Annotated in this window: 221 protein-coding genes and 2 tRNA genes (1 of these 223 cut by a window edge); 120 read left to right on the top strand and 103 right to left on the bottom strand. The window is 68.2% G+C overall.

Translation table 11 applies throughout. The features are described 5' to 3' along the window. Positions 1 to 67: 67 nt before the first annotated feature. From SPHME3_RS0106265 to SPHME3_RS0106255, 3 genes are all read right to left on the bottom strand, one after another. A complete protein-coding gene (locus SPHME3_RS0106265) occupies positions 68 to 253 on the bottom strand; it encodes a hypothetical protein (RefSeq protein WP_017980078.1) in 186 nt (61 codons plus the stop codon). Between the two features lie 83 nt (positions 254 to 336). Further along, positions 337 to 1,290, bottom strand: coding sequence for a diaminopimelate epimerase (dapF, locus tag SPHME3_RS0106260; protein ID WP_017980079.1), 954 nt, complete (start codon positions 1,288 to 1,290; stop codon positions 337 to 339). A 106-nt stretch (positions 1,291 to 1,396) separates the two neighbouring features. Then, on the bottom strand, positions 1,397 to 1,828 hold the full coding sequence (locus tag SPHME3_RS0106255; protein WP_018250620.1) for a DUF6456 domain-containing protein: 432 nt from the start codon (positions 1,826 to 1,828) through the stop codon (positions 1,397 to 1,399). A 93-nt stretch (positions 1,829 to 1,921) separates the two neighbouring features. On the opposite strand from SPHME3_RS0106255, the gene SPHME3_RS0106250 reads away from it, so the two are divergent. Both SPHME3_RS0106250 and SPHME3_RS0106245 read left to right on the top strand, forming a co-directional pair. Next, positions 1,922 to 2,485, top strand: coding sequence for a helix-turn-helix domain-containing protein (locus SPHME3_RS0106250; protein ID WP_018250619.1), 564 nt, complete (start codon positions 1,922 to 1,924; stop codon positions 2,483 to 2,485). A gap of 184 nt (positions 2,486 to 2,669) precedes the next feature. After that, positions 2,670 to 4,517 carry an ABC-F family ATP-binding cassette domain-containing protein gene (locus tag SPHME3_RS0106245; RefSeq protein ID WP_017980082.1) on the top strand — a complete coding sequence of 616 codons (1,848 nt, stop codon included), beginning with the start codon at positions 2,670 to 2,672 and terminating at the stop codon, positions 4,515 to 4,517. Between the two features lie 18 nt (positions 4,518 to 4,535). Here the strand turns inward: SPHME3_RS0106245 and SPHME3_RS0106240 are convergent, their stop codons facing one another. Then, positions 4,536 to 5,627, bottom strand: coding sequence for an esterase-like activity of phytase family protein (locus tag SPHME3_RS0106240; protein ID WP_017980083.1), 1,092 nt, complete (start codon positions 5,625 to 5,627; stop codon positions 4,536 to 4,538). A gap of 319 nt (positions 5,628 to 5,946) precedes the next feature. Between SPHME3_RS0106240 and SPHME3_RS0106235 the strand changes: the two genes are divergently transcribed. The 3 genes from SPHME3_RS0106235 to SPHME3_RS0106225 all read left to right on the top strand — a co-directional run bounded on the left by SPHME3_RS0106235 (position 5,947) and on the right by SPHME3_RS0106225 (position 7,616). Continuing rightward, a complete protein-coding gene (locus tag SPHME3_RS0106235) occupies positions 5,947 to 6,288 on the top strand; it encodes an ArsR/SmtB family transcription factor (RefSeq protein ID WP_017980084.1) in 342 nt (113 codons plus the stop codon). A gap of 264 nt (positions 6,289 to 6,552) precedes the next feature. Then, the gene (locus SPHME3_RS0106230) at positions 6,553 to 7,239 is read left to right on the top strand and encodes a hypothetical protein (protein WP_017980085.1); all 687 of its coding nucleotides are present in this window, start codon (positions 6,553 to 6,555) and stop codon (positions 7,237 to 7,239) included. Between the two features lie 26 nt (positions 7,240 to 7,265). Then, on the top strand, positions 7,266 to 7,616 hold the full coding sequence (locus SPHME3_RS0106225; protein WP_017980086.1) for a VOC family protein: 351 nt from the start codon (positions 7,266 to 7,268) through the stop codon (positions 7,614 to 7,616). Positions 7,617 to 7,784: 168 nt separating this feature from the next. Here SPHME3_RS0106225 and SPHME3_RS0106220 read toward each other — a convergent pair whose 3' ends face one another. Together SPHME3_RS0106220 and SPHME3_RS0106215 are read right to left on the bottom strand one after the other, a co-directional pair. Then, positions 7,785 to 8,060: a DUF3297 family protein gene (locus SPHME3_RS0106220; RefSeq protein ID WP_017980087.1), complete on the bottom strand. Its 276-nt coding sequence runs from the start codon at positions 8,058 to 8,060 to the stop codon at positions 7,785 to 7,787. Positions 8,061 to 8,153: 93 nt separating this feature from the next. Beyond that, on the bottom strand, positions 8,154 to 8,519 hold the full coding sequence (locus SPHME3_RS0106215) for a hypothetical protein (protein ID WP_017980088.1): 366 nt from the start codon (positions 8,517 to 8,519) through the stop codon (positions 8,154 to 8,156). A 252-nt stretch (positions 8,520 to 8,771) separates the two neighbouring features. Here SPHME3_RS0106215 and SPHME3_RS0106210 point away from each other — a divergent pair, with 252 nt between their 5' ends. Continuing rightward, positions 8,772 to 11,147, top strand: a complete 2,376-nt coding sequence (locus SPHME3_RS0106210) for a TonB-dependent receptor (RefSeq protein ID WP_017980089.1) — start codon at positions 8,772 to 8,774, stop codon at positions 11,145 to 11,147. Positions 11,148 to 11,626: 479 nt separating this feature from the next. Here SPHME3_RS0106210 and typA read toward each other — a convergent pair whose 3' ends face one another. Together typA and SPHME3_RS0106200 are read right to left on the bottom strand one after the other, a co-directional pair. After that, positions 11,627 to 13,468, bottom strand: a complete 1,842-nt coding sequence (gene typA, locus SPHME3_RS0106205) for a translational GTPase TypA (RefSeq protein WP_017980090.1) — start codon at positions 13,466 to 13,468, stop codon at positions 11,627 to 11,629. A gap of 144 nt (positions 13,469 to 13,612) precedes the next feature. Continuing rightward, the gene (locus tag SPHME3_RS0106200) at positions 13,613 to 14,995 is read right to left on the bottom strand and encodes an outer membrane protein assembly factor BamB family protein (RefSeq protein WP_231292057.1); all 1,383 of its coding nucleotides are present in this window, start codon (positions 14,993 to 14,995) and stop codon (positions 13,613 to 13,615) included. Positions 14,996 to 15,545: 550 nt separating this feature from the next. Between SPHME3_RS0106200 and SPHME3_RS0106195 the strand changes: the two genes are divergently transcribed. From SPHME3_RS0106195 to SPHME3_RS0106185, 3 genes are all read left to right on the top strand, one after another. Continuing rightward, entirely contained in the window at positions 15,546 to 16,763 is a 1,218-nt protein-coding gene (locus SPHME3_RS0106195; protein ID WP_018250617.1) for a toxic anion resistance protein, read from the top strand. Positions 16,764 to 16,770: 7 nt separating this feature from the next. After that, positions 16,771 to 17,514 carry a hypothetical protein gene (locus tag SPHME3_RS0106190; RefSeq protein ID WP_017980093.1) on the top strand — a complete coding sequence of 248 codons (744 nt, stop codon included), beginning with the start codon at positions 16,771 to 16,773 and terminating at the stop codon, positions 17,512 to 17,514. A 66-nt stretch (positions 17,515 to 17,580) separates the two neighbouring features. Next, complete coding sequence (locus SPHME3_RS0106185; RefSeq protein WP_020493474.1) at positions 17,581 to 19,341, top strand: histidine kinase famiy protein; 1,761 nt, start codon at positions 17,581 to 17,583, stop codon at positions 19,339 to 19,341. 12 nt (positions 19,342 to 19,353) lie between these two features. Here SPHME3_RS0106185 and SPHME3_RS0106180 read toward each other — a convergent pair. From SPHME3_RS0106180 to SPHME3_RS20645, 6 genes are all read right to left on the bottom strand, one after another. After that, positions 19,354 to 19,429 (bottom strand) — tRNA-Val (locus SPHME3_RS0106180). A 58-nt stretch (positions 19,430 to 19,487) separates the two neighbouring features. Further along, positions 19,488 to 20,501: a MarR family winged helix-turn-helix transcriptional regulator gene (locus SPHME3_RS0106175; protein WP_017980095.1), complete on the bottom strand. Its 1,014-nt coding sequence runs from the start codon at positions 20,499 to 20,501 to the stop codon at positions 19,488 to 19,490. 109 nt (positions 20,502 to 20,610) lie between these two features. Further along, positions 20,611 to 22,119, bottom strand: a complete 1,509-nt coding sequence (locus SPHME3_RS0106170; RefSeq protein WP_017980096.1) for an NAD(P)(+) transhydrogenase (Re/Si-specific) subunit beta — start codon at positions 22,117 to 22,119, stop codon at positions 20,611 to 20,613. A 143-nt stretch (positions 22,120 to 22,262) separates the two neighbouring features. Continuing rightward, on the bottom strand, positions 22,263 to 22,562 hold the full coding sequence (locus SPHME3_RS0106165; RefSeq protein WP_017980097.1) for an NAD(P) transhydrogenase subunit alpha: 300 nt from the start codon (positions 22,560 to 22,562) through the stop codon (positions 22,263 to 22,265). Positions 22,563 to 22,747: 185 nt separating this feature from the next. After that, positions 22,748 to 23,872 carry an NAD(P) transhydrogenase subunit alpha gene (locus SPHME3_RS0106160; protein ID WP_017980098.1) on the bottom strand — a complete coding sequence of 375 codons (1,125 nt, stop codon included), beginning with the start codon at positions 23,870 to 23,872 and terminating at the stop codon, positions 22,748 to 22,750. A gap of 12 nt (positions 23,873 to 23,884) precedes the next feature. Beyond that, positions 23,885 to 24,010: an aa3-type cytochrome c oxidase subunit IV gene (locus SPHME3_RS20645; protein ID WP_017980099.1), complete on the bottom strand. Its 126-nt coding sequence runs from the start codon at positions 24,008 to 24,010 to the stop codon at positions 23,885 to 23,887. Between the two features lie 154 nt (positions 24,011 to 24,164). On the opposite strand from SPHME3_RS20645, the gene SPHME3_RS0106150 reads away from it, so the two are divergent. After that, positions 24,165 to 25,586 carry a sigma-54-dependent transcriptional regulator gene (locus tag SPHME3_RS0106150; RefSeq protein ID WP_017980100.1) on the top strand — a complete coding sequence of 474 codons (1,422 nt, stop codon included), beginning with the start codon at positions 24,165 to 24,167 and terminating at the stop codon, positions 25,584 to 25,586. An 8-nt stretch (positions 25,587 to 25,594) separates the two neighbouring features. Next, complete coding sequence (locus SPHME3_RS0106145; protein ID WP_017980101.1) at positions 25,595 to 26,356, top strand: SDR family NAD(P)-dependent oxidoreductase; 762 nt, start codon at positions 25,595 to 25,597, stop codon at positions 26,354 to 26,356. 2 nt (positions 26,357 to 26,358) lie between these two features. On the opposite strand, the gene SPHME3_RS0106140 is transcribed toward SPHME3_RS0106145, so the two are convergent. The 7 genes from SPHME3_RS0106140 to glmM form a co-directional block, all read right to left on the bottom strand. After that, on the bottom strand, positions 26,359 to 27,243 hold the full coding sequence (locus tag SPHME3_RS0106140) for a bestrophin family protein (RefSeq protein WP_017980102.1): 885 nt from the start codon (positions 27,241 to 27,243) through the stop codon (positions 26,359 to 26,361). 77 nt (positions 27,244 to 27,320) lie between these two features. Beyond that, entirely contained in the window at positions 27,321 to 28,376 is a 1,056-nt protein-coding gene (gene folP / locus SPHME3_RS0106135) for a dihydropteroate synthase (protein ID WP_017980103.1), read from the bottom strand. A 331-nt stretch (positions 28,377 to 28,707) separates the two neighbouring features. Further along, on the bottom strand, positions 28,708 to 29,862 hold the full coding sequence (locus SPHME3_RS0106130; protein WP_017980104.1) for a site-specific DNA-methyltransferase: 1,155 nt from the start codon (positions 29,860 to 29,862) through the stop codon (positions 28,708 to 28,710). A gap of 174 nt (positions 29,863 to 30,036) precedes the next feature. Next, positions 30,037 to 30,705 (bottom strand): ribonuclease HII, encoded by a 669-nt coding sequence (locus SPHME3_RS0106125; protein ID WP_017980105.1) that lies wholly within the window; start codon positions 30,703 to 30,705, stop codon positions 30,037 to 30,039. Next, the gene (gene thiD / locus SPHME3_RS0106120; protein WP_017980106.1) at positions 30,706 to 31,473 is read right to left on the bottom strand and encodes a bifunctional hydroxymethylpyrimidine kinase/phosphomethylpyrimidine kinase; all 768 of its coding nucleotides are present in this window, start codon (positions 31,471 to 31,473) and stop codon (positions 30,706 to 30,708) included. Between the two features lie 577 nt (positions 31,474 to 32,050). Continuing rightward, positions 32,051 to 32,275: a DUF1272 domain-containing protein gene (locus SPHME3_RS0106115; RefSeq protein ID WP_017980107.1), complete on the bottom strand. Its 225-nt coding sequence runs from the start codon at positions 32,273 to 32,275 to the stop codon at positions 32,051 to 32,053. Then, positions 32,275 to 33,615: a phosphoglucosamine mutase gene (gene glmM / locus SPHME3_RS0106110; protein ID WP_018250615.1), complete on the bottom strand. Its 1,341-nt coding sequence runs from the start codon at positions 33,613 to 33,615 to the stop codon at positions 32,275 to 32,277. The genes SPHME3_RS0106115 and glmM overlap by 1 nt, the downstream gene beginning before the upstream one ends. Positions 33,616 to 33,673: 58 nt before the next feature. Between glmM and SPHME3_RS0106105 the strand changes: the two genes are divergently transcribed. Beyond that, a complete protein-coding gene (locus tag SPHME3_RS0106105; protein ID WP_018250614.1) occupies positions 33,674 to 34,924 on the top strand; it encodes a dicarboxylate/amino acid:cation symporter in 1,251 nt (416 codons plus the stop codon). A 105-nt stretch (positions 34,925 to 35,029) separates the two neighbouring features. Here SPHME3_RS0106105 and SPHME3_RS0106100 read toward each other — a convergent pair whose 3' ends face one another. After that, positions 35,030 to 36,844 (bottom strand): peptide MFS transporter, encoded by a 1,815-nt coding sequence (locus SPHME3_RS0106100; RefSeq protein WP_017980110.1) that lies wholly within the window; start codon positions 36,842 to 36,844, stop codon positions 35,030 to 35,032. Between the two features lie 117 nt (positions 36,845 to 36,961). Between SPHME3_RS0106100 and SPHME3_RS0106095 the strand changes: the two genes are divergently transcribed. From SPHME3_RS0106095 to SPHME3_RS0106085, 3 genes are all read left to right on the top strand, one after another. Further along, positions 36,962 to 37,531, top strand: coding sequence for a nitroreductase family protein (locus SPHME3_RS0106095; protein WP_017980111.1), 570 nt, complete (start codon positions 36,962 to 36,964; stop codon positions 37,529 to 37,531). Between the two features lie 76 nt (positions 37,532 to 37,607). Next, entirely contained in the window at positions 37,608 to 37,964 is a 357-nt protein-coding gene (locus SPHME3_RS0106090) for a GntR family transcriptional regulator (protein ID WP_017980112.1), read from the top strand. Between the two features lie 66 nt (positions 37,965 to 38,030). Beyond that, positions 38,031 to 38,354, top strand: a complete 324-nt coding sequence (locus tag SPHME3_RS0106085; RefSeq protein ID WP_017980113.1) for an excalibur calcium-binding domain-containing protein — start codon at positions 38,031 to 38,033, stop codon at positions 38,352 to 38,354. On the opposite strand, the gene SPHME3_RS0106080 is transcribed toward SPHME3_RS0106085, so the two are convergent. Both SPHME3_RS0106080 and SPHME3_RS0106075 read right to left on the bottom strand, forming a co-directional pair. Further along, positions 38,351 to 39,169: an arylamine N-acetyltransferase family protein gene (locus SPHME3_RS0106080; protein ID WP_017980114.1), complete on the bottom strand. Its 819-nt coding sequence runs from the start codon at positions 39,167 to 39,169 to the stop codon at positions 38,351 to 38,353. The two genes, SPHME3_RS0106085 and SPHME3_RS0106080, sit on opposite strands and share 4 nt — an antisense overlap. Positions 39,170 to 39,807: 638 nt before the next feature. Then, the gene (locus SPHME3_RS0106075) at positions 39,808 to 41,526 is read right to left on the bottom strand and encodes an acyl-CoA dehydrogenase (RefSeq protein ID WP_017980115.1); all 1,719 of its coding nucleotides are present in this window, start codon (positions 41,524 to 41,526) and stop codon (positions 39,808 to 39,810) included. 72 nt (positions 41,527 to 41,598) lie between these two features. Between SPHME3_RS0106075 and SPHME3_RS0106070 the strand changes: the two genes are divergently transcribed. Continuing rightward, complete coding sequence (locus SPHME3_RS0106070; protein WP_017980116.1) at positions 41,599 to 42,486, top strand: L-threonylcarbamoyladenylate synthase; 888 nt, start codon at positions 41,599 to 41,601, stop codon at positions 42,484 to 42,486. A 388-nt stretch (positions 42,487 to 42,874) separates the two neighbouring features. On the opposite strand, the gene SPHME3_RS0106065 is transcribed toward SPHME3_RS0106070, so the two are convergent. The 3 genes from SPHME3_RS0106065 to SPHME3_RS0106055 all read right to left on the bottom strand — a co-directional run bounded on the left by SPHME3_RS0106065 (position 42,875) and on the right by SPHME3_RS0106055 (position 45,721). Further along, entirely contained in the window at positions 42,875 to 43,741 is an 867-nt protein-coding gene (locus SPHME3_RS0106065) for a flagellin N-terminal helical domain-containing protein (RefSeq protein ID WP_017980117.1), read from the bottom strand. A gap of 81 nt (positions 43,742 to 43,822) precedes the next feature. Next, complete coding sequence (locus SPHME3_RS0106060) at positions 43,823 to 44,689, bottom strand: flagellin N-terminal helical domain-containing protein (RefSeq protein ID WP_017980118.1); 867 nt, start codon at positions 44,687 to 44,689, stop codon at positions 43,823 to 43,825. 129 nt (positions 44,690 to 44,818) lie between these two features. Next, positions 44,819 to 45,721 carry a flagellin N-terminal helical domain-containing protein gene (locus SPHME3_RS0106055; protein ID WP_018250613.1) on the bottom strand — a complete coding sequence of 301 codons (903 nt, stop codon included), beginning with the start codon at positions 45,719 to 45,721 and terminating at the stop codon, positions 44,819 to 44,821. Positions 45,722 to 46,039: 318 nt separating this feature from the next. Here SPHME3_RS0106055 and SPHME3_RS0106050 point away from each other — a divergent pair, with 318 nt between their 5' ends. From SPHME3_RS0106050 to fliS, 18 genes are all read left to right on the top strand, one after another. After that, the gene (locus SPHME3_RS0106050; RefSeq protein WP_024310346.1) at positions 46,040 to 47,359 is read left to right on the top strand and encodes a sigma-54 interaction domain-containing protein; all 1,320 of its coding nucleotides are present in this window, start codon (positions 46,040 to 46,042) and stop codon (positions 47,357 to 47,359) included. Continuing rightward, the gene (gene fliE, locus SPHME3_RS0106045; protein ID WP_017980121.1) at positions 47,356 to 47,721 is read left to right on the top strand and encodes a flagellar hook-basal body complex protein FliE; all 366 of its coding nucleotides are present in this window, start codon (positions 47,356 to 47,358) and stop codon (positions 47,719 to 47,721) included. Before SPHME3_RS0106050 ends, fliE begins: the two co-directional genes overlap by 4 nt. Positions 47,722 to 47,724: 3 nt before the next feature. Next, entirely contained in the window at positions 47,725 to 49,479 is a 1,755-nt protein-coding gene (gene fliF, locus SPHME3_RS0106040) for a flagellar basal-body MS-ring/collar protein FliF (protein ID WP_018250612.1), read from the top strand. Beyond that, complete coding sequence (gene fliG, locus SPHME3_RS0106035) at positions 49,476 to 50,492, top strand: flagellar motor switch protein FliG (protein ID WP_017980123.1); 1,017 nt, start codon at positions 49,476 to 49,478, stop codon at positions 50,490 to 50,492. Before fliF ends, fliG begins: the two co-directional genes overlap by 4 nt. Further along, entirely contained in the window at positions 50,485 to 51,312 is an 828-nt protein-coding gene (locus SPHME3_RS0106030) for a FliH/SctL family protein (RefSeq protein WP_017980124.1), read from the top strand. The genes fliG and SPHME3_RS0106030 overlap by 8 nt, the downstream gene beginning before the upstream one ends. Next, complete coding sequence (locus SPHME3_RS0106025) at positions 51,312 to 52,655, top strand: FliI/YscN family ATPase (RefSeq protein ID WP_017980125.1); 1,344 nt, start codon at positions 51,312 to 51,314, stop codon at positions 52,653 to 52,655. Before SPHME3_RS0106030 ends, SPHME3_RS0106025 begins: the two co-directional genes overlap by 1 nt. After that, positions 52,648 to 53,079 carry a hypothetical protein gene (locus SPHME3_RS0106020; RefSeq protein WP_017980126.1) on the top strand — a complete coding sequence of 144 codons (432 nt, stop codon included), beginning with the start codon at positions 52,648 to 52,650 and terminating at the stop codon, positions 53,077 to 53,079. Before SPHME3_RS0106025 ends, SPHME3_RS0106020 begins: the two co-directional genes overlap by 8 nt. A 37-nt stretch (positions 53,080 to 53,116) precedes the next feature. Beyond that, positions 53,117 to 56,086: a flagellar hook-length control protein FliK gene (locus SPHME3_RS0106015; RefSeq protein ID WP_063113171.1), complete on the top strand. Its 2,970-nt coding sequence runs from the start codon at positions 53,117 to 53,119 to the stop codon at positions 56,084 to 56,086. 25 nt (positions 56,087 to 56,111) lie between these two features. Continuing rightward, positions 56,112 to 56,753, top strand: a complete 642-nt coding sequence (locus SPHME3_RS0106010) for a flagellar basal body-associated FliL family protein (RefSeq protein ID WP_017980127.1) — start codon at positions 56,112 to 56,114, stop codon at positions 56,751 to 56,753. Between the two features lie 3 nt (positions 56,754 to 56,756). Beyond that, a complete protein-coding gene (locus SPHME3_RS0106005; protein WP_017980128.1) occupies positions 56,757 to 57,695 on the top strand; it encodes a flagellar motor switch protein FliM in 939 nt (312 codons plus the stop codon). Continuing rightward, on the top strand, positions 57,692 to 57,982 hold the full coding sequence (gene fliN, locus SPHME3_RS0106000) for a flagellar motor switch protein FliN (RefSeq protein WP_017980129.1): 291 nt from the start codon (positions 57,692 to 57,694) through the stop codon (positions 57,980 to 57,982). The genes SPHME3_RS0106005 and fliN overlap by 4 nt, the downstream gene beginning before the upstream one ends. A gap of 12 nt (positions 57,983 to 57,994) precedes the next feature. Continuing rightward, positions 57,995 to 58,249 (top strand): flagellar biosynthetic protein FliO, encoded by a 255-nt coding sequence (locus SPHME3_RS0105995; protein WP_017980130.1) that lies wholly within the window; start codon positions 57,995 to 57,997, stop codon positions 58,247 to 58,249. Further along, the gene (gene fliP, locus SPHME3_RS0105990; protein ID WP_017980131.1) at positions 58,246 to 59,145 is read left to right on the top strand and encodes a flagellar type III secretion system pore protein FliP; all 900 of its coding nucleotides are present in this window, start codon (positions 58,246 to 58,248) and stop codon (positions 59,143 to 59,145) included. The genes SPHME3_RS0105995 and fliP overlap by 4 nt, the downstream gene beginning before the upstream one ends. 110 nt (positions 59,146 to 59,255) lie before the next feature. Next, the gene (fliQ, locus tag SPHME3_RS0105985) at positions 59,256 to 59,525 is read left to right on the top strand and encodes a flagellar biosynthesis protein FliQ (RefSeq protein ID WP_017980132.1); all 270 of its coding nucleotides are present in this window, start codon (positions 59,256 to 59,258) and stop codon (positions 59,523 to 59,525) included. A 141-nt stretch (positions 59,526 to 59,666) separates the two neighbouring features. After that, complete coding sequence (gene fliR, locus SPHME3_RS0105980) at positions 59,667 to 60,437, top strand: flagellar biosynthetic protein FliR (RefSeq protein ID WP_017980133.1); 771 nt, start codon at positions 59,667 to 59,669, stop codon at positions 60,435 to 60,437. Beyond that, on the top strand, positions 60,437 to 61,576 hold the full coding sequence (flhB, locus tag SPHME3_RS0105975) for a flagellar type III secretion system protein FlhB (RefSeq protein WP_017980134.1): 1,140 nt from the start codon (positions 60,437 to 60,439) through the stop codon (positions 61,574 to 61,576). Before fliR ends, flhB begins: the two co-directional genes overlap by 1 nt. Positions 61,577 to 61,627: 51 nt before the next feature. After that, positions 61,628 to 63,130, top strand: coding sequence for a flagellar filament capping protein FliD (fliD, locus tag SPHME3_RS0105970; protein WP_017980135.1), 1,503 nt, complete (start codon positions 61,628 to 61,630; stop codon positions 63,128 to 63,130). Then, entirely contained in the window at positions 63,130 to 63,528 is a 399-nt protein-coding gene (gene fliS / locus SPHME3_RS0105965) for a flagellar export chaperone FliS (RefSeq protein ID WP_017980136.1), read from the top strand. Before fliD ends, fliS begins: the two co-directional genes overlap by 1 nt. A 212-nt stretch (positions 63,529 to 63,740) precedes the next feature. Here the strand turns inward: fliS and SPHME3_RS0105960 are convergent, their stop codons facing one another. Genes SPHME3_RS0105960 through argH form a run of 5 tightly spaced genes read right to left on the bottom strand, consistent with a single transcriptional unit; the run spans position 63,741 to position 68,316 of the window. Beyond that, complete coding sequence (locus SPHME3_RS0105960; protein ID WP_017980137.1) at positions 63,741 to 64,694, bottom strand: zinc transporter ZntB; 954 nt, start codon at positions 64,692 to 64,694, stop codon at positions 63,741 to 63,743. Beyond that, positions 64,691 to 65,452: a precorrin-2 dehydrogenase/sirohydrochlorin ferrochelatase family protein gene (locus SPHME3_RS0105955; protein ID WP_018250610.1), complete on the bottom strand. Its 762-nt coding sequence runs from the start codon at positions 65,450 to 65,452 to the stop codon at positions 64,691 to 64,693. The genes SPHME3_RS0105960 and SPHME3_RS0105955 overlap by 4 nt, the downstream gene beginning before the upstream one ends. Further along, complete coding sequence (gene lysA / locus SPHME3_RS0105950) at positions 65,449 to 66,711, bottom strand: diaminopimelate decarboxylase (RefSeq protein ID WP_017980139.1); 1,263 nt, start codon at positions 66,709 to 66,711, stop codon at positions 65,449 to 65,451. Before lysA ends, SPHME3_RS0105955 begins: the two co-directional genes overlap by 4 nt. Before the next feature lie 7 nt (positions 66,712 to 66,718). After that, the gene (locus SPHME3_RS0105945) at positions 66,719 to 66,952 is read right to left on the bottom strand and encodes a hypothetical protein (protein WP_017980140.1); all 234 of its coding nucleotides are present in this window, start codon (positions 66,950 to 66,952) and stop codon (positions 66,719 to 66,721) included. Next, positions 66,949 to 68,316, bottom strand: a complete 1,368-nt coding sequence (gene argH, locus SPHME3_RS0105940; protein ID WP_024310344.1) for an argininosuccinate lyase — start codon at positions 68,314 to 68,316, stop codon at positions 66,949 to 66,951. Before argH ends, SPHME3_RS0105945 begins: the two co-directional genes overlap by 4 nt. Before the next feature lie 16 nt (positions 68,317 to 68,332). Here argH and SPHME3_RS0105935 point away from each other — a divergent pair, with 16 nt between their 5' ends. Beyond that, positions 68,333 to 68,914 carry a TlpA family protein disulfide reductase gene (locus SPHME3_RS0105935; RefSeq protein ID WP_017980142.1) on the top strand — a complete coding sequence of 194 codons (582 nt, stop codon included), beginning with the start codon at positions 68,333 to 68,335 and terminating at the stop codon, positions 68,912 to 68,914. A 153-nt stretch (positions 68,915 to 69,067) separates the two neighbouring features. Here SPHME3_RS0105935 and SPHME3_RS0105930 read toward each other — a convergent pair whose 3' ends face one another. The 3 genes from SPHME3_RS0105930 to SPHME3_RS0105920 form a co-directional block, all read right to left on the bottom strand. Then, positions 69,068 to 69,625, bottom strand: a complete 558-nt coding sequence (locus SPHME3_RS0105930; protein WP_017980143.1) for a hydrolase — start codon at positions 69,623 to 69,625, stop codon at positions 69,068 to 69,070. Positions 69,626 to 69,631: 6 nt separating this feature from the next. Then, positions 69,632 to 70,516, bottom strand: a complete 885-nt coding sequence (locus tag SPHME3_RS0105925; protein WP_196801616.1) for a DUF429 domain-containing protein — start codon at positions 70,514 to 70,516, stop codon at positions 69,632 to 69,634. Beyond that, positions 70,503 to 70,576, bottom strand: a tRNA-Gln gene (locus tag SPHME3_RS0105920). Before SPHME3_RS0105920 ends, SPHME3_RS0105925 begins: the two co-directional genes overlap by 14 nt. A gap of 181 nt (positions 70,577 to 70,757) precedes the next feature. Here SPHME3_RS0105920 and SPHME3_RS0105915 point away from each other — a divergent pair. Both SPHME3_RS0105915 and SPHME3_RS0105910 read left to right on the top strand, forming a co-directional pair. Further along, positions 70,758 to 71,780, top strand: a complete 1,023-nt coding sequence (locus SPHME3_RS0105915) for a Ppx/GppA phosphatase family protein (protein ID WP_017980194.1) — start codon at positions 70,758 to 70,760, stop codon at positions 71,778 to 71,780. A 10-nt stretch (positions 71,781 to 71,790) separates the two neighbouring features. Further along, positions 71,791 to 72,462 carry an RlmE family RNA methyltransferase gene (locus tag SPHME3_RS0105910; protein ID WP_017980195.1) on the top strand — a complete coding sequence of 224 codons (672 nt, stop codon included), beginning with the start codon at positions 71,791 to 71,793 and terminating at the stop codon, positions 72,460 to 72,462. 604 nt (positions 72,463 to 73,066) lie between these two features. On the opposite strand, the gene rpoZ is transcribed toward SPHME3_RS0105910, so the two are convergent. Next, the gene (gene rpoZ, locus SPHME3_RS0105905) at positions 73,067 to 73,411 is read right to left on the bottom strand and encodes a DNA-directed RNA polymerase subunit omega (RefSeq protein WP_017980196.1); all 345 of its coding nucleotides are present in this window, start codon (positions 73,409 to 73,411) and stop codon (positions 73,067 to 73,069) included. 320 nt (positions 73,412 to 73,731) lie between these two features. Here rpoZ and SPHME3_RS0105900 point away from each other — a divergent pair, with 320 nt between their 5' ends. Next, positions 73,732 to 74,901, top strand: coding sequence for a phospholipase D-like domain-containing protein (locus tag SPHME3_RS0105900; protein ID WP_017980197.1), 1,170 nt, complete (start codon positions 73,732 to 73,734; stop codon positions 74,899 to 74,901). 7 nt (positions 74,902 to 74,908) lie between these two features. Here SPHME3_RS0105900 and SPHME3_RS0105895 read toward each other — a convergent pair whose 3' ends face one another. Both SPHME3_RS0105895 and SPHME3_RS0105890 read right to left on the bottom strand, forming a co-directional pair. Beyond that, positions 74,909 to 75,394: a MarR family winged helix-turn-helix transcriptional regulator gene (locus SPHME3_RS0105895; RefSeq protein WP_017980198.1), complete on the bottom strand. Its 486-nt coding sequence runs from the start codon at positions 75,392 to 75,394 to the stop codon at positions 74,909 to 74,911. A gap of 90 nt (positions 75,395 to 75,484) precedes the next feature. After that, positions 75,485 to 76,096, bottom strand: coding sequence for a class I SAM-dependent methyltransferase (locus tag SPHME3_RS0105890; RefSeq protein ID WP_017980199.1), 612 nt, complete (start codon positions 76,094 to 76,096; stop codon positions 75,485 to 75,487). A 197-nt stretch (positions 76,097 to 76,293) separates the two neighbouring features. Here SPHME3_RS0105890 and SPHME3_RS0105885 point away from each other — a divergent pair, with 197 nt between their 5' ends. After that, positions 76,294 to 76,632, top strand: coding sequence for an antibiotic biosynthesis monooxygenase family protein (locus tag SPHME3_RS0105885; protein ID WP_017980200.1), 339 nt, complete (start codon positions 76,294 to 76,296; stop codon positions 76,630 to 76,632). Continuing rightward, positions 76,629 to 77,924 (top strand): MFS transporter, encoded by a 1,296-nt coding sequence (locus tag SPHME3_RS0105880; protein ID WP_017980201.1) that lies wholly within the window; start codon positions 76,629 to 76,631, stop codon positions 77,922 to 77,924. The genes SPHME3_RS0105885 and SPHME3_RS0105880 overlap by 4 nt, the downstream gene beginning before the upstream one ends. Positions 77,925 to 78,045: 121 nt before the next feature. Here the strand turns inward: SPHME3_RS0105880 and SPHME3_RS0105875 are convergent, their stop codons facing one another. Then, the gene (locus SPHME3_RS0105875; protein ID WP_017980202.1) at positions 78,046 to 80,337 is read right to left on the bottom strand and encodes a CDC48 family AAA ATPase; all 2,292 of its coding nucleotides are present in this window, start codon (positions 80,335 to 80,337) and stop codon (positions 78,046 to 78,048) included. Between the two features lie 307 nt (positions 80,338 to 80,644). Here SPHME3_RS0105875 and SPHME3_RS0105870 point away from each other — a divergent pair, with 307 nt between their 5' ends. Further along, complete coding sequence (locus SPHME3_RS0105870) at positions 80,645 to 81,532, top strand: LysR substrate-binding domain-containing protein (RefSeq protein WP_017980203.1); 888 nt, start codon at positions 80,645 to 80,647, stop codon at positions 81,530 to 81,532. 173 nt (positions 81,533 to 81,705) lie between these two features. Here the strand turns inward: SPHME3_RS0105870 and SPHME3_RS0105865 are convergent, their stop codons facing one another. Beyond that, on the bottom strand, positions 81,706 to 82,176 hold the full coding sequence (locus SPHME3_RS0105865; RefSeq protein WP_017980204.1) for a peptidylprolyl isomerase: 471 nt from the start codon (positions 82,174 to 82,176) through the stop codon (positions 81,706 to 81,708). A gap of 143 nt (positions 82,177 to 82,319) precedes the next feature. Between SPHME3_RS0105865 and mgtE the strand changes: the two genes are divergently transcribed. Beyond that, positions 82,320 to 83,723 carry a magnesium transporter gene (gene mgtE, locus SPHME3_RS0105860; protein WP_017980205.1) on the top strand — a complete coding sequence of 468 codons (1,404 nt, stop codon included), beginning with the start codon at positions 82,320 to 82,322 and terminating at the stop codon, positions 83,721 to 83,723. A 190-nt stretch (positions 83,724 to 83,913) separates the two neighbouring features. Beyond that, complete coding sequence (locus tag SPHME3_RS0105855) at positions 83,914 to 84,315, top strand: DUF1489 family protein (protein ID WP_017980206.1); 402 nt, start codon at positions 83,914 to 83,916, stop codon at positions 84,313 to 84,315. 150 nt (positions 84,316 to 84,465) lie between these two features. On the opposite strand, the gene SPHME3_RS0105850 is transcribed toward SPHME3_RS0105855, so the two are convergent. Then, on the bottom strand, positions 84,466 to 85,359 hold the full coding sequence (locus SPHME3_RS0105850; protein ID WP_017980207.1) for an iron-containing redox enzyme family protein: 894 nt from the start codon (positions 85,357 to 85,359) through the stop codon (positions 84,466 to 84,468). A gap of 168 nt (positions 85,360 to 85,527) precedes the next feature. On the opposite strand from SPHME3_RS0105850, the gene SPHME3_RS0105845 reads away from it, so the two are divergent. The 7 genes from SPHME3_RS0105845 (at position 85,528) to SPHME3_RS0105810 (ending at position 89,850) form a co-directional block, all read left to right on the top strand. Continuing rightward, complete coding sequence (locus SPHME3_RS0105845; protein WP_017980208.1) at positions 85,528 to 86,430, top strand: heme o synthase; 903 nt, start codon at positions 85,528 to 85,530, stop codon at positions 86,428 to 86,430. Further along, the gene (locus SPHME3_RS21675; protein ID WP_017980209.1) at positions 86,427 to 86,561 is read left to right on the top strand and encodes a hypothetical protein; all 135 of its coding nucleotides are present in this window, start codon (positions 86,427 to 86,429) and stop codon (positions 86,559 to 86,561) included. Before SPHME3_RS0105845 ends, SPHME3_RS21675 begins: the two co-directional genes overlap by 4 nt. Continuing rightward, positions 86,558 to 87,142, top strand: coding sequence for a cytochrome c oxidase assembly protein (locus tag SPHME3_RS0105835; RefSeq protein WP_017980210.1), 585 nt, complete (start codon positions 86,558 to 86,560; stop codon positions 87,140 to 87,142). The genes SPHME3_RS21675 and SPHME3_RS0105835 overlap by 4 nt, the downstream gene beginning before the upstream one ends. 116 nt (positions 87,143 to 87,258) lie before the next feature. Then, complete coding sequence (locus SPHME3_RS0105830) at positions 87,259 to 88,191, top strand: cytochrome c oxidase subunit 3 (RefSeq protein WP_017980211.1); 933 nt, start codon at positions 87,259 to 87,261, stop codon at positions 88,189 to 88,191. Positions 88,192 to 88,210: 19 nt separating this feature from the next. Next, positions 88,211 to 88,609, top strand: coding sequence for a DUF983 domain-containing protein (locus SPHME3_RS0105825; RefSeq protein ID WP_017980212.1), 399 nt, complete (start codon positions 88,211 to 88,213; stop codon positions 88,607 to 88,609). Then, complete coding sequence (locus tag SPHME3_RS0105820) at positions 88,606 to 89,202, top strand: SURF1 family protein (RefSeq protein ID WP_017980213.1); 597 nt, start codon at positions 88,606 to 88,608, stop codon at positions 89,200 to 89,202. The genes SPHME3_RS0105825 and SPHME3_RS0105820 overlap by 4 nt, the downstream gene beginning before the upstream one ends. A 216-nt stretch (positions 89,203 to 89,418) precedes the next feature. Continuing rightward, positions 89,419 to 89,850: a hypothetical protein gene (locus SPHME3_RS0105810; protein WP_017980214.1), complete on the top strand. Its 432-nt coding sequence runs from the start codon at positions 89,419 to 89,421 to the stop codon at positions 89,848 to 89,850. A gap of 45 nt (positions 89,851 to 89,895) precedes the next feature. On the opposite strand, the gene SPHME3_RS0105805 is transcribed toward SPHME3_RS0105810, so the two are convergent. Both SPHME3_RS0105805 and SPHME3_RS0105800 read right to left on the bottom strand, forming a co-directional pair. Then, the gene (locus SPHME3_RS0105805) at positions 89,896 to 90,387 is read right to left on the bottom strand and encodes a MarR family winged helix-turn-helix transcriptional regulator (protein ID WP_017980215.1); all 492 of its coding nucleotides are present in this window, start codon (positions 90,385 to 90,387) and stop codon (positions 89,896 to 89,898) included. Between the two features lie 159 nt (positions 90,388 to 90,546). Further along, positions 90,547 to 91,107 carry a DUF1993 domain-containing protein gene (locus SPHME3_RS0105800; protein ID WP_017980216.1) on the bottom strand — a complete coding sequence of 187 codons (561 nt, stop codon included), beginning with the start codon at positions 91,105 to 91,107 and terminating at the stop codon, positions 90,547 to 90,549. 632 nt (positions 91,108 to 91,739) lie between these two features. Here SPHME3_RS0105800 and thrC point away from each other — a divergent pair. The 3 genes from thrC (at position 91,740) to SPHME3_RS0105785 (ending at position 94,334) form a co-directional block, all read left to right on the top strand. Beyond that, positions 91,740 to 93,131, top strand: a complete 1,392-nt coding sequence (gene thrC / locus SPHME3_RS0105795) for a threonine synthase (protein ID WP_017980217.1) — start codon at positions 91,740 to 91,742, stop codon at positions 93,129 to 93,131. Further along, complete coding sequence (locus SPHME3_RS0105790) at positions 93,128 to 93,997, top strand: class I SAM-dependent methyltransferase (RefSeq protein ID WP_017980218.1); 870 nt, start codon at positions 93,128 to 93,130, stop codon at positions 93,995 to 93,997. The genes thrC and SPHME3_RS0105790 overlap by 4 nt, the downstream gene beginning before the upstream one ends. Positions 93,998 to 94,130: 133 nt before the next feature. Further along, positions 94,131 to 94,334, top strand: coding sequence for a hypothetical protein (locus SPHME3_RS0105785; RefSeq protein ID WP_017980219.1), 204 nt, complete (start codon positions 94,131 to 94,133; stop codon positions 94,332 to 94,334). Positions 94,335 to 94,341: 7 nt separating this feature from the next. On the opposite strand, the gene SPHME3_RS0105780 is transcribed toward SPHME3_RS0105785, so the two are convergent. Genes SPHME3_RS0105780 through SPHME3_RS0105770 form a run of 3 tightly spaced genes read right to left on the bottom strand, consistent with a single transcriptional unit; the run spans position 94,342 to position 95,971 of the window. Beyond that, on the bottom strand, positions 94,342 to 94,983 hold the full coding sequence (locus tag SPHME3_RS0105780) for a heme exporter protein CcmB (RefSeq protein ID WP_017980220.1): 642 nt from the start codon (positions 94,981 to 94,983) through the stop codon (positions 94,342 to 94,344). Beyond that, entirely contained in the window at positions 94,983 to 95,537 is a 555-nt protein-coding gene (gene ccmA / locus SPHME3_RS0105775) for a heme ABC exporter ATP-binding protein CcmA (RefSeq protein ID WP_017980221.1), read from the bottom strand. The genes SPHME3_RS0105780 and ccmA overlap by 1 nt, the downstream gene beginning before the upstream one ends. Then, positions 95,534 to 95,971, bottom strand: coding sequence for a metallopeptidase family protein (locus SPHME3_RS0105770; protein ID WP_017980222.1), 438 nt, complete (start codon positions 95,969 to 95,971; stop codon positions 95,534 to 95,536). The genes ccmA and SPHME3_RS0105770 overlap by 4 nt, the downstream gene beginning before the upstream one ends. A gap of 35 nt (positions 95,972 to 96,006) precedes the next feature. On the opposite strand from SPHME3_RS0105770, the gene SPHME3_RS0105765 reads away from it, so the two are divergent. Continuing rightward, positions 96,007 to 96,300, top strand: coding sequence for a 4a-hydroxytetrahydrobiopterin dehydratase (locus SPHME3_RS0105765; RefSeq protein WP_017980223.1), 294 nt, complete (start codon positions 96,007 to 96,009; stop codon positions 96,298 to 96,300). A gap of 135 nt (positions 96,301 to 96,435) precedes the next feature. On the opposite strand, the gene SPHME3_RS0105760 is transcribed toward SPHME3_RS0105765, so the two are convergent. Continuing rightward, positions 96,436 to 97,224 carry an SDR family oxidoreductase gene (locus SPHME3_RS0105760; RefSeq protein WP_017980224.1) on the bottom strand — a complete coding sequence of 263 codons (789 nt, stop codon included), beginning with the start codon at positions 97,222 to 97,224 and terminating at the stop codon, positions 96,436 to 96,438. Between the two features lie 51 nt (positions 97,225 to 97,275). Here SPHME3_RS0105760 and SPHME3_RS0105755 point away from each other — a divergent pair, with 51 nt between their 5' ends. Beyond that, the gene (locus SPHME3_RS0105755) at positions 97,276 to 98,028 is read left to right on the top strand and encodes an ATP-binding cassette domain-containing protein (protein ID WP_017980225.1); all 753 of its coding nucleotides are present in this window, start codon (positions 97,276 to 97,278) and stop codon (positions 98,026 to 98,028) included. Next, positions 98,025 to 99,560 carry an ABC transporter permease/substrate-binding protein gene (locus SPHME3_RS0105750; protein WP_017980226.1) on the top strand — a complete coding sequence of 512 codons (1,536 nt, stop codon included), beginning with the start codon at positions 98,025 to 98,027 and terminating at the stop codon, positions 99,558 to 99,560. The genes SPHME3_RS0105755 and SPHME3_RS0105750 overlap by 4 nt, the downstream gene beginning before the upstream one ends. Here SPHME3_RS0105750 and SPHME3_RS0105745 read toward each other — a convergent pair. Both SPHME3_RS0105745 and SPHME3_RS0105740 read right to left on the bottom strand, forming a co-directional pair. Continuing rightward, on the bottom strand, positions 99,557 to 102,211 hold the full coding sequence (locus SPHME3_RS0105745; RefSeq protein ID WP_017980227.1) for a TonB-dependent receptor: 2,655 nt from the start codon (positions 102,209 to 102,211) through the stop codon (positions 99,557 to 99,559). The two genes, SPHME3_RS0105750 and SPHME3_RS0105745, sit on opposite strands and share 4 nt — an antisense overlap. Before the next feature lie 122 nt (positions 102,212 to 102,333). Beyond that, a complete protein-coding gene (locus tag SPHME3_RS0105740) occupies positions 102,334 to 102,807 on the bottom strand; it encodes a MarR family winged helix-turn-helix transcriptional regulator (protein ID WP_172436182.1) in 474 nt (157 codons plus the stop codon). Positions 102,808 to 102,889: 82 nt separating this feature from the next. Here SPHME3_RS0105740 and hppD point away from each other — a divergent pair, with 82 nt between their 5' ends. From hppD to SPHME3_RS0105715, 5 genes are all read left to right on the top strand, one after another. After that, entirely contained in the window at positions 102,890 to 103,975 is a 1,086-nt protein-coding gene (hppD, locus tag SPHME3_RS0105735) for a 4-hydroxyphenylpyruvate dioxygenase (protein ID WP_017980229.1), read from the top strand. Between the two features lie 365 nt (positions 103,976 to 104,340). Then, positions 104,341 to 105,651, top strand: coding sequence for a homogentisate 1,2-dioxygenase (hmgA, locus tag SPHME3_RS0105730; protein WP_017980230.1), 1,311 nt, complete (start codon positions 104,341 to 104,343; stop codon positions 105,649 to 105,651). Further along, positions 105,648 to 106,277, top strand: a complete 630-nt coding sequence (gene maiA / locus SPHME3_RS0105725; protein WP_017980231.1) for a maleylacetoacetate isomerase — start codon at positions 105,648 to 105,650, stop codon at positions 106,275 to 106,277. The genes hmgA and maiA overlap by 4 nt, the downstream gene beginning before the upstream one ends. Further along, the gene (locus SPHME3_RS0105720) at positions 106,274 to 106,630 is read left to right on the top strand and encodes a Rieske (2Fe-2S) protein (RefSeq protein WP_017980232.1); all 357 of its coding nucleotides are present in this window, start codon (positions 106,274 to 106,276) and stop codon (positions 106,628 to 106,630) included. The genes maiA and SPHME3_RS0105720 overlap by 4 nt, the downstream gene beginning before the upstream one ends. Positions 106,631 to 106,689: 59 nt before the next feature. Then, positions 106,690 to 107,655, top strand: coding sequence for an alpha/beta fold hydrolase (locus tag SPHME3_RS0105715; RefSeq protein ID WP_017980233.1), 966 nt, complete (start codon positions 106,690 to 106,692; stop codon positions 107,653 to 107,655). Here SPHME3_RS0105715 and SPHME3_RS0105710 read toward each other — a convergent pair. Next, entirely contained in the window at positions 107,646 to 108,173 is a 528-nt protein-coding gene (locus SPHME3_RS0105710; protein WP_024310335.1) for a gamma carbonic anhydrase family protein, read from the bottom strand. The two genes, SPHME3_RS0105715 and SPHME3_RS0105710, sit on opposite strands and share 10 nt — an antisense overlap. Before the next feature lie 176 nt (positions 108,174 to 108,349). On the opposite strand from SPHME3_RS0105710, the gene SPHME3_RS0105705 reads away from it, so the two are divergent. The 12 genes from SPHME3_RS0105705 to SPHME3_RS0105650 all read left to right on the top strand — a co-directional run bounded on the left by SPHME3_RS0105705 (position 108,350) and on the right by SPHME3_RS0105650 (position 119,304). Continuing rightward, entirely contained in the window at positions 108,350 to 109,786 is a 1,437-nt protein-coding gene (locus SPHME3_RS0105705) for a methyl-accepting chemotaxis protein (protein ID WP_017980235.1), read from the top strand. Positions 109,787 to 110,062: 276 nt separating this feature from the next. Next, entirely contained in the window at positions 110,063 to 111,502 is a 1,440-nt protein-coding gene (locus tag SPHME3_RS0105700; protein ID WP_017980236.1) for a methyl-accepting chemotaxis protein, read from the top strand. A 56-nt stretch (positions 111,503 to 111,558) separates the two neighbouring features. Next, entirely contained in the window at positions 111,559 to 111,843 is a 285-nt protein-coding gene (locus tag SPHME3_RS0105695; RefSeq protein WP_017980237.1) for an STAS domain-containing protein, read from the top strand. Positions 111,844 to 111,854: 11 nt separating this feature from the next. Then, positions 111,855 to 114,059: a chemotaxis protein CheA gene (locus tag SPHME3_RS0105690; protein WP_020486618.1), complete on the top strand. Its 2,205-nt coding sequence runs from the start codon at positions 111,855 to 111,857 to the stop codon at positions 114,057 to 114,059. Continuing rightward, complete coding sequence (locus tag SPHME3_RS0105685) at positions 114,056 to 114,922, top strand: CheR family methyltransferase (protein ID WP_017980239.1); 867 nt, start codon at positions 114,056 to 114,058, stop codon at positions 114,920 to 114,922. Before SPHME3_RS0105690 ends, SPHME3_RS0105685 begins: the two co-directional genes overlap by 4 nt. Beyond that, a complete protein-coding gene (locus tag SPHME3_RS0105680) occupies positions 114,919 to 115,941 on the top strand; it encodes a protein-glutamate methylesterase/protein-glutamine glutaminase (protein ID WP_024310334.1) in 1,023 nt (340 codons plus the stop codon). Before SPHME3_RS0105685 ends, SPHME3_RS0105680 begins: the two co-directional genes overlap by 4 nt. Then, positions 115,938 to 116,507 (top strand): chemotaxis protein CheD, encoded by a 570-nt coding sequence (locus SPHME3_RS0105675; protein WP_017980241.1) that lies wholly within the window; start codon positions 115,938 to 115,940, stop codon positions 116,505 to 116,507. The genes SPHME3_RS0105680 and SPHME3_RS0105675 overlap by 4 nt, the downstream gene beginning before the upstream one ends. Before the next feature lie 29 nt (positions 116,508 to 116,536). Further along, on the top strand, positions 116,537 to 116,917 hold the full coding sequence (locus SPHME3_RS0105670; protein WP_017980242.1) for a response regulator: 381 nt from the start codon (positions 116,537 to 116,539) through the stop codon (positions 116,915 to 116,917). Positions 116,918 to 116,937: 20 nt separating this feature from the next. Next, positions 116,938 to 117,381: a chemotaxis protein CheW gene (locus tag SPHME3_RS0105665; protein ID WP_017980243.1), complete on the top strand. Its 444-nt coding sequence runs from the start codon at positions 116,938 to 116,940 to the stop codon at positions 117,379 to 117,381. 41 nt (positions 117,382 to 117,422) lie between these two features. Further along, positions 117,423 to 118,436: a chemotaxis protein CheB gene (locus SPHME3_RS0105660; protein ID WP_017980244.1), complete on the top strand. Its 1,014-nt coding sequence runs from the start codon at positions 117,423 to 117,425 to the stop codon at positions 118,434 to 118,436. Continuing rightward, a complete protein-coding gene (locus SPHME3_RS0105655) occupies positions 118,433 to 118,780 on the top strand; it encodes a hypothetical protein (RefSeq protein WP_017980245.1) in 348 nt (115 codons plus the stop codon). The genes SPHME3_RS0105660 and SPHME3_RS0105655 overlap by 4 nt, the downstream gene beginning before the upstream one ends. Positions 118,781 to 118,881: 101 nt before the next feature. Further along, positions 118,882 to 119,304 (top strand): MarR family transcriptional regulator, encoded by a 423-nt coding sequence (locus SPHME3_RS0105650; RefSeq protein ID WP_017980246.1) that lies wholly within the window; start codon positions 118,882 to 118,884, stop codon positions 119,302 to 119,304. Positions 119,305 to 119,587: 283 nt separating this feature from the next. On the opposite strand, the gene SPHME3_RS0105645 is transcribed toward SPHME3_RS0105650, so the two are convergent. Next, a complete protein-coding gene (locus tag SPHME3_RS0105645; RefSeq protein ID WP_017980247.1) occupies positions 119,588 to 119,818 on the bottom strand; it encodes a hypothetical protein in 231 nt (76 codons plus the stop codon). 82 nt (positions 119,819 to 119,900) lie between these two features. Here SPHME3_RS0105645 and rarD point away from each other — a divergent pair, with 82 nt between their 5' ends. Beyond that, on the top strand, positions 119,901 to 120,806 hold the full coding sequence (gene rarD / locus SPHME3_RS0105640; RefSeq protein ID WP_017980248.1) for an EamA family transporter RarD: 906 nt from the start codon (positions 119,901 to 119,903) through the stop codon (positions 120,804 to 120,806). On the opposite strand, the gene SPHME3_RS0105635 is transcribed toward rarD, so the two are convergent. After that, positions 120,773 to 121,771 (bottom strand): sugar kinase, encoded by a 999-nt coding sequence (locus tag SPHME3_RS0105635; protein ID WP_017980249.1) that lies wholly within the window; start codon positions 121,769 to 121,771, stop codon positions 120,773 to 120,775. The genes rarD and SPHME3_RS0105635 overlap by 34 nt on opposite strands. Before the next feature lie 180 nt (positions 121,772 to 121,951). On the opposite strand from SPHME3_RS0105635, the gene SPHME3_RS0105630 reads away from it, so the two are divergent. Further along, on the top strand, positions 121,952 to 123,262 hold the full coding sequence (locus SPHME3_RS0105630; protein ID WP_017980250.1) for a glycoside hydrolase family 130 protein: 1,311 nt from the start codon (positions 121,952 to 121,954) through the stop codon (positions 123,260 to 123,262). A 159-nt stretch (positions 123,263 to 123,421) separates the two neighbouring features. Here the strand turns inward: SPHME3_RS0105630 and nudC are convergent, their stop codons facing one another. Genes nudC through mutY form a run of 3 tightly spaced genes read right to left on the bottom strand, consistent with a single transcriptional unit; the run spans position 123,422 to position 126,731 of the window. Next, complete coding sequence (gene nudC / locus SPHME3_RS0105625) at positions 123,422 to 124,315, bottom strand: NAD(+) diphosphatase (protein ID WP_017980251.1); 894 nt, start codon at positions 124,313 to 124,315, stop codon at positions 123,422 to 123,424. Then, on the bottom strand, positions 124,312 to 125,676 hold the full coding sequence (locus tag SPHME3_RS0105620; protein WP_017980252.1) for a serine hydrolase domain-containing protein: 1,365 nt from the start codon (positions 125,674 to 125,676) through the stop codon (positions 124,312 to 124,314). Before SPHME3_RS0105620 ends, nudC begins: the two co-directional genes overlap by 4 nt. Next, positions 125,673 to 126,731, bottom strand: coding sequence for an A/G-specific adenine glycosylase (gene mutY / locus SPHME3_RS0105615; RefSeq protein WP_017980253.1), 1,059 nt, complete (start codon positions 126,729 to 126,731; stop codon positions 125,673 to 125,675). Before mutY ends, SPHME3_RS0105620 begins: the two co-directional genes overlap by 4 nt. Positions 126,732 to 126,757: 26 nt before the next feature. Here mutY and SPHME3_RS0105610 point away from each other — a divergent pair, with 26 nt between their 5' ends. The 4 genes from SPHME3_RS0105610 (at position 126,758) to SPHME3_RS0105595 (ending at position 132,306) form a co-directional block, all read left to right on the top strand. Beyond that, positions 126,758 to 127,270, top strand: a complete 513-nt coding sequence (locus SPHME3_RS0105610) for a DUF721 domain-containing protein (RefSeq protein WP_020486620.1) — start codon at positions 126,758 to 126,760, stop codon at positions 127,268 to 127,270. Beyond that, positions 127,270 to 127,938 (top strand): DsbA family protein, encoded by a 669-nt coding sequence (locus tag SPHME3_RS0105605; protein WP_017980255.1) that lies wholly within the window; start codon positions 127,270 to 127,272, stop codon positions 127,936 to 127,938. Before SPHME3_RS0105610 ends, SPHME3_RS0105605 begins: the two co-directional genes overlap by 1 nt. 23 nt (positions 127,939 to 127,961) lie before the next feature. Next, positions 127,962 to 128,696, top strand: a complete 735-nt coding sequence (locus SPHME3_RS0105600) for a thioredoxin domain-containing protein (protein WP_017980256.1) — start codon at positions 127,962 to 127,964, stop codon at positions 128,694 to 128,696. Between the two features lie 220 nt (positions 128,697 to 128,916). Further along, complete coding sequence (locus SPHME3_RS0105595; RefSeq protein ID WP_017980257.1) at positions 128,917 to 132,306, top strand: chromosome segregation SMC family protein; 3,390 nt, start codon at positions 128,917 to 128,919, stop codon at positions 132,304 to 132,306. Here the strand turns inward: SPHME3_RS0105595 and SPHME3_RS20995 are convergent. Continuing rightward, positions 132,248 to 132,454, bottom strand: a complete 207-nt coding sequence (locus SPHME3_RS20995) for a hypothetical protein (protein WP_131588934.1) — start codon at positions 132,452 to 132,454, stop codon at positions 132,248 to 132,250. The genes SPHME3_RS0105595 and SPHME3_RS20995 overlap by 59 nt on opposite strands. Positions 132,455 to 132,572: 118 nt before the next feature. Here SPHME3_RS20995 and SPHME3_RS0105585 point away from each other — a divergent pair, with 118 nt between their 5' ends. The 3 genes from SPHME3_RS0105585 to SPHME3_RS0105575 all read left to right on the top strand — a co-directional run bounded on the left by SPHME3_RS0105585 (position 132,573) and on the right by SPHME3_RS0105575 (position 136,001). Continuing rightward, on the top strand, positions 132,573 to 133,820 hold the full coding sequence (locus SPHME3_RS0105585) for a putative DNA modification/repair radical SAM protein (RefSeq protein WP_017980258.1): 1,248 nt from the start codon (positions 132,573 to 132,575) through the stop codon (positions 133,818 to 133,820). A 64-nt stretch (positions 133,821 to 133,884) separates the two neighbouring features. Beyond that, positions 133,885 to 134,367 carry a hemerythrin domain-containing protein gene (locus SPHME3_RS0105580; RefSeq protein WP_017980259.1) on the top strand — a complete coding sequence of 161 codons (483 nt, stop codon included), beginning with the start codon at positions 133,885 to 133,887 and terminating at the stop codon, positions 134,365 to 134,367. A gap of 236 nt (positions 134,368 to 134,603) precedes the next feature. Then, the gene (locus tag SPHME3_RS0105575) at positions 134,604 to 136,001 is read left to right on the top strand and encodes a UdgX family uracil-DNA binding protein (protein ID WP_017980260.1); all 1,398 of its coding nucleotides are present in this window, start codon (positions 134,604 to 134,606) and stop codon (positions 135,999 to 136,001) included. A gap of 434 nt (positions 136,002 to 136,435) precedes the next feature. Here the strand turns inward: SPHME3_RS0105575 and SPHME3_RS0105570 are convergent, their stop codons facing one another. Continuing rightward, a complete protein-coding gene (locus tag SPHME3_RS0105570; protein ID WP_017980261.1) occupies positions 136,436 to 137,230 on the bottom strand; it encodes an aldo/keto reductase in 795 nt (264 codons plus the stop codon). Between the two features lie 74 nt (positions 137,231 to 137,304). On the opposite strand from SPHME3_RS0105570, the gene SPHME3_RS0105565 reads away from it, so the two are divergent. Further along, on the top strand, positions 137,305 to 137,943 hold the full coding sequence (locus tag SPHME3_RS0105565) for a DedA family protein (protein ID WP_017980262.1): 639 nt from the start codon (positions 137,305 to 137,307) through the stop codon (positions 137,941 to 137,943). On the opposite strand, the gene SPHME3_RS0105560 is transcribed toward SPHME3_RS0105565, so the two are convergent. The 13 genes from SPHME3_RS0105560 to SPHME3_RS0105500 form a co-directional block, all read right to left on the bottom strand. Then, a complete protein-coding gene (locus tag SPHME3_RS0105560) occupies positions 137,934 to 139,340 on the bottom strand; it encodes a hypothetical protein (protein ID WP_017980263.1) in 1,407 nt (468 codons plus the stop codon). The two genes, SPHME3_RS0105565 and SPHME3_RS0105560, sit on opposite strands and share 10 nt — an antisense overlap. Positions 139,341 to 139,344: 4 nt before the next feature. Continuing rightward, entirely contained in the window at positions 139,345 to 139,854 is a 510-nt protein-coding gene (locus tag SPHME3_RS0105555) for a DUF2306 domain-containing protein (protein WP_017980264.1), read from the bottom strand. Between the two features lie 215 nt (positions 139,855 to 140,069). After that, positions 140,070 to 140,576, bottom strand: coding sequence for a hypothetical protein (locus SPHME3_RS0105550; protein WP_017980265.1), 507 nt, complete (start codon positions 140,574 to 140,576; stop codon positions 140,070 to 140,072). A gap of 11 nt (positions 140,577 to 140,587) precedes the next feature. Continuing rightward, positions 140,588 to 141,151, bottom strand: coding sequence for a demethoxyubiquinone hydroxylase family protein (locus SPHME3_RS0105545; protein WP_020486621.1), 564 nt, complete (start codon positions 141,149 to 141,151; stop codon positions 140,588 to 140,590). Next, positions 141,148 to 141,642 (bottom strand): disulfide bond formation protein B, encoded by a 495-nt coding sequence (locus tag SPHME3_RS0105540; RefSeq protein WP_017980267.1) that lies wholly within the window; start codon positions 141,640 to 141,642, stop codon positions 141,148 to 141,150. The genes SPHME3_RS0105545 and SPHME3_RS0105540 overlap by 4 nt, the downstream gene beginning before the upstream one ends. After that, positions 141,639 to 142,991, bottom strand: coding sequence for a S41 family peptidase (locus SPHME3_RS0105535; RefSeq protein WP_017980268.1), 1,353 nt, complete (start codon positions 142,989 to 142,991; stop codon positions 141,639 to 141,641). The genes SPHME3_RS0105540 and SPHME3_RS0105535 overlap by 4 nt, the downstream gene beginning before the upstream one ends. A 215-nt stretch (positions 142,992 to 143,206) precedes the next feature. Further along, a complete protein-coding gene (locus tag SPHME3_RS0105530; RefSeq protein WP_017980269.1) occupies positions 143,207 to 144,343 on the bottom strand; it encodes a murein hydrolase activator EnvC family protein in 1,137 nt (378 codons plus the stop codon). Between the two features lie 137 nt (positions 144,344 to 144,480). Then, positions 144,481 to 144,903, bottom strand: coding sequence for a 23S rRNA (pseudouridine(1915)-N(3))-methyltransferase RlmH (locus SPHME3_RS0105525; RefSeq protein ID WP_024310331.1), 423 nt, complete (start codon positions 144,901 to 144,903; stop codon positions 144,481 to 144,483). A 1-nt stretch (position 144,904) separates the two neighbouring features. Then, a complete protein-coding gene (rsfS, locus tag SPHME3_RS0105520) occupies positions 144,905 to 145,348 on the bottom strand; it encodes a ribosome silencing factor (protein ID WP_221204681.1) in 444 nt (147 codons plus the stop codon). 27 nt (positions 145,349 to 145,375) lie between these two features. Continuing rightward, a complete protein-coding gene (locus SPHME3_RS0105515) occupies positions 145,376 to 145,957 on the bottom strand; it encodes a nicotinate-nucleotide adenylyltransferase (protein WP_017980272.1) in 582 nt (193 codons plus the stop codon). Further along, positions 145,954 to 146,241: a type II toxin-antitoxin system RelE/ParE family toxin gene (locus SPHME3_RS0105510; protein WP_017980273.1), complete on the bottom strand. Its 288-nt coding sequence runs from the start codon at positions 146,239 to 146,241 to the stop codon at positions 145,954 to 145,956. Before SPHME3_RS0105510 ends, SPHME3_RS0105515 begins: the two co-directional genes overlap by 4 nt. Continuing rightward, positions 146,238 to 146,492 (bottom strand): hypothetical protein, encoded by a 255-nt coding sequence (locus tag SPHME3_RS0105505; protein WP_017980274.1) that lies wholly within the window; start codon positions 146,490 to 146,492, stop codon positions 146,238 to 146,240. The genes SPHME3_RS0105510 and SPHME3_RS0105505 overlap by 4 nt, the downstream gene beginning before the upstream one ends. 31 nt (positions 146,493 to 146,523) lie before the next feature. Beyond that, positions 146,524 to 147,786, bottom strand: a complete 1,263-nt coding sequence (locus SPHME3_RS0105500) for a glutamate-5-semialdehyde dehydrogenase (RefSeq protein WP_017980275.1) — start codon at positions 147,784 to 147,786, stop codon at positions 146,524 to 146,526. A 79-nt stretch (positions 147,787 to 147,865) separates the two neighbouring features. Here SPHME3_RS0105500 and SPHME3_RS0105495 point away from each other — a divergent pair, with 79 nt between their 5' ends. The 6 genes from SPHME3_RS0105495 (at position 147,866) to ribH (ending at position 152,661) form a co-directional block, all read left to right on the top strand. Continuing rightward, positions 147,866 to 148,939, top strand: coding sequence for a DUF3667 domain-containing protein (locus SPHME3_RS0105495; protein WP_017980276.1), 1,074 nt, complete (start codon positions 147,866 to 147,868; stop codon positions 148,937 to 148,939). A 75-nt stretch (positions 148,940 to 149,014) separates the two neighbouring features. Continuing rightward, on the top strand, positions 149,015 to 149,443 hold the full coding sequence (locus SPHME3_RS0105490) for a hypothetical protein (protein ID WP_231376744.1): 429 nt from the start codon (positions 149,015 to 149,017) through the stop codon (positions 149,441 to 149,443). A gap of 20 nt (positions 149,444 to 149,463) precedes the next feature. Beyond that, entirely contained in the window at positions 149,464 to 150,510 is a 1,047-nt protein-coding gene (gene ribD, locus SPHME3_RS0105485) for a bifunctional diaminohydroxyphosphoribosylaminopyrimidine deaminase/5-amino-6-(5-phosphoribosylamino)uracil reductase RibD (RefSeq protein ID WP_172436183.1), read from the top strand. Beyond that, positions 150,495 to 151,109 carry a riboflavin synthase gene (locus tag SPHME3_RS0105480; RefSeq protein ID WP_017980279.1) on the top strand — a complete coding sequence of 205 codons (615 nt, stop codon included), beginning with the start codon at positions 150,495 to 150,497 and terminating at the stop codon, positions 151,107 to 151,109. The genes ribD and SPHME3_RS0105480 overlap by 16 nt, the downstream gene beginning before the upstream one ends. Continuing rightward, positions 151,099 to 152,238: a 3,4-dihydroxy-2-butanone-4-phosphate synthase gene (gene ribB, locus SPHME3_RS0105475; protein WP_017980280.1), complete on the top strand. Its 1,140-nt coding sequence runs from the start codon at positions 151,099 to 151,101 to the stop codon at positions 152,236 to 152,238. Before SPHME3_RS0105480 ends, ribB begins: the two co-directional genes overlap by 11 nt. 3 nt (positions 152,239 to 152,241) lie before the next feature. Further along, positions 152,242 to 152,661, top strand: coding sequence for a 6,7-dimethyl-8-ribityllumazine synthase (gene ribH, locus SPHME3_RS0105470; protein WP_017980281.1), 420 nt, complete (start codon positions 152,242 to 152,244; stop codon positions 152,659 to 152,661). 555 nt (positions 152,662 to 153,216) lie between these two features. Here ribH and SPHME3_RS0105465 read toward each other — a convergent pair. The 3 genes from SPHME3_RS0105465 to SPHME3_RS0105455 form a co-directional block, all read right to left on the bottom strand. Beyond that, complete coding sequence (locus SPHME3_RS0105465) at positions 153,217 to 154,575, bottom strand: ammonium transporter (RefSeq protein ID WP_017980282.1); 1,359 nt, start codon at positions 154,573 to 154,575, stop codon at positions 153,217 to 153,219. A gap of 11 nt (positions 154,576 to 154,586) precedes the next feature. After that, entirely contained in the window at positions 154,587 to 154,925 is a 339-nt protein-coding gene (locus tag SPHME3_RS0105460; protein ID WP_017980283.1) for a P-II family nitrogen regulator, read from the bottom strand. A gap of 141 nt (positions 154,926 to 155,066) precedes the next feature. Then, a complete protein-coding gene (locus tag SPHME3_RS0105455; RefSeq protein ID WP_017980284.1) occupies positions 155,067 to 155,267 on the bottom strand; it encodes a putative signal transducing protein in 201 nt (66 codons plus the stop codon). A gap of 47 nt (positions 155,268 to 155,314) precedes the next feature. Between SPHME3_RS0105455 and SPHME3_RS0105450 the strand changes: the two genes are divergently transcribed. After that, on the top strand, positions 155,315 to 155,560 hold the full coding sequence (locus SPHME3_RS0105450; protein WP_017980285.1) for a type II toxin-antitoxin system CcdA family antitoxin: 246 nt from the start codon (positions 155,315 to 155,317) through the stop codon (positions 155,558 to 155,560). Beyond that, positions 155,560 to 155,856: a CcdB family protein gene (locus SPHME3_RS0105445; protein ID WP_017980286.1), complete on the top strand. Its 297-nt coding sequence runs from the start codon at positions 155,560 to 155,562 to the stop codon at positions 155,854 to 155,856. Before SPHME3_RS0105450 ends, SPHME3_RS0105445 begins: the two co-directional genes overlap by 1 nt. 4 nt (positions 155,857 to 155,860) lie before the next feature. Here SPHME3_RS0105445 and tldD read toward each other — a convergent pair whose 3' ends face one another. Together tldD and SPHME3_RS0105435 are read right to left on the bottom strand one after the other, a co-directional pair. After that, on the bottom strand, positions 155,861 to 157,288 hold the full coding sequence (tldD, locus tag SPHME3_RS0105440) for a metalloprotease TldD (protein ID WP_017980287.1): 1,428 nt from the start codon (positions 157,286 to 157,288) through the stop codon (positions 155,861 to 155,863). 36 nt (positions 157,289 to 157,324) lie between these two features. Beyond that, positions 157,325 to 157,561 (bottom strand): zinc-finger domain-containing protein, encoded by a 237-nt coding sequence (locus SPHME3_RS0105435; RefSeq protein WP_017980288.1) that lies wholly within the window; start codon positions 157,559 to 157,561, stop codon positions 157,325 to 157,327. A 230-nt stretch (positions 157,562 to 157,791) separates the two neighbouring features. Here SPHME3_RS0105435 and SPHME3_RS0105430 point away from each other — a divergent pair, with 230 nt between their 5' ends. The 3 genes from SPHME3_RS0105430 (at position 157,792) to SPHME3_RS0105420 (ending at position 160,963) form a co-directional block, all read left to right on the top strand. Next, positions 157,792 to 158,712, top strand: a complete 921-nt coding sequence (locus SPHME3_RS0105430) for an ABC transporter ATP-binding protein (RefSeq protein WP_017980289.1) — start codon at positions 157,792 to 157,794, stop codon at positions 158,710 to 158,712. Between the two features lie 152 nt (positions 158,713 to 158,864). After that, positions 158,865 to 159,335 carry a TadE/TadG family type IV pilus assembly protein gene (locus SPHME3_RS0105425; protein ID WP_018250604.1) on the top strand — a complete coding sequence of 157 codons (471 nt, stop codon included), beginning with the start codon at positions 158,865 to 158,867 and terminating at the stop codon, positions 159,333 to 159,335. After that, complete coding sequence (locus SPHME3_RS0105420) at positions 159,332 to 160,963, top strand: TadG family pilus assembly protein (protein WP_017980291.1); 1,632 nt, start codon at positions 159,332 to 159,334, stop codon at positions 160,961 to 160,963. Before SPHME3_RS0105425 ends, SPHME3_RS0105420 begins: the two co-directional genes overlap by 4 nt. A gap of 31 nt (positions 160,964 to 160,994) precedes the next feature. On the opposite strand, the gene SPHME3_RS0105415 is transcribed toward SPHME3_RS0105420, so the two are convergent. After that, a complete protein-coding gene (locus tag SPHME3_RS0105415) occupies positions 160,995 to 161,351 on the bottom strand; it encodes a helix-turn-helix domain-containing protein (protein WP_017980292.1) in 357 nt (118 codons plus the stop codon). A 300-nt stretch (positions 161,352 to 161,651) separates the two neighbouring features. Between SPHME3_RS0105415 and nadB the strand changes: the two genes are divergently transcribed. The 4 genes from nadB to SPHME3_RS0105395 all read left to right on the top strand — a co-directional run bounded on the left by nadB (position 161,652) and on the right by SPHME3_RS0105395 (position 169,140). Beyond that, positions 161,652 to 163,244 (top strand): L-aspartate oxidase, encoded by a 1,593-nt coding sequence (gene nadB / locus SPHME3_RS0105410; protein ID WP_017980293.1) that lies wholly within the window; start codon positions 161,652 to 161,654, stop codon positions 163,242 to 163,244. Positions 163,245 to 163,400: 156 nt separating this feature from the next. Beyond that, the gene (locus SPHME3_RS0105405; RefSeq protein ID WP_017980294.1) at positions 163,401 to 164,468 is read left to right on the top strand and encodes a serine hydrolase; all 1,068 of its coding nucleotides are present in this window, start codon (positions 163,401 to 163,403) and stop codon (positions 164,466 to 164,468) included. Between the two features lie 246 nt (positions 164,469 to 164,714). Next, on the top strand, positions 164,715 to 167,483 hold the full coding sequence (polA, locus tag SPHME3_RS0105400; RefSeq protein WP_017980295.1) for a DNA polymerase I: 2,769 nt from the start codon (positions 164,715 to 164,717) through the stop codon (positions 167,481 to 167,483). A gap of 142 nt (positions 167,484 to 167,625) precedes the next feature. Then, entirely contained in the window at positions 167,626 to 169,140 is a 1,515-nt protein-coding gene (locus SPHME3_RS0105395) for a lipopolysaccharide biosynthesis protein (RefSeq protein WP_017980296.1), read from the top strand. 168 nt (positions 169,141 to 169,308) lie between these two features. On the opposite strand, the gene purH is transcribed toward SPHME3_RS0105395, so the two are convergent. The 4 genes from purH to SPHME3_RS0105370 form a co-directional block, all read right to left on the bottom strand. Beyond that, positions 169,309 to 170,871 carry a bifunctional phosphoribosylaminoimidazolecarboxamide formyltransferase/IMP cyclohydrolase gene (gene purH, locus SPHME3_RS0105390; RefSeq protein ID WP_017980297.1) on the bottom strand — a complete coding sequence of 521 codons (1,563 nt, stop codon included), beginning with the start codon at positions 170,869 to 170,871 and terminating at the stop codon, positions 169,309 to 169,311. Between the two features lie 297 nt (positions 170,872 to 171,168). Then, positions 171,169 to 172,932: a heparinase II/III family protein gene (locus tag SPHME3_RS0105380; protein ID WP_017980299.1), complete on the bottom strand. Its 1,764-nt coding sequence runs from the start codon at positions 172,930 to 172,932 to the stop codon at positions 171,169 to 171,171. Between the two features lie 7 nt (positions 172,933 to 172,939). Further along, on the bottom strand, positions 172,940 to 173,596 hold the full coding sequence (rpe, locus tag SPHME3_RS0105375) for a ribulose-phosphate 3-epimerase (protein WP_017980300.1): 657 nt from the start codon (positions 173,594 to 173,596) through the stop codon (positions 172,940 to 172,942). A gap of 191 nt (positions 173,597 to 173,787) precedes the next feature. Then, positions 173,788 to 175,116: an RsmB/NOP family class I SAM-dependent RNA methyltransferase gene (locus tag SPHME3_RS0105370; RefSeq protein ID WP_018250603.1), complete on the bottom strand. Its 1,329-nt coding sequence runs from the start codon at positions 175,114 to 175,116 to the stop codon at positions 173,788 to 173,790. A gap of 57 nt (positions 175,117 to 175,173) precedes the next feature. On the opposite strand from SPHME3_RS0105370, the gene SPHME3_RS20640 reads away from it, so the two are divergent. From SPHME3_RS20640 to SPHME3_RS0105355, 3 genes are all read left to right on the top strand, one after another. Further along, positions 175,174 to 175,335, top strand: a complete 162-nt coding sequence (locus tag SPHME3_RS20640; RefSeq protein ID WP_017980302.1) for a DUF1674 domain-containing protein — start codon at positions 175,174 to 175,176, stop codon at positions 175,333 to 175,335. A gap of 97 nt (positions 175,336 to 175,432) precedes the next feature. Beyond that, positions 175,433 to 177,250, top strand: coding sequence for an AsmA family protein (locus SPHME3_RS0105360; protein ID WP_017980303.1), 1,818 nt, complete (start codon positions 175,433 to 175,435; stop codon positions 177,248 to 177,250). Positions 177,251 to 177,295: 45 nt separating this feature from the next. Further along, on the top strand, positions 177,296 to 177,985 hold the full coding sequence (locus tag SPHME3_RS0105355) for a hypothetical protein (RefSeq protein ID WP_017980304.1): 690 nt from the start codon (positions 177,296 to 177,298) through the stop codon (positions 177,983 to 177,985). Between the two features lie 9 nt (positions 177,986 to 177,994). Here the strand turns inward: SPHME3_RS0105355 and SPHME3_RS0105350 are convergent, their stop codons facing one another. Both SPHME3_RS0105350 and SPHME3_RS0105345 read right to left on the bottom strand, forming a co-directional pair. Then, positions 177,995 to 178,435, bottom strand: coding sequence for a DUF983 domain-containing protein (locus SPHME3_RS0105350; protein ID WP_017980305.1), 441 nt, complete (start codon positions 178,433 to 178,435; stop codon positions 177,995 to 177,997). Positions 178,436 to 178,560: 125 nt separating this feature from the next. Then, positions 178,561 to 179,862 carry a hemolysin family protein gene (locus SPHME3_RS0105345; protein WP_017980306.1) on the bottom strand — a complete coding sequence of 434 codons (1,302 nt, stop codon included), beginning with the start codon at positions 179,860 to 179,862 and terminating at the stop codon, positions 178,561 to 178,563. A 188-nt stretch (positions 179,863 to 180,050) separates the two neighbouring features. Here SPHME3_RS0105345 and SPHME3_RS0105340 point away from each other — a divergent pair, with 188 nt between their 5' ends. Beyond that, a complete protein-coding gene (locus SPHME3_RS0105340; protein ID WP_018250602.1) occupies positions 180,051 to 180,725 on the top strand; it encodes an OmpA family protein in 675 nt (224 codons plus the stop codon). A gap of 279 nt (positions 180,726 to 181,004) precedes the next feature. On the opposite strand, the gene SPHME3_RS0105335 is transcribed toward SPHME3_RS0105340, so the two are convergent. Continuing rightward, on the bottom strand, positions 181,005 to 181,433 hold the full coding sequence (locus SPHME3_RS0105335; RefSeq protein ID WP_017980308.1) for a nucleoside deaminase: 429 nt from the start codon (positions 181,431 to 181,433) through the stop codon (positions 181,005 to 181,007). A 63-nt stretch (positions 181,434 to 181,496) separates the two neighbouring features. Continuing rightward, positions 181,497 to 181,706, bottom strand: a complete 210-nt coding sequence (locus tag SPHME3_RS0105330) for a hypothetical protein (protein ID WP_017980309.1) — start codon at positions 181,704 to 181,706, stop codon at positions 181,497 to 181,499. A gap of 168 nt (positions 181,707 to 181,874) precedes the next feature. On the opposite strand from SPHME3_RS0105330, the gene rpmB reads away from it, so the two are divergent. Further along, positions 181,875 to 182,174 (top strand): 50S ribosomal protein L28, encoded by a 300-nt coding sequence (gene rpmB, locus SPHME3_RS0105325; protein ID WP_017980310.1) that lies wholly within the window; start codon positions 181,875 to 181,877, stop codon positions 182,172 to 182,174. A gap of 113 nt (positions 182,175 to 182,287) precedes the next feature. Here the strand turns inward: rpmB and SPHME3_RS0105320 are convergent, their stop codons facing one another. Beyond that, entirely contained in the window at positions 182,288 to 183,301 is a 1,014-nt protein-coding gene (locus tag SPHME3_RS0105320; RefSeq protein ID WP_017980311.1) for an esterase-like activity of phytase family protein, read from the bottom strand. 176 nt (positions 183,302 to 183,477) lie between these two features. Between SPHME3_RS0105320 and SPHME3_RS0105315 the strand changes: the two genes are divergently transcribed. Further along, positions 183,478 to 183,846 carry a glycine zipper 2TM domain-containing protein gene (locus SPHME3_RS0105315; RefSeq protein ID WP_017980312.1) on the top strand — a complete coding sequence of 123 codons (369 nt, stop codon included), beginning with the start codon at positions 183,478 to 183,480 and terminating at the stop codon, positions 183,844 to 183,846. A 358-nt stretch (positions 183,847 to 184,204) separates the two neighbouring features. Here the strand turns inward: SPHME3_RS0105315 and phbB are convergent, their stop codons facing one another. The 8 genes from phbB to lgt all read right to left on the bottom strand — a co-directional run bounded on the left by phbB (position 184,205) and on the right by lgt (position 193,263). Beyond that, positions 184,205 to 184,927 carry an acetoacetyl-CoA reductase gene (phbB, locus tag SPHME3_RS0105310; RefSeq protein WP_017980313.1) on the bottom strand — a complete coding sequence of 241 codons (723 nt, stop codon included), beginning with the start codon at positions 184,925 to 184,927 and terminating at the stop codon, positions 184,205 to 184,207. Between the two features lie 97 nt (positions 184,928 to 185,024). Beyond that, entirely contained in the window at positions 185,025 to 186,026 is a 1,002-nt protein-coding gene (hemH, locus tag SPHME3_RS0105305) for a ferrochelatase (protein ID WP_017980314.1), read from the bottom strand. Beyond that, entirely contained in the window at positions 186,023 to 188,224 is a 2,202-nt protein-coding gene (locus SPHME3_RS0105300; protein ID WP_017980315.1) for a xanthine dehydrogenase family protein molybdopterin-binding subunit, read from the bottom strand. Before SPHME3_RS0105300 ends, hemH begins: the two co-directional genes overlap by 4 nt. 85 nt (positions 188,225 to 188,309) lie before the next feature. Further along, a complete protein-coding gene (locus SPHME3_RS0105295) occupies positions 188,310 to 189,623 on the bottom strand; it encodes a cystathionine gamma-synthase family protein (protein WP_018250601.1) in 1,314 nt (437 codons plus the stop codon). Positions 189,624 to 189,813: 190 nt separating this feature from the next. Beyond that, positions 189,814 to 190,581, bottom strand: a complete 768-nt coding sequence (pgeF, locus tag SPHME3_RS0105290; RefSeq protein ID WP_017980317.1) for a peptidoglycan editing factor PgeF — start codon at positions 190,579 to 190,581, stop codon at positions 189,814 to 189,816. After that, entirely contained in the window at positions 190,578 to 191,087 is a 510-nt protein-coding gene (locus SPHME3_RS0105285) for a GNAT family N-acetyltransferase (RefSeq protein WP_017980318.1), read from the bottom strand. Before SPHME3_RS0105285 ends, pgeF begins: the two co-directional genes overlap by 4 nt. Beyond that, a complete protein-coding gene (locus tag SPHME3_RS0105280) occupies positions 191,084 to 192,145 on the bottom strand; it encodes a class I SAM-dependent methyltransferase (RefSeq protein ID WP_017980319.1) in 1,062 nt (353 codons plus the stop codon). Before SPHME3_RS0105280 ends, SPHME3_RS0105285 begins: the two co-directional genes overlap by 4 nt. Positions 192,146 to 192,345: 200 nt before the next feature. Continuing rightward, complete coding sequence (lgt, locus tag SPHME3_RS0105275; protein WP_017980320.1) at positions 192,346 to 193,263, bottom strand: prolipoprotein diacylglyceryl transferase; 918 nt, start codon at positions 193,261 to 193,263, stop codon at positions 192,346 to 192,348. Positions 193,264 to 193,329: 66 nt separating this feature from the next. On the opposite strand from lgt, the gene SPHME3_RS0105270 reads away from it, so the two are divergent. From SPHME3_RS0105270 to SPHME3_RS0105260, 3 genes are all read left to right on the top strand, one after another. Continuing rightward, entirely contained in the window at positions 193,330 to 195,018 is a 1,689-nt protein-coding gene (locus SPHME3_RS0105270) for a class I adenylate-forming enzyme family protein (protein ID WP_017980321.1), read from the top strand. 233 nt (positions 195,019 to 195,251) lie between these two features. Beyond that, complete coding sequence (locus SPHME3_RS0105265) at positions 195,252 to 195,770, top strand: phosphoribosyltransferase (protein ID WP_017980322.1); 519 nt, start codon at positions 195,252 to 195,254, stop codon at positions 195,768 to 195,770. Positions 195,771 to 195,798: 28 nt separating this feature from the next. Beyond that, positions 195,799 to 196,731: an AEC family transporter gene (locus tag SPHME3_RS0105260; protein WP_017980323.1), complete on the top strand. Its 933-nt coding sequence runs from the start codon at positions 195,799 to 195,801 to the stop codon at positions 196,729 to 196,731. Between the two features lie 403 nt (positions 196,732 to 197,134). Here SPHME3_RS0105260 and murA read toward each other — a convergent pair whose 3' ends face one another. Then, positions 197,135 to 198,418: a UDP-N-acetylglucosamine 1-carboxyvinyltransferase gene (gene murA, locus SPHME3_RS0105255; RefSeq protein WP_017980324.1), complete on the bottom strand. Its 1,284-nt coding sequence runs from the start codon at positions 198,416 to 198,418 to the stop codon at positions 197,135 to 197,137. A gap of 133 nt (positions 198,419 to 198,551) precedes the next feature. Here murA and SPHME3_RS0105250 point away from each other — a divergent pair, with 133 nt between their 5' ends. Beyond that, positions 198,552 to 199,283, top strand: coding sequence for a Crp/Fnr family transcriptional regulator (locus tag SPHME3_RS0105250; protein ID WP_017980325.1), 732 nt, complete (start codon positions 198,552 to 198,554; stop codon positions 199,281 to 199,283). 406 nt (positions 199,284 to 199,689) lie between these two features. Here SPHME3_RS0105250 and clpS read toward each other — a convergent pair whose 3' ends face one another. The 3 genes from clpS to SPHME3_RS0105235 form a co-directional block, all read right to left on the bottom strand. After that, positions 199,690 to 200,031, bottom strand: coding sequence for an ATP-dependent Clp protease adapter ClpS (gene clpS / locus SPHME3_RS0105245; protein ID WP_017980326.1), 342 nt, complete (start codon positions 200,029 to 200,031; stop codon positions 199,690 to 199,692). 159 nt (positions 200,032 to 200,190) lie between these two features. Further along, complete coding sequence (phaP, locus tag SPHME3_RS0105240) at positions 200,191 to 201,003, bottom strand: phasin family protein (RefSeq protein WP_017980327.1); 813 nt, start codon at positions 201,001 to 201,003, stop codon at positions 200,191 to 200,193. 94 nt (positions 201,004 to 201,097) lie between these two features. Beyond that, positions 201,098 to 202,870: a PHA/PHB synthase family protein gene (locus SPHME3_RS0105235; protein ID WP_017980328.1), complete on the bottom strand. Its 1,773-nt coding sequence runs from the start codon at positions 202,868 to 202,870 to the stop codon at positions 201,098 to 201,100. A 219-nt stretch (positions 202,871 to 203,089) separates the two neighbouring features. On the opposite strand from SPHME3_RS0105235, the gene SPHME3_RS0105230 reads away from it, so the two are divergent. The 4 genes from SPHME3_RS0105230 to SPHME3_RS0105215 all read left to right on the top strand — a co-directional run bounded on the left by SPHME3_RS0105230 (position 203,090) and on the right by SPHME3_RS0105215 (position 207,596). Then, positions 203,090 to 204,334, top strand: a complete 1,245-nt coding sequence (locus SPHME3_RS0105230) for an HD-GYP domain-containing protein (protein ID WP_018250600.1) — start codon at positions 203,090 to 203,092, stop codon at positions 204,332 to 204,334. Next, complete coding sequence (locus tag SPHME3_RS0105225) at positions 204,334 to 205,512, top strand: GGDEF domain-containing protein (RefSeq protein WP_026189061.1); 1,179 nt, start codon at positions 204,334 to 204,336, stop codon at positions 205,510 to 205,512. The genes SPHME3_RS0105230 and SPHME3_RS0105225 overlap by 1 nt, the downstream gene beginning before the upstream one ends. A gap of 67 nt (positions 205,513 to 205,579) precedes the next feature. After that, entirely contained in the window at positions 205,580 to 206,803 is a 1,224-nt protein-coding gene (locus SPHME3_RS0105220; RefSeq protein WP_017980331.1) for an LL-diaminopimelate aminotransferase, read from the top strand. A 16-nt stretch (positions 206,804 to 206,819) separates the two neighbouring features. Then, positions 206,820 to 207,596, top strand: a complete 777-nt coding sequence (locus SPHME3_RS0105215) for a sulfite exporter TauE/SafE family protein (protein WP_017980332.1) — start codon at positions 206,820 to 206,822, stop codon at positions 207,594 to 207,596. 18 nt (positions 207,597 to 207,614) lie between these two features. On the opposite strand, the gene SPHME3_RS0105210 is transcribed toward SPHME3_RS0105215, so the two are convergent. Together SPHME3_RS0105210 and SPHME3_RS0105205 are read right to left on the bottom strand one after the other, a co-directional pair. After that, complete coding sequence (locus SPHME3_RS0105210) at positions 207,615 to 208,544, bottom strand: GGDEF domain-containing protein (RefSeq protein ID WP_017980333.1); 930 nt, start codon at positions 208,542 to 208,544, stop codon at positions 207,615 to 207,617. 97 nt (positions 208,545 to 208,641) lie between these two features. Next, on the bottom strand, positions 208,642 to 209,151 hold the full coding sequence (locus SPHME3_RS0105205) for a winged helix-turn-helix transcriptional regulator (RefSeq protein ID WP_018250598.1): 510 nt from the start codon (positions 209,149 to 209,151) through the stop codon (positions 208,642 to 208,644). A 145-nt stretch (positions 209,152 to 209,296) separates the two neighbouring features. Between SPHME3_RS0105205 and SPHME3_RS0105200 the strand changes: the two genes are divergently transcribed. Both SPHME3_RS0105200 and SPHME3_RS0105195 read left to right on the top strand, forming a co-directional pair. Further along, the gene (locus SPHME3_RS0105200) at positions 209,297 to 209,620 is read left to right on the top strand and encodes a CC_3452 family protein (RefSeq protein WP_017980335.1); all 324 of its coding nucleotides are present in this window, start codon (positions 209,297 to 209,299) and stop codon (positions 209,618 to 209,620) included. A 122-nt stretch (positions 209,621 to 209,742) separates the two neighbouring features. After that, positions 209,743 to 211,845 (top strand): RelA/SpoT family protein, encoded by a 2,103-nt coding sequence (locus SPHME3_RS0105195; protein ID WP_017980336.1) that lies wholly within the window; start codon positions 209,743 to 209,745, stop codon positions 211,843 to 211,845. Positions 211,846 to 212,103: 258 nt separating this feature from the next. Here SPHME3_RS0105195 and SPHME3_RS0105190 read toward each other — a convergent pair whose 3' ends face one another. Together SPHME3_RS0105190 and ykgO are read right to left on the bottom strand one after the other, a co-directional pair. Then, entirely contained in the window at positions 212,104 to 212,739 is a 636-nt protein-coding gene (locus SPHME3_RS0105190; RefSeq protein ID WP_287984238.1) for an HAD family hydrolase, read from the bottom strand. 11 nt (positions 212,740 to 212,750) lie between these two features. Beyond that, positions 212,751 to 212,876 carry a type B 50S ribosomal protein L36 gene (ykgO, locus tag SPHME3_RS0105185; RefSeq protein WP_003046794.1) on the bottom strand — a complete coding sequence of 42 codons (126 nt, stop codon included), beginning with the start codon at positions 212,874 to 212,876 and terminating at the stop codon, positions 212,751 to 212,753. A 138-nt stretch (positions 212,877 to 213,014) separates the two neighbouring features. Here ykgO and SPHME3_RS0105180 point away from each other — a divergent pair, with 138 nt between their 5' ends. From SPHME3_RS0105180 to SPHME3_RS0105155, 6 genes are all read left to right on the top strand, one after another. Then, positions 213,015 to 213,620 carry a DUF4136 domain-containing protein gene (locus tag SPHME3_RS0105180; RefSeq protein ID WP_017980338.1) on the top strand — a complete coding sequence of 202 codons (606 nt, stop codon included), beginning with the start codon at positions 213,015 to 213,017 and terminating at the stop codon, positions 213,618 to 213,620. 127 nt (positions 213,621 to 213,747) lie between these two features. Further along, positions 213,748 to 214,857 (top strand): M14 family metallopeptidase, encoded by a 1,110-nt coding sequence (locus SPHME3_RS0105175; protein ID WP_017980339.1) that lies wholly within the window; start codon positions 213,748 to 213,750, stop codon positions 214,855 to 214,857. Positions 214,858 to 215,200: 343 nt separating this feature from the next. Further along, positions 215,201 to 215,887 (top strand): 2,3-diphosphoglycerate-dependent phosphoglycerate mutase, encoded by a 687-nt coding sequence (gene gpmA, locus SPHME3_RS0105170; RefSeq protein ID WP_017980340.1) that lies wholly within the window; start codon positions 215,201 to 215,203, stop codon positions 215,885 to 215,887. A gap of 515 nt (positions 215,888 to 216,402) precedes the next feature. Next, positions 216,403 to 216,885, top strand: coding sequence for a 5-(carboxyamino)imidazole ribonucleotide mutase (gene purE, locus SPHME3_RS0105165; RefSeq protein ID WP_017980341.1), 483 nt, complete (start codon positions 216,403 to 216,405; stop codon positions 216,883 to 216,885). Continuing rightward, positions 216,885 to 217,940: a 5-(carboxyamino)imidazole ribonucleotide synthase gene (locus tag SPHME3_RS0105160; protein ID WP_017980342.1), complete on the top strand. Its 1,056-nt coding sequence runs from the start codon at positions 216,885 to 216,887 to the stop codon at positions 217,938 to 217,940. Before purE ends, SPHME3_RS0105160 begins: the two co-directional genes overlap by 1 nt. Before the next feature lie 95 nt (positions 217,941 to 218,035). Then, positions 218,036 to 218,449, top strand: a complete 414-nt coding sequence (locus SPHME3_RS0105155) for a GNAT family N-acetyltransferase (protein WP_017980343.1) — start codon at positions 218,036 to 218,038, stop codon at positions 218,447 to 218,449. A gap of 82 nt (positions 218,450 to 218,531) precedes the next feature. On the opposite strand, the gene SPHME3_RS0105150 is transcribed toward SPHME3_RS0105155, so the two are convergent. Together SPHME3_RS0105150 and SPHME3_RS0105145 are read right to left on the bottom strand one after the other, a co-directional pair. Further along, entirely contained in the window at positions 218,532 to 218,831 is a 300-nt protein-coding gene (locus SPHME3_RS0105150; RefSeq protein WP_017980344.1) for a hypothetical protein, read from the bottom strand. A gap of 12 nt (positions 218,832 to 218,843) precedes the next feature. Then, positions 218,844 to 221,180, bottom strand: partial view of a M16 family metallopeptidase gene (locus tag SPHME3_RS0105145; protein WP_017980345.1) — the 3' portion only. Its footprint extends 498 nt past the window's final position; the window shows 2,337 of its 2,835 coding nt (coding positions 499-2,835); the start codon falls outside the window, past its right edge; it ends in the stop codon at positions 218,844 to 218,846.

The raw sequence follows: 221,180 nt of genomic DNA, 5'->3' as shown, positions 1-221,180 counted from the left end.
GGGAATCGCGAGGGTTCACCCGGTCCGTGTCACGCCACGCACCGCCCCTGCCGGTTCGCCGCGAGGATCAGGCGGCGTCGCCCTCGTCGGCGGGCGCCGCGGCGGCATCCTCCGCCGGGCTGCCGTAGCAGCGGTCCAGATAATGGTTGGCGATGATATAGTGCGCGCGCACCGCCAGCGGATGGGTGGCGCGCTGCGCCAGTTCGAGCTCGGTTTCGGCCCGGTCGTAGAAATAGTTCGAATCGTCACGCATCGTGATACTTTTCTCTAAGCGGTACAGGAGGATGCGCCCAAAAGGGCGGACCTCGCCTTCAACTGGATCAGGACTGGGACGGGTCAGCGGCTCGCGGCGTCGGCTAACTGCGCCCAGGCGGCGATCTCCGCATCGGCATGACCCTCAACGCGCAAGCTCCCCGCCTGCTCCGTCATGAGGTCGATGTCGACCGATCCCCGCCATTCCCAGGTCGCATTGCCCGACAGGCTGACCATCGCGTCCTCGGCGACGACCGCGCGCACCAGCCCGCCCTTGTTGAATACGGTGATCGGGGCGCCATAGGCCAGCCGCCCGGTCAGGCAGGCGGCGAAGCTCGACGCCGCCATCGCGCTGCCGCAGCTGTCGGTCAGGCCGACACCGCGCTCGAACGTCCGCACGAACAGATCGCCACCGCGCACTTCGACGAACGATACGTTGGCGCGATTGGGCAACCACGCGGGTGCCGCTTCGCACCGCTCGCCTACGGCGACCAGCTCCGCCTCGTCCACCGCATCCACGAACGTCACCAGATGCGGGTTGGGCATCGATACCGCGGTGAACAAGCGGTCGCTTGCCAACGGCGGCACCACCGCCTCGACGATCCGCGCATCCGCGCCGGTCAGCGGCCATGCCGCCGCATCCAGCCCCGCCGGCCCCGCGGTCTCGCGCACCGTATAGACACCCGGCGCCACATCGGCATCGCGCTCGACATAGGCGGTCGACGTCTTCAGCGACACATCGGCGGCATCGATGCCCAGCGCCTCGAACCCCGCCCGCGCCACGCAGCGCAAGCCGTTCAGGCACGTCTCCGCCTCGCTGCCATCCGAATTGAACATGCGCATCGAAAACGCAGCGTCGCCAGCGCCTTGCCCCAGCAGCAGCAGCCCGTCACCGCCCACCGGCCCGCGCCGGTCGGCCAGCGCCCGCGCCACCGCCGCCCAGTCCGCATCGCCCAGCGACAGCGCACGCGCGTCGATCAACGGAAAATCGTTGCCGGACCCATGGCATTTCACGAAGTCGAACCGCACTGCACCCATCCCGTCATCGGCACGTATCCGTGCCACTTATGTTCTGCTTGGCGCGCGCCCTACACCCGCGCGCGCCGTCAGGCCAGCCGGTAATGATCCGCCAGCCGGCAGGCCGTCAGGCCAGTCGGTAGTGATCGGCCAGCCGATCCAGCGCCAGCGTCAGCACCAGCCGCCCCGATCGCACCGGCCAGCCCAGCGCCTTTTCCGCCACCGGCAGCGCCTCGCCCGCACAGATCGTCCGCCATGCGATATCGGACAGGCCCTTGCCCGCCGCGTCGAGCGCCGCATCGAACCGCCGCTTCGCCGCGATCTGCGCGGTCGTCGGGTCGAGGCCTTCGCCCGCCCCGCCGTCGACGCGTGGCGACCACCGCATCGTCACCCGCGGTCCCAGCGCCGCCGTTTCGTAATCGCCGCGCAGTCGCTCGCCCGCCTCGAACTGCCGCGCATCCACCATCCCGCGCGCCTTCAGCCACCCCAAAGGTGATTCCGCGACGTTCACCCGCACCCGCCGCGCATCGCCGATCGTCCGCTCCGCCAGCTCCCGCATATCCCGCGCTCCTTCGCTTTCCGAGTCGCGGGGGCTTGCCATATCGCGCACGTTGTAGGACAGCGAAATAACCACACTGGTTAGAGAGCCGCCATGATTACCGCGATCCGTCAAGTACGTAGGGCCAAGGGACTGACCCTCGAAGAGGTCGCGCAGCGGTGCGTCCCTCCAACAACCGCCCAGACGATCGGCCGTCTGGAAACGGGGACGCGGACGGTTTCGGTCGATTGGCTGAACCGCATCGCCGCCGCATTGGAGGTCGCGCCCGCCGATCTGGTGACCTTGCCCGAACGCACCGCGCTGCCGGTCGCGGCGACGCTCGACAGCGACGGCACCCACGTCCCCCGCCGCGAAATGACGCTTCCCGCACCGCAGCCGAGCAACGGCGGCATCGCCATATCAGTGACGGGAAGCGTCGGCGATTATCGCGCCGGCGACGAAATCTGGTGCGACCTGCGCGCACCCGACGGCTTCGCCCAGGCGCTCAACCGCGACATCCTGCTCCCCGAGCCCGCCGGCCGCTTCCTCTTTGCGCGGCTGATCGGCATCGATGGCGAAGCGTTGCTCGTCCTGCCGCCCACCCCGGGCGCCCGCCCGGTCTCGATCCCCTCGCCCCCCTGGATCGCGCAGGCCGTCCGCCTGATCCGCTCGTTGTAATAGGGTTCACGCAAAGCAGCGAAGTCGCAAAGGGCGCGCGCCGCAGGCACGCTCACTGCTCACCCCGCCTTGGGCACACCGGCGGCGCCAAGCCCACCCTCGTCGCGTCTTCGCGTCTTCGCATGAACACCCCGCCTTCCCGCCCGCTTTAGCTGCAACGCAACATCTGCTATGGCCCTCGCCCATGCTCAACCTCAACGGCATCACCGTGCGCCTCGGCGGCCGCACGATCCTCGACGGCGCATCCGCGGCGCTGCCGCCCGGCAGCCGCGTCGGCCTGATCGGTCGCAACGGCGCCGGCAAGTCGACGCTGGTCCGCGTCATCGCCGGCATGCTGGAGCCCGACGACGGCAGCGCCGACATGCCCAAGGGCGCGCGCCTCGGCTATATCGCGCAGGAAGCCCCCTCGGGCACCGCCACGCCGTTCGACACCGTCCTCGCCGCCGACGTCGAGCGCGCCGCGCTGATGATCGAATCGGAGACGTGCGAAGACCCCGACCGGCTCGGCGACGTCTACGAGCGGCTGATCGCGATCGACGCCTATACCGCCCCGATGCGCGCCGCGCAGATCCTGCTCGGCCTCGGCTTCGACGAAGAGATGCAGCAGCGCCCGCTCGACAGCTTCTCGGGCGGCTGGAAGATGCGCGTCGCGCTCGCCGCGCTCCTGTTCTCGCAGCCCGACCTGCTGCTCCTCGACGAACCGTCGAACCACCTCGATCTCGAAGCGGTGATGTGGCTCGAGGATTTCCTCGTGAACTACAAGGCGACGATCGTCGTCGTCAGCCACGAACGCGACTTCCTCAACAACGTCGTCGACCACATCCTGCACCTGCAGAACGGCAAGATCACGCTCTACGCCGGCGGCTACGACAGTTTCGAACGCCAGCGCGCCGAGCGCATGGCGCAGCTCGCCGCCGCCAAGGCGAACCAGGACGCGCAGCGCGCCAAGCTCCAGGATTATGTCGCGCGCAACTCCGCCCGCGCCTCCACCGCCAAACAGGCGCAGAGCCGGCAGAAGATGCTGGCGAAGATGCAGCCGATCGCCGAACTCGCCAACGATCCGACTTTGTCGTTCGACTTCCCCGATCCCAGCGAGCTCAGGCCCCCGCTCATCACGCTCGACATGGCGAGCGTCGGCTATGCCGACACGCCGATCCTCAAGCGCCTCAACATGCGCCTCGACCCCGACGATCGCGTCGCGCTCCTGGGCCGCAACGGCAACGGCAAGACCACGCTCGCCCGCCTGCTCGCCGCGCAGCTGACGCCGATGGACGGCGAGATGAACGCGACCGGCAAGATGAAGGTCGGCTATTTCACCCAGTATCAGGTCGAGGAACTCGACGCCGACGACACGCCGCTCGAGCACATGACCCGCATCATGCGCGGCGCCAGCCCGGCGGCGGTGCGTGCGCAGCTCGGCCGGTTCGGCTTTTCGGGCGACAAGGCGGTGGGCAAGGTCGGCAAGATGTCGGGCGGCGAAAAGGCGCGCCTCGCCTTGGCGCTCATTACCCGCGACGCGCCGCACATGCTGATCCTCGACGAACCGACCAACCACCTCGACGTCGACGCGCGCGAGGCGCTGATCCAGGCGCTCAACGCCTATTCGGGCGCGGTCGTGCTGGTCAGCCACGATCGCCACATGCTGGAAATGACCGCCGACCGCCTCGTGCTGGTCGACGGCGGCACCGCGAAGGAATTCGACGGCAGCCTCGACGATTACATTGCCTTCGTCCTCGCCGGCGACAAGGCGCCCGAAGACAAGAAGGCCAAGAAGGACAAGGCCAAGCCGATCGACCGCGACGCCGACAAGGCGCGCCGCAAGGCGATCCGCGACGCGGAGGCGGAAATCGCCAAGCTCACCACCGAACGCAACGCGCTCGATCGCGCCATGTTCGATCCCAAGACCGCCGAACCGCGCTTCGCCAAGCTCGCCATGGGCGACCTGATGAAGCGCCGCGCCGACGCGCAGGACCGCATCGACGCGCTCGAAGCGCAATGGCTGGAAGCGACCGAGGCGCTCGAGGCGGCGTAACCGCCGCCGACGGACCCGCTACCGCAGCGGGTCCGCCCCCGGCCAGGCGAAGGCGAGGAACTGCGTCGTCTCCTCCGAATTGAAATTGTCGTCCGCCACCAGGATCAGCGTGCGCCGCCCGTCCGGCAGGCGCGGGCCCCACGCCATCCCTTCCAGATTGTCGATCAGCACGCGATCATACCGGCCGGGCAGGTCGAGCAGCACCTCACGCGTCATCGGTACCGCGGCGCAGCGCGGCAGCGCCGGGCACGACAGCACGTCGGTCGTATCGTCGGCGATCCGCGACAGCACGATCCGCGCGCGCACGCCCTGCCGCATGTCGAACGGCGCGACGCGCTCGATCGACAGGAAGCGCCGGTCGTCGATCGCCAGCAATTCCGACACACTGTAGCGCGCATCCGGCACGTCATAGACATATTGGCGCAGCGGCCGCCCGGTCCGCGGATCGAAGCGCGTCAGGCGATGGAGCGCGGGCCCATTCGCCGACCCGTCCTCATACGCCGGCACCTCGTTGATCGCGAACACGCCGCCCTTGGGCGCGACCGCCAGTCCCTCCAGCACGCCGTTCGATGCCGCCCCGCGCGTGCGATTGTCCGCGTACAGATAGGCCGACGGCACATGGTACTGCCGCAGCACACGGCCCGCCGCGTTGCTTTCGGAGATCGCCGGCTGCACCCGCAGCGCGGGGTCCTCGCTCCACGTGCCCTCGGACGACCACAGGATGTGCCCGTTCGCCAGATGCCGGATGCCTTCGGGATCGACGACCGCGCGGTCCATCGGGAAGCGCGCCCCCCGCGCGTCGCGCAGCGGTGTCTGGCGCTCGACCCGCACCGTCATCGCGCGATGCGCCGGATCGAGCCCGATCGATAGCTGATAGAAGCGCGGCGGGCGGCCATCGCCCTTGTCGTCCGATATAGCGAGATACTGGTCGCCGCGCAGCCGGTCGAGCCCCGACAGTCCGCCGATCGTGATCCCCTCGAACCGGCTGTCGAACGGAATTTGCGTCGTGCCGATCAGTTCCAGGCCCGGCTCGCCGGCGACGGCCGGCCCGGCTGACAGCATCAGCGCGCCCGCCACCATCGCCATCACGGCCCGCCCTGCCCGGTTCATGTCTGTCTCCGACGCTCGTCCATTTACACGGGCCATCGCACCCGACGTCCCGGGCCAATCATGCCGCCGCATTTTGACGGTTTTGCGTCCACCGGCGCCTGGCTCCGCCCCCGAGGCAGACCGTCCCCGCGTCGACCGGCCATGCGCCCCAACGCGGTCATCACTGCGGCCAAGGACCTGCGCCACATATCGATGGCAACGATGGCGTTGCCTATCCACCGTACGTCGATCATAAGCAACCACAGGGTTGCCAGCGTCGCAACCGTTTGGTTGCCCTGTCGGCATCCTGACGGTTGCCTGGGCAACCGGGAGGTTGCCGATGTCCATTCCGCCGTCCGTCGCCAAGCCCGTGCAGGCCGCGCGGCTGTTCGCCATTCTCGGCGATCCCACGCGGCTGCTGCTGCTCGTGACCCTACGCAGCGGCGTCGCCCGGCCGATCGCCCGGCTGGCAACGCATGCAGGCATGACCCGCCAGGCCGTCACCAAACATTTGCACCTGCTCGAACAGGCGGGCCTCGTCACCCGGACCAGCGCGGGGCGCGAAACCCACTATCGCTATGTACCAGGAACGCTCGACGTCGCACGCCAATATCTGGACGCGATCGCCGGCCGATGGGATGCCATGGCCCCACCGACGGAGCCCAACGTACCAGATCGGTAATTGCGCGCAACCCTTTTGCGGCGCGTGTCACTGACAGGCGGGGCCAATATGGTTAACGGGTACTCGAGCATGATCTGACCCGCCCACCCCTCGCCGACTTTGCTACTGCGGGCAAGGCTGCCCCTATCGCCACCGCCAGCGCGCCGCCCAAGCGAACCACAGCCACCCCCGCCATCACGCGCGCCGCTCACCAACGACGTTCAGCAACGCGCAAGATTGTACCGCGCAGATTGCCGGCGCCTCGCCCGCGAAGGATGCATGCTTATGCCGCTGCTCGCCCTGCTCCTGGTCGCCGCCTCCGGCCCCGCCGCGCCGCCGCTGCCGGCCACGATCGACCTCACCCGCCCCTTCGCCACCCGCACCCCGTGGCGCCTCGCCGCGACGCAGGGACCTGCCATCCCCGATCCGATCCTCGGCGACGGCACCGTCCCCGGCCCGGTCCACCTGTGCCTCGGTCATCCCGGTGGCACCTGCCAGCCCGATGTCGCGCGCCTGCTCACGCCAGCCAGCGGCACCGATGCCTATGCCGAGCCGCACGACCTGCTCGCCGCACGCATCGTCCACCCTCGCGACCATGCCCCGCTGCTGCTGCTCCGCGTCGGCAGCCTGCACGGCGCCAACGGCGACCAGCGCATCGCCACCGCGCTGTTCGCCTACGACCGGACCGCCGACCGCTTCACCCCCGTCTTCACGCACCAGACCGGCCGCAACAACAATCAGGAGGTGCGCTACATCGACGCCGGCCCACTCGCCGGCGACATGATCGTCGCAGAGCCGACCCGCACCGCTCCCTTCGCCTATTGGATCACCGTCAGCACGCCCGGCACCGGCGCGCACCCCTATCGACAGCTGCTCCGCTATCGCAGTAGCGTGCGCTACGGCGACGGCGATCCCCGCCCGGTCATCGATGCGGAGATGCCGGCGATCCTGCGGCACCTGCCGAAGCGATAAGCCGTCCCCGCAGGAGGCCGATCCCGATGTCCCACCATGTCGTCGCCATCGTGCCGAGCAGCGACCTCGCCGCCAGCACCGCCTTCTACGCCCGGCTGGGCTTCACCCTCGCGTCCGACTGGGGCGAATATCGCATTCTGGAGGACGGCCGCGGCTGGCACCTTCACCTGCGCAACGCGCCCGGCTGGCCGGCAAACGTCGAGGACAATCCCTTCGGCCTTTACCTCTATGTCGACGACGTCGACGCGATCGCCGACCGGGTGCGCGAGCTCATCATCCTGCCCGACACGCCCCACGCCACCCCCTGGGGCACCTACGAATTCGCGGTCAGCGACCCCACCGGCGTCCTCGTCCGCATCGGCCGCGTCTTGGGCTGACGCGGCGGCGCGTCGATCCGCCCGCCCCAAACGTCATCCCAGCGTGCGGATGACGCTTGGGCACAGCAGCCATCCTTCACACCGTCACACGCATCGCCCATCGCCCAGCAAAAAGGGCGCACCGGTTGCCCGCCACGCCCTCACGGTCTGCCAGTCGCGATCGGGGGCTTAGCCCTCGGCGCTATCCTCAGCCTCGCCGCCCGGCGCGGGGCGTTCGAACCACGCCTCCACCTCGCCGGTCAGCTTGATCGTCAGCGGGCGGCCGTGGCGGTCGACCTTCTTGCCCAGCGCGACGCGGATCCAGCCGGCGGCGCGGTCATATTCCTCGACGTCGTGGCGCTGCTTGCCCTTGAAGCGGATACCGATGCCGCGCTCCAGCGCGGGCTGGTCGAAATACGGGCTCGACGGGTCGGTCGACAGGCGATCGGGGGGCGTATCGGTCATCCGCGCGCGCTTAACGCCAATGGCGCGCGCCCGCCACGAAAAAGCGGCGCGGGCATCGCTGCCCACGCCGCCTTCCCGACGAAAACGCTGCTATCAGTAGCCGTAGCCATATCCGTAGGACGGATAATTGTAGTTATAGTAGCGCTCGCGCACCACGACCCTCGGCGGGGGCGGAGGCGGCGCATAATAGCGGTCTTCATACACGACGCGCGGCGGGGGCGGCGGCGCATCATAATAATAGCCGCGATCGTAATAGCGCGGGCGGTTGCTGCTCGCGATCGCCGCACCGATGCCCAGGCCCAGCACACCGCCCAGCAGCGCACCGGCAACGGCATCTCCGCCACCACGATTATAATGACGATAGCCGCCCCAGCGCTGCGCATCGGCCGGCGCCGCGGCGGTCAGCGCGGTGGCGGCGAGCGCCACACCCAATCCTGCCTTCTTCAAAAACCCGTTCATGACGAACCTCCTCACTGACGACGTCCGGGTTGGGCCAAACGCACAACGGTCCGAGCGTGTTGCCAGTGCTCTAGGTGATTCGGGCTGAACCGAGCCGGAATGCGGCGTTCATCCGGGGTTTACCGTCCGCCCGGACACATATGTTCACGAAGACGACACAATCCGCGCTTAGTCGCGCGACAGCCGCAGGGGGCGCCATCCGATACGACGGGCATTCGCGAACGGGATCACCCGCGCGCCTGCCATGCGAACATGGTCCCCTCGCGCCAGACCATAAAGGGGAATTTCGTGACGTCTCACCTGTTCAAGACCATGCTGCTGCTCGGCGCCGCCGGCCTCGCCGCGCCCGCCCTCGCCCAGACGGCGCCTGCGCCCGTTCCCGCCCCGGCCGATGCCGCGCCGCAGGCCGACACCGGCGATCTCGGCGACATCGTCGTCACCGCCGAACGCCGGGCCGAAAACTTGCAGCGCGTGCCGATCTCGGTCGCCGTCGTCGGCGGGCCGGAACTGCGCAATCTCCAGTCGGGCGGCGAAGACATTCTCGCGCTGTCGGGCCGCGTCCCCGGCCTCTATGCCGAAACCACCACCGGCCGCATCTTCCCGCGCTTCTACATCCGCGGTTTGGGTAACATAGACTTTTATCTGGGCGCCAGCCAGCCAGTCTCCATCATCCAGGACGATGTTGTTCTGGAGCATGTCGTCCTGAAGTCCAATCCCGTGTTCGACGTTCAGCAAGTCGAAGTCTTGCGCGGACCGCAGGGTTCCTTGTTCGGTCGCAACACGACCGCCGGTATCATTAAGTTCGACACGATCAAACCTTCACAAACCTGGCAGGGTCGCGTGTCGGCGTCGGCCGGCAGCCTCGGCACCTTCACCTATGACGCCGGCGTCGGCGGCCCGATCGTGGCTGATAAGGTCGCCGTCCGTCTGTCGGGCCTGATGCAGCATCGCAACGACTGGGTCGACAACACCTTCGCCGGCTACAGCGCCGACAGCACGCGCACGCCGCAGAAGAATGCGATGGGCGGCTTCACCGAAAAGGACGTGCGCCTCCAGGTCCTGCTGACGCCGACCGACGCTTTCTCGGTCAACGTCTCGGGCCATGCGCGCGGCTATCACGGCACCTCGACGATCTTCCATCGCGCGGCGCTGAAGAAGGGCTCCAACTCGGTTTCGGCCGAACCGCGCGACCGCATCGCGCTCGACGAGGGCAACGACAACCCGCAGGATTACGACACCTACGGCACGTCGGTGAACGCCGCCTATGACTTCGGGCCGGTCACGCTCACCTCGATCAGCGCCTACGAGACGACCTCGGGCTACAGCCGCGGCGATACCGATGGCGGTGCGGCGGTGAACTATCCGTTCAACGGCCGTCCCAACGGCTACGGGCAGAGCCAGGGTAACATCCGCGCGCTCGGCCAGTACACGCAGGAAGTCCGCCTCGCGTCGGCCGCAGGCCAGCGTTTCACCTGGCAAATCGGTGGATTCTACTTCAACCAGAAGGACACCACCGAGTTCTACCAACGCTCCTACTTCCTGACCGGCCCGGATGCCCTTGGAAACACGCGCAATCCCAACAACTGGGTGCGCCTGCGCGACGTCAACACCAGTTGGGCGGCCTTCGGTCAGGCGAGCTTCAAGGTGACGCCGGACTTCACCATCACCGGCGGCGCGCGCTATACCGAGGACCTCAAGAAGACCGCGCTCGTAAAGCCGGTCTTCAACGCCGCGGGCACCGCCAGCCTGTTCCCCGCGACCGCGCCGACGTCGGTGCGCCTCGAGGGCAAGGAGCCGAGCTGGGACCTCTCGGCGCTCTACGCGATCGACGGCCAGAACAGCGTCTACGCCCGCGTCGCGCGCGGCTTCCGCGGTCCGACGATCCAGGGCCGCTCGGCGGTGTTCAACTCGCCGTTCACCACCGCGAACAGCGAAACGATCACTTCGTGGGAAGTCGGGTCGAAGGGCCTGTTCCTCGATGGCCGCCTGCGCGTCAATTCGTCGCTGTTCACCTATGTCGTCAACGACATCCAGCTGAACGGCAATGACGTGAACGGCAACGGCGTGCTGTTCAACGCCGACAAGGCCCGCGCCTATGGCGTCGAGATCGACAGCGAATTCCGCCCGATCCCGAACCTGACGTTGACCCTCGGCGCCAGCGCATTGGCCTCGAAGATCCGCGACAAGCGGGTCTATGCGCAGGTCTGCATCCTCAATGGCGTGGTCGTCTGCACCGTGCAGAATCCGACGATCAAGGTCGGCGCCAACACCTTCGCGGCGGTCGACGGCAACCCGCTGCCCAACGCCCCGCGCTGGAACCTCGACGCCACCGCGCGCTACGACGTGCCGCTGTCGAACGGCGGCAAGCTGTTCGCCGCGACCGACTGGAACATTCAGGGTTATACGAACTTCGTGCTCTACAAGACCGCGGAATTCTATTCGAAGGGCAATTTCGAAGGCGGCCTGAAGATCGGCTACACCACGCCGGACGACAATTACGAAATCGCCGCCTTCGCGCGCAACATCACCAACGAAAAGAACCTGAAGGGCGTGATCGAAAACTATATGGCCGCGGTGTTCAACGAACCGCGCATCATCGGCGTCTCGGTCAGCGGCCGGTTCCGGTAAGCAATTTGACCTGACCTAAAAGCAGGGGCGGCACCACAAGGCGCCGCCCCTTTTTTTGCGCCCCGTCGTCGCCCCAATCACACCGTCACCCCGGACTCGTTCCGGGGTCCACCGGGCCGCCAGGGGGCGGCAAGAGGCGCAAAACGCCCCTCGCCGCGGACCGAACCCCGGAACGCGTCCGGGGGTGACGAAGGTCGGGACACCTTCCACCCGCCCCATCGGCGAGCGCCCACGCCCGACAAGCGATCGCCACCGACGGCATGAGGCGGCACGTCGCCGATTCTGGCCCCCTCCCCGTCACCCCGGGCTTGACCCGGGGTCCCGCTTCTTCTTCTCCGCCGCGCCTAAAAGCGGGACCCCGGGTCAAGCCCGGGGTGACGGATCGGGCAGGATCACCGGTCCGCCCGCCCCACCGCACACAAAAAAAGAGGGCGTCCGATCGCTCGGACGCCCCCTTCTCAAACTCAAACCCGAAAGCGTTACGCCGCCATCTTGGCGCGCGACGCCTTCTTGCGCTCGTGCGGATCCAGGTGGCGCTTGCGCAGGCGGATCGACTTCGGCGTCACTTCGACCATTTCGTCGTCGTCGATGTACGCAATCGCCTGTTCCAGCGTCATCTTCTTCGGCGGGGTCAGGCGGATCGCATCGTCCTTGCCGCCCGATGCGCGGAAGTTCGTCAGCTGCTTCGCCTTCATCGGATTGACCTCCAGGTCATCCGTCTTGGCGTTCTCGCCGATGATCATACCCTCGTACAGCGCCTCGCCATGGCCGACGAACAGAATGCCGCGGTCCTCGAGCGGACCCAGCGCATAGCTGTTCGCTTCACCAGCCCCGTTCGAGATCAGCACGCCGTTCTTGCGGCCTTCGATCTGGCCCTTGTGCGGGCCATAACGCTCGAACAGCCGGTTCATGATGCCGGTGCCGCGCGTGTCCGACAGGAACTCGCCGTGGTAGCCGATCATGCCGCGGCTGGGCGCCGAGAAGGTGATGCGCGTCTTGCCGCCGGTCGACGGACGCATGTCGGTCAGCTCGGCCTTCCGCAGGTTCATCTTCTCGACGACGGTGCCCGAATGCTCCTCGTCCACGTCGATGATGACGGTTTCGTACGGCTCGGTCTTCTTGCCGTCCTCGTCCTCACCGAACAGCACGCGCGGGCGGCTGATGCCCAGCTCGAAGCCTTCGCGGCGCATCGTCTCGATCAGCACACCCAGTTGAAGCTCGCCGCGGCCGGCGACTTCGAAGCTGTCGCGATCGGCGGCTTCGGTCACCTTCACCGCGACGTTCGATTCCGCCTCGCGGAACAGGCGGTCGCGGATCATGCGGCTCGTCACCTTGCTGCCCTCGCGACCCGCCATCGGCGAATCGTTCACCGCAAAGCGCATCGACAGCGTCGGCGGATCGATCGGCTGCGCGTGCAGCGGCTCGCTGACGGTCGTGTCGGCGATCGTGTTGGCGACCGTCGCGACGGTCAGGCCGGCGAGGCTGATGATGTCGCCCGCGCTCGCTTCGTCCACCGGCACGCGATCGAGCCCGCGGAACGACAGGATCTTCGACGCGCGGCCCGTCTCGATGATGTTGCCGTCGGCGTCGAGCGCGTGGATCGCCTGGTTGGTCTTCACCGTGCCCGAATTGACGCGACCCGTCAGGATGCGGCCCAGGAAATTGTCGCGGTCGAGCAGCGTCACCAGGAAGGTGAACGGCGCGTCCTTGTCGAGGTTGGGCGGCGGCACGTGGTTGACGATCGTCTCGAACATCGGGATCAGCGTGCCTTCGCGCGCGTCCATGTCGGTCGAGGCATAGCCGTTGCGGCCGCTAGCGTAGAGAACCGGGAAGTCCAGCTGCTCGTCATTCGCGTCGAGCGACACGAACAGGTCGAACACCTCGTCCAGCACCTCTTGGATGCGCGCGTCGGGGCGGTCTACCTTGTTGACGACGACGATCGGCTTCAGGCCCAGCGCCAGCGCCTTGCCGGTCACGAACTTCGTCTGCGGCATCGCGCCTTCCGACGAGTCCACCAGCAGCACGACGCCGTCGACCATGGAAAGAATACGTTCGACCTCACCACCGAAGTCGGCGTGGCCCGGCGTGTCGACGATGTTGATGCGCACGGTCTCGCCGCCACCCGGAGGCGCCCAGTCGACCGAGGTCGGCTTGGCGAGAATGGTGATCCCGCGCTCCTTTTCGAGGTCGTTCGAATCCATCGCGCGCTCTTCGACACGCTGGTTGTCGCGGAAGGTGCCGGACTGGCGGAAGAGCTGATCGACCAGCGTCGTCTTGCCGTGATCGACGTGCGCGATGATCGCCACGTTGCGGAGGCTCATGGGAATTCCTGATCTATAGGGTATCGCGGGCGCCCATAGCCGAAATGTTGCGTCGCGGGAAGGGGCGGCGGCGGGGATGGATGACGGAATGATCCTTGCGCCTATCATCGCGCGCGCCCCCGCCGCCGCCGTACGAGCCGAAACCTATTTGAGCTTCACCGCGTGCAGACCCGTCTTGGTGGAAATGATCAGATATCCATCCGGCGTGATGGCCAGGTTGCCGCCGAATGCCGTTGTCCAGGTTGGCGCTGGATTACCGCCGTTCAGATCCACGGCAAACGTCGTTGCCGCATTCGCGACGAACAGATGGCTGTCGGTGACGACCACATTGCTGGTCAGGTTACCGCTGCCGCCCACGTTGATCGAGCTCGTGACCAAGCCGGTGAGCACATCGATCACGTCGACCATCGTGCTGGAGGACCGGACGGCATAGATTTTGCCACCCCGGACTGCAGGCTGTCCAGTATAGCTATAACTGGTACGCCACATTGGCTTGGCGGCATTGAGGGCGAAACCGATAAGCGGCAACGATTTACCGAACATATAATTGTCTGCATAGGTAAATACGTGGCCATTACCGTCCAGCATCGGAGCGCCGTCATATTCCCCGAAGTAACTTATGTAATTTTGCGAAAAGAACGGGTTTTGAATGCTTTGCAGAAGATTTCCATCCCGACCTAGGATCGAAAGCGACCCAACGCGGAAAAAGTAGACGTATTTTTGATCGACGGCGACACTCTCCCCCTGCATGACATAGCCGCCATACTGCGTACTGTCCAAGTTACGCCAGATTTTGTCTCCCGTGGCGGCGTTCGCGGCGAACACGACGTTGCCATAATACCCTGATGTGAAAAACAATTCATCTCCAACGGGCGTTACGACGCTACCGTTACTGAATTGTGCATCGTACGTTACCGTACTGACGTACCCACCGTTCGAAGCATTGATCACCTGAAACGGTGCGGCAGATGATGTGTTATTCGGCGCCATCGATATTACGCGACCATTCGCGTAGGCTGGACCGAATGGCATCGTATTTGGGTAAACATTGTTTCCGCCAAGATCGAAACCCCACAGCGACGCGCCGCTCGTGGTCGATACGGCCTGCGTGTAGATGTGGCCGTCCGCCTGCAGCACATTGTAGAATACGCTTCCCGCCCGTGCCGCGACATCGCTAGGAGGTTTGGGAGTCGTAATCGTCCAGGCGTCGGCGAATTTTGCGGCTGTATAGCTCCCGGCAACATAACCCGTATGTCCCGGGTCACCCTGCAGGGTCGACCAATTGCCATCGCTGGGGATGGGGGAGGAGATCGGCAGCGTTGCCGATGTCGGCGTCGGGGTTGGAGTCGGCGCTGGAGTGGGCGTGGGCGTAGGAGCGGGTGTCGGCGTCGGGGTGGGCGCCGGCGTAGGGGCTGGCGAGGGAGCCGGTGTAACGCTCACCGCCCCACCCGCGCTTGATCCATCGCTACCGCCGCATGCGGTCACCAAAGCGAGCAGGGGAAGCAACCCCAATTTCGAATATTTCATATATCCCCCGATAATGACCATTCGAGTGAAGGGTCTTCGCAACATTACCAGCCGAAAATGGATCGACAAGCATTCGACAACGTCGGTCGACGATTTTACTATCGAGAGCTTTTCGCTCGCGCGCGCTTGCAATATTTATCGGCTCGTTGTTGATAATAATGCTAAAGTCCTCCCTTGGGCCTTCAACGGGGGTGAGCCGCCGGATCGGGCGCGATCGTTCCAAAGGGGCGCATGGCCGCCATATTCTTCGATCGTCACCGACGACCAAGTGGACGCCAACCTCCCACCGTATCGCAACCCCGCTGTCCTACACGCCCCCAATCCGCTATACCGCCGCCATGGCCACGCCCACCCTCGCCCTGCCTTCCGTCGGCAGGCGCAGCACAGGTGGCGTTTCCGGACGTAACGTACCGTCCACTTCGTCCACTTCCGCGATCCGAATCACCCCCGGCATCGAGCACAAGCGTATTATTCCAATGACACACTTGAACCCCGCCCCTGCAACCGGCACATTGCGGGGCAACGGGCCGATGCCCGCTGGAGGACGATGATGGCGACGAGCGCCGATACCTTGAGCGCACCTACGCAACCGGGGCTGGTGCTGACCCCGCCCGATCCCGTGCCGACCGTGCAGGCGGAGCGCGCCGCCGGGCTCGTGCCGATCGACGACGCCAAGAAGACGCAGCTCGAAACCCGCGTCGACACTTTCGTCCGCGATCTCGTCGCCGAGGACGTCAACAGCCCCGAATTCGGCAAGCGCGTCGATGCCATCACCGCGATGGGCGCGAAGGAAATTCGCGAGGCGGCGGGCCAGTCGAACCGCTTCCTCGATCGCCCGATCCGCGCGATGGACAAGGAGAGCGGCGTCGGCGCCGATCTCGCCCAGCTACGCCGCGTGATCGAAGACCTCGATCCCGGCCGCAAGGGCGCGCTCAGCGGCCCCAAGAAGATTTTCGGCATCATCCCCTTCGGGTCGAAGATGCGCGACTATTTCGAAAGCTATCAGTCGTCGCAGACGCACATCAGCGCGATCCTGAAGAACCTTGCGTCCGGCAAGGACGAGCTGCTGATGGACAATGCCGCGATCGATACCGAGCGCGCCAATCTGTGGGGCGCGATGGGGCGCCTCGAACAGATGATCCACCTCAGCAAGTCGATGGACGCCAAGCTGGAGGAGACGGCTGCCGACCTCGACCACACCGACCCCGCCAAGGCGAAGGCGATCCGCGAAACCGCGCTGTTCTACACGCGCCAGCGCACGCAGGACCTGCTGACGCAGATGGCAGTGACGGTGCAGGGCTATCTCGCGCTCGACCTCGTCAAGAAGAACAACGTCGAGCTGGTGAAGGGCGTCGATCGCGCCAGCACCACGACCGTCTCGGCGCTGCGCACCGCGGTGACGGTGGCGCAGGCGCTGACCAACCAGAAACTGGTGCTGGAATCGATCACCCAGCTCAACACGACGACCGCCAACATCATCGATTCGACCGGCAAGCTGCTGCGTAGCAACACCGCCGCGATCCACGAACAGGCCGCCGCCTCGACCATCCCGCTCGAAACGCTGCAACGCGCCTTCCAGAACATCTACGACACGATGGACGCGATCGACACGTTCAAGATCAAGGCGCTCGATTCGATGAAGACCACCGTCACCGCGCTCGGCAGCGAGGTGGAGAAGTCGAAGGGCTATATCGCGCGGGCGGAGGGCGCCGCGCAGGGGGCGCTGAAGGGTCCATCGACCGACAGCTATCGCCTGGAGTCGCTGTGAGACTGGCATGACCGAGGTCGACGAACAGATCGCCCGCGCCCGCGCGACGATGGCCCGGATCAGCGAGGACTATCGCGGGCCGGTCGCCGAAAAGCTCGGCACCGTGTATCGCGCGCACGGCAAGCGGCTGAAGCGCAAGGCGGTGGGTGTCGGCACGCGCTTCGCGATCATCTGCGCCGTCAACGCGATCATTCTGATCGCCGCGGCGGTGGCGGGGATGGTCGTGCCGCTTGGGCTGTTCGGCGGGCTGGCCGTGCTGCTGCTGATGGCGGCGGTGACGATCGCGATCGCCATCGCGCCGGCCGCCCGAGCGCCGAGCGAAAAGGTGCTGCGCGAAACCGACATCAAGACGTTGCCCGCCAAGACCGAACGCTGGCTCGATGCGCAGCGCCCGATGCTGCCTGCGCCGGCACGCGGGCTGGTCGACCAGATCGGCGTCCGCCTCGAAACGCTGTCGCCGCAGCTCGGCCGGCTCGATGGCCGCGAGGAAGAGGCCTATGAGGTCCGCCGCCTGATCGGCGAACAGCTGCCCGCCTTCGTCACCGATTACGCGCGCGTTCCCGAACCGCTGCGCCGCGTCGAGCGCAACGGCCGCACGCCCGACGCCGAACTCGTCGCCGGCCTCAAGCTGATCGAGCAGGAAATCGCCGACATGACCGCCCGGCTGGCCCAGAGCGACCTCGACAGCCTGTCGACGCGCGGTCGCTATCTGGAGATCAAATATCGCGACGAGGGTGGCGATCGACCATGATTGCTGGAATAAACCAGTCACGGTCGCGACTTGCCTGTTGGGGCCGACTGGGCCATGCCCGAATCCATGGCTGATGACTCCCAGCACCCCACTGAACGCACCGCGTCCGACGCGCCATTGACCGGACAGGCGACCGGGGTCCCCTCCGCCGGCACGATCGACAGCGGTCACGACGACCCGATCGGCCGCCCGGGTCTGCATCACTGGCGCGAAAGCACGATCACGCGCCCCGGCCTCGACGATCGCGGCAACGTCTTCTTCGCCGCGATCGAGATGACGCGGATGCCGATGATCCTGACCGATCCCAATCAGGACGACAATCCGATTGCCTTCGCCAACAAGGCGTTCCTCGACCTGACGGGGTATGAGGAAGCCGAGGTGTTGGGCCGTAACTGCCGCTTCCTGCAAGGGTCGCAGACCGATCGCGGCGCCGTCGCCGAACTGCGCGAGGCGATCGAGGCCCGCCAGTCGATCGCGCTCGAACTGCTCAACTACCGCCGCGACGGCTCGCCGTTCTGGAACGCGGTGTTCATCGGCCCGGTTTACGACGTCGAGGGCAACCTCCTCTATTTCTTCGCCAGCCAGCTCGACGTCACGCGCCGCCGCAATGTCGAACAAAGCTATCGCCAGGCGCAGAAGATGGAATCGATCGGCCAGCTCACCGCCGGCCTCGCGCACGATTTCAATAATCTGTTGCAGGTGGTGAACGGCAACCTCGACCTGCTGTCCGCCGTCACCGACAGCGACAAGGCCAAGCGCTACGTCGCCGCGGCGCAGTCGGCCGCCGAACGCGGCGCCAAGCTCACCCGCCAGCTGCTCGCCTTCGCCCGCAAGACGCGGCTCGAACCGCGTGCGATCGATCTCAGCCACCTCGTCACCGAGTTCAGCGAGGTGATCGAAAGCTCGGTGTCGAAATACGTCGACCTGCACCTCAGCCTGCGCCGCGGGCTGCCGCATGTCGTGGTCGATCCCGATCAGCTCGAAATGGCGCTGCTCAACATCGTCAACAACGCCCGCGACGCCATGCCCAATGGCGGCGAGGTGACGATCGGGACGCGTCGCCTGTCGCTCACCCCCGAAACCGCACGCGAACTGGCGCCCGGCGACTATGTCGTGCTCGAGGTGAAGGACGAAGGCACGGGCATGCCGCCCGAGGTGCTGGAGCGCGCGGTCGAACCGTTCTTCACGACCAAGGGCGTCGGTCAGGGCACGGGGCTAGGCCTCGCCATGGCCAGCGGGTTCCTGCGCCAGTCCGGCGGGCGCCTCGACATCGAGAGCGAAGACGGTCGCGGCACCAGCGTCATGATGATCTTCCCCGTCGCGCGCCCCTCCGAAGAGGCGGGCACGTCCGATGCCAGCGTCGACGCGCTAAACGCGGCGCCGGCGCAGCCGCGTGGCTATGTCGAACATGTGCTGATCGTCGAGGACAATGACGAAGTGCTGGCCGTCGCGAGCGAGATCCTGACGAGCGCTGGTTATCGCGTCACTACCGCGATCAGCGGCGAACAGGGCCTCAAGACCTTCGAAAAGGTCCATCCCGACAATCATATCGACCTGCTGTTCACCGACTTGGTGATGCCGGGCGGCATGAATGGCCTGATGCTCGCCGATGCGGTGATGGAGCGCGATCCCAGCGTCTCGGTGCTGCTGACCACAGGCTATAACGAGGAACTGGTCGTTAATGGCCCGCGTAAGCGCGCCACCGACGTGCTCAGCAAGCCCTATCGCCGTACCGAACTGCTCGATCGCGTCCGCCAGGCACTCAACCGGCGCGGCAGCGGCGGTCCGCGGCGGACGCCATCGGACTTCGGGGCGGCACAGGCCTGATCATCGGGGGGATGGTGGGCGCTGACGGGCTCGAACCGCCGACCCTCTCGGTGTAAACGAGATGCTCTACCAACTGAGCTAAGCGCCCCCTCTCGGGGATGTCCGCCCTGCCAAAGCCGGAGCGGAACCGCAAGAGGGAAGCGCACTCACGCCTTCCGCGCCGCCACCAGATAGGCGCGCATCGCCTCGCTGGCCCGAGGAGACAGGGTCATGAAGGCGCGGCGGCGGTCGACGGGATCGGGGTGGCGGACGAACAGGCCCATGTCGGTCATGCGGGCGATCCAGCGCAGCGCGGTGGTCGGCGCGACACCGGCGGCGATACACAGGCTGGACACGCTGACGCGATTGCCCTCGAGCTCGGCGGCGAACAGGTCGAGCAGCATGTCCCACGCCGGGTCCTCGAACAGCCCCTCGCCGATGAACTGGCCGAAGAAGCGGCTGCGGGACTGGCGCAACTGGATGACGCGGCGCACCTCCTGCGGCGTGACGACCTGACCGCCGGGCGCAGGCTCGCTGGCGAAGCTGCGGCGGCGATCGGCGAGGTCGCGGGTGCCCGGGCCAGCCTCCGCCGGCGCGGTATGGGAGAGGAGGCCGGCGGTGATGCGTGAGATTTGCGCGATCCCTTCGGCCATCCGTCGGATGTGCTGGTCGTCGGACTCGGCGCCCTGCGGGCTGTAGGCGTGGCGATCGTCCTCGACCCGGTCGGGCATGCTGTCGTTCAGCATCAGCGCCCGGGGCAGTGCCGCCTGAGCCAACGCCAGCGCGCGCTGCGGAATGGTGGCGTCGCAGAGCAATTCGACGGGGGCATCCATCAAATGGCGGGCGACGAGATCGATCTGGCCCGGCCCGAAGGTGACGACGCCGCGCGTCTCCATGGTGTCGAGGAAGCGGCAGAGCGTGGGCAGCGCCTGTTCCAGCCGTTCGGGCGCCACGCCGCCCGCCTCCGCCAGCACAACGGGCGCGGCGACGACGGCGGCGAGGCCCGCCTCCACCTCGGCCCAGGCGATGCGCCGCATCGGGCGCCCCCCGGCGGCAGCGATCGCCGCGTCGGCGGCATCGCCCATGTCGCTGTCGGCGATCAGCAGCATCGCGCGGCCGCGGTGTCTGTAGCAGCCGGCACCGCCCTGCCCCGCCCATTCGGTAAACGTCGCCTTCCCCATGGCGGCACGATACGCGGGCCGGGGACGGGATCGCGGTCAGTCACCTCCATTTCCGAGGTAAATGGCACGCAAATGCCAATTACATCCAAAATGGAGACACCCGCCGCCATCAGTCGAGCGCCTTGACGATCTCCTCCACCATCTTCTTCGCGTCGGCGAGCAGCATCATGGTATTGTCCATGTAGAACACGTCGTTATCGACCCCGGCATAGCCGACGCCGCCCATCGAGCGCTTGATGAACAGCACGGTCTTCGCCTTTTCGACGTCGAGCACCGGCATGCCGTAGATCGGCGAGGATTTGTCCGTTTTGGCCGCCGGGTTGGTGACGTCGTTGGCACCGATGACGAAGGCGACGTCGGTCTGCGCGAATTCGGAGTTGATGTCCTCCAGTTCGAACACCTCGTCATAGGGCACGTTCGCTTCGGCCAGCAGCACGTTCATATGGCCCGGCATGCGGCCCGCGACGGGGTGGATCGCGTATTTCACGCGGACGCCATGCTCCTTCAGCTTGTCGGCCATTTCGCGAAGCACGTGCTGTGCCTGCGCGACCGCCATGCCGTAGCCAGGCACGATGACGACCTGTTCGGCCTGGCTCATCAGGAAGGCGGCGTCTTCCGCCGAGCCACGCTTCCACGGGCGATCGACCTTGTCGCCGCCGCCGCCCGCCGCGGCCTCAGCGCCAAAGCCGCCGGCGATGACGCTGATGAAGCTGCGGTTCATCGCGCGGCACATGATGTAGCTGAGGATCGCGCCCGACGAGCCGACCAGCGCACCGGTGATGATCATCGCGCTGTTGTGGAGCGTGAAGCCCATCGCCGCGGCCGCCCAGCCCGAATAGCTGTTGAGCATGCTGACGACGACGGGCATATCCGCGCCGCCGATCGGGATGATGAGCAGGAAGCCGATCGCGAAGCTGAGGATCGTGATCGTCCAGAAGATCCAGGGGCTCTGGTCCTGCGTGAAATAGGCGACGAGCAGCAGGATCGCGGCCAACACGGCGAGGTTGATGGCGTGGCGGCCAGGCAGCAGGATGGGCTTGCCGCCCATGTTGCCGTTCAATTTCAGGAAGGCAATGACGCTGCCTGAAAAGGTGATCGCACCGATCGCGACGCCAAGGCCCATCTCGACGCGGCTGACGCCATGGATGACGGCAAAGGGCTGGCCGATCATCGGGATCACCATGTCGGCGATGCCGAAGGCGATGGGGTTGAGGAAGGCGGCGCAGGCGACGAGCACGGCGGCCAAGCCGACGAGGCTGTGGAAGGCGGCGACGAGCTGCGGCATCGCGGTCATCGCGATACGGCGCGCGGTGGTAATGCCGATGACCGCGCCGATGCCGATGGCGGCGAGGATTTCGAGCATCGTGACGTAATCGACGCGGCTGAGGATCGCCGTGTAATCATAGGTCGGCGTCGCGCCGGTCACGAGCAACTGGTCGATCGGCACATGCGTCACCAGCGTCGTGACCACGGCGATGGTCATGCCGATCATGCCGAAGCGGTTGCCGCGCTGGCTGGACGTCGGCGACGACAGGCCGCGCAAGGCGAGGATGAAGCACACCCCGGCGATCAAATAGGCGAGCGCCGCGAACGAGCTGCCGGCGGTTGCGTGTTCCATGTCCCCGTATCCCCCTTCGTCACCCCGGCCTTGAGCCGGGGTCCCGCTGTCTTGTCCCGCCGTCAGAATAAGCGGGACCCCGGCTCACGGACCCCATCAAAGTAATACTTTGATGGGACCCCAAGGCCGGGGTGACGAATTGCCTAGTGTTTGACCGGCGCCGGCCGGTCCTTCTTCTTGTACATGGCGAGCATGCGGCTGGTGACCGCGAAGCCGCCGAAGATATTGATGCTGGCCAGCACCACGCCCAAGAGCCCCAGCCATTTCGACGAGGCGCTGCCCGCCGCCGCACCGGCGATCAGGGCGCCGACGATGATGACGCTGGAGATGGCGTTGGTCACCGCCATCAGCGGCGTGTGGAGCGCCGGCGTGACCGACCAGACGACATAATATCCAACAAAGCAGGCCAGCACGAAAATCGAGAGGATCGCGACGAAGTCCATGATTCAGCTCCCGACCGTTTCGGCGCGGCGTACCGGCGCTTCCAAAGTGGACAAAGTGAGCGAAACGGTATCCCCCTGTTTGCCATACCGCGAACCCGAACGGTTCGTCGTGATGGAACGGAGGCACGATTCGCGGTTCATAGCCGCAAGACTAGGCTGTTTCACCGCGTGTAGGACAGCCCCCCTCATGCGCCGAGCAGCCGGGCGTTCACCACCTGCCCGTCTTTGGTCAAACGGACGGCATCGCCGATCTCGGCGTCGAGCACCGGGCGGCCGGTCTCCTTGTCCCAGAAGGTCGAGAGGAAGTTGTAGAGGTTGCGGCTGAACAACGCCGACGCGTCGGCGGGCAGACGGCCCGCGACGTTGCGATGCCCGACGATCGTCACGCCGTGGCGCTCGACGATCTCGCCCACCACCGCGCCTTCGACATTGCCGCCCTGTTCGACGGCGAGGTCGACGATGACGCTACCAGGGCGCATGCTGGCGACCTGCGCATCGCTGATCAGGCGTGGCGCCGGGCGGCCGGGGATCAGCGCCGTGGTGATGACGATATCCTGCTTGGCGATATGCGACGACACGAGCTCGGCCTGCGCCGCCTTATAGTCGTCGCTCATCTCGCCGGCATAGCCGCCGGCGCCTTCGCCTTCGATGCCCTTCACATTCTCGACGAAGATCGGCTTGGCGCCGAGGCTCTGGATCTGTTCCTTGGTGGCGGAGCGCACGTCGGTGGCGGAGACTTGCGCGCCGAGGCGCCGCGCGGTGGCGATCGCCTGCAAGCCGGCGACGCCGACGCCCATCACGAACACCTTGGCGGCGCTCACCGTACCGGCCGCGGTCATCATCATCGGGAAGGCTCGGCCATATTCGGCCGCGGCGTCGAGCACCGCTTTGTATCCCGCGAGGTTCGACTGCGACGACAATATGTCCATCGACTGCGCGCGGGTGATGCGCGGCATGAATTCCATCGCCAGCGCTTCGTAGCCGGCGGCGGCATAAGCGTCGATTCGCGCACGGTCCCCGAAGGGGTTGAGGCCGGCGACGATCCACGCGCCGGCCGCAGCGCCCGTCAGACCGGCGGGATCGGGGCCCTGCACGCCGAGGATGATGTCCGCGCCGGCGAGCGTGCTCGCGCGGTCGGCGACGCTGGCGCCGACATCGGCATAGGCCTGATCGGCATAACGGGCGGCGGCACCGGCGCCGGTTTCCACCGCGACGGTCGCACCCAGAGCGATGAATTTCTTGGCGGTTTCCGGCGTGGCGGCAACGCGCCGCTCGCCGTCAACATGTTCCTTAAGGACGGCGATCTTCATGTCGGCGGGCGCTCAGGCGATCAGCCAGATCACCAGCGCGGCGATCACCGCACAGGCGATGGCGCCCCAGAACAGCATCTTCGTGACGCTCGAATAGGTCGCCACATGCGCCTTCATGTCACCGTTGCCGGCCATCATCCAACCCCTGTTTGCCTGTGGCGCCTTCGCCCCTGTTGCACGATCACTGCCCGCAAAGCGCCATGGGCGTCAAGGCAAGGTACGCCTGCACCGGCTTAAGCCCGCCTTTACTCCGGGTGTGTATCGCTTGCCCCGAACCGGGACGGAAAACCTTATGACGCGCAACGGGCAGCGGCTGCTTCTGCTGATCGACGACGAACCTGCGCAGCGGCGATTGGTGTCGGCGCTGGCCGCGCGTGCCGGCTGGCGATCGATCTTCGCCGCTGATGGCGAGATGGCGCTGGCACAGCTCGGCACGCAGGACGGGATGCAGCTGGACGCAATCCTGCTCGACCATTGGGCGCCCGATGCCGATGCCGGCCCGCTGATCGCCGAGCTGCGCGAACGACGCCCGGCTTTGCCGATCCTGATGCTGACCGCCAACGGATCGGTCGCGCATGCCGTCGCGGCAATGCGCGCTGGCGCGACCGATTTCCTGGTGAAGCCGCTGGCGCCCGAACGCCTGCTCGCCGCGCTGGAGGCGGCCGTGGCGGGCACGGCGGCGGGGGAATTGCGCCCGCTGACCGAAAAGATTCCGGCGCTGCTGGCGTTCGACGAGATCGTCGGCTCCTCGCCCGATTTCCGCGCCGCGCTCGCCATCGCCGCCAAGGCGGCGCGGGCGCGTGTGCCGGTGCTGGTGGAGGGCGAAAGCGGCGTCGGCAAGGAAGTGGTCGCCGATGCGATTCATGCCGCCTCGCCGCGATCCAAGAAACCGATGGTCACCGTCAATTGCGGGGCGATCCCGGCGAACCTCGTCGAATCCGAATTGTTCGGGCATGAAAAGGGCGCGTTCACCGGCGCGTTCGAGCGCAAGATCGGCAAGTTCGCGGATGCCGACGGCGGCACCATCCTGCTCGACGAAGTCGGCGAAATGCCGCTCGAGGCGCAGGTGAAGCTGCTGCGCGTGCTGCAATCGGGCGAGATCCAGCCGATCGGCGCGCGTCATGCGCGGCAGGTGGACGTGCGCGTGATCGCCGCGACCAACAAGACGCTGCTCGACGAGGTTGCCGCCGGGCGCTTCCGCGAGGACCTCTATTACCGGCTCAACGTGGTGCAGGTGACGATCCCGCCGTTGCGCGAACGGCTGGCCGACGTGCCGGCGCTGGCGCGACACCTGCTGGCGCGGATCGCGCAGCAGCCGGGGCTAAGGCCGCTGGGGATCACCGACGATGCGCTGGCGCTGCTGGTGCAATATGATTGGCCGGGCAACGTCCGCCAGTTGCAGAACGCGCTCTTCCGCGCCGCGGTGCTGTGCGAGGGCGCGGCGCTGACGCGGGCGGATTTCCCGCAGATCGCCTCGCTGGGCAATCGCCGGCCGGGGAGCGCGGGCACCGCGACGCTGTCGGGCGGCGGGGTGACGCTGTTCCGGCCCGACGGCAATCTGCGCCCGCTGGAGGATATCGAGGCGGACGTGATCCGGCTCGCCATCGGCCATTATCGCGGGCGGATGACCGAAGTCGCACGGCGGCTGGGGATCGGGCGATCAACCTTGTATCGCAAGCTCGGCGAGCTGGGGATCGATAACGCCGCGGCGTAGATCCTGCTATGCGGGACGGCATGAGCCGCTTCGCGAACCGTCACATCCTCGTCACCGGTGCCGCATCGGGCATCGGCCTCGCCACCGCGCAACATCTCGCCGCCGAGGGCGCGCGCCGGCTGGTGCTGGTCGACCGCGATGCGGCGGCGCTGGCCGCGATCGACCTGCCGTGCACGCTGGACCTGCTGCCCGGCGACGTTGCGGACGAGGCGTTCTGGGACACCGCGGCACCCTATCTTGCCGGTATCGACGGTGCGGTGGTGAATGCCGGGGTGGCCGGTGCGGGCGTCATCGCCGACCTCGACTTCGCCGAATGGCGACGCATCCTGTCGGTGAATCTGGATGGCGCGTTCCTGACGCTGCGCGCGGCATTGCGGGCGATGGCGGACGGCGGCGCGATTGTCGCGACCGCATCGGCAGCGGGGATCAAGGCGGAGGCGGGCGTCGCCGCCTATGGTGCGTCGAAGGCGGCGCTGATCCATCTGGTGAAGGTCGCCGCCAAGGAAGCCGCGGCGCGGCGCATCCGCGTCAACGCCATCGCCCCGGCCGGGGTCGAAACCCCGGTGTGGGATGCCATCCCGATGTTCGCGAACCGGGTCGCCGCGATCGGCCGTGACGCTGCCTTTGCGGAAATGGCGGCGATGGCCACGCCGCTGGGCCGCTATGCCAAGGCGGAGGAGATTGCCGCACAGATCGGCTTCCTGCTGTCCGACGCCGCCGCGCTCGTCACCGGCAGCTGCCTGCTAAGCGACGGCGGCTACACGCTATAGCCTTACCAGAGCACGCCCTTGACCGGGGTCAGCGGCGGGGGTGCCTCGTCACCGATCGACTGGAGCAGATCGATCTCGATCGTCCGGCACATCGCGGTCAGCGGCAGATCGTGAACCGTATTGGCGAACGGATCGACCAGATCGTCACCGATCGCGAGCACCGCGAGGAACATCAGCCCCGCCACCGTCGACCCCAGCGGCGTCGCGAAGCCCAAGGTCTCGACGAGGCCGATCGGCAGCAGGATGCAGAAGACGTGGGTGAACAGCGTCGGGAAGAAACGGAACTGGTTCGGCAGCGGCGTATTCTTGAGCCGCTCCATCCCCCCTTGCGAATTGGCGATGTCGACCAGGGTCGATTCCATCCGCGTCTGCTGGATCGTATCGATCAGCCCGGCGCGGCGCGCATCGTCGATACGGCGGCCGGTGCCGTCGAGCAGGCCGTTGGCGATGTTGGTGCGGGCGAGCGCCGGCTCCGCCTCGCCGCGCGACAGATATTTCAGCACCTGTTCGTCGACGGGCTGCTTGCGCAGCTGGCAGCGTAGCGCATTCACATAGGCAATCTGGCGCAGCACGATCGTGCGGCGCAGATCATGCGCCTCTTCGGCCGGCAGGAAGTTGCGCGCTTCGCGGCTGATGTTGCGCGAGGCGTTGATCATCAGCCCCCACAGCGAACGCCCTTCCCACCAGCGCGCATAGGCCGAATTAGCGCGCGTGCCCAGGAACAGCGCCAGCACCGAGCCGAACAGCGTCAACGGCAGCGACGGCGCCTTGAACGGCAGGACGTAATAGGTGACCGTGACGATGACGTCCCAGACGAACAGGAGCGTCAGCGGCTTCCAGACCTCGGCGATGATACGGTTCAGTCGAGGGGAGGATGCGACGATCATGGAACCTCACGAATGATGACGGAGCGGCCATAACGCACATCCGCGCGCTATGCTGCACCGCAACACTATTTTACGGTTCAGCCACCCACGAGAGCCCGGTCACGCAGGCCGCGCCACACGCGCAGCGCCTGAACCGTTGCGGAAACGTCATGAACGCGCAGGAGTTGCACGCCGGCCTCAGCGCCTTTCAGCGCGAGCGTGAGACTGCCGCCCAGGCGCGCCGCCACCGGGGCTTCGTTGTCGAGCGCGCCGATCATCCGCTTGCGACTGGCACCGAGCATGATCGGGCAGCCGATACCGTGGAACAGCGCGAGGCCGTTGAGGAGGGCGAGATTTTCCGACAGCGTCTTGCCGAAGCCGATGCCGGGATCGACGAGGATGCGCGACCGGTCGATGCCGGCGGCCGTCACCGCGGCGATCCGCGCGTCGAGCCAGTCGAATACCTCGGTCAGCACGTCGCGATAGCCGGTGCGGGCGTGGCCACCCTCCTTTGGGTCGGGCGAGTGCATCAGAACGACGGGGCAACCGGCCTGCGCCACGACGGCGAGCGCACGATCGTCCCAAAGCAAAGCGGAGACGTCGTTGACGATCTGCGCACCAGCGGCGAGCGCGGCTTCCATCACCGCGGCCTTGCGGGTGTCGATCGAGACGAGCGTGCCGCTGCGGGCGAGGCGTTCGACGACCGGCTGGATGCGGGCGATCTCGTCGCCTTCCCAGACCTGCGCGGCGCCGGGCCGGGTGGATTCGCCGCCGAGGTCGATCAGCGCGGCACCGGCGGCGGCCATGTCGACGCCGGCCGCGGCGGCGGCGGCGGGGTCGGCGCTGTGCTGGCCGCCGTCGGAGAAGCTGTCCGGAGTGACGTTGAGGATGCCGGCGACGAGCGGCTGATCGAGGCGGAGCGTGCGGTCGCCGAGGACGAGCGGGGGGCGCGGCGCGGTGATCGCGGCATGGAGCGTCTGGGCGCGATCGCCGAGGGTGGCGATATCGGCAACCGGGACGGTGCGCTTGGCGCCGTTCTCGATCACCTCATAAGCCGCGAACCATTGCAGGCCGCCGGCGAGGCGGGCGACGGTGCCGTCCGCCTGGGTGACGGGGGTGTCGACGAACTGGACTGGGCGAAGGTGGAGGGTCATCGTTCCCGTGTCCTTGCTGTGGGCCGACAAGGCAAGAGGCGGTCGGGTGTCGGCAACGGGGGGCGTCGCTTGCCGCCCCCTCCGTCACCGCTTTGCGGTGCCACCTCCCCCTGGTGGGGGAGGAGTTTGGTGGCGGCCGTCGTCCCCCCCGTCACCCCGGACTTGGTCCGGGGTCCACCGAGCCGCGGGGGAACGGCAAGAGGCTCAAACCGTCCCCCTCGCCGCGGAGTGGACCCCGGAACAAGTCCGGGGTGACGGGGAGATGGGGGAAAGGGCACCTGCCCCTCACCTACCCACTGTGGGCAGCTCCTCCCCCTTTGCCGAGGGGGCGTTACGGCTGCGTCGCGAGCAGGTAGGTCTGTCTCAGCGTGTCGATCGGCTGGAGCTTGCCGCCGGCTTCATGCTGCCAGAAGGTCCAGCCATTGCAGGCGGGGGCGCCTTGGAGCGTTGCGCCGAGCTTGTGGATCGAGCCGCTGGCGCCGCAGTCCGACAGCAGGCTGCCGTCGGCGCGGACCGTCACGCGGAAGCGGCGCTTGGTGTCGGTGAGGATCGCGCCGGGTTGGAGGTAGCCGTTTTCGACCAGGACGCCGAAGGCGACCTTGGGCTGCTGACGCGGCGACTGCATCGTCGACAGTGCCGATTCATCGAGCGGCAGCGCGGCGGCGATGCGTTCCTCGGCGGCGGCGATGTAATCGCCCTCACGTTCGATGCCGATCCAGTGGCGGCCCAGGCGCTTGGCGACCGCGCCGGTGGTGCCGGTGCCGAAGAAGGGATCGACCACGACGTCGCCCGGCTTCGTGCAGGCGAGCAGAATGCGGTAGAGCAAAGCCTCGGGCTTCTGGGTCGGGTGGACCTTCACCCCGTCCTTCTTCAGGCGTTCCTGCCCGCCGCAGATCGGGAATTCCCAGTCGGAGCGCATCTGCAACTCGTCGTTCAGGGTCTTCATGCTGCGGTAGTTGAAGGTGTATTTCGCGCCCTCACCCTTCGACGCCCAGATCAACGTCTCATGCGCGTTGGTGAAGCGGGTGCCGCGGAAATTGGGCATCGGGTTGGCCTTGCGCCACACGATGTCATTGAGGATCCAATAGCCCAGATCCTGCACTGCGGTGCCGACGCGGAAGATGTTGTGATAGCTGCCGATCACCCAGATCGAGCCGGTGTCCTTCAGGATGCGGTGCGCCTCGGCGAGCCAGGCGCGCGTGAAGGCGTCATAAGCGGCGAAGGTGTCGAACTTGTCCCAATCGTCGGTCACCGCATCGACATGGCTGCCGTCGGGACGAAACAGCTCGCCGCCGAGCTGGAGGTTGTAGGGCGGGTCGGCGAAGATCATGTCGACCGACTTGTCGGGCATGGCGCGCATCGCCGCGATGCAATCGCCGCGGACGATTTGGTCGAGCGGCAGCACGCGCGTGTCGACCGGCGCCGCCTTGCGCGCCGCTGTCCGCGCCGAAACCTTCGGCTGCCTGACCTTCTCGATAACCGCCATTACGTCCCCCTTGGACCTCTATTCGCGTCAGATGGTGGACTCGCGTCAAGCCTTGAGTGGTTAACGATAAAGCTTGCCATCCCGTTAAGCGGCCCGATCGACGTCTCGGCCCCGCAAGATATGGGAGCGGCGATTCCGTGCGTCCCCCAGCGCTGGGGGTGTGACTCAAAAGACTCAGCCATGAAATTGGTTAGCGGCAGAGGCGGTGAACAGCGGTCCCGCCGCCGCATCCGGCGTGATTCGGGCGTAGGCGGCCGCGACGGGCGCGAAGCTGCGGCGGTGAATCGGGGTCGGCCCGTGTTCGAGCAGCGCCGCCAGATGGTGCTTGCAGCCGTAGCCCTTGTTCGAATGCCAGTGATAGTGCGGGTGGACCGCGGCATGTTCGAGCATGATCGCGTCGCGCGTTTCCTTGGCGAGGATCGACGCGGCGGCGATCGACAGGCTTTGCGCGTCGCCGCTGACGATCGCCGTCGCCGGGTAGGACCAGCGCGGCAGGCGATTGCCGTCGACCAGCACATGGCCGGGATCGCAGCCGAGCTTGAGCGTCAGCGCATCGACCGCCAGCGTCATCGCCTTCATCGTCGCCCAATAGATGTTGAGCGTATCGATCTCATCCGCCTCGACGATGCCGATGCCGAAGACGGCGCGCGTCTGGATGAGCGTGCAGAGGCGGGCGCGTTCGGTGGCCGACAGCTTCTTCGAATCATCGATGCCGCGCGGCGTGCCCTTGGCGGGCAGCACCACCGCGGCGGCGACCACCGGCCCGGCGAGCGGGCCCCGCCCCGCCTCGTCCACCCCGGCGACGGGGGGCAGGCAGGCTTTTTCGTGCTTCAGTCCGGGCATTCAGCCTTCCAGTTCGTCAAACGGCACCACCCCGAGCGCATGCCCAAGCGGGCCATGGCCGGCACCGAGACCCGGTGCATGCATCATCGCAATGCGGACGAAGCGGACGGCCTGTACGAACGCATCCTCGATTCCCAGTCCGCTGGCGAGACCCGCTGCCAGCGCGCTGGCCAAGGTGCATCCCGTGCCATGGGTATCGTCGGTGTCGAAGCGCTTGCCGATGAGCCGACGGATTTCTCCGCCGGGCGACAGCAGCCGGTCCGTCACCGACGCCCCGTCACCATGCCCGCCCTTGGCGACGACGTGACAGCCATGCGCCAGCACCGCCGCTTCGCCGCCGAGTGCCGCCAGTTCGGGAATGTTGGGCGTCACCACCGACGCGATGCCCATCAGCCGCTCGAACGCCGCGATCGTATCGGCATCGGCGAGGACGGAACCGCTGGTCGCGATCATCACGGGGTCGAAGACGATGGGGACGTCGAGCGCCTCCAGCACATCGGCGACGGCGTGGACGGTCGCGGCGGAGCCGATCATGCCGATCTTCACCGCGTCGACGCCGAGGTCGTCGAGGACGCTCGTCATCTGCGCGACGACCATGTCGACGGGGACGGGATGCACCGCCTGCACGCCCCGCGTATTCTGCGCGGTGATCGCGGTGATCGCGGTCATCGCATGGCCGCCGAGCATCGTGACGGTCTTGATATCCGCCTGGATACCGGCGCCGCCGCCCGAATCGGATCCGGCGATGATGAGGACGCGGGGGATCATGATTGTTTCCGGAAGTGGACGAAGTGGACGGTACGTAATGTCCGGACTCGCTCCCCGTGCTGGGGCGTTGCGATGACGATGGCGGGGGTGTGGCTTGTCGGGTGAGCCATGGTGGTGTGCCATGGCATATTTGGGGGCGTGTAGGACAGCGGTTTTGGTTCGCGCGAAGACGCGAAGACGCCAAGGGGTTGCGTGTGTGGTGACGCTGTCGCGCGATCGACGGCGGGCCCGCGGGGGAGGTCTCTTTGCGGCTTCGCGGCTTTGCGTGAACCATGGACGGTGCGTGGGGCGATGGGGATTGGGTTCGCGCGGAGACGCGGAGACGCGGAGGGTTGCGCTCGTGGGATGAGCGCCGTGTTTCGTGGGCCGGGCCCGTTGTTGAACCGTTTTGGTGAAAGCTGCCGCAAGTCCAGACGCAACACCTCCGCGTCTCCGCGTCTCCGCGCGAACCAAAATTGTTCGTCATCCCGGCGGACGCCGGGATCCATGGTGGCGGGGAGGTCGGGGTGGTGCGCCGACGCTGGTGGCGCCGTGTCCATGGATCCCGGCGTTCGCCGGGATGACGAAGGGGGCGGGATCAGCCCTGGAAGCGACGTTCGGTGACGGCGGGGTTCGCCTTGAGCACCTTCCCCAACCGCGTCGGGCGGTCGAGGAGTTCGCCACTGCAATTGGGGCAGCGTTCGTCCATCGCGTCGGCGCATTCGGTGCAGAAAGTGCATTCCATCGAGCAGATGAACGCACCGGGTTCGTCGGCGGGCAGGTCCATGCCGCAGCGCTCGCAATCGGGGCGCATCTCCAGCATCAGGCGGCGGCCTGTCGGACGGCGTCGCAGATGCGATCGACGAGCGTTTCGACCTGGCGCGCGTCGTCGCCCTCCGCCATAACGCGGATCACCGGTTCGGTGCCCGATGGACGGATGACGAGGCGGCCGGTGCCGGCGAGCTCGGCCTCGGCGGCGGCGATCGTGTCCTTGACCGACTGCGCTTCCAGCGGCTTGCCGCCGGCGAAGCGGACGTTCTTGAGCAATTGCGGCAGCGGTTCGAAGCGGTGCAGCACTTCGCTGGCCGGCGCGCCGGCGCGCTTCAACTCGGCGAGCACTTGTAGCGCGGCGACGAGTCCGTCGCCGGTGGTACCGTAGTCCGACAGGATGATGTGGCCCGACTGTTCGCCGCCGACATTGTAGCCCGACGAGCGCATCTTTTCGAGCACGTAGCGGTCGCCGACCGCGGTGCGGACGAGACCGAGGCCCTGCGCCTTGAGATGCCGTTCGAGGCCGAGGTTCGACATAACGGTTGCGACGAGGCCGCCGCCCGCGAGCCGGCCGCGGCGCGCCCAGCCGGCGGCGATCGTCGCCATCAGCTGGTCGCCGTCGACCACCCTGCCCTGTTCGTCGACAACGATCAGGCGGTCGGCGTCACCATCCAGCGCGATGCCGATGTCGGCGCCCGACGCGACGACGGTTTCGGACAGTGTCTGCGGCGCGGTGGAGCCGACGCCGTTGTTGATGTTGACGCCATTGGGGGTGACGCCGATCGCGATGATGTCCGCGCCCAGCTCCCACAGCGCGGAGGGCGCGACCTTGTACGCGGCGCCGTTGGCGCAATCGATCACGACGCGCAGGCCGTCGAGGCGCAGGTCGGTGGGGAAAGTGTTCTTGGCGAAGTGGATGTAGCGCCCTTGCGCGTCGTCGATGCGGCGCGCGCGGCCGATCTGCGCGGCGGGTGCCAGGGGCACCTCGCTGTCGATCAGGCCCTCGATCGTCAGTTCGGCTTCGTCCGACAATTTGTAGCCGTCGGGACCGAACAGCTTGATGCCATTGTCGGCGAAGGGATTGTGGCTAGCCGAGATCATCACGCCGATGTCCGCGCGCATCGTCTGGGTCAGCATCGCGACCGCAGGCGTCGGCAGCGGCCCGACCATGATGACGTCCATGCCGGCGCTGGTGAAGCCCGCCACCAGCGCGGATTCCAGCATATAACCCGACAGGCGCGTGTCCTTGCCGATCAGCACGCGATGCTTGTGATCGCCGCGCTGGAAATAGGCGCCGGCCGCCATGCCGACCTTCATCGCCATCGCCGCGGTCATCGCGCCCGCGTTGGTCAGCCCGCGAATTCCGTCGGTGCCGAAGTATTTCCTTGCCATCGCGTGGTTTCCGTCCCGCTATGCGTTTTCGTGTTTTCCCGATGCGCCAAGGAACCCGATGTCGCAAGCCACCCGTATCCTTCTGGCGCTCGTCGCCGGCATCGCGCTCGGTATCCTGGGGGTCGCGCTGAACCGCGACGCCGCGCTGGCGGTGACGACCGTTACCCAGCCGATCGGCGAGGCGTGGCTGCATGGCTTGCAGATGGTGATCGTGCCGCTGATCGTCGGGCTGCTGGTGACCGGGATCGCCGCGACCGCCGAAGCGGCACGCGCCGGGCGGATCGCGGGGCGCGCGGTGGCGCTGTTCGTCGTGGTGCTGTGGGGCACGACGCTGATGTCGGCGGCGGTGATGCCGCTGCTGCTGGATGCCTGGCCATTGCCGGAGGCGTGGTCGCAGGCGCTCCGTGCCGCGCTGACCGCGGCGCCGGTGATGGGCAAGGTGCCGACGCTGGCCGATTTCTTCAACACGATCGTGCCGACCAATGTCGTGGCGGCGGCGTCGGGCGACGCGTTCCTGCCGCTGACGGTGTTCACGCTCGCCTTCGCCTTTGCGATCACGCGGCTGGAGGCGGAGTCGCGCAAGCGGCTGACCGACCTGTTCCAGAGCATCACCGACGCAATGCTGGTGATCATCGGCTGGGTGTTGAAGCTGGCGCCGATCGGCATCTTCGCGCTTGCCTATGGCGTCGGCGCGCGGACGGGCGCGGCGGCGTTCGGGGCGCTGGTGCATTATATCGTTTTGGTGTCGACGATCGGCTTCATCGTGCTGCTGGCCGGATATGTCGTGGCGCGGGTGTTCGGGGGCGTGCCGGTGCGCGCCTTCGCCAAGGCGGTGGCGCCAGCGCAGGGGATCGCGATCAGCACGCAAAGCTCGCTCGCGTCGCTGCCGGCGATGCTGAAGGGATCGGAAGCGATCGGCGTGGCGCCAGCGACCGCGGGGATCGTCCTGCCGGTGGCGGTGGCGATCTTTCGCGCGACGAGCCCGGCGATGAACCTGGCGGTGGCGCTGTACGTCGCGCACTGGCTGGGGGTGCCGATCGGGCCGGGGCAGCTGGCGGCGGGGGTGGCGACCGCGGCGATCACCACGATGGGGTCGGTGTCGCTGCCGGGGACGATCAGCTTCTTCGCGAGCGTCGCGCCGGTGGCCTTCGCGATGGGCGTGCCGATCGAGGCGCTGGGGTTGCTGGTGGCGGTGGAGACGGTGCCGGACCTGTTCCGGACCGTGGGGAATGTGACGATGGACGTCGCGGTGACGAGCGTGGTGGGGAAATCCTCCCCGCTTCGCGGGGAGGGGGACCGCCCGGCCTAGCCGGGTGGTGGAGGGGCCGGCGAAGCCGGTGCTGCGCACCGCCCCTCCACCACCGCCTTCGGCGGCGGTCCCCCTCCCCTGCGAAAGCAGAGGAGGAAGTGGGGCCTACTTCACGCCGTGCATCCACTTTTTGAGCGGCCAGGACAGCAGCAGCAGGACGATACCGAGGCCGATCGCCCATTCGGCGATGAGCGTGAAGACGCCGTTGTAGGTATCAAGGCTGACCTTCAGGTTCGTGACCTGCCCGCCGACGGTTTCGACGCTGGCGACCTGCGCGATCATGCCGGCGAAATATTGTGCGACCGAGATCGACAGGAACCACACACCCATCATCAGGCCGACGATGCGCGCGATCGACAGCTTGGTGATCATCGACAGGCCGACCGGCGAGATGCAGAGTTCGGCGAGGCTGTGGATCAGGTACAGCCCTGCGAGCCACCAGATGCCGACCTTGAAATCCGGCCCGACGAAGCGGCTGCCGAAGACGAGGAACAGGAATCCGGCGCCGACGCCCATCAGCGCGATGCCGAACTTGACGGGAATCGACGGTTCGCGGCCCAGCGATGCAAGCTTGGTCCACATCGCCGCCATCACCGGCGCGAAGAGCACGATGAACAGCGCGTTGAACGTCTGCGTCTGCCCGGCCGAGATCGGATAGCCGAAGATGTGAAGGTCGGTGTTGCGGTCGGCGAACAGGGTGAGGCTGGAGCCGGCCTGTTCGAACAGCGTCCAGAACACGACGTTGAAGGTGATGAGCACCATCGCCGCCAGCATCATCTGGAATTCGGTGCGGCTGCCCGACACGAAGCTCCAGATCAGGATGCCGGGCACGGCGATGATGAAGGTGCCGAACAGCAATTTGCCCATCAGCGGCAGCGCCAGGACATAGGCGACGATCGAACCCGCACCCGCGGTCGATTCCGCGCTGTTCATCAGGTTGACGAACAGGAGGTAGAACAAGGGGATACCGATCAGCGCCGCGGCATAGATGCCGAGCGTGCGGTTGGCGGGCTGGCCTGCGGGCTGTTCGCCGTAACCGGTCAGGCGGCCGCCATCGAACTGGATGAGGATCCACGAGAGCAGCATGCCGAGCGCGGCAAGGCCGAAGCCCGCCCACCAGCCGAGCCCCGCCCACACGCCCGGAATACCCACCGCGAGCAGCGGGCAGAGGAATTGCGAGAGCAGCGAGCCGAGATTGATGCCCATGTAGAAGATGGTGAAGCCGCTGTCGCGACGGCGATCGCCCTGCGCGTACAGCTCACCCACCATGGTCGAGATATTGGGTTTGAAGAAGCCGTTGCCGACCGAGATCATGCACAAGGCGATGAGCATCAGCGTCGTGTAGAAGGTGCTGCGCTCGCCATCCGACGCGAAGCCACCCTTGGCGATCGTACGCTGCGGCTGGCCGTCGGGCCCGAGCAGCGCGACGCTGCCGTCGTCATTGCCCTTGATCGCCAGCTTCTGCGTGCCGTCGATGACGTATCGCGTCTCCACGCCGTTCACCTGCGCGACCGCGACGTCGTAGCGCTGGCCGTCGATCGTCGCATAGGGCTTGGCGGGCTGGCCGCCGAAGGCGAGCGTGAAATAGCCGAGCGCCATCAGGATCGCGCCGAACTTCACCGCGCGCTTGGACCCCAAATACTGGTCCGCCAGATAGCCGCCGACCAGCGGCGTCAGGTACACGAGCGCGGTATAGCCGCCATACAGGCCAGTCGCTGCACGGTCGCCGAACAGGAAATGCTGCGTCAGATAGAGCGTCAGCAGCGCGCGCATGCCGTAATAGCCGAAGCGTTCCCACATTTCGGTGGTGAACAGGCGCGCGAGCTGGCGGGGATGGCCGAACCAGGTCTTTTCGGCGGCCGGATTGATATGGCTGATGTCAGGCTCGCCGCGGTTGTCCGCGGTCGGGGTGTCCACCATTCGTTACGCTCCCTGAACTGTGCCGCATCACTGCGCACGCATCGTCGTTAATGGTATCAAGAGTAACGACAAAGCCGCGACTGTAAACATCGGCGTCTCGCGGCTATGGCGGCGCCTATGTTCAACGACACCTCCACGCCGCTTTCGTTGCTGACCACGCGCCGTTCCGGCAAGCCGCGCGACCTAGTCGCCCCGGGCCCCTCGCCCGAGCAGCTCGAGCAGATGATCGCCATCGCTGCACGCACGCCGGACCATGGCAAACTCGCCCCCTGGCGCTTCGTCATCGTCGACGATCGCGCTGCGCTCGCGACGCTGATCACCGATGCCTATCGCGCCGAACGCCCGCAGGCGGCGCGGACCGAGATCGAATCGCTGGAGCAGTTTGCGCATCAGGCGCCGGCTTTGGTCGTCGTCCTCTCGTCGCCCAGCACGACCAGCCATATCCCGCGCTGGGAGCAGGAGCTGTCGGCGGGCGCGGCGACGATGAACCTGCTGCATGCCGCGCACGCGATGGGCTTTGCGGGCGGCTGGCTGACCGGCTGGCCGACCTTTTCGGACGTGGTGCGCGATGCCTTCGGCGGGCCGCACGAACGAATCGCGGGCTTCGTCTTCCTCGGTACGCCCGGCCGGCCGCTCGACGAACGGCCCCGTCCCGATCTGGCACGCGTGATTAGCCACTGGCCCTGATTGCACGGATTTTAAGGCAGGTTCGGACGGAAAGGTTTGGGATGGACCTTTCGCGCGACTGGTGTATTAAACAACCATGACAGCGCTCAGCAACGAGGACAGCCCGGTCTACATCCGGCTGCGTGGCACCATCGCCGCCGGGATCCTGCGCGGCGATTACCGCACGGGTGACCAGCTTCCCTCGGTTCGCGCCTTCGCCGCCGAACATGGCGCCAACCCGCTGACGGTCGCCAAGGCGTATCAGAGCTTTCAGGACGACGGCTATGTCGAGGTGCGGCGCGGCGTCGGCATGTTCGTGCTGCCCGGCGCGGCGGACAAGCTGCGCGCGGCGGAACGCGCGAGCTTCATCGAAAATCAGTGGCCGCGGATCCGGGGCTATATCGACCTGCTGGGGCTGGATGCGGCAGACCTGCTGAACGCCGAACGGGTGTAACGGCAAGCTTCAGGTAAACCAGCGATCCTAAGCGTTTAGCAACACAAGGATGATAACCGAGCGATCATGGATCGCCGGTTTCTCGCATTGACGGCCAGCCTGTCGGCGCTGACGTTCGGCGGTGTCTGGCTGGCGGCCACGCCGCCCGGGACGAGCGCAGCCGCCGACCTGCATGCGCTCCTTCCCCTATCGCCTGCTGCTGAAAGCGCGGTCGTCTATTATCCCGGATGCGACGCGGTGCGGGCGGCCGGCAAGGCGCCACTGTTTCGCGACCAACCCGGCTATCGCCCCGAGATGGACGGCGATGGCGACGGCGTCGCCTGCGAAGTGACGGTCGGCCACGGCGGCTTTTCGGGCGGCAGGGGTTGGCGGCGCTCCGGCCGACGTTAGAACAGCCCCAGCGCCGCCACCTCGTCCGCGGTCAGATCGATGCCGAACATCAGCGACATGCGCATGCGGTACACGCGCGGATCGGTGATCTCGCTTTCGGTGTCGTTGTCGCCCGCGCGGCGGTGGTAGCGGCGATCGGTGAGGCCGGCAAAGCCATGGGGCAGGACGATGCTGGCGATCGTCATCTGCGTGAAGCGGCTGCTGGGCGCGGTCGACGTCCAATGGTTGGACAGCACGAGATCGGCATCGGCGACGGCGGTTTCGTAGAAGCTGTATTGCGGCTGCCAGCCCTCGCCCGTGCCGCGGCCGTCGGTGGAGCCGGCAGCGCCCTTGCGCAGCAGCATCCAGCCGTGTGCGGCGTCGCGCGTCAGACGGAAGCGCGCGCCGTCGGGGGCGTCGACTTCCCAGCCGTCGACCAGCGCCATGACCGGCGCATAGCTGCCGCCGAAGCCCGCGTCGGCGATCCAGTCCGCGCCGTCGATCGTCACGAGGCTGAACGTGTGGGTCAGCGGCGGGGTTTCGGTTGCGCCCAGCCAGACGCGGGCGAGCAACGGGCGCGCGTCGAAGCCCAGAGCGGCGAGCGCGTCAAGGAACAGGCGATTGTGTTCGAAGCAATAGCCGCCGCGCTTGGCGGTGACGAGCTTGGCGAACACGCTGGCGCTGTCGATCGCGATCCCGCGCCCGAGGCGGACGTCGAGGTTTTCGAACGGGATCGCCAGGCGGTGTTCGCGCTGCAGGCGGCCGAGGCCTTCGGCGTCGGGGGTCACGCGGGCCGGCAGGCCGATGCGGGCGAGATAGGCGTCGAGATCGAACATGCCTGCGCTTTCGGGACGAATGCTGCGGTTGGCAAGGGTTGGGTGGTGGGTGGTGCCGCCTTTCCTGCCCTCGTCACTGCCGACGCGTTCCCGGAGGCCGCCGGGCGGCTGGGGGTGGAGACGGAGGCTCCGGGTGCTCCCCCGCGGCAAGGTGGACCCCGGAACGAGTCCGGGGTGACGGTGTGGGCGGGGCGATGGCCGGTCCTCCCCGCCAGGGGGAGGTGGCGCCGCGAAGCGGTGACGGAGGGGGAGGTCGGCGGCATCCTCCGTTATGAAGCGCATCGCTTACCGCCCCCTCCACCATTCGGCTTGCGCCGAACGGTCCCCCTCCCCCTGGCGGGGGAGGATTTAGGCGCTGTGACGGCTTCGGTGACGCTCGGTCCGGCGTCATGCCGGGCGAGCGCGCCGGTCTGGAGACTCCTGCCCCCCCATGGAGGCGTGGACCCCGGAACGAATGCGGGGTGGCGGTGTGGGTGGGGCGGCGCTTATTCCTCCCCCGCCAGGGGGAGGGGGACCGTTCGGCGTCAGCCGAATGGTGGAGGGGGAGGTCGCGGGCGTCCTGTTATTAGGTGCGCCGCTGACCGCCCCCTCCGTCACCGGCTTTGCCGGTGCCACCTCCCCCTGGCGGGGGAGGATTTTTAGGCCGCGAAGGCTTCGGCGGGGATGGCGTACAGGACATCCGCCTTCGCCGTCGCGGCCGCCTTGAGGCCGAGCGCTTCGGGGACGATCTGGTCGAGATAGAAGGCGACGCTGGCGCGCTTCATCTGGGCGAAGGTTTCGTCGCCCGTCGCATGGCGGGCTTCGCGTTCCAGCAGCCAGCCGCAGGTCGCGACCGAGGTCATCGTCAGGAAGGGGTAACTGGCGGCGAGCTTGTCGTCGGCGTCTGCGGTGGCGAGGCGGTGGGCGATCTGGTCGACCGCGTCGATCAGCGCGACGAGATCCGGGTGCTGTGCCTCGGCGCGCATGTCGGCGACGAGCGCGGCGAAGGCGGCGCCGTTTTCCAAACCGAGCTTGCGGCCGACGAGGTCGGCGGCCTGGATGCCGTTGGTGCCTTCGTAGATCGGCGTAATGCGCGCATCGCGGAAATACTGCGCGGCGCCGGTTTCCTCGACATAGCCCATGCCGCCATGCACCTGGACGCCGAGGCTGGCGACTTCGTTGCCGATATCGGTGCCGTGCGCCTTGGCGAGCGGCGTCACCACCTCCAGCCGGTTCTTCGCCGCGGCATCGCCGAGGGCGGCGCGGTCGACCTGCCCCGCGGCATAATAGACGAGCGCGCGCGCCGCCTGGGTCTGCGCCTTCATGCGTAGCAGCATGCGGCGGACGTCGGGGTGTTCGACGATGCGCACCGGGTTCTTGTCGGGCGAGCCGGCGCGGGCGGACTGGACGCGTTCGAGGGCATAGGCGACCGCCTTTTGCGTCGCGCCTTCGGCCACCTGCACGCCCTGCAGGCCGACGTTGAGGCGGGCGTTGTTCATCATCGTGAACATCGCGCGCATGCCGCCATGTTCGGGGCCGATCAGCTCGCCGATGCAATCGTCATGGTCGCCGAACGACAGCACGCAGGTCGGCGAGGCGTGCAGGCCCATCTTGTGCTCGATCGACACGACGCGCACGTCGTTGAAGTCGCCGGGCGTGCCGTCCGCGTTGAGGCGATATTTGGGGACGAGGAACAGGCTGATGCCGCGCGTGCCGGCGGGCGCATCGGGGGTGCGGGCGAGGACGAGGTGGACGATATTGTCCGCCATGTCGTGGTCGCCGAACGAAATGTAGATTTTCGTGCCCTTGATCGACCATTTGCCGTCACCCAGCGGCTTGGCGGTCGAGCGCAGCGCGCCGACGTCGCTGCCCGCCTGCGGTTCGGTGAGGTTCATCGTGCCCGTCCAGGCGCCGGTGGCGAGGTGGGGCAGATATTGCGCCTGCTGGTCGGGCGTGCCGTGGTGGATCAGCGCCTCGATCGCGCCGACGGTGAGCGTCGGGCAGAGCGCGAAGCCCATGTTGGCGCTGCCCAACGTATCGAGCACCGCGGTCTGGATCGCGAAGGGCAGGCCCTGGCCGCCGAAATCCTCCGGCACGCCGATCGTGCCCCAGCCGCCCTCGACGTAATCCTTATACGCCTTGATGAAATTGGCCGGCATATGGACGCCGTCGGGGGTCCATGTCGCGCCGACGGTGTCGCCTTCGCGGTTGAGCGGCGCCCATTCGCCCGCGGCGAAGGTCGCGACGCCCTCCAGCACGGCATCGACCACGTCGGCGCTGGCGGCGGCAAAGCGATCCGTGTTCGCCAGTTCGTCGATCTTCACGACATGCTCCAGCACGAAACGCTGGTCGGCGACGGCGGCGGTAAAGGACATCATTCTCTCCCAAGGATCAGCACGATATAGCGTCGGAAAATGGCCGATCCAAACCCGCGAATCTTACCCTACGGCATGGCCGCGATCGACGAGGCGGCCGCGCGAATCGCCCGCGGCGAATGCGTCGCGGTGCCGACCGAAACGGTCTATGGCCTCGCCGCCGACGCGCGGAATGCCACGGCCGTGGCGGGCATCTATGCGGCGAAGGGGCGGCCGAGCTTCAATCCGCTGATCGTGCATGTGCCCGATCTAGCGGCGGCGGAGCAGCTTGCCGTGTTCGATGCGGACGCGCGGGCGCTGGCGGCGCGCTTCTGGCCCGGGCCGCTGACGCTGGTGCTGCCGCTGCGGGCCGACGCCGGGATCGCCGCGCTGGTGACGGCGGGGCTGGAGACGATCGCGCTGCGCGTGCCGCGGCATCGCGCGATGCAGGCGTTGCTCGCCGCCGGCGGGGCGCCACTCGCCGCGCCCTCAGCCAACGCGAGCAACGGGCTGAGCCCGACGCGGGCGGAGCATGTGGCGAAGAGCCTGGGACCGCGGGTGCCGCTGATCATCGACGACGGCGCGTGCGCGGCGGGGGTGGAATCGACGATTGTCGCCGGGAGGACGATCCTGCGGCCGGGGCCGATCGCGGCGGCGGACCTGCCCTTCCCCGTGACGCGACGTGCCGAGGGCGCGGCGATCACCGCGCCGGGTCAGCTCGCGACGCATTATGCCCCCGTCAAGCCGCTGCGGCTGGAGGCGACCGAGCGGCGCGCGGGCGAATGGCTGATCGGCTATGACTCTATAATAGGGGACGACACGCTGTCGGCGTCGGGCGACCTGATAGAGGCGGCGGCGCGGCTGTTCGATGCGCTGCACCGGGCCGATGCGAGCGACGCCCCGGGGATCGCGATCGCGCCGATCCCGCACGAGGGGCTGGGCGAGGCGATCAACGACCGGCTGACGCGCGCGGCGCATCGGTAACGGCGCCCGGTTGGGGGCGGTCCGGCCGCCCCGCACGCCGCGTCACCCCGGACTGGTTCCGGGGTCCACCGGGCCGCGGGGGCGCGGCTGGAGGCTCTGGCCATCCCCCTCGCCGCAGAGTGGACCCCGGAACAAGTCCGGGGTGACGGTGTGGGTGGGGTGGGCGTTGCGCGCCACACATGCCGAACGACACGATGGTCGCCGGAAGACGGAGAACGAGCGGCGGGCGTTGCGTGCGGCATCACGCCGAAAACCCCGGCGGTCGCTGGCGACCACCGGGGCTCTGGCTTGCTCGACCTTGGGGGACGAGCTCGGTCCGGCGCCGGCACCCTTGGGGGGGGCGGTGCCCGCGCCGAAGTACGCGGTTACTGAAAGTCGTCGGCTGCCGTTACTGGAGCAGCTTCATCACGCCCTGCTGGCTCTGGTTCGCCTGCGCGAGCATCGCGGTCGAGGCCTGGCTGAGGATCTGCGCCTTGGCGAGGTTGGTCGTCTCGGACGAGAAATCCGCGTCCGTGATCTGGCTCTTCGCCGCGGTCAGGTTGGTGGAGTTGGTGGTGAGGTTGTTCACCGCCGACTGCAGCTGGTTCTGCGCGGCGCCAAGGCCGGCGCGATAGGTGCTGACCGTCTTCAGCGCCGAGTCCACCGTGGCAAGCGCGGTGTTGGTCGCGGTGGTGAGGTCGATCGACGTCGCGTTGGTGATCGTCGTGTCGTCGGTCAGCTTGTTGAACTTGACGTTCACCGAGTCGGCCGCATTCGCACCCGCCTGGATCTTGAAGGTGCTGTAGGCGGGCGCCACCGGTGCCGGCGCCGCGGTGGCGGCGGTGACCGTGCCGGCCGACGCGTCGAACAGCTTGTTGCCGTTGAACTGCGTGTTGGCGAGCGTCGAGGTGATCTGCGTCGACAGGGCGGAGACTTCGGCCTGCATGTTGGCCTTGTCCGACGTGCTGTAGGTGCCGCTGGTCGCCTGCACGGTCAGTTCGCGGACACGCTGCAGCATGTTGGAGACTTCACCCAACGCGCCTTCCGCGGTCTGCGCCATCGCGATGCCGTCGTTGGCGTTGCGGATGCCCTGGTTCATGCCCCGGATCTGGGCCGTCATCGTATCGGAAATCGCGAGGCCGGCAGCGTCGTCCTTCGCCGAGTTGATGCGCTGCCCGGTCGACAGGCGCTGCATCGCGGTGGACAACGCGGCATTCGCGTTGGTGGAGGCATTGGCGGCGCGCAGCGATGCCACGTTTGTGCCGATGACGGTCATGATCGTTCCTTCTGTAAGGGGGGTTAGGAAGGAGCCTCTCCGTCACCGCGAAGGTGACGGAGCTGCGCGGGTAGCGGAACCTTACTGGAGCAGCTTGAGCACGCCCTGCTGGCTCTGATTGGCCTGGGACAGCATCGCGGTGGATGCCTGGCTCAGGATCTGCGCCTTGGCGAGGGCAGTCGTTTCGGCCGAGAAATCGGCGTCCGTGATCTGGCTCTTCGCCGAGGTAAGATTGGTGGAGTTGGTGGTGAGGTTGTTCACCGCCGACTGGAGCTGGTTCTGCGCGGCACCCAGGCCGGCGCGGTAGGTGCTGACCGTCTTCAGTGCCGAGTCGACCGTGGCGAGCGCGGTGTTGGTTGCGCTGGTGAGGTCGAGCGACGTCGCGTTGGTGATCGTCGTGTCGTCGGTCAGCTTGTTGAGCTTCAGGTTGATCGCATCCGCCGAGTTCGCACCCGCCTGGATCTTGATCGTGCTGTAGGCGGGCGCCACCGGGGCCGGTGCGGCGGTTGCCGCGGTCACGGTGCCGGCCGATGCGTCGAACAGCTTGTTGCCGTTGAACTGCGTGTTGGCGAGCGTCGAGGTGATCTGCGCGCTGAGCGCGGTGACTTCGGCCTGCATGTTCGTCTTGTCGGACGAGCTGTAGGTGCCGCTGGTCGCCTGCACGGTCAGTTCGCGGACACGCTGGAGCATGTTGGACACTTCGCCCAGCGCGCCTTCGGCGGTCTGCGCCATCGCGATGCCGTCGTTGGCGTTGCGGATGCCCTGGTTCATGCCGCGGATCTGCGCGGTCATCGTGTCCGAGATCGCCATGCCGGCGGCGTCGTCCTTCGCCGAGTTGATGCGCTGCCCGGTCGACAGGCGCTGCATGGACGTTTGCAGCATCGCGTTGGCGGAGGTGGAAGCATTAGCCGCGCGGAGCGAGGCGACGTTGGTGCCGATAACAGCCATGTGGAATTCCTTGGTTGGTTATTGGCACCTCACCGCCGCCCCCCCTGGGCGAAAGGCTGAGCTACCATGTTGGGATACGGCCGGACGCGGTCCGAACTTGCGGAATTTATCCGGCCGTCAGGGAGGACATTACTGGAGCAGCTTGAGCACGCCCTGCTGGCTCTGGTTGGCCTGGCTGAGCATCGCGGTGGAGGCCTGGCTCAGGATCTGCGCCTTGGCGAGGGCGGTCGTTTCGGCCGAGAAGTCGGCGTCCGTGATCTGGCTCTTCGCCGCGGTAAGATTGGTCGCGTTGGTGGTGAGGTTGTTCACCGCCGACTGGAGCTGGTTCTGCGCGGCACCCAGGCCGGCGCGATAGGTGCTGACCGTCTTGAGCGCGGTGTCGACGGTGGCGAGCGCCGAGTTGTCGGCGGTCGTCAGGTCGATGCCGGGGACCGGCGCCGGCGCCGGAGCGGTGGCATCGCCGATCACGGCGGTCAGCGAAGCGTTGTTGGTCAGCTTGTTGAACGTCAGGCTGACCGCGTCGGCGGCGTTGGCGCCCGCCTGGATCTTGAACGTGCTCGACACGGCGACGACGGGGGCCGGCGCGGTGCCGGTCGTGTTGACGGTGCCGGCCGTTGCGTCGAACAGCTTGTTGCCGTTGAACTGCGTGTTGGCGAGCGTCGAGGTGATCTGCGTCTTCAGCGCCGAGACTTCGGCCTGCATGTTCGTCTTGTCCGACGAGCTGTAGGTGCCGCTGGTCGCCTGCACGGTCAGTTCGCGAACGCGCTGCAGCATGTTGGCGACTTCGCCCAGCGCGCCTTCGGCGGTCTGCGCCATCGCGATGCCGTCGTTGGCGTTGCGGATGCCCTGGTTCATGCCGCGGATCTGCGCGGTCATCGTGTCCGAGATCGCCATGCCGGCGGCATCGTCCTTCGCCGAATTGATGCGCTGCCCGGTCGACAGGCGCTCCATCGACGTCTGCAGCGCCTGGTTGGCGGCCGTCGACGCATTGGCGGCGCGGATCGAAGCAACGTTAGTACCGATAACAGCCATGAGAACCTCCATTGGTCTGCGGCCTGTCGCTGCCTCGTTGGCGAGGAAGGCCGAGCCGTCATGGTGGGTAACGGCCGGTCGAAACGGGCTTTAAGCAAAAAAAATCGCGGGCCATCGGCGATGGCCGGGAACCCGGATTGCGCGGCAGGAGAAAGCACGCGCCTGCATGCAGGCACGTGCGGCGTACGCGGGCACGGGTGCGGGGCGGGCGCGGCGCGCGCGCACGAGCGCCCGGAAATATTTTGCCGGGCGGCAACCGTTTTAACGACCCGTTTACCAGTCTTGCCGCATTTCAACGCTCATCCTTGGGGGATGACCATGCGTTCGATTTTTCCTTCCGCTGCAGTGATGCAGCGCAAATATGCGCTCGTTTCGGGCCTGCGCGCCCAGGGCTTCGGGATCGGATCGTTCGAATCCGGCCAGCCCGCAGCCACCGACCTGTTCCTGGTCGCCGAGGGCGAGGCCCCGCCGGCCCCGGCGCGCACGGTCATCATCGGCGACGGCCCGCGCCACGTCGTGCCCTCGCAGGGCGGCAATCCGGCGCGCATCGCCTTCGGTCCCGAAGACGCCGCGGTCGGCAACGGCTTTGCCCGCGCGCTGGTCGCCGGCCCCGACACGCCCACTGCCGCGGACCCCGAGAGCCTGGCGCTGCTGGCGCTGGCCGAACGCGTCGCGCAGGCGGACATCACCGTGCTGATCAACGGGCCGACCGGCACCGGCAAGGAAGTGCTGGCGCGCGCCATCCACAACAATTCGCCCCGCAAGAACGGGCCGTTCGTCGCGATCAACTGCGCCGCGCTGCCCGAAACCATGCTGGAGGCGCTGCTGTTCGGCCACCAGAAGGGCGCATTCACCGGCGCCTCGTCGGGCGGCGAAGGCTTCTTCCGCGCGGCCGACGGCGGCACGATCCTGCTCGACGAGATCGCCGAGATGCCGCTGCAATTGCAGGCCAAGCTGCTGCGCGTGCTGCAGGAGCGCGAGGTGGTGCCGATCGGCGCCTCCGTGCCGCAGCCCATCGACGTACGCGTCGTCGCCTGCGCCAACCGCGACCTGCAGGCCGAAGTCGCCGCGGGCCGCTTCCGCGCCGATCTCTACTACCGCCTGTCGGTCTTCCCACTCAGCACCAAGCCGCTTGCCGACCGCACGCAGGACATTCCGGCGCTCGCCGCGACGATGATCCTGCGCCATGCCGGAACCCGCGCGGTGGTGCCGTGGCCGACCGCCGAGGCGGTCGAGACGCTGATCCGCCACGACTGGCCGGGCAACGTGCGCGAGCTGGAGAACGTGATCCAGCGCGCGCTGCTGTTCGCCGGCGGCGACACGATCGAGGCGAGCCACATCGTGTTCGACCGCCCGATCAGCTTCACCTTCCGCGAAACCAGCCCGGTGACGCCGCTGTTCGCGGTCGCGCCTGCCGCCCCTGCCCTGCCCGCCGAGCCGGCGACCCTGGGCAATGTGGTGCAGATGAGCGAATTCCAGGCGATCCGCGAGATGCTGGCCGCGTGCGGCGGCAGCCGCGTCGAGACCGCGCGGCGCCTGGGCATCTCCGAGCGCACGCTGCGCTATCGCCTCGCCAAGGCGCGCGAACAGGGTGACGACCTCGCCCGGCCCGCCACTGCCTGGGCGGCTTCGGCATGAGCGGCGTCGGTGGTGTCGGTGGCGCGATGAGCGTCGACCGCGTGATGCAGCTGCGCGCGCAGATCCTGGAACGCAACCAGGCGCTGGCCCGCGCCGGATCGGCCGAGGGCGCCGCCCCGACGCAGAGTGCCGCGACGAAGCCCGCGAGCTTCGCCGATACGCTGCAGGACGCGCTGAAGGACGTGAACGCGAGCCAGAACAAGGCAAGCGCGCTGTCGGAAAGCTACGAACGCGGTGAGACGGTCGATATCGCCAAGGTGATGCTCGCCCGCCAGGAAGCCTCGGTAGGGTTCGAGGCCACGCTGCAGGTCCGCAACAAATTGCTGTCCGCCTACAAGGACATCATGAGCATGCCGGTGTAATCGATGACCACTGCACTCGCCACCACCACGCCCGGTGCCGCGCCCGCGCTGCCCGAGAAGTTCGCCAACCCGCTGTTGCAGATCAAGTCTGTCCTGGCGCAGCCCGCGGTGCGCCGCAGCCTGCCGATGGCGATGCTGGTCGCGCTGATCGGCGCCGCCGCGCTGGCGTGGATGACGCTGTCGACGCCGACGCAGAAGACGCTGTTCCAGGGGCTGACCGACGCCGACAAGCAGGCGGTCACCGCCGCGCTGACGCAGGCGAACATCAAGAGCCGGATCGACGAGGGCACGGGTGCCCTAACCGTCGACGAGGACCAGTATAGCAAGGCGCGGATGCTGCTGGCGGGCCAGGGCCTGCCCAAGCAGGCGCCCGGCGGCTATGCGATCCTCGACCAGCTGCCGATGGGCGTCAGCCGCGCGGTGGAGGGCGAACGCCTGCGCCAAGCGCGCGAGACCGAGCTTGCCCGATCGATCGAGGATATCGACGCGGTCGCCGAGGCGCGCGTCCACCTCGCCATGCCCGAAGCCAGCGTGTTCGTGCGCGACAAGGCGTCGCCGTCCGCATCGGTGGTGGTCAAGCTGCAGGGTGGCCGCGCGCTGAGCCAGGCGCAGGTCCAGTCGATCATCAACCTCGTCGCCAGCTCCGTCCCCGGCATGAAGCCCGAGGACGTGACGATCGTCGACCAGATGGGCGCGCTGCTGTCCAAGCCCGGCGGCGCGAGCGGCGTCGATGCCGAGGGCGACGCGCGGCTGGAAATGCAGCGCAAGACCGAGGACAAGGTACGCCAGCAGCTGATCCAGCTGCTGACCCCGCTGGTCGGCGCCGGCAATTTCACCACCGAGGTGCAGGCCGACATCAACCTCGACCAGACGCAGGCGACGCGCGAAAGCTATGACAAGCAGGGCGCGCTGCGCGCCGAGACGGGCAATTGGACCGGCAATCAGGCGCCCAGCCCGACGACGCCCGGCGGCATCCCTGGTGCGCTGAGCAACACGCCGCCGCCCGCCAGCCAGTTGCAGCAGCCGCAGGCCGCGAACGGTGCGTCGGGTGCGGCGCCGACGCCCGACCCCTCGCCGGTCGCCGGTGGCCCCGCCCCCAACCCCAACAAGCAGAGCGACAGCTTCCAGCGCGCCTATGACCTGGGCCGCGAGGTGTCGGTGACCAAGGCGACGCCGGGGTCGATCAAGCGCCTGTCGGTCGCCGTACTGCTGCGCGATCCCGACAAGAGCCGCCGCACCGCGATGGAGATCCAGCAGATCACCGATCTGGTGAAGAGCGCGGTTGGCTTCGATGGCGCGCGGCAGGATCAGGTGACGGTCATCAGCCGCAAGTTCGCCGACGCGACCGACGTCGCCCCGCCCGCCTGGTACGACAATGCCTGGGTGCCGGTGGCGGCGCGCAACGGCACCGCGATCCTGATCGCCCTGCTCGTCCTGCTGCTCGGCGTCCGTCCGATCGCCAAGGGCCTGATGGGCAAGCGCGAGGACACGCTGGCCAAGACGAAGGCCGAGGCGGAGGCCGCCGGCAAGACCGACGCGCCGGACGGCGCCGAGGGCACCGAGGGCGCCACCGCCGGGATCGGCGCCGACGGCACCGCGCCGCTGGGCATCGCCGTCCACGAGCCGGTGACGCTCGAGCAGCTGGAACAGCCGCAGACCATGGACGAACGGATCATGGCGGTGCGCGGCTTCACCCGCGACAATCCGGCCCGCGCCGCGCTGGCGCTGCGCGACATGATGAAGGCTGAAGAGCAGTGAGCGAAGCCCCCGCCCCGCGCACCTTCAGCGGCGTCGAACGCGCCGCGGTGCTGATGATGCTGGTCGACGAGGAAGAGGCCGCGGCCATGCTCCAGAAGCTCGATCCCGATGAGGTGCGCGAGCTGGGCACGGCGATGCTCAACGTCGCCGACGTCTCCGAGGAGGAGATGCAGATGGTGCTCGACGATTTCACCGGCAAGGCGCGCGAGCGCAACGGCATCACCTTCGACCCGCGCGCCAAGGTGCAGGCGCTGATGACGCGCGCGCTGGGCGAGGAAAAGGCGGAGAGCATCCTGGCGCGCATCGGCCCGGCCGAAACGTCGAGCGAGCTTGAGATGCTCAACTGGCTCGACGCGCCCGAAATCGCGCAGATGATCGAGAAGGAGCATCCGCAGATCGCCGCGGTGATGATCGCCCATCTGCAACCCGCGGTCGGCGGCAAGGTGCTGGAACTGCTGCCCGAAGGCGTGCAGCCCGACATCCTGCACCGCATCGCGCGGCTGGGGCCGATCAACGCCGATGCGATCGAGACGCTGAAGACCGTGCTCGCCAACCGGCGCAACGGTGGCGGCACCACGTCGGGCGGACTGACGCTGGGCGGCACGCGCGAGGCGGCGCTGATCCTGCAGGGCGCGCGCAAGGCGACCGAGCAGCGCGTGATGCCCAAGCTGTTCAAGATCGACAAGGAAGTCGCCAAGGCGATCGAAGAGGCGATGTTCATCTTCGACAATTTGCTCGACATGGACGACAAGAACCTGGGCACGCTGATCCGCAACGTCGACGGCGACATCCTGTCGCGCGCGCTGAAGGGCACCGACGAGAACGGCCGCAACCGCTTCCTGGGCTGCATGTCGGCGCGCGCCGCCGACGGCATCCGCGACGAGATGGAGGCGCGCGGACCGATGAAGCTGGCCGAGGTGCTGGAGGCGCAGAAGGCGATGATCACCATCGCGCGCAACCTGGCCAAGGACGGCACGATCGTGATGGGCGCGGGCGACGACGATTATGTCTGACGCCTTCGCGCGCGGCACCGTGCCGCTCCAGCCGACCGATTTCGTCGCCGGCTTCGCCTCGCGCCACGACACCACGGCGCAGCTGTTGCAGGCGGCGTTCGCGCCGCCGGTGCCCGGCTTCACCCCGCGCGACATGTGGGCGACGCTGGAGCGCGAGCTGGGCGGCGAGGCACCGGATTATTCGCGCGCGCGCGCGGCCGCTGACGATGCGGACGAGCGCCCGGTCGGGCCGAAGCATTTCAGCCCCGCCGATCGCGACGGGGACAAGCCGACGCAAGGGTGGGACCCGCTGGACGCCGAGGCCGAACCCACGGCCTTCATCGATCCGGTCGAAACCGCGCATGCCGCCGGTTATGCCGAGGGTCTGGCCGCTGCCGCCGCTGCGGCGCGCGAAAGCGGCGACCGCGACGCGGCTCTGATGACGCAGCTCGCCGCGGCGCTCGCCAACGGCCACCAGCTCGACCGTGACCGGATCGCGCACCAGTTGCGCACCACGGTGATGATGCTGGTGAGCAAATTGGTGGGCGAATGCGGCGTCGGCGCGGACATGCTGAACGCACGGATCGAAGCGGCGGCGGAGCTGCTGGCCGATGCCAGCGAATCCGCGTTGTTGCGCCTCAATCCCGACGACATGCCGCTGCTGGCCGATGCTCTGCCCAAGTCGATCTTCGCGGCGGCCGATCCCCATCTGGCGCGCGGTAGCTTCGTGCTGGAAAGCGCCTCCACCCTGGTCGAGGACGGTCCCGACCTGTGGCTCAGCCAGTTGGCGCAGGCGATCGAGCGCGTGCCGCTGCCCGTCGTGACCAACCCGGACGCGTGATGTTGAACCGCTTTACCACCGATTATCTGGAGACGCTGGGCGTCGCCGACTTCCGCCCCACCGCCAAAGTGTCGGGCCGGCTCGCCTCCTACGACGGCCTGCTGATGGAAGCGGTGGGCCTGTCGCTGCCCGTGGGCACGATCTGCGAGATTGGCGGCGGCAGCGCCAACGACACGGGCGCGGCGCGCGTCGAGGCCGAAGTCATCGGCTTTCGCAACGGCCGCACCCTGCTGATGAACCTGGGCGGTCCCGCCGCCTTGCTGCCGCGCGCGCCGGTGCGCCCGATCGGCCCTCCGGGCGAGGCGGAGGTCGGCGCGGCGATGCTGGGCCGCGTGGTCGACGGATCGGGCAAGCCGATCGACGGCCTAGGCCCGATCCGCGGTGCAGGCAAATGGCCGCTCGCCGGCAAGCTGCAATCGCCGCTCGACCGCGGCCGCGTGCTCCAGCCGATGGACGTCGGCGTGCGGGCGATCAACGGGTTGCTGACGATCGGTCAGGGCCAGCGCGTCGGCATCATGGCGGGATCGGGCGTCGGCAAGTCGGTGCTGCTCGGCATGATGGTGAAGGCGGCCAAGGCCGACGTCATCGTCATCGGGCTGATCGGCGAGCGATCCAGAGAAGTCGCCGACTTCCTCGAAACCAAGGTCGCGGGCGAGGCGCGCCAGCGCGCCGTCGTCGTCGCGGTGCCCGCCAACCACAGCCCCGTGCTGCGCATCCGTGGCGCACTGCGCGCCACCGCCATCGCCGAAGCCTTTCGCGATGAGGGCAAGAAGGTGCTGCTCATCATGGATTCGCTGACCCGCGTCGCGCATGCGGGCCGCGAGATCGGGCTGGCGCTGGGCGAACCCGCCAGCGCGCGCGGTTATCCGCCGTCCGCCATCGCGATGCTGCCCAATCTGATCGAGCGCGCCGGCACCGACGTGCGCAGCGGCGGGTCGATCACCGCCATCTATACCGTGCTGGCCGATGGCGACGACGGCAACGATCCGGTCGTCGATTCGGCGCGGTCGATCCTCGACGGGCATATCGTGCTCAACCGGCATCTCGCCGAGCGCGGCGTCTATCCGGCGATCGACATCGGTCCGTCGGTCAGCCGCGTGATGACCGATATCGCGCACCCCGATCACGTTCATGCCGCGCGCGTGCTGCGCCGGCACTTGGCGACGTACGAGGAAAACCGCGACCTGGTGCTGATGGGCGCCTACCGCCCCGGCGCCGATCCGGCGATCGACAACGCCATCGCCGCGCACCCGGTGGTGATGGAATATATCAAGCAGGCGTCGAACGAGACGGTCAGCCTGGACGAGGCGATCGCCGAACTGACCGGCGTCTTCGGTGCCTGACGCCAAGAAGCTCGCGCGCATCCACCGGGTGCGCACGCTGCAACTGGGGCTGGTGCGCGCCGACGAGATGCGCGCGCACGAAAAGCACGCCAGCGAAACCAGCCTGCACAACCGGATCCGGGCGCTGGCCGATGCGGTCGCGCCCGCGCCGGACACGCGCGTTTCCGCCGCATCGATGGGGGCGCAGGCGCATTTCCGCGAACGGCTGCACCAGTCCGCTGCCGCCGCGCAGGCGCGTGTCGACACCGCCGAACTGATGGTCAATCGCGCCGCCGAGGCGACCCGGTCCGCCAAGCGCGACCAGAGCGCGATCGAGAAACTGCTGGAGCGCGCACGCCGCACCGCCCTGGCCAAAGAGATGCGCGCGCTGGAAGAGACGCCGCCCGTGTCGCCACTGAAGGCAAAACGGCACGATCCTTGCTGACTGTCTCGGGACACCTCTGTCCGATGAGATGATGACCATGATCGACACTGCTCTTACCGTCGCCTCTCCCACCCCCGGCCATCCGGGCAAGGGCGCGTCGTCGGCGGGCAGTGATCTGTTTGCGTTGTCGATGCTTCAGATCGGCGGTGGTGAGGACGAGGCTGCCGTGGCACCGGGGGGTGCCGCGGCAGTCTTGCCTATCCTTGCGACCAAGACGGCAGCCGCGACGCCAGCCGGCCCGGCGGCAAGCGCCCCGGCCGGGCGGCAAACGGTTGCCGCTCCTGGCATGCCGCTGCCGGCCGTGACGGCGGCGGTGACGCCTGCGGCGGCCCCTGCGACGGCCCCTGCGACGGCCGAGGTCGATCCCGCGCTGGCGTGGCTGCCCGCGGTCAATATCGCGGTGCCGGCACCGCTCGAAATTCCGGCGGCGCTGGCCGCCAAGCCGGCCGTGCCGGTGGCTGCGAAGCCTGCTGCGATGGCGACGGCGATCCCTGCCACTCCTGCGACCAAGGTGCAGACGCTGAGCAGCGGCACGTCGACGAAGGCGATGGCGAGCACGTTGCCTGCGCCGGTTGCCGCACCTGCCGCAGCGACAATGACGGAGCCGGTCACCACCTCCGTCGACGTCGGTGTCGCGGCGGCATCGGCCGGCGCGGTGCCGGCATCGGCCGGTGCGGTTCCGGTCGAGGCGGTGGTTGCGCCGACCGTCACCGCCGCGGCCCCGGTTGTCACCCCGAATGCCGCCGATACCGGACAGGCCGCGGCCGATGTAGCGAGCCCCGTCGCCGCGCCATCGGACGCGCCGGTGCGCGCTACGCACGCCGCCGAAGCCGCGGCCACGCCTGCGCCAATCGCGCCGCCCACGGTCGCTGCCGCGCAAACGCCCAAGGCGAATCCCGTCGCGACGACGCAGCCGGTCACGCCCCGCGCCGCGCAGCCGTCGCGTCCGGTCGATCCGTCCGTGATGCTGGCGCCCGATCTGACCCCGGCCATTCCCGCCGCGCCGATCGAGGACATGCCCGCGCCTGCCGCGACCACGCCCGGGGCGCCGACGATTCGCCTGCCGGAGCCGGCACCGGCGGAGACGCCGATGGTCGACCTCGGCGCGGCGGACGCGCCGGTCGTCGCGGCACCCGTTCCGCAGCCGGCTCAGCCTGCCTCAACGCCGATCTCGCACACCGCCGCGGGTGCCAAGGCGAAACTTGCCGGGCGGCCGGCCGAGGCCAAGGCGGGTATCGCGGAGGCGCCCGCCCGCCCCTTGGCAGCCGCGACCACATCGTCCGGCACCAAGGCGTCCGCCGACACCAATTCGACCGAGCAAGACGTGGATGACGCGGCGGCACAGACCGACGCATCCGTCGTCGTGCCCGCGAACGTTGCGCCGGTCGTCGATCCGACGCCGGCCGCAGCGACGCCCGCGATCCCCGTCGCGCCCCAGCCCGAAACCAAACAGCCCGAGATCGAGCAGCCCGCGGCGCGGCAGCCTGAGGCGGCGCCCGCACCCGTAGCGTCGCCGCGCGCCAGGCAGGCCACGCGTCCAGCCGTCGACACGCATACGATGGTGGCGACACCCTCGCCCACCGCAACGCCGGATGCCGCCATCGCGCAGCCGGCGCCGCGGACGCAGCACGAAAGCGTCGTGCAGGACCGCACGGCGACGTCGAGCTCGACGCCGCAGCGGGATACGGCGACCACCACCGCCGATGACCAGCCGGCGCCGAGCCGCGACGCGCCCGTCCAGCCGGACACCGTGGCGGTTGCCGCGCCGACTCAGACGCTGACCGTATCGGTCGCGCAGACGGCCGCGACGACCGCCGCCCCGCCGACCACACCAGCCCCCTCCCCAGCGGCACTGGCGCCGGTAGCTACAGCGCCCGCCACGACAGCTCGGGCGCCCATCGCCACTGGCCCCCGCCCCTCCGCCGCTGGCCGCGGGCGTCAGGCCCCGTCCGCTGACGTGGCCACCGCGCCGACCTCTGCCCCTGACGTCGTGATGTCCCCCGTGCCGCAGTCAGCTGCGACGCCCGTCACGGCATCGCCCCTTCCCGCCGCCACGCCGCCGCGCAGCGAGACGGCCCCCGCCGCTGCGCCGTCACAGGTCGCCGCACCCGCGCCGGCCGAGGCCGCGCCGGTCATCGCGGCAGCGGCGCCGGTGCCCGTCGCCGGTGCCGCAATCGTCGCCGACGCACCGGCCGAGCCTGCCCCCGCTGCACAGCCCACGCCCGCCCGCCAGACGTTCGCGCGCGAAGTCGCCGGTACGCCGCGCCAGACCGTCGCGCTCAGCGCGCAATCGCTGCCGCGCCTGCAACCGGTGGCCGGCACGACCGCGTCGGCGGCAGAGGTGTTCGGCGCCGCGATCCATGCCGCGAGTGCTGGCGAGGAGCGCGACGCGCAGCCGGTCGCGCCGACGCCGGTCGCCGCGCAGGCCGTCGAGGTTCGCAGCACCGCCGCCACGCCGACGCAGGCGCCGCTCGACATGCGCCAGAACGACTGGCCGGCGACGATGATCGACCGGATCGAACGGCTGCGCGACGCCGCCAATGCGCAGGACACGCGCATCCGGCTGGTCCCCGACGCGCTCGGCGCTCTCGACGTGTCGGTGAAGACGATCGGCGGCGCGCTGCACGTCCGCTTCGCATCCGACAATGCCGAAACGCGCGCGCTGATCGAGGGCGCCAGCGCCCGCCTGTCCGCGATCGCCGAAGACCGCGGGATTCGCATCGGCCAGACGACGGTCGAGGCCGCCACCGCCGCCGCCAGCCAGCAGCAGGCGGGCACGTCGTCGCAGTCGTCGTCGCAGGGCCAAGGCCAGAACCAGAGCCAGTCGCCGTCGACCCAAAGCAACACCGGCAACCAGCAGCAGACGGCTGGCCAGGCCCAATCGGGCCAGCCCCAAGGCGGCCAGCAGCAGCCCCGCCAGCAAACCTCCACCGCGCGCCAGCCCGACCGGGCCGCGCGCACCACCAACCCTGAGCAGGACGCCGCCGACGACGGCCGTCTCGCCTGATCCCAGTCGTTAAGGAACCCGAGCGATGAGCGACAAACCCGAAGAGGCCGAACCCAAAAAGAAGGGCGGCGGCAAGATGAAGATCATCGTCATGGTGGTCGTGTTGCTGGTGCTGGTCGGCGGCGGCGTCGGTGCCGGCGTCTTCGCCGCGAGCAGCGGCCTGATCGGCGGCGGCCATGCCGCGGCCGAGGAAGACCATGGCCCCAAGCTGGTCCCCAAATCCGAACAGAAGCGCCCCAAGGCGGAAGGCGAAGGCGGTGAGGGCGGCCATGGCGGCGGCGGCGAATCGGGCGGCAGCCACGACAGCGGCGGCGGCAAGCACGTGCCGTCGGGCGGGCCGGGCGATCGCTATGCCTCGAATTACTATACGATGGAGCCGAGCTTCACCTCGAACCTGCAGAATTCCGTCCATGTCGTGCAGATCGGCCTCGCCATCTCCACCCCCTACGACGACACGGTCATCGAGAATCTGAAGACCAACGACATCGCCGTGCGGTCGGCGGTGCTGCTGACGCTGGGCGACACGCCCGAGGATCAGGTGTTCAGCAGCGAGGGCAAGGAGCAGCTGCAGAAGCGCCTGGCGAAGGCAATTAACGATACGCTGACACAAAAAGAGGGATTCGGCGGCGTTAGTAACGTCTACTTTACCAATTTCGTTGTTCAGTGAGGCATGGTTAACGCCGCAGCAACCACCGAACGACGGACGCGCGATCGCGCCACCGCCGCGCATGCGTCGGTGCTGGGGGCGGCGAAGCTCAATCCGTTCGGCGACCTGCACACGCTGCAGCATCTGTCGGCCCGCTATGCCCGCACCTTGCGCGGCGTGTTCGAGCCGGTGCTGCGGCGCGAGGTGCGCACCTGGGCCGAGCCTTTGGTCGTGCAGCGGTTCGCGGATTACCGGTCGGAACGGCCCGAGGGGCTGACCGCCTGGCTGCCGATGACGATGGCGCCCAATGCGACGAACGGCCTGTGCGTGCTGGACGGCGTGTTCGTGCTGGAGCTGCTCGATCTGTTCTTCGGCGGCACCGGCACCGCGCCGGCGGTGATGCCGGCGGAATTCTCGCCCGCGGGCGAGGCGATGGTGACGCGGCTGGGCCAGTGGATCGCCGCGCCGCTGCGCAACGCCTGGGAGCCGCTCGCGCAGATCGACTTCACGCCGACCCGCGTCGAGATCAACGCCGCGATGCTGGCGATCGACGGCGAGGATGCGATGATCGTCACCCGTTTCGGCATCGCCGCGGGCGATGCGAAGCCGGTGTTCATCGACCTGCTGTATCCGGTCACGACGCTGAAGCCGCATGCCCCGACGCTGACCGGCAAGGTGCTGGAAAAGGCCGACGCCAATCCGGTGTGGCGCAATTCGCTGACGCGCGCGGCGCTGGGCGTGCGCTTCCCGATCCGCTCGGTCCTCGCCGAACCCGTCGTGCCGCTGTCGCTGCTGATGGACCTGAAGCCCGGCGACGTCATCCCGATCAGCTTCGGCCCCGAAGTGCCCGTCATGGTCGGCAGCGGCCGGCTGGGCATGGGGACCGTCGGCACCTCGAACGGCCATGCGGCCGTCCGCCTCACCCATCTCGACCGTATCGACGACGAAGGATTCGACGCATGAACGACATGACCGGCAGCTTTCCGGTGGAGGGTGGCGTCGCCGCCAATTTCCGCCTGCTCCAGGATGTCGACGTCAAGCTGACCGTCGAGATCGGATCGACCCAGCTGACGCTGCGCGAGCTGCTGGCGCTGGGCGAATCGAGCGTCATCGAGCTCGACCGCCAGGCGAACGAACTGCTCGACGTGTTCGTCAACGGCACGCTGATCGGCCGCGGCGAGGTGGTGACGGTGGGCGACCGCTTCGGCGTGCGCATGACCGAGCTGGTTTCGCCCGACAAGCGCGCCTGAGGACACGACGCCATGATGTGGTCCTATATCCTGAAGCTCGTCGTCCTGCTGCCGCTGGTGTGCGGCCTGATGATCGGCTGCCTGTACCTGTGGCGCCGGATCGAGACGCGCATGCCCGGCAAGCCGACCAACCGGCTGATCGCGGTCAAGGAAACGATGATGATCTCGCCGGGCCTGCGCCTGGCCGTGCTCGATTTCGAGGGCAAGCGCCTGCTGGTCTCGGTCGGCCGTGGCGGCGTCAACCTGATCGACAAGGTGGACCAGTGAGCCCGACGGTGACCCGGCTGGGCCATGGCCCGGCGCTATTCAAGACCTCGCGCCGCCGCGACGCCAATGCCGGCGGCCGCAGCGCGCACAAGTGGATCTGGGCGATCCTGGCGATCGCGCTCGCGCTGCTGATCGCGGTGCCGGCCTTCGCCCAGGCCGCGCCGGCCGCCCCCGCCACGGCGCCCGCGCCGGGCGTCGGCGATGCGGTGGACCGCGCGCTCGGCCAGCTGAGCTCGGGTGCGGCATCGGGGGGCACGCAATCGGCGCCGCTGTCGCTGTCGCTCCAGGTCCTCATCATCATGGGCCTGCTGACGATCCTGCCGGGCATCCTGCTGATGATGACCAGCTTTACCCGGATCGTCATCGTGCTCGCGGTGCTGCGTCAGGCCTTGGGCCTGCAACAGACGCCGCCGAACCAGGTACTGATCGGCCTCGCCCTGTTCCTGTCGCTGTTCGTGATGGCACCGACGATCAGCCAGATGAACCGCGACGCGATCCAGCCCTATGCCGCCGGCCAGCTCGCCGGCACGCAGATGATCGAGCGCGCCGGCGCGCCGCTGCACGCCTTCATGGTCAAGCAGACGCGGATCAAGGACGTCACGATGTTCGCCGACATGGCGAAGTCGGGCCCCTATGCCAGCCCGAAGGACATTCCCTTCGCTGTCCTGCTGCCCGCGTTCGTCACGTCGGAGCTGAAGACCGCATTCCAGATCGGTTTCCTGATGTTCCTGCCCTTCATCGTCATCGACCTGGTGGTCGCGACGGTGCTGATGGCGCTCGGCATGGCGATGCTGTCGCCGACGATCATCTCGCTGCCGTTCAAACTGCTCTTGTTCGTGCTGGTCGATGGCTGGGCGCTGACGATGGGTAGCCTCGCCAACAGCTTCGCGACCTGACCGCGTACTTCCGTTCGTGCTGAGCCTGTCGAAGCACGGTGAGACACAGGGCCTTCGACAGGCTCGGGCCGAACGGTGCGGGCTTGGCCACCGCCACAGGACACGAGACGATGGACGCCGATTACTTCCTCACCGTCGCCAACCAGACGATGTGGGTGCTCGCCCTCGCCAGCGCGCCGATCCTGATCCCGGCGCTGCTCGCGGGTCTCATCCTCGGCATGATCCAGGCCGCGACGTCGATCAACGAACAGACGCTGAGCTTCGTGCCCAAGCTGCTGGTCGTCGCGTTTTCGATCATGATCTTCGGCAGCCTGATCCTGGGGCTGCTGAGCGACTTCACCGTCGGCATGTTCGAACGCATCCCGGATCTGGTGAAATAATGATCTCCCTCTCCCATCGGGAGAGGGAAGGGGCCCGCCCGGCGCAGCCGGGTGGGAAGGGTGAGGGCGTCGCGCGCCTCTCACCCTCACCCTTCCGCGGCTCCGCCGCTCCCTCCCTCTCCCACAGGGAGAGGGATTGAGATGTTAGGATTCGGCCTCGCCATCGAACCCAAGCTGTGGGCGCTCATCTTCGTGATGGTGCGCGTCGGGGCGGCGTTCATTCTGGCGCCGGTGTTCGGCGCGGTGGCGATTCCGCTGCCGGTGCGCGTCGGGCTGACCGGCGCGGTCGGCATCTTCGTGCTCGCTGTCCATCCCGTCGCACCGCCCGCACAGGTGTTCGCGGTCGCGACGTTCCTGTCCGTCTTTTCCGAAGCCTTGGTCGGCGCCGCGATCGGGTTCATCCTGCAGATCGCGTTCGCCGCGCCGATGGTCGCCTCCGAAATCATCGGCGGGTCGATGGGCATCGGCTTCGCATCGTCGATCGATCCGCAGAACGGCCGCTCGTCGCCGGCGCTCGGCCAGTTCTTCACGATCATGCTGACGCTGCTGTTTCTGTCGGTCGACGGGCACCTGGTGCTCGTGCAGCTGCTGGTGAAGAGCTATGAGACCATGCCGCCGGGCAGCTGGATTTCGACCGATCGGCTGAAGGACATCGCCTTCTTCGGCGGCTATGCGTTCCTCGCCGGCCTGCTGCTGGCGCTCCCCGTCGGCTTCCTGCTGCTCTGCCTCAACCTCGTCGTCGGCATGGTCAGCCGCGCCGCGCCATCGCTCAACCTGTTCTCGGTCGGCCTGCCCGCCAGCCTTGCGGTCGGCGTCGTCGCGCTCGCCGTCGCCTTCCCGGCGATGGGCGACTATATGCTGGTCATCATCCGCGAAGGCCTCGCCGCCACCGATACGCTGGTGAACGGCTGATGTCGGGAGGCGGCGACAAGACGGAAGCGCCAACCCAAAGGCGCAAGGAAAAAGCCGCCGAAGACGGCAATATCCTCAAGTCCAAGGATTTCGCGACCGCCCTCGTCGTCATGGCGGGCGTCGCCTGGCTGATCTTCGCCGGCCCGTCGCTGATCGCCGCCTGCAAGGCGGTGATGACCGCGAGCTTCCAGTTCGACCGCACCGACGTTGAGGATTTCTCGCCGTGGCGGCCGCTGCAACAGGCGGGGTGGAAGCTGCTGCCCTCGCTCATCACGTTGTTCGCGGTGAGCGTGATCGCGACGATCATCAGCTCGGCGGGCCTCGGTTCACTGACGTGGAACAACAAGCTGATCGCGTTCAAGGGCGAGCGCATCAACCCCGCGTCGGGCCTGAAGCGCATCCTGGGGCCGCAGGGGTGGATCGAACTCGGCAAGTCGCTGCTGAAGGTCGTGCTGCTCGCGGTGATCGGCGGCTATATGCTGTGGAAGTCGAGCCGCACGACTTTGGGCCTGTCGTCGTCCAGCCTGGGCGAGGCCGTGGGGGCGCTGGGCGGCACGTTCACCGGCATCATGATCGCCATGGCCGCCGGCCTCGTCGCGATCGCGCTGTTCGACGTGCCGATCCAGATCATCCAGCTGCTGTCCAAGCTGAAGATGACCAAGCAGGAGGTCCGCGACGAGCATAAGGAAACCGAAGGCTCGCCCGAGGCCAAGGGCCACCAGCGCAGCGTGCAGCGCGCGATGGCGAAGGGCGGCGTGCGCAAGGCGGTGGCGGAGGCGCATGTCGTGCTCACCAACCCGACGCACTTCGCGGTGGCACTGCGCTACGATCGTGGGCGCGACCAGGTGCCTGTGGTCGTCGCCAAGGGCCGCGGCGCGACTGCGCTCGCGATCCGCGAAGTGGCGGGCGAGGCGCGCGTGCCGATCCTGGAATATCCGATGCTCGCCCGCGCCATCTACTACACCACGCGCGAGAACCAGGAGGTCCGCGACGATCTGTACGTCGCGATCGCCACCGTGCTCGCCTTCGTCTTCAACCTGAACGCCGCGGCGGGCGGCACCGCGCAGCCGCCGGTCGAGGTGCCCGAAAGCGCGCGGTTCGACGAACACGGCATCAAGATTTCGGCGAAAACCCCTTAACCTTTGCACGGCGGCGGCCGTTAATCCTGATGAAGCGCGTGGAGTAGACCAGTGGCCAGCACCGTAGGCAGCAGCACATCGACGCCGACACCGACGCCAACCCCGGCGCCCGCGTCGACGACGAGCCTGACCAAGAATGCGGCGCAGAGCCTGCTGACCTCGCTCAACGCAGGCTCGGGCATCGACATCGCGACGCTGGTCCCGGCGCTGGTGCAGGCGCAGTTCGCTGCCAAGACCGCCGCGCTGACCGCCAAGAACGACACGCTGACCGCGCAAATCTCGGCGACCAGCACGCTGCGCAACACGATCTCCAACTTCTCGACCGCGCTCGCCAGTCTGAGCTCCGGCGGCACGTTGCAGACGCAGCCCGTCAGCTCGAACACCAGCGCGCTCGGCGCGACCGCGATCGCGGGGGCGAAGGTGGGCCAGCTGTCGTCCAGCGTCTCGATCCAGGCGCTCGCGACCGCGCAAGGATCACGCTCGGCGAAGATCGACGATCGCACCGCGACGATCGCGACCGGCAAGATGACGCTGACGTTCGGCACGGCGACGTACAGCAGCGACGGCACGCAGATGACCGACTTCACCGCGGGCAGCGCCCCGACCGTGTCGATCGACGTCACCAACGGCAGCCTCGACGGTATCGCCAGCGCGATCAACGGCGCGAAGGCGGGCGTGACCGCGACCGTCATCACCGATGTCGACGGCAAGTCGGTGCTGTCGCTGAAGGGCACGACCGGCGCCGCGCAGGCCTTCACGCTGAAGGCGGACGATGCGGACAGCAAGCTCAACCAGTTCAACATCGGTAAGAACACCGGCACGCTGACCGGCACCGCGGCGAATGCCAAGCTGACCGTCGACGGCGTGCAGGTGCAGCGCGCATCCAACACGGTCAGCGACCTGGTGTCGGGCGTGACGTTGCAGCTCAATGCGGTGACGACCAGCGCGGTGTCGCTCACCAGCGTGCGGCCGACCAGCGCACTGGCGCAGGCGGTCGGCGATTTCGTCGACACCTACAACCAGGTGTTCGCCAGCGTGAAGGGCGAGATCGACCCGACGAACGGCGACCTGAAGGGCGATACCGCCGCCGCGACGCTGATGCGCTCGCTCCAGGCGCTGACGACCAAGGGGCTGGTGTCGGACGATGGCAGCGGCGCACCGACGACGCTCGCGCAGCTGGGCGTCGCGACCAATCGCGACGGCACGCTGAAGGTCGACACGACGACGCTGAACCGCGTGCTCGCCGCCAATCCCGATCAGGTCGAGGCGATGTTCGCCAGCACGTCGAGCAATGCGCTCGGCCTCTCCAGCACGCTGTCGAGCATCTCGCTGACCACGTCGAGCAGCATCTACGGCCTCGGCGCATCGGCGACCCGTTATACGCAGGCGAAGAGCGATCTGGCGAAACAACAGGATCAGGTCTCGCTGTTGTCGGATGCGATGAACAAGCGGCTGACGCAGCAATTCTCGTCGATGAACAGCAAGGTCAGCGCGTACAAGTCGACGCAGACCTTCCTCGACAACCAGATCAAGGCTTGGAACAAGAGCAACTGATGGCTTACGCGACCGCACTTTCGGGCGACCCCTATGCCACCTATCGCCAGATCGACGTCGTCGGCCGCACGGCCGAGGCGCAGGGCCCGGGCCTCGTCCAATTGCTCTACGAAGAGCTCATCTCGGCGCTGCGCGCGGCGGCCTGGGCGATGGACAACAACCAGCTGCGCACCAAGAGCGAGCGCGTGACGCGCGCGACCGCGATCCTGTTCGCGCTGGAATCGGGCCTCGATTTCGAACGCGGCGGCGAGGTGTCGAACACGCTGGCGCGGCTCTATGCCGGAATCCGCCGGACGGTGGTGGACGCGTCGGTCGGCTCCGATTCGGCGCCGTTCCGCGATGCGGCGAGCAGCCTGTCCGAGATCGCGGAGGCGTGGCGCACCGCGCGCGCGGCGTAAAACCTCATTCCTCCCCCGCCAGGGGGAGGTGGCGCCGCCAAAGGCGGTGACGGAGGGGGAGGATACGGCGAACGCGCCGCATGTGCCCCCCCCTCCACCACCCGCTTCGCCGGAGTAATGGGTCGGATCGTCCCCCGGACGATCCTCGAACGTGCGGGGCACGTTCGACCCATCACTCCCCCCTCCCCCGCTAAAGCGAGGGAGGAATTAGATTACTTCTGAAACCAGTGCTGCTGGACGAAATAGCCCAGCACCGTCACGGTGATCAGCCCGCACAGCCCCATGATCGCATCGAACGCCCAAGGCTCCTGCGCATAGGGCAGATGCGCGACGTTCATGCCGTACAGGCCGGTGATGAAGGTGAGCGGCAGGAACACCATCGCGACGATCGAGATGATGAGCGAGCGGCTGTCGATCTGCTCGCTCCTGAGGTCGGTCAGCGCCTCGTGCATCAGCGATGCACGTTCGCGGATCGCCTCCAGCTCCTCCGCCATGCGCGCGGCGCGGTCGGCGGCAGCGGACAGGTGGCGGCGATCGTCCTCGGCCAGCCAGGCGCCGGGCAGTTCGGCGAGCTTTTCGAGCGCGGCGCGCTGCGGCGACAGGAAGCGGCGATAGCCGATCGCGGCGACGCGCACGCGCGTGACGGTGCGGCGCAGGTCGAAGACGCGATTGGCGTCGAGCCGCTCCTCGCAATCGTCCAGCTCGTCGCCCAGGTCCGCGACATGCGGATCGAGGTCGGCGGTGATCGCGGTGGCGAAGGCGGAGATGAGGTCGCCCGGATCGGCGACATGGCCCGATTCCACCTCCTTCTCGACCGCATCGACCGCGTAGAGCGGGCGGCGGCTGACCGAATAGACGTGGCCCTTGATCGCCCAGATGCGGACCGAGGCGAGCGCATCGCCGCTGGTCTGTTCGTCGCTGGAACGGCCACGCAGGTTGAGCAGCGCGCCCTGTTCGAACGCCTCGCAGCGCGGGCGCGTCTCCATCGCGGTCAGCGCATCGACGACATAATCGTCCAGCCCCGCCGCGTCGCGCAGCCAGATCTGCGCGCGCTCCTCGGTGGTGTTGAGGTGCACCCACACGAAGTCCGCCGAATCGGCCAGCGCCTGCTTGACCGCGACGCGCTCCGCCGATCGGCCGTTGATGCGATATCCGAAGCCGCTCATGCCATCTCCAGCTCGACCGTCAGGCCGTCGTGCGCCGCCATAGCCTCGCCCCACGCCTCGCGCACCGCATCGGCGCGGGCGCGGTCGAGGATCGCCGCGGGCACGCCGGGGTGGAAGACGACGCGATCGGCATTGGCGAGCCAGCGTGCCTGGCGCAGCGTCAGCGCGTCGGGATCGGGTGAGGCGAGCGCGATACGGACACGCCCCTGCTCGATCGCCTGCCCGCCCGCGATCCAGCGCGGCACGTCGGCATCCTCGCGCATCGGATCGAGCGCGCCGCCCGCGGCCAGCGCCGCACCGAGCGCACGCCGCCGCGTGGCGCCATCGGGATAATGCGCACGCAGCGCGGCGCGGGCATGATGCAGCTGGTCCGCCAGCCGCCCGAGACCCGCCGGCAGCAGCGCCTCCAGCCGCTGGCGCAGCGCCGCGGCGAGGCCCGCCGACACGCCACCAGTGCCGATCGCGATGAGTACCGGCGCGCGGTCGATGATCGCCGGCGTGGTGAAGTCGCACAACGCCGGCCGGTCGACCGCATTGACCAGCAACCCGCGCGCCTTGAGCCGATCGACCGCGGCCAGCGCCTCACCTTCGTCTTCGATCGCCACCACGGCGAGCGCCGCCGCCGCGTCCTCGCCGACGATCACCGCGCCCGCGCGCTCCAGCAGCCGCCGCTTGGCATCCGCTGCCTCGCCCTCGCCCAGCAGGATCACCGGGCGGCCCGCCAGCCGGACGAACAGCGGCAGGCTGTGGAGGCTCACGCCTTCAGCCACTCCGGCACGCGCTCGGCGGCGAGGATCGTCTCGGCGGCGATGCGATCGGCGACGACGGCATAGCGGTCGCCATCGACCAGCACTTCGGGGACGAGGTCACGGCTGTTGTAGGTCGAGGCCATCGTCGCGCCGTACGCGCCCGCGGTGCGGAAGACGGCGAGATCGCCGCTCTTCACCGCATCGATCTCGCGGCCCATCGCAAAGGTGTCGCCGCTTTCGCACACCGGGCCGGCGATGTTGGCGGTCATCCGCTCGCCCGTCGGGGTCACCGCGTCGAAATCGTGCCACGCATCGTACAGCGCGGGGCGGGCGAGGTCGTTCATCGCGGCATCGACGATGACATAGGGGTTAGTGACGCCGGGCTTCACCCAGACGACTTCGGTCAGCAGCACGCCCGAATTGCCGGCGATGACGCGGCCGGGTTCGAACATCAGCTCGACGTCCCAGCCCTGGGTCGCGCGCGCGACCATCGCGCCATAGTCCGCCGGGCTCGGCAGCACGTCGCCGGCCTTGTAGGGGACGCCGAGACCGCCGCCGAGGTCGACGCGGGTGATCGTGTGGCCGCGACGGCGCAGTTCGGCGACCAGCTCGCCGATACGGCGATACGCCTCTTCGAGGCGCGACAGGTCGCTCAGCTGGCTGCCGATGTGGCAGGCGACGCCACGCAGGTCGAGCCCGTCGAGCGGTGCCAGCCGGTCGAACATGTCGGGGGCCTGATCGATCGGCACGCCGAACTTGTTCTCGGCGCGGCCCGTGGAGATCTTGGCATGCGTGCCGGCATCGACGTCGGGGTTCACCCGCAGCGTCGCGGGCGCGCGCTTGCCCTTGGCATGGGCGATCTGCGCGAGGACGACGCCCTCTTCCTCCAGCTCCAGGTTGAACTGGCCGATACCGGCGTCGATCCCGCGCGCGAGTTCGGCCCGCGTCTTGCCGACGCCCGAAAACACGATGTCCGCCGCCGGGATGCCCGCCGCAAGCGCACGCGCCATTTCGCCGCTCGAGACGACGTCGGCGCCGTAACCCTCTTCGGCGAGAACACGCAGCACGGCGAGGTTGGGATTGGCCTTGATCGCATAGGCCAGATGGATGCGGCCGACATGCTTCAGCCCCTCGCGGAACACCTGCGCGTGACGGCGGAAGGTGTTGGTCGAATAGACGTAGACGGGGGTGCCCACCTCTTCGGCGATGCGGGTGAGCGGCACGTCCTCGCAGTGGAGCACGCCATCGCGATAATCGAAATGGTTCATGGATGTATCAGTTCGGCGGGAGGTCGAATTCGTCGCTGCGGCGGGCTTCGGACTGTTTGAGCAGTTCGTCGCTGCGCTGCGGCCGCTGCTGCGTCGTCGGGGTGAGCAACTGGTTCGCGGTCGGCGTCGCGGTCGCGCCATAGGGGGCGGGCGGCAGTTTCGCGCCGGGCGCGGGCTGCAATTCCTTGGCGGCGCCGCAGCCGGCGAGCGCCAAAGCCAGGAGCGGGATCAGGCGCTTCATGACAGGCTCTCCCGCGCCGCCCGGATCGCGGCGCGCACATTGGCGGGCGCGGTGCCGCCGAAGCTCGTCCGGCTGGCGACCGAGGCGTCGACCGACAGCACGTTGTACAGGCTTTCGTTCACCCGAGTGTCGATCGCCTGGAATTCGGAGAAAGGCAGTTCGTCGAGCCGCACACCCAGTTCCTCGGCGCGCTTCACCGCGCGCCCCGTGACGTGATGCGCCTCGCGGAACGGCAGCCCCGCCTCGCGCACCAGCCAGTCGGCGAAGTCGGTCGCGGTGGCGAAGCCGCTCTCGGCAAGGCCGCGCATGCGATCGGTGCGGAAGGTCGCGCTTTCGACCATGCCGGTCATCGCCGCGATCGAGAGGCCGAGCAGGTCGTGCGCCTCGAACACCGGCGGTTTGTCGTCCTGCATGTCCTTCGAATAGGCGAGCGGCAGGCCCTTCATCGTCACCATCAGCGCGGTCTGGCAGCCGAGGATGCGCCCGGCATGGCCGCGGACCAGTTCGGCCGCGTCGGGATTGCGCTTCTGCGGCATGATCGAGCTGCCGGTCGACCATTGGTCGCTCAAAGCGACGAAGCCGAACGGCTGCGACGCCCACAACACGAACTCTTCGGCGAGGCGGCTGAGATGCAGCGCGGTCTGCGTCGCACACGTCAGGTAATCGAGCGCGAAGTCGCGGTCGCTCACCCCGTCCAGGCTGTTGCGCGTCGGCCCGTCGAAGCCGAGCGCTGCCGCCGTCATCTGCCGGTCGAGCGGGAAGCTGGTGCCGGCAAGCGCCGCGGAGCCGAGCGGGCACAGGTTCATGCGCGCGCGGGCATCGCGGAAGCGCGAGATGTCGCGCGCCGTCATTTCGACATAGGCCATCAGGTGATGGCCCAATGTCACCGGCTGTGCGGATTGCAGGTGGGTGAAGCCGGGCATCACCGCATCGGCATGCTCCTCGGCGCGGGTCAGCAGCGCGTGGGTCAGGCCGGTCAGCGCCGCCAACACCTGGTCGATCGCGTCGCGCACCCACAGGCGGAAATCGGTCGCGACCTGATCGTTGCGGCTGCGCGCGGTGTGCAGGCGGCCGGCGACGGGGCCGATCGCCTGCGCCAGCTTCGCCTCGGTCAGCATGTGGATGTCTTCGAGGGCGAGATCTTCGGGCACGCCGTTCGCGGCATAATCCGCGGCGACCGTGTCCAGCCCCGCGTCGATCGCGGCGGCATCCTCGGCCGATACGATGCCCTGTTTTGCCAGCATCGCGACATGCGCCTTCGATCCGGCGATATCCTGACGCCACATCCGCTTGTCGAAGGGGATCGAGGCGTTAATCTCGCGCATTACCGCAGCAGGGCCTTCGGCAAATCTGCCGCCCCACATCGAATTGGAACCGCTCATGTCCGCACGCGTCGCGATCGTCTGTCTCCTGGCGCTGATGGCCGCAGGCTGCGATAGGCAAAGCGCCGCCCCCGGGCAAGCGGACACGGCCGATACGAACACAGCGTCGCCCGACGAAGCGACGGCTCCGGCCGCCACGACCGCGCAGGTCGGCATCGACCGCAGCCATGCCGGCGAGGCCGCGCCGAGCACGCCGTTCAAGGGGCCGGACGGCAAGCCCACCACCCTCGCTGCGTTCAAGGGCAAGCCGGTGCTCGTCAATCTGTGGGCGACGTGGTGCGGACCGTGCATCGCCGAACTGCCGACGCTGGAGGCGCTGGCGAAGCGCGGCACCGTGCGCGTCGCGGCGATCAGCCAGGATACGCAAGGTGCGGACAAGGTGCCCGCGTTCCTGAAGGCGCATGGCGCGCCATCGCTGACGCCCTACGTCGACGATCAGATGGCGCTGTCGCTGGGGTGGAACGCGAACCTGCCGACGACCGTGCTGTTCGATTCGGCGGGCAAGGAGGTGTGGCGCTGGAAGGGCGGCAACGACTGGGCCGGCGCGGACGCAGCGAAGCTGATCGCGGAGGCAAAGTAAGGGGTCTTTCCAGACGACCCGCCACCCCGGGACTGGTTCCGGGGTCCACTCTGCGGCGAGGGGGATAGCCAGAGGCTTGAAGCGATCCCCCCGCGGCACGGTGGATGCCGGAACGAGTCCGGCATGACGAACGTGTGAGGCGAAGCCCTCGCGCTACCCCAGCGTCACGGCGTCACTCTGAACTACCCGAGCAATCTGCGGCAGGATATGCTCGATCGCAAACGCATGCAGCTCCGCCGAGCGCGAGGTCGAGGCGTCCTCGACGATCACCACATCATACGACAGCTCCCAGGCACTGCGCGCGGTCGATTCGACGCCGAAGTTCGTCGCGATGCCGGCAATCACCACCGTCTTTACCCCGCGCCGCCGCAATTGCAGGTCCAGGTCTGTGCCGGTGAACGCGCCCCAATGGTGCTTCATCACGACGATGTCGCCGTCCTGCCGCAACCCCTCGACCAGCGCATGGAACGCAGGCGGCGTACCCTCGGCGGGCAGGCGCGGCTGATCGACAGTGCGACTCGGCATCGTATCGGGCGTGAACCCGACATGGACCAGCACCACCGGCGCGCCCGCGGCGCGGAAGCGTTCGGCCAGCGCTTTGCCGCGCGCCACGACATCGGCGGCGCTGTGCGGCCCCTTGTCGCCGGCGACGATGCCGTCCTGCAGGTCGATGAGGATGAGCGCGGTGGAGCGGGGATCGAACGTCGGCATGGCCGTTCAACCGGCGAGCGGCCCCGCCGTTCCGCCCTCGCGCGGCACCCAGATCGCCGACTCGGCGTCGCCATAGGCGTCCGCCTGCCCGCCGAGCGCGGTGATCCCCACCCAGGCGCAGACGATCGCGTCGATCATGTCTTCGTGCGCCTTGCGCGCGACACCGCTCGCGTCGTCGGGCAGAGGGGGCAGCGCCGCCTCCACGCCATCGATCCGGGTCGCCAGCAGGCCCACGATCCGCGCCCATTCCGCCGCCAGCAACACGCGCCGCGCGGCCAGCGATTCGTCCGGCCAATAGGTGCGGGTCTTCGACGCCTTGTACGGCAGCCGCCGTGGCGCCTGCGCGAGCACGACCAGCGCCGGGTGCGGATAGACCTCGATCAGCCCGCCGGTCTGCGCCGCGTCGGTGCGCAGTGGATAACCCGCATCTTCGAACCCTGCTCGCAAGCCGTCGGAGAGCGGCCCCGGCCGCATCGCGCTGGGCGAATGCGTGCCGCAATAGCGCCCGCCGAACGCGCGCGTGATCGCATTGTCCGACGCGCGCCGCGCGACGATCGGCGTGCGGGCCAGCGGCATATCGATCGCGACCAGATCGACCCGCGCACCCGCCAGCGCCTCGGCCGCGGCGAGTAGCGCAGGCGCATCCGGCGACGATCCCCGCGGCGGCGCGTCGCACGCCACGCCGGCCGCTTGATTCAGGAAATGGTCGTAGGATGGCGCCGCCGCGCGCAATCGCCAGCGCTCGGCCTCCAACACCGCGAGCGCGACGCCGCTCGGCTGCCCCGCGGTCCACGCGGCATCGATCCCCAGCGCGACCTGCGTAGGGGTGGGATCAACATCAGCGATGGGAAGGACGCTCGTAGGAGCAGGTGGTAAGTGGATGCCCGACAAGGATTCGAACCTTGATTGACGGAGTCAGAGTCCGCTCTCTTACCATTAGAGGATCGGGCAACGAGGGCCGCGCATCTAGGCGGGCACCGTGGGCCTGTCAACAGGGCAAATTGCTCGCCTTGTCGCAAGGGCTTGTACGCGCTACCTAGAGGACAAGCACCGAGCGGGGCGTTCATCCCCGTGACGGCAGAACAGAAACAGATAGAAAGTCACCACGGCTATGGGGGATCGTTCCGCCCGAATGCCGTACCGGCAGGCCCCGCCTGCCCGTTCGGCGCCGAGCCGACCGCAACGCGGTCGCTGGTCCGATGCGCAGGCCTTTGCCGCGCTCGACCTCGGCACCAACAATTGCCGGTTGCTGATCGCCCGGCCGCAGGGCGATGGCTTCGCCGTCATCGACGCCTTTTCGCGCATCGTGCGCCTCGGCGAAGGCCTCGCCGCGACCGGCCGGCTGAGCGACGCCGCGATCGAACGCACCATCGCCGCGCTGCGCGTCTGCGCCGACAAGTTGAAGCGCCGCAACGTCACGCTCGCGCGCTCGGTCGCGACCGAAGCGTGCCGGCGGGCGAGCAACGGGCAGGATTTCATCGCGCGCGCGCTCGCGGAAACCGGCATCCACCTCGACATCATCTCCGCCGAGGAAGAGGCGCGGCTGGCGGTGCTCGGCTGCCATGCTCTGATCGAACCGGGCGACGACCCCGCGCTGATCTTCGACATCGGCGGCGGCTCGACCGAACTGGTGCTGATCGACACGACGCGGGGCAGCATGCCGCGCGTGCTCGACTGGCATTCGGCGCCCTGGGGCGTGGTGTCGCTGACCGAACATGCCGGCGGCGGCGAGGGCGAAGGCGGCCGCCTCGCGGCGTACGAGCGGATGCGCGGCATCGTCGCGGACAGTTTCGCCGACTTTGCCGCCCGCTTGCCCAAGAACGTCCGGCGCCCGCGCCTGCTCGGCACCAGCGGCACCGTGACGACGCTCGGCAGCGTCCATCTGGGGCTCAGCCATTACGACCGCGCGCAGGTCGACGGCCTGATCGTACCCGCCGATGCGATGCGGCGAATCAGCGCCGATCTGTCGCGCAAATCGGTGAAGGAGCGCGCGCAGCTCGCCTGCATCGGATCGGAACGCGCCGACCTGGTGGTCGCAGGCTGCGCGATCCTCGAAACGATCCTCGATTTGTGGCCCGCGGAGCGGCTGGGCATCGCCGACCGCGGCATTCGCGAAGGCATCCTGCGCCGCCTGATGGGCAGCCCCAGACCATGAGTGTCATGACATGAGCAGAGACGGCGGCGGCCTGCGCACCCGCGTCAAGACCGCGCGCGGCCGCACCGCGCAATCGACGCGCTGGCTCGAACGCCAGCTCAACGACCCCTATGTCCGCCGCGCCAAGGCGGAGGGCTATCGCAGCCGCGCGGCGTACAAATTGCTCGAACTCGACGAGCGGTTCGGGATCATCCAGGGCAAGCGCCGCGTCGTCGACCTCGGCATCGCGCCGGGCGGCTGGAGCCAGGTGATCCGCCGCCGCGTGCCCAAGGCGGCGGTGGTCGGCATCGATCTGCTGCCCGTCGATCCGATCGACGGCGTCACCATCTTCCAGATGGACTTCATGGACGATGCCGCGCCGGGCGTCCTGATGGAGGCGCTGGGCGGCGCACCCGACCTGGTGATGTCGGACATGGCGGCGAACACCGTCGGCCACCCGCAGACCGACGCGCTGCGCACCATGGCGCTCGTCGAAACCGCACTCGCCTTCGCGGTCGACGTGCTGGAAAAGGGCGGCACCTTCGTCGCCAAGGTCTTTGCGGGCGGCGCCGATGCGCAATTGGTCGCCGAGATGAAGCGCAACTTCCAGACGGTGAAGCACGCCAAGCCGCCGAGCAGCCGCAAGGGTTCGGTGGAATGGTTCGTCGTAGCGCAGGGGTTCAAGGGCAGGTCAGCGGAATAGCCACGCTATTCCGCGTCGCGGACCTGCCCACGGCCAGCGTCGCGAACGCGACGACTGACGACGCGGCTTCGCCGCGGCGGGGCCTTGCGCGACGCTCCAGCCGTCATCCCACAAAGACCCCAACCTCCGCTGGGGTGACGATAGTGGTCGGGGCTTGGAACGCCGACTCCTCCGCATTCCTCCCCCGCCAGGGGGAGGTGGCAGCGCAATAGCGCTGACGGAGGGGGAGGATACGGTGACGGCAGCGTTCGCGGAACCGCCCCTCCACCACCGGCTGCCGCCGGTGGCTCCCAGCGCAGGGTCGATCATGCCCCCCGCATGATCTTGGATTGCTGGGAGAAATTCAACCCTGCACTCCCGCTAACGCGAGGGAGGAATTGTATGCCCCCAAACCCACCCGCCGCGGCGAAGCCGCGTCGTCAGTCGTCGCTTCGCGACGCTGGCCGTGGATCGGCTCGCGTCGCCGACGAGCTGCGCTCCTCGGCTAGCCGATCCCCCAAACGCAAACGACGCGGCAAAGCCGCGTCGTCAGTCGGGCTGAAGCCCGCTGGCCGTGGACTGGTCCGCGACGCGGATTAGCCGAGGCTTATCCGCTGACCAGTCCTCACCCGTCGTAATCGGCGCCGAGATTCTGGTTCCGCGGCGGCGCAGCGGCGGTCAGGCGGAGCGCTTCGGCCGAAGCGGCAAGCGAGCCGACGGCGTCGACTTCATCGTCGTCGTCGATCTGGACGCGCTGCAGGCTGTTGACCACTGCCTCTTCCAGATGATCGGGGCGGACCAGCTCATCGGCGATTTCGCGCAGCGCGACGACCGGGTTCTTGTCGCGATCGCGATCGAGCAGCAGTTCCGCGCCGCCCGAAATCTGCCGCGCGCGCTGCGCAGCGAACAGGACCAGGTCGAAACGGTTGGGGATCTTGTCGACGCAATCCTCGACGGTAACGCGCGCCATGGACGCTTTCCTTCGCAAATACCGATTCAGTAAGGGGCGGCGTGTAGGCGGAGGCTGTGGGTAAAGTCAAGGAAATCGGGGGCGCGGGGATGCGGACGTGTCGCAGGTGAGCGCCGCTGGCCCCACCCAATCCGTCACCCCGGACTTGGTCCGGGGTCCACTAGGCCGCAGGGGAGGAGAAAGAGGCTCCAACCACCCCCCTAGCCGCAGAGTGGACCCCGGACCAAGTCCGGGGTGACGGCGTGGGTGGGCTGAGGTCACGTTCATAACGTCTCACCCTTACTTGCCACCTGGCGCACCGACGGGCACAGACGAGCGCGATGGATGCGCCCGCTCCCCAGCCGACCTTCGCGGTCGATGGCAATCGGCTGACGCTGCTCGATACCGGCCCGCGCCGCCTCGACGCGCTGCTCGCCCTGATCGCGGGCGCGGCCCATTCGCTGCGCATCCTCTATTACATCTACGCCGACGACACGACCGGACGCCGCGTCAATGCCGCGCTGATCGCCGCAGCGGAACGCGGCGTCGACACCGCGCTGATCGTCGACGGCTTCGGCAGCGAAACCGACGACGCCTTTTACGCGCCGCTGCGCGAGGCCGGCGTATCCGTGTGCCGCTTCGCGCCGCGGTTCGGCCGCCGCTACCTGCTGCGCAACCACCAGAAGCTGGCGCTCGCCGATGCGGGGCAGTCGGGCGAGCGGATCATCATCGGCGGGTTCAACGTCGAGGACGATTATTTCGGCACCCCCGCGCAAGAAGCGTGGCGCGACCTGGGGCTGCTGGTCGAGGGGCCGGCCGCGGGTCGGCTGGCCGGCTATTTCGACGCGCTGCACGACTGGCTGCGGCTGCCCAAAGGCAAGGTGCGCCCGCTCAACAAGGCGCTGGCGCGGTGGAGCGAGGCGCATGGCGACACGCGCTGGCTGATCGGCGGGCCGACGCGGCGCCTGTCGCCCTGGGCCCGCGCGGTGCGCGACGACCTGCGCCGTGGCAAGCGGATCGACATCATCGCCGCCTATTTCACGCCCTCGCCCACCATTCTGCGCCGCCTGGACAAAGCGGGGCGGCGCAAGGCGAAGGTGCGCGTCGTCACCGCGTCCAAATCCGACAACAACGCGACGATCGCGGCGGCGCGCTTCACCTATGCGGGCCTGCTGCGCAAGGGCGTCGCGCTGTACGAATATCTGCCGACCAAGCTGCACACCAAACTCTACGTCATCGACGACGTCGTCTATGTCGGATCGGCCAATTTCGACATGCGCAGCCTGTTCATCAACATGGAGCTGATGCTGCGCGTCCACGACGCCGCCTTCGCCGCGCATGTCCGGACCTATATCGAAGGCGAGATTGCGCGATCGCAGCCGATCACGCGCAGCTGGTACAAGGCGCATACCGGCGTGCTGCAGCGCCTGCGCCAGTTCGCCGCCTATCTGCTGATCGCGGTGGTGGATCCCAGCGTGTCGCGCGGGCTGAACTTCGGCGTCGACGACTAGCCGCGCGTCACCGGCCCAGCGCGTCGATCTGCGCGCGCGCCTCTGCGGGGATCAGCGCCTCCATCACCGCCCAATAGCCCGCCACCGCCTCTTGCCCGGCATAGCTGTACGCCTTGGCCATGCGGTCGCGCTGTTCCTCGAACAAGGCGGTTTCCAGCGCGATCCCCTGTTCCGTCAGCCGCAACAGGCGCTGGCGGCGATCGACGTCCCCGGCGCGCATGCAGACGAGATCGCGATCGACCAAATCCTTCATCACCCGGCCAAGCGACTGTTTGGTCACCGCCAGCAACAGCAGCAGATCGCCGACGGTGACGTCGGGGCAGCGCCCGATGAAATAAAGCGCCCGGTGATGCGCGCGCCCCAGGCCCAGTTCGGCCAGCTTTTCGTCCGCCGTGCGCAGAAACCGCGTCTGGGCGAACATCATCAATTCCATGCCGCGGCGGATCGCGGTGTCGCGCAGGAACAGGGCAGAGGAATGCTTCGGAGCGTCCATATCGGACGCGATTAGCTTAAGCCGCGATGCAGGAAAAGGGCCCGTATCGGCAAAATCGTTTGATTGTGTCGCTACAGGCCGCGCTGGCGATCAATCCTTCCACGCCCAATACAGCTGCGCAGGGGGTACGTTCCACCATTCCATGTCATGATCGATGTTGGTGAAATGGGGGGTGAGGAAGTCCTTCACCTTGGGCGAGAATTGATAAACCAGGAACGCGCCACCGGTGCGGATGACGCGATGCGTCGCCGCGGCGATCGCCGGGCCGACGCCGGCGGGCAGCGTCGAGAAAGGCAGGCCCGACAGCACGTAATCGGCATGGTCATGCCCGCGTTCGCGCACGATCCGCTCGACGTCCGCCGCCGATCCTTCCACCGCGACGAAGCGCGAATCCGTGATGGTGTGGTCGAGGTAGCGGATGAAATCGGGGTTGGTGTCGATCGCGATCAGCGTCGCGTCGGGCGCCATCCGCTCCAGGATCGGGCGGCAGAAGGTGCCGACGCCGGGACCATATTCGACGAACAGCTTGCACGCCGACCAGTCGACGGGCGCAAGCATCTTGCGGATCAGCTTGTCCGACGATGGGATGATCGACCCCACCATCACCGGATGCTTCAGGAAGCCCTGAAAGAACATCGCGACCGGGCTCGGCACGCCGGTGCCACGGGTACGGCGCCTGGCGGCGGTGGTCGAAGAGGGCATCGGCTTCCTGTCGTTGATCGCGTGTCGGGACCCCGCGCAGGACCGCGCGGAAAATACCCCGTGCCACGTTTCCCGAACGCGTTTCAAGACATGCGGTTGCGTCGCCCCCTGCGGTTCGTCGCAGCGAGCGCTCCCGAGACACAGCTTGCCCTGCCCCGTCGCCGGACTAGGAAGGGGATCACGGAGGGGAAGAAACCATGGCGGAGCAACGGTCTGGCAAGGTCGCTGTGATCTTTACCTCGCAGCGCAACGGCGCCGACGCGGCGGGCTATGACGCGGCCGCGGCGGCAATGGCGGCGCTGGCGGCACGCCAGCCGGGCTATCGCGGCGTCGACAGCGTGCGGGGCGCCGACGGCGCCGGCATCACGATCAGCTATTGGGCGGACGAGGCGGCCGCGATCGCCTGGCGCGACCAGCCCGACCATGCCGCGATCCGCGAGGCGGGCCGGGCGCGTTGGTACGACCGCTATCAGGTCATCGTCTGCGCCGTGACGCGCAGCTATGCCTGGGACCGCGCCGGGCGCCGCGCCGCATGACCGGCCGGACCCGCGGCCCGATGGACCGGCGCTTTGCGCTCATGTTCCTCGTCATGCTGACGATCGCGGCGGGCAATACCGCGCTGCAATCGATCCTGCCCGCGCTGGGGCGCTCGCTGAAGGTCGCCGACAGCGCCGTCGCCGCCGCCTTTTCGGTATCGGCGCTATTATGGGTGATCGCCGCGCCCTTCTGGGCGAACCGGTCCGACCGGCACGGGCATCGCGCGATGATCCTGCTGGGCGTCGGCGGCTTTTCGGTGTCGCTCAGCCTGTGCGGCCTGTTCCTCGCCGCCGGGATCAACGGCTGGATCGGCGGCACCGCCGCCTTCGGCCTCTTCATCGCCGGCCGGCTGATCTACGGCACGTTCGGCTCCGCCGCGCCGCCCGCGGTACAAGCGCTGGTCGCCGGCGAGACGAGCCGTGAGGATCGCACGCGCGCCCTCACCCTGCTCGCCAGCGCCTTCGGCCTCGGCACCATCCTGGGGCCGGCGATCGCGCCCTATCTGCTGCTCGGCCATATCGGCCGTGTCGAGGTGGGGCTGGCCGGCCCCGCCTTCGTCTTCGCGGTGTTCGGCGTGGGCGTGTGGATCACGGTGCGTGCGATCCTGCCCGACGACCGGCGCGCGGCGTTCCACGAACACGGCACTTCCTCGGCCTATCCCTCGATTGGCGGCGCCCCCACCGGCGCGACCGTCGCCGCCGCGACGCAGCCGCATAGCGAGCATGTCGGCTATCTCGATCCGCGCGTGCGCGCCTGGATGATCGCGGGACTGGTGATGGGCCATGCGCAGGCGATGACCAGCCAGGCGATCGGTTTCCTCGTCATCGATCGCCTGCACATCGCGCCCGCGCTGGCGCTGGAGCCGACCGGCATCGTGCTGATGATGGGCGCGGGCGCGGCGCTGCTGGTGCAATGGGGGGTGATCCCATTGCTCGGCCTGACGCCGCGAAGGCTGGTGCTGGTGGGGCTGGTGCTCGCCGCGGCCGGCGTGGCGCTGACCGGGCTGGCGACGTCGCTGTACGGTATCGCCACCGCTTATGCGCTGGCGAACCTGGGCTTCGGCTTCACGCGGCCCGGGTTTACCGCGGGGTCGAGCCTTGCCGTCGGACCCGCCGCGCAAGGCTCGGTGGCCGGCAAGGTGACGAGCGTCAACGGCGCGAGCTTCGTGCTCGGCCCCTCGATCGGCGTCGGCCTGTACGAACTGTCGCGGCCGCTGCCGTATCTGACCGCGGCGGCGGCGCTGGTGGTGCTGTTCGTGTACGCGTGGGTGGCGTTGCGGGAGCGGGCCTGATCCGCGCGCCCAAGAACCGTTCGCCCTGAGCCTGTCGAAGGGCACCTTTCCTTAGACGTAACGCCCGTGGAGAGGCGGGCTTCGACAGGCTCAGCCCGAACGGTTTTGGCGCGTTTGCGCCTCAGTCCGCGCCCTTCGGCCCGCGCGCGCGGAGCTGTCCGGGGGAGATGAAGCCGATCGGCTGGATCGCCGCCGCATCCTGCTTCAGCTGCGCGGCGATCTTCTCGTAATCCTTCTCCATCTCAGGCGTCACGCTCGCCCGCGATTCGGTCAGCGCCGATTCGAAGTCCGCCATCGTCACCGCGGTCGACTGCAACGATCGCCGCAGCGCGACCAGGCCGGCGCGGCGCACCACGTCTTCCAGATCGGCACCGGTAAACCGGTCGGTCTGGCGCGCGATCGCATCCAGATCGACATCGTCGGCCAGCGGCATCTTCTGCGTCTGGATGCCCAGAATGCGCCGGCGCCCCTCCTGATTGGGGACACCAACATAGACCAGCTCATCGAACCGCCCCGGTCGCAGCAGCGCGGGGTCGATCAGGTTCGGCCGGTTGGTCGCGCCGATGACGACCACCGACTGTAATTCCTCCAGCCCGTCCATCTCGGCGAGGATCGTGTTGACCACGCGCTCGGTCACCTGCGGCTCACCAAGACCGCCGCCGCGCGCGGGCACCAGACTGTCGAGTTCGTCGATGAAGATCACGCACGGCGCCACCTGCCGCGCGCGCTGGAACAGGCGCGTAATCTGCTGCTCGCTCTCGCCATACCATTTCGACAGCAGGTCGCTCGACTTGGTGGCGATGAAATTCGCCTCCGCCTCGCGCGCCACCGCCTTGGCGAGCAAGGTCTTGCCCGTGCCCGGCGGGCCATAGAGCAGGAAGCCCTTGGCCGGCCGGATGCCCAGCCGACGGAAGGCATCCGGGTCCTTCAGCGGCAGCTCGACGCCTTCCTTCAGCCGGTTCTGCGCCGCATCCAGCCCACCGACATCGTCCCAGCGCACGCGCGGCGCCTCGACCATCACCTCGCGCATGGCGCTCGGCTGGACGCGCTTCAGCGCCTCGAGGAAGTCCTCGCGCGTCACCGACAGCTCGTCGAGCACCTCGGCCGGGATCGTCCGCTCTTCCAGGTTCAGCTTGGGCATGATCCGCCGCACCGCTTCGATCGCCGCCTCGCGGGTCAGCGCGGCCAGGTCGGCGCCGACGAAGCCATAGGTGGTGCGCGCCAGTTCGACGAGATCGACCTTGTCGCCCAGCGGCATGCCGCGGGTGTGGATGCCCAGGATTTCGCGACGGCCGCGCTCGTCGGGCACGCCGACGACGATCTCGCGATCGAAGCGGCCCGGCCGACGCAGCGCTTCGTCGATCGCCTCCGGCCGGTTGGTCGCGGCGATCACGACGAGGTTCGCACGCGCCTCCAGCCCGTCCATCAGCGTCAGCAGCTGCGCGACGACACGCTTCTCCGCCTCACCCTGCACGCTGCCGCGCTTGGGGGCGATCGAATCGATCTCGTCGATGAAGACGATCGACGGCGCGCTCTTTGCCGCTTCCTCGAAAATCTCGCGCAGCCGGCCCTCGGACTCGCCATAGGCCGAGCCCATGATCTCGGGGCCGTTGATCAGGAAGAAGGACGCGTCGCTTTCGTTGGCCACGGCGCGCGCGAGGCGCGTCTTGCCGGTGCCCGGCGGGCCATAGAGCAGCAGGCCCTTGGGCGGATCGACGCCCAGCCGCTGGAACAGCTCGGGATAGCGCAGCGGCAGCTCGACCATCTCGCGCAGCTGATCGATCGTCTGCGCCATGCCGCCGATATCGTCATAGGTCACGTCGGCGCGGCGCTGCGTCGGCTCCTCATATTCGGGGCGCAGCTCGACCTCGGTATTCTCGTCGATGTGGACGATACCCTTGGGGCTGGCCGACACCACCGACAGGCGAATTTCCTGCAACGCATAGGCCGGCGCGTTCATGAACTGCTGGATGCCCGGCGGCATGTTGCCGACACGCTGATGCCCCGCGGTCGCGACGACGTCGCCCTGGCAGAGCGGCCGCCCGAAGAAGGTGCGCTTCAGCGCCTGCGGCTGGCCCTGCAAGCGCAGATTGGCCTGCGCGGGCGCGAAGACGACGCGAGTCGCGGGCTTCGATTCCACTTTCCGCACCTCGACGAAATCGCCCGCGCCGACGCCGGCATTGGCGCGTTGCAGGCCATCGATGCGCAGGATCTCGATCCCCTCATCCTCGGGATACGGCCCGACGGCGCGCGCGGGCGTCGACTGCTTGCCGACGATCTCGATCACGTCGCCCTCGCCCACGCCCAGTGCGGCCATCAGGCTGCGCGGCAGGTGCGCCAGGCCGCGGCCGGAATCCTCCGGACGGCTGTTCGCCACCTGGATTTTACGCGTCGGGGTATCGCTGTCGGCCATCCACTCTCGTCCTGCAGGGTGCGTTCGAAGCGCGCGAGATAGGAAGGCGGTTCCGATGGTGCGAGGGTGAAGCTTTTGAAAACGCGTTCACGCGCGTTAGCGGCTCCGGCCTGCTGCGCGCGTTTCGCCGAAAACGCACAAAAAAAGGGCCGGCGAAAACGCCAGCCCGGGAAAGTTTTTAGGAGAGGATGCCTGAAAGGCCCGTCCCCTTTCCTCTCCGCAGCTTTATGTTGCAAGTGCGAAAACATTCGATACGATTGCACAATCTGCATTCGTTGACGCGACACTGGGGCGAGGAAGGACCGCGATGCGCAGATTGCCGCCGCTGGGCGCCATCGAGGCGTTTGTGCAAGTCGCCCGACTGGGGTCGGTGAAGGCTGCTGCCACCGAACTGGCGCTGTCCGCACCCGCGCTCAGTCGCCGCGTGCAGAGCCTGGAACGGTTCATCGGGCGTCCGCTGTTCGAACGCCGCCACCAGGCGATGGTGCTGAACGCGGATGGCGACCGCCTGCTCGGCCAGATCGCGCCGATGCTCGACAGCCTGTCGGATACGATCGAGGAGATGATGGGGCATAGCGACGTGCTCCGCCTGCGCCTCGGCATCCTGCCGCTGTTCGCATCGCAGCGCCTGTTCCCGCGGCTGGGCGAGTTGCGCGCGGCGCATCCGGAACTGCATCTCGATATCGACACCGCCGGCCACGGCATCGCACGGCTGGGCGAAGGCCTCGACGCGGTGATCGCCCTATCGCGCGAGATCGATCCGACGCTGTACGCCAAGCGGCTCGACCGCAATTCGGTCTACGTCATCGGCGCGCGCACGCTGCTGGAGGGACCCGACCCGGTCACCCGGCCCGAACAATTGAGCGGCCTGACCGCGCTGATCCACCGCGAGATGCCCGACAATTTCACCGCATGGCGCGACGCGGCGGGCATCGACCCATCGATCGAGCCGCTGGCGATCGACTATTTCGATTCGGGCGCCTTGATGCTGGAGGCTGCGGCGCAGGGCATCGGCGTCGCCTTCATGCACGAGAGCCATTTCCAGGACGCCCGCGATCCGCGGCTGGTGCGCCTGTTCGATATCGTGGTGGAAAGCCCGTACAGCTATTGGTTCGTCTGCCGCCCCCGCGCGCTGCAACAGCGTCCGGTCCGCATGTTCCACGACTGGCTGATAAGGACGCTGGGCGAAGTTTAACGGTCGGGACGATCAGCGAACGTCCCGTATCCTCCCCCTCCGTCACCGGCTGTGCCGGCGCCACCTCCCCCTGGCTGGGGAGGAATGAGGTTGAAGTCCTCCCCCCCAGGGGGAGGTGGCAGGCCGTATGGCGACGGAGGGGGAGGACACGGCGCCCTCGCCCCCCTAACGGCTTACTCCGCCTTCGCGCTGACGATCTTGCCCGGATTGCGGGGCGGCTCGCCCTTGGGCAGCTTATCGATCAGGTCCATGCCGTCGGTCACTTCGCCCCAGACGGTATACTGGTTGTCGAGGAAGCGCGCGTCGTCGAAGCAGATGAAGAACTGGCTGTTCGCCGAATTGGGATCGCTGGTCCGCGCCATCGAGCAGACGCCGCGGACGTGCGGCTCCTTGTTGAACTCCTGCTTCAGATTGGGCTTCGACGACCCGCCGGTGCCGTCGCCACGACCGCCGTCACCGCCCTGCGCCATGAAGCCCGGGATCACGCGGTGGAACGGCACGCCGTTGTAGAAGCCTTCGTTCGCCAGCTCGCCGATGCGCGCGACGTGGTTCGGCGCCAGATCCGGGCGCAGCTTGATCGTGACGTCGCCCTGTTCGGACCCGGTGTCGAGCGTCAGCGTCAGCGTGGTGAAGGTATCGGCCATGTGTTGTCCTTTATGGTGTTGCCGCAGCAGGTAGTGTCGCTTCGGCCGAAGGGCAAATCCCCGAAGGGTGGCCAATCGTGCCGCAGCGCGGTAGACGCCCCCGATTGCACCACGACACGATTGCAGCACGGACGGAGGCAGCGATGAGCGATACCGAGCTTCCCGAGATGCTGGCCCCCGAACAGGACGAGCTGGACGAGGACGATCGCCTGCGTCCCGAATTCGTCGATGCGGTGCTGGACGCGGTGCGCGCGGGCGACGACGAGGAAGCGCGCGCGCTGGTCGAGCCGCTGCACCCGGCCGACATCGCCGACCTGTTCGAACTGACCCCGCATGAGGATCGCGCCGGCCTCGCCCGCGCGCTGAAGGACTTGCTCGACGGCGACGTCTTCGCCGAGATGAACGATTACGTCCGCGAGGACCTGATCGACGCGCTGACCCCGACCGAGGTCGCCGACATCGCGAGCGAACTCGACACCGACGACGCGGTCGCGATCATCGAGGATCTGGAGGAAGCCGACCAGCGCGCCGTGCTGCGCGCGCTCGACCCCGACGATCGCGCCGCGATCGAAGAGGCGCTGTCCTACCCGGAGGAAACCGCCGGCCGCCTGATGCAGCGTGAGCTGATCGCGGTGCCCGATCACTGGACCGTCGGCGACGTCATCGACTTCCTGCGCCACCACGAAGAGCTGACCACCGACTTCTGGGAAATCTTCGTCGTCGATGCCGGCCACCACCCGGTCGGCACGTGCCAGCTGTCGTGGATCCTGCGCACGCCGCGCAGCATCGCGATCGGCGATGTGATGAAGCGCGAGCAGACGCTGATCCCGGTCGACATGGATCAGGAAGAGGTCGCGCTCCGCTTCCAGAAATACGCGCTCATCAGCGCCGCGGTGGTCGATGCGTCCGATCGGCTCGTCGGCATGATCACCGTCGACGATATCGTCCATATCATCCAGCAGGAGGCGGGCGAGGACGCCCTCCGCCTGTCGGGCGCCGGTGAAGGCGACATCAACGAACCGATCCGCTTCACCGTGCGCACGCGCATCGCGTGGCTGGTGGTGAATCTGGGCGCGACGATGTTGTCGGCATCGGTCGTCGGCCTGTTCCAGGGTGAGATCGCCCGCTTTGCCCTGCTCGCCGCGCTGATGCCGATCGTGTCGGCGCTGGGCGGCAATGCGGGTACGCAGACGCTCGCCGTCGTCGTCCGCGCGCTCGCGACCAACCAGCTCACCAGCTCGAACACGCTGCGCATGCTGGCACGCGAATTCCAGATCGCGCTGTGCAACGGCGGCGCGCTCGGCCTGGTCGGCGCGGTCGGCAGCTATGTGATCCTCGGCAACCTGCAATTGTCGATCGTGTTCGCGATCGCGATGGTCATCAACTCGATCGTCGCCGGCCTCGTCGGCGTCATCGTGCCGGTGGCGCTCGACAAGGCCAATGTCGATCCGGCGGTGTCGTCCGCGGTGTTCGTGACCACCGCGACCGACGTGATGGGGTTCTTTTCGTTCCTGGGACTGGCATCGTTGTGGGGTTTGGGCGGGTAATCCCTCTTAGTCCTCCCCCGCCAGGGGGGGGGGGTGGCAGCGCGGCAGCGCTGACGGAGGGGGAGGTCACGGCGAGTATATCGTATGCCGAAACGCCCCCTCCACCACGGCCTGCGGCCGCGGTCCCCAGCGCAGGGAGGACTTAGCGCGGCCTTGCCGCACCGCCCTGCCCCACCCACATCGCGCGGCCATGCTGCATCTCACCAAAGTGGCCTTCGGCGCGACCAGCGTCGATCATCTCGCCGATCGCCTGACACAGCGTGCCGCGGACGGCCCGGTCTTCCTGACCACGCGCTATCTGCCCAAGCGGCACGAAGAGGTGGCCGGACAGGGTTCCTTATTCTGGATCATCAAGCACCAGCTCGTCGCACGCTCGCCGATCCTCGGCTTCGGCGAGGCGGAGGGCGGCCGGGTCGCGATTCACATCGATCCGGCGCTGGTGCTCGTACAGGCCCGACCGAAGCGTGCGCATCAGGGCTGGCGTTATCTGGAAGCGGCGGATGCGCCGGCGGACCTGGGCGGCGACACCGACGGCCTGTCGCTGATGCCGCCCGCACTGGTGGGCCGGCTCGCGGAACTCGCGCTGATTTAAGACTCGGCGACCGCCCTAGCCACCCCGTCACCCCGGACTTGGTCCGGGGTCCACTCCGCGGCAAGGGGGATGGTTTGAGCCTCTTGCCACCCCCTTGCGGCCCGGTGGACCCCGGACCAAGTCCGGGGTGACGGTTACGTTACGCGACCTTCACCCCAGCAACACCGCGCGATACGCCTCGAAACACCGCTCGCCGCACTTCAACCGGATCAGCGCGCCCTCGGCCATCGCGGTCGCGCGGCGCGGGTCTTCCTCCACCGCCGGGCGGATCGCTTCGCGGTTCCAATCCTCGCTGTGCTTGATGTCGAGCACCGCATGCAGGTCGAAATAGCGGCGCTCCTTGTCGGAAAAGCCCAGCCGCCGCAGCCCCTTGGCCGTCGCGGCAGAGCGATCCGGCGCGGTCAGCTCGATCACGCCGAGCGCCCCCACCGACTGCCATGCATAGCGGCGGTTGGTCGCCATCGCGGTCATCGCATTGGCCAGCGCCAGGCTCTGCCACAAGGTGTTCTCGATCACCGGGTTCACCGCCAGCGTCTCGACCAAAGCATTGAGCATGGGGCCGTGCATGCCCTTGGCATTGCCCCGGCCCATTTCGTCCCAGTAATTGCGCGCCAGCTCCAGCTTGGGCAGTGTCGGCAGCTTCACCTGCGTCATCGCGACGAGATCGTCGAACCCCGCCTCACCCGCCGCTTCCTGCTCGAAGAACCAGCGCAGCTGGTCGAGGTTCGCCTGCTCCGCCAGCCACGGGAACAGCGCATCGTGCTGCCCTGGCCCGCTCGCCTTCAGCTCCTCGAACCAGGCGATAAAGCCCTCGACGTCGGTCGGCGCCGCGGCAGCCTCCTCGGCCACCTCTTCGCGCAATTCCTCCAGAAAGCCGCCTTCCAGCCGCTGCATCCGCACGTCGCGATCCAGCGTGCGCTGCCAGTCGGCGACCGGGAAGCCCGGCTCCAGCCGCTCGCGGTTCCAATGGGCGAGGCCGCGCTGGAAACTGTCGGTCAGGAATTGCGACGCCGGAATACCGGCGTCGATGATACGGGTTGCCACTGCTTCATCCCCTCGAACCTGTGCCGCCGTACGGGCGGCCTAATAGGTCAGGCTAACCGCCTGTTTCCGCTATCGTTCCCGCCATTTTGGGGGTGCTTGACCTGGATCAGCACGATACGTGCGTCACCCTTCCCCAACCCCTGCGCTATGGGTATAGCCGGGCCGATCATGACCGCCGCGACGCCCCTTTTGCCGCCTGCCGACTGGCGCGATTTCCTCGCGCTCACCAAGCCGCGCGTGATGACGCTCGTCGTGTTCACCGGCCTGTGCGGCATGCTGGCGGCGCCCGTGGGCGTGCATCCGGTGATCGGCTTCACCGCGATCCTGTGCATCGCACTGGGCGCCGGCGCGGCGGGCGCGCTCAACCAATGGTATGAGGCGGACCTCGACGCCAAGATGCGCCGTACGCAGAAGCGGCCGCTGCCCGATGGCCGGATGGACCGTCAGTCGGCGCTGCACTTCGGCGTCGGCCTTGCCGCTTTCTCGGTCATCCTGATGTATTTCGCGGTCAACCTAGCCGCCGCGGCGATCCTGACCGTCTCGATCCTGTTCTACGTGCTGATCTACACCGTCTGGCTGAAGCGGCGCACGCCGCAGAATATCGTGATCGGCGGCGCGGCCGGCGCCTTTCCGCCGCTGATCGGCTGGGCGGCGGCGACGGGGCATGTCGCCTTGCTCCCCGTGCTGCTGTTCGGCCTCGTCTTCCTGTGGACGCCGCCGCATTTCTGGGCGCTCGCGCTGTTCGTGAAGACCGATTACGCCAATGCCGGCGTGCCGATGCTGCCCGTCGTCGCCGGCGAGCGCACGACCCGCCGCCAGATCGGCCTGTACACCATCCCGATGGCGCTCGCCGCGCTGCTGCCCTGGCCGCTCGGGCTGACCGGCGCGATCTACGGCGTGGTCGCGACCGTCACGACGCTGGTCTTCGCCGCCCTCGCGCTGATCGTCGCCACGCGCACGACGCAGCCCGACGATAACATGAAGCCCGAAAAGCGCCTGTTCAGCTATTCGATCCTCTACCTCTTCGTGGTGTTCGGCGCATTGGTCGTCGATCGCTGGGTGCTGCCATGATGACTCCTGACGACCAAGACCTGATCCGCGCGCGCCAGCAATCGCGGGCACGCGTGATGGCGCTGCTGCTCGGCGCGTTCGTGATCCTCGTCTTCGCCATTGCGATCGTAAAGATCCGCGAGGGCATGTGACCGGGGCGGCGACCGATGCCGGCACCCGCCGCCAGCTGCGCACCGCGATGCTGGCGGTGCTCGGCATCTGCGTGATGACCGGCATCGCCTGGGCCAGCGTGCCGCTCTACCGCCTGTTCTGCCAGGTGACCGGCCTCAACGGCACGACGCAGCGCGCGCTCGAAGCGCCCGGCGCGGTCAACAAGCTGATCCGCATCGATTTCGACAGCAACGTCGCCCCGGGCATGAAGTGGCGCTTCCGCCCCGAAGCGGGGTCGGAGACGGTGAAGATCGGCGCGCGCGACATGGCGTTCTTCACCGCGACCAACCTCGACACCAAGCCCGTCACCGGCACCGCGACGTTCAACGTCACGCCCAGCCAGGCCGGCAAATATTTCACCAAGATCCAGTGTTTCTGCTTCACCCAGCAGACGCTGAAGCCCGGCGAGACGCAGCGCATGCCGGTCATCTTCTTCGTCGATCCCAAGATCATGGACGACCCCGACGCGTCGGACGTCGAGACGATCACGTTGTCCTACACCTTCTATCCCGCGGATACCGGCAAGACTCCCGGCCGCGCGCAGACGGGTTCGGAATCCTGATCGACGGCCCCCGTCCTGTGCCGGGCGCTAAAATCGTCGCCGCCACGACCTTGTTCTAGGGGCGTTTGGGCCTTAGGGTCCCGCCCCAAAGAGGATAAGAGAACAGGGACCTGACCATGGCCGGCGCCAAGAATCACGACTATCACATCCTGCCACCCAGCATCTGGCCCCTGTTCGGATCGCTCTCGGCGCTGGTGATGGCGAGCGGCGCGATCATGTGGATGCACGGCGGCCACCTGGCGGCCGACAAGGCCAATGGCGGCGGCTGGATCTTCTTCGCCGGCCTCGCGGGCGTGCTGTTCACGATGTACAGCTGGTGGGCGGACGTGGTGCGCGAAGCGCATCATGGCGATCATACCCCCGTCGTCCAGCTCCACTTCCGCTACGGCATGATCCTGTTCATCGCCTCCGAAGTCATGTTCTTCGTCGGCTGGTTCTGGGCGTTCTTCGACTTCAGCCTGTTCCCGACCGCCATGGCCTTCGTCGACGGCCAGGTGGAGCGCGCGGCCGAAGGCGCTGCGGCGATCGCCGCGCAATGGCCGCCCAAGGGCCTGACCGTCATCAACGCGTTCGAGCTTCCCCTGCTCAACACGCTGATCCTGCTGACCAGCGGCACCACGGTCACCTGGGCGCACCATGCGCTGATCCACAACCAGCGTGGCGGCGAGAAGCGCGGCCTGTGGGGCATGCTGGGCGTCGGCGACCGTGACGGCGTTCTGAAGGGCCTGTGGCTGACGGTCGCGCTGGGCGTGCTGTTCAGCAGCATCCAGGCATACGAATACATGCACGCGCCCTTCCCGTTCAAGGGCATCAACTATGGCGCCGCCTTCTTCATGGCGACCGGCTTCCACGGCTTCCACGTTCTGATCGGCACGATCTTCCTGATCGTCTGCCTGATCCGCGCCTATAAGGGCGACTTCACGCCGCGCCAGCATTTCGGCTTCGAAGCCGCCGCCTGGTATTGGCATTTCGTCGACGTGGTGTGGCTGTTCCTGTTCGTCACCATCTACGTCTGGGGCGGCTGGGGCGCACCGGTTCACGGCGGCTGATAAGGTTGACGGGCGTCGCATGACCGATCCGACGCCCGTATCTTCGCCTGCGATTGCCGAGGTCGCGTTGAAGGGGCTGTGTCCGCGTTGCGGCCGGCCCCTTTTGTTTGCCGGCTGGGTCAAGTTCGCGGATCGCTGTTCGGGCTGCGGCCTGGATTTCACGCGCTTCAACGTCGGGGACGGGCCCGCCGCCTTCCTGACGCTGATCCTGGGCGCATTGGTCGTCGCCGGCGCCATCACGCTTGAGCTGACGCTGCACCCGCCGCTGTGGCTGCACATGCTGATCTGGATTCCCGTCACCGCGGCGGGCGTGATCTGGTCGCTGCGCGTCGCCAAGGCTGCACTGCTCGCCGCCGAATATCGGAACGCCGCGCGCGAAGGCCGCATCGACGAGGCCCGCAGCGACCCCACCCCATGAAGCGCATCCCCCTGATCCCCACCATCGTCGTCGCGCTCGCGGTGGCCGCGATGATCGGCCTCGGCCTCTGGCAGCTGCTCGACCGCGCGCCGAAGAAAGAGGCGTATCTGGCGCAGCTCGCCGCCAATCCGGCCAAGCCGCCGATCGCCTTCCCGCGCTTTCCCGACGACCGCCTGCTGTTCCGCCGCGCCTCGGGCCTGTGCGTCCGCGTCACCGGCCAACGGCTCGCCGGCGCGGGAAAGGCCGGCTTCCGCCTGATCGCCGACTGCGCGACGGGCGCGGAGGGGCCGGGCATGCTCGTCCAGCTCGGCACCACCACCGACCCCGCCTACAAGGGCACCTGGACCGGCGGCCCGGTGACAGGCTTCATCAGCCACGCGCCCGACGCCCGCTCGTTGATCGGCTCGCTGTTCGATCATACACCGCAGCGGCTGATGCTGGTCGCCGATCGCCCCGCCCCCGGCCTTGCCGCCAACGGCCAGCCCGACCTGTCGTCGGTGCCGAACAACCATCTGTCCTACGCCGTCCAGTGGTTCCTCTTCGCCGCCATCGCCGCGACGATCTACGCGCTGGCGCTGCGCCGGCGACGGTAGGCGGGTGCCGCCTTGAGCGCGATCCCCATGTCCATTATCCCATCGACATGATCTGCGCGATCGCCTCCATCCAACATCACCGCCTCGTGACGGCGGTGTTCGCGCGCGTGTCGGGATGTCGGAGCGGCTGACCAGCCTATCCGTCCCGACACGACCCACCCCGCCCGACCGGCGGGGTTTTTTGTGCCAGTCGGGCCTGACCAAGGAAGGCCTACCATGATGATATCGACGGACGCGGCCATCGCCCGCATCGCTTTGGGCGTAATCGATCGCACATTACCGAAGCGCGACTGGACGCACGCCGCGCACTTTGCCGCCGCGCTGTGGCTGTATCGCCATCGTCCCGACCTGGCCACGCCGCAGGGCATGCGGACGCTGATCTCGCGCTACAATAACGCGACGCTCACCGCCAACACCGATAGCAGCGGCTACCATCACACCATCACCTGCGCGTCGATGCGGGCCGCGGCGCACTATCTGGAGCGCTACGCGCCGGAGGCACCGCTGCATCGCGTGCTCGCCGCGCTCATGGCATCGCGGCCGGGCAACCCGGAGTGGCTGCTGGATCACTGGCATCGCGATACGCTGTTCAGCGTGCTCGCGCGCCGCGGCTGGGTCGAACCCGATCGGCAGCCCCTGCCCTTTTGACGCCGGAACGGGGCGGCGGCGTGGCGCACCGCCGCCCCACGCCCTTTACCCCGCGTGGAACGCCTTGAACTGCGCCTGCGCGTCGTCGCTCATCAGATTCTGCATCATCGTCCAATAGCCGCTGACCGCCTCTTCGCCCGAAGCGGCATAGGCGCGGCTCATGTTGGCGTGCAGCCCGCTGAACAGGCGACGCTCCAGATCCTCACCCGCCGGCGTCAGGCGCAGCAGGCGCTGGCGGCGGTCCGCCTCGCCCGGGCGCTGTTCGATCAGGCCATTGTCGATCAGCGCGCCGAGCACGCGGCCCAGCGACTGTTTGGTCACGCCCAAGAGCCCCAGCAACTCGCCCACCGACAGATTGGGTCGCCGTCCGACGAAATACAGGCAGCGATGATGCGCCCGGCCCAGCCCCATGGCGGTCAGTTCGGCATCGGAATGGCGCAGGTGCGATTTGTGCGCAAACAGCAACAGGTCCATCCCCCCACGGATCACGTCGTCGCGCAGAAACTGGGCGGGGGGCGGCTTGATCGGTTCCGGCATAATGCGTGGTTCGTCCCTCGGTTCACGACGAGCTTGTCGTTGCTGTCATGACGACACGGAACGTCAGCATCCTCACCCGAAACTGGCGGATACTGTCCAAAAAAATGCAATCAATTGCTCATTCTGGCAGATTAGGTCTGTAACGGAGTACAAACCTACTCATCCGGGCATCGTGCCGGGGCGCAGATAGGCGAACATGTGCGCGACATAATCCGCCTTGCCCAGCGCCGCGCCCTCGGCCCGCAGGATCGCATAGGCGGTCATGACGTGGAAATAGAACTGGGGGATCGCCCAGTCGCGGGCATATTGCTCCGCGCTGAGATCAAAGATCATGCCCTGCGGCAGCGCATGTGCGATGGCGCGCGCCGGATCGACCGGAGGCATCGCTCCCGCCGCCCCCTCGACCATCGCGATCGTCTCGGCGATCCGCGCCTGCGCGTCGGCCAGCGTCCCCGGCGCCTCGGCCGCGCCGCGTCCCTCGGCGAGCAACGTCTGCACCGCATCGGGCAGCGGCGCGTCGCGCAGCCGGGCGACGCCCTCATAGGCCTGCACGCAGGCGAAGCGCACCTGCGTCGCCAGCGGGAACATGTCCGGCGCCAGCCGCGCAGTCAGCAGCCCCTCCCCACCATCCTCCCGCCCCGCGCCCGCCTTTTCGAGCCACGACGACAGCGCGCGCAGCATCTGGGCATAGGTCGGCAACAGCAGGTCGGGGAGGGTCATGGGATCGCGCCTCGATAACGAACGGGGTGGCCGATCGTCTAACTCGCTCGCCGGGCCGGCGCCAATCGCCCCTTCGACTATCATGTCCCCTACAACAGCTTGAAGGTCCGGTGTCGCGAAGGCGCAAAGGAAAGACCATTCACGCGGAGGCGCGCAGGACGCGGAGGTGTCTCGTGCGCCGCGGCGCACTGTTCTTGTCTCGGCCGGAGGAAAGCAGCCCACCGACGCGGCAGGCGCACCCCCTCTGCGTCCTCCGCGCCTCCGCGTGAACAATCCTCTTCTTCTTCGCGTCTTCGCGTGAACCACCAACACGAAGCATGGCGATCCGGCCCAGCGAGACTGCGGACCCGCCGACGCCGCGCGGTCCCGCCACCATCGCCCGTCTGTCCTACACGCCGCCGATCCGCTATGACGGCGGCATGTCTGACCGCCGCTTTGCCGCACCCGTGCCCTCCGGCACCGGGCCGGTGGGTGATTTTGACATCGACGTACCGTCCACTTCGTCCACTTCCGCGCCCGAATCGCCGCGAATCGGCACGCCGCCGCCGCGTTCGCACGCCGATAGCCCAGCCGCACCACGCCCAAGAAAACCCGCCGTTGCCCCGTCGCGCCCGCGCCGCTACCCAGCCGCCATGCGCTACGTCAGCACCCGCGGGGCCGCCCCCGCCCTCGATTTCCGCGACGTCACCCTCGCCGGCCTGGCGTCGGACGGCGGCCTGTACCTGCCCGACGCGTGGCCCAGCTTCACGCGCGAACAGATCGCGGACCTCGCCGGCCTGTCCTATGTCGACACGGCGGTCGCGGTGATGACGCCCTTCATCGGCGACGCGCTGACGCCGGCCGAGCTGAAAGAGCTCTGCACCCAGGCCTATGGCCGTTTCGCGCATGCCGCGGTCACGCCGCTCATCCAGCTCGACCACGACCAGTGGCTGCTCGAACTGTTCCACGGCCCGACGCTCGCGTTCAAGGACGTTGCGCTCCAGCTGCTCGGCCTGCTGTTCGAACGCTTCCTCAAGGGCAGCAGCGACCATCTGACCATCGTCGGCGCGACCAGCGGCGACACCGGATCGGCGGCGATCGATGCGCTGGCGGGGCGTGCCGGAGTCGATATCTTCATGCTCCACCCGCATGGCCGGGTCAGCGACGTGCAGCGCCGCCAGATGACGACGGTGCTCGCCCCCAACGTCCATAACATCGCGATCGACGGCGACTTCGACACCGCGCAGGCGCTGGTGAAGGCGATGTTCAACGACCCCGGCTTCTCGGGCCGGTTCCACCTGTCCGCGGTCAATTCCATCAACTGGGCACGGCTGATGGCGCAGGTGGTCTATTATTTCTACGCTGCCGTCCGCCTCGGCGCGCCCGATCGTGCGGTCGCCTTTTCGGTGCCGACCGGTAATTTCGGCGACGTCTTCGCCGGCTATGTCGCGGCGAAGATGGGCCTGCCGATCGCGAAGCTGATCGTCGCGACCAACGTCAATGACATCCTGCACCGCGCGCTGTCGGCAGGCGATTACAGCAAGGGCATTGTCCAGCAGACGCCGACCCCGTCGATGGACATCCAGGTCAGCTCCAATTTCGAACGCCTGCTGTTCGACCTCGGCGGGCGCGACGGCGCCGCGCTGGCCGACCAGATGCGCGGCTTCGAATCGAGCGGTGCGATGCGGCTGAGCAATGCGCAGCAGACCGGTGCCTCGTTGTTCGCCAGCGCCCGCGTCGACCTGGACGACATGACGCTGGCAATGCGCTGGGCGCATGACGCCGCAGGGCAGATCGTCGACCCGCACACCGCCATCGCGCTCGCCGCCGCGCGCGCGCAGGCGGGCGATGCGGCGATGGTGACGCTCGCCACCGCCCACCCCGCCAAGTTCGGCGATGCGGTGGAGCGCGCGACCGGCCAGCGCCCCGCACTGCCCGCGCGCGTCGGCGACCTGTTCGATCGCGAAGAGCGCTGCGCCCACCTGCCCGGCACGTTCGAGGCGGTGACGGCCTATATCGCCGAGCGGGCGCGCCCCCGCGCATGACGCTCCACACGCTGATCGGCGAACCCTGGGCCGACTATGGCCTGGTCGATTCGGGGAACGGCCGCAAGCTGGAGCGCTACGGCCGCTTCCGCTTCATCCGCCCCGAACCGCAGGCGATGTGGGCGCCCGCGTCGGAGACTTGGAAGGCGCAGGGCGAGTTCCTGCCCGCCAGCGACGAAGATGGCGGCGGCCGCTGGGTCTTTGCCGAACCCGTGCCGCGCGAAGGCTGGCCGCTGAAGTGGAACGCGGTGCGTTTCACCGCGCAGACCACGCCCTTCCGCCATCTGGGCTTCTTCCCCGACATGGCGCCGGTGTGGAGCTGGATGCGCGAACAGGTCGCCGACATGGACCAGCCCGAATGCATGAACCTGTTCGGCTATACCGGCGTCGGCACGCTCGCGATGGCGACCGCGGGCGCGAAGATGGTGCATGTCGACGCCTCCAAGAAATCGGTCGAGGCCGCCCGCGCCAATGCGGCCTTGTCGGGGATGGGCGACGCGCCGGTCCGCTGGATCATCGACGATGCGGCGAAATTCGTCGCGCGTGAGGTGCGCCGCAACCGCCGCTACGACGGCATCCTGCTCGATCCGCCCAAATACGGCCGCGGGCCGGAGGGCGAAGTGTGGCGACTGGAGGAAGACCTGCCCCGCCTGCTGGCCGATTGCCGCCGCTTGCTCGATGCCGACAGCCGCTTCCTGTTCCTCACCGTCTATGCAGTGCGCATGTCGGCGCTGGCGCTGCAGGAGCTGATGCGCCAGCTGTTTGCCGATCTGCCGGGCAAGGTGGAAGCGGGTGAGCTCGGCGTGCGCGAAGAGGCCCGTGGCCTGACGCTGCCAACCGCAATTTGGGCGCGCTGGAGCCGGTAGGCCTCGCTCCACCGGCCCAAATGCGTCGCTCCATCGCCATGGTGCGACGCAGCAAGAAAACGTAACGGAACGCTCGTCGATCAGAAGACTTGATGTGCCTATATCTCGGCTTCGGCAGACAGAGAGGCTTATCATGCAGCTTGACGACGATATCGCCAAGATCAACACCGACGACAGCCCTCCCAATCCGCTGTGGGGCAGACTAGCCCTGCTGATGTTCGGCCTGACGGTACTGGCATTTCTGACCGCGATCGACCGTCCGGAATGGTTTCACTTGAAACCGGCGACCGGAACTGCGGCCGCGATGGTCTATGCATCGGACAACAACCAGGGCTGATCTTGCCTTAGTCCATCCCTGCTCGGATCGCCGCGGCGGCGATCCAGGGGGCGCCCGCCGTCAGCAACAGGCTGACCGCGCCCAGCAGTTTCAGCGCCCCCACCCCAGTGTCGAGCGATCCCGCGCCGAAGATCAGCAGCGGGATCGCGAGCGGCAGCATGACGAGGCCTGCGACGCCACCCCCTCCGCGCAGGCCCGTCACCAACGCCGATGTCGCGACCGCCAGAGCGGCGAGGCCCGGCGTCCCCACCAGCAACCCCGCCTCGACGCGCAGCAGGGTCGCCGCCGGCAGGTCGAACAGACCGGCCGCGATCACCGCCGCCAGCATCAACGGTGGCGCGAAGCCCAGCCAGTGCGCGATCGTCTTGGCGAAGGCGACCAGCGCCAGCGGCACGCCCCGCACCGCATATTGATCGATCACCCCCGCCTCGACATCGGGCGCGATCAGCCGCTCCACCGGCAGCAGCGCCGCGAGCAGTGCCGCCGCCCAGATCACCCCACCGCCGATCCGCCCGATCAACGCTGCATCCGGCCCGACCGCAAAGGGAAACAGCGTCGCGACGAGCAGGAAAAAGGCGACCGGCCACAGCAACCCGCCGCCCGTCCACGCCCGCCGCAGGTCGCGCAGGATGATCGCAGACACATGCATCAGCCCAGCGCCAGCATCTGCGCGCCGGGCAGCGCCAGCGGCAGATGCGTCGCCACCACCGCAATGCCGCCCCTCGCCCGATGGTCCGCAACCGCCGCCTCCAGCAATGTGACCCCCGCCACATCCAGCCCGTTCGCCGGCTCATCCAGCAGCCAGATCGGCGCCTCGGCTCCGATGACCCGCGCCAATCCCGCGCGGCGCCGCTGCCCGGTCGACAACAGCCGCACCGGCACCGCCGCCGCCTCGGCCAGCCCGACCGCCGCCAGCGCCGCCTCCGTCCGCGCGCCGATCCAATAGCGCAGCGCCAGCGCCAGCGGCCGCTCCGGGTCCAACGCATGCGCCTCGCTCAGCAAGGCGACGTCGCCCTCCCGCGTCACCGCGCCCTCGACGGGCCGCAACAGGCCGGCAGCGATGCGGATCAGGCTCGACTTGCCGACGCCATTGGGTCCGGTGACGCACAAGGCCCCGCCCGCCGCCAGCGCAAAGCCGATCCCGGCGAACAGCAGCCGCCCGCCGCGCTGACAGCCAACGTCCTCGAACCGCAGGAGGCTCAATCCGCGGCCGCCTCTTCCAGCGCATGCATGTCGTCATCGGACAGGCCGAAATGATGGCCGATCTCATGGATCGTCACATGGCGGACGAGATCGTCGAGCCGCACGCCAGTCTCCACCCACTCCACCAGGATCGCCTGCCGATACAGATGGATGCGATCGGGCAGCGCCCCCGATTCCATCGACGATTTCTCGCCGATCGGTCGGCCGTGATACAGGCCGGTCAGATCGAGCGGGTGGTCGAGGCCGAGCGCGGCGAGCGTCTCGTCATCCGCCTCTTCCTCGACGATCAGGACGACATCGCCCAGATGCCGCGCGAACGCCGCGGGCAGGCGCGCGATCGTGTCGCGGGCGATCCCCTCGATCGCGTCGGCGTCCGGCGCCGGGCCAAAAGCATCTTGCCTATAAGATTCTTGCAGCGCCATGATAACGGCCATACCCCGGCGCCACGCCCTCCAGCAAGGAAGACCGGATGATCGAGGCTCTCAGCGAAACCGACCGCGCCGATGCGCTCGATGGCCTGCCCGAATGGGATTATGACGAGGCCCGCGACGCGATCACCCGCAGCCTGGTGTTCGCCGATTTCGTCGAGGCGTTCGGCTTCATGACGCAGGTCGCGCTGATGGCGGAAAAGGCGAACCACCATCCCGAATGGAAGAACGTCTACAACCGCGTCGAAATCCTGTTGACCACGCACGACGCCGGTGGCCTCAGCCATCGCGACATCGATATGGCCGAGGCGATCGACGCGATCGTCGACGAATAGTCGCAACGCATTTCCCATCCTCCGTCACCCCGGCCGAAGAGCCGGGGTCCCGCTTCTTCGATCACGCGGTGAAAAGCGGGACCCCGGGTCACGCCCGGGGTGACGGAAAGGATGGGCAGCGCGCCACCGCAACCATCAGCGCATCGCCCGCCGCATCCGCTTGCGCAGCGATCCCGGCATCCAGCGCGCGGCGAAGCGCATCCGCTCCGCGGTCTTGCCGACATAGGTGTGGACCGCGTCGCCATGCACCGCCTTCCACGCGGCTTCTGCGACCACGTCGACCGGCGTCAGCTCCAGCCCCGCGCCGGTCACGCTCTCACGGATGGTGCGGTTGCTGCCCGACGACACGCCGTTGAGCAGCGGCGTTTCGATGAAGCTCGGCAGCAGGCAGCGCACCTTGATGCCCTCCGCCGACCATTCGCCGTCCAGCGCCTCGCTCAATCCCCGCACCGCAAACTTGGTCGCTGAATAGGTCGCGAGGCCCGACGAGCCATAGATGCCCGACGCCGACGAGGTGTTGAGCAGCACCGACCCCGGCGTCCGTGCCAGATACGCATGGCCGATCCGCGCGCCGTTGAGCACGCCGGTGAAGTTGATCGCCACCGTCCGGTCGATCTCGTCGAAGCTCGCCGTCGCGATCGGCCCGCCTGTGCCGATACCGGCATTGTTGAACAAGACGTCGAGCCGCCCACCGCTGACGCGCGTGAAGCCGTCGAGGTTCGCCGTCCACGCATCGCGATCGCGCACGTCCATCACATAGCTCTGGTGCCCCTCGCCCGGCAGCGCCGCCAGCGTCTCGGCAAGGCCGCCCGCATTGACGTCGGCCACGCCGACCAGCCAGCCGCGGCTCGCGAACAGCCGCCCGACCGCGCGGCCGATACCCGATCCGCCACCGGTGATGAAGATCGCCTTCCGCTCGCCCATCTCGCTCTCCCTATTGGACTTTGCATCAGGCATCCCGCATCGTCGGCCCCGATGCCAGCAGAATCGCTCCGCTTCGATGCCGTGACCAAGAGGTTCGACGACACGGTCGCGGTCGATGGCGTTTCGGCGACGATCCCCGCGGGTCAATTCGTCGCGCTCGTCGGCGCCTCCGGGTCCGGCAAGTCGACCTTGCTCAAGACGGTCAACCGTCTGGTCGAGCCGAGCGACGGCCGCGTCCTGATCGACGATGCCGACGTCGCCACCCGAGCCGCGCCGGCGCTGCGACGGAGCATCGGCTATGTCTTCCAGTCGATCGGCCTGTTCCCGCACATGACCGTCGCGGAGAATATCGCGATCGGCCCGCGCATCGCCGGCGGACCGCCCGTCGACGTGCCCGCGCTGCTCGACCTCGTCGCCTTGCCGCGCGAACTCGCCGGCCGCAGGCCCTACGCACTGTCGGGCGGCCAGCGACAGCGCGTCGCCATCGCCCGTGCCCTTGCGCCGGGTGCCAAATTGCTGCTGCTCGACGAAGCGTTCGGCGCGCTCGACCCGGTGACGCGCGATGCGCTGGGGCAGGAAATCCGCGCGCTGCACGATCGGCTCGGCCTCACCACGATCCTCGTCACGCACGACATGGCCGAAGCCTTGCTGCTCGCCGACCGCGTGCTGGTCATGCAGGCAGGCAGGCTCGTCGCGGATGCCACCCCCGCACAGCTGCTGCGCGGCGAAGGCGGCGAGACCGCGCAGGCGCTGGTCGCGGTGCCGCGCGATCAGGCCGAACGGCTGCGCGAGATGGCACGATGAACGCCCTCGTCGCCGCGCTCGGCCGCGTGCCCCCGCTGCTCGCCCAGCACGTCCTGCTGTCGGCCGCGGCGCTGGCGCTCGGCATCGCGATCAGCCTGCCGCTCGCCATCCTCGCCGCGCGCCGTCCACGGATCGGCACCGCGATCCTGGGGATTGCCAGCCTCATCCAGACGATCCCGGCGCTGGCGCTGCTCGCGCTGTTCTACCCATTGCTGCTGTGGCTGTCGGGGTTGGTCGGCGGCGGCATCCCGGCGCTCGGCTTCCTGCCGTCGCTGATCGCGCTGACGCTCTATGCGTTGCTGCCGATCATCCGCAACGGCGTCGCCGGGCTCGTCGGCATCGACCCCGCCGTTACCCAGGCGGCGGACGCGGTCGGCATGACGCCCGCGCAAAAGCTGCGCCTGGTCGAAGCGCCGCTCGCGCTGCCGGTGCTGGTCGCCGGCATCCGCACCGCCGCGGTATGGACGATCGGCGCGGCGACGCTCTCGACGACGGTCGGCCAGCCCAGCCTCGGCGACATGATCTTCGCGGGTCTGCAGACGCAGAATTGGGCACTGGTGCTGGCGGGCTGCATCGCCGCCGCCGGGCTGGCGCTCGTCACCGACGCGCTCATCGGCCTGATCGAGCGCGGCATCGCGCACCGCCGCCGGCCACTGTGGATCGCCGCGCTGATCGCGCTCGTCGCCGGGCTCGCGCTCGCGACTGCGCCGCTGTGGCAACGCGGCGATTTGAAGGTCGTGACGATCGGTGCCAAGAACTTCTCCGAACAATATATACTCGCCCGACTGATCGGCGACCGGTTGGAGCGCGCCGGCTATAGCGTCCGCTATCGCGACGGTCTCGGCTCGGCGGTCGTCTATGGCGCGTTGGCCGGCAACGATGTCGACGTCTACGTCGATTATGCCGGCACGCTGTGGAACGGCCAGATGCACCGCAGCGACGTGCCGGATCGCCGCGCGATGGTCGCCGCGATCGGCCGCTGGGCACAGGCCAGCAGCGGCGTACGCCTGATCGGCCCCTTGGGCTTCGAAAACGCTTATGCCTTCGCGATGCGGGGAGCGGACGCCAAGGCGCGGGGGATCACCAGCCTGACCGACCTCGTCGCCGCCGCGCCCTCACTCAAGCTTGGCAGCGACCTCGAATTCCTCGAACGGCCCGAATGGGCGGCGGTGCGGCGCGCCTATCCGTTGCGCTTCGCTGCGGCCAAATCCTACGCGCCGACCTTCATGTACCGCGCGCTCGCCAGCGGTGAGGCGGACGTGATTTCCGCCTTCTCCTCGGATGGCCGGATCGCCGCGGACGGGCTGACTGTCCTCACCGACCCGAAGCACGCCATCCCCAGCTACGACGCGCTGCTGCTCGTCGCCCCGCGCCGCGCGAATGACGCGGCGTTCGTCGCGGCACTCCAACCGCTGGTCGGCCGCATCCCCGTCACCGCGATGCGCGAGGCCAATTATCGCGTCGACCGCGACGCCGACAAGCAGACCCCCGACCAGGCGGCGGACTGGCTCGCCCGCCGGCTGGGCCTTTAGAAGAACAGCTTGCGCAACGACAGCCGCACCGTTCGCCCGATCGGGTCCTGATAATCGGGCTGGTAGCTGATCGGCGTCACACCGGTCGCGTCGGTCACGCGCTGGCGACTGTTGAAGATGTTGCTGACCGAGAAGGTGACGCGCGTACCGCTGATCCACGGATGCGCCTTCACCAGACTGAGCTGCTGTCCCAGATCGGCAAAGATACGCAGGTCTGCGGTTGCGAGGCCCGAGAAGTTGAGCGTCTGCGGGTTCGCCGCGGTGCCGCCGTTCACCCGCGTGCCGGTGGCGTAATTGGCCGACAGGCGCACGCCGATGCCGTTGTTGGAATAGCCGGCCTGCCCCTGGAATTCGTGGCGCGGCTGGCCACCGTTCGACCCCAGCGTATCGCCTTTGAGCAGGTCGAGCACCGGTCCGCCGTTGGCGATCGTCCGCCGTTCGACCAGATGCCAGGTGTGATAGAAGGCGAATTGGACGCGACCGCCACCGGCGCCGCCACGTCCCCCGAACCCGCCACCGCCGAAGCCGCGACCGCCGCCGCCCGGCCCACCGAAGCCGCCCCGCGGCCGGTCGCCACCAGCGGCTTGCTGGTTCGGGCGGGCTCCGGAACCGTCACCCGCCTGCCCGCTGGTCCCCTGCGTCGCAGCCTGGTCGCCGCCCGCCGGTGGGGCACCTGCGCCCCCACCCGGACCGGCGCCGTCACCGCCGCCGCCGCGCCGCCGTCCGTCCGCACCCGGGAAACGCAGGCCGGCGAACGGATTGGGTCCGGTGCCGGCGCGGAACGCCTCGATCTGCTTTTGAACCTTCGACTTGATCGGCTTGGAGAAGTTGATCCCCCAGCGGAATTCCGAGCTTTCGGATCGGGCGAAGTTGATCGGCCGCGTGTCCAGCCGGGTCAGTTCGCCGTCCGCATCGCGAGTGAAGCGATCGGGGAAGGCCGCCTCGATCACCGCGGTCGGCGACGGGAAGCCCTGGATCGGGTTGCGCGTATCCTGCTTCGTATAATTGCCGATGATCGTCAGGTCGGTCTGGTCGAGCGGCCTGAGCGTCACGCCGAGCTTCGTCACCCGCCGGCTGCTGTCGCGCAAGCCTGGGTTGCCACCGCTGATCGTCGTCACCGTCACCGTCTGGCCCTGCACATAGTCGAAGACGCGCACGTTCGGCGTCACGACCGTCGGATTGCCCAGCTGCTGCGCGGTCGGCGCGACGTCCTGCTGGTTGATCGACCCGATGACGCGGATCGCGTTGATCGGCGCCCAGTTCACGCCATAGCCATAGGCGGTCAGCGTACCGAAGTCGGACAGCTGATTGACCGCCGCATTGCCGTTGATCGACAGATTACCGAGGAACGGCAGCACGGCGCGCGATTTGCTGGCGATCGGCAGGTCGATGTTGACGCGCGCGTTCGCCTGATCGCGCGAGACCCGGCCGCCGCTGACCAGGCCCGCGCGCAGCGAGTTGCTGGTGAACTGGCTGGTCTGCGCGCCGACGCGCACCGCCGTCGTCACGTCGCCCGCGGGCAGCGTGAACAGCGGCCCGTTGACCAGCGCCTCCAGATCGCCGGCATTGGACACCGAATGCGCGCGGTTGGTGCCGCGGCCGGCGACCGTGTCACCGATCGTGCGCGTATCGGCGCGGTCGAACGATCCCGTTACCGTCCACAGCCAGCGCGGGCTCAGCCGCCCGTTGAAGCTGGTGCCGAGGTGCCCGGTGACGCCGTTGGTCTGCTGGCGCAGGGGATCGCCGCTGACCGGCGCGCCCGTGCCGTCGAGCGGCAGGCCGAACTGGCCAGTGCTCTGCGTCGCCGCGATCTCGCCGTTGATCGAGGCGTTGATGTCCTCGCCGATCGTCTTGGCATAGGTGGCGTTGGTGCCGAAGCTGCGGCTGAACGGCACCAATGTGCGATACGGCCGCTGGTCGAAATTGTTGGTTTGGCCCTCGGTCGATGCGGCGGTGATGTCGCGCTCCGATTCGGTCAGCGCCGACGTCTGCTGGTATTTGCTGTGGATGTTGAGCCGCGCGCCCTGCCGGATGGTCAGCAGGTCGAGCTCGCCCTGCGGCGTGTTGCTGCCGCCTTCGGTCGCGCCCTTGTCGGCCAGCTCGACCGTCGTCGCGCGGAAGCGGCGGCGCAGCACGAAATTCACCACCTTCTGATCAGCGGTATAGCCGTATTTCAGCGCGACCTCTTCGGGCAGGATATCGACGCGCAGGATCGCCTCGGTCGGGATGTCGCGGATTTCCTGGAAGCCCGAAATGCGATGCCCGTCGAGCAGCACCACCGGCGGTCCGCCCGCGCCGCTCTGCGTCTGCGGCCCCAGTTCGGTGAGCAGATCGGACACGCTGCTGACGCCATAACTGCGCACGTCGGCGGGGCTCAGCGTCTGTTCGGCGGGAATGTCGCCGACGACGGAGCCCACCGGCTTGCGGCCGGTGACGACGATATCGCCCTCTTCGCTGTCCTCTTCCGCCGGGGCGGCGGGTGCTGCCGCCGGGGTCGTGGGCGCGGCCTGGACCGTCGCTGCCGCGGGGGCAGGCGTCGTCGGATTTGGCGTCGGAGCGGGCGCGGGGGCCTGCGCGGGCGCCGGTACCTCTTGCGCCAGCGCCATCGCCGGCCAGCTTGCCGCCACCATCATCGCCGCAACGATCCGCATGATTCGCTTGTCCCTCTTACCCGCCGCCTTCTCTGTGGCGACCGGCCGGCGCGTAAACGCCAATTGTCGCACGAATGTGCCAGAGCGGTGTCCGCGATGTGGGAACGCGCTGCAGGATGCGATCAGGTGTCGAGTGCCAGCGTCACCGCCTCGACCCGGCGTAGCATCTCCATGAACCGCGCGACGTCGTCGGCGGGGAATTGCGAAAAGATGCGGCTTTCCAGGTCCAGCGCCTTGGGTGCCACCACCGCATACAGGTCGCGCCCCGCATCGGTCAGGTCGAGCAGGTGCGACCGCCGGTCTTCCGGATTGCCGCGCCGGTCGAGCAATCCCCGGTCGACCAGCGCGATCGCCGCGCGGCTGACCGTCACCTTGTCCATCCGCGTGGCCCGGCCGATCGCCTGCTGCGTGATGCCGCCCGTTTCCGCGATCACCGCGATCAGCCGCCATTCCGGAATCGTCAGCCCGAACAGCGCCTCATAGGTCCGCGCGATCGAATCGCTGACCAGATTGGACGTCACCGACAGACGGTACGGAATAAAATCGGCCAAAACCAACGATGGCGCGGGCGACGAGGCTGGGCATGGGTCGGCCATGCCGCATTCGTATCAGTTGACACCAGTTTGGCAATGTCGCAGGGTTTGGTAACGGATGATACCATCTCGGAAGGCCAGACTGATGACCGATGCCGCCCAGACCGACGACCATATCGACGTCAACCCGATGGGGCTCGACGGCTTCGAATTCTGCGAATTCACCTCGCCCGATCCGGATGCGCTGGCGAAGCAGTTCGAGGCGCTGGGCTTCGTCCCCGCCTCGACGCACAAGACGCGCGCCATCACGCGCTACAAGCAGGGCCGCATCAACCTGCTGATCAACCGCGAAGACAACGGCCACGCCGCCGACTTCCGCGCGGCGCACGGCCCGTCGGCGAGCGCAATGGCATTCCGGGTGCAGGACGCGCGAGGAGCCTATGACGCGGCGATCGCGCGCGGCGCCAAGCCGGCCCCCGCCGGTCAGTCGCTCGACGGCATTCCGGCGCTGGAAGGCATCGGCGGTTCGCTGCTGTACCTCGTCGATCGCCATGGCGCCGACGGCAGCGTCTACGACGATTGGGATCAGGTGCCCGGCGCGGCGGAGGCGGAAGCCGAAAACAACGTCGGCCTCGACCTGCTCGACCATCTGACGCACAACGTGCGCCGCGGCCAGATGCGCACTTGGTCGGCTTTTTACGGCCAGATCTTCGGCTTCGAGGAGCAGAAGTATTTCGACATCAAGGGCAAGGCGACCGGCCTGTTCAGCCAGGCGATGATCGCCCCCGATCGCGCGATCCGCATCCCCTTGAACGAGAGCCAGGACGACAAGAGCCAGATCGAGGAATTCATCCGCGATTACAACGGCGAAGGCATCCAGCACCTCGCGCTGACCACCGACGACATCTACACCACCGTCGAAAAGCTGCGCTCGCGCGGCGTCAAGCTGCAGGACACGATCGAAACCTATTACGAACTCGTCGACAAGCGCGTCCCCGGCCATGGCGAAGACCTGGAACGCCTGCGCCAGAACCGCATCCTGATCGACGGCAACGTCGGCGAAGAGGGCCTGCTGCTCCAGATCTTCACCGAGACGATGGTCGGCCCGATCTTCTTCGAGATCATCCAGCGCAAGGGCAACGAAGGCTTCGGCAACGGCAATTTCCAGGCGCTGTATGAGTCGATTGAACTCGACCAGATCCGTCGCGGGGTCATCACGGTCGACGCCTGACCAAGAACGAAGCGCAGCTTCGTTCGCGGTGCGGCGCGATAGCGCCGCCGTCGACCGGCCGGCACGGCAAGCCGGGACATAGGGCCCGGCTTCGCCGGGTCCGACGTCACGGCGGATGGGATGGGATCGGGTCACCCCGCCCCATCCACTCCGTCACCCCGGACTCGTTCCGGGGTCCACCGCGCGGCGAGGGGAGGGCCTGAGCCTCTTGCCTTTCCCGCGCGGATCAGTGGACTCCGGAACAAGTCCGGAGTGACGAAGAATATGGGGCGACCCATCCTCCCCCAAGAGAGGGAGGGCGACCGCGAGGGCCGACGACACGGTACGACACCGGGGTGGTGGAAACAGGAGAGGACGCCAGAACAATGACCGACCACCACCCCCGCAGCGACTATATCCCCGGCTTCGGCAACCATATCGCGACCGAGGCCGTCCCCGGCGCGCTCCCGATCGGCCGCAATTCGCCGCAGCGCCCCGCCTTCGGCCTTTACGCGGAGCAGCTCAGCGGCACCGCCTTCACCGCGCCGCGCCACGAGAATCGCCGCTCGTGGCTGTACCGCATGCGCCCGACCGCGGAGCACCCGCCCTACACGCGCTACGACGGCGCGAAGCGCTTCGCCCCCGGCACCGACGACGCGCCGCTCGCACCCAATCGCCTGCGCTGGAACCCGGTCTCGGAGTCGTCGCCGGGCACCGACCTGATCGACGGCATGACGACGATGCTCGCCAACCGGCATCCGGCGGACCTCGAAGGCGTCGCGATGCACGTCTACGCCGCCAATGCCGACATGAGCACCCGTGTCTTCATGAATGCCGACGGCGAGCTGCTGTTCGTGCCCCAGGCCGGCCGGTTGCAGCTGCTGACCGAACTCGGTCGTCTCGACGTCGCGCCCGGCCAGATCGCGCTCATCCCCCGTGGTGTCCGCTTCCGCGCGCTACTGCCCGACGGCGCGGCACGCGGCTATGTCTGTGAAAATCACGGCAGCCTGTTCCGCCTGCCCGATCTCGGCCCCATCGGCGCCAACGGCCTCGCCAACCCGCGCGATTTCGAAACGCCGGTCGCGTGGTTCGAGGATCGCGACGAGCCGACCGAGGTGATCCAGAAGTTCATGGGATCGCTGTGGACGATGACGCTCGACCACAGCCCGCTCGACGTGGTGGCATGGCACGGCAATCTCGCCCCATGGCGCTACGACCTGTCGCACTTCAACACGATCAACACGGTCAGTTTCGACCATCCCGATCCGTCGATCTTCACCGTCCTCACCTCACCCAGCGACGTGCCCGGCCGCGCCAATGCGGATTTCGTGATCTTCCCCCCGCGTTGGATGGTGGCGGAGGACACGTTCCGCCCGCCCTGGTTCCACCGCAACGTGATGAGCGAGGCGATGGGCCTGATCACCGGCGCCTATGACGCCAAGGCGGACGGTTTCTCGCCCGGCGGCATTTCGCTGCACAATCTGATGGCCGGCCACGGCCCCGATGTCGCGAGCTGGCAGGGCGCATCGACGGCGGAGTTGAAGCCCCACAAGATCGACGGCACGATGGCCTTCATGCTGGAAAGCTGCTGGCCCTATCGCCCGACGACATACGCCCTCGACCACGCCCAGCTCGATTACGACGCGGTGTGGAACGACTTTCCGAAGGCCCAGCTGCCCAAGGACCCAACGGCGTGATCCTGCACGGCTATTGGCGTTCGGGCGCCGCCTATCGCGTGCGGATCGCGCTGGCGCTGAAGGGCATCGCCTACGAACAGGTCAACCATGACCTGCGCACCGGGGGCCATACCGATCCCGATTATGCCGCGCTCAACCCGCAGCGGCTGGTGCCCGCGCTGGAGGTCGACGGCCTGATCCTGACGCAGAGCGTCGCAATCCTTGAATGGCTGGAGGATCGCTTCCCCACCCCCGCCCTGCTGCCTGCCGATGCCAACGGCCGCGCCATCGTCCGCGCGATGGTCGCCACGATCGCCACCGACGTCCACCCGCTCCACAATCTGCGCACGCTGAAGGCGCTGCGGCAGGATTTCGGTGCGAGCGATACGCAGGTCAACGCCTGGATGGGGCATTGGATGGGCTTGGGGTTCGCCGCGTTCGAGGCATTGGCGACCCGCCACGGCGGCACCTTCTGCTACGGCGACACCCCCACGCTCGCCGATTGCATCGCGGTCCCCGCGCTCTATTCGGCCGAGCGGTTCGGCGTAGACACCGCGCCCTACCCGCGCATGGTCGCCGCCGCCGCGCGCACCGCGGACCTGGCGCAGGCCGCCCACCCCAGCCGCCAGCCCGACGCGGACGCGTGACCGAACGCCTCTCCACCACCCCCGCCGGCGTCGCGCTCGCCCCGCTGACCGACATCGCCGACGGCAAGGCGCGCAACTTCGTCCTCCAGATGCGCGCCGGCCGCTTCCACGGCTTCGTCGTGCGGCAGGGCGATGGCGTCGTCGGCTATGTCGATCGCTGCCCGCATGCCGGCGTGCCACTGACCCAGACGCTCGACGACTATCTCACCTCCGCGGGCGACCTCATCGCCTGCAATTGGCACGGTGCGCTGTTCACGATTGCGGATGGCCGCTGCGTCGGCGGCCCCTGCGTCGGCCAGCATCTGACGGCATGGCCCGTCACGGTCGTCGACGGGATCGTCACCACCGCGTGATCCGCGCCCCAATCCATGCTACGCCTTGTCGCTTCGAACCTTGAGCGACGGAGACGGGCATGCAGAGCGCGACACGCTGGACCCTCGGCAGCCTGGTAGGCGGCGCGGCGCTGACGGTCGCTGGCGGGCTCGGGCTCTCCTTCTACTCGGATCGGCTCGCACGTGATGCGGAGCGGCAGGTGCCGCCCGACGGCCGCTACATCCGCGTCGATGGCGCGCGGTTGCATTACGTCGACAAGGGCACCGGTCCCGCGATCGTCATGGTCCATGGCCTTGCCGGCCAGCTGCGCAACTTCGGCTATGGCATGCTCGATATTCTGGCGAAGGACCATCGCGTCATCCTCGTCGATCGTCCCGGCTCGGGCTATTCGACCGCCGACGAGGATCGCGAACCGAACATCGTCGAACAGGCGGCGATCGTCGCGCGCTTCATCGAGGCTTTGGGGATCGACCGGCCGTTGCTCGTCGGCCATTCGCTGGGCGGCGCCATCGCGCTGGCGCTGGCGCTCGACCATCCGGCGCTGATCCGCGGCCTCGCGCTGATCTGCCCCCTCACCCAGCCGCAGGATGGCGTGCCCGAGGCGTTCCGCAGCCTCGCCGCCATTCCGCCGTCGCTGCGCCGGCTGATGGCGAGCACGATCGCCACGCCATTGAGCCGCCTCACCTCCGAACGGACGCTCGCCGCGGTCTTCGCACCCGAAGCGCCGCCCGCTGACTTCGTCACCCGCGGCGGCGGCGCGCTGTCCGCCCGCCCTGCGGCGATCGCGGCGGCGGCGGCGGACCTGTCGCATGCCGCCAGCGACATCGGCGCGATCGCCGCGCGCTACGGCGACCTTCGCGTACCGCTGTCGATCCTCTACGCGCGCGAGGACCATGTCCTCGACCCCGATCTGCACGGCCACCACACCGCCGCGTCGATCCCCGGCGCACGGATCGACGTGATCGAGGGCGGCCATATGATCCCCGTCACCCGGCCGGACGAGACCGCCCGCTTCGTCGCGGAGGCGTCGGCGCGCTACGCCTGAAGCGCGCGCAGCCCGGTGCGATAGCGTTCGGCATTGGCGACATAGGTCGCCGCCGACAGCCTGAGACCGGCGATCTCCGTCTCGCTCAGCGGCCGCAGCACCCGCGCCGGGCTGCCGACGATCAGCGACCCGGGCGGGAAGCTCTTGCCCTCCGTCACCAGGGCGCCCGCACCGACCAGCGAATCGGCACCGATCACCGCGCGGTTGAGCAGCGTCGCGCCCATGCCGATCAGGCAATTGTCGCCGACGGTCGCACCATGGACGATCGCGTGGTGCCCGATCGTTACGCCCTGCCCGATCGTCGTCGGCACGCCGGGATCGGCATGCACCATCGCGCCATCCTGCACGTTGCTGTCCGCCCCGATCGTGATCGGATCGTTGTCGCCGCGCAGCACCGCATTGAACCAGACCGACGCCCGCGCGCCCAGCATCACGCGCCCGATCACCTGCGCGCCCGGCGCGACGTAGGCGTCGGCGGCAAGGTGGGGTCGGACATCGTCCAAAGCGTAACAGGTCATCGACATGTCCTTCGCCAGCCATTTTGAGCACACATATCCAAAACGGTTCAGTGCCAGAATGGACGTAGTTTACCGGGCCTTTACCCTTTTCACGCAAAGCGGACCAATCGATTCCGAGAAGCATCGGTGGCCCGGAGGGGGGAGCCGCTTCAGCTCGACGGTCTTGACGAAAAGGAATGCCGACGATGCTGAATTGGTTCGAAAAAAGTGCCCCCATCAGATTGAAGTTCAAGGTCCTGCTGGTGATCCTTGGCCTGTTCACCGCAGGCGGGATCGCCACCACCTATCTCGCGGCGCTCGCCGATCCGTCGCAGGTCCATGTGTATCTCGCCGTCGCCTGCGTGCTGACCGCGCTCACCATGGCGACCGTGTTCGTCGCCGGCAAGCTGATCAGCGATCCCTATGTCGCCACCGTCGTCCGGATGGAGGGGCTGGCCGCGGGCGATCTGACCACGCCGATCGCCAACACCGACTATCGCGACTGCATCGGCCGCATTTCGCGCGCGATGGAGATTTTCAAGGCAAACGCCGAGCGCGTCCAGGCCGGGGCTGCCGCGCAGCAGATCATCGTCGGCTCGCTCGGCGAAGGGCTGACACGCCTTGCCGGCGGCGATCTCAGCTATCGCATAGACCGCGCCTTCCCAGCCGAATACGAACAGCTCCGCATCGACTACAACCGCGCGATGGACGCGGTCGCCGAAACGATGAGCGCGGTCACCGATGCCACCAATGGCATCAACAGCGGCGCGATCGACATCCGCCAGGCCTCCGACGATCTGTCGCAGCGCACCGAACAGCAGGCCGCGAGCCTGGAGGAAACCGCCGCCGCGATGGACGAGATCACCTCGACCGTCCGTCAGACGGCCGCGGGTGCGGTCCGCGCCAATGGTGTCGTCGAGGAAGCGCGCGTCGAGGCCGAACAATCGGGCGCCGTCGTCGCCCGCGCGGTCGAGGCGATGGGCGGCATCGAACGCTCGTCGAACGAGATTTCGGAAATTATCAGCGTCATCGACGGCATCGCCTTCCAGACCAATCTGCTGGCGCTGAACGCGGGCGTCGAGGCGGCGCGCGCGGGCGACGCCGGCAAGGGCTTCGCGGTGGTCGCGTCCGAAGTGCGCGCGCTGGCGCAGCGCTCGGCGGAAGCGGCCAAGGACGTCAAGACGCGGATCAACGCCTCGTCCGAACAGGTCGAAGCGGGCGTCGAACTGGTCAGCGAGACCGGTCAGGCGCTGCAACGGATCATCGGCCGCTTCGGTGAGATCAGCAACCTCGTCGGCCAGATCGCCACCGCCGCCGAACAGCAGGCGACCGGCCTGCAACAGGTCAACACCGCGGTCAGCGAAATGGACGGCGTAACGCAGCAGAACGCCGCGATGGTCGAGGAAGCCACCGCCGCAGCGCGCAGCCTGTCCGCCGAATCGGACGAGCTCGCCCGCCATGTCGCCCGCTTCAAGGTGGGCGACGGCGAGCCGAAGGCGGCAGTGCCGGCGGTCCACCAGCTGCAAAATCGCGCCGCCGACGCCGGCCGCCGCATCGCCCGTGCCAGCCGCCGCGCCACCGGTGGCGGAGCGGCGGTGGCCGTGGCGCCGAGCGACGACTGGTCCGAATTCTGATCCCGCGATCGGCGGGCCCGTGCCTGCCGGTCTTGTTCCCTCCGGCTTTGATAGAAAGGCGACGCCATGTCGGTTCGATTGAACGACGACCGTTTTCGTGTCGTCGCCCGTCCGCCCGCTCCCCGCTTCCCCCGGCGTCATGCGACCCGGATCGGTACGAAGCGGCCGAAAATTGCACCCATTTCGGTTGCTCAACCGCTCGTTAAACACGTGTCGCGACAACCCGCGCTTATGGTCCGGGGGGACTTGCCTTTCCGGGCCCTGAGGGAGGGTCTGATGACACTGGAATGGTTCGCCAAACACGCGCCCATCCGCACGAAATTCCGGGTGTTGGCGGGAACGCACGCGACGCTGGGAGGCATTGCCGTGGCGATCACCGCGCTCACCGCGACGGGCACGCTCGCGATCGGCCCGGCGTTCGATATCGCGGTCGTCGCCACCGCCGTCGCCAGCATCGTCGCGACGACGGTGATGGCCGGGCGCCTTATCTGCACGCCCTATGTCGACACGGTGCTGCGCATGGAAGCGCTGGCCGACGGCGACCTCGATTCACCGATCGCCTATACCGAAAACCGCGACTGCGTCGGCCGGATGACCACCGCCATGGCGGTCTTCCGCACCAATATGGAAAAGGCGAACACCGCCGAGGCGCAGCGGTGCATGGCCGCCGCGCTCGGCGAAGGGCTCGGCGCGCTTGCGCAGGGCGACCTCACCTTCCGCATCACCGCAGCCTTCCCGGCGGATTTCGAATCGCTGCGCGACGACTTCAATGCGGCGATGGACGCGATCCGCACCGCGATGACCGCGGTCGATCAGGCCGCCACCCGCATCAACCATGGCTCGCAGGGCATTCTCCAGGCGTCGGACGATCTGTCGCAGCGCACCGAGCAGCAGGCCGCGAGCCTGGAGGAAACCGCCGCGGCGATGGACGAGATCACCAAGACGGTCCGACAGGCCGCCACGGGTGCGACGCGCGCCAACGACGTGGTCGCCGCCGCGCAGACCGAGGCCGAACAATCGGGGGCCGTCGTCGCCCGCGCGGTCGAGGCGATGGGCGGCATCGAACGCGCCTCGGCCGAAATCTCCGAAATCATCAGCGTCATCGACGGCATCGCCTTCCAGACCAACCTGCTCGCGCTGAACGCGGGCGTCGAGGCGGCACGCGCCGGCGATGCCGGCAAGGGCTTCGCCGTCGTCGCATCCGAAGTGCGCGCGCTGGCGCAGCGCTCGGCCGAGGCGGCCAAGGACGTGAAGACGCGCATCAACGCCTCGTCCGAACAGGTCGATGCCGGCGTCGCTTTGGTCAGCGAAACCGGCCAAGCCTTGCAGCGCCTGATCGGCCGCTTCGGCGAGATCAACGGCCTCGTCGCGCAAATCGCCATCGCCGCCGAACAGCAATCGACCGGCTTGCAGCAGGTCAACACGGCCGTCGGCGAAATGGACAGCGTGACGCAGCAGAATGCCGCCATGGTCGAACAGGCCACCGCCGCCGCCCGGGAACTGTCTGGCGAAGCAAGCGAACTTGCCCGCCAAGTCGCCCACTTCCGCGTCGGCGATACCGACGCCGGTCATGGTGTGCGCGGCGTTAGTCATTCCGTCAGCAATAGTGTGCATCATCTTCAACAACGCGCCGCCGAAGCGGGCCGTCGCCTCGCCCGTCCCCGGGCCGGCAACGCCGCCGTGGCGATCGCGGACGACGATTGGTCGGCGTTCTGATGCGTCCGCAGCCACTCCGATCGCCGTCGTGCCGTCCGTAGGAAAGTCGAACCCGTATGTCCGTGCCATCGCTTCCGCTTGCCCCCACGCTCGATACCTCGGCGGCGGTGCCGCTGCGCCACGCGCTGCTCGGCCTGATCGAGCGCGGTGAGGCGCTGCGCCTCGACGGGGCAGAGGTTGCGCGGGTCGGCCAGGCCTGCCTCCAGGTGCTGGTCAGCGCCCGCACCACCGCGATCGGGCGCGGTCTCGATTTCCGCATCGATCGGCCCAGCGAGGCGCTGGAACGGATGATGATCGTCGCCCGGCTCGACACCGCGCTCGAACCGACCTGCGGCGCCTGAAAGGATTGATGATGAACCTCGACGAGATCCAGCAGATCTTCTTTCAGGAATGCGAGGAAGGTCTCGCGACGATGGAGGCGAGCTTCGCCTCCGTCCGCCAGGGCGGGCACGACACCGAAACGATCAACACGATCTTCCGGTCGGTCCATTCGATCAAGGGCGGCGCAGGCGCGTTCGGGCACGAACGGTTGCAGGCGTTTACCCATGAATATGAAACGCTGCTCGATCTGGTACGCAACGGCACGCTCGATCTGACGTCGGACCTGCTCGGCACGATCGTCGGCGCATTCGACATGCTGTCCGATCACGTCGCCGCAGCGCGCGACGGTGGCGATGCGCCCGCCGATGGCCCGATGCTCGCACGCCTCGTTGCCGCCTCGACGCCCGGCGCCGTGGTAGAGGCCGCGCCCGAACCGGTAGCCGCAGCGCCCGCCGCCGCCCCGATCGACGATTTCGACGATCTGTTCGAAATGTGTGAAAGCGTCCCCGAACCGGAAGACAGCCTCGGCAATCCCGGCGACTGGACCGTCACCTTCGTGCCCGGCACCAACGCGCTCGACAATGGCGGCGACCCGCTGCTGCTGGTGCGCGAGCTGACGCTGCTCGAGGGCGAAGTGCTCGCCGCGGACGTGTCGCGCCTGCCGCTGCTGTCCGAACTGCATCCGGAACGCTCGTATCTCGGCTGGACCGCGATCGTGCCGGGCAGCGTCGCCGAAGACGATATCCGCGGCATCTTCGAATTCATCGGCGATTGCGAACTCACCGTCACCCGCATCGGCGAACCCGCCGTGTCGGATGACGATCTGATCGCCGACATGCTCGCCGACGTCATGCCGGCCGCACCCGCATCGGCCCCGGTCGAGGAAATCCTGCCGATCGCCGCGCCCGCTCCGGTGGCCGCGGCGCCCGAACCGGCGCCTGCGCCGATCGCGGCCCCAGCCCCGGCGACGCCCGCCCCGGTCGCGACGGTCCTGCCCGCCGAACCCGCCGCGCCGCGCCCCGCGGCCGCGCCGCCCGCGCAGACGATCCGCGTCGACCTCGACAAGCTCGACCGCCTCGTCAATCTGGTCGGCGAGCTCGTCATCACCCAGGCGATGCTGGCGCAGCGCCTGTCCGAACATGGCGCCGGCGGCATCAGCGAACTGACCGACCTCGATCACCTGACGCGCGAGTTGCAGGAATCGACGATGGCGATCCGCGCGCAGCCGATGAAGACCGTCTTCAGCCGCGTGCCGCGCATCATCCGCGAATTGGAGGTCGAAACCGGCAAGCGCGTCCGCCTCGACATCGTCGGTGAGATGACCGAGGTCGACAAGACCGTCGTCGAGCGCATCGGCGAACCGCTGACCCACCTGATCCGCAACGCAGTCGACCACGGCCTCGAAACGCCGGCCGATCGCCTCGCCGCGGGCAAACCGGAAGAGGGTGTCGTCACGCTGTCGGCCGCGCATCATTCGGGCCGCATCGTCATCACCGTCGCCGACGACGGCCGCGGCATCGACCGCAAGCGCGTGCGCGCCAAGGCGATCGAGCGCGGCATCATCACCGCCGACGCGATCCTGAACGAGGAAGAGATCGACAATCTGATCTTCGCCCCCGGCTTCTCGACCGCGGCGACCGTCTCCAACATCTCCGGGCGCGGCGTCGGCATGGACGTGGTGCGCAAGAACGTGCAGGCGCTCGGCGGGCGGATCGGCATCACCTCGACGCTGGGCTCGGGGTCGACCTTCGCGCTGTCGCTGCCGCTGACGCTGGCGGTACTCGACGGCATGATCGTCACCGTCGGCGACCAGACCTTCGTCATCCCGCTGGGCCATATCGTCGAAAGCCTGCGCCCCGACGAAGACGGCGTGAAGGTGCTCGGCCCGACCGCGTCGCTGCTCGACGTGCGCGGCTCGTACGTGCCGGTCCACCGCGTCGCCGAACAGCTCGGCATCCATGGCGCGCAGACCAATCCCGAGGATGCGGTGCTGATCGTGGTCGAATCCGATCACGGCCAGGCGGTGCTGATGGTCGATTCGATCCAGGACCAGCGCCAGGTCGTCGTGAAGAGCCTCGAGGCGAATTACGAAGCCATCCCCGGCCTTGCCGGTGCCACCATCCTGGGCGACGGCCGCGTCGCGCTGATCCTCGACGTCGATGCGCTGATCTCGCGCTGGCGCCGTGACCCGCGCCACACCACGCCGCCGCACGCGCCGCTGAGCCTCGCCGCATGAGCGCCGCCGCCGCGACACTCGTCGGACAGCGACCGACCGAATTCCGCTTCGAGGTTGCCGATCATCAGGCGATCAGCGAATTCGTCTACGAGGCGGCGGGGATCCTGCTGCCGCCGAACAAGATGCAGCTCGTCTATGGCCGGCTGGCGCCGCGGGTGCGCGCCTGCGGGCTGACGACCTTCGCCCAATATGTCGCGCTGATCGGCACCGATCCGGTCGAACGCACGCAGGCGCTGGATGCGTTGACCACCAATCACACCAGCTTCTTCCGCGAATCGCATCACTTCGATCACTTCATGGAGCATTGCTGGCCCGCACTCGACGCGCGGCTGACGACCCGCGGCAAGGTGCGCCTGTGGTCGGCGGCCTGCTCCAGCGGCGAGGAACCCTATTCGCTGCTGATGGCGATCTTCGGCCAGGAACGCGGCAACGGCCAGCGCCTCGCACGCTCCGACCTGCGCGTGCTGGCGACCGACCTGTCGACCGAGATCCTCGCCGCGGCCAAGGCCGGCCGCTACACCTTGGATACCGCATCGGGCGTGCCGCAGTCGCTGCGCTCGATCTGGATGACGCGCGACGGCAATCAGGCGGAGGTTCATCCGCTGATCCGCGAGCGCGTCGCCTTCCGCAAGCTCAACCTGCTCGAAAACTGGCCGATGAAGGGGCAGTTCGACGCGATCTTTTGCCGCAACGTCATGATCTACTTCGACGAACCGACCAAGGAACGCTTGCAGACCCGGCTTGCCGACCACCTCGTTCCCGGCGGATTCCTGTACATCGGGCATTCCGAGCGGCTCTCCAACTCGGTCGCGCCACGCTTCGCCTGCGTCGGCCGCACCACCTTTCAGAAAGTGACGGCATGACGGTCCGCGCTCTAGTGGTCGATGATTCGCCGACGATGCGGGCGATGGTGTCGCACAGCCTGTCGCAGGATCCGGATATCGAGGTCGTCGGCACCGCCGACGGGCCGATGACCGCGCGCGAGATGATCAAGTCGCTCAACCCCGACGTCATCACGCTCGATATCGAGATGCCGGGGATGAACGGCCTCGACTTCCTCGAAAAGATCATGCGCCTGCGCCCCATGCCCGTCGTCATGCTGTCGACGCTGACCGGCAAGGGCGCGGAAGCGACGATCCGCGCGCTCGAACTGGGGGCGTTCGATTGCTACGAAAAGCCCAAGCAGGCGTTCGGCGGCGGCCTGGGCAACGATCTGACGCGGCTGGTCAAGGCGGCGGCGAAGAGCCGCGTCCGCCCCCGCTTCCAGGCGGCACCGGTCCAGCGCGCACCCGCCGCCGATTACGTGCCGCGCCAGGATGCGATGATCGCGATCGGATCGTCGACCGGTGGCGTCGAGACGCTGATCGAGCTGCTCGGCGGCTTCCCGGTCAATTGTCCGCCCACGGTCATCGTCCAGCATATGCCCGAAAGCTACGTGCCGACCTTCGCCGCGCGGCTCGACCGCCTGTCGGCGCCGCACGTCAGCGTCGCGCGCCCCGGCGCGCCGCTGGAGGTGGGGCATGTCTATGTCGCACCCGGCGGCGCCTATCATACCGAGATCACCGGCGGGACGCTGCGCCGCTGCCGCCTGGTCGAGGACGAGAAGATGAGCGGCCACCGCCCCTCGGTCGATCGGCTGTTCCATTCGGTCGCCCGCTGGGCCGGTGCATCCGCCGTCGGCGCGATCCTGACCGGTATGGGCGCCGACGGCGCGCAGGGGCTGAAGGCGATGCGCGACAAGGGCGCGATGACGATCGGCCAGGATGCCGACAGCTGCGTCGTCTACGGTATGCCGGCCGCGGCGTTCCAGATGGGCGCGGTGACCGCGCAGCTGCCGCTGTCGAAGATCGCAGCGCGACTGATGGCGGAGTGCCGTGCATGACCCCATTGTCGAACCTTCCCCGCGCCTCCGACGGCCTGCGCCGGATCAACATCCTGCAGGGCGAAACCAAGGTGTCCGACGACGCCGGCGTCGTGCTGACGACCGTGCTCGGCAGCTGCATCTCGGCCTGCCTCTACGATCCGATCGCCAAGGTCGGCGGCCTCAACCACTTCCTGCTCGCCGAGCCGGGCAGCGGTGAGACCGACGTGCGCTCGCTGCAACGCTACGGCGTCTATGCGATGGAAGTGCTGATCAACGCGATGATGTCGATGGGCGCGACGCGATCGAACCTGAAGGCGCGCATCTATGGCGGCGCCAGCCTGCGCGACGGGTTCCGCGATATCGGCGCGACCAACGCGCTGTTCGCCCGCCGCTTCCTGCGCGACGAACGCATCGCGCTGGTCGGTGAGGACGTCGGTGGCCATGGCGCGCGCCGGATCGAATTCCGTCCGACGCTGGGCCTTGCCCGCTGCCGCATCGCCACCGATCGCCCGGTCGAAAAACCGCGCGTCGCCGCTCCCGCTCCCGTCATCGCCGATGCCGTCGGCGATGTGGAATTCTTCTGATGAACCCCCTCCCCCAAAAAGGAACTGCCGTGTCCAGCATGATCATGACCGTGGACGATTCGCCCAGTATGCGGATGCTGCTGAAGGCAGCGCTGACCGACATGGGCTACAACGTCCTCGAGGCCGAAGACGGCGTCGATGCGCTCGAACGGCTCGGTGGCGCCTGTTCGTCGGGCAACGGTCCCGACCTGCTCATCACCGACATCAACATGCCGCGTCTCGATGGCTTCGGCCTGATCGAGAAGGTGCGCGAACAGGACCGGCATCGCAACCTGCCGATCCTGGTGCTCACCACGGAAAGCTCGGATGAAAAGAAGCAGCGCGCGCGCTCTGCGGGCGCTACAGGTTGGATCGTCAAGCCGTTCCATCCCGACAAGCTCGCAGCGGCGATCCGCCGCGTCCTGCACTGATTTGCAACAGGAATAACATCATGTCCCGTCAGCTCATCACCTTCCAGATCGGCGAACAGGTTCTCGGCGTCGACATCATGGCGATTCGCGAAATCCGCGCCTGGTCGCCGGCTACCCCGCTGCCCAACGTGCCGGCGCATGTGCGCGGTGTCGTCAACCTGCGCGGCGTCGTGCTGCCCGTGCTCGATCTCAGCCATCGCCTGGGCTGGGGCTCGACCGACCCGTCGTCGCGCCACGTCATCATCGTCGTGCGGATCGGCGAACAGTTGCAGGGACTTATCGTCGACGCCGTCAACGATATCGTCAGCATTCCTGACGATGGTATGCAGCCGCTGCCCGATATCGGCGAAACGCCCGCCGCCCAATTCCTCGAAGGACTGGCGACGATCGATCAGCGGCTGATCCTCGTGCTCGCGCTGGAGCGGCTGGTCGATAGCTCGGCTTCGCTCTCCGACGCTGCCTGAACGATTACCCTCCGTCTTCTCGTTACCCAAGGATAACAGGCATGGCCGCCGCCCCGGTTAAAGTTCTCGTCGTCGATGATTCGCTCACCATGCGCGCGCTGTTATCGGGCGCTCTCGAACGCATCCCGGGCGTCACCGTCGTCGGTTCGGCCGACGGCGCCGAGGAAGCCCGCGTCATGCGCGACAAGCTGGTTCCCGACGTCATGACGCTCGACGTCGAAATGCCGGGGATGAGCGGCCTCGAATATCTCGCCGAGCTGATGGAACAGCGGCCGATGCCGGTCATCATGTTCTCGACGCGGACCGAGGCGGGCGCGGAAGCATCGATCGAGGCGCTGCGGCTGGGCGCGATCGACTGTTTCCCCAAGCCCAAGGTCGCGGTCGCGGCGGAGTTCGACAAGATCCTCGCCAAGCTCGGCAAGCGGATCAAGGCCGCCAAGGGCGCCGCGGTGAAGCCCGCCGGTGCGACCAAGGTGGTGGCCGCGCCGCCGCTCGACTGGAACGGCCGCCTGCTCGCGATCGGCGGCGAGGCGGCGGCGACGCAGACCTTGTTCGAACTGTTCGGCGCCTTCCCGGCGAACTGCCCGCCGACCGTCGTCGTCCAGCATCTGGGCGCGGGCCTCGCCGGTACGATGATCGACAAGCTGGCCGCGGAAATCGCGCCCAAGATCGTGCTGGCCGAAGACGGCATGCCGGTCGAACAGGGCACGATCTATCTCGCACCCCCGGGCGAGACGCATGTCGTCGTCGATTCCTGGCCGAACGGCAAGCTGCGCATGCTGCCGCGCGATCCGGTCGCGGGCGAACGGCCGTCGATCTCGATCCTGTTCGCCTCGGTCGCGAAGGCGGCGGGCGCCGAATCGGTCGGTCTGCTGCTCGGCGCGGATGGCGAGGACGGCGATGCCGGCGTGCGCGCTCTGTCGGCGGGCAACGGCTTCTACATCACGCCGGCCGAGGATCGGAGCCAGGGTTATACGATGGCGCGGCGCATGGCGAACCAGCCGGTCCCGGCGGACCAGCTCGCCCGCACCCTTCTGAAACTGTGCAACAAGTGATCGGGCTGCCCGTCGACATGGGATCCGCCACCCCGATCACGCCGGGCTGCGAACCGGCCCTCGCCCATGCGCTGGCGGATGAGCTGGTCGGCATCACCGGCCTGCTCGCCGACCTCGCCTTCGATCTCGCCGGCAATCCCGACACGCTGCGCCACCACATGCACAGCCTGCAGGGGATCGACCGGATCACGCAGGCGCAGCTCGCGGTCGCCGACCTGCTGCGCTCCTGCGCGCCGGTCGAACAGCGGATCGCCGCGGTCACGCTGGAGGAAATGGGCGGCAACATCCGCCGCGCGGTCGATCGCTATCGGGCCGAAGGGGTGCCGATCGACCCAATCGATTGATCGTTTGACCGATATAGTCTCGCACGACACCACTTGATTTCGGACCGGCTAAGTTTATGCGCTAACAGTGAAACCAAAAGCGGGGCACGATGGGAAGCGCAATGCGAGGACAGGACGCCGCTCTGTTTAGCGATCAGAATGCCAATAACGGTCTGCTCTCACCCATCGCGGTGAGCGCGACGCCGGACGAACATCTCTACGCGCTCGCACGGGCCTTCACGGCATCGCGCCGGCGGCTGACCACGCATCTCGATGCGTCGCTGTTCGCCAATCCGGGCCTCGACATCATGCTGTTCCTGTTCGCCGAAGGCCAGGGCGGCCGCGCGGTCACCACGAACGCCTGTTGCGCCGCGGCCGGCGTGCCGCGCACCACGGCGCTGCGCTGGGTGAAGCTGTTGCAGGAGCGTGGGCTGATCGACGGCAGCGACGATATCACCGATCGGCGAGTGACGATGCTGGCGCTGAGCGACCGCGCCCGTCAGATCATCCGCACCTGGCTGACCGACATCACTGTAGTACCGTAGACGATCCCGGGTCTCCGCGGTCGCTGGGCGCATAGCACAGCGCGTCGAGTGCATGGGCGACGTAAAGGGCCGCGACCGGACAGTGTTGCTGATCTAACAGCACGAGCACCTCGGACAATTGGGTGCATATCCGCTCGTGCGTCTCGGGCGCCATCCCGTTCTTTCCCAATAAGAACCTATCGACATGACATGACATGTCTGTCATGTCGGCAATCGACGTTTATGCTGGGCTGGTTTTGAAAGCAACCGTTCCGGAGACAATCCTTTTTGCGAGGATAGGCGTCTAATCTTCAACAAGGATGGGATGAGCGGCGCGCAGATCGTCGGCGATCCGTTCGACAATATCATTCTCGGCGGCGGTGCCGGACGGCGTCACCGACCAGTTGCAATGCGGATGGGTGGCGATGGGGTAGACGCGCAGGTCCCCCGTCACCAATCGCCAGCGCCGCCGGTTGCCGCCGGCACGACGAATCAGCGTCGACAGAAACAGGTCATGGAGCGCGCCGCTGGTCATCGCCTGCCCCTAGCGGGCTGGTGCCCCAAGGAAAAGCGCCGCGCGCTTGCCTCACCCCGATCGACCCGGCACAGCGCGCACCATGTCCGCCGCCTCCACCCGCACCGGCCTGCTCCAGGGCATCGGCGCCTATACCTTGTGGGGGGCGCTGCCGCTTTACCTGCACCTGCTGTCGGGTGTCCCGCCGCTCCAGGTGATCGCGCACCGCGTACTCTGGTCGCTGGTCCTGCTCGCGGTGATCGTCGTCGCCACCCGGCGATTGCGGCCGCTACTGGCCGTCGCGCGTGGCCGCACGCTGCTGATGCTGGCGGGCAGCGCGACGCTGATCGCGATCAACTGGTTCGTCTACATCTGGGCGGTCGATAACGCGCATCTGGTCGAAGCGAGCCTCGGCTATTTCATCAATCCACTGGTCAATGTCGCGCTCGGGACGCTGTTGCTGCACGAGCGGCTGGGCCGGGTGCAGGCCATCGCGATCGGCCTCGCCGCCTGCGGCGTGCTCATCTTCGCGCTGAACGGCGGCGGCGCGATCTGGATCTCGCTTGCCCTGGCGCTCAGCTTCGCCTTCTACGGCTTCCTGCGGAAGATCTGCGCGATCGATTCGCTCGGCGGGCTGACCGTCGAAACCGCGCTGATCGCACCCGTCGCGCTCGCCATCCTGATCGTCGCCGGGCGCAACGGCACGTCCGCCTTCGGCAGCGGGACGGGGATGGACCTGCTGCTCGTCCTCGCCGGCCCCGTCACCGCCGCGCCGCTGCTGCTGTTCGCCGCCGCCGCGCGCACGCTGCGCTACACGACGATCGGGCTGCTCCAGTTCATCGCGCCGACGCTCCAGTTCCTCGAAGCGGTGCTGCTCTATCACGAGCCCGTACGCCCGGCGCAGCTCGCCACCTTCGCACTGATCTGGGCCGGGTGCGGCCTGTATGCATGGAGCAGCGTCGCCGCCGCCGCGGCTCAGCGGCGCACGTCGAGCCCGCCGGCCAGATAGGCGTCGTGGTCCGCCTGCCGGAACAGCGCAGCATCACCGGGCAGCGAATGTTTCAGCGCGGTCAGCGCCACGCCCGACTCCGCCGCCGCCGCGATCTCCTGCCCCCGGCGCAGCGCGTGCAGCACGCCCGCCGCAAAGGCATCGCCGCCGCCGATCCGGTCGACGATCCCCGCCAGCGTCACCTGCGGCGTCTCCACCCAGGTCTCGCGCGTGTCGATCCGCGCCGACAGATAATGGAGGTCGACATTCTCGACCGTCCGCGCGGTCGAGGCGATCGTCTGCAGCGTCGGAAACGCCGCGAACGCCGCCTCCGCCGCGGCGCGCGCATCGCCCGCCTCGAACGGCGTGCCGAGCAGCAGCGCGATATCGCGATGGTTGCCGAAGAACAGGCTGGCGCGCGCGACCAATTGCGTCAGCAGGCTACGCGGATCGCCGTCCCATCGCTCCCACAGTTTCGCGCGATAATTGCCGTCGAACGAGATCGGAATGTTGCGCCTCGCCGCCGCCTCCACCGCCGCGATCGCACTTTGTGCCGCCACTGCACCCAGCGCCGGGGTGATGCCCGACAGATGCAGGCCATCGACGCCGTCGAGCAGCGCATCCCAGTCCCACGCCGATGCCGGCGCCTCGGCGAAGGCGGAATGCGCCCGGTCGTAGATTACCTCGGTCGCGCGCATCCCGGCGCCGGCGGTGACGAAATACAGCCCCATGCGCGCGCCGCCCAGCGCGATGCCGCGCGTATCGACGCCATGGCCGCGCAACGTGGCGATCGCCGATCGGCCGAGGTCGTTGTCCGGCACCTGGCTGGCAAAGCGCACGTCATGGCCCAGCCGCGCGAGCGCCGTCGCGACATTCGCCTCGGCCCCCGCGACCCAGACGTCCAGCTTCGGCGTCTGCAACAGCAGCTCTCGCCCCGGCGGCGACAGGCGCAGCATGATCTCGCCGAATGCCAGCAACGTCCCCATGCATCCCCTCCCGATCCGTTCCGCCCGCCTGCCACGTCGCCGCGCACCCGAACAGATGAAATATGCGTCCATCATGTGAGAAGGACAGGATCGGCAACATTTCCTGACAGGATGGACCGATAGGCGACGGACCCGCCGCGCCGGTTCGCGCGTCTATCGCGACAACCTCTGGAGGGTGCCTTGGCCGCAACGTTCGTCCGCCATCTGAAGCCGACGCTGCTTCCCGATCCCAAGCGTACCGTCATCCGCCCCTTCCTGCCCGAAGACCCCGCCCCGTTCGCGGTCGAGGGCGCGCCGCGTGGCGACCGGATCGTCGATCGCCTGCTCGCACTCGACGATGCGCGCACCGCCGACTTGGTCGAGGCAATAGTCGAGGGCCTCGGCGCCCGCCATCGCGAAGTGCCCGCACTGCTGCTGCGCCGGTTCGACGAGGTTGCGGCGCAAATCGACCTGCCGACCGATCTGTCGGAATCGCGCCGCATGCTGATCGGCGGCTATTGCAGCGCCGAATATTCGTTCGAAGCCGCCGCGCTGTTCAATCCCAGCATCGTCCCCCATCCCGACCAGAGCGACTGCGCGGACGGCGCGATCCGCTTCGTCCTGTCGCTGCGCGGGATCGGCGAGGGGCATTTGTCCTCCGTCACCTTCCGCACCGGCACCTGGGGGCCGGACGACGACGACCTCGTCCTCCATCCGCCCGGACCGCAGGGCGTGCCGCCGGTGGTGGAGGAACCCGATCCCGAACTCGTCCGCCAGATCGGCGCCAAGGCTTTGGTGCAGCTCAACTGCCGCGACGCGCGCGAGCCGTCCGAAACCGTGCTGTTCCCGGTCGTCCCCAGCCAGAGCCGCGGGATCGAAGACCTGCGCCTCGTCCAGTTCGGCGAGGACGACGGCCGCACCACCTATATGGGCAGCTATACCGCCGTCTGCGCCGAAAGCGCGCGGCAGGAACTGCTCCAGACCGACGATTTCCGCCTGTTCCACATGCACCCGGTCGAAGGGCCGGTGGCGAGCGGCAAGGGCATGGCGCTCTTCCCGCGCAAGATCGGCGGCCAGTTCGCCGCGCTGTTCCGCCACGACAATGAAAACCTGTGGTATGCCACCAGCGACACCCCGCTCGCCTGGGACCACCCGGTCCGGATCATGGAACCCGCATACCCATGGGAATTCGTGCAGATCGGCAATTGCGGCTCTCCGATCGAAATCGACGAGGGCTGGCTGGTGCTCACCCATGGCGTCGGCATGGTCAGAAGCTATTGCATCGGCGCCGCCCTGCTCGACCGCGACGATCCGACGAAGGTGCTCGGCCGCCTGCCCGAACCGATGATCGCGCCCGATGGCGAAACCTGGGACGGCTATGTCCCGAACGTCGTCTATTCCTGCGGCGCCATGGTCCGCGGCCGCACGCTGCTGCTCCCCTATGCCCTCGCCGACGACATGACGAGCTTCGCCATCGCGCCCCTCGACGACCTACTTGCGGCCATGCGCTGACCTAAAAATTCCTCCCCCACCAGGGGGAGGTGGCGCGCCCGCAGGGCGTGACGGAGGGGGAGGACGGCGAGGCGCTCTGAGAAGACAGTACACCGCCGACCTCCCCCTCCGTCAGCTTCGCTGCCACCTCCCCCTTGCGGGGGAGGACTTCGACCCGCTTTACCCCTCAGCCCACACCGTCAGCAGCGTATGCGCGATTGCATAGGGCGGCGGCGGCAGGAACGGGCCGGGTTCACCCGCCAGCACCGCACGCACCACGTCGCGCTCCACCCAGATCGCATCCTCCAGCTCGTTGGTGTCGAGCGTGATCGTATCGTCCTCCGCCCGGCCGATGCAGGCGATCATCAGCGACGACGGGAACGGCCAGGGCTGGCTCGCGACATAGCGCACGTCGGTGACGCGCACGCCCGCCTCCTCGACGATCTCGCGCGCCACCGCTTCCTCCACCGATTCGGCGGGCTCGACGAAGCCGGCGAGCGCCGAATAGCGCCCCTCCGGCCAGCCCTTGCCGCGCCCCAGCAGCGCGCGGCCGTCATGTTCGGCGATCATGATGACGACCGGGTCGACGCGCGGGAAATGTTCGGTCGCGCAGACGTCGCACTGCCGCCCCCATCCGCCGCGGAACAGGTGCGTCGTGCCGCCGCAGCGAGCGCAGAAGCGATGGCGGCTGTGCCAGTCGATCAGGCTGCGCGCCGCGGCATAGGTCGCCGCCTCGCCCGGCTGGAGGCTGGCGAGCAGCCCCATCAGCGCCGGGCTGCGCATCGCCGGCACCGTGCCTTCGCCGCTCTGCGGCAGCAGTGCGGCGACATGCGCGCGGCCGGCCTCATCCAGCCCCAACAGGATGACCTCGGCGTCCTCCGGCAGTGCGGCGAGGCTGTCCCACACCAGTCGCCCGTCGTCGTCCGCCGTTGGCATCAGCCCGTCGAGCCGCAGCAACCGCGCCCGCCAGTCGAGCTTCGCCGCCAGCGCCGCCGGATCGTGGCGCAGCGCATCGGCACGATCGAGCGTGCCGCCCGTGAACCCGATGGCCGTCAAACCAGGCGCGACGCTCATCGCTTGAACCGCGACAGATCGGCGGCCAGCGCGCGCACCGTCTCCTGCCGCACCGGCCAGCGATCGGCAGGGAAGTAATTGACCATGATCGTACCGCGCACCTTCTTCACCGGATCGACGAACGCCACCGTGCCCGCCGCACCGCCCCAGCCATAGGTGCCCTTGGACGGCATGCCCCCCGGCCCATCGGCGAGATACACCGAACCGCCCGCGCCGAAGCCCATCGGCGTCGCCCCCTGCGTTGCGCCGCCGGTGCCGCCATCCACCCCGCCGAAGGTGACGCCAGCCGGCAGCAGGTTCGACATGGCGAGCCGCACCGTCTCGGGCTTCATGACCCGCACGCCGTCCAGCGTGCCCTCATCGGCCAGCATATGCAGGAACCGGTCATAGTCGCGCGCCGACATGACCAGCCCGGCACCGCCATAGGGAAAGCTCGGCGGCTTCAGCCACACCGACGTCGCACCGGGATCGAGCGGCGACAATTGATCGCCGACGATCGCGTAATTGGTCGCAAGGCGCGATGCGTCGCGCGCCGGCACGGTCCAGAAGCTCGACGTCATCTTCAGCGGGTCGAACAGGCGCTGCTGGACGAAGCGATCGAACGGCATGCCCGACGCCACCTCGATCACGCGGCCCATCACGTCGAGGCCGATCGAATAATGCCAGCGCGTACCCGGCTGGTAGACCAGCGGGATGGTCGCGACGCGATCGGCGAAGTCGGCGAGCGTCGCGGGCCGGGTGCGCCGCGCCGCCGCCTCGATCCGCGTGTTCACCGCCGCCGGCAGGATACCCTTCGTCTCCAGCAGCTTGAGCAGGGGGCCCTTGGCGTTGATGTTATAGCCCAGGCCCGACGTATGGGTCAGCAGCTCGCGGATCGTGATCTCGCTTTTCGCCGGCACCGAATCGAGCGTCACGTCCGGATTGGTGAAGACGCGCATCTGCTTGAAGGCGGGGATATATTTGGACAGCGGGTCGTCGAGGCCGATCTTGCCCTCTTCGATCAGGATCATCGCCGCCATCGCCGTCACCGGCTTGGTCATCGAATAGACGCGCCACAGGCTGTCGGGCGTCGCGGCGGGCGCATTGGCGTCGGTGGCGATCCGCCCGGCCGAGACGAACCAGGTCGGCCGATCGCCCACGCCGAAGGCGCCGACGATGCCCGGCATCTTGTCATCGCGGACATAGCCGTCGAACAGCGCCTGCGTGCCCGGCAGCACCGCACGGCCCAGCGTATCGACCGACCCGCGCTGCGCGATCGCAGGCGCGGGTGCGGGTGCGGCTTGGCGTGCCTGCCCCGCGAACCCCCCGCTCGCGACCAGCGCGACCAGACCAACGCCGACGATCCCGTGAATGCGCCTCATCCATCCCTCCTCAGCACCGCCGCAGCGGCTTTTGCGAACAGCGTCGGCAGGCCGGCGCGATCCAGATCGTCGATCGGCCACCATTCGCCGTTAAGCGGGTGATGGCCCTCGCCTTCCGCCACGGCAAGCGCCAGTTGCAGATCGAAATGGGTAAAACCGTGCGCCACAGTTGCGTTGCGCAACTCCCAAGCCGCCACGACCGGCGCATCGGCGAGGCCGGGCGGCGCATCCGCCCACGGCCCGGTCGGCAGCGCACGCATCCCGCCGAGCAGTCCCTTGCCCGGTCGCCGCACCAGCCACACCGCGCCGTCACGTTCCAGCCAGAAGATCGTGCCGTGCCGCTGCGGCTTGGCCTTCTTCGCCGCCTTCACCGGCAGCCGCTCGGGATCGCCCTCGCGGAACGCCCAGCATTCGCCCTGCAACGGGCAGAGGAGGCACGACGGCTTCTTGGGCGTGCAGATGCCGGACCCCAGATCCATCATCGCCTGCGCGAAATCGCCCGCGCGCGCGTCCGGCGTCACCCGATCCGCCGCCGCGCGGATCGCGACCCGCGCGCCCGGCAGCGCCTCGCGAATCGCGAACAGCCGCGCGACGACGCGCTCGACATTGGCATCGACCACCACCGCGCGCTGCCCGAAGGCGATCGCCGCCACCGCCGCCGCGGTATAGGCGCCCAAGCCCGGCAGCGTCCTGAGCGTCGCCTCGTCTGGGGGGAACGCGCCATTATGCTCCGCCACCACGACCTTCGCCGCGGCCACCAGATTGCGCGCGCGGGCATAATAGCCCAGCCCCGCCCAGGCGGCCATCACCTCCGCCTCGTCCGCCGCCGCAAGAGCATCGAAGTCCGGCCAGCGCGCCACCCACGCCTCGAACCGCGGCCGCACCGCGGCCACGGTCGTCTGCTGGAGCATCACCTCCGACAGCCACACGCGATACGGGTCCGCCGTCTCACCGGGCAGCGCCCGCCACGGCAGCGCACGGCGGTGGACGTCGTACCAGGCGAGCAGAAGCGGTGCGATCGCCGCAGGTTCGGGATAAGAGCGTGTAGCGTCCACGCATCCGCTATGGCATGGAGCCGCGGATGAGCAAGCGCGCCCGCGCCACCGATACCGAAGCCCCCCGCCAGAATCGCGCCCGCGCGGTCAGCGAACTGCTGCCCGCGATCCATGGCGCCGCGTTCAAGCGATTCGGCTTCGTGCAGAGCGCGCTCGTCACACGCTGGCCGGAGATCGTCGGCGAACGCTGGGCGGCGGCATCGGCACCCGAATCGCTGCGCTTCCCGCCGGGCCAGAAGGCGAACGGCGTGCTCACCATCGTCGTGCGCGGCGCGCATGCCCCGATGATGCAGCATATCGCGCCCGAGATCGTCGAGCGCGTCAACCGCTTCTTCGGCTATGCCGCGGTCGCGAAGCTGACGATCCGCCAGGGCGACGTCGCCAAGCGTCTGCCACGCAGTGCGCCCGTGCCCCCGCGCGAAGCCCCGGCCGAGATCGGCGAAGGGTTGAAGACGATCGCCGACCCCGAACTGCGCGCCGTGCTCGAAGCCCTCGCCGCCGGCGTCCATGCGCCGCGCACCCTGCCCAGGATCAGTTGATGACGCTTTCCCGTTTGCTTCCGATCGCGCTTCTCACGGTGGCCGCCACCGCACCCGTCACCGACTGGTCGGCCGCGCCCGCGCGCCAGACCGCCAAGGGCGCCTATGTCTTCGGCAATCCCGCTGCGCGCGTGAAGCTGATCGAATATGGCAGCTACACCTGCCCGCATTGCGCGGTTTTCGCCAAGGACAGCGAGGCGGAGCTGAAGGGCAAGATGATCCGCTCGGGCGGGCTCAGCCTCGAATACCGCCACCTGATCCGCGATCCCGCCGATCTGGGCGCCGCGATCCTGGCCCGCTGCGCAGGGCCCCGCGGTTTCGCGGGCGCGCATGCGATGATCTTCGCGACGCAACCGGTGTGGCTGAAGAAGGTCGGCGAGTATCAGGCGGCGCATCCGGATATCGATACCAAGCCGCCGATCGTCCAGGCGCGCACCTATGCCGATGCCGGCGGCCTCACCGCCGCGATGCGTGCCCGCGGCCTGACGCCGGCCCGGATCAACGCCTGTTTCGCCGACAAGGCAGAGGTCGCGCGGATCACCGCGATGACCGGCGACGCGCCGATCGAGGTGAACAGCACCCCCAGCTTCTATGTCGACGGCACGCTGCAACCGCCGGGCGACTGGAACACCCTCGCCCCCGTGCTGCGTACCAAGGGCCTCAAGTGATTTTCGTGATGGAGCGTAACGCCATGAAGACCCGCCTCACCGCCGCTTTGCTCGTCCTGCCGCTGGCGCTCAACGCCTGTTCGAAGGATGGCACCGGCACCCCCGCCGCGCCCGCCAGCCCCGTCGCCGCCGTCGCCGCACCGTCGGGCCAGAACTGGACCGACGTCGTCTCGCGCACCGCGGAAGGCACGATCGTCGGCAACCCGAACGCGCCGATCAAGGTCGTCGAATATGGCTCGCGCCTGTGCCCGGTCTGCGGCGCCTTCGCGCGCGACGGCTTCGAATCGCTGATGAACTATGTGAAGAGCGGCAAGGTCAGCTTCGAATACAGGGAGTTCCTGGTCCACGGCGCACCCGACGTGCCGCCGGCGCTGCTCGGCAATTGCGCCGACAAGGCCGCCTTCTTCCCGATCCTCGAACAGATGTACCAGTCGCAGGAAGGCTTCCTCAACAAGCTCCAGGCGATGACGCCCGCGCAGCAGCAGCAGTTGCAGACCGCCAAGCCCGTCGACGCGATCAAGATGATGGCGCAGCAGATGGGCCTGATCGACTTCGCCAAGCAGCGCGGCATCCCCGAAGCCAAGGCGATGCAGTGCCTCGGCGACATGAGCCAGATCGACCGCTGGACCAAGCAGACACAGGACAAGGGCGCCGACGGCACCGTCACCGGCACGCCGACGCTCCTCATCAACGGCAAGAAGACCGACGTCAGCAGTTGGGGTCAGTTCGAACCGCTGCTCAAGGCCGCGGGCGCGTAAGAGGTCCAGAAGGGTATCACGCGGAGACGCGGAGACGCGGAGGTGTCGCAATCGCGGCGCAGCCGCTTCTCTCCAACCGACTTCGAAGCGCGTAGAACGGCCGGAGAACCAGACAGCCTGCGGCGCCAAGCCGGACACCTCCGCGTCTCCGCGTCTCCGCGTGAACCCTCTTTTCTGACCAAAGCTTGCGCCGCCCTCGCATAACCGCCACCCCACCCTCGTGCAGATCAAGCGGCTCCGCATCGCCGGGTTCAAAAGCTTCGTCGACCCCGCCGACCTCCATATCGAGCCGGGGCTGACCGGCGTCGTCGGCCCGAACGGCTGCGGCAAATCCAACCTGCTCGAGGCGCTGCGCTGGACGATGGGCGAATCGAGCGCCAAGTCGCTGCGCGGCGCGGGGATGGAAGACGTCATCTTCGCCGGCACCGCGACGCGTCCGCCGCGCGCCTTCGCCGAAGTGTCGATCCTGCTCGACGCGGCGGATGGCGACGAGCGCGAGGTCGTCCGCCGCATCGAACGCGGCGCCGGCAGCGCCTATCGCATCGACGGCCGCGACGTGCGCGCCAAGGACGTCGCGCTCCTGTTCGCCGACGCCGCCACCGGCGCGCACAGCCCCGCGCTCGTCAGCCAGAACCGGATCAGCGCGGTCATCGCCGCCAAGCCCGCCGAACGCCGCGCGATGCTGGAGGAAGCGGCGGGGATCGCCGGCCTCCACGTCCGCCGCAAGGACGCCGAACAGAAACTGCGCGCGACCGAGGCGAACCTCGAACGCCTCGCCGAACTGATCGCCGATCAGGACGCGCGCGCCGCCTCCTTGCGCCGCCAGGCCCGCGCCGCCGAACGCTATCGCGAGCTGTCGGCGAAAATCCGCCTCGCCGAAGCGCGCATGATTTTCGCCCGCTGGCGCGACGCCGCCGCCGCCGCCGATGCCGCGCGCGCCGAAGCGACCGCCGCCGACACCCGCGTCGCCGAGACGACCGACGCCGAACGCATCGCCGCCGCCGTACACGCCGACGCCACGGCCGCCGTCGCCACCACCCGCGCCGCCGCGCTCGCCGCGCGCGACGCCGCCAACGATCTCGGCCACCGCCTCACCACGCTCCGCGCACAACGCGCCGCCGCCGCGCGCCGGGTGAGCGAATTGGACGAGGCGCGCCGCCGCATCGCCGACGATCGCGCGCGCGAAGGCACGCTCGCCGCCGACGCCGCGCAGGCGCTCGCCCGGCTGGCCGACGAGGTAAAGGCACTCGACCGCGCGATCCTTTCCGCCGCCGACGAGGCCCCCCGCCTCGACGCGACGCTCGCCGACGCCGAACGCCACGCCCGCGATGCCGAGGTCGCACTGGCGCAAGGCCTCGCGCGCCAGGCGAGCGAGGCCGCCGAAACTCGCGTCGCCGACGCCGCGCTCGCCGCTGCCCGCACCCGTGCCGACCGCGCGCGCCGCGAGGTCGCACAGGTCGCCCAGGCGCTCGCCGCTTTGGGCGACGCCGCCCCGCTCACCGCCGCCCGCGACGAGGCCGCCACACGCCGGCAACAGGCCCGCGCCCGCGCCGAACAGGCCCGCGACGCGCTCGCCCAGGCGGAGGCGGAGGAGCGCGCCGCCATCGCCGGCCGCGACGCCGCCGAAACCACCCGCGCCGCCGCCCGCGCTGACCTCGCCCAGATCGATGCCGAGATCGCCGCACTCACCCGCGCCACCCAGCGCACGGGCAAGGAAAAGCTGCTCGATCGCCTCGCCCCCGCCGCCGGCTACGAACGCGCGCTCGCCGCCGCGCTCGGCGACGAGCTGGAGGGCGACCCTGCCGCCTGGACTGGTGCCACGCCGCAGCCGGGCGATCCCGCCCCACCACCCGGCACGACGCCGCTCGCCGACCACGTCACCGCCCCCGCCGCGCTCGCCCGCCGCCTCGCCCAATCCTTCGTCGCCGATACCGACGACGGCCAGCCGCTCGCAGTCGGCCAGCGCCTCGTCACCGCCGCCGGGCACACGCGCCGCTGGGACGGCCATGTCGCGAGCGGCAGCGGCGCCGCCGCGGCGGAACGGCTCGAACGCCTCAACCGCCTGAAAACCCTGCGGGCCGCACGCCCCGCCGCCGCCGCCACCGCAGAGGCCGCCGACACCGCCCGCGCCGACATCGACCGCCGCATCGCCGCCGCCCGCACCGCTGCCCAAGCCGCCCGCACCGCGCTGACCCAGGCCGACACCGCCATCCGCGACGCCGAACGTGCCGAAGACCGCGCCACCACGGCGCTCGAACGCCTCGCCGGGCAGCGCGCCGATCTCGACGCCCGCGCGTTGCGCGTCGCCGCCGAACACGACGAAGCAGAGGCAGACCGCGCCGCCGCCGAAACCGCCCGCGCCGCTCTGCCCGACGGCCGCGACAGCGCCGCCGCGGTCGCCGCCCTCTCCGCCGTCGCCGAGCGCTGTCGCACCGCCGTCGCACAGGCCCGCGGCGAGCGCGCCGCGCTCGACCGCGCGGTCCAGTCCAACCGAGAACGCCTCGCCGCCGCGCAGGCCGACACCCGCAGCTGGCGCGCCCGCGCCGGCGAGGCCGCCAAGCGCATCGCCGACATGGACGCGCGCGAGGTCGCGCTCGCCAAGGAGGCTGCCGACGCCGCGGGCCGCCCCGCCGCGCTCGACGCCGCCATCGCCACCGCCCATGCCGAACATGACGCCGCCCGCCGCGACGCGGATACGCACGCCGCCGCCGAGCGCGACGCCGATGCCGCCGCCCGTCGCGCCGACGACGCGCAACGCCGCGCGATCGAGGCGCTGTCGCAGGCCCGCGAAGCCCGCGCCGGCGCCGCCGCCCGCCTCGAATCGCAGGAATTGCGCCGCGTCGAGATGGGCCGCCTGTCGGGCGAACGCTTCGAATGCCCCGCGCCCGTGCTTCCCGAACGCCTCGGCTTCGCCGGCACCGACGTCGGCACACCCGCCGCGGAAAGCACCGCGCACGAACGCCTCACCGCCGACCGCGAGCGCATCGGCCCGGTCAACCTCGTCGCCGAGCGCGAACTCGCCGAGCTGGAAGCGAGCGGCAAGAGCAACGCCGCCGAACGCGACGAACTGGTCGAGGCAGTCCACCGCCTGCGTGGCTCGATCGGCACGCTCAACCGCGAAGGCCGCCAGCGCCTCACCGCCGCGTTCGAAGCCGTCGACGGCCATTTCCGCCGTCTATTTACCACGCTGTTCGACGGTGGCGCCGCGCACCTTGCGCTGGTCGATTCGGACGATCCGCTCGAGGCAGGGCTGGAGATCATGGCGCAGCCACCCGGCAAACGCCTGCAATCGCTCACGTTGCTCTCAGGCGGCGAACAGGCGCTGACCGCGGTCGCGCTGATCTTCGCCTTGTTCCTCACCAACCCCGCGCCGATCTGCGTCCTCGACGAGGTCGATGCGCCGCTGGACGACGCCAATATCGAACGCTTCTGCGACCTGCTCGACCGGATGACGCGCGAAACGCAGACCCGTTATCTGATCGTCACGCACAATGCGGTGACGATGAGCCGCATGCACCGCCTGTTCGGCGTCACCATGGTCGAACGCGGCGTCAGCCGGCTGGTATCGGTTGATCTGGGCGGCGCGACCAACCTGCTCGCGGCGGAATAGCGGCACGCAGCCCGGCGAGTACGCGGCCGGTATAGGCCAGGCACATCGCCTGATGCGCCGCCGCCGCGGCGGGATGGTCCGCCTGGATCGATCGCACCGCCTCGGCGAACGAGCGCGCGGACAGATAGGGCATGTCCTCTGTCGTCATCTCCGACTCTCCTTGGCGGGCCTTATCGCGCATCATCATTGCGGGGCGATGACTGAGGTTAAAAATCGTGTTGCCTCCGCCCCTTGCCGGCGACGACGGCGGAACGTATATCGAACGCATGGCCCAGCTCGACACCCGCCAGAAGCTGGAAATCCTTGCCGACGCTGCGAAATACGATGCGTCCTGCGCCTCGTCGGGCACCGCCAAGCGCAACAGCCGAGACGGCAAGGGCCTGGGCTCGACCGAGGGCATGGGCATCTGCCACGCCTACGCCCCCGATGGTCGCTGCATCAGCCTGCTCAAGATCCTGCTCACCAACAGCTGCATCTTCGATTGCCATTATTGCATCAACCGCAAGAGCAGCAACGTCCGCCGCGCGCGCTTCACCGCTAAGGAGGTCGTCGACCTGACGATCGCCTTCTACAAGCGTAACTATATCGAGGGCCTGTTCCTCTCGTCCGGCATCATCAAATCGTCCAACTATACGATGGAGCAGATGGTCGAGGTCGCGCGGTCGTTACGCGAAGACCATCACTTCCGCGGCTACATCCATCTCAAGACGATCCCCGACGCCGATCCGGAGCTGGTCCATCAGGCCGGCCTCTACGCCGACCGCGTCTCGATCAACGTCGAACTGCCGACGGTCAGCGGCCTGAAGCGCCTCGCCCCCGAAAAGGACGGCACCCGCATCGAAGGCGCGATGCGCGACGTGAAGGGCGCGATCGCCGACAATGGCGACGCGCGCAAGAAGTACAAATTCGCCCCCCGCTTCGCCCCCGCCGGCCAGTCGACGCAGATGATCGTCGGCGCCGACGCCGCGACCGATGGCGAGATCGTTGCGCGCGCCTCGACGCTCTACGATCACTTCGGCTTGCGCCGCGTCTATTACAGCGCGTTCAGCCCGATCCCCGACGCCAGCACCGTGCTGCCGCTGCAACGCCCGCCGCTGATGCGCGAACATCGCCTGTATCAGTCCGACTGGTTGATGCGCTTCTACGATTACAGCCCGGCCGAGGTCGTCGCCGCCGCCGACGACGCGACCGGCATGCTGCCGCTCGACATCGACCCGAAGCTCGCCTGGGCGCTCAAATTCCGCGACCGCTTCCCGGTCGACGTCAACCGCACGCCCCGCGAAATGCTGCTTCGCGTGCCCGGCCTCGGCGTGAAAGCGGTCGACCGCATCGTCGCCACCCGCCGCTGGCGCCGCCTGCGCCTGGACGATGTCGCGCGCCTGACGGTCAGCGTCGCCAAAGTCCGCCCCTTCATCGTCACCGACGACTGGCGCCCGGTTCTGCTCAGCGACCGCGCTGACCTGACGCCGCTCGTCGCGCCCAAAAAGCAGCAGCTCGAACTCTTCGCCGCGTGAGAATGACTCGCGAGTGAAACGCCGTGCGCGCTCGCCGGTTGGGCGATGCGAAGGAGACACACCCATGGCCCTCGCCGACATCTACGCCGACCTGAAGCGCGACCACGACAAGCAGCGCAAGATGCTGAAGGACCTCGCCGAGCTGACCGATACGGCCAAGCGCGGCAAGCTGTTCGAAACCTTCCGCCTGGAAGTGCAGGCGCACGCCGCCGCCGAGGAGGAATCGCTCTACGCCACGATGCTGCGCGACCCCGAACTGCGCGACGACGCCCGCCATTCGGTGTCCGAGCACAAGGAGGTCGACGACCTGCTCGCCGAAATGACCGAGCTGGAGGTCTCGTCGGACGAGTGGAACGAGAAATTCTTCCACATGCGCCGTCGCTACGAACACCACATCACCGAGGAAGAGGAAGAGATGTTCCCCGCCGCGGCCGACGAGCTCGACAGTAAGACCGAGAAGGAACTCGCCGCAATCTACGAAGAGCGCAAGCCCGAGGAACTGAAGCTCGCCAAGGAAAAGCCCGCCGGCGGCGACGACCGCGACTGAGCGGTGAGGTTCGGCACGCCTGCCCCAACCACCCCGTCACCCCGGACTTGGTCCGGGGTCCACCGGGCCGCGGGGGCACGGCTTGCGCTACTTTCTACATCGCCTGCCCCAAACACCTCGTCACTCCGGACTTGTTCCGGAGTCCACCGGGCCGCGAGGGAACAGCAAGAGGCCCCAGCCATCCCCCTCGCCGCAGAGTGGACCCCGGAACGAGTCCGAAGTGACGAAGGCGTGCCATGCGCATAATCACCCTCCCCGCCCCCGACGATTTCGACGCGTGGCGCGACGCCGCCCGACCCCTCGCCGCAGCGGACGTCCCCCCGGATGACATCGTCTGGCAGGTCGGCGACACCCCCGCCGACCTGTTCGCCACCGCCGCCGACGATGCCCCCGCACCGCCGCCGCCCAGCGGCACCCTCTCCGTCCCCCGCGCCTTCATCGATCTCGCCCGCAGCGTCGTGTTGTCGAGCGACCCCGAACGGTTCGCGCTCCTCTACACCGCGCTCGCCCGCCTGCGCCGCGAACCGAAACTGATCGAGGATCAGGCCGACCCGCTCGTTCGCCGTCTCGAAGGCCTCGCCAAATCGGTTCGCCGCGACATCCACAAGATGCGCGCCTTTCTCCGCTTCCGCGAGGAACAGGACGATGAGGGCACGCGCTACGTCGCCTGGTTCGAGCCCGACCATCACATCGTCCGCGCCAACGCCGCCTTCTTCGTCAACCGCTTCGCCAGCATGCGCTGGTCGATCCTGACGCCCGAGGTCTCGCTCCACTGGGACGGCAAGGCGCTGGCCGAAGGACCCGGCGCGCAAAAGGCGGACGCCCCCGACGGCGATCCCACCGAAGAGGTGTGGAAGACCTATTACGCCAGCATCTTCAATCCCGCGCGCGTCAAGATCGGCGCGATGCTGAAAGAGATGCCGCGGAAGTATTGGAAGAACATGCCCGAAACCGCGCTGGTCGGGCAGCTGATCGCCGGCGCACAGGCACGGGAAAGCGGCATGATCACCCAGTCACGCGAGGCGCCGGCCATCGGCGACAATGCCACCGCCGCCTGGGCGGCGTTGCGCGACGAAGCGGCGGCCTGCACCCGCTGCCACCTCTACAAGCACGCGACGCAGACCGTCTTCGGCGAAGGCCCGGTCGATGCGCCGCTGATGTTCGTCGGCGAACAGCCGGGCGATCAGGAGGACCTCGCCGGCACGCCGTTCGTGGGCCCCGCCGGGCAGGTCTTCAACCGCGCCATCGCCGAAGCCGAGATCGACCGCGCCCGCGTCTACGTCACCAATGCGGTGAAGCACTTCAAATTCGAACAGCGCGGCAAGCGCCGCATCCACGCCAAGCCCGACACCGGCGAAATCCAGGCCTGCCGCTGGTGGATCGAACAGGAACAGATGCTCATCCGCCCGCGCGTCACGGTCGCGCTCGGCGCCACCGCCGCGCGCTCGCTGCTCGGCCGAACGGTGACGATCGGCCGCGAACGCGGCAAAGCGATCGCCCTCCCCGACGGCGGCGAAGCCTGGATCACCGTCCACCCCAGCTATCTACTGCGCCTGCCCGACGAAACGCAAAAGGCCGAGGAATACGCGCGCTTCGTCGAGGACCTGAAACAGGCGAAGGCGGCGCTAGGCTGACACCGGGTCTGCCCCCGGCGGGCAGAAGATACGAGCACTGAACCGTTCGCGGAAACGCCCCCTCCACCACCGGACTACGTCCGGCGGTCCCCCTCCCCCGCTAAAGCGAGGGAGGACTGACAAAACCCCCGCCAGGGGGAGGTGGCACCGCAAAGCGGTGACGGAGGGGGAGGGAAGCGACGCCCTCGCGATATACGCGATGCCGACAACCGCTCCGGCCCCGACCACATCGTCTCGGTGCAACGAATCTGTTGGACGCCCTCTGCAACAAGGCGTTGGCACAACAGCGTAATTCCCACCCGCTGTCTTACATCGACCCATTCGGATAGATCGAACCGCCAGATCCGCTCGTTCTCATCATCATGTCACGTACGGAAACGATAGAGCCAAACCGTTTCCGCCAAGGTGTTCATGTTGTCCACGTTGCGGACGCATCACATCGCCCGCGCGTCCTCGCCCATCCGCTCCTGCCGGTCGAGCGCATCGATCGCCGCCATATCCTCGTCGTCCAGCGTCAGGTCCGCCGCCGCGAAATTGTCGCGCATATGTTCCGGATCGGCGGCCTTGGGGATCACCGAAAAGCCATGCGCGAGATGCCAGGCCAGCACCACCTGCGCCGTCGACTGCGCATGCTTGTCCGCGATGCGTACGATCGCCGCGTCCTGCAACAGGTCGCCGCCCTGCCCCAGCGGGCTCCAGCTCTGCGTCACGATGCCATGCGCCTCGTGATACGCCCGCTCTTCCAGCCGCTGGTGCCGCGGGTGAAGCTCGATCTGGTTGAGCACCGGCGTCACGCCCGTCGCATCGATGATCGCGTCGAGATGCTCAGGGAGAAAGTTCGACACGCCGATCGATCGCGTCTTGCCCGCGTCACGCAGGCGCACCAGCGCCTTCCACGCCTCGACATATTGCCCCTGCCCCGGCGCGGGCCAGTGGATCAGGTACAGATCGACCGCATCCATGCCCAGCAGCGCCAGACTCTCGTCCAGCGCCGCCTCGGGATCGCCCTGCCGGTCGTTCCACAGCTTGGTCGTGACGAAGGCATCGCTGCCCGCCAGCCCTTCGCCGACGCCGCGTTCGTTGCGATAGATCGCTGCGGTGTCGATCAGCCGATATCCGACATCGAGCGCGCCGCGCACCACCAAAGGGGCCTGTGCATCGGGCAGTTTCCAGGTGCCGAAGCCCAATTGGGGCATGGTCCGGCCATCGTTCAGCGTCAGATCGGTCATCGTCGCACAGCGTCCCAGTAGCGTATCCGGTTCCCCCTTCCCTAAACCCGTGCGATCCGCCAAGCCCCACGCCCATGTTCGAGAAAATCCTGGGCGTCCTCGCCACCTTCACGATCTGGGTCATCTCCAGCGGCGGCTATGTCGGCATCGCGATCCTGATGGCGATCGAAAGCGCCTGCATTCCCCTGCCTTCCGAAATCATCATGCCGTTCGCCGGCTATCTCGTCTCGACCGGCCGCTTCGACCTGTATCTGGCGGCGACCGCGGGCGCGATCGGCTGCAACCTCGGCTCGATCGTCGCCTATGAGATCGGCAAGCGCGGCGGCCGCCCGGTCGCGGAACGCTGGGGCCGCTACCTGCTGATCGGCCCGGGCGAGCTCGATGCCGCCGATCGCTTCTTCGCACGCTGGGGTTCGATCGCGGTGCTGATCGGCCGCCTGCTCCCCGTCATCCGCAGCTTCATCGCCTTCCCCGCGGGCGTCGCGCGGATGCGGCTGGTGCCCTTCCACGTCTACACCTTCCTCGGCAGCTGGCCCTGGTGCTTCGGCCTCGCCTGGGTCGGCATGAAGCTGGGCAGCAAGTGGGACAGCGACCCCCGCGTCAAGGCCGCCTTCCACCGCGCCGACCTCGCGATCGGCATCGTCCTGATCGCCCTCGTCGCCTTCTACATCTGGCACCGCGTCCGCGGCCTGAAACGCACGCCTCAGGCCTGAATCCGCCGCACCCGCCAGACAAGCCACCCCAGCATCGGCAGAGCGAGTGCGCACCACCAGCGGAAGCCCGCCCAAGGGCTCCAGCCGAACCACTCGCTCGGCAGCGTGCGCAGGACGCCGTCGGCGAACGGCCCGGCGATGACCGCCTGCCACACGGGAAAGGCGCTGCCCGGCGGAGCAAAGATCTCGGCCGAGGCGATGGCAGCATTGATCGGGATCGATAGCGCCAACAGCGCGGCCATGCCGATCCGGATGCTGCGATCCCCCGCATGCGCCCAGGCCGCGGCAAGGCCCAGCGCCAGCGGTGCCACCGCGGGGATTGCGAACCGTGGCCCAGTGGTGTTGCCGCCCTGCCAATAGACATAGGCCGCATTGACCAGCAGCACGACGAGCGCCGCCAGCGCTGCGGCAACCGCAAGGTTGCGCGTCCGCGGCCGCTGCCCCCACATCCACAGGCCGTAGGGCGCCAGCATCAGCACCGGCGCGACCCAGATCAGCCCATAGCGCGCGCCGATCGTCACCTCGCGCAGCACCGACACGCGCGGCACGCCCAGCCCGAACAGCCCCTGGTGCATGCCCTCCCAGCCGACGACGCCGGCATAGCCGATCCGGAACGGCGTGCCGAAGGCGACGAGGTTGTAGGTCGCGAACGGCACCAGCGCGATCGCCCCGCCGATCAGCGCTGCGCCGATCAGCCAGCCGCGGTCCGCCCGCTCGCGCGCCGCCCACGCCGCCCACAGCGCAATCACTGCGCCGGCCAGCACCGCCTGATGCTCGACCACCACCGCCCAACCGAGCGCCACGCCGGCCAGCAGCGCATGGCCGCTCGCCCCCCGCGGCAGGCACAGTCCGCGCCAGACCGCCCAGATCGCCACCAGATACAAATCGGCGACCACCGCATGCCCCAGCAGCGTCGTCGACCAGCCCCACACCGGCGTACCGAGCGCATAGCCCAGCCCAGCGAACAGCCCCGCGCCCGCGCTGCCGCTCAGCCCCACGCCCAGATCGAACAGCAGCACCGCGGCGAGCGCGGTCAGCAGCGCCGGCCCCATCGCCACCGCCAGCCGCACGCGCAGCCGCAGATAGCGGTCGAAGTCATAGCCCCCGATCGCGTTGTCATAATGGCTCGCCCGGTCGCCGGTGACACGATCGGCGATCCACACCGCGGGCAGTGCCATCAGCGTCATGCCCGGTGGCTTGTCCAGATAGGTGCGCCCGCCGAACATCGCCTTGTCAATCGTCAGCGTGGCATAGGGATCGATCGAGGCATCGCCGCGCTCGACCAGCCCGATCGCCGCATACATCCGCGTCGCCTGATTGTCGTTGCGCTCCCACGATCCGAACCAGACACAGCTCAGCCAGACGAGCGCGAACAGAACGATGCGGACGCCGCGCATACGCTCAGCCGAACAGCCAGCGCCCGAGCAACCGGCCGAACGGGAAGGTGAAGAATCCCGCGATCAGCAGCGCCCCCGTCACCATGCCGCGCACGCTGCTTCGGTGCAGCGCAACCTTGTGGGTGCGCGCCGCATACCACAGCAGCGGCACCTGGATGACGACCCAGGCCGACAGGATATGGATGAAGCTGAAGCCGCCGTTCGTCTCGCGGATGCCGAACGACAGCAATGCGGTCAGCAGCATCGCCGCCGTCCAAATCCGCCCCAATATGCGATGCCGCCTGTCCCCACGCGGCGACCACAGGATGACCGGCGTCAAGCCGAGCGCGACGAGGATGGTGAGGATGTGCGCCCAGACGATCCCCGGCACCAACGCCCATTGCGCCTGCCCGCGAAGGATCGCCGTCAGCACGGCGGCGAGCAACAGCACCGCGCCGACCGACAGCGCCTTTTCATAGGTGTCGGCGGCCCAAGGTTTTACCCGTGTTCCGCCCCGTCCGATCGCCGTCGCCATGAGTGCTCCCCCTGACGGCTAGGGTAACTGACGCGGCACGAGCCGCCAAGTCGCTGATAACGGCCACGTCCTCCGCCACACCCACTCCGTCACCCGGGACTCGTTCCGGGGTCCACCGGGCCGCGGGGGTAGCGACTGTGCCTCCAGCCGTCCCCCTCGCCGCGGAGTGGACCCCGGACCAAGTCCGGGGTGACGGGGAAGAGTGAGGCAGCCCCTTACGGAACGCGTGCCTCTTCCGCCTTGCGCGCCTGGTTCTCCTTACGCGCCGCCCGCGCGCTCTGCAGGAAGCAGCCGGTCTGCCCGCCGGCCCCCACCGTCGAGCAACTCCCCGTGCTGTTCGCACCGACACCGGCATCCAGCGTCCCCTGCGCGCGGGCCGCCCAGCTTTCGTTCTGCGGCGTTACCTGGAATTCGCGCAATTCCTTGGGCACGCGATATTGCTCGCGCGCGCTGCGGCGTTCGCAGACCACGATTTCCTGCCCGTCGCTGTTCGTCGGACAGCGTTCGTTGCCATAAAGGACGAGCACGCCGTTGATCGGCGCCCGCTTGGCGACCTCGCCCGGTGCCTGGATCACGACCGGCTTGGGCGCGCCGGGCAGCGCCGGCTTCGTGCTGACCGTCTGCGCCGGGGGCTGGGCCGCCGGCTGCGCGCCCTGCGTAAACTCCTGCGCCAAAGCGGGGCCGGCGGTCAGCATCAAGGCGGTGGCGATGAAGGCTCGCATGCGTCGTCCTCTCAAATCCTCTTGGCGGTGGCGATGGCGACCTTGCAGCCCAGCCGGATCAGGCCCGACAGGATCGGATAGCCGACCGCCTGTTCCGCGCCCGCGGCCAGCGCATGGTCGCGATGCTCCAGTTCCTCAGCCTGGAAATCAGCGATCGCGTCCGACAATTCGGGGTCGCTGTCGCCCAGTTCGTCACGCTGCTGCTGATAGTGTTTGTCGATCTCGGTCTCGACCGCCGCGGTGCAGGCCATCGCCGCATTCGGCCCGATCGCCGCAGTGATCGCACCCAATGCGAAGCCCGCCTTGTCCCAGAACGGCTGGAACAGCGTCGGCCGCACGCCGCGGCGCGCCATCATCGCATCGAAGAAGGCGCGGTGCCGCTCCTCTTGGGCGGCCATATGATGGATCGCGCGCGCCGCCGGGTGCCGATCGCCCAGCACCGCCAGCTGGCCCGCATAGATACGCGTCGCACCATATTCGCCCGCCTGATCGACGCGGATCATCGCCTTCGTCGCCTCGCGCCGGTCGCCGGGGCGCCAGTGCGGCCTGCGCGCGTTCGCGATCGTCGCGGTCATCGTGCCTTCCTCATCCACCATAGGATCAGCAACGCGCCACCCAGCGAAAAGATCGCGTTGAACCCGGCGAGCGAGATGCCGAACAGCGTCCATTGCGGCGTATCACAGCGCACCATGGGCGCGTGCATCAGCGCCTCCAGCCGCGCATCCGGGCCCAGGCCGCGCAGGTCGACCGTCTGGGTGCAGGCGGTAAAGCCCTCCCACCAATGATATTCGACGCCGGCGTGCGCCACGCCGATCGCACCCGAGACCGCGATCAGCAGCGCGGCAATCACCACCAGCGCCTTCGCAATGCTCCGCTGCGGCACGACGAATGCCAGCAGCGCGAACGGCAGCGCCGCATAATGCGGCCAGCGCTGCCAGTGGCACATCTCGCACGGGTAGAGGTGCCCGACGAGCTGAGAGAACCACGCCCCCGCCAGCAGCGCCGCGGGCAGCAGCAGCGCGAGCGCCCGCGCGCGCCGCTCGGCGGGCGTGAACGCGCGGCTCACTTGCCGCCCGGCCGGCTGGAGGGCACCGGCTTCGTCGCCGCGGCGACCTGCGCCGCGCCGCCCAGCCGCGCGACCGTCTTCAGCGCATAATAGAGCTGGAAGTCGTCGATCCCCTGCTTCTTCAACTGCTCCGCAGTCATCGCAAAGCGCGGATCGTCCTTCGTGTCTTCCTCGAGGATCTTATTATCCGCCTTCACCTCGTTGATCAGGTGGCGACGCAGGTCGGCCTCGCGGAACACGGGGCGCGTCTTGATGTCGGGATCGCTGATCTGCGGCACGCGGATATCGGGCTCGATGCCGCCTTCCTGCACGCTGCGGCCCGACGGCGTGTAATAGCGCGCGGTGGTGAGGCGCAGCGCGGTCTGCGGGCCCAGCGGCAGCAGCGTCTGCACCGATCCCTTGCCGAAGCTGCGCTCGCCCATGATCAGCGCGCGGTGGTGGTCCTGCAGCGCGCCCGCGACGATTTCGGAGGCCGAGGCCGTACCCGGGTTGGTCAGCACCACCACCGGCAGCCCGTGCGCATCGTCACCCGGCTTGGCGAAATAGCGCTCGATATCGCTTTTCTCGCGTCCGCGTTGCGACACGATCTCGCCATGATCCAGGAAAGCGTCGCTCACCGCGATCGCCTGCGTCAGCAAACCGCCGCCATTGTCGCGCAGGTCGACCACATAGCCCAGCGGCCGATGCCCCAGGCTCTTGTCGATCGCCATGATCGCCGCGCGCGTATCCGCGCCGGTGCTTTCGGAGAAGGTGTTGATGTTGATGTAGCCGACGTCGCCGCGCACCTCCCACTTCACCGGGCGCTGCACGATCACCTCGCGCGTCATCGTGATGTCGAGCGGCTTGTCCTGTCCGGGGCGGACGATCGTCATACTGATCTTGCTGCCCGGCTTGCCGCGCATTAGCGCCACCGCCTCGTCCAGCGTCTCGCCGTAGATCAGCTTGCCGTCGATATGCGTGATGTAATCGCCCGACTTCACGCCGGCGCGATAGGCGGGCGTATCCTCCTGCGGCGCGACAACCTTTACCGCGCCGTCCTCCATCTGGACGGTGAGGCCTAGGCCGCCGTAATTCCCCTCGGTCTGAATCTTGAGATTGTCGTAGTCGAGCGCGTCGACATAGCTCGAATGCGGGTCGAGGCTCGCGAGCATGCCCTCGATCGCGCCCTTGATCAGCTTCTTGTCGTCGACCTTGTCGACGTAATCGGCCTTGATCCGGTTGAAGACGTCGAGAAACTGGTCGAATTCGCGATAGGTATCCGTGTCCACCGCCGCCATCGCCTGCGTGGCGAGCGGGATCAGGGACAGGGAACCGATGATAGCAGTCGCGGTCAGCAGCGGACGGGGCATCGAAAGTCCTGCAAGGCGGGAAAACCCCGCACGTCTATCCCTTTTGCGAGCCGGAGCAAAGCACCGCGAGGCTGAACCGTCGCTGACGGCGAAGCGCGCCTGCTGCCGATCCGTCGATCGCCGCCGCACGCCCCCTCCCGTCATTGCGAGCGGAGCGAGGCAAGGACGAACAGGAAGACCGGACACGCTTGGTCGACGCGAACCGTCGGGCGTCCTCAGCCCAGCAGCGCGGCGATATCCACCGGTCGCCCGCGGCGGCGCAATTCGACGGTGATCCGAGGCTCTTCGCCGCCCGCCGCCCTGCCTAGAGGCGCTCCCGCCGCGATACGCTCGCCCGAGCGAACGCCCGCCGCGGCGAGCCCGGTGACGAGGCTGGTCCAGCCGTCGCCATGGTCGAGGATCACGATCGTGCCATAGCCGCGATATGCCTTGGCATAGCGCACCACGCCCCCCGCCGGCGCCACCACCGGCGCGCCCGCCGCGACCGCAAAGGTCAGCCCGCGCGACCGTACGCCCGCGTCGGAAATCTCACCCGTCCCGGTGACGAGCCGCCCGCGCACCGGCAGGCGATACGCCCCCGCCGCCGGCACCGGCAGGCGCGTGCCGGGCGCCAGTGGGCGCGGCAAGGGGCCGGGCAGTGCCGCCAGATCCGCCGCGGTCGCCTGTGCCACCGCATCGTCACCGAGCGATTCGACAAGGTCCCGCGCGCGTTCGCCCAGCGCCAGCGCCCGATCCTCCTCGCTCATCGCATGGCGGCCGAGCGCGCTGGCGCGACGCCGATGCGCAGCCTCCAGCGTCGCCAGCGCGACCCTGTCCGTCTCCAGCTGTGCCCGCCCGCGCCGCAGCGCCGCCGCGGCGACCGACGCATCCCGCTCCAGCCCCCGCGTCCGTGCGATCTGCCGCCGCACACCATCGGTCCGCTGCTGCACCAGCGGCAGCGCTCCGCCCAGCACGGCGCGGACGTGGACGAGGTCGTCGATCGATCCCGGCTGCGCGATCGCGACCACCGCCGGCCGGCGCGCCAAGGCGGTCAGCGCCGCGAGCAATCGCGCGACCGGCGCCTGCTGCGTGGCAAGAGTGGTCTGCTGATCCGCCAGCAATCGCGTGACGATTGCCTGCCGCGCCCGCGCCGCCGCCAGATTGGCCTCCGCCGCCCGCACCCGCGCCGCCAGCGCCGCCTCCTCGGCCCGCGCCTTGTCCGCAGCATTGCGTTCGGCCGCCGCGTCGCGCGCCAACGCTTCGGCGCGACGCGTGGCGATCACCGCGTCGCGCTTGGCGGCGACGAGCCGCTGGCGCTGGTCGGTGACGGGCTGGCCGTATGCGGGAAGGGTGAGTGCGATCAGGGCAAGCACGCCGAGGACGACACGCCCGCCCTCACCCCATCGGCGCTCCGCGCCTTTTCCCCTCTCCCAACGGGAGAGGGCGGGGACCCGCTCGGCGCAGCCGAGTGGGGGGGGTGAGGGCGGAAACCGAACGGCAGCGCGCACCCTCACCCCTCCCGATGATAGGGATGCCCCGCCAAAATCGCGGTCGCACGGAACAGCTGCTCGGCCAACATCGCCCGCGCCAGCATATGCGGCCAAGTCGCGCGCCCAAACGACAGCAGCAGGTCCGCGCCCGCCCGCTCGGCATCGTCGAAACCGTCGGCCGCGCCGATCAGGAAGCGCAGCTCGCGCGTGCCGCTATCGCGCCACCGCTCGATCCGCCGCGCGAAGTCCAGCGAGCCGAGCACCTCGCCCTTCTCGTCCAGCATCACCCGCACCGACTGCGGCTCCATCGCGGGCACCTTGCCGCCGGTATCGGGCAGCTCGGTGACGCGCGTCGGCCAGACGATCCGCTTCAGATAGCGATCGACCAGCTCCGCCTCGGGCGATCGCCCGATCTTGCCGCGCGCCACGATGTGCAGGAGGATGTCAGGCCTCGTCCGTCGCGGTGGGGGTCTTCGGCGGGTTGAGGACTTCCGGGGGAAGCGGCTTCAGCGACGACGACACGGTATCGCCGAACTGCCACATGCGCTCCAGGTTATAGAAGGTGCGCACCTCGGGCCGGAACAGGTGGACGATGACGTCATTGGCGTCGATCAGCACCCAGTCGGCAGTCTGCAGCCCTTCGATCCGCACCGGACGGCCGAACTCGGCCTTCACCTTTTCGGCGATCTTGTTGGCCATCGATGCGACCTGCCGCGTCGAGCGGCCGCTGGCGATCACCATATGGTCAGCGATCGTCGATTTGCCCGCGAGCGGAATCGAAATGACCTCTTCGGCCTGATCGTCGTCCAGCGACGTCAGGATCAGTCGCAGCAGCGCTTCGACTTCGGCCGGGTCGGCCGGACGCACGGCCTGGGGGGTACTCGCCAAGGGGACTCCTGGGTTGCTGGGCCGGCATCAGTGCCGGTGCCAGTCGGGATCGGCCGCACGGACCGCGGTGGCGGAGGTCGGGTCGGGGCGGAAGCGCAACAGCACGAGTGCCGGCAAACTCCACGAGGTCCAATGCTTCGCCTGGCGTGCGGGCCGTTGGAAGCGCCGCAGCCAACCCATCGCGACACCCGCGAGGGCCTTGTCGTCATACCCCGGACGCGCGATCACCGCAATCGGCATCGTGCGGGCGATCTCGCGCCACCCGCGCCAGCGATGAAATTGCGCCAGATTGTCCGCCCCCATCAACCAGATGAACTGCCGCCGGGGGTAACGCCGCTGCAATTGGCGCAGCGTGTCGAGCGTGTAGCGCGTATTGAGCCGCGCCTCGATATCGCTCGCCCGGATCGGCGCCCGCCGCGCCATCCGCTTGGCCGACGCGAGCCGCGCCGCCAGCGGCGCCATGTCGCGCGCGCCGCTCTTCAACGGATTGCCCGGCGACACCAGCCACCACGCCTCGTCGAGCTCCAGCGCCCGGATCGCGGCGAGCGTGATCGCCCGATGCCCGCGATGCGCCGGGTTGAACGATCCACCGAGCAGGCCGGTTTTCATGGCTCGGCTCGCTGCCAGTCTTCACGCCCATGACGGACGCGAAGAATCTCAACGCCGGTGAAGGTGATCCGATACAGCAGAAGAAAGTCAGTTTCCGCGATCCGCCACTTGCGCGCGTCCCGGTCAACGATCGGGCCGGCAGCGGGAAACTCACCGAGGAAGCGGCTAGCAGCAATGGCCGCCCGCCCTATCTCGTCGGCAAAATCGGGATCGCGTTCGGCATAAAACACGTCGATCCGCGCAAGGTCGGCCTTCGCGCGGGGAGCCCAGGTGACGGGCCTCATCCCCGTTTACGGGCGGCCACGCGCTCCTCGAACCACGCTTCCATATCCTCTTGGCTTATGCCGCCATCGCGTTCGATCGAATCGATACCTTCCTGAATAAAGGCTCGTAGTTCGATGTCGTGTTCGGCAACTTTGCGGATAGCGTCCGCCGCAAATTCTTCGCCGGTGATGCCACGTGAACGGGCCAGTTCCTCGACGATCGCCAGCGTGGCAGGATCGAGCGGTGCATTGATCGATACCGGAGCGTTCATTAGCGGATGCTATCCCTTGCGTCGGGAGTCTTCAACCGCGCACCTGCCCCGTGCCGCGGCCGATCCATTTGTACGTCGTCAGCCCCTCCAGCGCGACCGGCCCGCGGGCGTGGAGCCGCCCCGTCGCAATGCCGATCTCCGCACCCAGCCCGAACTCGCCGCCATCGGCGAACTGGGTGGAGGCGTTCCACAGCACGATCGCACTGTCGACGCCGTTCAGGAATCGCTCCGCAACCCCTGCATCCTCGGCGACGATCGCGTCGGTATGGTGCGATCCGTGCCGCGCGATATGCGCCATCGCCCCTTCGACCCCATCGACCAGCGCGACGGAGGCGATCGCATCGAGATATTCGGTGTCCCAATCCTCGGCGCTGACGGGCACGACGATGTCGCCGAACGCCGCCTCGACGGGATCGCCACGGACTTCGCATCCGGCCTGTTGCAGCGCTGTCACCAACGCCGCCGGCGCAGCGAAATCGCGATCGATCAGCAGCGTCTCCATCGCGCCGCAGATGCCCGTCCGCCGCATCTTGGCATCCAGCACCACCCGCTCCGCCATCGCCGGATCAGCCGAGCCATCGACATAGACGTGGTTGATCCCGTCGAGATGCGCCAGCACCGGCACGCGCGCCTCCGCCTGCACGCGCGCCACCAGGCTCTTGCCGCCGCGCGGCACGATCAGGTCGATCAGGCCATCGGCGGTCAGCATCGCGCCGACCGCGGCACGATCGGTGGTCGGCACCAGCTGCACCGCCTCCGCCGGCAGCGCCGCCTGTACCAGCCCCGCGATCAGCGCCGCATGGATCGCGCGATTGCTGTGGATCGCCTCGCTGCCGCCGCGCAGGATCACCGCATTGCCCGCCATCACGCACAAGGCCGCCGCGTCCGCGGTCACGTTGGGCCGCGATTCGTAGATGATGCCGATCACCCCGATCGGCACGCGCACGCGGGTCAGCTGCAGGCCGTTGGGCCGTTCGCGGCGATCGATCACCTGCCCGACCGGGTCGTCCAGCCCCGCCACCGCCTCGATCCCCGCTGCGACCCCCTCGATCCGCCCGGCGTCCAGCCGCAGCCGATCGAGCAGCGCGCCACTCAGGCCGCGTGCCTCGCCCGCCGCCATGTCGCGCGCATTCTCATCGAGGATCGCCGGCGCCGCCGCACGCACCGCCGCCGCCGCGGCGCGCAGCCCGGCGGCCTTCGCTGCCGTCGGCAGAGCCGCCAGCACCCCTGCGGCGCGGCGCGCGCGCGCGCCCATCTCTGCGATCATTTCGTGCGTATTGTCTGCGTCGGCCATGTCGTTCGTTACCACGCCACCCCGCCTTATGCCACGAAGACGATCTTGCCCGGCCGATACAGCTTGCTAAGCTGCTGCCATGTCGGGGGATATCGCAGCAGCAGGGGACTTCATCACGGGCGCGCTTGCCGCCCGCACGGTGGAGCCGCACGCCGGGGAATCACGCGAGCACGGCCACGGCCTGTGCCTCAATTGCGGCACGCGGCTGATCGGCGCGCATTGCCACGCCTGCGGACAGAGCGGCCACGTCCATCGCACGATCGGCGCGATCGGGCATGAGATCGCGCACGGCGTCTTCCATTTCGAAGGCAAGATCTGGCGCACGCTGCCGATGCTGGTGTGGCGGCCGGGCGATCTGACCCGCCGCTACGTTGCTGGCGAGCGCGCGCGCTTCGTCTCGCCGCTCGCGGTGTTCCTGTTCACCGTCTTCCTGATGTTCGCGACGATCAGCGCGCTGGGCGGCGACATCGCCGAACTCGCGACACCCGAAGGCGTCAGCCGCCACATCGTCGGCATCGCCGGCGGCGTCGAGAAGGTGGAAAAGCAGCTCGACCTTGCCCGGAAGACGCGCGCCAAGCTGGTCGCTGCGGGCAAGCCGACCGAAAAGATGGATCAGGACATCGCCGGCCTGCAGACCGCGATCGCCGCGCTGAAGCGGACCCAGGCGGGCGGGACCGGCGGCGACAGCGTGGAAACCTCGTTCACCAACGCCAAGACCGGCTGGGCCAGCCTCGACCATGGTCTGGAAAAGGCCAACAAGAATCCCGGCCTCGCGCTCTACAAGCTGCAATCGAGCGCGTACAAATACAGCTGGCTGCTGATCCCCATCTCAACGCCCTTCGTCGCGTTGCTCTTCCTGTGGCGCCGCCGCTTCGGCCTGTACGATCACGCGATCTTCGTCACGTACAGCCTCGCCTTCATGATGCTGATGGTGATCACGCTGATGATCGCCGGCGTCATCGGCATCGGCAGCGGCTGGATCGTGCTCGCCGTCTTCGCGCTGCCGCCGATCCACATGTTCCGCCAGCTGCGCGGCGCCTATTCGCTGCGCACCTTTTCCGCGCTCTGGCGTACCGCGGTGCTGCTCGTCTTCGCCTGGGCGGCGCTGCTCACCTTCGTCTCGCTGCTGCTGGTCCATGGGCTGACCGACTGACCCCCAACCCTCGCGCCGCTCTCCTTGAGCCTGTCGAAGGGCAGGTTGCCACGAGCGTAATGCCCCCGGACAGCCGTGCTTCGACAGGCTCAGCACGAACGGCCGCTTGCAAGGGAGGGGCTGGTCGAGCCGCGAGCCTGCGCCTATCTTTCCCCCATGCAGTTCTTCAGCCGCTTCTCGCCGGTGCGGGCCATTCGCGACCTGCGCTTCTTCCTGTCGCAGCGCGAGCCGCGCGACCTGGGCTTCCTTGCGCTGGCGATCGCGATCACGGGGTTCTTCGTCTACGCCTTCATGCGCAACGACATTCCGCCCGAACCCTATCAACCCAACATCATCTACTTCAAGAATTACGCCGCCAACCGCACCGATGCGGAGATCAAGGCGCAGCAGGCGATCGACAAGGTCGAACAGGACAAGCGCATCGCCGCGCAAAAGGCGCGCGAGGAGAAATTGCGCAGCCAGTTCAAGAAGGTCGATGACGCGATGAACAAAATGGGGCTGTGATAACGGACGATTCGCGCTGGATGACCGCCGCGCTCGCGCTCGCCGAGCGCACGCGCGGCCGCACCACGCCCAATCCCAATGTCGGCTGCATCATCGTCCGCGACGATCGTGTCATCGGTCGCGGCTGGACCCAGCCCGGCGGCCGCCCGCATGCCGAGGCGATGGCGCTCGCGCAGGCGGGCGACGCCGCACGCGGCGCCACAGCCTATGTCACGCTCGAACCCTGCGCGCATCTCTCGGCCCGTGGCCCCGCCTGCACCGATCTGCTGATCGCGGCCGGCATCGCCCGCGTCGCGATGGCGCTTGGCGATCCCGACCCGCGCACCAACGGCCAGGGCATCGCCCGGCTCCGCGCCGCCGGTGTCGCGGTGGCGGTCGGCCTGCTCGCCACCGATGCGGGTCGCAGCATGGCTGGCTTCCTAACCCGCCGCCGCCTCGGCCGCCCGTTCGTAACGCTGAAGCTCGCCACCTCGCTCGACGGCTGCATTGCGCTCGCCGACGGCACCAGCCGCTGGATCACCGGCGTAGAGGCACGCGCCCACGCCCACCTCGAACGCGCCCGCCACGAAGCGATCCTCGTCGGCCGGGGAACATGGGAGGCGGACCGCCCGACCCTCGACGTGCGCCTGCCGGGGCTGGAGGGACGAAGCCCACAGCGGGTGGTCCTGTCGTCGTCCCCCTCCTTCGTCATCCCGACGAACGTCGGGATCCATGGACACGGCGCGGCCCAAGGATCGAGCGTCCCCCCATCCATGGATCCCGGCCTGCGCCGGGATGACGAAGTATTGGTAATCCCCTCCCCCCACGCCATCGCCACCCTCCCCGCCGACCACCTGCTCGTCGAGGGTGGTGCGGGCACCGCCGCCGCCTTTCTCGCCGCCAATCTCGTCGACCGCCTGCTCCTCTACCGTGCGCCCATCGTCATCGGCGGCGGCCTACCCGCGATCGGCGCGATCAGCCTCACCGATCTCGGATCGGCACACGGCCGCTGGCAGCTCCACGATGCGCGCCAGCTTGGCAGCGACCGGCTCGAGGTCTACGAGCGCACCCCATGTTCACCGGCATAGTCAGCGATATCGGCACGATCGAACGGGTTGAGAGCGAGGGCGACACGCGCGTGCGCATCGCCACGTCCTACGACCCCGACACGATCGACCTCGGCGCCTCGATCGCCTGTTCGGGCGTCTGCCTGACCGTCATCGACAAGGGCACGGCCGACACCCATTGGTTCGACGTCCAGGTCTCCGGCGAGACGATCGCCCGCACCGCGCGCGACCAATGGACCCACGGCCGCCGCCTCAACCTCGAACGCGCGATGAAGCTCGGCGACGAACTCGGCGGCCATATCGTCACCGGCCATGTCGACGGCATCGCCGAAGTGATCGGCATCTGTCCGGAGGGCGATTCGCACCGCATCGGCTTCGCCGTCCCCGCCGCCCTCGCGCCGTTCATCGCGCCCAAGGGATCGATCACGATCGACGGCGTCTCGCTCACCGTCAACACGGTCGAGGATCATGGGGACGTCACGCACTTCTCGGTCAACCTCATCCCCCACACCCAGGCGGTGACGACGCTCGGCGCGCTCGCCCAAGGCCAGATGGTCAATATCGAGATCGACGTCCTCGCCCGCTATCTGCAACGCATGGAGCATTACCGTGGCCGCTAACCCTGAGATCGCACAGCTGCGCCACGCCTTCCTGTCCAGCCCTGAAGAGATCATCGACGAGGCGCGTAACGGCCGCATGTTCATCCTCGTCGACGACGAGGATCGCGAGAATGAGGGGGACCTCGTCATCCCCGCGCAGATGGCGACGCCTGAAAAGATCAACTTCATGGCCCGTCACGGCCGCGGGCTCATCTGCCTCGCGATGACGCGCACCCGCGTCGAGGAACTCGGCCTCGACCTGATGAGCCGCAACAACGGCACCCGCCACGAAACCGCCTTCACCGTCTCGATCGAGGCGCGCGAAGGCGTGACGACCGGCATCTCCGCCGCCGACCGCGCCCGCACGATCGCGGTCGCGACCGATTCGGCCAAGGGCCGCGCCGATATCGTGACGCCCGGCCACGTCTTCCCGCTGGTCGCACGCGACGGCGGCGTGCTGGTGCGCGCCGGGCACACCGAGGCGGCGGTCGACGTCTCGCGCCTCGCCGGCCTCAACCCCTCGGGCGTGATCTGCGAGATCATGAACGAGGATGGCACGATGGCGCGGATGGACGACCTCGTCACCTTCGCGCAGTTCCACAACCTCAAGATCGGCACGATCCGCGACCTGATCGCCTATCGCCGCCGCTACGACCATCTCGTGTCGCTGGTGTCGGAAACGCGCTTCACCAGCCGCTGGGGCGGCGAATGGGCGGTACGCGCCTATCGCAACACCGCGACGGGCACCGAACAGATCGCGCTGGTCAAGGGCCGGCTCGACGTGACGCAGCCCGTGCTGGTGCGCATGCACGCGCTCTCTCCCTTCGCCGACGTGTTCGGCGAGGACGGCGACCGCAGCCGCATGCTCCAGCGCTCGATGGAGATGATCGCCAAAGAAGGCTCGGGCGTCATCGTCCTCATCAACCGCCAGCGTGCCGATGCCTTCACCACCGCCGTCCGGCGCCATGCCGGCGAGCAGGTCGAGGTGCCGATGGAAGAGCTGCGAGACTATGGCGTCGGCGCGATGATCCTCGCCGAACTCGGCGTGCATGACATGATCCTGCTGACCAACACCCACCACACGCTCGTGGGGCTCGACGGCTACGGTCTGTCGATCGTCGCCGAGCGCCGCATCGAAGGCGAAGGCTGACCCATGGCCAATATCCTCATCGTCGAAGCCCGCTTCTACGATCATCTCAACGACATGCTGCTCGCCGGCGCCCGCGCCGCGATCGAGGCGGCCGGCCACACGCATGAGACGGTGACGGTGCCGGGCGCGCTCGAAGTGCCGGGCGCGATCGCGCTGGCGTCCGACACCAGCCGCTACGACGCCTTCGTCGCGCTGGGCGTGGTGATCCGCGGCGAAACCTATCATTTCGAAATCGTCTCGAACGAAAGCGCGCGCGGCATCATGGCGCTGACCATGGACGGCCTCGCCATCGGCAACGGCATCCTGACGACCGAGAACGAAGCGCAGGCCATCGTCCGCGCCGACCCCGGCCAGCTCGACAAGGGCGGCGGCGCGGCCCAGGCGGCGATCGCCATGATGGACTTGCGCGCGCAACTGGGCTGAGGCCCGCGCCTCCGCCAACAGACTTCCCCAAACGTCCTGCCCCCTTCTCTCGTCATCCCGGCGCACGCCGGGATCCATGGACGGAGGTGTGGCTGACGTAGGCGCCCAACCGCTGCGTCGCGTTTCCATGGATCCCGGCCTCCGCCGGGATGACGAGGGCGGGGCAGGGCGCGCGGTGCTCCCACACACCCCGTTCGCCCTGAGCCTGTCGAAGGGCGGGTCGCCCCTCGCACCCCCGCCCCTGTGGCACGACGTGCTTCGACAAGCTCAGCACGAACGGGGCGGAGCAAAACACCTCCGCGCCCTCCGCGCCTCTGCGCTCAAAAAGCGATTCACGCGAAGCCGCGAAGCCGCAAAGCGGTAGGCACCCGCCGCCAGCCACCTGCCCTCCCCATCACGAGCAAGACAGGCCGACTCCCACCCCTCACGCACCCCCTCCGCGTCTTCGCGTCTTCGCGCGAACACAAAAAAAGACCCGGTACGTCACCGCACCGGGCCAGGGTCGTCCGCAGGAGGAACGTCGGTGGGGTGCGGGACCTAGTGTCCCGCTCCCGATCAATTGTAGGCGCGCTCGCCGTGCTCGCCGAGGTCGAGGCCTTCCTGCTCGACTTCGGGGCTGACGCGCAGGCCGGTGAGCAGCTTGGCGATGGTGATCGCGATCACCGTGCCGATCGAGGCCCAGACGATCGTCGTCGCGACCGCCTCGATCTGTACCAGCAGCTTGGCGCCCATGGCGTAATCCGCCGCACCCGGTCCGCCGAGCGACGGGGCATAGACGATGCCGGTGCCGATCGCGCCGATCATGCCGCCGATGCCATGCACGCCGAAGGCGTCGAGCGCGTCGTCATAGCCGAGCTTGGGCTTCAATACCGACACCGCGAAGAAGCAGACCACCGAAGCAACCGCGCCCAGCACGATCGCGCCGAACGGACCCGAATTGCCCGCCGCGGGCGTCACCGCGACGAGGCCGGCGACGATGCCCGAGCAGAAGCCCAGCGCCGACCCCTTGTGACCGCGCACCCGCTCGATCAGCATCCAGAACAGGCCGCCGCTCGCCGTCGCGACGAAGGTGTTGATCATCGCAAGGCCCGCCGAGCCATTGGCTTCCAGCGCGCTACCCGCATTGAACCCGAACCAGCCGACCCACAGCAGGCCGGTGCCGACGCCCGTCAGGGTCAGCGAATGCGGCGGCATCGGCGTATTGGGATAGCCCATGCGTTTGCCCAGCATCAGCGATGCGACCAGCGCCGAGACGCCGGCGTTGATGTGCACCACGGTCCCGCCCGCGAAATCGAGCGCGCCCGCCTTGAAGAACAGGCCCGACGATGCCCACACCATGTGCGCGATCGGGAAGTAGACGATCGTCAGCCAGACGGCGCCGAACGCCATGACCGCACTGAACTTCATCCGCTCGACCACCGATCCCAGCACCAGCGCGACGGTGATCGCGGCAAAGGTCATCTGGAAGCAGATGAAGACATATTCGGGGATTTCGACGCCCGCGGTGAAGGTCGCCGACTGCGACGCCGCGGTCACGCCCTTCAGGAACGCCTTGTCGAAGCTGGCGATGAAGTTGGTCAGCACCCCGCCGCCGGCCACGTCCGGTCCGAAGGCAAGCGAATAGCCGTACATCACCCAGATCAGCATCGCGAGGCACGCGACCGCGCCGATCTGCGTCATTACCGACAGCATGTTCTTCGCGCGGGTGAGACCGCCGTAGAACAGCGCGAGGCCCGGTAGGATCATCATCATCACCAGCACGGTGCTGGTCATCATCCAGGCGGTGTCGCCCTTGTTGACCGTCGCGACGACGGGTGCCGCCGCGGGCGCCGCCTGGGCGAAGGCCGGCAGTGCGGTGAAGGCCGCGGCAGCGCAGGCCGCCCCGACACCGGCGATTGTGTGTGTCAGCTTCATCTTACCCCCCCTCAGAGCGCCGAATCGTCGGTTTCGCCGGTGCGGATGCGCACCGCCTGTCCGACGTCGAGCACGAAGATCTTGCCGTCGCCGATCGCGCCGGTGTTCGCCGATGCCTGGATCGCCTCGACGACCCGGTCGGCCAGGTCGGCGGCGCACACCACCTCGATCTTGATCTTGGGCACCATGTTGGTGCTGTATTCGGCGCCGCGGTAGATTTCGGTCTGGCCCTTCTGGCGGCCGAACCCCTTGACCTCGGTAACCGTCATCCCTGCCACCCCCAACGTGGTGAGCGCTTCCCTCACCTCGTCGAGCTTGAACGGCTTGATGATCGCAATGACCAGCTTCATCCCTGCCCCCTTCGCATCAGACGGCATGCTGCATCGCAACGACCGTGCCATTTACGATTTGGCAGGATTTCAGCGCATTTTGTGCGCATTCGGCGCGAGCGACGTCAGATTATTGTGCAGCGCGCTTTCTCTGCCCAAAAATCAGGCAGTGCCGACGATGCCCTGTGCTGCCGTCAGATCGTCCTCGTCCACCATCACGCGGACCGGGATCAGCAGATAGCTGCCATCGGCGATGCTCGCGCCGCCATCGAAGGCGATCGCCGCAATCCCTTCCGCCGCCAGCCGCCCGACGAGGATGTTGGCCAGGTTGCGATCATAGCGACCGAGTTCGACGAGGGACATGGATGCGCTCCGTTGACGCGCATGAACCATGCGCATATCTTCACAGCATGAAGCACGATCCGATCGCATCCGGCAAGCGCAAGGCCGTCAACGTCTCGATCGACACGGGCATCGTCGCAGCTGCCAGGGAAGCCGGGGTCAATATGTCCCGAGTGAGTGAAGACGCGCTACGCGTGGCGATCAAAGCTGCCCAGGAGGCGCGATGGCGCGAGGATAATGCCCACGCCATCGAAGGCTGGAACCGCTGGTACGAGAAAAACGGTCATCCACTCGAAAAGTACCGCGCGTGGTGATGGCCCAATTCGACGTCTACATTCTGCCTGACGGCGCACATGTCGTCGACGTCCAGTCTCCACTGGCGAGTGTTCACCGCACGCGGCTGGTGATCCCGCTGATCGACCCTTCCGATGATACGAACGTCGTCGGCCGGCTGAACCCTCAGGTGACGTTGGACGGCGAACCATGGCTGCTCGCCACGCACTTTGCCGTCACGCTAGACGCCAAACTGCTCCGTGCACGCATCGGATCGCTCGCGGATCAGGAATGGACGATCAAGGCCGCGCTCGACTTCCTCATCAACGGCTTCTGACCCCTCAGGCCGCCGTACCCCCCACCGTCAGCCCATCGACCAGCAGCGTCGGCTGACCCACGCCCGCGGGCACGCTCTGTCCGCCTTTGCCGCACACGCCAATCCCTTCGTCCAGCGCGAAGTCGTTGCCGATGCCCAGCACTTTGGTCAGCACCGTCGGCCCGTCGCCGATCAGCGTCGCGCCCTTGATCGGCGCGCCGAGCTTGCCGTTCTCGATCCGGTACGCCTCGGTGCAGGAAAACACGAACTTGCCCGACACGATATCCACCTGCCCGCCGCCGAAGCTCTTGGCGAAGATGCCCGTCTTCACGCGCGACAGCAGCTCGGCGGGATCGTCCGTGCCGTCCTTCATGAAGGTGTTGGTCATCCGCGGCATCGGCGCATGCGCGAAGCTCTCGCGCCGCCCGTTGCCCGTCGCGGCCACGCCCATCAGCCGCGCGTTGAGCCGGTCCTGCATATAGCCCTTCAGGATACCGTCCTCGATCAGCACCGTCTCGCGCGTCGGCGTGCCCTCGTCGTCGATCGACAGCGACCCGCGCCGGTCGGCGAGGCTGCCGTCGTCGACCACCGTCACGCCCGGCGCCGCGACACGCTCGCCGATCCGGCCCGAGAACGCAGACGTACCCTTGCGGTTGAAATCGCCCTCCAGCCCGTGGCCGATCGCCTCGTGCAGCAGCACGCCGGGCCAGCCCGGCCCGAGCAAAACGGTCATCTCGCCAGCCGGCGCCGCGACCGATTCGAGGTTGACCAACGCCTGGGCCAGCGCCTCGTCGATCCCGCGGTTCCACACCGCCGGCTCCATCAGCCGCTCGTACAGATAGCGCCCGCCGATGCCGAAGCTGCCCGTCTCGCGCCGGCCATTCTGTTCGACGACGATCTGGATGTTGAGCCGCACCAGCGGCCGCACGTCGGTCGCGACGAAGCCGTCGGGCCGCACGATCTCGACCACGCTCCACGTCCCGCTGAGGCCCACCGACACCTGCGCCACGCGCGGGTCACGCGCGCGCGCCGCGGCGTCGATCGTCTGGCACAAATTCACCTTGTCGGCGAACGGCACCAGGTCGAGCGGGTCGGCATCGGTGTAGAGATGGCGGTTGTTGCCCTGCGGCGGCGGCGCCTTCGCCCCTTTCGACGGGTCGATCAGCGCCATCGTCTCACCCGCGCGGCGGATCGCCGCTTCGGATAGCTCGTTGGCGTGCGCGAAGGCGGTCATCTCGCCCGACACGGCGCGCAGGCCGAAGCCCGCATTGGTGTCATAGCTCGCGGTCTTCAGCCGCCCATCATCGAAACCGAACGCCTCGGCCTTGCGATATTGCAGATAGAGTTCGCCATCGTCGGCGGCCCCCAGCGTTTCGGCGGTCAACCGCAGCGCGGCGTCGGGCGACAGCGCGTCGCGATACAGGAACGAGCGGGGATCGGCGGATACGGTCATACCCGCCAATATAGGCGCGCGATGCGGCCCGACTAGTTAGCGCGGGCTCGCGCCTTCCGAAATGTCGCGCAACGTCGCCTGATCGACGCCATCCGCCGGCCCGCCGATCAGCACGAAGCGCCGATCGCAATAGCCGCAGTCGATATAGCCATGCTCGTCGATCTGCAGGAACACGCGCGGATGGCCGAGCGCCGCACCGCCGGGAATGTCGGTGGCGCCGTCGCAGGCGACGCGGCGTTGGGAGACACGGACGATTTCGGGCGGCGCGATCATGCGCCAGCGGATAGCAAGGCGCGCCCGTCCCATCAATCCTCCGCTACGTCTTCGCTCTCCCCCGTTCGTCATTCCCGCGGAGGCGGGAATCCATAACCTCCGAACCGCAACGATAGAGCCGCACCGTTAGCCCGTCTGGATTCCCGCCGTCGCGGGAATGACGATGAGGGAAGAGGATCCACCCACCGGAATGGGTTGCACCCCGCCGCCACAAGCGTATGCCCCGCTCCATGACCGAGGCCGCGATCCGCATCCAGAACCTCTGCAAGACCTATCAGGGCGGCAAGCGCGCGCTCGACGGGGTCAGCTTCGACGTGCCCCGCGGCCAGATCTTCGGCCTGCTCGGCCCCAATGGCGCAGGGAAATCGACGCTCATCAACATCCTCGCCGGCCTGGTGAACAAGACCGAGGGCAGCGCCGAGATCTGGGGCTTCGACATCGACGCGCATCCGCGCAACGCCAAGGCGTCGATCGGCATCGTCAACCAGGAAATCCTGTTCGACCCCTTCTTCACGCCGATCGAGACGCTGGAGATCCAAGCAGGCCTCTACGGCGTCCCCAAATCGCAGCGCCGCAGCCTCGACCTGCTGCGCGCCGTGCATCTGGAGGACAAGGCCAACGCCTATGCCCGCACGCTGTCGGGCGGCATGAAGCGGCGGCTGATGGTCGCCAAGGCGATGGTCCATTCGCCCCCCGTCCTCGTCCTCGACGAACCGACCGCGGGCGTCGACATCCAGCTGCGCCAGCAATTGTGGGCCTATGTCCGCGAATTGAACGCCGCCGGCGTCACCGTCGTCCTCACCACCCACTACCTCGAAGAGGCCGAGGAATTGTGCGATCGCATCGCGATCATCAACCACGGTCGCCTGATCGCCAACGAACCGACGCGCGACCTCGTCGGCAAGGCGCAGGAAAAGGTGGTGGCGGTCACCGTCGACCGCGACGTCGCGACGCCGCCGCAGAACGCCTGCTTTGCCAAGATCGTCCTGAAAGGCAGCCGCACGCTCGAAATCACCTATGCCAAGGATCGGGTGAATGCCGGCGAAGTCCTCGCCGCGGTGCAGAACGACGGTTTCGGCATCGTCGACGTGACGACCAAGGAACCCGATCTGGAAGACGTGTTCCTCAGCCTAACCCGGACCGACGCCTGAGCAACCTTTCGATAGCGAAACAAAACCGCACGTCGGCAATAGTTCGCCAAACAAACGAATCCGGTCCGAAAATCACCTCAAAGTCGTTCTGACAGAAATGTTTAGATCGACTTGAGGCGACATCCTCCATGCCTCGTCATGGAGGAAAGAGAATGACCGGAGTTGATGTTCGCACCGACGCCGTCAGCGCCCGCACCGCGGGCCGCGGCCGGAAGGGAATTGCGGCAATTCTGTCCCACACGGGCGGGTCGATGCTGATCGAATTCGCCGTCCTGTTGCCGGTGATGCTGATGCTGACCTTCGGCATCATCTCTTACGCCTGGTGGTTCCTGGTCGCGAACGGCATCCAGCAGGCGGCGAACGACGGCGCCCGCGCCGCCATCGCCGGCCTCGATGCTACCGAACGGCGCAACCTCGCCACGGGCAAGGCGACCGAACACCTCAAGAATCTCGGCCGCTACGACATGCAGCGCGCCACGATCGCGGTCAGCGAGGGGACGGGCCAGCTCACCATCACGGTCAGCTACGACGCCAGCCGCGACGGCAATCTGCGCCTGCCCTTCGTGCCCGCCCCGCCCAGCCGCATCGTCCAGCGCGCCACCATCCTGCTGGGGGGCCTGTGAGGGGTCGCTTCGCCGTCTGCCCGTTCGGACGACTGGCGCGAGACCGGCGCGGCAGCGTCGCGGTCATGTCGGTCTTCCTGATCATCATCTTCCTCAGCGCCGCCTCGCTCGCCGTCGATTACGGCTGGATGGTCGTGCGCAAGCGCCAGCTGCAGGGCATCACCGATCGCGCCGCGATGGCCGCCGTGCTTCAGGGCGGCGACCCACGCACCGCGGCGCAAAGCGCCGTCGCCGCTGACAGCGCGCCCAGCGTCACGATCGTCACCGCGCAATCGGGCGCCTATAACCCCGATCCGGCGGTCGCGGTCGCGGCGCGCTTCCAGCCGGCCGCGAACGGCGTCGCCGCGGTTCAGGTGCTGGCGAGCCAGCGCATCCCCCTGTTCTTCTCCGGTATCCTCACCGGTCGGCGCTACGTCGACCTGCGCGCCGCGGCGATTGCCGCGCGGACGGGGGAGGCGGCGATCAGCGTCGGCAGCCGCTTGGTCAACGTCCAGGGCGGCCTTCCCGGCATGCTGCTGTCGCAATTGGCGGGCGTCGATCTGAACCTCAGCGTCGCCGATTATAACGCTTTGGTCGGCGCCAACGTCGACCTCTACGCTTTGTCCGGCCTGCTCAAGACGCGCGCCGGGGTTGGCCTGGGCACGTTCGACAGCACCGCCTCGGCAGTGGTCGACCTGCCGACGCTCGTCACCGCGATGGCCGATGCGGCGACGCCGGGCACCGGCGCCTCCGTGCTGCGCAGCATCGCGGTCAAACTGCCCCCGACCAAGGTCGATCTCGCCCGCATCGTGAAGCTGGGCGACGGCACCATCCTGAAATCGCTCAACGTCGGCGCGGACGAGCTGCTGCGCGAAGCGCTGATCGGCACCGGCGGCGACCGCCAGCTGACGCTCGACCTCGGCGGACAGGTGATGGGCGTCGGATCGACCAAGGCGACGGTCATCATCGGCAGCCGCGTCGCCACCTCGCCCTGGGTGCGCGTCGGCCGCGATTCGTCGGTGACGGTCAGCACCTCGCAGATCCGCATCGCGCTCAATGCGCGGATCGACGTCGCCGGCCTGGGCCTCGCCACCGCCAACCTACCGGTGATCCTGGAGGGTGCCGGCGGCGAAGCGCGGCTCGCCTCGGTCGCCTGCGGCACCGGCGGCGCGACCGTCGGCGTCGACGGGCGGGTCACGCCGATGCGCGCCATCATCGGCCAAGTGTCCGACACCGCACTGCGCAACCTCAATGCGCCGCTCCAGCCCCAACCGGCCACCTTGCTGTCGGTGCTGGTGACCGCAGTGACCGGCCTCGCCGACGTGCAGGTCGGCGGCAGCGACTGGACGCGGGCGACCTTCACCCCCGGCGACATCGCCGACCGTGCGGTGAAGACGATCAATACCACCCAAGCCTTCGGTGGCCTCATCGCGTCGCTGCTCCAGCGGCTGGATCTCCGGATCAGCGTGCTCGGCCTGACGGTCAGCACGTCGCCGGTCACCGCTCCCCTGCTTAGCGCTCTGTCGGGCGTCGCGCCCGTGCTCGACGGCATCCTCGAACAAGTGCAGCAGCTTGCCGGCGTCCGCATCGGACAGGCCGACCTGCGCGTCGTCGGCGCACGCTGCGGCGCACCGGCACTCGTCGGCTAACCCGCCCCACCCCGTGAGAAGGCCACCCCTCTCACGCCTCGCGCGGTTGCGTATCCAGCCACCGCCGCATCCGCCGGCACCCATCGTCACTCATCACGATCCACGAGCGCCGATGGTCCTGATGATCAGCGATCCGCTCGCAATAGCCCAGCGCCTCCAGCCGCGCGATCCAGCGCAGGCCGGTCGATTCGGACACGCTGCATTGCCGGCTGAGCGTCAGCATGCTGAGCCGCACGCCCTCCTCCTGCGCGATGAACAATTGCAGCAACGCCTCCAGCGCCGGTTCGGCGAACAGCTCGGCCGCGAAATGGTCGCGGATCGATCGATGGCGCTGCAACGCCGCGCGCGCGGCGACGGAATATTGCGTCTGTCCGATCAGAACGGTCATGGGCACCGCCTCCCTGAAGCGGCTTTTCCCGAGGCCGCGTCGAACTTGTCACACGTGAGTCACAAGACGCAGAGCGCCGCAATCGGTTTCCCGCCGTCGCACCGATTGCGGGATCGGCCGGCCCGTATGCGAAACCGGCTGTCCTACACGCCCCGGTTTATGCCACAGCGGTCCGATGCCTGATCCCCGTCCCGCCCTGCCCGCCGGCCGCCATCCTTGCGGTGGGACGTACGGGGGGCGTTTCTGGACGATACGTATCGTCCACTTCGTCCACTTCCGCGGCCACGAAAGCGCCCGGCGATGAGCGAATCACCCCCCGCCACCGACGTGCTGATCGTCGGCTCGGGCGCCGCCGGGCTCACCGCGGCGCTCAATCTCGCGGACCGGTTCAAGGTCACCGTCCTCGCCAAGGGCGCGCTCAACGAAGGATCGACCGCCTGGGCGCAGGGCGGGATCGCCGCGGTGCTCGAACCCGGTGACACGTTCGACAACCATGTCGAGGATACGATGGTCGCCGGCGCCGGCCTCAACGACCGCGATATCGTCGAATTCGTCGTCGAGAACGCCCCTGCCGCGATCGAGCGCTTGACACAGCTCGGCGTCCCCTTCGCCACCGAAGGAAACGCGCTCCACCTCACCCGCGAAGGCGGCCATTCGCATCGCCGCATCGTCCATGTCGCCGACGCGACCGGCTGGGCGGTGCAGGAGGCGCTGCAACGCGCCGCCGAGGCGCATCCCAATATCACGCTCGTCCCCGATCAGGTCGCGATCGACCTCGCGACCAGCCGGCACGAACAGCGTTATTCGGGCGCAGGCAACGTCTGGGGCGTCTATGCGGTCGATCGGGGCACGGGCCGCGTCACCCTCTACACCGCGCGCGCGACGATCCTCGCCACCGGCGGCGCAGGCCGCACCTACCTCTTCTCCACCGCGCCGCGCGGCGCGACGGGCGACGGCATCGCGATGGCATGGCGCGCGGGCTGCCGCGTCTCCAACATGGAAATGATGCAGTTCCACCCGACATGCCTATACAATCTCGAGGTCAAGAACTTCCTCATCACCGAAGCGGTGCGTGGTGAGGGCGGGCGACTGATCAACCCGACCACCGGCAAGCGCTTCATGTCCTACTATGACGCGGAGCGCATGGAGCTGGCGCCGCGCGACGTCGTGGCGCGCGCGATCGATGCCGAGATCAAGCGCTACGGCCTCGATTACGTCCATCTCGACATCAGCCACCAGCCGCCGGAGTTCGTGAAGGGCCACTTCCCCAACATCTACGAAAAGCTGCTCGGCCTCGGCATCGACATGACGACGCAGCCGATCCCGGTGGTGCCCGCGCAGCATTACACCTGCGGCGGCATCGTCATCGACCGCGACGGCCGCACCGATCTGCCCGGCCTCTATGCGGCAGGCGAATGCACCGAAAGCGGGCTGCACGGTGCCAACCGCCTCGCGTCCAACAGCCTGCTCGAATGTTTCGTGTTCGGCGAGGCGTGCGCCGACCATATCGCCGCGCATTGGGACAGCCTGCCCCCCGTCCCCGTGATCCGGCCCTGGGACGAAAGCCGCGTCACCGATTCGGACGAAGAGGTGGTCATCAAGCAGAACTGGACCGAAATCCGCCGCTTCATGTGGAATTACGTCGGCATCGTCCGCACCACCAAGCGGCTGGAGCGGGCGCAGCATCGCATCCAGATGCTGACCGGCGAGGTCGCCGATTACTACGGCCATTTCCGCGTGACGCCCGACCTGATCGAGCTCCGGAACCTGCTCCAGACCGCCGAGCTGATCGTGCGATCGGCGCTCCACCGTCACGAAAGCCGCGGCCTGCATTACACGCTCGACTATCCGCAGACGGCGGCAGACGCCGTCGACACGGTGTTGGTGCCCTGATGCCGACGCGATTCGCCGCGCGTGCGCCGCGCTTCACCGCAGCGGCTTGTTTCGCCGGTATCCGCACCCGAAATGGCGGATATGGAGGATGCTACGCCTAGCGGGGGCCAGTTCACGATTATGATAGCGTACGGCCGGTCGGCCCGATCCATCCTGATGACCGGCGCCTGCGCCGCGCTCGCCGCCTGCGGTTCGAATGCGCGGCCGGGCGGCAACGGCCCCGTGCCGGCCGTAACCACGCCCTCTGCCGCGGTGTCGATCCCTATCCCCGCCGCCGCGCCGCCGCCTCGCCGGGTCGCGCCCGCCCGCCTCACCGCGGCGATCGACAGCCTCGCCCGCAATTTCGACGGCAAGTTCGGCATCGCGATCCGCGCGGTCGACGATGGCTGGACCGTCACCTCGCCCGGCGCACGCACCCGCATGCCGCAGCAATCGGTCAGCAAATTGTGGGTCGCGATGACGCTGATGGACCTGCGCGATCAGGGCAAGGCGCGGCTCGACGATCCCGTCGTCGTCCGCGACCAGGATCTGACGCTGTTCCACCAGCCGATCGCGATGCTGGTGAAGGGCGACGGCTATCACACCACCGTCGGCGAACTGCTCACCCGTGCCCTCACGCACAGCGACAATACCGCCAACGACCGCCTGCTGACCTATGTCGGCGGGCCGAGCGCCGTGCGCGCGATGATCGAACGCAAGCAGCTTGGCGACATCCGCTTCGGTCCCGGCGAACGCCTGCTCCAGTCGAAGACCGCCGGCCTCGTCTGGAACCAGGCGACCATGTCGAAGGGCAATGGCTTCGAACTCGCCCGCTCGCGCCTGTCGCCCGAGGTGCGCGCCGCGGCACTCGACGCCTATGTCAACGATCCGCCCGACGGCGCCGCGCCGCTCGCCATCGCCGATGCGCTCGCGCGCCTCGCCCGCGGCGAATTGTTCAGCGAAACCTCGACGCGCATCCTGCTCGACACGATGGGCGCCTCGGTCACCGGCCGCGCCCGCCTGCGCGCCGCGATCCCGGCGGGGTGGAAGATCGCGCACAAGACGGGCACGGGTCAGGACCTGGGCTCGCGCAACGCCGGCTTCAACGACGTCGGCCTGCTCACCGCCCCCGACGGTCGCCGCTACGCGATCGCCGTGATGATCGGCGACAGCCGCCGCCCGATCCGCGAACGCCAGCAACTGATCCAGGCGGTGGCCGCCGCCGTCGCGAACGACGCCACCTAAAGTCCTCCCTCGGCGCAGCCGGGGAGGGGGACCGCTCGGCTTCAGCCGAGTGGTGGAGGGGGCATCGCCCCAAACGCCGGCTCCGCCGTATCCTCCCCCTCCGTCAGCGCTGTCGCGCTGCCACCTCCCCCTGGCGGGGGAGGAGTTGGCCCCGTTTGTGCCCCAAAAGCCACACTCCGCCAAAGCTTGCGGCCTTGCTCGCCAGAGGTTGGTGCGCCCCCGCCGATCCGCTAAACGGCACCCACGATGCCCCATCTCTATCTCGTCGACGGCTCGGGCTATATCTTCCGCGCCTACCACCGCCTGCCGCCGCTCACCAACCGGCACGGCGAGCCGGTCGGCGCCGTCTATGGCTATACCGCTATGCTGTGGAAGCTCGCCGACGAGCTGCACAAGGCGGATGGCCCGACGCACATGGCGGTCATCCTCGACAAATCGTCGCAGACCTTCCGCAACGCGATGTACGATCAGTACAAGGCGCACCGTCCGCCGCCGCCGGAAGATCTGGTCCCGCAATTCCCGATGATCCGCGACGCCACCCGCGCCTTCTCGCTGCCCTGCATCGAGGAGGAAGGCTGGGAGGCGGACGACCTGATCGCGAGCTACACCAGGGCCGCGCTGGCGCAGGGCTGGCAGGTGACGATCGTCAGCTCCGACAAGGACCTGATGCAGCTGATGACCGATCCGTCGGTCGACATGCTCGACACGATGAACAACCGCCGCCTCGGCCCCGATGCGGTGGTGGAGAAGTTCGGCGTTGGGCCGGAAAAGCTCGGCGACGTGCTCGCATTGATGGGCGACAGCGTCGACAACGTGCCCGGCGTCCCCGGCGTCGGCCCGAAGACCGCCGCCAAGCTGATCCTGGAACATGGCGATGTCGAGGGCGTGCTCGCCGCCGCGGCGTCCGACACGTTCAAGAAGGGCAAGCTCAAGCAGAACCTGATCGAGCATGCCGAGGCCGCACGCCTCAGCCGCAAGCTGGTCGAACTGGCCTGCGACGTGCCGCTCGTCCATCCGCTCGAAGAACTGGAACTGCCCGCAAGTGGCATTCCAGATGCACCGCTGCGCGCCTTCCTGGAGCATCACGGCTTCAAGACGCTGATGAACCGGCTGGGTCAGGTCGCCGACGCCCCCGTCGCGGCGCCCGCCGACGTGCCGTTCGAGGCCGATCCGCCCTGCGACCATGATGGGTACGAGACGGTGATCGATGCCACGACGCTCGATCGCTGGGTCGCAGAGGCGCAGCACCAGGGCTGGGTCGCGATCGATACCGAGACGACCGGCACCGACGCGACACGCTGCGATCTAGTCGGCGTGTCGCTCGCCTTGGGCGCCAACAAGGCGTGCTACATTCCGTTGGGCCACGGCACGACCGACCTGCTCGCCGAATCGCCGGTGCAAATCGACCGAGCCGAGGCGCTCGCGCGGCTGAAGACGCTGTGCGAGGACGAGTCGGTCCTCAAGATCGGGCACAATCTGAAGTTCGACATGATCGTGCTCGGGCTCGCCGGCATCGCGGTGGCGCCGCACGACGATACGATCGTCATGAGCTTCGACCTCGATGCGGGGCTCCACGGCCACGGCATGGACGAGCTCGCCGCGACGCATCTGTCGCACAGCTGCATCGCCTACAAGGACGTGGTCGGCACGGGAAAATCGCAGCGCGGTTTCCACGAGATCGACCTCAAATCGGCGACGCGCTACGCCGCCGAGGACGCCGACGTCACCTATCGCCTGTGGAAGCGGTTCAAGGCGCGGCTGCCCGCCGAAGAGGCGACGCGCATCTACGAGATGGTCGACCGCCCTCTGGTGCCGGTGATCGCGCGGATGGAGACGCGCGGGATCAAGGTCGATCGCGAGAAATTGTCGGCGCTGTCGGCCGGGTTCAGCGAGCAGATCGCCGCGCTCGAAACCGTGATCCACGGCCTCGCCGGCGCACCCTTTACGATCGGCAGCCCCAAGCAGCTGGGCGACGTCTTGTTCGAACGGATGGGCATCAAGGGCGGCCGCAAGGGCAAGTCCGGCGTCTATTCGACCGACGTCAACGAGCTGGAGCGGATCGCCGCCGACAAGGATTCGCCGGGTGCCGAGATCGCCGCGCGCGTGCTCGACTGGCGCCAGCTGACCAAGCTGAAGAACACCTATACCGACGCGCTGCAGAATGAGATCAACCCGCGCACCGGCCGCGTCCACACGAGCTACAGCCTGACCGGCGCGCAGACCGGCCGTCTGTCGTCGACCGAGCCGAACCTGCAGAACATCCCGATCCGCACCGAGGTGGGTCGCCAGATTCGCGACGCCTTCGTCGCGGAACCGGGCAACGTCATCCTGGCGGCCGACTATTCGCAGATCGAGCTGCGGCTGGCGGCGCATATGGCGGACGTCCCGGCGCTGAAGGCCGCCTTCGCCAATGGCGATGACATCCACTCGCTCACCGCGATGGAGCTGTTCGGCGAGGTCAATCGCGACACGCGCGGACGGGCGAAGACGATCAACTTCGCGATTCTCTACGGCATCAGCCGCTGGGGGCTGGCGGGGCGGCTCGACGTCACCGCCGACGAGGCACAGGCGATGATCGATCGCTATTTCGATCGCTTCCCCGGCATCAACACCTACATTGCCGAGACGACGCAGAGCGTGCGCGAGCGCGGTTACACGACGACGCTATTCGGGCGGAAGACGCACTTCCCGCGCATCCGCAGCAAGGTGCAGCACGAACGCCAGGGCGCCGAGCGCGCCGCGATCAACGCGCCGATCCAGGGCACCAGTGCCGACATCATCAAGCGCGCGATGGTGCGGATGGAGCCCGCGTTGCTCGCGGCGGGGCTGCCGAACGTGCAGATGCTGCTGCAAGTCCACGACGAACTGGTATTCGAATTGCCCGAAGGCGATGTCGAGGCGGCCAAGCCGGTGATCGAGCGCGTCATGGCGGAGGCTGCCGCGCCGGCGGTCGAGTTGTCGGTGCCGCTGGGAATCGAGATCGGCGTCGGCGCGAGCTGGGGAGCGGCGCATTGATCGTGGCCGTCCCGCGCCCGCCCTCACCCTTCCGGCGCTGCGCGCCTCCCTCCCTCTCCCAATGGGAGAGGGAAGGGGCCCGCCCGGCGCAGCCGGGTGGGAAGGGTGAGGGCGGGGGCGACGCCCTCTCGATCGCTCACCTGTGACCGAAACCAAGGACATCGATGCGCTCGCCAAGGGCGGCCGCACCAATATCGCAGGCTTCGTCCTGCGCCTCGCCGCGCGCATCCCGTTCCTGTTCATCGCGGGCCGGCTCTACGGTCCGGACCTCGTCGGCCGCTTCGCGCTCGCCGTGGTGGTGGTCGAACTCGCCGCGCTCGTCGCAACGCTCGGCCTGAAGCGTGGCCTCGCGCAGGCGCTGTCCTCCTCCGACCAGCCGCACGTCTGCGTCGTGTGGGACGCGCTCGCGCTCGCCTTCGTCTTGTCGATGGCGGCAAGTGCTGTGCTGATCGCCTTTCCGGAGGTGATGTACGCCAACACGCATGTGACGGGGCTGGACCGGTTCCTGCCCTGTATCATCGTCGCGGTCGCCTGGTCCGACGTCAGCCTCGCCGCCCTCGCCTATCGCCATAACGTGAAGGCGACCGTCACCGCACGCGCGGTGGTCGAGCCATGGACGATCTCGATCGCCGCCTGGGTGTTCTCGTTCGTCACGATCAAGGATGGCCTCGTCCTCTCCTATGTCGCGTCGATGATCGCGGCGCTGATCGCCAGCTTCGTGCCCTTCATCCGCAGCTATGGCGTACCACACGGCTGGTCGCCGCATCTGGGGCAGCTGTTCCGCCTTGCTCGCGCCAATGCACCCTTGGCCGGGGCGGACGCGCTGGAATGGGGGACCCGCAACGTCGATCGGTTCATCCTGGGCGTGATGTTCGAACCCAAGGTCGTCGGCATATATTACATGGCGCAGCAGGTCGCCTCATTGCCGCAGAAGCTGAAGACCAGCTTCGATCCCATCCTCGGGCCTGTCATCACGCAGAGCCTGGCGGTGAACGATCGCGTCGCGATCGCCAATCAGGTGCGGCAGGTCGCCTTCTGGATCATGGCGGCGCAGACCGGCCTCGCGCTGATGGGTTCGATCCCCGCCGAAGCAGTGATGGGCGTCGTCGGGCCGCAATTCGTATCGGGCAGCGCGGCCTTGGGCTTCCTGCTGTTCGCCGAAGTGCTCGCCTCGACCGGCGCGGTGTGCGAATCGGCGCTGGTCTATACCGCGCGGCACCGTAACCTGATGATCTCCATCGCGATGCTGGGCGTGCAGATCGCGCTGAGCTTCGCGTTGATCCTCGGCATGCGGCGACTGGACCTGCCGCAGACGTGGCAGGCGGCGGGACCGGCGGTGGCGCTGATGATCGGCGTCGGCCTGACCTCGATCATCAAGGCGCGGCTGCTCGGGCGCCTCCTGTCCGCACCGGTATCCCCGTGGCGCTGGTCGCTGGCGGGGGCGGCGCTGGCCGCGATCGTCGTCGGCGCGGCGTTCACGATGCTGCCGCACGACTTCGAATGGCTGGAGCTCGCCGGCGGCGAACCGGCGATCGCTGCCACCTATCTGTTCGTATTGTGGAAATGGGCGTTCGGCCCGGCGGACCGGGCCCTGTTCGGCAAGATGCCGACCGCGGAAGAAGCGACGCTGCCCAACGTCGGATCGCCGGTGCGGTGAATCGAAGTCCTCCCCCGCCAGGGGGAGGTGGCGCCGCGAAGCGGTGACGGAGGGGGCGGAAAGCGACGTCCAAAAAAAAACGACGCGCGCCGCTTACCTCCCCCTCCACCATTCGGCTGACGCCGAACGGTCCGCCTCCCCCTGGCGGGGGAGGACTTATCGTCCCGATCAGTGGCGGAAGTGGCGCATGCCGGTGAAGACCATCGCCAGCCCCGCCGCATCGGCGGCCGCGATCACCTCGTCGTCGCGGATCGAACCGCCGGGCTGGATCACCGCCGTCGCGCCGGCCTCCACCGCCGCCATCAGGCCGTCGGCGAAGGGGAAGAAGGCGTCCGACGCCACCGCAGACCCGATCGTCCGCGGCTGCGCCCAACCGGCCTTCTCCGCCGCGTCCTTCGCTTTCCACGCCGCGATGCGCGCCGATTCGAGGCGGTTCATCTGACCTGCGCCGACGCCGGCGGTCGCGCCGTCCTTGGCATAGACGATGGCGTTCGATTTGACGTGCTTGGCGATCGTCCAGGCGAAGCGGCAGTCGGCAAGCTCCTGCTCGGTCGGCGCACGCTTGGTGACGACTTGCAGGTCACCGGGCACGCCGGCGTCGCGATCCTGCACCAGCCAGCCGCCGGCGATCGTCTTGGCGAACAGGCCGGCACGCGCCGCATCCGGCAGCTCGCCGGTCAGCAGCAGGCGCAGGTTCTTCTTGGCGGCGAACAGCGCGAGCGCCTCTTCGTCGGCATCCGGCGCGACGACGACTTCGGTGAAGATGCCGGTGATCGCCTTCGCGGTCGCCGCATCGAGCGGGCGGTTGACGGCGATGATGCCGCCGAACGCCGACACGGTGTCGCAGGCGAACGCCTCGGCATAGGCGTCTTCCAGCGTCTTGCCCGTCGCGACGCCGCAGGGGTTGGCGTGCTTGACGATGACGCAGGTGGGCTGGGCGTCGCGGAATTCGGCGACCAGCTCCAGCGCCGCGTCGGCGTCGTTGAGGTTGTTGTAGCTCAGTTCCTTGCCCTGCACCTGGCGCGCCTGGCCGATGCCCCGCACGCCGTCATGGCTGGCGTAGAAGGCGGCGGACTGATGCGGGTTCTCGCCATAGCGCAGCGTCGCCGCGCGGCGCATCGTGACGGGCAACACCGGCGGGAACGCCTCGGCCTGATCGACCGTGCCGAACCAGCGTGCGATCGCGCCGTCATAGGATGCGGTGGCGGCGAAGGCCTTGGCGGCGAACAGGCGACGCTGGTCGAGGCTGGTCTCGCCGGTCGCGACGATGGCGTAATCGGCGGGATCGGTGACGATCGCGACATAAGCGTGATTCTTGGCGGCGGAGCGCACCATGCTGGGGCCACCGATGTCGATGTTCTCGATCACCGTGTCGCGGTCGGCGCCACGGGCAACCGTCGCCTCGAACGGGTAGAGGTTGACGACGACGAGGTCGATCGCGCCGATGCCGTGGTCGGCCATCGCCTTGGCATGCTCGGCGTCGTCGCGCACCGCGAGCAGGCCGCCGTGGACCATCGGGTGCAGCGTCTTGACGCGGCCGTCCATCATCTCCGGGAAGCCGGTAAGGTCGCTGACGTCCTTCACGGTCAGGCCGGCGTCGCGCAGCGCCTTGGCGGTGCCGCCGGTCGAGACGAGCTCGACGCCCTTGTCGGCCAGCGCGCGGGCGAGATCGACGACTCCCGTCTTGTCGGACACGGACAACAGGGCGCGGCGGATGGGGATCGTGGTCATGATGGTCCTAGCGGGGGAGGAGTCTCGCGCGCGTTCCCTAGCGACGGATGGCGTCGGGGAACAGGTGGCAGTTGTGCTCGACTGCCTCGAATACGGCCGCGCCAAAGCAATCGGGCACCATGACACATTCCTCCCCCGCCAGGGGGAGGTGGCACCGCACCAGCGGTGACGGAGGGGGAGGAAAGGGTGACGCCAATGAGGAAACGCGCTGCTGCCCTCCCCCTCCACCATTCGGCTGCGGCGAACGGTCCCCCTCCCCCTGGCGGGGGAGGAATGGAGCGTCAGTCATCCACTAGGTCAGATCGCCCGCTTCAGCGCCCAGCTGACGTTGGCGCCGCCGGCGGGCGCCTCACCCGACACGACCAGCTGCTGCGTCGCGACCGGGCGGCCTTCGCCGTCGATCCACAGCGAATCTTCGATCGTCAGCATGCCGCCGCGGCAGCGGAACTGCCACAGCGCACCGCCGGGCAGGCGGAGCAGCGCGGCGAGGCCGTCGGCGGTCGGCGAGGCCTGCACGCCTGCGCCGAGGTGGAAGCGGATGCAGAAGGGCGCCATGCCCGCCTTGCGGCGGCGCCCCTGCGGCAGCAGTGCGTCCTCGCCGCGCAGTTCCTTGCCGTCGCCGGTCAGCATCAACTGGCGGCGGTGGATAAGGCCCCAGCGGCGGACATAGCCGTCGTGACTCGCCTCGATCCGGCTCGCCACGTCCGATTCCTGCCGCGAGAGCTCGACCTGCGCGACGCCGCGACCCAGCGTGCCGTCGGCGTGGATCGCGGTGGAGTTGGAATCGCCGACGGTCAGCGTCGAATGCGCCGCGGTGGTGCGCAACCCTTCGGCGAAGGCGGCGGGCAATTGCGCGACGGCCGCACGCGCGCCGCCGCAATTGACGATCAAGCGCTGCTCGCCATCCGAAAATTCGAAGGCCAGCGTCGAGGCGCAGCCACCCTCCACCACCTTGGCGATCGGCGGCGGGGCGGCATCGACGATCAGCACCGCGCCCCCCGCGGCGAGCCGCTGATAGCCCCAGTCGCGGGCCTGACGCAGCGGGCGGGTGCGGATGCCGCTCGCCTCGATCAACGCGGCCAGATCGTCGGCGGTCGCCGGTCCGGCGCCCTGCCAGCTCGCCAGCATGCGGTCGCCGTGCATCACGCCGAGCAGCGCCGGCACCGCACGGGCGAGCGCGGTCTGCGCCGCCTCGGGCATCTCTTCGCGCCGCGCCGTGTAGACTTCGCGCAAGGTGCTGAGCAGCTGGATCGTGTCGGCGAGCATCGCCGGGCTGCGCGACACCGAACCGCCGTCGTCGCTCAAACCACTCGCCAGCGCCCGCGCGAGGCCCGCCTCGCCGAAGGCACGGCGCGGGTCGCCGCCGGGGATCAGCAGACCGGCGGTGATGACCCCGCACCAGGCGGCGATCCGCGGCGCACCCGGCGGCGCCTTGTCCGCACCGCGATCGAGATGGCGGGCGCCGCGCGCCAGCGTGTTGAGAACGCTCGATCGATAGACGAGGTCGGTGGACGACAGGATCAGCGGCGCGTGGCACGTCCAGAACAGCAGCCGCCGGCCCCACAGATCGGGCCGCCACGCCAGCGGATCGATCCGCTCGGCATAATCGTCGAGCCAGCGCGCCATCAGCGCCTCGGCGATCGGCGCGCCCTGCGCGCGCGTCGCCACGGTCGACAGGTCTCGCAGCCACGCGAAGCTGTGGACGTAATCGGCAAACGGCCGGCCCCAGTCGCCGCGCTTGAACGCGAGCGTGTCGATCGGGTGCGTCTCGCCCTGGAACGCCAGCTCGCCACGCAGCAGCGCATGGCCGCGCCGCACGTCGCCCATCACGGGATCGTCAGGCACCGCAACCAGCTTCAGCGGATAGCGACCCTTCAGCCGCATCGTGTGGATCGGCGTACGCCACGTCAGCTTGTGAAAGCGCTCGGCGAGCCGCTCGGCGAGGCTGAGCCCCTTGTCGCCGCCGACGCGCATCAGGCGCTTGCCCTCCTCGATCCCATCGGGGGCATCCGGCCCGTCGAGCGGGGTCACGGGATGACGGTGGGGCGACAGGTCGCTCATCCGCGCATCAGCCCCGCAGCGCGGCGATATTGGCGGCGTAGCAGGCCGGCCCGCCACGGAAGGCCGCGGTGCCAGCGACCAGCGCATCGGCCCCCGCCTCGACACAGCGGCGGGCATGCGTCGCGTCGACGCCGCCATCGACTTCCAGATCGATGGCACGGCCGCTGTGATCGATCATCTTGCGGATCGCGGCGATCTTCTTCAGCTGGCTGTCGATGAAGCTTTGCCCGCCGAAGCCGGGGTTGACACTCATCACGAGGACCAGGTCGACCATGTCGATCAGATAGTCGAGCATCTTGGCCGGCGTCGCCGGATTGAGCACGACGCCCGCGCGCTTGCCCAACCCCTTGATATGCTGGATCGTGCGGTGGACGTGGGGGCCCGCCTCCGGATGGACGGTGATCGTGTCGGCGCCCGCCTCGGCGAAGGCGTCGAGGTACAGATCGACCGGCGAAATCATCAGATGGACATCGAACGGCTTGGTCGTGTGCGGGCGCAGCGCCTTCACCACCGCCGGGCCCATCGTGATGTTGGGGACGAAATGGCCGTCCATGACGTCGATATGGACCCAGTCGGCGCCCGCGGCATCGATGGCGCGGACCTCTTCGCCCAATTTGGCGAAATCGGCGGACAGGATGGACGGGGCGATGCGGACCGGCTGCATGGCGCCTCTCTAAGCCCCTGTCGGGCGATGGCAATGCGGTTGGGCGGTCGTTTAACCAAAACCCGACGTCACCCCGGACTTGTTCCGGGGTCCACTCTACGGCGAGGGGAATGGCTGGAGCCTCTTGCCCTCCCCCTGCGGCCCGGTGGACCCCGGAACGAGTCCGGGTGACGGGATGAGCGAGGCGGGCGTCAGCTCTTCCGCCGCAACCTGGCGATGAAGAATCCGTCGCAGCCGCCCTCGGCCGCCAGCATCCCCGGCAGCGTGCGGACGTAACCGCCCGGCTGCACCGGGATGTCCGGCGGCAGCAGCGCCGCATCGGGCGCATCGATGGCATAGTCCGGGCGATCGGCCAGGAAGCGTTCCAGCTGCGCCTCACCCTCCGCCGGCTCGAGGCTGCACGTCGCGAAGACGAGACGCCCGCCGGGTTTCACCCAATCGGCGGCACGGGCGAGCAGACGGGTCTGCAGGTCTGCCATCTCCTCGATGATCGCCGGGTGGACGCGGTGGAGCACGTCCGGATGGCGGCGGAAGATGCCGGTGGCGCTGCACGGCGCGTCGATCAGCAATGCATCGGCAGGCCCATCCGGCGCCCATTTCAGCACGTCGGCGGCGATCACCTCCGCCTTCAGCCGCGTGCGGAACAGGTTCTCGCGCAGCCGCTTGATCCGCGCGTTGGACACATCGACCGCAGCCACGCGATAACCGGCCGCGGCGAGTTGCAGCGTCTTGCCGCCGGGCGCCGCGCACAGATCGATCGCGTGCGCGCCCTCGGCGATCCCGTCGGCCAGCAAGCGCGCGGGGATGGAGGCGGCGATATCCTGCACCCACCAGCGCCCCTCGGCAAAGCCGGGCAGTTCGGTCACCGCGGCAGCGTCGGTCAGGCGGACATGACCCGGTATCAGACTGGTGCCGCCAAGCTCGCGCGCCCAGTGTTCGGTCTCGGCGGGATCGGCGAGGCTGAGGTCGAGCGGCGGCGGCGCGGCGATTGCCTGTGCCGCGCCCTCGACCATCTCGGGCCCCCAGGCGGCGTCCCAGCGCGCCTCGACCTTCGGCGGCAGCGCGGGGATTTCGGGCAGCAGCACGCCCGACCGGACGATCGCGCCGAACACGCCATGCACCAGCTTGCGCGGCCCGCCGTCGACCAGCGGCAGCACGGTCGCGATCGCGGCGTGATGCGGCGTGCCCAGCACCAGCGCCTGCACCAGCGCGATCCGCAGCGCCATGCGCGCCTTGGCATCCTCGGGCAGCGGGCGCTCCGTCACCGAATCGATCAGCGCGTCGAGATCGGGCAGACGCCGCAACACCTCCGCCGCGATTGCGTGCGCCAGCCCCCGGTCGGGCCCGTAGACGTGGCGCGTCGCCGCGACCAGCGCCTGCTCCAGGGGCTCGCCCCGGCGCAGCACCGCGTCGAGCAGGCGGATGGCGGCGCGGCGCGACGGCGTGCCGAGCGGCTCGGCAGCGGCGGCGGGCTCACGATTGAAACGGTGACCGGCTCGGGGACGGCGGGGATCGGGCAAGCTTGAGAAACCTTCGGTTCGGAACGATATACTGGTCCCTTAGACCGGAGAGACGCGATGGGCCAACGTCCCGAACATCTGAAGCCGCCCGCCTATCTCAGCAAGAACCCGCCCGTGCCCAGCCCGGAGCCGGTCGAGCCGAAGACGGAAGACCCGTTGGGGCTCGATCCCACGCGCTACGGGGACTGGGAATTGAAGGGCATCGCGATCGATTTCTGATCCGGCATCGACCGGAGCGAAGGACCGTGCCGGAACCAATGGCGTTCCGGCGCGTCCCGCTGGCATGACCCCCCGTCTCCGCGCCGGCAGGCGTTACGTGCCTGTCCTCGTCGCGGTGCCGCTGGTGTTGCTGCTGGTCATCGCGGCCTTTCCCTATGGCATGTTGAAGGGCGTGGTCGCCGATCGGCTGGCCAAGCGCTTCGGCCGACCGGTGGTGATCGGGGCGATGGACCGGGTGGATGCGATCGGCTTCACGCCGACGATCCGCGTTCGCGACGTGACGATCCCGCAGGCGGGCTGGGCTGGCACCGGCGACTTCCTGACCTTGCGCGAAGCGCGGGTCACCTTCCCCGTCTGGCCGCTGCTGACCGGCACCTTCCGCCCGCGCGATATCGTCGCGGAGGGGCTGCAACTGGCACTGGTGCGCGATGCCAACGGCCGTACCAACTGGTCGCGGCCCGGTGAGGCGGAAAGCGGCGGCGCGTCGAGCGACCTCAAAGGGTTGACGATCCGCGACGCCACCATCCGCTATCGCGACGACAAGCGCCGCCGCAGCGCCGTGGTGCAGGTCTCGTCCGACGCACAAGGCCTGCGCGCCAAGGGCAATGGCACAATCCGCGGCGTACCCGTCCGCATCGCGCTCGACGGCGCCTCGGTCGCGCAGCCATCCCCCGGCCCGTGGCCCTTCACCGCGACGATCGACGGCGACCGGCTGTCGATGCGCACCAAGGGCAGCACCGACGTGCCGCTCGATACCGATGCGATGACGCTGGACGTCACCGCACGCGCCGCGGACCTCCGCCTGATCGACGCAGTGATCGAAGCGGGCCTGTTCGGCACGCAACCCGTCGCGCTGACCGCGCATGTGCGCCACGACGCGCCCAAATGGATCGTCAACGACCTGAAGGGCACGATCGGCCAGTCGGACATCGCTGGCCATGTCACGGTCGACAAGCAGGACGGTCGGACGAAACTGGACGGCGCCGTCACCGCCAACCGCTTCGATTTCGGTGATCTCGCCTCCGACGAAGGTCGCGCGGAAGCCGCGGCGCGCGAACGCGCGATCGGCCCGCATGTCGTGCCCGATACGCGGATCGACCTCAGCAAGATCGGCGAGACCGACGGCCGCATATCGCTCCGCATCGCGCGCGTGGTCAGCCGCAGCGGACCGACGCCGGTGCGCGCGCTGTCGACGGTCTTGGCGCTCGACCACAAGCGGCTCGACGTTGCGCCGCTGACGCTGGTGCTCGCCGATGGCACCGCCAAGGGCAGCCTGCGCGTCGACCAGCGCGACGGGGCGCCCAGCCCGCTGCTGACGGTCGATATGCGGCTGAGCGGCACGCGCGTTGCGGCGCTGCCCGGCACCGGCGGCGACTTCACCGGGCGGATCGCAGCGCGCGCGCGCCTGACCGGGCGGGGCGATACGATCCGTGCGGCGGTGGGGCGGTCCGACGGCCGCATCGGTTTCGTGGTGCGCGACGGCACGCTGCCGCAGCGCTACGCTGCGGCGCTGGGCTTCGATGCCGGACGCGCGCTGCTGGCGGGGGAGAGCGAACGCGCGCGTCTGCGTTGCGTGGTCGTCGGGCTGAAGGTGACGGACGGCCTGGGCCACGCCGCGCCGATGATCGTCGACACCAGCGCCAGCCAGCTGCGCGGCACCGGCACGGTGCGGTTCCCCGCCGAACGGCTCGACATGCGGCTGACCGGTGCCCCCAAGGGCGACGGCCTGCTCCGCTTGCCCGGCGCCGCCTTCCTCACCGGAACGCTTAGCGCGCCAGAGATCGTTGTGCCGGCGCAGGTCAAATCGGTCGGCAACGTGTTGAAGGCGCTGGGCCGCGCGATCACCGGCAAGCAGGAACCGCGCGCGGGCGATGCAGATTGCGCGGCGTTGTCGGCACGCGTGCTGGGCTCATGACAATCCCCCTCGCCCCCTCGGCACGCCATCGCTAGGATCATACGCATGAACGACACCGCCTCCGCCGGCGGCGCCTCGGGCGCCAGTCTGATCCCCAGCACCACCGATGCCTTTACCGCCGCGCATCTGGCGATCATCGCCATCTTCGCGCTGCTGACGATCGTCGCGATCATCTGGGGCATCCGCCTGAAGCGGCAGCGCCGCACGGCGGAGCGCGACATCGCCGAACATAATGCCGAAGTGGCGCGGACCGCGGACGACACGCCCGCACCGACTCCGGTAGCCCCGCCACCGCCACCTGCTTCGGTAGCGGCCCCCGCGCCCGTCACGACCCCGCCCGTCACCCCTCCGGCACCGCAGGCGACCGATCCCGCGCCCGCGGCGACCGACCCGATCGCCGACGAACCGATCGCCGCCAGCGCACCGCTGGACGCGGCACCGGCGCAGGAAGCCGCGTCCGCTCCGGCAGCGCCTGCGCCCGTCACTGCCGATCCCGCCGATGCCCCCGTATCGACGCTGAAGGGCCTCGGCCCCAAGCTCGCCGCGCGGCTGGGCGAACTCGGCATCAGCACGGTGGGTCAGGTCGCCGCGCTCAGCGCGGAACAGGCTGCGGCACTCGATGCGCAGCTGGGACCGTTCGCCGGCCGGATGGAGCGCGACCGCTGGATCGAACAAGCCCGCTTCCTCGCCGCGGGCGACACGGCCGGGTTCGAACGCGTCTTCGGTCGGCTGTAACCGGCCGTCTTACTGATCGAAATCGTTGGTCACGTCGTCGGTGCCGTGCAGGCGGCGCCACAGGCCTTGCGTGCCCGCCTCCTGCGCGCGGTTGACGAACTGCGACGCGACCAGCCAGCCCTTGATCGGGCGCAGCGGCAATAGCGTCCCCGCGACCATCACCGGCACCGACGTGATCAGATGCACCCAGACGGGCGGCTCGAACGCCACTTGCAGCCACACGACGAAGAAGATCAGCGGCAGCGCGATGATGCACAGCGAGAAGAAGGCGGGGCCATCGTCCGGCGCGGCGAAGCGATAGTCGAGTCCGCAATGCTCGCAGCGATCGACGATCTTCAGCCACGATCGAAACATCCGCCCCTCGCCGCAGCGCGGGCACAGGCCCTTCCAGCCGCAGTGCAGGATCCAGCGGAATGTGGAGGGCTTGGCGGGCGTGTCGGGCTGTTCCATCCACGATAGGTGGGCACGCCCGGCCCCGCCGTCGATGGGACGAATTGTCCTACGCCAGGCGGACCTTGCCTTATATTAGCGAGAAAGCATCGAAACGGACGCCACCGGCATGCCAGCCGGCCCCATCACATTTCGCTGACCAGCAATTTGTCGATGCGGCGGCCGTCGAGGTCGACGACCTCGAATCGCCAGCCCTGTTCCTCGAAATGCTCGCCCTCGCCCGGCAAATGGCGGAAAGCGGCTAATGCTAGACCGGCGACGGTCGCGTAATCGCGATCCTCGGGCAGGTCGATGCCCAGCCGTTCGGCGAGCGCGTCGGCCGCCATCGTACCGGCAACCAGCAACGATCCGTCGTCGCGCACCACCACGGAGGGGGCCTCGTCGGGATCGGCATCGCTCGCGAACTCGCCGGCGATCGCGGCGAGCAGGTCCGCCGGGGTCACGATCCCTTCAAAATGGCCGTATTCGTCGTGGATTAACGCCATCGGCACTTCCGCCTGACGCAGCGCGATCAACGCGTCCATCGCGTCGATCCGATCGATCACGACCGGCGCCTTGCGCATCAGCGTCTTGAGGTCGAGCGGCTCGCCGCGGAACAGTGCAGACGCGATGTCGCGCGATTGCACGACGCCGACGACCGCATCGACCGAGCCCTCCGCCACCGGCAACCGGGTATGCGGCGTGGCGAGCAGGATGTCGCGGATCCGGTCCGCGTCGAGGTTGCAGTCAAGCCAGTCGACTTCGGTGCGCGGCGTCATCACCTCACGCACCGGCCGGTCGGCGAGGCGGACGACGCCGGAAATGATCGTGCGCTCATGCTCCTCGATCACGCCCGACTTGCTGGCTTCGGCGACGATCAGGTGCAGCTCTTCCGCCGTCACCTGATCTTCCGATTCGCGGTTGAGGCCGAGGATGCGAAAGACGAGCGCGCTCGACGAATCGAGCACCCAGACGAGGGGCGCGCAGACTAGCGCGATATAGCGCATCGGCAGCGCCACCAGGCTGGCGACCGTTTCGGGCTTACGCAGCGCGAACTGCTTGGGAACGAGCTCGCCGATGATCAGCGAGGCATAGGTCGTGAGGCCGATCACCAGCGCGAAGCCGAGAGTTTCGGCCGTATGCGCCGACAGGCCCAGCAGCTGCAACCGCGCGGCAGTGGGGCTGCCCAGGCTCGATCCCGAATAGGCACCCGCCAGAATGCCGATCAGCGTGATGCCGATCTGCACGGAGGACAGGAACTTGCCGGGATCGGCGGCGAGTTTCAGCGCGGCGGCGGGCCCTTTGCGCCCCGAGCGCGCCATCGCCTCCAGCCGCGCCTTGCGCGACGAAACGATCGCGAGTTCGCTCATCGCGAATACGCCGTTCAACGCGACGAGCGCGAGGATGATGAGGACGTCGATCCAGGGAAAGGGCGGAAGCGGTGCCATCGGCGTGACGTGTCTTTGCCGTACAAGTCCGGCCGCGACAACCGCCTGATTGCACCGTGGCCGCGGAAAGTGCGTAGCCCGCGCATCGGCCCCCGGCTCATCCACCGTTCAGATCGCAGGCGGAACAAGCCGCTTCGGACCTGAGTTATTCCCCCCAGACGAAGGCCAATTGTAAGCAAAGGGACATCATGCGCTCCAAATTCCTCGCCGCCGCTGCGCTCACGGCGCTCGTTACGACCAGCGCCTGCACCACCGATCCGGAAACCGGCCAGCGCCGCATCTCGTCGACCGCGATCGGCGGCATCGGCGGCGCGCTCGGCGGCTATCTGCTCGGCGACCTCGTCGGCGGCCGCAACGATCGTACCGCCAAGATCCTGGGCGCCGGCATCGGCGGCCTCGCGGGGGCCGGCATCGGCGCGTACATGGACAAGCAGGAACGCGATCTGCGCGCCCGCACCGCCGGCACCGACGTGCAGGTCACGCGCGAAGGCGACAATCTGATCCTCAACATCCCGTCGGGCATCACCTTCGGCTACAACAGCGCCGCGGTGCAGCCGCAGTTCCAGCGCACGCTCGATCAGGTTGCCGACACGCTGTCGCAGTACAACCAGACCTTCGTCGACGTGTACGGCTTCACCGATTCGACCGGCTCGGAATCGTACAACCAGCAGCTGTCGGAACGCCGCGCCGTGTCGGTCGCCGACTATCTGGCCGCGCATGGGGTGCAGGCCGCCCGCATCGGTACGCGCGGCTTCGGCGAAAGCAACCCGGTCGCCTCGAACGACACCGAAGCCGGCCGCGCTGCCAACCGTCGTGTCGAGATCAAGATCGTGCCGATCTCGCAGAACGACCTGCGTCAGTAAGACGCCTCTGCCCGCCGGTGCCATCGGTGCCGGCGGGGTTTTGCGCGAAGGCGCTCGCGCTGCGGCACCGATTTGGTTCGCGCGAAGACGCGAAGACGCCAAGAGGTGCCCGCCTATGGCACCGTCAGGTGCCCCTCATGACATGAGAAGCAGGCTGCGCCGACCTAACGCACACCGCCTCTGCGCCCTCCGCGCCTCTGCGCGCACCATCCCTGCAACAGACCAACGCGGCCCCACAGCGCGACCTCTTCGCGTCTTAGCGGCTTCGCGCGAACCCGCTTACCGCCGGTCGCGAAAGAAGGCCCGCAGCAGCGCTGCCGCCTCCGCCTCGCCGATGCCGCCGTACACCTCTGGCCGATGATGCACGGTGGGTTGCGAGAACAACCGCGGCCCGTGTTCGATCGCCCCGCCCTTGGGGTCGCTTGCACCATAATAGAGCCGCCCGATCCGGGCATGCGCGATCGCCCCTGCACACATCGCGCAGGGCTCCAGCGTCACCCACAGATCCGTCTCTTCCAGCCGCTCGCGGCCCAGCCGCGCCGCGGCCTCGCGGATCACGCGCATTTCGGCATGGGCGGTGGGATCGCACAGCGCGCGCGGTGCATTGGCCGCCTCGGCGATCACCTCGCCGCGCCACAGCAGCACCGCCCCCACCGGCACCTCGCCGGCCGCGGCGGCGGCGGCGGCCGCGTCGAGAGCGCGTCGCATGGGGGGCGGCAGGGGAAACATCTCTCCCTCCTGCCCCCGATCCCCGATTCGCGAAAGCGCCCCTTATTGGGCGTTGCCCGGCCGTTCGACGTTGACGGTCGGCACCTCGACCGTCTTCTTCTCGGTGCCGACGCTGACGCGCGCGACGTCGGCCTTAAACTGCGGCGCCTGCACCAGGGCCGGGCGCGTCTGATCGATATTGATGAAGCCGAAATACATCAGCGCCACGACGATAAGCGCGATAACCCCGAGCAATGCCAGCAACGTGCGCATGTGAACCGTCCCCTGTTCGTGACCTTTACGATGGCGTAACAACGCCGCGTGTCCGAGTCCGTTGCACCCGGCGTGCGACGGTGCGCGGATCGCCCCATGGTTGACGGATCGCCGCGAAGCCGCTAGTGGCGCCGGCTTTCCGGGCAACCGAATTCAGGATTTAAAGCCATGTCGCGCATTTGCGAGCTGACCGGCAAGGGCCGGCAGGTGGGTCACAACGTTTCCCACGCCAACAACAAGACCAAGCGCACGTTCCTGCCGAACCTGCAGAACGTCACGCTGATGTCTGATTCGCTCGAGAAGAGCGTGCGCCTGCGCGTGTCGACCCACGGCCTGCGCTCGGTCGAGCACAATGGCGGTCTCGACAACTGGCTGGTGAAGACCGGTGACGACAAGCTGTCGCTGCGCTGCCGCCGCCTGAAGCGCGAAATCGTCAAGAAGCTGTCGGCGACCGCCGCCGCCGCGTAAGCGGCCGACAGCGCCGTCCGTTTCCGGCTTGCCAAGGCCCGCTGCTCCCCCGGAGCGGCGGGCTTTTGGCGTTGGTGATGGCGGCGCGAACAGCCCGGGCCGGGCGCGGTCCGTCAGCGCGAATCGAGCCGGAATTTGAGCAGCAGCGTCCGCTGCAAGGGCAATTGGTTGTCGTCGGATACCAGCCAGACGATCGTCGCGCCATGTTCGATTGTCGTCGCGACGCCTTCGAAATTGTCGTGAATCAGCGGCGAATCGAGCGTCGCGAGCAACTCCCCGCGCGCCACGCTGCCCGCGCGAATCGCCGACGCCGGCACCAGCGACAGGCGATTGCTGAACCGAAAGGGCAGCCGGAACGCCCGATCGAGCACCAGCAGGTCGCCGTTGGGCAAGGCGGTCGCATCTGCGGGGTCGTATCGCCCATAGGGCATATAGGCGAAATAGATCGGCCGCGTGCGGATCGGATCACCGGGGAAGAGTAACGCAGTGCGGCTGTGCAGCCGTTCCGCCTCCGCGCCCGTCCAATGCGCCGGCGGGACATGGGCATCCTCGCTGATCGTCACGAATCGTCCGTCCGGCAGGCGCGCGAGCGATTCGGGGCCGCCATTGATCGGCCAGCGCGCCATCTCAGGCGGCGTGCCCTGTGCCTCGGCGCGCGCAAAACCGGGAGCGTAGCGCCAGATGGCGTTATAGCGCTCATACCCCACCCAGATCTGCCCCGTCGCCGGATCGGCCGCCATCGATTCGGTGTCGCGGTCGCGCTTCTCCCAGCCCGTGCCCGGTCCCTGCGGCAGGTTCTGAAACTGCACGCCATGCGGCCGCCAGTCCGCGCCCATCGTGAAGGCGACGATATTGCCGCCATCGCTGAGCAGCGTGAATCGGTCGCCGTTCGGCTGTCGCTCCACCCGCAGCGACGAATAGCCGCCGAACGCCGGATCGCGGCTGCGCAGCTCGGCACCGCCCAGATAGGTCAGCGATCCCAGCCGCCGGCGCGACGGATCGGCGGGGTCCAGATCGACGCGCCGCGCGGTCAGTTCGGGGTGCCGCCCCAACAGCGGCAGGCGTTCTTCCCCCGCCCAGCCGGGGACGATCAGCAACACCGCCAGGATGACGAACAGCACACGCATGCCGCGCCTCATAGGGTGCGGAACGGCAGGCGGCACCCTTGCTCTGCCTGAACGGACGATAACGGGCGCATTCAGGGTCGGGTCAACGCGACTCGGGCAAAAGACATCCATCGACGACGGGCAGGTGCCCCCCGCATCGCCGTCGAAACGGACAGATTACGGACGGGAGAAGACCCATGCTGAAGACCCTGAGCCTCGCCGGTGCCGCGCTCGCCATGACCGCCTCGGCCCTTGTGCCGGTTAGCGCCGCCTCGGCGCAGCGCGGCTATTACGGCGGTTACGATCGCGGCTACGCCTATGACCGCGGCTATCGTGACGATCGCGTCTATCGCGGCGACCGTGGCTATTACCGCGACCGCGGCTACGCCCGCCGCTGCAACGACGGCACCACCGGTACGGTGCTCGGTGCGATCGCCGGTGGCCTGCTCGGCCGCACGATCGACACTCGCGGCGACCGCACGCTCGGCACCGTCCTCGGCGCCGGTGCGGGTGCCCTCGCCGGCCGCGCGGTCGAGCGCTCGGATCGCCCCGGCTATTGCCGGTAAGCGTTAAGCCCCGCGTAGCGTAACGGGGTGCGAGGCCCGGTCTTCCTTCGGGAAGGCCGGGCCTTGTGTTGTGTGCGAGATTCGTGACCTCGCCCCGCCCACGCCGTCACCCCGGACTTGGTCCGGGGTCCACTTCGCGGCGAGGGGGAAGGCAAGAGGCTCGGGCGCTCCCCCGCGGCCCGGTGGCCCCCGGAACGAGTCCGGGGTGACGGAGCGTTTTCGGGAAACGACACCCACCAATCAGGACGCCGGCAAAGCCGTCGTCGGACGGGTTCGCCCTTGGCGACCCGCCGGCCGTGCCGATGCGTACGCGCCTGGCGCGCATCGGGGCGTAGCCTGGGCTACGCCCCTCGCATCGTCAGTACATATGTTGACCGCCGTTCAGGCTCAGCGTCGATCCCGTCACGAAGCCCGCATCTTCCGAACACAGGAAGGCGACGCCGCGCGCGATTTCGCTGGCTTGGCCCAGGCGACCGACCGGGATCTTGGCGACGATCTTCTCCAGCACGTCGCTCGGCACCGCCGCCACCATATCGGTGTCGATATAGCCCGGCGCGATCGCGTTCACCGTCACGCCGGCGCGCGCGCCTTCCTGCGCCAATGCCTTGGTAAAGCCGTGGATACCGCTCTTCGCCGCGGCGTAGTTCACCTGGCCGTACTGGCCTGCCTGACCGTTGATCGAACCGATGTTGACGATCCGCCCCCACTTGCGCTCGCGCATGCCGGGGAACGTCGCCTTCGCCATGTTGAAGCAACCGCCCAGGTTGGTGTCCATGACCTCTTTCCACATCTGGTAGGTCATCTTCAGGATCGTGCCGTCGCGCGTGATGCCCGCATTGTTGACGACGATGTCGACGGGCCCCAGGTCCGCCGCGACCTTCGCACAGCCCTCTTGGCAGGCGTCGTGATCCGCGACGTCCCATTTGTAGGCGGCGATGCCCGTCCGCTCGGTGAACTCGCGCGCCCGTTCGTCATTGCCCGCATAATTGGCGGCGACGGTGATGCCGGCCTCTTTCAGGGCAAGGCTGATCGCCTCGCCGATGCCACGCGTACCACCGGTGACGATCGCTACTCTGGCCATTCCAACCTCTCCCGTTAGACGTTCGGTGGGACGCTAGGCGGGCGCCCGGACGGTGGCAATGGCGGAACCGGGGCCGGACCGGTATTTCCATATTTCGTTACGGAATCCAGCCTTGCAGCTCGCGGTGGAGCAACGTCCGCAGCATCGCCATCCCCGGCGCGCCATCGTTCAAACAGGGCAGATAGGCGAAGTCCGTCCCGCCCGCCGCAATGAAGCTTTCGCGCCCGCGGATCGCCAGTTCCTCCAGCGTTTCGAGGCAATCGGCGGAAAAGCCTGGCGCCACCACCGCGACCTTGCGCACCCCTTGCGCGGGCAGCGCCTCCAGCGTCTCGTCGGTCGCCGGCCCCAGCCATTTCGCCGGACCGAAGCGCGACTGGAAGGCAATGGTAAGCTCGCGATTCAAGGCCTCGGACAGCAACCGCGCGGTCTTCTGGCAGTGGCAGTGATAGGGGTCGCCCAGCTCCAGCGTCCGCTTCGGCATGCCGTGGAAGCTGGCGACGATCCGCTCGGGCACGAAATCGAGGCTCGCGAGCTGCGATTCGATGCTCGCCTTCAGCGCGGCGATATAGGCGGGGTCGTCGTGATACGGCGGCAGCGTGCGGATCGCCGGCTGCCAGCGCATGCCTGCCAGCGCGGCGAAGGCCTTGTCGTTGGCGGTCGCGGTCGTGGCGGCGCAATATTGCGGATACAGCGGCGCGATCAGGATGCGCTCGCACCCGGCATCCTTGAGTGCGGCCAGCCGGTCAGCGATCGCCGGATTGCCGTAGCGCATCGCATAATCAACGATCACGCCCTCGCCGAACGCGTCCGTCAGCGCCTGTGCCTGCCGACGCGTGATCGCGGCGAGCGGCGACCCTTCATCGCTCCACACCAGGCCATAGGCATGGGCGGACTTCTTCGGGCGGGTGTTGAGGATGATGCCGCGGAGGATCGGCTGCCACGCGATCGCCGGGATTTCGACGACGCGCCGATCGGACAGGAATTCGCCCAGATAGCGTTTCACCGATTTCGGATCGGGCGCATCGGGCGTGCCGAGATTGGTGAGCAATACCCCGATCTTGCGGGGCGGGATCGCGGGATGGCCGGCGGGAATCGTCATGACACCGGCTGTAGCGGCAGTGTGCGCAGTCGCCTACCGGTCGCGGAGAAGACGGCATTGGCGATCGCGGGCGCGACGGCAGGCACGCCGAGCTCGCCAACCCCGCCCGGCGCCTCGCCCGATGCGATCAGTTCGACGACGATGTCGGGACTGTCGACGAGCCGCGGGAGGTTGAGCCCCGCAAAGCCGCGTGCGCGCGTCCGCCCCTTCGCGATACCGGTTGACGCGCCCAGTGCCTGCGCCATGCCGAAGATCAGGCCGCCTTCGATCTGCTGTCGAACGAGGTCGGGATTGACGATCCGCCCGCAATCCACCGCCGCGACGAGGCGGTCGACGCGGATTCGCCCGCCATCCTCCGCCGACACCTCCGCCAGCACCGCGATGCGACTGCCGCGAAAGGCATGTGCGGCGATGCCCTGCCCCGATCCGTCGGCGCCACCATCCCAGCCGCCCAGCGCCGCCACCGTCGTCAGGCAGCGCGCCAGCCGCGGCTCGCCGCCCAGCATGCCGATCCGGTAGGATAACGGTTCGGTGCCCGCGACATGCGCCAGCTCGTCGATGAAGCATTCGGTGAAGAAGGCGGTGTAGCCGTGCGCGCCGCCGCGCAGATGCCCGGTCTCGATGCCGATGTCGGCCGGATGATGCGCGATGGCATAGGCCGGGATGCGATAGACCGGCGTCGCGCCCGCCACCGCATAGGGATCGCCGCGCCCCAGCAGCGCGCCCGCGCCGGGCAGCAGCCGCCGGGCAAGCGCATGGCCCGTCGCCGGCGCCGCGATCGCTGCGTCCCAGGCGGCGATGGCGCCGTTGCTCGACAAGCGCGCGCGCAACGTCGCGCGGGCGGGCGGGCGAAAGCGATCGTGCAGCGTCTCTTCGCCCCGCGACCAGACGAGATTGACCGGACGCTTCAGCTGCATCGTCAGCAACGCCGCCTGTTCGGCGATCACCGTCTCCAGCCGCGCACCGAAGTCGCCGCCCGACAGCGTGCGGTGGATCACCACCGCCCCCGGCGACAGACCCGCCACGCGCGCCGCCGCCGCCCGCGCCGCCGCGGGGGCCGCGGTGGGCAGCCACAGCTCCAGCCGCCCGTCGCGATACGCCGCTGCCGCGCTCGCGGTCTCCAGCGCGGCATGCACGCCCGGCCCGACGCGATAGTCCGCCGACACGACGCCACCGCCCTCCAGCAACCGCGCCGGGTCGCCGGTCGCGGCCATGGTCTGCCCCGGTGCCGCCAGCGCCTCGGTCAGCGCGCGGTCGATCCCGGCATCGTCGGCGAGCGGCGTGTCGCTCGCGAAGCGCGGCGCGAGCGCCTCCAGCGCGCGATTCGCCGCCCACCATGTCGTCGCGACCGCCGCCACCCATTTGGGGTTCTCAACCACCGCCAGCACGCCGCGGATGCGATCCGCCGCGGCGCGGTCGACCGCGACTAGCCGCGCATCACCGATCGGCCCCTGCCGGATCGCGGCATGCACCATATCGGGCAAGCGGATATCCCCCGCAAAGCTGGCCGACCCATCGACCTTCGCGGGTACGTCGATCCGCGGCACCGCTTGTCCCGCCAGCTTGCCCGCACCCGCAACGCCGACCGGCAACGGGCTGGGCACGCGTTCGCGCACCGCCTCCGCCGCCAGCGCCGCAAAGCGCAGCCGGTCGCGGCCGTGGACGATGAAGCCCGCCTCCGCGCTGCAATCGGTCCAGGTGACGCCCCAGCGTCGTGCCGCCGCCTTGCACAGCAGCGCCCGCGCGGTCGCGCCCGCGGTGCGCGCATCGTCCTCGAACATGCGAAGACTGGTCGATCCGCCGGTCAGCATCGCGTCGCTGCGCTGCGCATAGCTGTCGTAGAGATGCTGCGGCAGCCGCGCGAGCGTGCCTTCGAACAGTGATTCGAGCGCCAGCGGGTTGGCATAAAGCGGGTTGATCGGCGCCGCCTCGACGCCGACCGTCCGCCAGTCGGCCCCCAGTTCGTCGGCCACCACCTGCGCCAGCGCGGTATAGACGCCCTGCCCGTGCTCCAGCTGCGGCACCGCGACGGTGACATGGCCGTCGTCGCCGATCTTCAGCCATGCGCCGAACGCGGTCTCGCCGGGTGCCGTCGCGAGGTTCGGGGCATAAGCGCGCGGCCACAGCCCCCAGGCGACGACCAGCCCGACGCCCGCGCCTCCCGCGACGATCACCTTGCGCCTGCTGATCCCTGCCATGCAGCGGCTCTACCGGGGCCGTGCGGCGGGCGGAAGCGGGTTGATGGCGGGCGCCCCTCCTGAAATCGGGAGGGGCGCCCGTCGCTTAGATCGCGTCGAGCGCCTGCGCGAAGTCCGCGATCAGATCGTCGGCATCCTCGACGCCGATCGAGATGCGCACCAGGCTGTCGGTGATCCCCAGCGCGTCCTTGCGCTCCTGCGGCACCGACAGGTGGGTCATCGCCGCCGGATGGCTCGCCAGCGTCTCGGTGCCGCCCAGCGACACGGCGAGCTTGGCGATGCGCAGCGCATCGAGGAAGCGGAACGCCTCCGCCTCGCCGCCCTTCAGGATCAGCGAGAAGGTGGAGCCGGCGCCCGAGCAATGGCGGCGATAGATGTCCGCCTGCCGCTCCTGCCCAGGCTCGTCGCCGAAGAAGCCCAGATAGCCGACGCGCTCGACCTTCGGATGCGTGCGCAGATAGGCGCAGACCTTGGCGGCATTCTCGCCCGCGCGGCTCATGCGCAGTTCCAGCGTTTCCAGCGACCGCAGCAGCATCCACGCGGTGTTGGGATCGCAGATCGTGCCGATCGTGTTGCGCATCGAACGGATCGTGTTGATGTGCGCCTTCGATCCCAGCACGCCGCCCGCGACCAGATCGCTATGGCCGCCGGCATATTTGGTGAGGCTGTACACCACGATATCCGCCCCGTGCCGCAGCGGCTGCTGCCACAACGGCCCCAGGAAGGTATTGTCGATCGCGATCGGCGGCTTCTCCGCCGCATCGGCGAAGATCGCGTCGCGGCTCGCCGCCACCGCCTCGATATCGACCAGCGCGTTTGTCGGGTTCGCCGGGCTTTCGAGATAGATCAGCGCGACGTTGCCGGTCGCCGCCTCGGTCAGTACCGCGTCGATCTCCTCGCGTGTCGCACCCGCCGGGAAGTCGAGCCACTTCACCCCGAACTTGCCGAGGATGCGGCCGATCAGCGTCTCGGTCGCGGCATAGAGCGGGCCCGAATGGACGATCGTGTCGCCGGGCTTGGTCATCGCGAGGAACAGCGTCGCGATGGCCGACATGCCGCTCGAAAAGGCAAGCGCGTCCTCTGCCTCGTCCCAGATCGCCAGGCGATCCTCCAGGATTTCCTGGTTCGGGCCGTTGAAGCGCGAATAGACGAGGCCGTCGGCGCCGCCCGGACGCTTGCCGGTCACGCCCTCGAAATGGCGCTTGCCCGCTGCGGCATTGGGGAAAACGAAGGTCGAGGTTAGGAAGATCGGCGGCTTCAGCGCGCCTTCGGACAAGGCCGGGTCGAAGCCGTGGCCCATCATCATCGTCGACGGCTTCAGCTTGCGGTCACCGATCGTCTGCGGCGTGTTGGCGGGCAGATTGCCCCCGACGCCGGTGATCTGTGCTTCATCGGGCATGATACTCTCCTTTGCCACAGAGCATAGCGCCGACTGGTAACGTTGGATACTAGTATGCCGAAGGGTCTATCGCCTGCATTCGTCATCCCGGCGCACGCCGGGATCCATGGAGACGATGCCGCCGGTGGGACAGGAACCGCGTGCCGTTCGCGTCCATGGATTCCGGCGTGCGCCGGAATGACGAGGAAGGTTACGCAGGCAATCCGATCAAACTGATCTGCCGCCCGTAATCCGGCTCGCCCTTATGCGTCGCGCGGCGGTAGCTGTAGAAGCGGTCGGACTGCGCATAGGTATCCAGCCCCAGCGCCTCGATCCGCGCCAGCCCCGCAGCAGCGAGTCGATGCGTCACATAGGCCTCGAGGTCGAACTGGTAGCGCTCGTCCCGACCGCTCGCGAAGAAGCGCTCATTCTCCGGATCGACTGCCGTGAAACGCGCGAGGAACCCCTCGTCCACCTCGTACGAGGCGCGCGCGATGCACGGGCCGATCGCGGCGGCGATCCGATCGCGCCGCGCCCCGATCTTCTCCATCGCGGCGATCGTCGCATCGGTGACGCCGGCCAGCGCCCCCTTCCACCCGGCATGCGCCGCGCCGACCACGCCCGCCTGCGCATCCGCGAACAGCACCGGCGCGCAATCCGCGGTCAGGATGCCGAGCAGCAATCCCGGCCGGTCGGTGACGAGCGCGTCGGCATGCGGGCGCTCGGCATCGGGATAGGCGGCGTTGACGCGTACCACGTCCGCCGAATGGACCTGATACAGCGATGCGAGCGGCGCACCGGGCAATACTGCCGCCGCCGCCCGCCGCCGATTCTCCGCAATCGCCACGGGATCGTCCTGCGATCCAAGGCCGACGTTCAGGCCCGCGACCACCCCCTGCGACACGCCGCCGCGCCGCCCGAGAAAACCGTGCGGCACATCGCCGAGCCCGCGGGCGCGGATCACCTCGACGTCGCTCACAGGCCCAGCCGCATCAGATGATCCTCGTCGGCGTGATTGCCGACCATGAAGGTGTAGCGGCCGACGTCCGCGAAGCCATAGCGTTCGTAGAAGCGACGGGCGCGATGATTGTCGACGTACACCGACAGGAACAGCTCGCGCGCGCCACGATCGCGCGCGGTGGCGATCACCCAGTCCATCATCCGCCCGGCAAGCCCGCTGCCCTGCTGGTCGGCGGTAAGGTACAGCTGGCGCAGTTCGATCATCGGGCCGGTCGGCGTCACCGGCAGCCCATGCGGCCCCAGCTTGGCAAAGCCGACCGCACGGCCCTCCTCCTCGGCGAGCAGGAAGGTGAAGGCGGGGTCTGCCAGCTCGCGCCGCCACGCGGGAACCGTCATGCCGTCGAGAAAGGCGGCAAGATCAGCCGGGTCGTACAAATGCCCGAAGGTCGCGGTGAAGCTTTGGGCGAACAGCGCGGCGATCGCCTCCGCATCGGCCACCGTGGGGGTGCGTAGCGTCGCGGTCATGCGCCGAATGCCGCCGGCACCGGCCAGTCTGCGCGCGTCACCGCCAGCGCGCGGAACAGCGTCCCCATATCGCTCATCAACCGCGCGCGATCGGCCAGGATCGCCTCCGCTTTGTCCGGCGTCGCCCGTGCCAGCGCCGTGGCGCGCGTGTCGATGCCGAGCCCCCCCAGCAGATCGCGCTGCGAGATCGGCCCCCAGGCGACCGCACCCGCCCCCTGCGCCGCGGCGGCGAGCGTGGTGAAATCGACATGCGCGCTGAGATCGAGCGTGCCCGGCGTGTCGAACGGATTGGCGAAGCCATGGCCGCGCACCGCCTGCAACGTGTCGCCGAGCGCCGGGCCTTCATACCCGTAATCGATCGCCAACATCGCCCCACCCTGTGCGGCGATGCGGCGGGCAAGCGCGGTCATCACCGTGACGCTGGCGGGCGAAATTTCCAGCACCGACCCGGCGGGGGCATCGCGCAGCGGTTCGGGCAGCACCTCCGGCGGCACGGGCTTGCCCGCGATGGGGAGAAACAGCGTGTCCTGGCAGGCGACCAGCCGCTCGTGCCAGCCGTCTGCGCGGCGGATCAGCTGGCGGATCGGCAGCGCATCGAAGAATTCGTTGGCGACGACGATCAGGGCTTCGGTCGTCGGCAGGCTGTTGACCGAATCGTGGAAGGTCGCACCCGGCACCGCGGCGGCCTGCAGCGCGCGCAGCCGCGGGCTGGTCTCGACGAAATGAACGGGCGGTTCGAACCCCGCCTTCGCCATCGCGCGCCGGGCATCGGCGGCGAGCGTGCCCCGGCCCGGCCCCAGCTCGACCCACGCCGCCGCCGGCCTCCCTGCGCGGTCCCACAGGTCGGCGCACCACAGGCCGATCAGCTCGCCGAACATCTGGCTGATCTCGGGCGCGGTCACGAAGTCGCCGCCCGCACCGATCGCCTCCTGCGTGGCATAATACTGAGCGTTGGCGGCGGCCATGAACTGCGACACCGGCATCGGCCCCGCCAGCGTGATCGCGCGGGCGAGCCGGTCGGGCAGCGGAGCGTCGGGGGTATCGGTCACGTCGGTCACATGCGGCAGATGCCGTGGCCGGGCGGTGGGCGCAAGGCTCCTTCCAGTCCTCCCCCGCCAGGGGGAGGGGGACCGTTCGGCGCTAGCCGAATGGTGGAGGGGGAGGTAGGCGACGCAGTTTATAACGGCGTGCGCCGCTTCCCTCCCCCTCCGTCAGCGCTGTCGCGCTGCCACCTCCCCCTGGCGGGGGAGGACTTTCGTCAGGCCACGCTCTCCGTCCCCGCGATCGGTTCCACCCGCGTGCGGCGGCCCTTGGCGGTCAGCACCAGATATAGCCCGCCCGCGATCATCGGCACGCACAGCCACTGGCCCATGTGGATGCCCGTCGCCTCGATGAAGGTGCCGTGGAACTGCGGGTCTGGCTCGCGGAAGAATTCCACGATGAACCGCGCGATGCCATAGCCCAGCACGAACAGCCCGACGAGCTTGCCCGGCTGGTAGCGCGCCTTGGTGCGCCAGAAGGCGAACCACAGGACGGCGAACAGGATGATCCCCTCCATCCCCGCTTCGTACAGCTGGCTGGGATGGCGCGCCGGCTCGGGGATGCCGAAGGGCACGGTGCGTTCGAACACGATCGCCCAGGGTACATCGGCGGGCTTGCCCCACAATTCGCCGTTCACGAAATTGGCGAGCCGGCCGAAGAACAGGCCGAAGGGCACGCAGCAGGCGAGGTAATCGTGGACGCGCAGCCAGTCGAGCTTGTGCTTGCGCGCGAACAGGATGATCCCCAGCGACGTCCCGATGACGCCGCCGTGGAAGCTCATGCCGCCGTCCCACAGCCGCAGGATGCGCACCGGATGCAGCAGCATCTCGGGCGCGTAGAACAGCACATAGCCGATCCGCCCGCCCAGGATGATCCCCAGCGTCGCGTAGAAGACGAGGTCGTCGGCATGGCGCCGCGCCATCGGCGCCCCCGGCTGGGCGAGCAGCTTCAGCAGATACCACCAGCCGAGCAAGATGCCGCCGATATAGGCAAGGCTGTACCAGCGCAGCGGAATACTGCTGTGGGGGAACACCATGGGATCAAGTCCCAAATCGGCGAAGCGGATATGGCCACCCCCGGAACCCACCAGCGGATCGGCGAGTGGGGCGGCGGCGGCGAGCAACGGCAGGATCAAGGCTTTCCCCCTGGGTTTCGCCCCTGCATAGTGGGGCAAAGGCACAAGACCAAGCGGAGAGCATGCATGCGGACGACCCTCGACGAGCGGATGGACGCCACGATGGCGGCACTGACCGGGCCGGGGGGCATGCTGGCGCTGGGCGAGGCGGAGCGCGGCGGGCGCCGCTATCCGATCATCGCCGCCGCACCGCCCGCCTTGCCGCACTATTTCGCGCATTATTGCCACGAGCATGCCGACAAGACTTTCCTCGTCGCCGGCGACGAACGGCTGACCTTCGCTGCCGTCTATGCCGCCGCGCGCACGGTCGCCGGCGCCCTCGTCGCCACGCACCGCGTCGCCAAGGGCGACCGGGTCGGCATCGCCATGCGCAATTCGCCGTCGTGGATCGTGCTCTACATGGGCATATTGATGGCGGGCGGCGTCGCCACCCTGCTCAACGGCTGGTGGCAGGCGGAGGAACTGGCCGCGGCGATCGACGAGGTGGAGGCGCGCCTCGTGTTCGCCGATGGCCCGCGCGCGCAGCGCCTGGCCGGATCGTCGGCGCAGGTGGTGGCGATCGACGACACGCTGCCGCTCGCCGAAGCGCTGGGCGCGATCACCGCGGCGGGTGGCGGAGATGCCGCGTTGCCCGATGTCGCCGGCACCGACCATGCGACGATCCTGTTCACCTCCGGATCGACCGGCCGGTCGAAGGGCGCGATCGCCGATCACCGCGGCGTGGTGCAGGGCACGTTCAACTATCTGGCGCAGGCGCTGATGATGCTCGGCCTCGCGACGCAGGACGGCAATCCGCCGACCGAACAGCCCTCCACGCTGCTGACGTTGCCGCTGTTCCACGTCACCGCCGAAGTGCCGGTGATGCTGCAGAGCTTCGCCATGGGACGCAAGCTCGTCCTGATGCGCAAATGGGACGCGGTCGAGGCGATGCGCCTCATTCAGGCGGAGCGGATCAGTTATTTCGTCGGCGTGCCGCTGATGAGCTTCGAAATCCTGACCCATCCCGATCGCGCCTCCTACGACCTCTCCACCGTCACCGATTTCGCCGCGGGCGGCGCGCCGCGCCCGGTCGAGCATGTCCGCCGCATCGATGCGGAGATGGGCGGATCGGCGCCGCTGATCGGCTATGGCCTGACCGAGACGAACGGCATCGGCACCGGCAATTGGCGCAGCAACTATCTCGCCAAGCCCGACAGCGCCGGGCGCCCATCGGCCCCGTTGGTCGAGCTCGCGATCCTCGATGACGACGGCGCGCCAGTGCCGCAGGGCGCGCGTGGCGAGATCGCGATCCGCTCGATCGCCAACTTCCTCGGTTATTGGAACCGGCCGGAGGCGACCGCGGCGTGCATGACCGCCGACGGATATTTCCGCACCGGCGACATCGGCTATCTCGATGCGGACGGCTATCTCTTCATCGTCGATCGCGCCAAGGACATCGTGATCCGCGGCGGCGAGAATATCGCCTGCCAGGAAGTCGAAGCCGCGCTCTACGCCCATCCCGACGTCGCGGAGGCCGCGGTGTTCGGCCTGCCCGACGACCGCTTCGGCGAGGTGCCGGGCGCGGTGGTGCATCTGCGCGGCGAACCGGCGCTCGATCAGGCGACGCTACAGGCCTTCCTCGCCGACCATATCGCCGCCTTTAAAGTGCCCGCACGCATCTGGGTCTCCACGGTCGCCCTGCCACGACTGGGCACGGAAAAGATCGACAAGGTATCGCTCCGCAACACCTATCGCGCGATTGCGGCGGCGGGCTGAGGCCAGCACCACATCGTCATTGATGGGCGATGTCCGTGGGATGAACGCGGACACACTTCCCTCGTCATTCCGGCGCACGCCGGAATCCATGGTCACGGCGCGACCCGCAGCTTGCACCCCACGGCTGTTCCGCATCCATGGATCCCGGCGTCCGCCGGGATGACGAAGGTAGAGAGCCGCACACCGCACCACCCCACGCTTGCCCCTGTGCCGCATTGCGGCAAAAAGGGCGGATGCCCGTGTTCACCCCCATCCCGCACGACGCCGTCGTCGCCGCCATCCTGACCCTGCGCGATGCGATCGCCGCCGGTGACTGGCGCCCCGACACGATCGTCGGCATCGGCCGCGGCGGCCTGGTGCCGGCCGTCTACCTCAGCCATGCGATCGACGCGCCGATGCGCTCGATCGACCTGTCCGCCCGCGACAGTGATGCGGTGACGCAGGCGGGCCTTGCCGCTCTTGCCGCCCGGTCCCGCGCGGGCGAGCGCCTGCTGTTCCTCGACGACATCAACGATTCGGGTCGCACCATCGCCTTCGTCCGCGCCGCGCTCGCCGCGGCGGACGGCGATGCCGCCAATGTCCGCTTCGCGACGCTGGTCGACAACAGCCGCTCGGCCGAACGCGTCGAGTTCGCCGCGCGCACCATCGATCGCGATGTCGTCAAGGACTGGTTCGTCTTCCCATGGGAAGCCGTCGCGTCCAGCGAAGCGATCGCCGCGGATGCGGCGGAAGTGCCGGACCGGATCGCCTGATCCGCCCGCGCAACCCGCAACGCCCGCGATGACGATCCTCGCCGCCATCCTGCCGATCTTCGTGCTGATCCTGGCGGGCTTCGCCTTCGCCCGGCTGCGCGGCCTGGACGCGGGCGCGGTCAGCATCCTCAACACCTATGTCGTCTGGCTGGCGCTGCCCGCCTTGCTGTTCGATTTCGTGGCGGAGGCGGATTGGGCGACGCTCGCGCAGCCGCGCTTCACCCTGGTGTTCGCGATCGGCATGGTCGCGACCTTCGCGCTGTCCTATTGGGCCACCCCGCGCGTCGCCGGCCTGCCCCGCAGCATGGCACGCCGCTCGCTCGATGCGCTGACCGCCAGTTTTTCCAACTGTGCCTATATGGGCATCCCGATCGCGCATGGCCTGTTAGGGCCGGAGGGCCTCGCCGCCGCGGTGATCGCCGCGCTGCTGACCAGCTGTGCGTTGTTCGCCTTTTCGCTGGTGCTGGTCGAGGTCGATCTCGACGGCAAAGGGCTGCGGATCGCGACGATCGCGCGGGTCTTCGGATCGGTATTGCGAAACCCGATCGTCGCCGCGCCGGTCGCGGGCGCGCTGTTCGCCCTGACCGGCCTCGGCCTGCCGACCCCGGCCGCGACCGTCCTAAAGATGCTGGGCGGATCGGCGACCCCGGTCGCGCTGGTGACGATCGGCATGTTCCTCGCGCAGCGGCGGGGAACGGGCGAGCCCGCCGAACTGGGCTTCGCGGTCGTCGCCAAGCTGGTGGTGCAACCGCTCGTCACGCTGGCCGCGCTGTGGCTGCTGCCCCTCCCCAAGCCCTATGCCGCCGCCGCGCTGATCGTCGCCGCGCTGCCGACCGGCACCGGCCCGTTCATGGTCGCCGAACTCTACGCGCAAGAGGTGACGCTGGCCGCCCGCGCGATCCTGATATCGACGATTCTATCACTGGTCACGGTGACGGCCGTGGCCTGGTGGGTGCTGTAAGCCGCCCATCGCGCCGCGGACCCTTGGCATCAATCCTCCCCCGCCAGGGGGGAGGTGGCAGCGCGCCAGCGCTGACGGAGGGGGAGGATACGGCGCGCGTCGTATATGCCGAAGCCCCCTCCCGCTTTAGGGCCGATCGACATTCACCGTCGTGATGGATTTTCCGACGAGGAGAAAGACATGAAGAAATAAGAGTTTTGTTCGCGCGGAGGCGCGGAGGACGCAGAGATGTCACGCGCGCGGCGACGCTTCGCCTTGACCTCGTCCGAGATAGAGAGGCCGCTCGCGCGGCAAACGCGACACCTCTGCGTCCTCCGCACCTCCGCGCGAACCGTCTTATCTTCACCTCGTCGTATCTTGGCGTGAATGAATGTCGATCGGTCCTAGCAAGGAAGGAACGACCTTACCCGTCGCTCGCCCGCTCGATATCCGCGCCCACCGCCGACAGCTTCTCCTCCAGCCGCTCATAACCACGGTCGAGGTGATAGACGCGCGCGACCGCGGTTTCGCCCTCCGCCGCCAAGCCGGCGAGGATCAGGCTCATCGAGGCGCGCAGGTCGGTCGCCATCACCGGCGCGCCGACCAGGCGATCGACGCCCTTCACCACCGCGGTGCGGCCGTGAACCTGGATGTCCGCGCCCATCCGCGCCAGCTCGGGCACGTGCATGTAGCGGTTTTCAAAGATCGTCTCGGTCAGCACGCTGGCGCCGTCCGCCTTGCACAGCATCGCCATGAACTGCGCCTGCATGTCGGTCGCAAAGCCGGGATAGGGCGCGGTCGACAGCGTCACCGGGCCGAGCGGACCCGATGCTTCCACCTTCACCCCGTCGCGCGTCTCGGTCACCGTCACGCCCGCCTCGCGCAGGCCGTCGATCGTCGCCTGCATGTCGCCGGCATTCGCGCCGACCAGCTCCAGGCTGCCGCCGGTGATCGCCGCGGCGCAGGCATAGCTGCCCGCCTCGATCCGGTCGGGCATGACGGCATAGGTCGCGCCGTGCAGCCGGTCGACGCCCTCGATCTCCAGCGTATCGGTGCCGATGCCGTCGATCCGCGCGCCCATTGCGGTGAGGCAGTTGCACAGGTCGACGATCTCGGGCTCGCGCGCCGCATTCTCGATCACGCTGGTGCCCTTCGCCAGCACGGCGGCCATCACGACATTCTCGGTCGCGCCGACCGACACGACAGGGAAGCGATAGCGCCCGCCCGACAGGCGCCCGCCGGGCGCGGTCGCCTTGACGTAGCCTGCCGCCATCTCGAGCTCGGCGCCGATCGCCTCGAGCGCCTTCAGATGCAGGTCGATCGGGCGGTTGCCGATCGCGCAGCCGCCGGGCAGCGACACCCGCGCCTCGCCCGCGCGCGCCAGCACGGGGCCCAGCACCAGGATCGACGCGCGCATCTTGCGCACGATATCGTACGGCGCCTCGGTCGAGGTCAGTTGCCCGGCCCGGATCGTCATCACCCGTCCGAAATCCTCGGGCCGCGTGCCCTGGATCGCGGTCGACGCGCCCAGCTGGTTGAGCAGGTGGCCGAACCCGTCGACGTCGGCGAGCCGCGGCAGGTTGCGCAGCGTCAGCGGCTCGTCGGTCAGCAGCGCACACGGCATCAGCGTCAGCGCGGCATTCTTGGCGCCCGAAATCGGCAGGCGCCCCGACAGGCGGTTGCCGCCACGGATAAGGATACGGTCCATAGCATAGCGTCTAGCGCGCCGGTCGACGGGTGCAAGTTGCCAATGAACGCCGCGCGCTTGATCGACTTTAATGCACGCGTTTCTGTCCTTTCGCTAACCCCCGCGCCTCAGGGGTTCAGGGGGATGATACAGCGTGGGCAGTGGCCTCGCCGACCGGCTCGGCGAACTGACAGAGCTATCGGCCAGCGAACGGCGCGCGCTCGACGGACTCGAAACGCGCGAGCGGACGGTGCGGCGCGGCGCGGTGTTGCTGCGCGAGCATGACCGCGCGACGGAGCTGTTCGTCATCCGCCACGGATCGCTGATGAGCTACATCATCCTGCCCGACGGCAGCCGCCAGATCCTGCGCTTCCTGTTCCCCGGCGACCTCATCGCCACGCCCGCGCTCGTCTACCGCAGCGCGCCCGAAACGCTGATGGCGCTGACCGAAAGTACCGTCGCGATCATCGATCGCGCGCAGATCGCCGCGCTGATCGTCGATCATCCGCGCATCGCCGGCCTGTTGCTCGTCCGCGACCAGATCGAACGCGTCGCACTGACCGACCGGATGGCGAACCTGGGGCGCGGATCGGCCAAGGCGCGCATCTGCGCGCTGCTGATCGGCCTGCGCAACCGCCACCGACGCCTGGATGCCAGCGTGCAGGACAGCTTTTCGCCCTGCCTGACGCAGGAACAGATCGGCGATGCGACCGGCCTCACCGCGGTTCACGTCAACCGCATGCTGCGCCAGCTGGAGGACGAAGGCCTGCTGGCCCGCGACGGCGGCCGGATCACCTTCCTCAACGAACACGCGCTCGCCCGCACCGCGCATCATATCGATCGCACACAGCATATCGATCTCGGCTGGCTGCCACCGGCGCGGTAATGCGCGCCAGCGCGGCTGCGGCATCCAAAGCGCGATGATCGGGTGATCCCAGACTCCGCTAGGGCCGATCGACATTCACCGGCGTGAAGGATTTTTCGACGAGCGGAATGACATGAAGAAGAAGAGTTTTGTTCGCGCGGAGGCGCGGAGGACGCAGAGATGTCACGCGCGCGGCAGCGCTTCGCCTTGACCTCGACCGAGATAGACAGGCCGCTCGCGCGGCAAACGCGACACCTCTGCGTCCTTCGCGCCTCCGCGCCTCCGCGCCTCCGCGCGAGCCGTCTTATCTTCACCTCTTCATATCTTGGACTGATTAAATGTCGATCGGTCCTAGGATGACGCAGATGGCGAATGTCGGTTTGCGCGCAAACCGTCGTCGCGCCTTAGCGCGAGCGCAAACCTGCGATCACGCCTTCTCCAGCGTGCATTGCAACGGGTGCTGGTTCTGCCGGGCGAAGTCGATGACCTGCCCGACCTTGGTCTCCGCCACTTCGTAGGAGAAGACGCCGCACACCCCGACGCCCTTCTGGTGGACGTGCAGCATCACCCGCGTCGCCTCTTCCATGTTCATACGGAAGAAGCGTTGCAGGCACAGCACGACGAATTCCATCGGCGTGTAATCGTCGTTCAGCATCAGGACGCGATAGGGCGTCGGCTGCTTGGTGCGCGTGCGCGTCTTGGTGGCGAGGCCCGTGCCGGCGCCGCCGTCGTTGCCGTCATCCGTTCCGTCGTCGCGGCGTTCGGCCATGGTGATCGGTTCAACTATCATGTGGATCGCGAAAATATGGCATCGGGCATGCCCGGGGCAAGGGGGTCACGCAAAAGTTGACGGCGCCCGGCCCGCCATCCAACGAAAAGGGGCGACCGCATCGCTGCGGCCGCCCCCTCTTCGGTCCATTGCGTCAGGTTACGCGACGACCTTCATCTTTTCGGCGGCGAGCGCCACGCGGTTCGACAGCGGCTGCGCCACTTCACCGGCCAGCTTCAGCATGGCTTCGGTGTTGCGCGAGGTCTGCTGCACCATCGCGTCGAACGCCGAACGGGCATAGTCCGACTGGAGCTTGAAGAAGTCGGTCGGCGACTTGACACTGGTCATCGTCTTGGCGGCGGCAGTCGCCTCTTCGAACGACTTCTTGGCGAAAGCGGCGGCGTCCTGGCCGAGCGCTTCGAGACCGCGCACCGCGATCTTCGACGATTCGACCATCGCCTCGATGTTGCCCTTGCCGAATTCGTTCGCGTCTTCGAACATCTTCTGGCTCTTTTCGACCGCACCCTTGGCGCGCTCGGTCGCGTCGGCGAACGCGGTCTGGGTCTTGGCGGTGACGGTTTCGATCGTTTCCATGATGACTTCCTTCGCTGCGAGGGGAGCGATCGGCGCGGTCGTTGCCGCAGCGATCGGGTCGGTGGTGGGGACGACGGGTGGTCGCGCGGCCGCAGTCGGTGCGACCGGCAGTTCGGGAGCAGGCTCGCGCGTCACCGGCGCCGCCTCGACGGCCACGTCGGGCACGACCGAAGCGGGCACGATCGACGCGAGCGGCGGAACGATGTCGGCGGCCGTCGGCGTCGTCGCGAGCGGCACGGCCGGCACGCTCTTTTTGGCGACCTTGGCCTTGGGCAGCGACGGCTTGACCGCCGATTGCGGCGGCATGGCGACGGGACGCTCCGGACGACGGGCGACCTTGGCAGGCTTTACCGGCGGCTTGGGGGCGGTATCGTCCACGGCTCCTACTCCAGCTATTATGCTGCAACGCACAAATAGGGAGCCGCGACGCTACGTCAAGCGCATTTTTGTGCGCTGCAACATGGGAACGTTCTCAGGCTTTGACATACTCGCCAGGCGCATCGCAAAGCGCCACCAGCACGCCGCCCCCGGGCTGCCGCGCGCCCTCTGCCGGCACCATGTCGGACGACAAATTGCGCAGCCACGCGAGCCAGTCCGGCCACCAGCTGCCCTTCGTCTCGGTCGCACCCGCCACGAAATCGGCGAGCGAGTCCGCAGCGGCGTCGTTCGTCCAATATTGGTATTTGCCCGCGGCCGGCGGATTGACCACGCCCGCGATATGGCCCGATCCCGCCAGCACGAAGCGTAGCGGTCCCTGGAACAGATGCGTGATCTTCCACACGCTCTCCGCCGGCGCGATATGGTCCTCGCGTCCTGCCTGCACATAGGCGGGCGTCGTCACGCGGGTAAGGTCCAGCGCCTCGCCCGCCACCGACATCGCGCCCGGCTGCACGAGCAGATTGTCGCGATACAGATCGGTCAGGTACGACAAATGCCATTTCGCCGGCAGATTGGTCGTGTCGCCGTTCCAGTGGAGCAGGTCGAACGGCATATAGTCCGCGCCGAGCAGATAATTGTTGGTGACGTAATTCCAGATCAGGTCGCGCCCGCGCAGCAGGTTGAACGTCGCGGCCAGATAGCGCCCGTCCAGGAACCCCTGCGGCGACAGCGTGCCAATCACCGCCAGCTGGTCGTCGGTCACGAAATTCTGCAATTCGCCCGCCGCGGAGAAATCGACCTGCGCGGTGAAGAAGGTGGCGCTTGCCACCGTGTCCGATTGCCCACGCGCGGCGAGCAGCGCCAGCGTCGCCGCCAGCGTCGTGCCCGCGACGCAATAACCGATCGTATGCACCGCCGGCACGTCGAGCAGCGCCCGGATCGTGTCGATCGCATCAACCTGAGCGGTGACGTAATCGTCCCAGATCACGTCCTTCATCGACGCATCCGCCGACTTCCAGGACACCATGAAAACGGTGATGCCCTGCTCCACCGCCCAGCGGATGAAGCTTTTCTCGGGCGTCAGATCGAGGATGTAATAGCGGTTGATCCAGGGCGGAAAGATCACCAGCGGCGTCGCCAGCACGTCCGGTGTCGTCGGCGTGTACTGGATCAGCTCGTACAAGGCGGTGCGCTTCACCACCTTGCCCGGCGTCATCGCCAGGTTGCGCCCCACCTCGAACGCGCCGTCACTGGTGTGGGTCAACTGCCCCTTGCCGATGTCGGCGAGCATGTGTTTCATGCCGTCGAGCAGGTTCTGGCCCTTGGTCTCGATCGTCTTGGCGACCACTTCCGGATTGGTCAGCGCGAAGTTCGACGGGCTCATCGCGTCGACCAGCCCACGCGCGGCGAAGCGCAACTGCTCGCGCTGCTTGTCGGGCACACCCTCCAGCGCCTCGACCCCGCGCAGCAGATGGTCGGCGATCAGATTGTAGCTGCGACGGATCCAGTCGAACCACGGGTCCTCGCGCCATGCCGCCGCCTTGAAGCGCTTGTCGCGGGCATCGCCCTCCGATTCCGGCGGCGGCGGCGGCGCGGCGGCGGGATCGACGAAGCGCTGCCACAGCGCCAGATTGTCCGCCCAATAATCCTGCACCTGTTGCGTCAGCCGGCTCTGGCCCTCGGCCGATACGGGGGTGCCCGGCCCGGCGGCGCCCGCCGCGAACACGCCGATGCCCTGTTCCATCATCATCTGCTGCGCGCGGCCCATCACCCAGGTCCAATGCTGCAGATCGGCAAGGTCCGGCGCCGCTCCGGTGCCATAAGCGCTGCGCGGCGCGTCGGACGAATCGGTCTTGGGATCGGCCATGGCATCCTCTTCTTATCGCGGTGACCGTAGCGGCGGCGGCCGATGGTGGGAACCGCGATCGTCGTGTTGCCGTCCGTCGATCTGGGTTCCGAGGCAAATCACTCAAACTGGCGCCCCGACCGCCAGAATGGGTCGGTTTACAACCAATCGTAAAGCACTGGGGCGCATTTGCGGGTTCATGAACAGCATTCACATCACCCCGCATAGAGAGACGCCGTCATGCTGATCCGCGTTGCCACGCGCGAGGTCCAAGTGGGCATGTATGTCGATGCCATGGAAGGGGCATGGATCGACAATCCGTTCTGGCGCCGCAGCTTCCTGATCAAGACCGAGGCCGAACTGGATCGGTTGCGCTCGTCGGCGATCCAGCATGTCACGATCGACACCACCAAGGGACGCGGCGTCACCGTGATCCCCGAGGCCGAACGCCGCCGCCAGGTCGAGGCGCCCGCCGTGATCGCGCCCTTGCCGGTCGAGCGGCGTAAACGGCGCAGCGGGCCGCAACCCGACGACCTGACGCAGACGATCGACCGGTCGAAGGAGCATGTCATCGCCATGTTCCAGGAAGCGCGCCTGGGCCGCGCGATCGATCTGGAAGCCGTGACCCCGGTGGTCGACGACATTTCGGTCGCGTTGCAGCGCGACCGGGCGGCGTTCGTCAAGGTCACGCGCCTCAAGATGAACAACGAATACACCTATCTGCACTCGATCGCGGTCTGCGCGCTGATGGTCGACCTCGCGCTCCATCTCGGCCTGCCCGAAGCCGAGGTGCGCGAGATCGGCGCCGCGGGTCTGCTGCACGATATCGGCAAGGTGGCGACCCCCACGACGATCCTCGACAAGGCGGGGCAGCTCGGTCAGGACGAATGGCTGGTGATGCGCCGCCACCCGTCGGAGGGGCATGCGATGCTGCGCAAGGACGCCACCGCGTCCCGCATCGCGCTCGACGTCTGCCTGCACCATCACGAACGGCTCGACGGCAGCGGCTATCCCGAACGGCTGAAGGGCGACCAGATCAGCCTGCACGCGCGCATCGCCGCGATCTGCGACGTCTATGATGCGGTCACCTCGGTCCGGCCCTACAAGCGCCCCTGGTCGCCGCACGAGGCGCTGGCGCGGATGCTGGAATGGGAGGGGCATTTCGACCCCGACCTGCTCGACGCGTTCATCGTCAACCTCGGCATCCAGCCGCTGCACGCGCTGGTGCGGCTCAACTCCAACCGGCTCGGCATCGTGCTCGACGGTAGCGCCGACCCCTATGCGCCGCTGGTCCGCACCTTCTACCACGTGCCCGATTCACGCTTCCTGGGGATCGAGGACGTCGACACGACGCAGGATCCGGTGCTGCGGCGTGAGCGCGGCGACTATTGGTTCCCGGATCGCTGGCCCGCGCTGCTCGCCGACGTCCAGGCCGGCATCCAGCCGCATGAGGCACCCCTGCTGCGCGCGGCGGGGGGTCGCTGATGCCGCACAGTAGCAATGCGGCGCGGCTGCCGCGCCTCGCCTCGTGGTGGAAGGGGCTGGACACGCCCCCCGCACGCGCATCCGCACCGGCCGCTGCCGCTCCCTCCGCCTCCGCGGCGCTGCCCCCGCGCAGCAACGCGCCAGGCGGCGCAGCCGGTGACCGCGACGGCGCGGTCGCTATGATGCGCAGAACCGCCAATCACGAACTGATCGACCGGATCGTCGCCTTCCTCCACACGCACGATCTCGACCCCAGTCCCGACCATCTGCTGATCGCGCGCAGCTATGCGATCGGCGACGATCCCGCGCTGGCCGAGGCGATCGACACACGCGTCCGCACCGGCGAGCCCGTCTCGCCCGCCTTTCTCGACCGACTGCCGACGCAGGCGCTCGCCGAGCGCAACCATGCCGCGACGCTCGCCGATCTCGGCGATACGCTGCTGGCGGCGATGCTCGAAAACAGCCGTCTCCTCGGCCGGTCGAGCGATTCGGCGCGGGCCTATGAAGCCGCACTGGGCGGCACGATGCAGGAAATGGCGGCCGATCCGGAGGCATCGCTCGGGCGGCTAGTGATGCTCACCACCGCCGCCGTCGATGCGACGCGCGACCTCGCCCATCAGCTCGACACGATGGAGCGTGAGACGACGCGGCTGCGCAGCCGGCTCAACGCCGCGCGCCGCACCGCCGAGCAGGACCATCTGACCCGCCTGCCCAACCGCCGCAGCTTCGATGCCCGGCTCGCCCGCGAGACCGGGGCGGAGCCGCGCTGCGTGGCACTTTGCGACATCGACGATTTCAAGCGGATCAACGACATCCACGGCCATGAGGCGGGCGACCGCGTGCTGAAGGTCGTCGCGCGCCACCTCAAGACCGCGCTCGGTGACAAGGCGGTGGTGGCACGCCACGGCGGTGAGGAATTCGCCTGCCTGTTCCCCGGCATGGCGATCGACGGCGCGCGGCCGTTGCTGGAAGGGATGCGCGAGGGGCTGGAAATGCGCAGCTTCGTCAATTCGGAAACGGGCACGTCGATCGGCTGCATCACCGTCTCGATCGGCCTCGCGCCGCTGGAGAGCGATCCGCGCGCCGCGATGCGCGCCGCCGACGCCGCGCTCTACGCCGCCAAGCGCGCAGGCAAGAACCGCGTCATCGTCGCACAACCGGGCGAACCCGACGGGTGACGCCCGATTGAAGTGGTGAAACCCGCGCCTGCGCGTTAGAGTCGCGGCGTCCACGATCAGGTGAGCCATGTCCGACGACGAATTCTACCGCATCAAGCGTCTGCCGCCCTATGTCATCGCCGAAGTCAACGGCATGCGGGCCGCGGCGCGCGCGGCGGGCGAGGACATCATCGATCTCGGCATGGGCAACCCCGATCTGCCGCCGCCGCCGCACGTCCTCGACAAGCTGATCGAGGTGACGAAAAAGCCCGACGCGCACGGCTATTCACAGTCCAAGGGCATCCCCGGCCTCCGCCGCGCGCAGGCGAATTACTACGGCCGTCGCTTCGGCGTCGATCTCGATCCCGAGACCGAGGTCGTGGTGACGATGGGATCGAAGGAGGGCCTCGCCAGCCTCGCGACCGCGATCACCGCGCCCGGCGACGTCATCCTCGCGCCCAACCCGTCCTATCCGATCCACACCTTCGGATTCATCATCGCCGGCGCGACGATCCGCGCGGTGCCGACGACGCCCGACGAGGCCTATTTCGAAAGCCTCGAGCGCGCGATGGCCTTCACCGTGCCGCGCCCGTCGGTGCTGGTGGTCAATTATCCGTCCAACCCGACGGCCGAGGCGGTCGACCTCGCCTTCTACGAACGCCTCGTCGCCTGGGCGCGCGAGAACAAGGTCTGGATCATCAGCGACCTTGCTTATTCGGAGCTGTATTACGACGGCAATCCGACCCCTTCGATCCTGCAGGTGAAGGGCGCCAAGGACGTCGCGATCGAATTCACCTCGCTCAGCAAGACCTACAGCATGGCCGGCTGGCGCATCGGCTTCGCGGTCGGCAACGCCAAGCTGATCGCGGCGATGACGCGCGTGAAGTCGTACCTCGACTATGGCGCCTTCACGCCCATCCAGGCCGCCGCCTGCGCCGCGCTCAACGGCCCGCAGGACATCGTCGAGAAGAACCGCCAGCTCTACCACAAGCGCCGCGACGTGCTGGTCGAAAGCTTCGGCCGCGCGGGCTGGGACATTCCGTCCCCCCGCGCCAGCATGTTCGCCTGGGCACCGCTGCCGCCCGCGGTCGCGCACTTAGGCAGCCTTGAGTTCTCCAAACAATTGCTGACTCACGCCCATGTCGCGGTTGCGCCAGGGGTGGGCTACGGCGAAAATGGAGAAGGCTTCGTGCGCATTGCCCTGGTCGAAAACGAACAGCGATTGCGCCAGGCGGCGCGCAACGTGAAGCGCTACCTGCAATCCATGGGGGTCAACACCCCCAGCCAGTCCGCAGGTCAGAAAACCGGTTGAGCGGCGACCGCCGCGCATGACCATCGAACCGCTCTATTCGCTCGCCGGCGTGCTCGTCGGCGTCCTCGTCGGCCTGACCGGGGTGGGTGGCGGATCGCTGATGACGCCGATCCTCGTGCTCGCCTTCGGTTTCCATCCCGCGACCGCAGTCGGCACCGACCTGCTCTATGCCGCGGCGACCAAGACGGTGGGCACCACCGTCCACGGCTGGCGCGGCACGCTCGACTGGAGCATCGTGCGCCGGCTGGCGCTGGGCAGCGTGCCGACGACGATCGTCACCTTGCTGCTGCTGGGCCAGGCGAGCGAGCATTCGTCCGCGACGCAGCATCTGCTTGCTACGCTGCTCGGCGTCGTGCTGGTCGTGTCCGCCGTCGCGACGCTGCTGCGCCACCGCATCGTCGCCGCCCTCACCCCCCGCCTCGGCGAGACCGACGGGCGCCAACCGGTGGCGCTCACGGTGCTGCTCGGCGCGATCCTCGGCGTGCTGGTGTCGCTGACCTCGGTCGGCGCAGGCGCGCTCGGCATGACCGCGCTGCTCGTCCTCTACCCGCGCCATCCGCTCAAAAGCCTCGTCGGCGCCGACATCGCGCATGCCGTGCCGCTGACGCTGCTGGCGGGCACGGGCCATTGGCTGCTCGGTTCGGTCGATCTCGGCCTGCTCGGTTCGCTGCTGATCGGATCGATCCCCGGCATCGTCGTCGGCAGCCTGCTGGCGGGCGTGATGCGCGAGGCGGCTTTGCGTCCGGTGCTGGCGACCGTCCTCGCCATAGTCGGGGTCAAGCTGCTGCTGTAAGCGGCGGGGCCCGTCCGATCACACCGCAACCCGATTCCCTCCGGCGGCGACCGCGCCGGCCAGCGTCTCGCGCGCCCGGCCGAGCATCGCGGGGAAATCGTCGCCCTGGTCCATCACGACCGCCCCGGATGCGGTCACCGTCCCGATCCACTCGCCGGTTTCCGCCAGCTTGAACTTGCGCGATTCGAGCAGTGACAGCACGTCCTCGGCCTGGCTGCGCACCGCGGTGATCGTCCGGTCGGGCACGACGACGATGAACTCGTTGCCGGCCCAGCGGATCACCTCCTGCTCGGGGAATTGCTTCTGGATCTTGGCGGCAAATCCGTTGAGCACATTGTCGCCCACGCTCGTGCCGAATTCGCGATTGATCTCGACCAGTCCGTCGATGCTGAGCATCACGATCACATGACGCCGGTCGTGCTTGTCGATCTGGTCGAGGACGTGGCCGGCAAAGGCGGGCTTGAGTGCGCTGGTCAGCGGATCGTGTTCGGGATCGATCGCGCGCCGCACGTCGGCGACCATCGCCTTCTTCAGCGTTTCGAACTGCCGCCGCAGCATGGCCAGCTCGTTTTCGGCCGCGGCCAGGCGCTGCACCGTCTCGTCGCCCGACGGCAGCGCCCCCTGCGCCTCCCGCACCAGCTCGCCGACATTCGCCCCGGCTGTCCGCGTGACGGCGCGCGCTTCGTCCGCCAGCGATCCCAGCCGCTCGGCATGGTCCGCGATCCCCGTCGGAACCGGCAACGGTACGTACCGGGCGATCATCCGCGCGGCATCGGTCGCGGTCAAACGGAAGCCATCGCCGATCAGTCCGGCGATCTCGCGCGACAAAGCGGCATTGCCACCGGTGACATGGATCAGCGCCAGCCCGTAATGTGGGACGGTCGGCTCCAACCGCTGATGTTCGAGGAAGGCAAGCGCGTCGCGCGCGCGTTCAAACATCACTTGCATAGGGCGCCGTTGTGACGCGGATCGCAAAAACTATCAATAAAGCTGAATGGGTTAACAGCATTAGTACCATGCTGTAGGGTAGTATTGTCGGCACCGCTTACGTCGGGTCGTCGACATCCTCCGGCAGCGCCCAGATCAGGTCGCCCTTACCCAATATGCGTCCGTCATGCGCCTGCACCGCGACCGGCGCGATCGGGCGACGGTCGCGCGCATCGACCAGGATCGGAAAGGCCGGCGCACACAATTCCCAGCGCTCGCCCCATTGCCGCAGCGCGATCATCGTCGGCAGCAGCGCGTAGCCCTTTTCGGTCAGCGTATAGCGGATCTTGCGCCGGTCGGCGGGCATCGCCTCGCGCTGCAGGATACCATGGTCGACCAGCCGCCCCAGCCGGTTCGCCAGGATATTGCGGGCGATGCCCAGCTCGGCCTGGAATTCCTCGAAATGATGCAGGCCATTGAACGCCGCGCGCAGGATCAGGAACGCCCAGCGCTCGCCCATCGCCTCCAGCGCCGCGGGCAGGCTGCATTCCCGCAACGTTTCGCGCAGAGTCTCCCGGATCGGCGCGGTACACGCGGAATCGGGCCCATCGGCCGGTGTCGGCATCATGATCCTCGTCTGATCGTCGGCAGCATATCGCACAAACCGGCCGACAAGACAGCCTTTATGCGTTTTCCGTTGCAACCTGAAACCGAAATCGGTAGCGGGCGCGCATCATCATCACCTGCGAATCGGTTCGGGAGGACCCCTCGTCATGAAGCTGCTGTCCACGCTCGCCCCCACGCTGGCGCTCGCCATCTCCACGCTGTTCGGTGCGACCGCCGCCGGCGCCGCCGCCGCGGACACCTATGTCGCCGTCCCCACGGCGCCCTCCGCCAAGGCGAGCTTCATCACCCGCTCGACCGTTTGGCGCGCGCGTGAAGGCGGTTTCGTCGCCAGCCAGGCGCCCGAGCGTCCCGCCGTGCTGTGCGAACTGGTCGCGCGCGAAGTCGGCACGCTGTCCAGCTTCACCGTCGGCGGCACCGCTTATGACGCCGAACAGCTCGCCAAGTGCAATGCCAAGGCCAAGAAGGCGTAAGGTGTTGCGAGGACGCGCCGATCCGCGCGTTCTGGGCTCATCGTTGATGTATCCCGCAAAATCGCCTGCCGCTCTGCAACATTGTGTTGCAAAGCGGCATGCCCCTCGCCCATGTGTAGGCCGTGCTACGGCAATATGAACTGGTCGATCGGGTCCTCGATTACGACCCCGACGCGGATGAAGCGCTGCTCAACCGCGCCTATGTCTTCTCGATGCAGGCGCATGGCTCCCAGAAGCGCGCCAGCGGCGACCCCTATTTCAGCCACCCGATCGAGGTGGCGGGCATCCTCACCGACCTGAGGCTGGACGACGAGACGATCGCCACCGCGATCCTCCACGACACGATCGAGGATACGGTCGCCACGCCCGAAGAGATCACGCGCCTGTTCGGCGGCAATGTCGCGCGGCTGGTCGATGGCGTCACCAAGCTGTCCAAGATCGAGGCGCAGACCGAGAACGAGCGCGCCGCCGAAAACCTGCGCAAATTCCTGCTCGCCATGTCGGACGACATCCGCGTCCTGCTGGTCAAGCTTGCCGACCGCCTGCACAACATGCGCACGCTCCATCACATCCCCAAGCCCGAAAAGCGGCGGCGGATCGCGAAGGAGACGATGGATATCTACGCCCCGCTCGCCGAGCGGATCGGCATGTACGAGTTCATGAAGGAGATGCAGACGCTCGCCTTCGCGCAGCTCGAACCCGAAGCGTATGAATCGATCACCAAACGGCTGGATCTGCTCAAGACCGGCGGCGGCGATCGCATCGCCAAGATCGGATCGGGCCTGAAGCTGCTGCTCGGCCGGGCCGGCGTCGATGCCGAAGTGACGGGGCGCGAGAAGCATCCCTATTCGATCTGGCGCAAGATGAGCGAGCGCCACATCAGCTTCGAGCAACTCTCGGACATCATGGCGTTCCGCGCGATCGTGCCGACGGTCGAGGACTGCTACACCGCGCTCGGCATCATCCACCGCCGCTGGCCGATGGTGCCGGGGCGGTTCAAGGACTACATCTCGACGCCCAAGCGCAACGGCTATCGCTCGCTGCACACCAGCGTGATCCACGCCGACAATGCGCGTATCGAGATCCAGATCCGCACGCCCGAGATGCATGCGGAGGCCGAATTCGGCCTCGCCGCGCATTGGGCCTACAAGGAAAAGAAGGTCCGCGCCGACAGCCAGCACAGCTGGATCGCCGACCTCGTCGAAATCCTGGAAACCGCCGGCAGCCCCGAAGAGCTGCTCGAACATACGCGCATGGCGATGTACCAGGATCGCATCTTCGCCTTCACGCCGAAGGGCGAGCTGATCCAGCTGCCCAAGGGCGCGACGCCGATCGATTTCGCCTATGCCGTCCATACCGACCTCGGCGACCAGGCAGTAGGCGCCAAGATCAACGGCCGCGTCGTGCCTTTGTCGACCGTCATCGAGAATGGCGACCAGGTGCAGGTGCTCCGCTCGAAGGGGCAGGTGCCGCAGCCCGGCTGGCTCAACTTCGCGATCACCGGCAAGGCGCTGGCCGCGATCCGCCGCCATTTGCGCCAGACCGAACGCGCCGAGCTGATCGCGCTCGGCCGCAAGCTCTACGACGACATCGTCCGTCGCCTGCCCGCGCCGCTCGGCCCCGATGCGCTCACCCATGCGCTGTCGCGGCTGAAGATGGGCGACGAGGCGACGCTGATGGCGGGGATCGCGCGGCGCACGCTGTCCGACGCGACGGTGATGGAGGCGCTGATGCCCGGCTCGGCCGGCGCCGACCTCGCGCTGATCGCGCCGCAATCGACCGCCATCTCGATCAAGGGGCTGACGCCCGGCGTCGCCTTCGACCTTGCCGAATGCTGCCACCCAGTGCCCGGCGACCGCATCGTCGGCCTGCGCCGCCCGGATGCGGGGATCGAGGTGCATGCGATCGACTGCCGCGTCCTCGCCGAACTCGCCGAACGCGGTGCGGACGAAACCGACTGGGTCGATGTCGACTGGGGCGACCAGAGCGAAGGCGCGGTCGCGCGCATTTCGGTGCAGGTGAAGAACGAACCCGGTGCGCTCGGCATCGTCTCGACCATCATCGGCGCGCATCGCGCCAACATCATCGCGCTGCGCCTCGACACGCGCGACACGATCTTCCACACCAACGTCATCGACGTCGAAGTCCACGACATCCATCAACTGATGCGCCTGATCGCCGCCCTGCGCGCGGCGGATGCGGTCAACGCGGTGGAGCGGGTGTAACCACCCCTCCCCGTCATTCCCGCGAAGGCGGGAATCCAGACGCGCTACCCTCACAGCAAGAAACGCAACCGTCAGAGAATATGGATTCCCGCCTGCGCGGGAATGACGGAACGAGGGGAAGGCACACCCCACCCAACCCTCGTCATCCCGGCGCACGCCGGGATCCCTGGACGCGCAACGCTTATGGCACGCGCCCCATCAGCAACACCGAAACCATGGATCCCGGCCTTCGCCGGGATGACGAACGACCGGCTGGGCTTACAGCAACCCCAACGCCTGCAAATCCCGCCGCAGCTTCGGCTCACCTTCGAAATGCAGCGCGATCAGCCCGACGCTCTGCGCGCCCGCGACGTTCGCTGCATTGTCGTCGATGAACACCGTGCGGCCCGCCTCCAGCCCGAACCGCGCCAGCGCCAGCCGGTAGATCGCCGGATCCGGCTTCACCAATTTCTCCGCGCCCGACACCACGATGTCGCGGAAGCGATCGAACATCGCCGATTCGCGCGCGCGGAACGGCGGCCAGAATTCGTGGCTGAAGTTGGTGATGCCGAACAGCGGCACGCCCGCCGCCTCCAGTTCGTCGACCAGCGCGGGCATGCCCGGCATCGGATCGCCGATGCTCTCCAGAAACCGCGGCCCCCAGGCGGCGATCAGATCGGCATGCTGCGGATACAACGCAACAAGCTCCGCCGAGGTCTCGGCGAAGTCGCGCCCAGCGTCATGCTGGAAATGCCATTCGTGCGTGACGACGTCGCGCAGGAACGCATCGAGCGCCCGATCGTCGTCGATCAGGCGCCGATAGAGGATCCGGGGATCCCAGTCGTACAAGACCCGGCCGATATCGAAGATGACCGCCGTCGGCGTGACGGCAGCCTCGACATCGGCTGGAGCCAAGCCCAAGTGGCTTAGCCCTGACGCGCCTTGAAGCGACGGTTGGTCTTGTTGATGACGTAGGTGCGGCCGCGGCGACGGATCACGCGGTTGTCGCGATGACGGTCCTTGAGCGACTTCAGGCTGTTGCGGATCTTCATGATCGATTCGCTTCTTTTCGTGTTTATAAGGTGTCGGTGAAAGCGCGAGCGCCTAGAGAGCAAGGGCCCAATAGTCAAGCAACGGCGCAGGCGTTAGAGCGTTTCCCAAGCGCAACGTATCGCAAAGGCTGCCCCTCCATGACACTCCGCCCGTTCCTGGCCCTCGGCATCTCCGCCGCGCTGCTCGCCGGCTGCGCCACCACGGCCGGTCCGCTGCCGCCGACGGACGTGATCCGCTACCATCTCGGCGAACCGATCCCGCGCGGTACGATCGCGGTCGAACCGCTGTCGGGTGGCGCGCCGGCCAGCCTGGAATTCAAGACCTATGCCGCCGCGGTGCAGACCGAATTGCTTAAGGCCGGCTATACCGTGCCACCGCAGGGCGCGATGCCTGATTATGTCGCGACCGTCGGCTTCACCCGCACCAGCCGCGAAGGCCCGCCGCGCCAGTCGCCGGTCAGCATCGGCCTGGGCGGTGGCGGCTTCAGCGGCGGGCGCAGCGGTGGCGGCGTCGGCCTTGGCGGGGGCCTCAGCTTCCCGATCGGCAAGAGCCGCCCGACCGAGCTGCTCGTCGCCGAGCTGAGCGTCACGATCAAGCGTCGCACCGATCTGTCGCCGATCTGGGAAGGCAAGGCGCAGGGCGTCAGCGACATCAAGCGCGCCGATCAGCAGGCCGCCCGCCTCGCCCGCGCGCTCTTCACCGGCTTCCCCGGCCAGTCCGGCCGCACGATCAGCGTGAAGTAACGCACACCCTCACCCTTCCGGCGCTACGCGCCTCCCTCCCTCTCCCAGCGGGAGAGGGAAGAGCCGCCTAAGGCGGCGAAGGGTGAGGGCAGCACCATACCTCCCCCCAAACCGATCGGCCCCGCCCATGACCATCACCATCGACGCCGGCTTCGACGGCGGCAACATCCGCCTCGTCTCGATCGACGGCGACCGCATCGACCTGGAGATCGCGAAGGATCACCAGTCGGACTTCTTCCAGTGGTTCTCGTTCCGCGTTGCGGGCGCGCACGGCCGTCGGCTCACCTTCCGCATCCTCAATGCCGGCGAATCGGCCTATCCGTTCGGCTGGCCCGGCTACAAGACGCGCGCCAGCACCGATCGCGTCCATTGGCGGATGATCGACACCCACTACGACAACGGCGTCCTCTCGTTCGATTACACGGTCGAGGGCCAGCTCGCCTGGTTCGCCTATTTCGCGCCGTACACGATGGAAATGCACCACGATCTGGTCGCGCGCACCGCGGCGAAGCCGGGCGTCGAGCACCGCCAATTGGGCACCACGCTCGACGGACAGGCGATCGACTATTTCAAGATCGGCAACGGCCCCAAGCCCGTCTGGCTCTACGCGCGCCAGCATCCGGGCGAATCGATGGCCGAATGGTGGATGGACGGCGCGCTCGACTGGCTGACCAGCGATGCCGCCAAGCCCTTGCTGGACAAGGCGACCGTCCACGTCGTCCCCAACATGAACCCCGACGGCACCCGCCGCGGCCACTTACGCACCAATGCCGCGGGCGTGAACCTCAACCGCGAATGGCATGCGCCCTCGCCCGAACGCAGCCCCGAAGTGCTGTGCGTGCGCAATGCGATGGACGAGACCGGCGTCGCCTTCGCGATCGACGTCCATGGCGACGAGGCGATTCCGGCCAACTTCATCGCCGGGTTCGAAGGCATCCCCAACTGGACCGAGGAACACGGCGCCAAATTCTACGACTTCGGCCACCGCCTCGCTGCGCACACCCCCGATTTCCAGGTCGAAAAGGGCTATGAGAAATCCAGCGCCGGCAACGCCAATCTATCGATGTCGACCAACCAATTGGCGCAGCGCTTCGGCGCGGTGTCGGTGACGCTGGAAATGCCGTTCAAGGACCACGATCCCAATCCCGACGCAGAATACGGCTGGTCGGGCGAACGCTCCAAGGCCCTCGCCGTCTCGTGCCTCGAAGTGCTGACGGACATGATCGACACGATCTGACGCCTGGGATCGCGATAAGGAGATTCACGCGAAGACGCTAAGACGCGAAGAAGAAGGCTGGATCACGCGGAGACGCGGAGACGCGGAGGGACGCGCGCCTAGCCGCAGGCGCGGCCCTTCGTCACCAACGGCTGGTTGATGGAACGCGACCGGAGCGACCGCGCGTGCCTTCTCCGCGTCTTCGCGTCTCCGCGTGAACACCCCTCTTCTCTTCGCGTCTTAGCGTCTTAGCGTGAATCAAAACTCGCGCTCCCCAGCCCCGAAAAGCCGATCAATCGACACGCGCGCCCCCACGCTCTATCCCCGCCCCGAACCACAGACCCCTCGACCCACGGGAGCCCGCATGCCTCGCCTAGTCCTGATCCGCCACGGCCAGTCCGCCTGGAACCTCGAAAACCGCTTCACCGGCTGGTGGGACGTCGACGTCACCGACAAGGGCGCGGCCGAAGCGCGCGCCGCGGGCGAACTGATGGCGGCGAAGGGCCTCGATTTCGATATGACCTTCACCTCGCTCCAGACGCGGGCGATCAAGACGCTCAACCTCGCGCTCGAAGCGATGGGCCGGCTGTGGCTGCCGGTCGAAAAGGACTGGCGCCTCAACGAACGCCACTATGGCGGCCTCACCGGCCTCGACAAGGCGGAGACGGCGGCGAAGCACGGCGACGAGCAGGTCCACATCTGGCGCCGCAGCTTCGACATCCCCCCGCCCCCGCTCGAAGCCGGCAGCGCCTACGACCTCAGCCAGGACCGTCGCTACGCCGGTATCGCCATCCCCCAGACCGAAAGCCTGAAGGACACGATCGCCCGCGTTTTGCCCTATTGGGAACAGCGGATCGCCCCCGCGCTGAAGGACGGCCAGCGCGTGCTGATCTCCGCGCACGGCAACAGCTTGCGCGCGCTGGTGAAGCACCTGTCGGGCATCTCGGACGACGACATCACCAGCCTCGAAATCCCCACCGGCCAGCCGATCGTCTACGACCTAGACGCGGATTTGAACGCCACGGACCGCTACTACCTCAACGAGCGCTAAGCGCCCGTCGCCTCCCTCCGTCATCCCGGCGGAGGCCGGGATCCATGGACACGCAACGCCCGGGGCGTTCGCACCAGCAACGGCACCGCATCCATGGATCCCGTCCTCCGCCGGGATGACGAAGACGAAAGAGCGCCCCCTCCCCCTCTTCGTCATTCCCGCGAAGGCGGGAATCCAGACGCGCTACCGTCGCGCCTCCAGCCGAAACGTCAGAGGTTCTGGATTCCCGCCTCCGCGGGAATGACGGCCGTGGGGAGCGAAGGTAGCGATGAAGCACCGGCAAAGCAGTGTGTTGGCCCCACCTCCGCCCCAACCCCCTGCACCAAAACCCAAATCCCGCCCCCCTGCCTACACCCCCATCATCTGCCACAACCCAGCGCCATGCTCGATCACCACCAAAGCGGAAACGATACCCCCCGAACGTTTCCCTTCAGGTGCTCATGCTGTCCCTCTTCCCCTACGGAAGCGCGCGCCAGGGCGTTGCCCTCGCCGCCCGCCCCCGATAGACGACGGCCATGGACACTCCGCTGGTCGGCATCATCATGGGTTCGACGTCCGACTGGGACACGATGCGCGGCGCCGCCGACGTGCTCGCCGAGCTGGGCGTGCCGCATGAGACCAAGGTCGTCTCCGCGCACCGCACCCCCGACCGCCTGTACGATTACGCCAAGTCGGCGGCGGATCGCGGCCTGAAGGTCGTGATCGCCGGTGCGGGCGGCGCGGCGCATCTGCCCGGCATGGCCGCGGCGATGACGCACCTTCCCGTCCTCGGCGTCCCCGTCCAGAGCAAGGCGCTGTCGGGCCAGGACAGCCTGCTGTCGATCGTCCAGATGCCCGCCGGCATCCCCGTCGGCACGCTCGCGATCGGCAAGGCGGGGGCGACCAACGCCGGCCTGCTCGCCGCCGCGATCCTTGGCATCAACGACCCCGCGCTGTCGGAACGGCTACAGGCTTGGCGCCAGCGCCAGACCGACGCGGTCGCGGACGAGCCCGCCTGATGCTGCCCCCCGGTTCGACGATCGGCATCCTCGGCGGCGGCCAGCTGGGCCGCATGCTCGCCGTCGCCGCCGCGCAACTGGGCTATCGCACCCATGTCCTCGCCCCCGACCGCGAAAGCGTCGCCGCACAGACCGCCTCCAGCCTGACGCGCGCCGATTATCATAACCGCATCGTCCTCGCCGACTTCGCCGCCGCCTGTGACGTCGTGACCTACGAGTTCGAGAATATCGACGTCACGCCCGTCGAATGGCTCAGCCAGCGCGTCCCCGTCCATCCCAACCCGGCCGCGCTGCGCGTCGCACAGGATCGCATCGCCGAAAAGCGCTTCGTCGAGACCGTCGGCGGCCGACCCGCCCCCTGGGCGCCGGTGAACAGCGAGGCGGACCTGATGGCGGCGCTCGACCGCATCGGCTATCCCGCGATCCTCAAGACGACGCGCTTCGGCTATGACGGCAAGGGCCAGGCGGTGATCCGCGACGCCGCCGATGCGGCCGAAGCCTGGGCGACGATCGGCGGCCCGGCGGTGCTCGAAGGTTTCATCGCCTTCACCCACGAATTTTCGATCCTGATCGCTCGCGGCCAGGATGGCGTCAGCGTCCGCTACGATCCGCCGCACAACGTCCATCGCGACGCGATCCTGCGCACCTCCACCGTCCCCGCACCGGCCGAGATCGTCGCGCAGGCCGACGAAGCCACCGCGCTTGCCTGCCGCATCGCCGACGAACTGGGCTATGTCGGCGTCCTCGCATGCGAATTCTTCGTGGGTAGCGACGGTCCGGTGTTCAACGAAATGGCCCCCCGCGTCCACAATTCCGGCCATTGGACGATCGAGGGCGCCGACACCTCGCAATTCGAAAACCACATCCGCGCGATCTGCGGCCTCCCCCTCGGCGCCACGACGCTGACGGGGCGCAAGGTGACCCTCGAAAACCTGATCGGCGACGATGCGTGGCAACCCGCCCTGACGGAAGCCGGCGCCCACCTCCACCTCTACGGCAAAGGCTCCGCCCGACCGGGCCGCAAGATGGGCCATGTGACGCGGGTGAAGCGGTGACGCCCGTCGATTGACGGGCTTGGCATTCCATTCGTGCTTCCGCCCTCAGTGAACGGGTATTCTGCCAATTGGAGGGCCACGATATGAATGCTGTCATGAAGATCGCCGAAGAACCAACGGACGCGATCCGCGATGCGATCCTTGGCCCGCTGATCACGTTCAATGCCGAAAACGGCTATCCCGCGGATCCGCGGCCCGTCGCGATAACCCTCGAAAGCGAAGGCGAAATCGTCGGAGGTTTGTGGGGCAAAACCGTCTACGATTGGCTGTTCATCGACTATCTTGTCGCCCCCTCTTCCGTGAGGGGCCAAGACCTGGGATCGCAGTTAATGGCGACCGCCGAGCGGCTGGCAGCGGAGCGCGGCTGCGTTGGATCGTGGCTGACGACCTTCACATTTCAGGCACGCGGCTTCTACGAAAAGCTCGGCTATGAGGTCTTCGGAACGCTCGATAACTCGCCGCGAGACAATGTCCGCATCTTCTTGCGGAAACGCCTGACGGCGGCCTGACCGCGGTCGATCCGCCAAAACCGAAAGCGGCCCGCCTTCCTCTCGGAAGACGGGCCGCCCGTTACCCTAACGAACCGAACGATCAGCCGGTGCGCTTGCCGTTCAGCGGGAAGCTGCCGAACGCGCCTGCACCGACGGTGCCGGTCAGCGTGTCGCCCTCGGCGGTCGCTTCGCAGTCGAGCGTCATCGGCATCGGCACGGTCATCTGCTGCTTCCAGCGGATGGTGTTGCCCGATACCTCGCCCGACACGTCGCTCGAGCCCATCGCGCCCGACGCGGTGCCGGTGAAGCTGCCGCCATCGCTCTGGACGGTCAGCGTCAGGTTCTGGTCGCCCAGCGGCGACTTTACGGTGCAATCCCAGCTGCCATCGACATCGGCCATGCGCGTCTCTCCTTATTTCGCGGTGGTAGAGGGGGTTACATTGGCCACCGCGCTTGCCGGGATGACCTCGACCGGCAGGCCGAGCGTGTCAAGCTGCGGCTTCACCTTGGCCGCGTCGCCCACCACGATCCAGCTGAACTGGCCCGGCTTGATCGTCTGCGCCGCCGCGCTGCGCAATTCGGGCAGCGTCAGCGCACGCAGCCGCGTCGGCAGCGTCGCATAATAATCGTCGGGACGCTTCAGCAGGTCGTTGGTCTGCATCGCGCCGAGCACCGCCTGCGACGTCTGGAACTGGCCGGGCAGCTGCAGGATCGCGCCGTTGATCGCCAGGCCATATTCGGTTTCGGTCATCGGCTTGGTCGTGACGAACTGCGTCACATCGTCGCGCGCCGACGCGACCGACGGTCCCGTCTTGTCCGCCTGCACGCCCGCCTGCATCACATAGGGCGCGGCATATTCGGACACCTGGAACCGTCCGCCCGCGCCATAGGACCAGTGCTTCTCTTCGCGCAGGTCCATGTTGAAGCGGCTGAGGAAGCTACCGCCGAGCGCGTCGTTGACGGTGTTGAGCGCCAGCAGATCATCCGTGCCCTTTAGCCCGGTACGCTGCGCACCGACGACGATCGACTGCGGGCTGTCCGGACGATCGACCAGCACGATGCGCGGGGTGAGCGACGGTTGCGCCCCCCCGAACGTCTTGGTGCCGGGCGTGCCCATGCCCTGCCAGTCGCCGAAGCGCGCGTCGAGCGCCGCCTTCACCTCGCCCAGCGGGCGGTCGGAGACGACGAAGATCTTCGCCTTGTCTGGACGCAGCCACGCCTGTTCGAAGCGGCGCAGATCGGCGGGGGTCAGCGATGCCACCGCCACCGGATCGCCGGAGCCCTGCGCCTTGGCATAGGGCGTACCCGCCGCGAGCAGCCGCGTCGTCATCCGCTGCGCCAACGCGCCGGGATTGGTCAGCTCCTGCTGGATGCCCGCAACCTGCTGCGCCTTGAAGCGTGCGACCTCGGCATCGGCGTAGGTCGGGTGCCGCGCGACCTCCGCGAACAGGTCGAGCGCACCGTTCAGGTTCGCGCTCGGCACGCCCATGAACAGCGTGCTGCGATCGTTGCTGGCAGAGGCGCTCAGCTGCATGCCCAGCCGCTCGCGCGCCTCGGCGAGCGCGTTGGCGTCATACCGGTCGGTGCCCTCGTCCATCATCATCAGCGCGACGAGCTGCGTGCCCAGCTTGTCGGGCACGTCCGACGCATAGCCCGCATCGAAGCTCAGCACCGCCTGCGTCACCGGCAGCGCGCTGCGCTGCGCATAGACGATCTCGATGCCGTTCTTCAGCCGCGCCCGCTCGATCTTCGGGAAGGTAAGGCCGGTGATCGCGCCAACGCCGGGCATCGCGCCGCGCGTGCCCTTGGCGGGCTGCTCCGGAGCTGCGACGACATCCACCTTCGGCGGCACCTTGGCTTCGGCATAGGCGTCGCGCGCGCCGGGGACGACGTTCACCGCCAGCACCGGACGGCTCAGCCACTTGTCCGCCGCGGCCTTGACGCTCGCCGGCGTCTGCGCAGCGAGTTCGGCCAGCTCCTTCTTGTAGAAGCCCGGATCGTTCGAATAGAGCGCGCCCTCCGCCAGCACCGATGCCTTGCCGTTCACCGATTCCAGGCTGCGCAGCCGCGCCGAGATCGTCGCCGTGACGTAGCGCGACACCTCGTCCGCGGTCGGCCCGGTGCGCAGGAAGTCCGCGATCACCGCGTCCAGCCGCTGCGCCGCGACCGCCGGATCGACGCCGGGCCGCACCAGCCCGTTGATCGAGAACACGCCGATCTGCGCGAAGTCGCTGTTGTCGGCGCTCAGCTGCGTGAACAGCTTTTCCTTGCGCACCAGCTCGTTGGCGAAGCGCGACGACGCCATGCCGCCCAGCACGCCCGCCGCGACGTCCAGCCCCGCGCTGTCCTTGTCGTTCAGGCCCGGCACCGCCCAGTTGCGCGACAGCATCACCGCCGCGACGCGGTCCTTCAGCACCACCGTCTTCGCCGCGGGCAGCGTGACCACCGGCGCGACCGGCAATTGGCTCTTGGGGCCCGGCTTGATCGCACCGAAATACTTTTCGACCAGCGGCCTGGCGGTCGCGGCATCGATATCGCCCGACAGCACCAGCACCGCATTGTTCGGGCCGTAATGGCTGCGGAACCAGTTCTTCACCGTCTCCAGGCTGGCGGCGTCGAGGTCCGCCATCGAACCGATCGTATCATGGCCATACGGATGCGTCGTCGGGAACAGCCCCTCGGTCACCGCATAATCGAGCAGGCCGTAGGGGCGGTTGTCGCCCTGGCGCTTTTCGTTCTGGACGACGCC

This window comes from Sphingomonas melonis DAPP-PG 224, from assembly GCF_000379045.1.
Taxonomy (GTDB): Bacteria; Pseudomonadota; Alphaproteobacteria; order Sphingomonadales; family Sphingomonadaceae; genus Sphingomonas; species Sphingomonas aquatilis.
Note: the sequence above shows the minus strand (reverse complement) of the source record. Positions and strands in the feature narration are given on the sequence as shown.

What these genes read in the sequence shown, in the direction of transcription:
- SPHME3_RS0106265 (WP_017980078.1), bottom strand. Translation starts at nt 253, where the DNA reads ATGCGTGACGATTCGAACTATTTCTACGACCGGGCCGAAACCGAGCTC.
- dapF (WP_017980079.1), bottom strand. Translation starts at nt 1,290, where the DNA reads ATGGGTGCAGTGCGGTTCGACTTCGTGAAATGCCATGGGTCCGGCAAC.
- SPHME3_RS0106255 (WP_018250620.1), bottom strand. Translation starts at nt 1,828, where the DNA reads ATGCGGGAGCTGGCGGAGCGGACGATCGGCGATGCGCGGCGGGTGCGG.
- SPHME3_RS0106250 (WP_018250619.1), top strand. Translation starts at nt 1,922, where the DNA reads ATGATTACCGCGATCCGTCAAGTACGTAGGGCCAAGGGACTGACCCTC.
- SPHME3_RS0106245 (WP_017980082.1), top strand. Translation starts at nt 2,670, where the DNA reads ATGCTCAACCTCAACGGCATCACCGTGCGCCTCGGCGGCCGCACGATC.
- SPHME3_RS0106240 (WP_017980083.1), bottom strand. Translation starts at nt 5,627, where the DNA reads ATGAACCGGGCAGGGCGGGCCGTGATGGCGATGGTGGCGGGCGCGCTG.
- SPHME3_RS0106235 (WP_017980084.1), top strand. Translation starts at nt 5,947, where the DNA reads ATGTCCATTCCGCCGTCCGTCGCCAAGCCCGTGCAGGCCGCGCGGCTG.
- SPHME3_RS0106230 (WP_017980085.1), top strand. Translation starts at nt 6,553, where the DNA reads ATGCCGCTGCTCGCCCTGCTCCTGGTCGCCGCCTCCGGCCCCGCCGCG.
- SPHME3_RS0106225 (WP_017980086.1), top strand. Translation starts at nt 7,266, where the DNA reads ATGTCCCACCATGTCGTCGCCATCGTGCCGAGCAGCGACCTCGCCGCC.
- SPHME3_RS0106220 (WP_017980087.1), bottom strand. Translation starts at nt 8,060, where the DNA reads ATGACCGATACGCCCCCCGATCGCCTGTCGACCGACCCGTCGAGCCCG.
- SPHME3_RS0106215 (WP_017980088.1), bottom strand. Translation starts at nt 8,519, where the DNA reads ATGAACGGGTTTTTGAAGAAGGCAGGATTGGGTGTGGCGCTCGCCGCC.
- SPHME3_RS0106210 (WP_017980089.1), top strand. Translation starts at nt 8,772, where the DNA reads ATGGTCCCCTCGCGCCAGACCATAAAGGGGAATTTCGTGACGTCTCAC.
- typA (WP_017980090.1), bottom strand. Translation starts at nt 13,468, where the DNA reads ATGAGCCTCCGCAACGTGGCGATCATCGCGCACGTCGATCACGGCAAG.
- SPHME3_RS0106200 (WP_231292057.1), bottom strand. Translation starts at nt 14,995, where the DNA reads ATGAAATATTCGAAATTGGGGTTGCTTCCCCTGCTCGCTTTGGTGACC.
- SPHME3_RS0106195 (WP_018250617.1), top strand. Translation starts at nt 15,546, where the DNA reads ATGGCGACGAGCGCCGATACCTTGAGCGCACCTACGCAACCGGGGCTG.
- SPHME3_RS0106190 (WP_017980093.1), top strand. Translation starts at nt 16,771, where the DNA reads ATGACCGAGGTCGACGAACAGATCGCCCGCGCCCGCGCGACGATGGCC.
- SPHME3_RS0106185 (WP_020493474.1), top strand. Translation starts at nt 17,581, where the DNA reads ATGGCTGATGACTCCCAGCACCCCACTGAACGCACCGCGTCCGACGCG.
- SPHME3_RS0106175 (WP_017980095.1), bottom strand. Translation starts at nt 20,501, where the DNA reads ATGGGGAAGGCGACGTTTACCGAATGGGCGGGGCAGGGCGGTGCCGGC.
- SPHME3_RS0106170 (WP_017980096.1), bottom strand. Translation starts at nt 22,119, where the DNA reads ATGGAACACGCAACCGCCGGCAGCTCGTTCGCGGCGCTCGCCTATTTG.
- SPHME3_RS0106165 (WP_017980097.1), bottom strand. Translation starts at nt 22,562, where the DNA reads ATGGACTTCGTCGCGATCCTCTCGATTTTCGTGCTGGCCTGCTTTGTT.
- SPHME3_RS0106160 (WP_017980098.1), bottom strand. Translation starts at nt 23,872, where the DNA reads ATGAAGATCGCCGTCCTTAAGGAACATGTTGACGGCGAGCGGCGCGTT.
- SPHME3_RS20645 (WP_017980099.1), bottom strand. Translation starts at nt 24,010, where the DNA reads ATGATGGCCGGCAACGGTGACATGAAGGCGCATGTGGCGACCTATTCG.
- SPHME3_RS0106150 (WP_017980100.1), top strand. Translation starts at nt 24,165, where the DNA reads ATGACGCGCAACGGGCAGCGGCTGCTTCTGCTGATCGACGACGAACCT.
- SPHME3_RS0106145 (WP_017980101.1), top strand. Translation starts at nt 25,595, where the DNA reads ATGCGGGACGGCATGAGCCGCTTCGCGAACCGTCACATCCTCGTCACC.
- SPHME3_RS0106140 (WP_017980102.1), bottom strand. Translation starts at nt 27,243, where the DNA reads ATGATCGTCGCATCCTCCCCTCGACTGAACCGTATCATCGCCGAGGTC.
- folP (WP_017980103.1), bottom strand. Translation starts at nt 28,376, where the DNA reads ATGACCCTCCACCTTCGCCCAGTCCAGTTCGTCGACACCCCCGTCACC.
- SPHME3_RS0106130 (WP_017980104.1), bottom strand. Translation starts at nt 29,862, where the DNA reads ATGGCGGTTATCGAGAAGGTCAGGCAGCCGAAGGTTTCGGCGCGGACA.
- SPHME3_RS0106125 (WP_017980105.1), bottom strand. Translation starts at nt 30,705, where the DNA reads ATGCCCGGACTGAAGCACGAAAAAGCCTGCCTGCCCCCCGTCGCCGGG.
- thiD (WP_017980106.1), bottom strand. Translation starts at nt 31,473, where the DNA reads ATGATCCCCCGCGTCCTCATCATCGCCGGATCCGATTCGGGCGGCGGC.
- SPHME3_RS0106115 (WP_017980107.1), bottom strand. Translation starts at nt 32,275, where the DNA reads ATGCTGGAGATGCGCCCCGATTGCGAGCGCTGCGGCATGGACCTGCCC.
- glmM (WP_018250615.1), bottom strand. Translation starts at nt 33,615, where the DNA reads ATGGCAAGGAAATACTTCGGCACCGACGGAATTCGCGGGCTGACCAAC.
- SPHME3_RS0106105 (WP_018250614.1), top strand. Translation starts at nt 33,674, where the DNA reads ATGTCGCAAGCCACCCGTATCCTTCTGGCGCTCGTCGCCGGCATCGCG.
- SPHME3_RS0106100 (WP_017980110.1), bottom strand. Translation starts at nt 36,844, where the DNA reads ATGGTGGACACCCCGACCGCGGACAACCGCGGCGAGCCTGACATCAGC.
- SPHME3_RS0106095 (WP_017980111.1), top strand. Translation starts at nt 36,962, where the DNA reads ATGTTCAACGACACCTCCACGCCGCTTTCGTTGCTGACCACGCGCCGT.
- SPHME3_RS0106090 (WP_017980112.1), top strand. Translation starts at nt 37,608, where the DNA reads ATGACAGCGCTCAGCAACGAGGACAGCCCGGTCTACATCCGGCTGCGT.
- SPHME3_RS0106085 (WP_017980113.1), top strand. Translation starts at nt 38,031, where the DNA reads ATGGATCGCCGGTTTCTCGCATTGACGGCCAGCCTGTCGGCGCTGACG.
- SPHME3_RS0106080 (WP_017980114.1), bottom strand. Translation starts at nt 39,169, where the DNA reads ATGTTCGATCTCGACGCCTATCTCGCCCGCATCGGCCTGCCGGCCCGC.
- SPHME3_RS0106075 (WP_017980115.1), bottom strand. Translation starts at nt 41,526, where the DNA reads ATGATGTCCTTTACCGCCGCCGTCGCCGACCAGCGTTTCGTGCTGGAG.
- SPHME3_RS0106070 (WP_017980116.1), top strand. Translation starts at nt 41,599, where the DNA reads ATGGCCGCGATCGACGAGGCGGCCGCGCGAATCGCCCGCGGCGAATGC.
- SPHME3_RS0106065 (WP_017980117.1), bottom strand. Translation starts at nt 43,741, where the DNA reads ATGACCGTCATCGGCACAAACGTGGCATCGCTGCGCGCCGCCAATGCC.
- SPHME3_RS0106060 (WP_017980118.1), bottom strand. Translation starts at nt 44,689, where the DNA reads ATGGCTGTTATCGGCACCAACGTCGCCTCGCTCCGCGCGGCTAATGCT.
- SPHME3_RS0106055 (WP_018250613.1), bottom strand. Translation starts at nt 45,721, where the DNA reads ATGGCTGTTATCGGTACTAACGTTGCTTCGATCCGCGCCGCCAATGCG.
- SPHME3_RS0106050 (WP_024310346.1), top strand. Translation starts at nt 46,040, where the DNA reads ATGCGTTCGATTTTTCCTTCCGCTGCAGTGATGCAGCGCAAATATGCG.
- fliE (WP_017980121.1), top strand. Translation starts at nt 47,356, where the DNA reads ATGAGCGGCGTCGGTGGTGTCGGTGGCGCGATGAGCGTCGACCGCGTG.
- fliF (WP_018250612.1), top strand. Translation starts at nt 47,725, where the DNA reads ATGACCACTGCACTCGCCACCACCACGCCCGGTGCCGCGCCCGCGCTG.
- SPHME3_RS0106030 (WP_017980124.1), top strand. Translation starts at nt 50,485, where the DNA reads ATGTCTGACGCCTTCGCGCGCGGCACCGTGCCGCTCCAGCCGACCGAT.
- SPHME3_RS0106025 (WP_017980125.1), top strand. Translation starts at nt 51,312, where the DNA reads ATGTTGAACCGCTTTACCACCGATTATCTGGAGACGCTGGGCGTCGCC.
- SPHME3_RS0106015 (WP_063113171.1), top strand. Translation starts at nt 53,117, where the DNA reads ATGATCGACACTGCTCTTACCGTCGCCTCTCCCACCCCCGGCCATCCG.
- SPHME3_RS0106010 (WP_017980127.1), top strand. Translation starts at nt 56,112, where the DNA reads ATGAGCGACAAACCCGAAGAGGCCGAACCCAAAAAGAAGGGCGGCGGC.
- SPHME3_RS0106005 (WP_017980128.1), top strand. Translation starts at nt 56,757, where the DNA reads ATGGTTAACGCCGCAGCAACCACCGAACGACGGACGCGCGATCGCGCC.
- fliN (WP_017980129.1), top strand. Translation starts at nt 57,692, where the DNA reads ATGAACGACATGACCGGCAGCTTTCCGGTGGAGGGTGGCGTCGCCGCC.
- SPHME3_RS0105995 (WP_017980130.1), top strand. Translation starts at nt 57,995, where the DNA reads ATGATGTGGTCCTATATCCTGAAGCTCGTCGTCCTGCTGCCGCTGGTG.
- fliQ (WP_017980132.1), top strand. Translation starts at nt 59,256, where the DNA reads ATGGACGCCGATTACTTCCTCACCGTCGCCAACCAGACGATGTGGGTG.
- fliR (WP_017980133.1), top strand. Translation starts at nt 59,667, where the DNA reads ATGTTAGGATTCGGCCTCGCCATCGAACCCAAGCTGTGGGCGCTCATC.
- flhB (WP_017980134.1), top strand. Translation starts at nt 60,437, where the DNA reads ATGTCGGGAGGCGGCGACAAGACGGAAGCGCCAACCCAAAGGCGCAAG.
- fliS (WP_017980136.1), top strand. Translation starts at nt 63,130, where the DNA reads ATGGCTTACGCGACCGCACTTTCGGGCGACCCCTATGCCACCTATCGC.
- SPHME3_RS0105960 (WP_017980137.1), bottom strand. Translation starts at nt 64,694, where the DNA reads ATGAGCGGCTTCGGATATCGCATCAACGGCCGATCGGCGGAGCGCGTC.
- lysA (WP_017980139.1), bottom strand. Translation starts at nt 66,711, where the DNA reads ATGAACCATTTCGATTATCGCGATGGCGTGCTCCACTGCGAGGACGTG.
- SPHME3_RS0105945 (WP_017980140.1), bottom strand. Translation starts at nt 66,952, where the DNA reads ATGAAGCGCCTGATCCCGCTCCTGGCTTTGGCGCTCGCCGGCTGCGGC.
- argH (WP_024310344.1), bottom strand. Translation starts at nt 68,316, where the DNA reads ATGTGGGGCGGCAGATTTGCCGAAGGCCCTGCTGCGGTAATGCGCGAG.
- SPHME3_RS0105935 (WP_017980142.1), top strand. Translation starts at nt 68,333, where the DNA reads ATGTCCGCACGCGTCGCGATCGTCTGTCTCCTGGCGCTGATGGCCGCA.
- SPHME3_RS0105930 (WP_017980143.1), bottom strand. Translation starts at nt 69,625, where the DNA reads ATGCCGACGTTCGATCCCCGCTCCACCGCGCTCATCCTCATCGACCTG.
- SPHME3_RS0105915 (WP_017980194.1), top strand. Translation starts at nt 70,758, where the DNA reads ATGCCGTACCGGCAGGCCCCGCCTGCCCGTTCGGCGCCGAGCCGACCG.
- SPHME3_RS0105910 (WP_017980195.1), top strand. Translation starts at nt 71,791, where the DNA reads ATGAGCAGAGACGGCGGCGGCCTGCGCACCCGCGTCAAGACCGCGCGC.
- rpoZ (WP_017980196.1), bottom strand. Translation starts at nt 73,411, where the DNA reads ATGGCGCGCGTTACCGTCGAGGATTGCGTCGACAAGATCCCCAACCGT.
- SPHME3_RS0105900 (WP_017980197.1), top strand. Translation starts at nt 73,732, where the DNA reads ATGGATGCGCCCGCTCCCCAGCCGACCTTCGCGGTCGATGGCAATCGG.
- SPHME3_RS0105895 (WP_017980198.1), bottom strand. Translation starts at nt 75,394, where the DNA reads ATGGACGCTCCGAAGCATTCCTCTGCCCTGTTCCTGCGCGACACCGCG.
- SPHME3_RS0105890 (WP_017980199.1), bottom strand. Translation starts at nt 76,096, where the DNA reads ATGCCCTCTTCGACCACCGCCGCCAGGCGCCGTACCCGTGGCACCGGC.
- SPHME3_RS0105885 (WP_017980200.1), top strand. Translation starts at nt 76,294, where the DNA reads ATGGCGGAGCAACGGTCTGGCAAGGTCGCTGTGATCTTTACCTCGCAG.
- SPHME3_RS0105880 (WP_017980201.1), top strand. Translation starts at nt 76,629, where the DNA reads ATGACCGGCCGGACCCGCGGCCCGATGGACCGGCGCTTTGCGCTCATG.
- SPHME3_RS0105875 (WP_017980202.1), bottom strand. Translation starts at nt 80,337, where the DNA reads ATGGCCGACAGCGATACCCCGACGCGTAAAATCCAGGTGGCGAACAGC.
- SPHME3_RS0105870 (WP_017980203.1), top strand. Translation starts at nt 80,645, where the DNA reads ATGCGCAGATTGCCGCCGCTGGGCGCCATCGAGGCGTTTGTGCAAGTC.
- SPHME3_RS0105865 (WP_017980204.1), bottom strand. Translation starts at nt 82,176, where the DNA reads ATGGCCGATACCTTCACCACGCTGACGCTGACGCTCGACACCGGGTCC.
- mgtE (WP_017980205.1), top strand. Translation starts at nt 82,320, where the DNA reads ATGAGCGATACCGAGCTTCCCGAGATGCTGGCCCCCGAACAGGACGAG.
- SPHME3_RS0105855 (WP_017980206.1), top strand. Translation starts at nt 83,914, where the DNA reads ATGCTGCATCTCACCAAAGTGGCCTTCGGCGCGACCAGCGTCGATCAT.
- SPHME3_RS0105845 (WP_017980208.1), top strand. Translation starts at nt 85,528, where the DNA reads ATGACCGCCGCGACGCCCCTTTTGCCGCCTGCCGACTGGCGCGATTTC.
- SPHME3_RS21675 (WP_017980209.1), top strand. Translation starts at nt 86,427, where the DNA reads ATGATGACTCCTGACGACCAAGACCTGATCCGCGCGCGCCAGCAATCG.
- SPHME3_RS0105830 (WP_017980211.1), top strand. Translation starts at nt 87,259, where the DNA reads ATGGCCGGCGCCAAGAATCACGACTATCACATCCTGCCACCCAGCATC.
- SPHME3_RS0105825 (WP_017980212.1), top strand. Translation starts at nt 88,211, where the DNA reads ATGACCGATCCGACGCCCGTATCTTCGCCTGCGATTGCCGAGGTCGCG.
- SPHME3_RS0105820 (WP_017980213.1), top strand. Translation starts at nt 88,606, where the DNA reads ATGAAGCGCATCCCCCTGATCCCCACCATCGTCGTCGCGCTCGCGGTG.
- SPHME3_RS0105810 (WP_017980214.1), top strand. Translation starts at nt 89,419, where the DNA reads ATGATGATATCGACGGACGCGGCCATCGCCCGCATCGCTTTGGGCGTA.
- SPHME3_RS0105805 (WP_017980215.1), bottom strand. Translation starts at nt 90,387, where the DNA reads ATGCCGGAACCGATCAAGCCGCCCCCCGCCCAGTTTCTGCGCGACGAC.
- SPHME3_RS0105800 (WP_017980216.1), bottom strand. Translation starts at nt 91,107, where the DNA reads ATGACCCTCCCCGACCTGCTGTTGCCGACCTATGCCCAGATGCTGCGC.
- thrC (WP_017980217.1), top strand. Translation starts at nt 91,740, where the DNA reads ATGCGCTACGTCAGCACCCGCGGGGCCGCCCCCGCCCTCGATTTCCGC.
- SPHME3_RS0105790 (WP_017980218.1), top strand. Translation starts at nt 93,128, where the DNA reads ATGACGCTCCACACGCTGATCGGCGAACCCTGGGCCGACTATGGCCTG.
- SPHME3_RS0105785 (WP_017980219.1), top strand. Translation starts at nt 94,131, where the DNA reads ATGCAGCTTGACGACGATATCGCCAAGATCAACACCGACGACAGCCCT.
- SPHME3_RS0105780 (WP_017980220.1), bottom strand. Translation starts at nt 94,983, where the DNA reads ATGCATGTGTCTGCGATCATCCTGCGCGACCTGCGGCGGGCGTGGACG.
- SPHME3_RS0105770 (WP_017980222.1), bottom strand. Translation starts at nt 95,971, where the DNA reads ATGGCCGTTATCATGGCGCTGCAAGAATCTTATAGGCAAGATGCTTTT.
- SPHME3_RS0105765 (WP_017980223.1), top strand. Translation starts at nt 96,007, where the DNA reads ATGATCGAGGCTCTCAGCGAAACCGACCGCGCCGATGCGCTCGATGGC.
- SPHME3_RS0105760 (WP_017980224.1), bottom strand. Translation starts at nt 97,224, where the DNA reads ATGGGCGAGCGGAAGGCGATCTTCATCACCGGTGGCGGATCGGGTATC.
- SPHME3_RS0105755 (WP_017980225.1), top strand. Translation starts at nt 97,276, where the DNA reads ATGCCAGCAGAATCGCTCCGCTTCGATGCCGTGACCAAGAGGTTCGAC.
- SPHME3_RS0105750 (WP_017980226.1), top strand. Translation starts at nt 98,025, where the DNA reads ATGAACGCCCTCGTCGCCGCGCTCGGCCGCGTGCCCCCGCTGCTCGCC.
- SPHME3_RS0105745 (WP_017980227.1), bottom strand. Translation starts at nt 102,211, where the DNA reads ATGCGGATCGTTGCGGCGATGATGGTGGCGGCAAGCTGGCCGGCGATG.
- SPHME3_RS0105740 (WP_172436182.1), bottom strand. Translation starts at nt 102,807, where the DNA reads ATGGCCGACCCATGCCCAGCCTCGTCGCCCGCGCCATCGTTGGTTTTG.
- hppD (WP_017980229.1), top strand. Translation starts at nt 102,890, where the DNA reads ATGACCGATGCCGCCCAGACCGACGACCATATCGACGTCAACCCGATG.
- hmgA (WP_017980230.1), top strand. Translation starts at nt 104,341, where the DNA reads ATGACCGACCACCACCCCCGCAGCGACTATATCCCCGGCTTCGGCAAC.
- SPHME3_RS0105715 (WP_017980233.1), top strand. Translation starts at nt 106,690, where the DNA reads ATGCAGAGCGCGACACGCTGGACCCTCGGCAGCCTGGTAGGCGGCGCG.
- SPHME3_RS0105710 (WP_024310335.1), bottom strand. Translation starts at nt 108,173, where the DNA reads ATGACCTGTTACGCTTTGGACGATGTCCGACCCCACCTTGCCGCCGAC.
- SPHME3_RS0105705 (WP_017980235.1), top strand. Translation starts at nt 108,350, where the DNA reads ATGCCGACGATGCTGAATTGGTTCGAAAAAAGTGCCCCCATCAGATTG.
- SPHME3_RS0105700 (WP_017980236.1), top strand. Translation starts at nt 110,063, where the DNA reads ATGACACTGGAATGGTTCGCCAAACACGCGCCCATCCGCACGAAATTC.
- SPHME3_RS0105695 (WP_017980237.1), top strand. Translation starts at nt 111,559, where the DNA reads ATGTCCGTGCCATCGCTTCCGCTTGCCCCCACGCTCGATACCTCGGCG.
- SPHME3_RS0105690 (WP_020486618.1), top strand. Translation starts at nt 111,855, where the DNA reads ATGAACCTCGACGAGATCCAGCAGATCTTCTTTCAGGAATGCGAGGAA.
- SPHME3_RS0105685 (WP_017980239.1), top strand. Translation starts at nt 114,056, where the DNA reads ATGAGCGCCGCCGCCGCGACACTCGTCGGACAGCGACCGACCGAATTC.
- SPHME3_RS0105680 (WP_024310334.1), top strand. Translation starts at nt 114,919, where the DNA reads ATGACGGTCCGCGCTCTAGTGGTCGATGATTCGCCGACGATGCGGGCG.
- SPHME3_RS0105675 (WP_017980241.1), top strand. Translation starts at nt 115,938, where the DNA reads ATGACCCCATTGTCGAACCTTCCCCGCGCCTCCGACGGCCTGCGCCGG.
- SPHME3_RS0105665 (WP_017980243.1), top strand. Translation starts at nt 116,938, where the DNA reads ATGTCCCGTCAGCTCATCACCTTCCAGATCGGCGAACAGGTTCTCGGC.
- SPHME3_RS0105660 (WP_017980244.1), top strand. Translation starts at nt 117,423, where the DNA reads ATGGCCGCCGCCCCGGTTAAAGTTCTCGTCGTCGATGATTCGCTCACC.
- SPHME3_RS0105650 (WP_017980246.1), top strand. Translation starts at nt 118,882, where the DNA reads ATGCGAGGACAGGACGCCGCTCTGTTTAGCGATCAGAATGCCAATAAC.
- SPHME3_RS0105645 (WP_017980247.1), bottom strand. Translation starts at nt 119,818, where the DNA reads ATGACCAGCGGCGCGCTCCATGACCTGTTTCTGTCGACGCTGATTCGT.
- rarD (WP_017980248.1), top strand. Translation starts at nt 119,901, where the DNA reads ATGTCCGCCGCCTCCACCCGCACCGGCCTGCTCCAGGGCATCGGCGCC.
- SPHME3_RS0105635 (WP_017980249.1), bottom strand. Translation starts at nt 121,771, where the DNA reads ATGGGGACGTTGCTGGCATTCGGCGAGATCATGCTGCGCCTGTCGCCG.
- nudC (WP_017980251.1), bottom strand. Translation starts at nt 124,315, where the DNA reads ATGAGCGTCGCGCCTGGTTTGACGGCCATCGGGTTCACGGGCGGCACG.
- SPHME3_RS0105620 (WP_017980252.1), bottom strand. Translation starts at nt 125,676, where the DNA reads ATGAGGCGCATTCACGGGATCGTCGGCGTTGGTCTGGTCGCGCTGGTC.
- SPHME3_RS0105610 (WP_020486620.1), top strand. Translation starts at nt 126,758, where the DNA reads ATGAGCAAGCGCGCCCGCGCCACCGATACCGAAGCCCCCCGCCAGAAT.
- SPHME3_RS0105605 (WP_017980255.1), top strand. Translation starts at nt 127,270, where the DNA reads ATGACGCTTTCCCGTTTGCTTCCGATCGCGCTTCTCACGGTGGCCGCC.
- SPHME3_RS0105600 (WP_017980256.1), top strand. Translation starts at nt 127,962, where the DNA reads ATGAAGACCCGCCTCACCGCCGCTTTGCTCGTCCTGCCGCTGGCGCTC.
- SPHME3_RS20995 (WP_131588934.1), bottom strand. Translation starts at nt 132,454, where the DNA reads ATGACGACAGAGGACATGCCCTATCTGTCCGCGCGCTCGTTCGCCGAG.
- SPHME3_RS0105585 (WP_017980258.1), top strand. Translation starts at nt 132,573, where the DNA reads ATGGCCCAGCTCGACACCCGCCAGAAGCTGGAAATCCTTGCCGACGCT.
- SPHME3_RS0105580 (WP_017980259.1), top strand. Translation starts at nt 133,885, where the DNA reads ATGGCCCTCGCCGACATCTACGCCGACCTGAAGCGCGACCACGACAAG.
- SPHME3_RS0105575 (WP_017980260.1), top strand. Translation starts at nt 134,604, where the DNA reads ATGCGCATAATCACCCTCCCCGCCCCCGACGATTTCGACGCGTGGCGC.
- SPHME3_RS0105570 (WP_017980261.1), bottom strand. Translation starts at nt 137,230, where the DNA reads ATGACCGATCTGACGCTGAACGATGGCCGGACCATGCCCCAATTGGGC.
- SPHME3_RS0105565 (WP_017980262.1), top strand. Translation starts at nt 137,305, where the DNA reads ATGTTCGAGAAAATCCTGGGCGTCCTCGCCACCTTCACGATCTGGGTC.
- SPHME3_RS0105560 (WP_017980263.1), bottom strand. Translation starts at nt 139,340, where the DNA reads ATGCGCGGCGTCCGCATCGTTCTGTTCGCGCTCGTCTGGCTGAGCTGT.
- SPHME3_RS0105555 (WP_017980264.1), bottom strand. Translation starts at nt 139,854, where the DNA reads ATGGCGACGGCGATCGGACGGGGCGGAACACGGGTAAAACCTTGGGCC.
- SPHME3_RS0105550 (WP_017980265.1), bottom strand. Translation starts at nt 140,576, where the DNA reads ATGCGAGCCTTCATCGCCACCGCCTTGATGCTGACCGCCGGCCCCGCT.
- SPHME3_RS0105545 (WP_020486621.1), bottom strand. Translation starts at nt 141,151, where the DNA reads ATGACCGCGACGATCGCGAACGCGCGCAGGCCGCACTGGCGCCCCGGC.
- SPHME3_RS0105535 (WP_017980268.1), bottom strand. Translation starts at nt 142,991, where the DNA reads ATGCCCCGTCCGCTGCTGACCGCGACTGCTATCATCGGTTCCCTGTCC.
- SPHME3_RS0105515 (WP_017980272.1), bottom strand. Translation starts at nt 145,957, where the DNA reads ATGAAAACCGGCCTGCTCGGTGGATCGTTCAACCCGGCGCATCGCGGG.
- SPHME3_RS0105510 (WP_017980273.1), bottom strand. Translation starts at nt 146,241, where the DNA reads ATGAGGCCCGTCACCTGGGCTCCCCGCGCGAAGGCCGACCTTGCGCGG.
- SPHME3_RS0105505 (WP_017980274.1), bottom strand. Translation starts at nt 146,492, where the DNA reads ATGAACGCTCCGGTATCGATCAATGCACCGCTCGATCCTGCCACGCTG.
- SPHME3_RS0105500 (WP_017980275.1), bottom strand. Translation starts at nt 147,786, where the DNA reads ATGGCCGACGCAGACAATACGCACGAAATGATCGCAGAGATGGGCGCG.
- SPHME3_RS0105495 (WP_017980276.1), top strand. Translation starts at nt 147,866, where the DNA reads ATGTCGGGGGATATCGCAGCAGCAGGGGACTTCATCACGGGCGCGCTT.
- ribD (WP_172436183.1), top strand. Translation starts at nt 149,464, where the DNA reads ATGACCGCCGCGCTCGCGCTCGCCGAGCGCACGCGCGGCCGCACCACG.
- SPHME3_RS0105480 (WP_017980279.1), top strand. Translation starts at nt 150,495, where the DNA reads ATGTTCACCGGCATAGTCAGCGATATCGGCACGATCGAACGGGTTGAG.
- ribH (WP_017980281.1), top strand. Translation starts at nt 152,242, where the DNA reads ATGGCCAATATCCTCATCGTCGAAGCCCGCTTCTACGATCATCTCAAC.
- SPHME3_RS0105465 (WP_017980282.1), bottom strand. Translation starts at nt 154,575, where the DNA reads ATGAAGCTGACACACACAATCGCCGGTGTCGGGGCGGCCTGCGCTGCC.
- SPHME3_RS0105460 (WP_017980283.1), bottom strand. Translation starts at nt 154,925, where the DNA reads ATGAAGCTGGTCATTGCGATCATCAAGCCGTTCAAGCTCGACGAGGTG.
- SPHME3_RS0105455 (WP_017980284.1), bottom strand. Translation starts at nt 155,267, where the DNA reads ATGTCCCTCGTCGAACTCGGTCGCTATGATCGCAACCTGGCCAACATC.
- SPHME3_RS0105450 (WP_017980285.1), top strand. Translation starts at nt 155,315, where the DNA reads ATGAAGCACGATCCGATCGCATCCGGCAAGCGCAAGGCCGTCAACGTC.
- SPHME3_RS0105445 (WP_017980286.1), top strand. Translation starts at nt 155,560, where the DNA reads ATGGCCCAATTCGACGTCTACATTCTGCCTGACGGCGCACATGTCGTC.
- tldD (WP_017980287.1), bottom strand. Translation starts at nt 157,288, where the DNA reads ATGACCGTATCCGCCGATCCCCGCTCGTTCCTGTATCGCGACGCGCTG.
- SPHME3_RS0105435 (WP_017980288.1), bottom strand. Translation starts at nt 157,561, where the DNA reads ATGATCGCGCCGCCCGAAATCGTCCGTGTCTCCCAACGCCGCGTCGCC.
- SPHME3_RS0105430 (WP_017980289.1), top strand. Translation starts at nt 157,792, where the DNA reads ATGACCGAGGCCGCGATCCGCATCCAGAACCTCTGCAAGACCTATCAG.
- SPHME3_RS0105425 (WP_018250604.1), top strand. Translation starts at nt 158,865, where the DNA reads ATGACCGGAGTTGATGTTCGCACCGACGCCGTCAGCGCCCGCACCGCG.
- SPHME3_RS0105415 (WP_017980292.1), bottom strand. Translation starts at nt 161,351, where the DNA reads ATGACCGTTCTGATCGGACAGACGCAATATTCCGTCGCCGCGCGCGCG.
- nadB (WP_017980293.1), top strand. Translation starts at nt 161,652, where the DNA reads ATGAGCGAATCACCCCCCGCCACCGACGTGCTGATCGTCGGCTCGGGC.
- SPHME3_RS0105405 (WP_017980294.1), top strand. Translation starts at nt 163,401, where the DNA reads ATGACCGGCGCCTGCGCCGCGCTCGCCGCCTGCGGTTCGAATGCGCGG.
- polA (WP_017980295.1), top strand. Translation starts at nt 164,715, where the DNA reads ATGCCCCATCTCTATCTCGTCGACGGCTCGGGCTATATCTTCCGCGCC.
- purH (WP_017980297.1), bottom strand. Translation starts at nt 170,871, where the DNA reads ATGACCACGATCCCCATCCGCCGCGCCCTGTTGTCCGTGTCCGACAAG.
- SPHME3_RS0105380 (WP_017980299.1), bottom strand. Translation starts at nt 172,932, where the DNA reads ATGAGCGACCTGTCGCCCCACCGTCATCCCGTGACCCCGCTCGACGGG.
- rpe (WP_017980300.1), bottom strand. Translation starts at nt 173,596, where the DNA reads ATGCAGCCGGTCCGCATCGCCCCGTCCATCCTGTCCGCCGATTTCGCC.
- SPHME3_RS20640 (WP_017980302.1), top strand. Translation starts at nt 175,174, where the DNA reads ATGGGCCAACGTCCCGAACATCTGAAGCCGCCCGCCTATCTCAGCAAG.
- SPHME3_RS0105355 (WP_017980304.1), top strand. Translation starts at nt 177,296, where the DNA reads ATGAACGACACCGCCTCCGCCGGCGGCGCCTCGGGCGCCAGTCTGATC.
- SPHME3_RS0105350 (WP_017980305.1), bottom strand. Translation starts at nt 178,435, where the DNA reads ATGGAACAGCCCGACACGCCCGCCAAGCCCTCCACATTCCGCTGGATC.
- SPHME3_RS0105345 (WP_017980306.1), bottom strand. Translation starts at nt 179,862, where the DNA reads ATGGCACCGCTTCCGCCCTTTCCCTGGATCGACGTCCTCATCATCCTC.
- SPHME3_RS0105340 (WP_018250602.1), top strand. Translation starts at nt 180,051, where the DNA reads ATGCGCTCCAAATTCCTCGCCGCCGCTGCGCTCACGGCGCTCGTTACG.
- SPHME3_RS0105335 (WP_017980308.1), bottom strand. Translation starts at nt 181,433, where the DNA reads ATGCGACGCGCTCTCGACGCGGCCGCCGCCGCCGCCGCGGCCGGCGAG.
- SPHME3_RS0105330 (WP_017980309.1), bottom strand. Translation starts at nt 181,706, where the DNA reads ATGCGCACGTTGCTGGCATTGCTCGGGGTTATCGCGCTTATCGTCGTG.
- rpmB (WP_017980310.1), top strand. Translation starts at nt 181,875, where the DNA reads ATGTCGCGCATTTGCGAGCTGACCGGCAAGGGCCGGCAGGTGGGTCAC.
- SPHME3_RS0105320 (WP_017980311.1), bottom strand. Translation starts at nt 183,301, where the DNA reads ATGCGTGTGCTGTTCGTCATCCTGGCGGTGTTGCTGATCGTCCCCGGC.
- SPHME3_RS0105315 (WP_017980312.1), top strand. Translation starts at nt 183,478, where the DNA reads ATGCTGAAGACCCTGAGCCTCGCCGGTGCCGCGCTCGCCATGACCGCC.
- phbB (WP_017980313.1), bottom strand. Translation starts at nt 184,927, where the DNA reads ATGGCCAGAGTAGCGATCGTCACCGGTGGTACGCGTGGCATCGGCGAG.
- hemH (WP_017980314.1), bottom strand. Translation starts at nt 186,026, where the DNA reads ATGACGATTCCCGCCGGCCATCCCGCGATCCCGCCCCGCAAGATCGGG.
- SPHME3_RS0105300 (WP_017980315.1), bottom strand. Translation starts at nt 188,224, where the DNA reads ATGGCAGGGATCAGCAGGCGCAAGGTGATCGTCGCGGGAGGCGCGGGC.
- SPHME3_RS0105295 (WP_018250601.1), bottom strand. Translation starts at nt 189,623, where the DNA reads ATGCCCGATGAAGCACAGATCACCGGCGTCGGGGGCAATCTGCCCGCC.
- SPHME3_RS0105285 (WP_017980318.1), bottom strand. Translation starts at nt 191,087, where the DNA reads ATGACCGCGACGCTACGCACCCCCACGGTGGCCGATGCGGAGGCGATC.
- SPHME3_RS0105270 (WP_017980321.1), top strand. Translation starts at nt 193,330, where the DNA reads ATGCGGACGACCCTCGACGAGCGGATGGACGCCACGATGGCGGCACTG.
- SPHME3_RS0105265 (WP_017980322.1), top strand. Translation starts at nt 195,252, where the DNA reads ATGCCCGTGTTCACCCCCATCCCGCACGACGCCGTCGTCGCCGCCATC.
- SPHME3_RS0105260 (WP_017980323.1), top strand. Translation starts at nt 195,799, where the DNA reads ATGACGATCCTCGCCGCCATCCTGCCGATCTTCGTGCTGATCCTGGCG.
- murA (WP_017980324.1), bottom strand. Translation starts at nt 198,418, where the DNA reads ATGGACCGTATCCTTATCCGTGGCGGCAACCGCCTGTCGGGGCGCCTG.
- clpS (WP_017980326.1), bottom strand. Translation starts at nt 200,031, where the DNA reads ATGGCCGAACGCCGCGACGACGGAACGGATGACGGCAACGACGGCGGC.
- SPHME3_RS0105235 (WP_017980328.1), bottom strand. Translation starts at nt 202,870, where the DNA reads ATGGCCGATCCCAAGACCGATTCGTCCGACGCGCCGCGCAGCGCTTAT.
- SPHME3_RS0105230 (WP_018250600.1), top strand. Translation starts at nt 203,090, where the DNA reads ATGCTGATCCGCGTTGCCACGCGCGAGGTCCAAGTGGGCATGTATGTC.
- SPHME3_RS0105225 (WP_026189061.1), top strand. Translation starts at nt 204,334, where the DNA reads ATGCCGCACAGTAGCAATGCGGCGCGGCTGCCGCGCCTCGCCTCGTGG.
- SPHME3_RS0105220 (WP_017980331.1), top strand. Translation starts at nt 205,580, where the DNA reads ATGTCCGACGACGAATTCTACCGCATCAAGCGTCTGCCGCCCTATGTC.
- SPHME3_RS0105215 (WP_017980332.1), top strand. Translation starts at nt 206,820, where the DNA reads ATGACCATCGAACCGCTCTATTCGCTCGCCGGCGTGCTCGTCGGCGTC.
- SPHME3_RS0105210 (WP_017980333.1), bottom strand. Translation starts at nt 208,544, where the DNA reads ATGCAAGTGATGTTTGAACGCGCGCGCGACGCGCTTGCCTTCCTCGAA.
- SPHME3_RS0105205 (WP_018250598.1), bottom strand. Translation starts at nt 209,151, where the DNA reads ATGATGCCGACACCGGCCGATGGGCCCGATTCCGCGTGTACCGCGCCG.
- SPHME3_RS0105200 (WP_017980335.1), top strand. Translation starts at nt 209,297, where the DNA reads ATGAAGCTGCTGTCCACGCTCGCCCCCACGCTGGCGCTCGCCATCTCC.
- ykgO (WP_003046794.1), bottom strand. Translation starts at nt 212,876, where the DNA reads ATGAAGATCCGCAACAGCCTGAAGTCGCTCAAGGACCGTCATCGCGAC.
- SPHME3_RS0105180 (WP_017980338.1), top strand. Translation starts at nt 213,015, where the DNA reads ATGACACTCCGCCCGTTCCTGGCCCTCGGCATCTCCGCCGCGCTGCTC.
- SPHME3_RS0105175 (WP_017980339.1), top strand. Translation starts at nt 213,748, where the DNA reads ATGACCATCACCATCGACGCCGGCTTCGACGGCGGCAACATCCGCCTC.
- gpmA (WP_017980340.1), top strand. Translation starts at nt 215,201, where the DNA reads ATGCCTCGCCTAGTCCTGATCCGCCACGGCCAGTCCGCCTGGAACCTC.
- purE (WP_017980341.1), top strand. Translation starts at nt 216,403, where the DNA reads ATGGACACTCCGCTGGTCGGCATCATCATGGGTTCGACGTCCGACTGG.
- SPHME3_RS0105160 (WP_017980342.1), top strand. Translation starts at nt 216,885, where the DNA reads ATGCTGCCCCCCGGTTCGACGATCGGCATCCTCGGCGGCGGCCAGCTG.
- SPHME3_RS0105155 (WP_017980343.1), top strand. Translation starts at nt 218,036, where the DNA reads ATGAAGATCGCCGAAGAACCAACGGACGCGATCCGCGATGCGATCCTT.
- SPHME3_RS0105150 (WP_017980344.1), bottom strand. Translation starts at nt 218,831, where the DNA reads ATGGCCGATGTCGATGGCAGCTGGGATTGCACCGTAAAGTCGCCGCTG.